The sequence below is a fragment of the Kordia antarctica genome, assembly GCF_009901525.1.
Classification (GTDB): Bacteria; Bacteroidota; Bacteroidia; order Flavobacteriales; family Flavobacteriaceae; genus Kordia; species Kordia antarctica.
On sequence record NZ_CP019288.1, the window covers coordinates 1556899 to 1787584 of the forward strand.

General features: G+C 33.6%; 161 protein-coding genes, 3 tRNA genes, 2 other RNA genes and 2 pseudogenes (2 of these 168 running past the window's edge). 82 read left to right on the forward strand and 86 right to left on the reverse strand.

Annotated features, from left to right (window positions below):
* The 14 genes from IMCC3317_RS06275 to IMCC3317_RS06340 form a co-directional block, all read left to right on the forward strand.
* On the forward strand, positions 1-2629 hold the 3' end of the coding sequence (locus IMCC3317_RS06275) for a non-ribosomal peptide synthetase (protein WP_160128669.1). It extends 10898 nt beyond the left edge of the window; 2629 of the gene's 13527 nt are visible here — the last part of the coding sequence; the start codon falls outside the window, past its left edge; its stop codon occupies positions 2627-2629.
* Positions 2626-3576, forward strand: a complete 951-nt coding sequence (locus IMCC3317_RS06280) for a 3-oxoacyl-[acyl-carrier-protein] synthase III C-terminal domain-containing protein (RefSeq protein ID WP_160128671.1) — start codon at positions 2626-2628, stop codon at positions 3574-3576. The genes IMCC3317_RS06275 and IMCC3317_RS06280 overlap by 4 nt, the downstream gene beginning before the upstream one ends.
* Positions 3573-5129, forward strand: coding sequence for an AMP-binding protein (locus IMCC3317_RS06285; RefSeq protein ID WP_160128672.1), 1557 nt, complete (start codon positions 3573-3575; stop codon positions 5127-5129). Before IMCC3317_RS06280 ends, IMCC3317_RS06285 begins: the two co-directional genes overlap by 4 nt.
* Before the next feature lie 21 nt (positions 5130-5150).
* Positions 5151-5402: an acyl carrier protein gene (locus tag IMCC3317_RS06290; protein ID WP_160128674.1), complete on the forward strand. Its 252-nt coding sequence runs from the start codon at positions 5151-5153 to the stop codon at positions 5400-5402.
* Positions 5403-5449: 47 nt separating this feature from the next.
* Positions 5450-6046: a GNAT family N-acetyltransferase gene (locus IMCC3317_RS06295; protein WP_160128675.1), complete on the forward strand. Its 597-nt coding sequence runs from the start codon at positions 5450-5452 to the stop codon at positions 6044-6046.
* Between the two features lie 8 nt (positions 6047-6054).
* Positions 6055-7389: a lysine N(6)-hydroxylase/L-ornithine N(5)-oxygenase family protein gene (locus IMCC3317_RS06300; protein ID WP_160128676.1), complete on the forward strand. Its 1335-nt coding sequence runs from the start codon at positions 6055-6057 to the stop codon at positions 7387-7389.
* Positions 7390-7391: 2 nt separating this feature from the next.
* Positions 7392-8456, forward strand: coding sequence for a C45 family autoproteolytic acyltransferase/hydolase (locus IMCC3317_RS06305; protein WP_160128678.1), 1065 nt, complete (start codon positions 7392-7394; stop codon positions 8454-8456).
* A 4-nt stretch (positions 8457-8460) separates the two neighbouring features.
* Positions 8461-10086, forward strand: a complete 1626-nt coding sequence (locus IMCC3317_RS06310) for a class I tRNA ligase family protein (protein ID WP_160128679.1) — start codon at positions 8461-8463, stop codon at positions 10084-10086.
* A gap of 5 nt (positions 10087-10091) precedes the next feature.
* Positions 10092-10439, forward strand: a complete 348-nt coding sequence (locus tag IMCC3317_RS06315) for a cupin domain-containing protein (RefSeq protein ID WP_160128681.1) — start codon at positions 10092-10094, stop codon at positions 10437-10439.
* Positions 10429-11517, forward strand: a complete 1089-nt coding sequence (locus IMCC3317_RS06320) for an NAD(P)/FAD-dependent oxidoreductase (protein ID WP_160128682.1) — start codon at positions 10429-10431, stop codon at positions 11515-11517. The genes IMCC3317_RS06315 and IMCC3317_RS06320 overlap by 11 nt, the downstream gene beginning before the upstream one ends.
* 352 nt (positions 11518-11869) lie before the next feature.
* Entirely contained in the window at positions 11870-15397 is a 3528-nt protein-coding gene (locus IMCC3317_RS06325) for a T9SS type A sorting domain-containing protein (protein ID WP_160128684.1), read from the forward strand.
* 368 nt (positions 15398-15765) lie between these two features.
* On the forward strand, positions 15766-15996 hold the full coding sequence (locus IMCC3317_RS06330) for a hypothetical protein (protein WP_160128686.1): 231 nt from the start codon (positions 15766-15768) through the stop codon (positions 15994-15996).
* Positions 15997-16065: 69 nt separating this feature from the next.
* Entirely contained in the window at positions 16066-18174 is a 2109-nt protein-coding gene (locus IMCC3317_RS06335; protein ID WP_160128688.1) for a tetratricopeptide repeat protein, read from the forward strand.
* A 1-nt stretch (position 18175) separates the two neighbouring features.
* On the forward strand, positions 18176-18799 hold the full coding sequence (locus tag IMCC3317_RS06340) for a response regulator transcription factor (RefSeq protein WP_160128690.1): 624 nt from the start codon (positions 18176-18178) through the stop codon (positions 18797-18799).
* On the opposite strand, the gene IMCC3317_RS23650 is transcribed toward IMCC3317_RS06340, so the two are convergent.
* Positions 18780-18962 (reverse strand): hypothetical protein, encoded by a 183-nt coding sequence (locus tag IMCC3317_RS23650; protein ID WP_228054971.1) that lies wholly within the window; start codon positions 18960-18962, stop codon positions 18780-18782. The genes IMCC3317_RS06340 and IMCC3317_RS23650 overlap by 20 nt on opposite strands.
* A gap of 102 nt (positions 18963-19064) precedes the next feature.
* A pseudogene (locus IMCC3317_RS23870) lies at positions 19065-19244 on the reverse strand (TIR domain-containing protein); the annotation flags it as partial.
* A 247-nt stretch (positions 19245-19491) separates the two neighbouring features.
* Between IMCC3317_RS23870 and IMCC3317_RS06350 the strand changes: the two are divergent.
* The 14 genes and pseudogenes from IMCC3317_RS06350 to IMCC3317_RS23875 all read left to right on the forward strand — a co-directional run.
* Positions 19492-20454 (forward strand): caspase family protein, encoded by a 963-nt coding sequence (locus tag IMCC3317_RS06350; RefSeq protein ID WP_160128692.1) that lies wholly within the window; start codon positions 19492-19494, stop codon positions 20452-20454.
* A 9-nt stretch (positions 20455-20463) separates the two neighbouring features.
* Complete coding sequence (locus IMCC3317_RS06355) at positions 20464-21294, forward strand: toll/interleukin-1 receptor domain-containing protein (RefSeq protein ID WP_160128694.1); 831 nt, start codon at positions 20464-20466, stop codon at positions 21292-21294.
* 5 nt (positions 21295-21299) lie between these two features.
* Entirely contained in the window at positions 21300-22640 is a 1341-nt protein-coding gene (locus tag IMCC3317_RS06360; RefSeq protein WP_160128696.1) for an NCS2 family permease, read from the forward strand.
* A gap of 166 nt (positions 22641-22806) precedes the next feature.
* Positions 22807-22950, forward strand: a complete 144-nt coding sequence (locus tag IMCC3317_RS06365) for a hypothetical protein (RefSeq protein WP_160128698.1) — start codon at positions 22807-22809, stop codon at positions 22948-22950.
* A gap of 102 nt (positions 22951-23052) precedes the next feature.
* Positions 23053-23700, forward strand: coding sequence for a hypothetical protein (locus tag IMCC3317_RS06370; RefSeq protein ID WP_160128700.1), 648 nt, complete (start codon positions 23053-23055; stop codon positions 23698-23700).
* Positions 23701-23925: 225 nt separating this feature from the next.
* Entirely contained in the window at positions 23926-24675 is a 750-nt protein-coding gene (locus IMCC3317_RS06375; protein ID WP_160128702.1) for a hypothetical protein, read from the forward strand.
* Complete coding sequence (locus IMCC3317_RS06380) at positions 24656-25228, forward strand: hypothetical protein (RefSeq protein ID WP_160128704.1); 573 nt, start codon at positions 24656-24658, stop codon at positions 25226-25228. Before IMCC3317_RS06375 ends, IMCC3317_RS06380 begins: the two co-directional genes overlap by 20 nt.
* Positions 25225-25794, forward strand: a complete 570-nt coding sequence (locus IMCC3317_RS06385; RefSeq protein ID WP_160128706.1) for a hypothetical protein — start codon at positions 25225-25227, stop codon at positions 25792-25794. Before IMCC3317_RS06380 ends, IMCC3317_RS06385 begins: the two co-directional genes overlap by 4 nt.
* A gap of 10 nt (positions 25795-25804) precedes the next feature.
* The gene (locus tag IMCC3317_RS06390) at positions 25805-26920 is read left to right on the forward strand and encodes a glycosyltransferase (protein WP_160128708.1); all 1116 of its coding nucleotides are present in this window, start codon (positions 25805-25807) and stop codon (positions 26918-26920) included.
* A gap of 213 nt (positions 26921-27133) precedes the next feature.
* On the forward strand, positions 27134-27484 hold the full coding sequence (gene tnpA, locus IMCC3317_RS06395; RefSeq protein WP_160128709.1) for an IS66 family insertion sequence element accessory protein TnpA: 351 nt from the start codon (positions 27134-27136) through the stop codon (positions 27482-27484).
* Positions 27472-27825, forward strand: coding sequence for an IS66 family insertion sequence element accessory protein TnpB (gene tnpB, locus IMCC3317_RS06400; RefSeq protein ID WP_228054780.1), 354 nt, complete (start codon positions 27472-27474; stop codon positions 27823-27825). Before tnpA ends, tnpB begins: the two co-directional genes overlap by 13 nt.
* Positions 27826-27874: 49 nt before the next feature.
* Complete coding sequence (tnpC, locus tag IMCC3317_RS06405) at positions 27875-29362, forward strand: IS66 family transposase (protein WP_228054778.1); 1488 nt, start codon at positions 27875-27877, stop codon at positions 29360-29362.
* A 1711-nt stretch (positions 29363-31073) separates the two neighbouring features.
* Positions 31074-31274 (forward strand): hypothetical protein, encoded by a 201-nt coding sequence (locus IMCC3317_RS06410; RefSeq protein ID WP_160128711.1) that lies wholly within the window; start codon positions 31074-31076, stop codon positions 31272-31274.
* Positions 31231-32043 (forward strand): annotated as a pseudogene (locus IMCC3317_RS23875) (recombinase family protein); the annotation flags it as partial. The gene IMCC3317_RS06410 and the pseudogene IMCC3317_RS23875, both read left to right, overlap by 44 nt.
* Before the next feature lie 742 nt (positions 32044-32785).
* On the opposite strand, the gene IMCC3317_RS06420 reads toward IMCC3317_RS23875, so the two are convergent.
* The 4 genes from IMCC3317_RS06420 to IMCC3317_RS06435 form a co-directional block, all read right to left on the reverse strand.
* Positions 32786-32859, reverse strand: a tRNA-Arg gene (locus tag IMCC3317_RS06420).
* A gap of 15 nt (positions 32860-32874) precedes the next feature.
* Positions 32875-32949 (reverse strand) — tRNA-Pro (locus IMCC3317_RS06425).
* A gap of 30 nt (positions 32950-32979) precedes the next feature.
* Positions 32980-33068: transfer RNA gene (locus IMCC3317_RS06430), tRNA-Ser, on the reverse strand.
* Positions 33069-33218: 150 nt separating this feature from the next.
* Positions 33219-35309: an HD family phosphohydrolase gene (locus IMCC3317_RS06435; RefSeq protein WP_160128712.1), complete on the reverse strand. Its 2091-nt coding sequence runs from the start codon at positions 35307-35309 to the stop codon at positions 33219-33221.
* Positions 35310-35449: 140 nt separating this feature from the next.
* Between IMCC3317_RS06435 and IMCC3317_RS06440 the strand changes: the two genes are divergently transcribed.
* A complete protein-coding gene (locus IMCC3317_RS06440) occupies positions 35450-36628 on the forward strand; it encodes an acetyl-CoA C-acyltransferase (protein WP_160128713.1) in 1179 nt (392 codons plus the stop codon).
* A gap of 33 nt (positions 36629-36661) precedes the next feature.
* Positions 36662-37408, forward strand: a complete 747-nt coding sequence (locus IMCC3317_RS06445) for a C40 family peptidase (protein ID WP_160128714.1) — start codon at positions 36662-36664, stop codon at positions 37406-37408.
* Between the two features lie 641 nt (positions 37409-38049).
* Here the strand turns inward: IMCC3317_RS06445 and IMCC3317_RS06450 are convergent.
* Both IMCC3317_RS06450 and gyrA read right to left on the reverse strand, forming a co-directional pair.
* Positions 38050-39336, reverse strand: coding sequence for a tetratricopeptide repeat protein (locus IMCC3317_RS06450; RefSeq protein WP_160128715.1), 1287 nt, complete (start codon positions 39334-39336; stop codon positions 38050-38052).
* A 34-nt stretch (positions 39337-39370) separates the two neighbouring features.
* Complete coding sequence (gyrA, locus tag IMCC3317_RS06455; protein WP_160128716.1) at positions 39371-41911, reverse strand: DNA gyrase subunit A; 2541 nt, start codon at positions 41909-41911, stop codon at positions 39371-39373.
* Positions 41912-42171: 260 nt separating this feature from the next.
* On the opposite strand from gyrA, the gene IMCC3317_RS06460 reads away from it, so the two are divergent.
* The 3 genes from IMCC3317_RS06460 (at position 42172) to IMCC3317_RS06470 (ending at position 45856) form a co-directional block, all read left to right on the forward strand.
* Positions 42172-44727 carry an ATP-dependent Clp protease ATP-binding subunit gene (locus tag IMCC3317_RS06460; protein ID WP_160128717.1) on the forward strand — a complete coding sequence of 852 codons (2556 nt, stop codon included), beginning with the start codon at positions 42172-42174 and terminating at the stop codon, positions 44725-44727.
* Between the two features lie 192 nt (positions 44728-44919).
* A complete protein-coding gene (locus IMCC3317_RS06465; RefSeq protein ID WP_160128718.1) occupies positions 44920-45342 on the forward strand; it encodes a hypothetical protein in 423 nt (140 codons plus the stop codon).
* A gap of 121 nt (positions 45343-45463) precedes the next feature.
* Positions 45464-45856 carry an STAS/SEC14 domain-containing protein gene (locus tag IMCC3317_RS06470; protein WP_160128719.1) on the forward strand — a complete coding sequence of 131 codons (393 nt, stop codon included), beginning with the start codon at positions 45464-45466 and terminating at the stop codon, positions 45854-45856.
* Between the two features lie 13 nt (positions 45857-45869).
* Here the strand turns inward: IMCC3317_RS06470 and hutH are convergent, their stop codons facing one another.
* Positions 45870-47375, reverse strand: coding sequence for a histidine ammonia-lyase (gene hutH / locus IMCC3317_RS06475; RefSeq protein ID WP_160128720.1), 1506 nt, complete (start codon positions 47373-47375; stop codon positions 45870-45872).
* Between the two features lie 122 nt (positions 47376-47497).
* On the opposite strand from hutH, the gene IMCC3317_RS06480 reads away from it, so the two are divergent.
* On the forward strand, positions 47498-48841 hold the full coding sequence (locus tag IMCC3317_RS06480) for a TlpA family protein disulfide reductase (protein ID WP_160128721.1): 1344 nt from the start codon (positions 47498-47500) through the stop codon (positions 48839-48841).
* Between the two features lie 64 nt (positions 48842-48905).
* Here the strand turns inward: IMCC3317_RS06480 and IMCC3317_RS06485 are convergent, their stop codons facing one another.
* Positions 48906-50492, reverse strand: a complete 1587-nt coding sequence (locus tag IMCC3317_RS06485) for an NAD(P)H-hydrate dehydratase (protein WP_160128722.1) — start codon at positions 50490-50492, stop codon at positions 48906-48908.
* Positions 50493-50857: 365 nt separating this feature from the next.
* Between IMCC3317_RS06485 and thrA the strand changes: the two genes are divergently transcribed.
* The 8 genes from thrA (at position 50858) to IMCC3317_RS06525 (ending at position 62345) form a co-directional block, all read left to right on the forward strand.
* Positions 50858-53305, forward strand: a complete 2448-nt coding sequence (gene thrA / locus IMCC3317_RS06490) for a bifunctional aspartate kinase/homoserine dehydrogenase I (RefSeq protein ID WP_160128723.1) — start codon at positions 50858-50860, stop codon at positions 53303-53305.
* Between the two features lie 306 nt (positions 53306-53611).
* Positions 53612-54535, forward strand: coding sequence for a homoserine kinase (locus tag IMCC3317_RS06495; RefSeq protein WP_160128724.1), 924 nt, complete (start codon positions 53612-53614; stop codon positions 54533-54535).
* A 317-nt stretch (positions 54536-54852) separates the two neighbouring features.
* Entirely contained in the window at positions 54853-56133 is a 1281-nt protein-coding gene (gene thrC, locus IMCC3317_RS06500) for a threonine synthase (protein WP_160128725.1), read from the forward strand.
* Positions 56134-56364: 231 nt separating this feature from the next.
* Positions 56365-57447, forward strand: coding sequence for a glycine cleavage system aminomethyltransferase GcvT (gene gcvT, locus IMCC3317_RS06505; protein WP_160128726.1), 1083 nt, complete (start codon positions 56365-56367; stop codon positions 57445-57447).
* Positions 57448-57456: 9 nt separating this feature from the next.
* Entirely contained in the window at positions 57457-58278 is an 822-nt protein-coding gene (locus tag IMCC3317_RS06510; protein WP_160128727.1) for a sugar nucleotide-binding protein, read from the forward strand.
* Positions 58279-58368: 90 nt separating this feature from the next.
* Positions 58369-60390 (forward strand): S41 family peptidase, encoded by a 2022-nt coding sequence (locus IMCC3317_RS06515; protein ID WP_160128728.1) that lies wholly within the window; start codon positions 58369-58371, stop codon positions 60388-60390.
* Positions 60391-60393: 3 nt separating this feature from the next.
* The gene (locus IMCC3317_RS06520; protein WP_160128729.1) at positions 60394-61437 is read left to right on the forward strand and encodes an LIC11966 family surface protein; all 1044 of its coding nucleotides are present in this window, start codon (positions 60394-60396) and stop codon (positions 61435-61437) included.
* Between the two features lie 197 nt (positions 61438-61634).
* The gene (locus tag IMCC3317_RS06525) at positions 61635-62345 is read left to right on the forward strand and encodes a YebC/PmpR family DNA-binding transcriptional regulator (RefSeq protein ID WP_160128730.1); all 711 of its coding nucleotides are present in this window, start codon (positions 61635-61637) and stop codon (positions 62343-62345) included.
* A gap of 91 nt (positions 62346-62436) precedes the next feature.
* Here the strand turns inward: IMCC3317_RS06525 and IMCC3317_RS06530 are convergent, their stop codons facing one another.
* Positions 62437-64962, reverse strand: a complete 2526-nt coding sequence (locus tag IMCC3317_RS06530; protein WP_160128731.1) for a DUF7619 domain-containing protein — start codon at positions 64960-64962, stop codon at positions 62437-62439.
* Positions 64963-65179: 217 nt separating this feature from the next.
* Between IMCC3317_RS06530 and IMCC3317_RS06535 the strand changes: the two genes are divergently transcribed.
* Complete coding sequence (locus tag IMCC3317_RS06535; RefSeq protein WP_160128732.1) at positions 65180-65368, forward strand: hypothetical protein; 189 nt, start codon at positions 65180-65182, stop codon at positions 65366-65368.
* A 700-nt stretch (positions 65369-66068) separates the two neighbouring features.
* Here the strand turns inward: IMCC3317_RS06535 and rnpB are convergent.
* Positions 66069-66366, reverse strand: an RNA gene (gene rnpB, locus IMCC3317_RS06540) — RNase P RNA component class A.
* A gap of 179 nt (positions 66367-66545) precedes the next feature.
* Here rnpB and dnaX point away from each other — a divergent pair.
* The 3 genes from dnaX to IMCC3317_RS06555 all read left to right on the forward strand — a co-directional run bounded on the left by dnaX (position 66546) and on the right by IMCC3317_RS06555 (position 69959).
* A complete protein-coding gene (gene dnaX / locus IMCC3317_RS06545; protein ID WP_160128733.1) occupies positions 66546-68285 on the forward strand; it encodes a DNA polymerase III subunit gamma/tau in 1740 nt (579 codons plus the stop codon).
* An 8-nt stretch (positions 68286-68293) separates the two neighbouring features.
* Positions 68294-68875 (forward strand): tRNA-(ms[2]io[6]A)-hydroxylase, encoded by a 582-nt coding sequence (miaE, locus tag IMCC3317_RS06550; RefSeq protein ID WP_160131879.1) that lies wholly within the window; start codon positions 68294-68296, stop codon positions 68873-68875.
* Positions 68876-69266: 391 nt separating this feature from the next.
* Positions 69267-69959, forward strand: coding sequence for a T9SS type A sorting domain-containing protein (locus IMCC3317_RS06555; RefSeq protein ID WP_160128734.1), 693 nt, complete (start codon positions 69267-69269; stop codon positions 69957-69959).
* A gap of 188 nt (positions 69960-70147) precedes the next feature.
* Here the strand turns inward: IMCC3317_RS06555 and IMCC3317_RS06560 are convergent, their stop codons facing one another.
* From IMCC3317_RS06560 to IMCC3317_RS06640, 18 genes are all read right to left on the reverse strand, one after another.
* Positions 70148-70753, reverse strand: coding sequence for a porin family protein (locus IMCC3317_RS06560; RefSeq protein ID WP_160128735.1), 606 nt, complete (start codon positions 70751-70753; stop codon positions 70148-70150).
* A 91-nt stretch (positions 70754-70844) separates the two neighbouring features.
* Positions 70845-71771, reverse strand: coding sequence for a Ppx/GppA phosphatase family protein (locus IMCC3317_RS06565; RefSeq protein WP_160131880.1), 927 nt, complete (start codon positions 71769-71771; stop codon positions 70845-70847).
* Positions 71772-71788: 17 nt separating this feature from the next.
* Positions 71789-73891, reverse strand: a complete 2103-nt coding sequence (ppk1, locus tag IMCC3317_RS06570) for a polyphosphate kinase 1 (RefSeq protein ID WP_160128736.1) — start codon at positions 73889-73891, stop codon at positions 71789-71791.
* Positions 73891-74376, reverse strand: coding sequence for a SixA phosphatase family protein (locus IMCC3317_RS06575; RefSeq protein ID WP_160128737.1), 486 nt, complete (start codon positions 74374-74376; stop codon positions 73891-73893). The genes ppk1 and IMCC3317_RS06575 overlap by 1 nt, the downstream gene beginning before the upstream one ends.
* Positions 74377-74392: 16 nt before the next feature.
* On the reverse strand, positions 74393-75040 hold the full coding sequence (gene pdxH, locus IMCC3317_RS06580; protein WP_160128738.1) for a pyridoxamine 5'-phosphate oxidase: 648 nt from the start codon (positions 75038-75040) through the stop codon (positions 74393-74395).
* Positions 75041-75221: 181 nt separating this feature from the next.
* Positions 75222-75356, reverse strand: coding sequence for a hypothetical protein (locus IMCC3317_RS23775; RefSeq protein WP_262887082.1), 135 nt, complete (start codon positions 75354-75356; stop codon positions 75222-75224).
* A 635-nt stretch (positions 75357-75991) separates the two neighbouring features.
* On the reverse strand, positions 75992-76147 hold the full coding sequence (locus tag IMCC3317_RS06585) for a hypothetical protein (RefSeq protein WP_160128739.1): 156 nt from the start codon (positions 76145-76147) through the stop codon (positions 75992-75994).
* Between the two features lie 165 nt (positions 76148-76312).
* Complete coding sequence (locus tag IMCC3317_RS06590) at positions 76313-76471, reverse strand: hypothetical protein (protein ID WP_160128740.1); 159 nt, start codon at positions 76469-76471, stop codon at positions 76313-76315.
* Between the two features lie 120 nt (positions 76472-76591).
* Positions 76592-78313 (reverse strand): AraC family transcriptional regulator, encoded by a 1722-nt coding sequence (locus IMCC3317_RS06595; RefSeq protein WP_160128741.1) that lies wholly within the window; start codon positions 78311-78313, stop codon positions 76592-76594.
* 18 nt (positions 78314-78331) lie between these two features.
* Positions 78332-79240, reverse strand: coding sequence for a ribonuclease Z (locus IMCC3317_RS06600; protein WP_160128742.1), 909 nt, complete (start codon positions 79238-79240; stop codon positions 78332-78334).
* Positions 79241-79263: 23 nt separating this feature from the next.
* Positions 79264-79596: a ribonuclease Z gene (locus IMCC3317_RS06605; RefSeq protein WP_160128743.1), complete on the reverse strand. Its 333-nt coding sequence runs from the start codon at positions 79594-79596 to the stop codon at positions 79264-79266.
* Between the two features lie 162 nt (positions 79597-79758).
* The gene (locus tag IMCC3317_RS06610; RefSeq protein ID WP_160128744.1) at positions 79759-80688 is read right to left on the reverse strand and encodes an aspartate carbamoyltransferase catalytic subunit; all 930 of its coding nucleotides are present in this window, start codon (positions 80686-80688) and stop codon (positions 79759-79761) included.
* 2 nt (positions 80689-80690) lie between these two features.
* Complete coding sequence (gene pyrR / locus IMCC3317_RS06615) at positions 80691-81242, reverse strand: bifunctional pyr operon transcriptional regulator/uracil phosphoribosyltransferase PyrR (RefSeq protein WP_160128745.1); 552 nt, start codon at positions 81240-81242, stop codon at positions 80691-80693.
* Between the two features lie 69 nt (positions 81243-81311).
* Positions 81312-82379, reverse strand: coding sequence for a grasp-with-spasm system SPASM domain peptide maturase (gene gwsS, locus IMCC3317_RS06620; protein ID WP_160128746.1), 1068 nt, complete (start codon positions 82377-82379; stop codon positions 81312-81314).
* Positions 82376-82546 carry a hypothetical protein gene (locus tag IMCC3317_RS06625; protein ID WP_160128747.1) on the reverse strand — a complete coding sequence of 57 codons (171 nt, stop codon included), beginning with the start codon at positions 82544-82546 and terminating at the stop codon, positions 82376-82378. The genes gwsS and IMCC3317_RS06625 overlap by 4 nt, the downstream gene beginning before the upstream one ends.
* A complete protein-coding gene (gene gwsG / locus IMCC3317_RS06630; protein WP_160128748.1) occupies positions 82546-83490 on the reverse strand; it encodes a grasp-with-spasm system ATP-grasp peptide maturase in 945 nt (314 codons plus the stop codon). Before gwsG ends, IMCC3317_RS06625 begins: the two co-directional genes overlap by 1 nt.
* Complete coding sequence (locus IMCC3317_RS06635; RefSeq protein WP_160128749.1) at positions 83490-84485, reverse strand: hypothetical protein; 996 nt, start codon at positions 84483-84485, stop codon at positions 83490-83492. The genes gwsG and IMCC3317_RS06635 overlap by 1 nt, the downstream gene beginning before the upstream one ends.
* A 70-nt stretch (positions 84486-84555) precedes the next feature.
* Positions 84556-84801, reverse strand: a complete 246-nt coding sequence (locus tag IMCC3317_RS06640; protein ID WP_160128750.1) for a hypothetical protein — start codon at positions 84799-84801, stop codon at positions 84556-84558.
* A 402-nt stretch (positions 84802-85203) separates the two neighbouring features.
* Here IMCC3317_RS06640 and IMCC3317_RS06645 point away from each other — a divergent pair, with 402 nt between their 5' ends.
* Positions 85204-85455, forward strand: a complete 252-nt coding sequence (locus IMCC3317_RS06645; protein ID WP_160128751.1) for a helix-turn-helix domain-containing protein — start codon at positions 85204-85206, stop codon at positions 85453-85455.
* A 68-nt stretch (positions 85456-85523) separates the two neighbouring features.
* On the opposite strand, the gene rpsA is transcribed toward IMCC3317_RS06645, so the two are convergent.
* Positions 85524-87302 carry a 30S ribosomal protein S1 gene (rpsA, locus tag IMCC3317_RS06650; RefSeq protein WP_160128752.1) on the reverse strand — a complete coding sequence of 593 codons (1779 nt, stop codon included), beginning with the start codon at positions 87300-87302 and terminating at the stop codon, positions 85524-85526.
* Between the two features lie 301 nt (positions 87303-87603).
* Between rpsA and IMCC3317_RS06655 the strand changes: the two genes are divergently transcribed.
* A complete protein-coding gene (locus tag IMCC3317_RS06655) occupies positions 87604-87984 on the forward strand; it encodes a LysM peptidoglycan-binding domain-containing protein (protein ID WP_160128753.1) in 381 nt (126 codons plus the stop codon).
* 155 nt (positions 87985-88139) lie between these two features.
* On the opposite strand, the gene cmk is transcribed toward IMCC3317_RS06655, so the two are convergent.
* Both cmk and porQ read right to left on the reverse strand, forming a co-directional pair.
* A complete protein-coding gene (gene cmk, locus IMCC3317_RS06660; protein ID WP_160128754.1) occupies positions 88140-88829 on the reverse strand; it encodes a (d)CMP kinase in 690 nt (229 codons plus the stop codon).
* Positions 88830-88866: 37 nt separating this feature from the next.
* Entirely contained in the window at positions 88867-89886 is a 1020-nt protein-coding gene (gene porQ, locus IMCC3317_RS06665) for a type IX secretion system protein PorQ (protein WP_160128755.1), read from the reverse strand.
* A 313-nt stretch (positions 89887-90199) separates the two neighbouring features.
* On the opposite strand from porQ, the gene IMCC3317_RS06670 reads away from it, so the two are divergent.
* The 3 genes from IMCC3317_RS06670 to IMCC3317_RS06680 all read left to right on the forward strand — a co-directional run bounded on the left by IMCC3317_RS06670 (position 90200) and on the right by IMCC3317_RS06680 (position 92339).
* Positions 90200-90466, forward strand: a complete 267-nt coding sequence (locus IMCC3317_RS06670; protein WP_160128756.1) for a hypothetical protein — start codon at positions 90200-90202, stop codon at positions 90464-90466.
* A gap of 295 nt (positions 90467-90761) precedes the next feature.
* A complete protein-coding gene (locus tag IMCC3317_RS06675) occupies positions 90762-91004 on the forward strand; it encodes a hypothetical protein (protein WP_160128757.1) in 243 nt (80 codons plus the stop codon).
* A 123-nt stretch (positions 91005-91127) separates the two neighbouring features.
* Positions 91128-92339 (forward strand): radical SAM protein, encoded by a 1212-nt coding sequence (locus tag IMCC3317_RS06680; protein ID WP_160128758.1) that lies wholly within the window; start codon positions 91128-91130, stop codon positions 92337-92339.
* Between the two features lie 68 nt (positions 92340-92407).
* Here the strand turns inward: IMCC3317_RS06680 and lon are convergent, their stop codons facing one another.
* Positions 92408-94861 carry an endopeptidase La gene (lon, locus tag IMCC3317_RS06685; RefSeq protein ID WP_160128759.1) on the reverse strand — a complete coding sequence of 818 codons (2454 nt, stop codon included), beginning with the start codon at positions 94859-94861 and terminating at the stop codon, positions 92408-92410.
* Between the two features lie 248 nt (positions 94862-95109).
* Here lon and IMCC3317_RS06690 point away from each other — a divergent pair, with 248 nt between their 5' ends.
* From IMCC3317_RS06690 to IMCC3317_RS06705, 4 genes are all read left to right on the forward strand, one after another.
* Complete coding sequence (locus IMCC3317_RS06690) at positions 95110-95664, forward strand: RNA polymerase sigma factor (RefSeq protein ID WP_170293842.1); 555 nt, start codon at positions 95110-95112, stop codon at positions 95662-95664.
* Positions 95661-96227 carry a hypothetical protein gene (locus tag IMCC3317_RS06695; protein ID WP_160128760.1) on the forward strand — a complete coding sequence of 189 codons (567 nt, stop codon included), beginning with the start codon at positions 95661-95663 and terminating at the stop codon, positions 96225-96227. The genes IMCC3317_RS06690 and IMCC3317_RS06695 overlap by 4 nt, the downstream gene beginning before the upstream one ends.
* Positions 96208-97302 (forward strand): DUF4097 family beta strand repeat-containing protein, encoded by a 1095-nt coding sequence (locus IMCC3317_RS06700; RefSeq protein ID WP_160128761.1) that lies wholly within the window; start codon positions 96208-96210, stop codon positions 97300-97302. The genes IMCC3317_RS06695 and IMCC3317_RS06700 overlap by 20 nt, the downstream gene beginning before the upstream one ends.
* A gap of 134 nt (positions 97303-97436) precedes the next feature.
* Positions 97437-98174, forward strand: coding sequence for a head GIN domain-containing protein (locus IMCC3317_RS06705; protein WP_160128762.1), 738 nt, complete (start codon positions 97437-97439; stop codon positions 98172-98174).
* Between the two features lie 97 nt (positions 98175-98271).
* Here the strand turns inward: IMCC3317_RS06705 and IMCC3317_RS06710 are convergent, their stop codons facing one another.
* Positions 98272-99606: an MFS transporter gene (locus IMCC3317_RS06710; protein WP_160128763.1), complete on the reverse strand. Its 1335-nt coding sequence runs from the start codon at positions 99604-99606 to the stop codon at positions 98272-98274.
* A 73-nt stretch (positions 99607-99679) separates the two neighbouring features.
* A complete protein-coding gene (locus IMCC3317_RS06715) occupies positions 99680-100501 on the reverse strand; it encodes a M48 family metallopeptidase (protein ID WP_160128764.1) in 822 nt (273 codons plus the stop codon).
* 207 nt (positions 100502-100708) lie between these two features.
* Between IMCC3317_RS06715 and IMCC3317_RS06720 the strand changes: the two genes are divergently transcribed.
* Positions 100709-101578: an alpha/beta hydrolase gene (locus tag IMCC3317_RS06720; protein ID WP_160128765.1), complete on the forward strand. Its 870-nt coding sequence runs from the start codon at positions 100709-100711 to the stop codon at positions 101576-101578.
* A 282-nt stretch (positions 101579-101860) separates the two neighbouring features.
* Here the strand turns inward: IMCC3317_RS06720 and IMCC3317_RS06725 are convergent, their stop codons facing one another.
* The 5 genes from IMCC3317_RS06725 to IMCC3317_RS06745 all read right to left on the reverse strand — a co-directional run bounded on the left by IMCC3317_RS06725 (position 101861) and on the right by IMCC3317_RS06745 (position 110621).
* Positions 101861-104263, reverse strand: coding sequence for a glycoside hydrolase family 31 protein (locus IMCC3317_RS06725; RefSeq protein WP_160128766.1), 2403 nt, complete (start codon positions 104261-104263; stop codon positions 101861-101863).
* A gap of 475 nt (positions 104264-104738) precedes the next feature.
* Positions 104739-104957, reverse strand: a complete 219-nt coding sequence (locus IMCC3317_RS06730) for a hypothetical protein (RefSeq protein WP_160128767.1) — start codon at positions 104955-104957, stop codon at positions 104739-104741.
* Positions 104958-105123: 166 nt separating this feature from the next.
* Positions 105124-107031 carry a 1,4-alpha-glucan branching protein GlgB gene (glgB, locus tag IMCC3317_RS06735; RefSeq protein ID WP_160128768.1) on the reverse strand — a complete coding sequence of 636 codons (1908 nt, stop codon included), beginning with the start codon at positions 107029-107031 and terminating at the stop codon, positions 105124-105126.
* 3 nt (positions 107032-107034) lie between these two features.
* The gene (locus IMCC3317_RS06740; RefSeq protein WP_160128769.1) at positions 107035-108663 is read right to left on the reverse strand and encodes a trehalose synthase; all 1629 of its coding nucleotides are present in this window, start codon (positions 108661-108663) and stop codon (positions 107035-107037) included.
* Positions 108664-108683: 20 nt separating this feature from the next.
* Complete coding sequence (locus tag IMCC3317_RS06745) at positions 108684-110621, reverse strand: alpha-1,4-glucan--maltose-1-phosphate maltosyltransferase (RefSeq protein WP_160128770.1); 1938 nt, start codon at positions 110619-110621, stop codon at positions 108684-108686.
* Positions 110622-111599: 978 nt separating this feature from the next.
* Between IMCC3317_RS06745 and xerA the strand changes: the two genes are divergently transcribed.
* From xerA to IMCC3317_RS06760, 3 genes are all read left to right on the forward strand, one after another.
* Positions 111600-112670 carry a site-specific tyrosine recombinase/integron integrase gene (gene xerA, locus IMCC3317_RS06750; protein WP_228054973.1) on the forward strand — a complete coding sequence of 357 codons (1071 nt, stop codon included), beginning with the start codon at positions 111600-111602 and terminating at the stop codon, positions 112668-112670.
* Positions 112671-112741: 71 nt separating this feature from the next.
* Positions 112742-113395, forward strand: coding sequence for a hypothetical protein (locus IMCC3317_RS06755; RefSeq protein ID WP_160128772.1), 654 nt, complete (start codon positions 112742-112744; stop codon positions 113393-113395).
* 142 nt (positions 113396-113537) lie between these two features.
* On the forward strand, positions 113538-114161 hold the full coding sequence (locus tag IMCC3317_RS06760) for a toxin-antitoxin system YwqK family antitoxin (RefSeq protein ID WP_160128773.1): 624 nt from the start codon (positions 113538-113540) through the stop codon (positions 114159-114161).
* 81 nt (positions 114162-114242) lie between these two features.
* On the opposite strand, the gene IMCC3317_RS06765 is transcribed toward IMCC3317_RS06760, so the two are convergent.
* Entirely contained in the window at positions 114243-115808 is a 1566-nt protein-coding gene (locus IMCC3317_RS06765) for an IS1182 family transposase (RefSeq protein ID WP_160128255.1), read from the reverse strand.
* 187 nt (positions 115809-115995) lie between these two features.
* Between IMCC3317_RS06765 and IMCC3317_RS06770 the strand changes: the two genes are divergently transcribed.
* The 6 genes from IMCC3317_RS06770 (at position 115996) to IMCC3317_RS06795 (ending at position 121213) form a co-directional block, all read left to right on the forward strand.
* A complete protein-coding gene (locus tag IMCC3317_RS06770) occupies positions 115996-116574 on the forward strand; it encodes an RDD family protein (protein WP_160128774.1) in 579 nt (192 codons plus the stop codon).
* Positions 116575-116594: 20 nt separating this feature from the next.
* Positions 116595-117536, forward strand: coding sequence for a hypothetical protein (locus IMCC3317_RS06775; protein ID WP_160128775.1), 942 nt, complete (start codon positions 116595-116597; stop codon positions 117534-117536).
* Between the two features lie 14 nt (positions 117537-117550).
* Positions 117551-118249, forward strand: coding sequence for a hypothetical protein (locus IMCC3317_RS06780; protein WP_160128776.1), 699 nt, complete (start codon positions 117551-117553; stop codon positions 118247-118249).
* A gap of 159 nt (positions 118250-118408) precedes the next feature.
* Entirely contained in the window at positions 118409-118714 is a 306-nt protein-coding gene (locus IMCC3317_RS06785; protein ID WP_160128777.1) for a hypothetical protein, read from the forward strand.
* Positions 118714-119706 carry a leucine-rich repeat domain-containing protein gene (locus IMCC3317_RS06790; protein ID WP_160128778.1) on the forward strand — a complete coding sequence of 331 codons (993 nt, stop codon included), beginning with the start codon at positions 118714-118716 and terminating at the stop codon, positions 119704-119706. The genes IMCC3317_RS06785 and IMCC3317_RS06790 overlap by 1 nt, the downstream gene beginning before the upstream one ends.
* A 466-nt stretch (positions 119707-120172) precedes the next feature.
* A complete protein-coding gene (locus IMCC3317_RS06795; RefSeq protein ID WP_160128779.1) occupies positions 120173-121213 on the forward strand; it encodes a tetratricopeptide repeat protein in 1041 nt (346 codons plus the stop codon).
* Between the two features lie 84 nt (positions 121214-121297).
* Here IMCC3317_RS06795 and IMCC3317_RS06800 read toward each other — a convergent pair whose 3' ends face one another.
* Positions 121298-122860 (reverse strand): IS1182 family transposase, encoded by a 1563-nt coding sequence (locus tag IMCC3317_RS06800; protein WP_160128780.1) that lies wholly within the window; start codon positions 122858-122860, stop codon positions 121298-121300.
* Positions 122861-123061: 201 nt separating this feature from the next.
* Between IMCC3317_RS06800 and IMCC3317_RS06805 the strand changes: the two genes are divergently transcribed.
* On the forward strand, positions 123062-123367 hold the full coding sequence (locus tag IMCC3317_RS06805) for a hypothetical protein (RefSeq protein WP_160128781.1): 306 nt from the start codon (positions 123062-123064) through the stop codon (positions 123365-123367).
* Here the strand turns inward: IMCC3317_RS06805 and IMCC3317_RS06810 are convergent.
* The gene (locus IMCC3317_RS06810) at positions 123321-123539 is read right to left on the reverse strand and encodes a hypothetical protein (RefSeq protein WP_160128782.1); all 219 of its coding nucleotides are present in this window, start codon (positions 123537-123539) and stop codon (positions 123321-123323) included. The two genes, IMCC3317_RS06805 and IMCC3317_RS06810, sit on opposite strands and share 47 nt — an antisense overlap.
* Before the next feature lie 270 nt (positions 123540-123809).
* Between IMCC3317_RS06810 and IMCC3317_RS06815 the strand changes: the two genes are divergently transcribed.
* From IMCC3317_RS06815 to IMCC3317_RS06835, 5 genes are all read left to right on the forward strand, one after another.
* Positions 123810-124520, forward strand: coding sequence for a DUF6090 family protein (locus IMCC3317_RS06815; RefSeq protein WP_170293835.1), 711 nt, complete (start codon positions 123810-123812; stop codon positions 124518-124520).
* Positions 124521-124690: 170 nt separating this feature from the next.
* Positions 124691-125248: a tetratricopeptide repeat protein gene (locus IMCC3317_RS06820; RefSeq protein WP_160128257.1), complete on the forward strand. Its 558-nt coding sequence runs from the start codon at positions 124691-124693 to the stop codon at positions 125246-125248.
* Positions 125249-125373: 125 nt separating this feature from the next.
* On the forward strand, positions 125374-125664 hold the full coding sequence (locus IMCC3317_RS06825; RefSeq protein WP_160128784.1) for a TolB-like translocation protein: 291 nt from the start codon (positions 125374-125376) through the stop codon (positions 125662-125664).
* Between the two features lie 10 nt (positions 125665-125674).
* Positions 125675-126193: a toxin-antitoxin system YwqK family antitoxin gene (locus tag IMCC3317_RS06830; RefSeq protein WP_160128785.1), complete on the forward strand. Its 519-nt coding sequence runs from the start codon at positions 125675-125677 to the stop codon at positions 126191-126193.
* Positions 126194-126315: 122 nt separating this feature from the next.
* The gene (locus IMCC3317_RS06835; RefSeq protein WP_160128786.1) at positions 126316-127638 is read left to right on the forward strand and encodes an HTTM domain-containing protein; all 1323 of its coding nucleotides are present in this window, start codon (positions 126316-126318) and stop codon (positions 127636-127638) included.
* A gap of 98 nt (positions 127639-127736) precedes the next feature.
* Here the strand turns inward: IMCC3317_RS06835 and IMCC3317_RS06840 are convergent, their stop codons facing one another.
* Both IMCC3317_RS06840 and glgA read right to left on the reverse strand, forming a co-directional pair.
* A complete protein-coding gene (locus IMCC3317_RS06840; protein ID WP_160128787.1) occupies positions 127737-129002 on the reverse strand; it encodes a glucose-1-phosphate adenylyltransferase in 1266 nt (421 codons plus the stop codon).
* A gap of 4 nt (positions 129003-129006) precedes the next feature.
* Entirely contained in the window at positions 129007-130209 is a 1203-nt protein-coding gene (gene glgA / locus IMCC3317_RS06845; RefSeq protein ID WP_160128788.1) for a glycogen synthase, read from the reverse strand.
* Between the two features lie 157 nt (positions 130210-130366).
* Here glgA and msrB point away from each other — a divergent pair, with 157 nt between their 5' ends.
* The 4 genes from msrB to IMCC3317_RS06865 all read left to right on the forward strand — a co-directional run bounded on the left by msrB (position 130367) and on the right by IMCC3317_RS06865 (position 132824).
* Positions 130367-130852, forward strand: coding sequence for a peptide-methionine (R)-S-oxide reductase MsrB (gene msrB / locus IMCC3317_RS06850; protein WP_160128789.1), 486 nt, complete (start codon positions 130367-130369; stop codon positions 130850-130852).
* Positions 130853-131105: 253 nt separating this feature from the next.
* Complete coding sequence (locus IMCC3317_RS06855; protein WP_160128790.1) at positions 131106-131675, forward strand: uracil-DNA glycosylase family protein; 570 nt, start codon at positions 131106-131108, stop codon at positions 131673-131675.
* Between the two features lie 100 nt (positions 131676-131775).
* A complete protein-coding gene (locus IMCC3317_RS06860) occupies positions 131776-132264 on the forward strand; it encodes a hypothetical protein (RefSeq protein WP_160128791.1) in 489 nt (162 codons plus the stop codon).
* The gene (locus tag IMCC3317_RS06865) at positions 132261-132824 is read left to right on the forward strand and encodes a DUF1572 family protein (RefSeq protein WP_160128792.1); all 564 of its coding nucleotides are present in this window, start codon (positions 132261-132263) and stop codon (positions 132822-132824) included. Before IMCC3317_RS06860 ends, IMCC3317_RS06865 begins: the two co-directional genes overlap by 4 nt.
* Before the next feature lie 82 nt (positions 132825-132906).
* Here the strand turns inward: IMCC3317_RS06865 and IMCC3317_RS06870 are convergent, their stop codons facing one another.
* The 5 genes from IMCC3317_RS06870 to IMCC3317_RS06890 form a co-directional block, all read right to left on the reverse strand.
* On the reverse strand, positions 132907-133461 hold the full coding sequence (locus IMCC3317_RS06870; protein WP_160128793.1) for a hypothetical protein: 555 nt from the start codon (positions 133459-133461) through the stop codon (positions 132907-132909).
* Positions 133454-134686 (reverse strand): POT-type proton-dependent oligopeptide transporter, encoded by a 1233-nt coding sequence (locus IMCC3317_RS06875; RefSeq protein WP_160128794.1) that lies wholly within the window; start codon positions 134684-134686, stop codon positions 133454-133456. The genes IMCC3317_RS06870 and IMCC3317_RS06875 overlap by 8 nt, the downstream gene beginning before the upstream one ends.
* A gap of 171 nt (positions 134687-134857) precedes the next feature.
* Complete coding sequence (locus IMCC3317_RS06880) at positions 134858-135637, reverse strand: hypothetical protein (protein WP_160128795.1); 780 nt, start codon at positions 135635-135637, stop codon at positions 134858-134860.
* Between the two features lie 68 nt (positions 135638-135705).
* Entirely contained in the window at positions 135706-136236 is a 531-nt protein-coding gene (locus IMCC3317_RS06885; RefSeq protein ID WP_160128796.1) for an AAA family ATPase, read from the reverse strand.
* A gap of 49 nt (positions 136237-136285) precedes the next feature.
* The gene (locus IMCC3317_RS06890) at positions 136286-136645 is read right to left on the reverse strand and encodes a hypothetical protein (protein ID WP_160128797.1); all 360 of its coding nucleotides are present in this window, start codon (positions 136643-136645) and stop codon (positions 136286-136288) included.
* An 833-nt stretch (positions 136646-137478) separates the two neighbouring features.
* On the opposite strand from IMCC3317_RS06890, the gene lpdA reads away from it, so the two are divergent.
* The 3 genes from lpdA to IMCC3317_RS06905 are packed head-to-tail and all read left to right on the forward strand — an operon-like array spanning position 137479 to position 139704.
* On the forward strand, positions 137479-138870 hold the full coding sequence (gene lpdA / locus IMCC3317_RS06895; protein WP_160128798.1) for a dihydrolipoyl dehydrogenase: 1392 nt from the start codon (positions 137479-137481) through the stop codon (positions 138868-138870).
* A 57-nt stretch (positions 138871-138927) separates the two neighbouring features.
* Positions 138928-139347, forward strand: coding sequence for a hypothetical protein (locus IMCC3317_RS06900; protein ID WP_160128799.1), 420 nt, complete (start codon positions 138928-138930; stop codon positions 139345-139347).
* A 54-nt stretch (positions 139348-139401) separates the two neighbouring features.
* Positions 139402-139704 (forward strand): DUF3817 domain-containing protein, encoded by a 303-nt coding sequence (locus IMCC3317_RS06905; RefSeq protein ID WP_160128800.1) that lies wholly within the window; start codon positions 139402-139404, stop codon positions 139702-139704.
* Between the two features lie 700 nt (positions 139705-140404).
* On the opposite strand, the gene IMCC3317_RS06910 is transcribed toward IMCC3317_RS06905, so the two are convergent.
* From IMCC3317_RS06910 to IMCC3317_RS06920, 3 genes are all read right to left on the reverse strand, one after another.
* The gene (locus IMCC3317_RS06910; RefSeq protein ID WP_160128801.1) at positions 140405-141127 is read right to left on the reverse strand and encodes a Dph6-related ATP pyrophosphatase; all 723 of its coding nucleotides are present in this window, start codon (positions 141125-141127) and stop codon (positions 140405-140407) included.
* A gap of 4 nt (positions 141128-141131) precedes the next feature.
* Positions 141132-141551, reverse strand: coding sequence for a type II 3-dehydroquinate dehydratase (aroQ, locus tag IMCC3317_RS06915; protein WP_160128802.1), 420 nt, complete (start codon positions 141549-141551; stop codon positions 141132-141134).
* Between the two features lie 83 nt (positions 141552-141634).
* Positions 141635-142222 (reverse strand): outer membrane beta-barrel protein, encoded by a 588-nt coding sequence (locus tag IMCC3317_RS06920; protein WP_160128803.1) that lies wholly within the window; start codon positions 142220-142222, stop codon positions 141635-141637.
* A gap of 275 nt (positions 142223-142497) precedes the next feature.
* On the opposite strand from IMCC3317_RS06920, the gene xerD reads away from it, so the two are divergent.
* The gene (gene xerD / locus IMCC3317_RS06925) at positions 142498-143394 is read left to right on the forward strand and encodes a site-specific tyrosine recombinase XerD (protein ID WP_160128804.1); all 897 of its coding nucleotides are present in this window, start codon (positions 142498-142500) and stop codon (positions 143392-143394) included.
* A gap of 65 nt (positions 143395-143459) precedes the next feature.
* Here xerD and IMCC3317_RS06930 read toward each other — a convergent pair whose 3' ends face one another.
* From IMCC3317_RS06930 to IMCC3317_RS06950, 5 genes are all read right to left on the reverse strand, one after another.
* The gene (locus IMCC3317_RS06930; RefSeq protein ID WP_160128805.1) at positions 143460-143630 is read right to left on the reverse strand and encodes a hypothetical protein; all 171 of its coding nucleotides are present in this window, start codon (positions 143628-143630) and stop codon (positions 143460-143462) included.
* 149 nt (positions 143631-143779) lie between these two features.
* Positions 143780-145351: a ribonuclease Y gene (gene rny, locus IMCC3317_RS06935; RefSeq protein ID WP_160128806.1), complete on the reverse strand. Its 1572-nt coding sequence runs from the start codon at positions 145349-145351 to the stop codon at positions 143780-143782.
* Between the two features lie 308 nt (positions 145352-145659).
* A non-coding RNA gene (gene ssrS, locus IMCC3317_RS06940) (6S RNA) lies at positions 145660-145788 on the reverse strand.
* Positions 145789-145840: 52 nt separating this feature from the next.
* Positions 145841-146134, reverse strand: a complete 294-nt coding sequence (locus IMCC3317_RS06945) for a cell division protein ZapA (protein WP_160128807.1) — start codon at positions 146132-146134, stop codon at positions 145841-145843.
* Positions 146135-146154: 20 nt separating this feature from the next.
* Positions 146155-146445, reverse strand: a complete 291-nt coding sequence (locus IMCC3317_RS06950; RefSeq protein WP_160131882.1) for a hypothetical protein — start codon at positions 146443-146445, stop codon at positions 146155-146157.
* 183 nt (positions 146446-146628) lie between these two features.
* Here IMCC3317_RS06950 and IMCC3317_RS06955 point away from each other — a divergent pair, with 183 nt between their 5' ends.
* The 3 genes from IMCC3317_RS06955 (at position 146629) to IMCC3317_RS06965 (ending at position 151730) form a co-directional block, all read left to right on the forward strand.
* Entirely contained in the window at positions 146629-148323 is a 1695-nt protein-coding gene (locus tag IMCC3317_RS06955) for a M23 family metallopeptidase (RefSeq protein WP_160128808.1), read from the forward strand.
* A gap of 12 nt (positions 148324-148335) precedes the next feature.
* The gene (locus tag IMCC3317_RS06960) at positions 148336-150810 is read left to right on the forward strand and encodes a TonB-dependent receptor (RefSeq protein WP_160128809.1); all 2475 of its coding nucleotides are present in this window, start codon (positions 148336-148338) and stop codon (positions 150808-150810) included.
* 272 nt (positions 150811-151082) lie between these two features.
* Positions 151083-151730, forward strand: a complete 648-nt coding sequence (locus IMCC3317_RS06965) for a hypothetical protein (RefSeq protein ID WP_160128810.1) — start codon at positions 151083-151085, stop codon at positions 151728-151730.
* A gap of 124 nt (positions 151731-151854) precedes the next feature.
* Here the strand turns inward: IMCC3317_RS06965 and IMCC3317_RS06970 are convergent, their stop codons facing one another.
* The 27 genes from IMCC3317_RS06970 to IMCC3317_RS07100 form a co-directional block, all read right to left on the reverse strand.
* Complete coding sequence (locus tag IMCC3317_RS06970) at positions 151855-152388, reverse strand: hypothetical protein (protein ID WP_160128811.1); 534 nt, start codon at positions 152386-152388, stop codon at positions 151855-151857.
* Positions 152389-152564: 176 nt separating this feature from the next.
* Complete coding sequence (locus IMCC3317_RS06975; RefSeq protein WP_160128812.1) at positions 152565-153476, reverse strand: hypothetical protein; 912 nt, start codon at positions 153474-153476, stop codon at positions 152565-152567.
* A 183-nt stretch (positions 153477-153659) separates the two neighbouring features.
* Positions 153660-154418, reverse strand: a complete 759-nt coding sequence (locus tag IMCC3317_RS06980; RefSeq protein WP_160128813.1) for a 4'-phosphopantetheinyl transferase family protein — start codon at positions 154416-154418, stop codon at positions 153660-153662.
* Positions 154402-155313 carry an alkaline phosphatase family protein gene (locus IMCC3317_RS06985; RefSeq protein ID WP_160128814.1) on the reverse strand — a complete coding sequence of 304 codons (912 nt, stop codon included), beginning with the start codon at positions 155311-155313 and terminating at the stop codon, positions 154402-154404. The genes IMCC3317_RS06980 and IMCC3317_RS06985 overlap by 17 nt, the downstream gene beginning before the upstream one ends.
* A gap of 4 nt (positions 155314-155317) precedes the next feature.
* Complete coding sequence (gene fabD, locus IMCC3317_RS06990) at positions 155318-156481, reverse strand: ACP S-malonyltransferase (RefSeq protein ID WP_160128815.1); 1164 nt, start codon at positions 156479-156481, stop codon at positions 155318-155320.
* A 36-nt stretch (positions 156482-156517) separates the two neighbouring features.
* Positions 156518-157792, reverse strand: coding sequence for a beta-ketoacyl synthase N-terminal-like domain-containing protein (locus IMCC3317_RS06995; protein WP_160128816.1), 1275 nt, complete (start codon positions 157790-157792; stop codon positions 156518-156520).
* 25 nt (positions 157793-157817) lie between these two features.
* Positions 157818-158063 carry an acyl carrier protein gene (locus IMCC3317_RS07000; RefSeq protein ID WP_160128817.1) on the reverse strand — a complete coding sequence of 82 codons (246 nt, stop codon included), beginning with the start codon at positions 158061-158063 and terminating at the stop codon, positions 157818-157820.
* 63 nt (positions 158064-158126) lie between these two features.
* Positions 158127-158834 carry an MBL fold metallo-hydrolase gene (locus tag IMCC3317_RS07005; protein ID WP_160128818.1) on the reverse strand — a complete coding sequence of 236 codons (708 nt, stop codon included), beginning with the start codon at positions 158832-158834 and terminating at the stop codon, positions 158127-158129.
* 110 nt (positions 158835-158944) lie between these two features.
* Positions 158945-159904: an acyltransferase domain-containing protein gene (locus IMCC3317_RS07010; RefSeq protein ID WP_160128819.1), complete on the reverse strand. Its 960-nt coding sequence runs from the start codon at positions 159902-159904 to the stop codon at positions 158945-158947.
* A gap of 265 nt (positions 159905-160169) precedes the next feature.
* Entirely contained in the window at positions 160170-160916 is a 747-nt protein-coding gene (locus IMCC3317_RS07015) for a polyketide synthase (protein WP_160128820.1), read from the reverse strand.
* A 5-nt stretch (positions 160917-160921) separates the two neighbouring features.
* Positions 160922-161710, reverse strand: coding sequence for an enoyl-CoA hydratase/isomerase (locus tag IMCC3317_RS07020; RefSeq protein ID WP_160128821.1), 789 nt, complete (start codon positions 161708-161710; stop codon positions 160922-160924).
* Entirely contained in the window at positions 161698-162957 is a 1260-nt protein-coding gene (locus tag IMCC3317_RS07025; RefSeq protein WP_160128822.1) for a hydroxymethylglutaryl-CoA synthase family protein, read from the reverse strand. Before IMCC3317_RS07025 ends, IMCC3317_RS07020 begins: the two co-directional genes overlap by 13 nt.
* A gap of 177 nt (positions 162958-163134) precedes the next feature.
* Positions 163135-163761: a hypothetical protein gene (locus tag IMCC3317_RS07030; protein ID WP_160128823.1), complete on the reverse strand. Its 627-nt coding sequence runs from the start codon at positions 163759-163761 to the stop codon at positions 163135-163137.
* A gap of 52 nt (positions 163762-163813) precedes the next feature.
* Positions 163814-167863: an SDR family NAD(P)-dependent oxidoreductase gene (locus IMCC3317_RS07035; protein ID WP_160128824.1), complete on the reverse strand. Its 4050-nt coding sequence runs from the start codon at positions 167861-167863 to the stop codon at positions 163814-163816.
* Between the two features lie 38 nt (positions 167864-167901).
* The gene (locus IMCC3317_RS07040) at positions 167902-174945 is read right to left on the reverse strand and encodes an SDR family NAD(P)-dependent oxidoreductase (RefSeq protein ID WP_160128825.1); all 7044 of its coding nucleotides are present in this window, start codon (positions 174943-174945) and stop codon (positions 167902-167904) included.
* A gap of 72 nt (positions 174946-175017) precedes the next feature.
* Entirely contained in the window at positions 175018-181161 is a 6144-nt protein-coding gene (locus IMCC3317_RS07045; RefSeq protein ID WP_160128826.1) for an SDR family NAD(P)-dependent oxidoreductase, read from the reverse strand.
* A gap of 21 nt (positions 181162-181182) precedes the next feature.
* Positions 181183-191151 (reverse strand): SDR family NAD(P)-dependent oxidoreductase, encoded by a 9969-nt coding sequence (locus tag IMCC3317_RS07050; protein WP_160128827.1) that lies wholly within the window; start codon positions 191149-191151, stop codon positions 181183-181185.
* 7 nt (positions 191152-191158) lie between these two features.
* Entirely contained in the window at positions 191159-215572 is a 24414-nt protein-coding gene (locus IMCC3317_RS07055; protein ID WP_160128828.1) for an SDR family NAD(P)-dependent oxidoreductase, read from the reverse strand.
* 346 nt (positions 215573-215918) lie between these two features.
* Complete coding sequence (locus IMCC3317_RS07060) at positions 215919-216647, reverse strand: SRPBCC family protein (RefSeq protein ID WP_160128829.1); 729 nt, start codon at positions 216645-216647, stop codon at positions 215919-215921.
* Positions 216648-216847: 200 nt separating this feature from the next.
* Positions 216848-218125: a GMC family oxidoreductase N-terminal domain-containing protein gene (locus IMCC3317_RS07065; protein WP_160128830.1), complete on the reverse strand. Its 1278-nt coding sequence runs from the start codon at positions 218123-218125 to the stop codon at positions 216848-216850.
* Between the two features lie 197 nt (positions 218126-218322).
* On the reverse strand, positions 218323-219225 hold the full coding sequence (locus tag IMCC3317_RS07070) for an outer membrane lipoprotein-sorting protein (RefSeq protein WP_160128831.1): 903 nt from the start codon (positions 219223-219225) through the stop codon (positions 218323-218325).
* A gap of 12 nt (positions 219226-219237) precedes the next feature.
* The gene (locus IMCC3317_RS07075; RefSeq protein ID WP_160128832.1) at positions 219238-221796 is read right to left on the reverse strand and encodes an efflux RND transporter permease subunit; all 2559 of its coding nucleotides are present in this window, start codon (positions 221794-221796) and stop codon (positions 219238-219240) included.
* Positions 221797-221875: 79 nt separating this feature from the next.
* Positions 221876-222802: an NAD(P)-dependent alcohol dehydrogenase gene (locus IMCC3317_RS07080; protein ID WP_160128833.1), complete on the reverse strand. Its 927-nt coding sequence runs from the start codon at positions 222800-222802 to the stop codon at positions 221876-221878.
* A 43-nt stretch (positions 222803-222845) separates the two neighbouring features.
* Entirely contained in the window at positions 222846-226619 is a 3774-nt protein-coding gene (locus IMCC3317_RS07085; RefSeq protein ID WP_228054975.1) for a beta-ketoacyl synthase N-terminal-like domain-containing protein, read from the reverse strand.
* A gap of 21 nt (positions 226620-226640) precedes the next feature.
* Positions 226641-228377, reverse strand: coding sequence for an aspartate aminotransferase family protein (locus IMCC3317_RS07090; RefSeq protein ID WP_160128835.1), 1737 nt, complete (start codon positions 228375-228377; stop codon positions 226641-226643).
* Between the two features lie 96 nt (positions 228378-228473).
* The gene (locus tag IMCC3317_RS07095; protein ID WP_160128836.1) at positions 228474-229895 is read right to left on the reverse strand and encodes a DUF1302 family protein; all 1422 of its coding nucleotides are present in this window, start codon (positions 229893-229895) and stop codon (positions 228474-228476) included.
* A 71-nt stretch (positions 229896-229966) separates the two neighbouring features.
* A protein-coding gene (locus tag IMCC3317_RS07100; protein WP_160128837.1) for an SDR family NAD(P)-dependent oxidoreductase crosses the window boundary here: on the reverse strand, positions 229967-230686 show its 3' end. 9912 nt of this gene lie beyond the right edge of the window; only the last 720 of its 10632 coding nucleotides appear in the window; the start codon falls outside the window, past its right edge; its stop codon occupies positions 229967-229969.

Here is a 230686-nt window from a genome sequence, read left to right on the forward strand (position 1 = left end):
TAGTGAAGAAATTACAGCTTCTAAAAACTGGTGGCTAAAACTATTTGATTCAGAGATAACACCACTTCAGCTTCCTACGGATTTTAGGAGAGCCAATGTTCAATCTTATAACGGAAAGGTTCATTCTTTTCATATTGAGGAAGAATTACTGATCCCTTTCAGAATATTATTAAAGCAACATGAAGCCACGGAATTAATGGGACTTATGACCATTGTAAATATATTATTGTATCGATATAGTGGGCAATCTGACATTGTTATTGGATCTCCTATTACAGGAAGGGAACATCCAGATTTAGAGTCTATTATAGGGTTTTTTGTACAAACTATGGCTATTAGAAATCAGTTTGATAAAACGGATTCCGTTAGTCAAGTATTAAAACGAGTAAAAGAAGTATGTTTGGGAGCTTTTAGTCACCAATCGTATCCATTTGATTCATTGGTTGAAGAAATCAATCCGCCACGTGAAAAGGGACGATCTCCTCTTTTTGATGTGATGCTAGTGTTACAAAATATATCTGATCAAAACACGGTAGATTCAACTTATACAAGCATTTCTGAAGATCAGAATACTCATGCGAAATTTGATCTTGTTTTTGGTTTTGAAAGCACTCAAAATGAGCAAGGAATGAACTGTTCCATTGAATACAAATCTGGTCTTTACTTACCTGAAACTATTCACAGAATGGCGAATCACCTTAAAAAAATATTGAAAAACATAATTAAAAATCCTGATTTACCTGTTTCTCAAGTGAATTTTATGGATGAAGCCGAAAGAGAGTTTGCTCTTTTTGGGTCAAATAATCCCGTAGTAAATATTTCTAATAAACCGAGAACGCTTGTAGCTTTGTTTGAAAAGCAAGCAGCACAAAATCCGCTATCCAAAGCTTTAACATTCAGAAATCGAAGTTGGTCATTTGAAGAATTAAAACATGCTTCAGATGCATTAGCTGCGACATTAATTCATCATCAAGGGATTCAAAAAAATGATTTGATAGGTCTCATGATGAATCGTTCGGATCAGATGATCGTTGCATTATTAGCCATTTTAAAAACTGGCGCTGGATATGTGCCGTTGGATCCTAACTATCCTTTAGACAGGTTGCATTACATGATCAACGACAGTGCAATTAAGCTAGTTGTTACAGAAAGTGAATTAGTACACCTCACTGATGGTTTTAACACTTCACACTTTTGTATTGACAGTGATGAAGCTCTTCATATGGATCTTCAAACACATCCTATTAATGTAACTGTTGAAGGAAATAACCCAGCTTTTGTAATATACACTTCTGGATCTTCTGGAAATCCTAAAGGTGTACTGATTAGACATCATAATGTTGTCAATGCTATTATTTGGAGTATTGACTTTTTCAATCCTGAAGGAAAGTACAGTACTTTTTCAAGTACTTCCATCAACTTTGACCTCTCGGCATTAGAAATTTATCAAAGTCTTGGAAGTGGCGGACATCTAATAATTGGTGATAGTATATTCGATTTAGCTGAAAATAATAACATACCACATATTGACCTTATGTTTGGTGTTCCTTCCGCAATACGTGAGTTAGTTAAACTAAAAGCGATCCCAAAAACGGTACACATGGTAAGTATGGGAGGCGAAGCTTTGGACAGGCAATTGGTTAATGAAGTGTTTCAACTGGAACATGTAGAATATGTAAATAATATGTATGGACCATCGGAAACATCTATCATAGCTACAAATGCTCCACTTAAAAGAGGAGATTCTACAATACCTCCAATTGGGAAACCATTGCCCAATATAAGAATGTATGTTCTTAATGAAAACCTTGAGCCAAACCCGATAGGTACTATTGGAGAACTCTACATTAGTGGTATTTGTGTCGCCGATGAAGGTTACCTCAACAATCCTGAGAAAAGCGAACTGGTATTCATGGATGATCCTTTTGTAAAAACGGATCGCATGTATAAAACTGGTGATTTGGGAAGACGCCTTAGCGATGGAAATATTGCTTTTGTAGGACGCGCAGATCAGCAAATAAAAATTCGAGGATTTCGGGTTGAAATTGGTGAGATTGAAGCGCGTTTGTCAGCTCATAAAGATATTAAAGAACTTTCTGTGTTGGCTGTAAAAGATAGTAATGATGATAGTTATTTAGAAGCATACGTTTTATCTGAAAATATAGTATCAGGTTATGAATTGAAGTCTTGGATGAAAGTGTCATTGCCAGAATACATGGTACCACAAAAGTACATTCAAGTTGAAGCTTTTCCTTTGATGCCAAATGGCAAACTGGATAAAAAGAAACTCAGAAAACTGGGTGGTAAAACCTTGAGTTCAGTTCAGGATGAGGTAAAAGCAAGAAATGAGATTGAAGCCAAGCTCACACTAATCTTTATGGACTTACTTGGTTTAGCTACTGTAAGTGTAAAGGATGATTTTTTTGAAATTGGCGGACAAAGTTTGAAAACCATTCGGATGTGTTCTAAAATCAGTCAAACTTTTGGTATATCGCTCTCTATAAAAAGTATTTTTAAACTAAGAACTATTGAACAGATAGCTCTTGAAATTGAAGCTATTCTTTGGGTTAAGAAAACGCTAGAAAGTATTCAAGAAAAAGTAACACAACAAAAAACAATTGAAGTATGAGTACATTGACTATTACCAATATTTCTGTATATATTCCTGATCATAGGATTACTGTAGATGAATTATTTACATCAATACCTGTAGCTTCTATTCCTTCCTTTACTGGTGGAGATGGCGATTATTTGCAGTATCTCAAATCAGATTTGGGATATTCTTCCATCAGAACAGCTGGCAAACTTAAAGATACTGATTTGCTTATAGGAGCTGCCGACCAACTTTTTGATTTGGATATTGTAGCACCTGAAGATATTGATTTTCTTTTTATGGCTCAGGAAAGCGATGTAATACAAAAGGAAAATTCTGGGCAATTTCTACAGATGGAGTTTGATATGAATCGTGCTAAAATCATGACCATTTCTGGACATCATTGTGCAAATGTAGATGCTGCTATATATATGGCAAATTGTGTAGCAAAATCTGATCTCTCGATAGAAAAAGTTCTTATCGCTGGAGTTGTATCTATACCTTCAGCGGAAAAACGTATGGTAGGCTCTTATGGTGTTCTTGGTGATGCTGCTACTTGTATTTTACTGGAGAGAAATGCAACATCTGGATTTGAGTTGGTGTATACTCATATGGTTTCCTTGGGCTTGCTTCATGAAATAGATTTAACTAAAGACGTTTCGCTTTTACTTTGCAAGTATTACACATTGTGTCTTACTGAATTAATGGAGAAGTCTGGTTTTTCAGATAAAGATATTGACCATATTATTATTCAAAATGCTAACACAGCACTAATTAATCAATGCATATCTGCTGTTGACCTAAACACAGCTAAAGTGTTTTCAGATAACTTAAATACTTATGGGCATCTTGACAGCATAGACCTTCCACTAAATATGAGAGATCTTATGAAAAAAGGAATTAATGATGGTGCTCACATCCTAACATTTGGATCGGGTATTAACGGATCTTTCATCGCATCAATCTTTAAATATTCAGCATGAACACATCAGAAATAACACAACAGAGTTATCCAAGCAATTTTAATCTTACTGAAGATAAGATGAATAATTTAATTACTATACTAAAAACTAGTTCTAAAGGACGACTGGAATACTTTAAAGACGGAAAGACTCACACAAAAGCTTTTAGTGATCTTTATGAAGATATTAAAAAAACTGTTTTATTCTTCCATCAAAAAGATATTCAACCTGGAGATCGTTTAGGAATCATTGGTGAAAACTCTCTGGAGTGGGTTATTATTGATCTTGCATGTATAGCTTATGGATTGATTACTGTGCCTTTAGATCCTGTTGCTGAACATAATTTGGATGAAGCAATTACGGCTTATCAATTGAAACATACGCTAACCGATGATTCTAAATACATAAATCATCCATCTGTTTCTGCCTTTTCAGAGATCTATTCGATTTCAAATAAAACACACAACTTAAAATCATTAAAGCAGTATGATATTAATGATATTCTAACCTATAAGTTTACATCTGGATCTACGCAATTGCCAAAAATGATAGGAGTTCAAAGGAAAAGTGTGGATGCTGTTCTAAAAGCTATTCAATCGCTTTTTAACCATAATGAGCAAGATAAAATTCTAGTTTTTCTTCCCTTACATGCTTATCAGATGCGCTATTGGTTATATTCCGCAATCTTATATGATTTTACACTTCTTCTTGCTCCAAAAAGACATATTTTTTATGCGCTTTCAGAGTTAAAGCCAACGGTGGTAATGGGGGTTCCTCATTTTTATGAAACCTTAATGAAGATGTTTTTGGAAGAAGTAGACAATCCAAAAAATATTACGACGCAAGATGAACAGCTTTTTCAGGATCTGACAGGCGGATTCATTCGATATTTATGGACAGGCTCAGCTCCTATTCATCCTCAAACACTTCAATTTTATTTTGATAGAAAGACGCCACTTTTTCAGGGTTATGGTATGAATGAAACTTGTATCGTATCTAAAAACTATGCTGGTTTTAATAAAATTGGAAGTGTTGGAAAACCACTTCCGCATATTCACATTAAAATTAGTGATGTAGGTGAGTTATTGGTTAAAAATAAATTTGAAGTAAACACCACTTATGAAATCTGTAAACCTGGAGATAATGAAGCTACTTTCATAGAAAATGGTTATGTGGCTACTGGCGATTTGGGTCACATTGACGAAGATGGTTATCTCTATATAACTGGGAGAAAAAAAGAATTGATCGTCTTGTCCAACTCTAAAAAGATTCATCCAAACACGGTAGAAAAGTGGATGACTACTTCTCCTTACATCAAGCAATGCATGATTATTGGAGATCATCAACCTTATATTGCAGCATTAATTTATACTGAAAACTCTTTAGACAGACAGATTATTTCGGAAGAAATTTTGCGACTTAATGAGACTTTAAAACCAGAAGAACGGATCATCAAATTTGAGCTTATCGATGAAATTTTTTCGCAAGAAAATGGGCTATTAACTTCTCAAAAGAAATTGAAACGAAAAGCTATTAGTTTACAATATCAATCTCTTATTGAAACACTTTTTTAATATATTAAAAACACCTTTTAGATGGAATCAACAATTAAACAAGAAGTCATACAAACCTTAACAAATACAACAAAAAATGATCGTATAAACATGAATAATAAACTCAAAGAAGATTTGGGTTTAGATTCTATACGAACGATCTCAGTAATTACTAAACTGACAAAAAAATTAGATGTTAATATTCTCGATCTCTCTGACCAAGATTTAGTTAATCTCAACACTGTCGCTGATTTAATTAGGCTTTTTGAATCCATATCGAATAAAAAAATCTAAAAAAACAATTTAACAAAACCATTGCTCTTTTAAAAACAAGATGTAACATGAATATCGATCATTTATTTAATACTTCACTACAATTAGAAACAGAAAAAGTGGTCTTGAGACCAGTTCAAAGGAATGATTATGAGGATTTCAAAACCATCATTTTTGAACCTGATATTTGGTCGTTTTACACGATTAAATATGAAAATGAACAGGACTTAGACGGCTTTTTTGACAGCGCAATGACGGATTATAAATCCAGAAATCGATGTGCTTTTTCAATCATTGATAAATCTACCGATACAATTGTGGGCAGTAGTAGCTTTGGGAATATATCAATTAGAGATGCTAGGCTGGAAATAGGCTGGTCTTGGTTATGTAAGTCAGCCAGAGGCAAAGGCATAAACACGCATGCTAAATTCCTTATGCTTCAATATGCATTTGAAATACTGAAAGCAATTCGGGTAGAATTTAAAACAGATATTAAAAATTTAGGTGCAAGAAAAGCACTTATCAAATGTGGTGCAACAGAAGAAGGTGTCTTAAGAAGCCATACGCAAATGCATTCCAACAGAAGACGCGACACCATTTTTTACAGCGTTCTAAGCCACGAGTGGGCTGATATTAAACAAAATATATATAGTTACATTAAATAACTTATCGTATGAATAAAATTCCAAATACATTAAATCGCATCTACGATGTAGTAGGTATAGGTGTTGGTCCGTCTAATTTGAGTACGGCTGCTTTATTGAGTCAAGTTAATCAAGTAAAGGCTTGTTTTTTTGAAATGAACAAGGAGTTCAATTGGCATGCGGGCATGTTATTCCCAGAAGCCACACTTCAAGTATCCTATTTGAAAGATTTGGTAACTTTGGTAGATCCTACCAATCCTTATTCATTTCTTAACTTTCTTTCAAACAAAAAGCGCTTGTATCGTTTTCTTACTGCTGGTTTTAGCAAAATTAAAAGAAGGGAATTCAATCAATATCTGAGATGGGTTTGTGATTCATTAGATACGCTGGAATTTAATTCTAAAGTTAAAGATATACAATTTAACGGAAACCTATTCTCTATCCATACCAATACAAAAACAGTTTTTTCTAAAAATCTCATCATGGCTACTGGTTTAACTCCTAAGATACCCAAATGTGTCAGGCCTTATCAATGCTCACGTGTTTTTCATGCTATTCATTATCTTAAACAGAATGTTAAAACAAAAGGAAAACGCATTGCGGTAATTGGAGGAGGACAAAGTGGAGCTGAAATTATTCATAAGCTGCTTTGTGAGCAAGAAGATGCACCATCAAAACTTGTCTGGATATCGAGTAGATCTAGTTTTGCTCCAATAGATGATTCTCCATTTGCTAATGAATATTATACACCAAACTACTGTGATTACTTCTATAACCTAAGTCCAGATTTAAAACACAAACTCAATAAAGATCAGACCTTATCCAGTGATGGTATTGACATGTGTCTCTTAAAAAATATTTACAAGATGATCTATGAATTGGATTTTATAGAAGATAAGGAATTAGATGTACAACTAATACCAAACTCAAAACTAATGAAAGTGCTTCCTGTTGGTGATGCTTTCAATCTTGTCTGTGAACAGCAACTAAACAAGGCTCAATTATCTACTGAAGTTGACATTGTAATTCTAGCTACTGGTTTTGAGTATAAAGAACCAGTTTTTCTGAATTCAATAAAACACCATATAAGCTATCATAATAATCGATTTAAAGTTAATCCAGATTATTCCATTGAGTGGGAATTTCAAAACTCAAATAAAATCTACCTCCAAAACGGTAGTCGTCATGTGAGAGGCGTTGCTGACCCAAATTTGAGCCTCATTGCATGGAGAAGTGCAAAGATAATTAATAGTTTATGCAAGGATACTGTGTATGATATTAAAGATGATTTTCCAGTCTTTGATTGGTTAAATAACGGTTATAGTATAAACAAAGCGAAAAATTCAATAATAGTAAACTCCTAATCATGGAACCACTAAGGGAAATTATATTAGAAGGTACCGCTTATCAAAAGGGATATTCTCATGGTATACAGTTGAAAGAAACTATCCAAAATTTTGTGAAAGATGGTAGAGCCAGAACTAATGAATTATGTGCTGTGCTTATGACTGATGCTGAATTTGATGTATTTATAAAATCTCATGCAACTATGATAGCGCAATATGCTCCACACCTTTCAACTGAACTTAAAGGTTTAGCCGAAGGAGCAGGTATAAGCTACGATGAAGCTGTACTTCTTCAAGTACGAACTGAGATCATTTATTCTCATAATTTTTTTTTAGACGCTGCCGAATGTTCAACAATAGGGATGCATCGTAATGCACAAACCATGGTAGGACAAACGATAGATTTACCAGGACAACTTGCTTCGCTTGGTCATGTCTTTAGAGTTAAACCTGAACGCCCAGACCAACCAGAAATATTGATGTATGGATTTGCAGGGTTATTAGGTTATGCAGGTTTAAATTCCAGTGGTTTATCACTAAATATTAACATGCTTACTTCATCCGGTTGGAAAATTGGTGTGCCTCCTTACCTATTATGTCGATTGATTTTGGGTACACATTCTGTAGATGAAGCCATTGCAATTATTAAATCTATTCCAAGAACCAGTTCCAGATGTTTTCTTATTTCTGATAAAAACAGAATGGTTATTGTGGAAATGACTCCAAATGATATTCACATCACAGAAGGCAACCAGCTCTATCACACCAATCATTACTTGAGTGACAAGTTGGCTAAAGATGAAACCCTTCATTTTCTATTTAGAAATTCTTCCATCAAGCGTTTGAATCAACTAAAAAGTATGACGGAAGATAATTTACCTCAAAATGCAGAAGACGTATTCAACACTTTCAGTGATCACAGCCTTTACCCAGTGGGTTTATGTGCACATTCAGAAGGTACTATAAAAAGACAAGATACCGTAGCAGCTATCGTAATGGAACCTCAAAAAGGAATGTTATATGCCAGAAAGGGTCATCCTTGCGAAACTCAAACAACTACATTTCAACTTCAAGTTAACATTTAAAACTATGGAAAAACTGAAACAACTCATTGATGAAACTTCAGAATGGCTGCTAATTCCTGCTATTCCTACTCCAAATGGCAGAATTCATTTGGGACATATAGCTGGCCCATTTTTAAAACTAGACATTATAGCTAGAGCACAACGAAGATTAAATTCAAAAGCATCTGTTTTTTGTGGTTCAGATGTATATGAATCACATATTCTAAAGAAAGCTGAGGAAACTGGAAAAACACCAGAAGAGATCTGCAATACATTTCATTCGCTCGGAAAGGCAGATTTGGAAGCACTTAACATTAAATTTGCATGTTATTTTAATCCTTTATCAAAAGAATTAAATGCTGATTATCACAAATTCCATAAAGCTTATTTGGACAAACTTGTCAAAACAGGCAAGACTTTTGAACGAAATGGAAAATACCTTTATTCGCCCGGATCAGATAAATTTATTTTAGGATGTTGGTTATCTGGAGAATGCCCAAATTGTAATCAGCCATCTGGAAGTTATCAATGTGAAAAATGCGGCACTCAATATCAGCCAGAAGAACTTATCAATCCTTACTCCAATAATGGTGAATCTGATATAGAAATTATAGAAACACCTTCGCTATTTCTCAATATTTCAGATGTTATGGATCGTGTAGAATCCAAATGGGAAGAAATGAAAGTTCCCGAACACTTTAGAAAAATTTGTAGATCGTTTTTTCAAGACCAAAAAGGCGTAATTAGGCTAACAAACCCTGATAAATGGGGCGTTACCTATCCTGTTAAAGGTTCAGATTATACCCAAGTAGTATTTACCTATTCTAGTCTTTACATTTATTCGCTATTCATTGGTGAAGTTTACAAGAAATATTTCTCTAAAGACAATAAAAATGCATTTCATAAAAACTCAAACCTAAAAATAGCGATCTCGTTTGGTATTGACAATACCATTCCTCACATTATGTCAGCTTTGGCACTTGCCCTAACTGTATCCGAGTACAAGAGTTTTGACTATTTTATGCCTAATTATTTCTTTCACTTAGAAAAAGATAAATTCTCTACAAGTCGCGGACATGTTATTTGGGGAGCAGATATTATCAATAAAACTTCCGTTAGTGCAGATGCTCTTCGCTTTTACCTTATTCAAGAATGTCCTGAAGAAACAGCTACCGCTTTTAGTATTAATGAATTTATTCAAATTAATAATCAACTATTGTGTACAGAATTGCAGAAAAAAGTTCATGATATTTGGGAAACTATTGATAATTCGCACATCCCGATCATTAACTCTACTATTGAAGATCAACTCTTTATTGCTATAAAAAATCAAACAAAATGCATGACGCCTCCTACTCAAAAGATTAGGAATGGTACTATATTTCTCATCGAGTGGCTTAACTATCAAGATAAGATCGATCAAGAGCAATTGGTCTGGTGGATAAAAGGTTTAGCCTTGCTAGCATCGCCTATAATGCCTGAGTTTGCAAGTTCTATTTGGAATTGTTTAGGCAATGAAGGTATTCCTAGCCTTCAAGAATTCTACAATCAGAAGCCTTTTGTAAAATCAAAATTACCCGTTTGGTTCTGTAAAGTAAGAGAAATAGATTTGCTAACAATATTACCCAATTCTTTAATTCTTAATAAATAAACACTATGGCAAAACAACTCATTCCACAACTTGGTTTTTTCCCGCAATTTAGCGGTGCAGAAGGCAGTGAAGTTTCTGAAGTAAATTTAAAAGAAAAAGTCAAAGCTCCTTTTAAAGCTTCCAGATGGTCCGTTTCTCCTGGGTTTAGTTCTCCTGTAGATCAACATGAGGTAAAAGAATGTTGGTTTGTAGCTTCTGGAAAAGGCGTATTGACCTTTAAAGGAGATATTAAAGGCGATATCCAAGCAGGAGATGTTATTCATTTTGACCCAATGGAAAGTCATCAAGTTTATAATTCAGGAGAAGAATTGTTAACTATATTTTCAATTTGGTGGGAAGAACATGAAGAATAATACATTGACTAAAACATTCAATTTAACCGTTATTGGTGGAGGTATCATCGGCGCATGGACTATGCACTTAGCCAAAACTATGTTTCCTCACTGGAATATTCTACTTGTGGATGCCAATTTGGTGGGAAATGGTACGTCTAGATATTCGGCAAGTTTGGATATGCCTGGAGGTCATACATCACTTCGAAGAAAATTGGTGAAAAGCAGTCAAGAAAATTGGAAAAAATTGTTATCCGATGCGCCATCACTTGCCATAAAAGACATAAATGCCTTTGGTATAAGTAAAAAAGAGGAATTACAAACAATTCGAAAACATTTCTTTAGTTCAATATCTGAAGAAGATAATCATGAGAAATATTTAAAAAAGCTACAACGTTTTCTTCCTGGGTTTAACGTTACAAATGATCAGTCATTGTTTCATATTCCATTTGCTCAATATGCTACTCAAAATAATGTAGCTGAACAAATAATTTCAAACTTGAGAAAAGAGGACAAATGCACTATTATAGAAGGATTTGAAGTAAAATCTGTTTCTAAGATGAAAGATTCCTTGATGCTTACCGCAGAAAATGGCATTGTAATCAACACAAAAAATGTCATTGAAGCTACAGGTCCATGGATGTTAACTGGTCCAATGTCCAGTAAATGTGCTTCGCTTGGCGTTAGGAACAAAAAAATTGTTGCGTTACATATTGAAGCAAAGCCGCATCCCGATGCTCCCGTAATATACTCTTTTGATAATGAAGCATTCTTACTTCCTCGTCATGAAGAAGGACGATGGCTATTTAGTTTTCGCAGTGAAATATGGAACGTTATGCCTAAGCTTGAAGAACTAAAGATTAATTCAGATGATTTGTTAACAGCAAAAGATGTGCTCAATTCCTTATATCCTCCATTTGTTGAACTTATCTCTGGAGGAAGATCTTTTTGCGATGCTTATGGTGTAAACGGTGACCCAATTATCAAATCAATTTCTGGACTAGAAAATTACGTCATAGCTGGTGCAGGCTCAGGATCAGGGTTTCGATTAGCTCCCGGAATAGCTATAGAAGCTCTTACAATATTAAAGACATTATAAATCGAAATGACTGCTTCCATGAATATTTCAAGGTCAAGAAACTGAGTCTCAAAATCATTAAGGTCTATTTCTTTACACTTTTCAATATCAATATCTATTTCGTTATTCATAAAAACAAAAAATCCCTTCCAAATAAATGAAAGGGATTTTGTGAGCTCGAACATTCAAAGTTCAAACTTTTTGGTGGCGGATTTGAAGGAGATTGGTTTGTTTGTAAAAGAATATTCTTCGTTATTAATTGCATCTTAATCTATTGCTTTTTAAAAACGTTTATTGAAAAGTTATCAAGCTTGCATAATAGATTTTTTTAATTTAGTATATTTTCTTTTATTTGCTTGGTTAAAAATAAATTATGAGAAAAATTACATTCTACACATTACTACTTTCTTTATGTTTTCACAGTTATTCTCAAATTGGTTTTCAAGAGATTGAAATAACAGGCTTCTCAAATGCTTATGGATTAACTGCATCGGCAGCTGCGGGCGATTTAGATGGCGATGGAGATATTGACGTAGTTACGAGTCATTACGATGGTTTCCCTGGTTTAGTTTGGTATAAAAACACAGATGGGCAAGGAACTTTTGGATACCAAAGACCTGTATCTTCAGATTTTGACAGTGCATCTTCTAATATTATAACGAAAGATATAGACAATGATGGCGATCTAGACATATTTGCTTCTACAAATAGTTCTATCGTTTGGTTTGAAAACACTGATGGATTAGGAAATTTTTCTACTACTAATATTATTACTCAAGATGTTGACCGAGTAACTTCAATTCGTTCTGTAGATATTGATGGAGATGGAGACTTAGATCTAATTTCTACTTCATACAATGACAAAAAGTTAGCTTGGTATGAAAACATCGATGGTCTTGGTAATTTTGGAGCACAACAAATTATTACAATACATTCACTGTCATGGGCTCTTGCGTATGGAGAAGATATGGATGGAGATGGAGATATGGATATAATTGCCTCTTTGGATGACATCGTATGGTTTGAAAATACAGATGGTAATGGAGCCTTTACAATAGAACATCAAATTTCATCAATAGATTATAAAGCACTAACTCCTAAAGATATTGATGGAGATGGAGATATAGATATTATTATCCCAGCAGGTTACAATGATCATTTAATTTGGTATGAAAATATAAATGGGTCGGGAAATTTTTCTTCAATTCGATATATAGATACATCTATTAATGGAGATGTTGATATTACAAATGCAGATGATTTAGATGGAGATGGAGATGTCGATATTTTAATTGATGGCAATGGACTATTTTTATATTTGAATAATGGAAATAATAGCTTTAGTGGAGGGCTAAATATTTTGAACAACACTAATTCAGGTGTAAATGCAATAGAAATCCTTGATATAGATGGTGATAATGATTTAGACATTCTCGCCGGAAGTGGAGGTCATGGACTAATTTGGTTGGAAAATACTAATGGAATGGCAGACTTTGTTCAAAATACGATTTCTTTTAGTGCAGAAGATCCCGATTCTTCTTTTTTATCAGATCTCGATAATGATGGAGATATCGATATCCTAACTACCGCGAATGGTCAAATCGCATGGTTTGAAAATTTGGATGGTAATCAAAATTATGAAATTCAGCATAATATATATAACAATCTATATATGAATATTAAATCTGCATCTGCATTTGATCTTGATGGAGATAACGATATGGATATTATTGGTTCAATTACAGGAGATGATAAAATTATTTGGTTTGAAAATGTGGATGGACAAGGTACTTTTGAGAATCAAACCATCATAACCTTTAGTTGTGATGCGCCAATAATGACGCATGCTTCAGATATAGATGGTGATGGTGATTTAGATCTACTATCTGCTTCATACAATGATGACAAAATTGCTTGGTATGAAAATCTTGATGGGCAAGGTACTTTTGGAGTACAGCAGCTAATTTCAACAAATGCAAATTATGCAATATATGTAAAAGGAGTTGATATAGACATGGATGGTGACATCGACGTGGTTTCTGCCTCTAGAAATGATGATAAAATTGCTTGGTATGAGAATACAGATGGATTGGGAACTTTTAGTTCAGAAAAAATAATTTCATCGCAAGCCAATTCAATTAGATCTATAGATATAAAAGACATCGATGGTGATGGTGATCTAGATATTCTTTCTGGTTCATCTAGTGAAACTAAAATTGCTTGGTTTGAAAATCTTGACGGATTAGGTAATTTTAGTTCAGAAAATATCTTAGCTCCTGATGCTAGCCTTGCGCTATCTGTGTTTTTTGAAGACGTAGATAACGATGGTGATTTAGATGCGGTTTCATTAACATCATCAAGGAAAATTGTTTGGTTTGAAAACATAAATGGAAATTTTGATAATGTACAACAAGAAATATCACCTACTCTTAATTCTGATCCGATAATGATTAGCGGAGATTTGGATCAAGATGGAGACATTGATTTTATTTCTGGTTCATCAACAGCTTACAATGGTAGGGTAAAATGGCATAAGAACTTAGGCTTGTTCGGAAATCAAATAAATGGAACAGTTACATATAACATAAATAATGATGACTGTAATACGGGTAATTGGGGTATGAACAACATAATGATAAACGCCGATAACGGAAATGACAGTTTTAGTACGTTTACACTATCCTCAGGAGGATATGAATTACCAGTAAATGAAGGAAATTTCACGACTACTATATCTTCAAATTTACCAAGTTATTTCGCATTCAATCCAACTTCAGTAAATTCAAGTTTTACAGGAATAGGTAACAGTGATATTGCTAACTTCTGTATTACGCCAAATACAATAGTTAATGATCTAAGTATAAGTATATATCCTTCAATAAACGAACCACGTCCTGGCTTTGATACAACTTATAGAATTGTGTATAAAAACCTTGGAACAACACAGCTAAGTGGAAATGTTACGTTTGAATATGATAATACAAAACTACAGTTCTTGAATGCTAGTGAAACTGTAAACTCTCAAACATCAAATTCACTTACGTTTAATTATTCAAACTTAAATCCGTTTGAAACAAGAGTCATTGACTTACAGTTTAATGTATTTGCGCCACCAACAACTAATATTGGAGAAGTCTTAAGTACTACAGCGACTATAAATCCTGTTACTGGAGATAATACAGAAGAAGACAATGTATTCACACTAGAGCAAACTGTAATTGGCTCATATGATCCAAATGATATACAAGTATTAGAAGGTGATCAGATTTTATTGGAAGATGTTGATAAATATTTACACTATATCATTCGTTTTCAAAACACAGGAACGGCTTCTGCAATTAATGTAAATGTTGAAAATGTATTAGATGCAAACTTAGATTGGACAACAATGCAGTTAGAAAGCCTAAGTCATGACGGACGTGTTGAAATAAGAGATGGTAATATGGTAAATTTTATATTCAATTACATTAATTTACCCGATAGCACATCAGATGAGCCAAATTCACATGGTTTTATTGCCTATAAAATTAAACCAAAAAGTACTGTAGCAATTGGAGATATCATGTATAACAAAGCTGATATTTTCTTTGATTTCAATCCGCCAATTATAACAAATACAGTATCGACAGAAATCGTAGAAACACTATCTGTTAATGAATTTGCAGAAAATGAATTTTCGATTTATCCAAATCCTACTAAAGATATTATACATATAAACGGAAAAGAGCGTATAAATAAGCTATCTATTCACGATCTTAATGGCAGATTATTGAAAGAAATCAAACTTTCAAATTCACAGACATCAACTGAAGTCGCTATAAATAATTATGCAATTGGATTATATTTCCTTTCCATAGAAACTGACAAAGGTATCTACACACATAAAATTATAAAAAAATAAGAAGTACACTTTTTAAGAAGTACTTTTTGTTGAATCAATAAAAGCGTAACAAATTTTGTTGCGCTTTTCTCTTATAAAAAAATTCTTTAATGACAACTCAGCAGAATTGTATTTCTTTAAAACTAAGCTTTGAGAATAAAAAAACTTACTAAAACAAGAAAGTCCTACTATTTCTAGTAAGACTTTATCTTGTGACCGCGAACTTTCAAAGTTCGAACTTTTTGGTGGAGGATTTGAAGGAGATTAGTTTGTTTGTGAAAAATATATTACTAATAACTAGTTAGGAGAAAATAAATCACTTCTCTTGATGAAAATTATACATTAATAATATATCACATTTGTTGTATATCAACTAAAACTCAAACATTATGATACTTTCAAATGAAACAACTGAAAATGGAACATCTAATTCCTCAACAGAAAATGACACTACTACTCCTAGTTCTTCCAATACTACCACTACCACTATTATTACTACTACTTCAACAGGAAGCGGAACAAATAGTGGCTTAGAAAATAGCACATCAACTAAATCCTCAGGAACTGTAGTAAGGCCAGGAAGTAAAATTAAATCGAAAGGCAAAAAAACAAAAAGGTAAAATTCATTAATTTTATTACTACTAATCTTACAATGCTTTATTATCTTTATAAGAAATAAAGCATTTTTTATGACACTAAAACTTGTTATCGCCAAAACTGATTATAAAAAAATGAAAATTTTATTACTTTTCTTTTATTGCTTTACCACATTCGCGCAGCAAAATCCAATTATAGATAATTTATATATTTCACTTAAAAAACAACCAAAAGACACTAATAGAGTTAACACTTTGAATGATTTAGCTTTTGAATTATACGAAACTAAAACAGAAGAGGCGTTACAATTTGCTACCGAAGCCAAAAACCTCAGTGATTCATTATCGTTTACACGCGGTTATATAACTAGCTTAACGAGAATAGGCACTATTGCACTTCATGAAAAAAAAATTACCGAGGCAGAAAAGTTATATTTAAAAGCACTAGAAATGGAAACAAAAGAAAATTTTTCTTTTGGCATTGGACGAGCGCAAAATCAACTAAACCTCATTTATCAAAACAAAGGTAATTATACTCTAGCATTGGAATATGGCTTAGCCTCTTTACAAAAATTTGAATTAACTGATCGTAAAGGTGCAAGTGCGATAGCTTTAACAAACATTGGTCATTGCTATAAAGAGCTTGGGGAATTTGATAAAGCAATGGAATATATACTTAAAGGTTTAGACATTAGAAAAGAGTTGGGCGATGTAAACGGTTTATCTGACTCTTATATGGATCTTGGTTTACTCTATATTTCAATGAAAAATTATCCAAAAGCCATAAATTACCTACTCCAAGCCGAAAAAGGGTTTAGAGAAAACACTGTTGACTTATTAAATTTGTACAACAATTTAGGAGTTGCATACTTTGAATCTGGTAATCATTCTTTAGCATTGGAATATTATACTAAAACATTGGCGTTGAGTAAAAAATCAGGTCTTGATTATGAAGATCCTGATGTCAATAATAATATTGGGATTATTCACTTTAAAAAGAAAGAACTTAACCTTGCAAAAAAACATTATTTTTCAAGTTTATCTGTTCCGAAAAAATACTCAACTCTAGAAAACCGAGCAGAAACATATAATAATTTAGGGAATACTTATATTGAAGAGCGCAAATTGGATAGTGCACTTTTATATTATAACAAAGCTTCGGACATCGCAAAAAATATAAATGATAAGTTGTTACTATTGGAAGTTTTAAATAATCTTTCAGTTGGTTATGCTAAACTAGGAGTATATGATAAGGCGTTCAAAAACAGTAATCAATACGCAAAACTGAGAGATAGTTTGCAAAACACTTTTATAAATGCGATACATATAAAGGATAATTATGAAGAAAATAAAAAAATCATTGAATTATTAGGAAAAGATAAACTGATCGTGCAAAGTGAAAATACACGAAAGAACAATCTTATATACGGTTTGCTAATTGGATCTTCCCTTTTAGTACTATTATTTTTTGCTCTAATTAGAGGAAATAAACAAAAACAGAAAGCACAGCAAGAACAAATAGAACGACAAAAAATTGAAAAACAATTAAAGAATCAGGCCATAAAATCTATGCATAAAATGATTGAAGGGCAAGAAGATGTTCGACAAAGAATCGCAAAAGACCTTCATGATAGTATTGGTAGCACGTTATCTATGCTCAAATTACATTTCGAGATTGTTGAAGAGAAAATGGAAGAATTAAAAACCACTAGTTATAAAGAGTATAATAAAGCTACACAATTGCTTGATAAAGCTTGCGAAGATGTTAGAAAAATATCTCGAAAAATGGATTCGGGTGTTTTAGGAAGCTTTGGTTTATTAGCTGCGCTTAAAGATTTAAAACAAACTTTAGAATCTAGTAATCGCTTAAGTGTTGAGCTATCCATTGACGGATTTGATGAACGACTCAATAGCACCATAGAAATTACAATCTATAGAATCATTCAAGAACTTGTTAGTAATATTTTGAAGTACGCAAAAGCTGAAATAATTACAATTCAATTAATTCAAAGTAAAAAACAACTTCAAGTAGCTGTAGAAGATGATGGTGTTGGTTTTAATGTTGAAGAAAATCAAGGAAAAGGATTGGGGATTAAAAATATACAAACTAGAGTGGCTTCGCTTGGAGGAACTTTAGTTATTGATTCTACTCCTGGAAAAGGAGCTTATATTCACATTGTAATTCCCTTAAATGAAACATAAAATGATACATGTACTAATTGCAGATGACCATGATGTGGTTATTGAAGGTTTAAAGTCAGTTATACAAACTAGAGATGATATTATCATTGTTGGAGAAGCTACCAATGGAAAAGATGTCATACCATTATTACATCAAGAAATAGATGTAGCAATACTGGATATAAGTATGCCTGAAATGGACGGAATTGAATTAGCAAAGCACATTCAAAAAAACTTTCCTAAGATAAAAGTATTAATTGTTTCTATGCATGATAATGCGAAATTTATAAGAGAAAGTCTTTTAAGTGGAGCAAAAGGATACATATTAAAAGACAAAGTGAAGCAAGATTTGTTACCAGCAATTTTCGCCTTGGCAGATGGGAATGATTACTATGCTGAAAATGTCAAAAATACAATAATGCATAGTCAAAAATCCCCTAATATGTATGGTGAATTAAAGCTTACACAAAGAGAATTGGAGGTTCTTAAACTAATCGCTTTTGGCTATTCTTCAAAAGAGATCGCAGAAATGTTAAGTAGGTCTGTAGCCACTATTAATACTCACAGAAAAAATTTAATTGGAAAAACTGGAGTAAAAAATTCCAAAGAACTAATCAAATTTGCTATCAAAAAGGGGTATGATTAATATGCTCCCACGATTTCCCTTTCCAATTACTTGTCATTAATTCCATAGAATTATTCGGATTTAATTTTCCTCTTTTCTCAAAAGCCTCATGAATCCAACGTTGATTTTTTATAGGATCGCCTGACCATAAATGAATAGTTGCATATTTATTTTCCAAATTCAAAAATAACCGTTGAGGAATAGTCTTAGGATCATAAGTTCTATTTTGACATTCTGGATATGAAGGAAGAATAATCCTTAACAAACCAGACCTTGGATTACTTAAAGTGCTACTTAAGGAATTTTGAATTTCATAATCTACATGATGTCTTCGCCAAATATCTTTACCAATTAAAACAATTGTAACCGTAGATTCTCTAAGATGTTTTTTACGAATCTGCTTTCTAAATGCATCTGTACCGATATTACCAATTTCTCCTTGTCGTACTGAATATGAATCAAAAATATCAAAATGCTTCCCAAATAAATCTTCATACTTTTATCGAAATTTAAAATCGTTTTCATGATCATAACTTATAAATACTTTATGTATCATTCCGAATTTTTGTTCAAAAAAAGAATTAATAATTAAAAAGAAACTACCAACTACTTATGATAAAAAAATCATCATATATAATAATATAATTCATTAATAAATCCATCAAATTTGTTGAATAACTATTTATAAATATTTTTAATAAAACAGATACAACATGTCACGAAAAGCACTTATCATCGGAATCAACTCGTATAATTTTATGGATTCATTAGGCGGTTGTGTAAATGATGCTAATAATGTTAAGGATGTTCTAGAATATCATGCAGACGAAAAAAAGGAAAGAAACTTTTTTGTAGAATCAATAACTTCTGAAACCCATCGTTGTATCGACAGAGAATACTTGATGGATGAAATTAGAGAATTATTTAGAGAAAAAAGAGATGTCTCATTACTCTATTTTGCAGGCCACGGACATGTTGAAAATAGACAAGGGTATTTGGTAACCTCAGAATGTGAACGAGGAGATCAAGGTATATTAATGGCTAGCATACTAAAAATGGCTAACAATTCTCCAGCCTCAAATAGAATCGTGATATTAGACTGTTGCTTTGCAGGAAATTTTGATCAGGATTTTTTTGAAGAAAACCTTACTCGTATTGCTGAAGGAGTTACGATACTTACTGCATCAACAGAGAGCCAATTTTCAGAAGAAGTTAATGAAAATGGAGTGTTTACTACACTTTTTTGTCATGCACTAAAAGGTGGTGCTGCAAGTATATTAGGGGAAGTTACTATAGGAAATGTTTATGGCTATATAGATAAAGCTATGGGCGAATATGGACAACGTCCTATGTTTACAACTAAAGTAAAACGATATTTCTGTCTACGAAAAATTACTTCTCAGCTAAACGTTAATGAATTACGGAAAATTACAAAATTATTTAAGTATCCTGATATGATATTCAAATTGAATAAAACTTATGAATATACCAACAACAAAGAAGCTATCCCTAAACATGTCGAAGAATTCAAGGTTTTACAATTATTTAATCGAGTCAACTTAGTCGTTCCAGATGGGGCTAGAGACATGTATTGGGCAGCACAGAACAAAAAAGGGTGCAAGTTAACGCCTCTAGGAGAATCCTATTGGGAAATGGTGCATAGAGAAGTTATTTAAAAAAATATCATGACAACAAATAATTACGAATTTGACATTGCAATTTCTTTTGCTGATGATGATCATGATACTGCTTTAGTTATTAATACATTTTTGCAGCAAAAATTTCCAAAGAGTAAAATTTATTTTTATCCAGATCAATTAGAAGAGACTTTGGGTGTAGATTTAAAAGAACAACTCACCGAAATATTTTGTCGTAAAGCGAAGTACGTAATCATGGTTATCTCTAAAAATTATTTAGATAAAGAAAATGAATGTGTCCAGACAGAAATTGCCGCTTGTATACCAAGATTACAAGTGAACAGACATGAATTCCTTTTTCCTCTAAACATAGACGACACCAAACTAAGTGAGGTTCACGACTCCTTAAAAGGAATGACTTATTTTGAATGGAATCACAACCCAGAAAAATTTGCAGAAACAATTGAAAATAAAATAAAAATAAACAATAAAGAGCAGCAAAAAAAAGCCATAATAAAAACGGTCTTGGATTGGTTGATTTTATTCTTTATTCTATCAACCGCTGTAAATACAACTTGGTTTTTTCCAAACTATACAGGAATAGGAAGGTATATACCATTAGCACTGTTGTGTACCTATAGAATGACTTATGCTATCTCAGATATTAGTTTAGCATTCTTATCTATATCCACTTTCTTATATAATCAAGATATATATGGCTTGACAGCACTAGCATTAATACTTACCATAATTATTTGGGTTTTAACCATAACAAGCCCAGATAAAACTTGGGATGCAGCTCTTAAAATGATTGGTGGGTTTACAGCTGGTTCTTTTATAGAAAAAAAAATAAAACCTAATATTAATTATAAAAGATAGAATCAATGAAACGTAAAATAGAGAAATATTTTGGAATTAAAGAAAAAGGTTCCTCAATTAATGTTGAGCTTTTAGCTGGATTATCAACTTTTATGAGTTTAGCATATATAGTCGTAGTAAACCCAGCCATACTATCGGAAGGCGGTATAAATAAAAGTGCTGTTTTTTTTGCTACAATTATAGTTTCAGGAGTATTTACAATAATCATGGGGCTAAAAGCAAAATTACCTTTCGCTCTTGCACCTGGTCTTGAAATGGATGCTTATGTGGCATTTTATATAGTTGGTGTTTTAGGATTCTCATGGCAGCAAGGTTTAGCAATTGTATTTTATTCAACTTTGATTTTCTTTATTTTATCATATCGAGGTATTAGAAAAAAAATTATTGAAAGTATTCCAGAAAATATGAAACATGCATTAGCGGCAAGTGTTGGTATGTTTTTAGTAATGATAGGTTTAAAATTATCCAATATAGTTGCTTTTGAAGGCGCTTCACCTATAGGTATAGGTGATCTTACTGGAAAAGGTGCTATTACCTTATATATTGGTCTTTTGGTAATCATTATATTAGAAAAAGTCTTAAAATTTAAAGGTTCTATTTTACTTAGTATTATTGCGATGGCAATTTACGCGAACTTTGTTGGTATTGCTGATGATATGAAGCCAGCAGAGTTTTCTATGGAAATGTTTTCTGCTGTAGGTTCTTTTTGGAGTGGTATGGATGTAATTTTGGACCCGCGTTCTTGGGCGCCGATTCTCATTCTTTTCTTGGTAGATTTTTATGGTAGTGTTGCTAAAATTATTGGTTTAACAGTAAATACAGATATTCTTTCAAAAAAAGGGTCAAAAAATGAAAAAATTGATAATGGCCTATACGTAGATGGCTTTGCAGCTTTGGTTAGTCCGATAATTGGTACGAGTAGCGTTACAACTTTTGTAGAAAGTAGTGTGGGAATTAAAGAAGGTGGTCGAACTGGATTGACAGCTGTTACTACAGGTGTTTTATTGTTATCATGTATATTTCTAACTCCACTTATAAAATTTGTCCCTGTTGTTGCGACCTCATCTGCTCTAATATGGGTAGGGTTATGGTTAATGCCAAATGGAATGATAAAATTTCTATCAGATGATGATACGATATGGAAAAGATTCGTTAGGAGTGATAAAATTATACTTGCACTTATGTTATTGGTAGTACTACTCTCTTTTTCACTCCAGTATGCTTTAATTATTGGATATGTCGGATATGTAATTCATGAATTCATAAAGTATAAAAAAGCAAATATTTATTTAGTAGCATCCATGATAGTTCTAATAATAGGAACCATAGCACAATGGTTAACTTAAAAGTGAATAATAATTATTTAAATGTGCTTAAAAGTGCGGCAGTTGTCGAACATTTCAAGTGTAACAATTAATTATTAAAAAAAGAAAAGTATGGAATCATTTGAAATAAAGAATGATGAAGATTTAAATATATTAAAAGTAATAACCGAAAAAAACAAAATATAAAATGGCTAAAGGAAAAAAATGTCCGTCTTGCAAAACATCAATGTTTGCACAATCAGAAAAAGTAGAACCAAAAGGAATTTATGTGGTTTATGTTTGTCGAAATGGAAATTGTAGGCATACTGAAAAAACTTTTGAAAGTAAATAAATATTAAAATATACTCACCTTAGAATAAATAATGAAACCAAAAATACAATTTTTGATAATTTAAATATCTCGAAATAAACCAATTGACAAAAAGTATGAAAAATGCAAATAATAGATAACAAAAAGAATTTTAGTAATATAAAAAGTTTATTAGAGGTGGAATTTTTCAATAAAAAAATAGATGCATTTAGTATTACAGAAAGCGCTTTTGAAAAAAGAATGAATATAAAAATTTGGTTGACTTATATTGTAATTATCGCAATGTTTCTTCTAATATCAACAATATTCGAAAACAAAGGATTTGATTTTTCATTTTTGCTACCTATCCTTGTTATTGGTTTAATCATTTATTTAAGACTCTTTGTTAAAAGGAAAATAAAACAAGGTATCATAATCGCTGCTGAAGATTTAGTCTACCTCATTAATGGTATTCGAAGTATAAATTCGAATGAGATTAGCTTTGAAAGACTTATAATCTTTTCAAAATCAGATGTAACCAATAAGATCAAACTTTCAGGTCTAATCAATTGTATTTCGGAAGAAGGTAATATGATTAAGTGTGTCTCCTCTATTATTCAAATTAAGATATACGAAAATTTCAAAATAAAAATTGCCCTTGAAGGAAATGAAGAAATAGAGCTTGATATTGTATCAAAAATTAGTCCTTTATTCGAAAATTTTAGTTCTAGGAAATTTGAAAATAAAATAATTCCACTCAGGCAATTTGCTGAAAAATACTTGAGTAAATAAGAGAAAATAAAAATAGAGACTCCATATATACATACATTGTGTTAATGAAAACCAAACTGTCGGAACAAACTGAAAAAAGACAAAAAACTGAAGTAAGTATAAATTAAAATTAAAACTTATGAATAATGAACTAATTAGAGAAGTTGAAGAACTTATCACTGATGTAGAAGCAAAAGTACTAGTAGTCAAAGATGAAATACCAAGAAATAAGGCTCAAGGTTCTTCATGGCACTAAATGAACGATTAGAAAAACTTATAATAGAATCTGATATTCAGTTTGACAAAATAAACCCAGTGTCAACTTTTTATAGGTTTCTAAAGCTTTGTAATTACTTGTACGAAGATGTATGGAATGAGAAATCCAAATTAGGGTTCGAAAAAACTTATAATGATCTTCATTCCATACTTTTCTATTCTAGTAGAAAAAATAATTTTGATTATTCTGAAACTTCGAAAAGTGGTCAAGTTTTTTATCAATTCCCCAAAAAGAAGTTTAACAATTTATACAAAAAACATATTAATAAATATAAAGATGAATGTCATTCAAGTATATCATTTGAAGATAATCATAAACATTTACATAATAGATTTATCTATATAATAGATTCAAAGTTAAATTTCAACTATTATAGAGTTCCTCAGCCAATTGACAATTTTATTATTGGAAATAAGGATGTAACTACTTTCCCTTTTCATCCAATGTTGGCAATTAGTACTGAATTGAAAGTATTTTGTGCAGGAGAGATATCATTTTTTTGGAAAAAGCACAAGAAATGTCCAGACATTGTATTTCTAAATAATATCTCTGGACACTACAAACCAACTTTAATTAGCCCAAAAAAATTGAACGAAACTTCCCGTGAAATTTTAAAACTACCAAAAACAACTTCTATAATTTGTTTTACAAATCTAGGTGTTGAAATTTCAGGAAATTTAAAAACTAAATTAAAAAAATATGGCAAAATATTTAGATGAAAATTTCGATGAGCACGAACAATTGCCAAGAGATCTCAAAGTTTATTTTGAACACAAAAAAAATAAGAATGTTAACGTTTATGTTTTCAATAACTTAAAACAGTCAATACCTATTCGTACAGGTGAAAAAGATTGGGATTTAAATGGAGATTACTATCGATTTAGACTAGCTTTTCATTTTTCTTATATGACTCATTTAAAATGGTCACCAGTAATACGTGATATTATGGGTATAAAAAGACGTAGTGAACGAGTTTTCGAAAAAGCAATAGATGGACCGAGACAATTAATAATTGAAGAAGGTATTTGCTCGTACATATTTTCAGAATCAAAAAAATACGACAATTTCTACAATTACTCAACCATACCCGATTATATATTAAAAACCGTTTTGCGTTTTTCTAATTATACAGAAATAGCAAATTTAAAATCTGATATATGGGAATTATCTATCCTTGAAGGATTTAAAATATGGAAACAACTTGCAAATAACAAAGGCGGATTAATTTCACTTGATTTAGACAATGCAAAAATTAAATATTTAGAAGTATGAATTTTAAACATCATGAAAAATTACCAAGAAAAGCAACTCTTAGACTAATTGAAACTAAGCCGGGTGTAAGTGAAATTTACATGCCTCTAAATGAGGGGAATTATTGTAGAATTGGCGCAAAAACAGAGATTTGGAATAAATATGATGATGGATTTATGTGGCATGATGTATTTCATTTCGCAAATATGGCGATATTAAATTGGTCTCCAGTTTCTCGTTTTCTTTTTGGTATTTCAAGAAAGAGTAACTCTAGATTTTATAATCAAGAAGATGATTTTCGGGCTATGATTATAGAAGAAGCTATTGCTGCATTTGTAATCGAAGAAGCTAAGGAAAAAAACTTTTTTAAAAATAATGAAGAAATTTCAAATGAGTTATTAAGTGTAATTGAAACTCTAACAAGCGTTTTTGAAGTTAAAACAGCTTCTAAAGATGATTGGATAAAATCTATACTTGAAGGATGCAAAGTCTGGCAACATACAAAACAAAATAGAGGTGGTATTATTGAATTAGATATGGAAAAACGAACAATACAATATCTTGGTAATCCAAGTTTAAAGAATTAAATCGACAACAATGAACATTTTATTTTGTTCTCAACCTCAAATAGGACATTTACATAACTTAATCCCATTAGCTAAAAAATTACAATCAAAAGATGTAACTATTATTTTCGCAACTTCTAAAAGTTTAAAAAATGAGATTGAACATCTAGGATTTAAACATGAGCCTATGGGAATTGACTTCATGGGATTTGGAGATCTTCAGGTAGAGTTAAAAAAAAGAAATATTATTCCTAAAGATGAACCTTTTTCTTTAAAATTATTCGTTAATCCTTTAGCTACTTTATCGCTAAATGAAATAGAGAAAATTGCTTTAAAGTATAAACCTAAAATGATAATAAGAGACCCTGTTGAATTTTCTTCTTTAATAGTTGCTGAAAAACATGATATCAAGACGCTAACCATAAATTGGGGCTATAACTTCCCTTTAGAAAAAAGTATTAAGAAATGTTTTTTAGAAATTGATAACTTAAGGATTAAAAGTGGCCTAAAGTCTGATATAAAATTGGACTTTCTAATGAAGCAAAAATACATCAACTTGTTGCCAGAAAAGTGGTATGATAAAAGTTTTATTGAAAACTATAATGTATCATATTATAAGTCAAATTCATATAACTCTATTTCTAAGAAAAATAATGTATCAGTACCAAATAATATAATTTATGCCACTCTTGGTACTGTTTTCATGAATAAAGACATTATTAGCGTTTACATAGATGCTTTTAAACAAGTTAAAGAGCAATTTCTAATTAGCTATCCAGTAAGAAATCAGTTTCCGACTATAAAAAATATATTATTTTATCAATACATTCCAAATAACCATGTTTTACCTAAAGCAAAACTCGTAATTACGCATGGAGGCTTCAATACAATAAGGCAAGCCCTAAGTTTAGGGATTCCGTTAATTATTACACCAATAACTGGTGATCAAAAAGTTTATGCAAAAAAAATTGAAAACCTCGGTTTGGGAATAGCAATTAATAAAAAGGATTTGACATCTTCAAAATTAATCGAATCAATAAATAAGATTAAAAATAATTCAAAATTTAAGTTCAACGCTTTAAAATTTAAAAATGAAATTAATAATTTAGATGATATTAATGTGTTAGTAGAGAAATTGTTAGTTTAGAAAATATAATAAAAATAAAAAATCCCTTCCAAATAAATGAAAAGGATTCTGTGAGTCCGAACATTCAAAGTTGGAACTTTTTAATTGAGGATTTGAAAAAGATGAATACATTTTTTGAGAGGTATTTTCATTTTTATATTTTTATCAGAATAAGCGTAAGCCTTCGGTAAACTGCATATTGCAGAGAATCTTTGAGTGGATTATTTTAGTCAGATGAAAAACTCCAAGAAACAAGAGCGTATGTTTGCCTTGATAGAAATGATGTACTTAGAAGATATCGATCAGAAATATTTTTGTGAGCGTGAAGATATCAAGCTGGCTACTTTAAAATATTGGCTGAAACACTATCATCTTGAAAAGAAATTAGATCAAGCGGAAATTCATCCTAGAGAAGAACCATCTTGGAGTAAATTTATTCCTATTGAAGTTGATATGCCCATGACTACTTCTGATTCATCAATTAAAATTGAATATCCAAACGGTGTTCGTCTACATTTAGATACCTGTTTATTAAATCAAAAGACTCTTTGCTCATTAACTCAACTTATATCATGTTTGGACTAGGAATTTCACACCGTTATCATTTATATAGTCACCCCACCGATATGCGTAAGAGTTTTGATGGTCTAGCAGGTATTATCCAAAAAGAACTCAACGGCTCTGCTCTGGATGGAACTGCATATATATTTATCAACAAATCACGTGATAAAGTAAAAATATTACATTGGGAAGATGGTGGTTTTGTGTTGTATTATAAACGCTTGGAATCTGGTCGCTTTGAGTTGCCTGTATATGATGCTTCTGTGATGGGTATTACTCTTAGTTATTCGCAATTGGTGTTACTTATCGATGGTATTTCAATCTCTCATATTCGTAGAAAAAAGCGATATCAAATACCTGCATAAATTGTTGTAAAACATTGTTTTTTCTAAGGAGTATTTGTATTTTTAACATGTGAAAACATCCTTATCTACAGTGGTTATCGATCAAGATTATGTTCAGATTCCTAAATCAGAATATGAACAGTTACTCTCTAACTATCAAAATTTAGAATTACAGTTATCTGAGTTAAAACGCCTTATTTTTGGTAGTAAAAGCGAACGATTTGTTCCTAACACAGATGCACTTCAATTAGGACTATTTACAGAAGAAACTTCTGAGCAGACAGCGGTAGTACAACAGCAGATTAGTTACAATCGGTCAAAAACAAAAAAGCATCCTATTCGTTTACCATTAGCTTCGCATTTACCAAGAGTTGAAGAAATAGTAGAACCTGTGCATATTGCTCAAGGTAGTATTAAAATAGGTGAAGAAATTACAGAAGTATTGGAGTATACGCCTTCTAGGGTCTATGTTCGTAAAATTATTCGTCCAAAATATGCATTACCAAATGATGCAGGAATCGTTATTGCTTCACTTCCTAGCATGATCTTGCCAAAATCCAATGTTGGAGCTGGATTATTAGCCCATATTTGTGTCAGCAAGTTCGTGGATCATCTTCCTTTTTATCGTCAGATACAAATTTTAAAAAGAGAAGACGTTGTTGTAGCAATGTCATCAATGACAGGTTGGTTTTCTAAAGGAGTAACACAATTGGAGGTATTATATGAAGTCCTACAAAAAGTAGTATTACAAAGTCAGTACCTCCAAGGGGACGAGTCGCCGATCAAAGTTCAAGACAATCATAAAAACGGAAGCTTGCATACAGGATATCATTGGGTATTCCATGCACCAGTGGAACGATTAGTATTATTTAAGTACGATCCTAGCAGGTCAGCAAAAGTTCCAAAAGATTTTTTACAACAGTTTAGCGGAACATTGCAAACTGATGGATATAGAGCATACCAAAATCTAAGTACCAAACATCCGATAAAGCTCTTGGCTTGCATGGCACATGCCAGGCGCTATTTTGAAAAAGCACTTGATAATGATAACGCAAGAGCCAGCCATGCTATGGGGCAAATCCAAAAACTATATGCCATAGAGCGAAAAATAAAAGAGCGTACTACAAATACACAGACCATAAAACGCTATAGAGAGTTATGTGCGAAGCCTATTTTAGAAAAGCTTCATACTTGGATGCAACAAGAGTACAGTAAAGTATTGCCTAAAAGCGCTATTGGAAAGGCTTTTGCGTATAGTTTAAACTTGTGGGATAAGCTAAGCGCTTACACACAAGATGGAAAGTATCTGATTGATAACAACCTAATAGAAAATGCAATTAGACCACTGGCACTCGGGCGCAAAAATTATCTCTTCGCGGGATCTCACAAGGCTGCACAACATGCAGCTATCATGTATTCTTTCTTTGCTACTTGTAAAATCAATGATGTAAATCCGTATCTGTGGCTACATGATGTCTTTAAAAGATTACCTGAGCATAAAGCCAATAAATTAGAAGAATTACTACCACAAAATTGGAAAAATCCAGCAGTAGTTTAAATTGTTAAAGAAATACCATTTTCTTAGCAGAATCTCTCCAATACTAAGAATAGCTTAAAATCAGACACCTATCTAAGAACTAGAAATACTAAGCTTGCTAACTATCAGTGTAATACGGTTTTTCATAACTCCTTTTATGTAAAATACAGTCTTACAAAATCATCCTGAAATATGCAATACGGGTTTTACCGAGTGCTTACAAAAGGTCAAACCACTTTTACTTTTTTAAATGAATTTGAAATTAAAACACCAAATTCTTGCTGTTTTTCTTAAAAAAGGCTGTTTTTTGAAATTTATTTTTTCAAAAAATTTCTGAAAAGTTTTTGAAAAAATATAACTTACTGATAAATATACATTTAGCAAATTAAAAGTCAATGTGGATTGACTTTTAAGCAAAAAGGTCAATCCACATTGACCTTTATTGAGTTTTTTCAAAAAAATAAAAATAGTTTTTGTTTTCTTACTACAAAATACGCCCATTCCACTTTTCAAAATAACTGAAAAATTCAATTCAAAAGACTGCTCCGTTTTTAAGCTAATTTCATAGTATTTCTTCGCTTTTAAAAGCCTTTGGTTCATGACCAAAATTTTACAAATGATAACTCAGTTTTGTTTTAAATCTTTGTACTCACAAACGCGTCAAACTGTATTTAAGAAATTATCATATAAGTATAACGATCCTAAAAAATTAGCTGGCGTAATTAAAACGAATGTTAAACCTTAAAAAAAGAAATAAAAAAAACAGTAATTCTATGTGCTTTTTGAACTGTTTCCTTAGCATTAGTCTAGCCTTTAAAGGCATTTGTATGATACAAAATGCGTGCAAATGATATCTCAGTTTTGTTTTAAATCTTTGTACTCACAAACGCATCAAACTGTATTTAAGAAATTGTCATATAAATATAATGATCCTAAAAAATTAGCTGGCGTAATTAAAACGAATGTTAAACCTTAAAAAAAGAAATAAAAAAATCAGTAATTATGTGTGCTTTTTCAAGCATTTTCTTAGTCATAGCCTTCCCTTTCGAGTCTTTGGTTCAGTACCAAAATTTTACAAATGATATTTCAGTTTTATATAGAATCTTTGTAATCATAAAGACATAAAGAATTTATGCAAGCTTTAAAATGAAACCATCATTACTAATTAATAAAGTCAATTTTTCGGAGAAAACTAATTGTACCGCTTTTCAAAGAATCATATAAAATCAATGACTTACAGTTTTTACGTACCGAGTACCAAAACTGAACAAATGATATTTAATCAATTCATTCCATATTTGTATTCTATGACGGTTTAGAGACCTCGTGAATTAAATATTACTTCAAAGTTTAGAGACTTTGAATACCTAAAAAATAGTCAGTAACCTTTTAAAAGAAACAATATGTAAAAATTATAAACCAATAAAGCATCTATCAAATAAATCATTCTAGAAATTTTAAACATAATAGAATCAATAACAATTTAAACATACAATAGTAAGAGATAATCACTTTATCGTGAAGTGATCATTATAATAAATAAAACATACAATGACATTCCTTAATTTAAAATTGTAAGATTTTAACTATTAATTTATTATAGAATCATTGGAATTAGTTTCAATTCTTTGTAATATTGAAGATATGATTTCAAACAATTTTACAATTTTCAAAAAGGGAATAACAGCTTTTAGCTCATTAGCTACAAGCAACAACACAGTAGTTCCTTTATATGAAGATTGTAAAAGATATAACAACATTAAAAACGATTTCCGTTGAAGAATTAAAAAGCTTCGATGGATTTGCTGATGTGTCTACTGAAGAAGCTATTCATATTATTAATACCTTAAAAGAAGTATCATTATTAACTCATAACATCATTACCAACTATGAGCAATCTGAATCAATTTCAAAGCTTCGCAAAACGAAGTAAACATGCTACAATTCGAAATAATAAAGCAGTTATTTATACTAGAGTTTCTGATATTAAACAACGAGACAATACAAGTTTAGATAGTCAATTAAAATACTGTACCGAATATGCTAATAAGCACGAAATGGATATTTGTGGCTATTTTGGTGGAACGAACGAAAGTGCCAAAACCGATGATCGAAAAGAGTTTCAACGAATGCTTTCGTTTGTGAAAACAAAAAAGATTTCTAATATTATTGTATACAGTACAGATCGTTTTTCAAGAGCAGGAGAAAGTGCTATTCATACCTTAGCCAAAATAAGAAGAATAGGAATCAATCTCATTGCTGTTACGCAACCAGCAGATACACAAACTTCCACAGGACGTTTCTATCAAAACTTAAATTTACTTTTCAGCAAGTATGATAATGACCAACGTAGAGACAAAACCATTACAGGAATGCGTCACCGCTTATTAAATGGCTATTGGATGGGAACTGCTCCGATTGGCTATAAAAATATGCGAGACGAGAAGAACATACCTATTATAGTTCCAAGTGAGAAAGCACATTTGGTACGAAAAGCTTTTGAATGGAAAGCTAATGAAAGTTTATCCAATGTTGAGATTGTGAAAAGACTTGAACAATACGGATTAAAAATATACAAACAAAGATTAACAAATATGTTTCGAAATGTAGTCTATTGTGGATTAATATCACATAGTTTGTTGGACGATCAACTCATTGAGGGAAAACACAAAGCCATTGTTCCAAAAGCTTTATTCCTAAAAGTTCACGGAATCCAAGAAGCAAAGAACAACAAATCGAAACATAATAAAGCAAATGAGAACTTACCGCTAAAAGTATTTACAAAATGTGCTGCTTGTAAAAGTCCACTAACAGGCTATTTGGTGAAAAAGAAAAATATCTATTATTACAAATGTAAAACAGTTGGTTGCCCTTGCAACAAAAATGCAAATGACTTACATGACAAATTCAACGATATATTAGGCACGTATCAAATAGATAAAAAATACATTACTCCAATAAAGATTCAATTAAAGCACACATTTGAATACTTCAGCACTTCCAATGAAGATAATACAGCGCATTTAAAGTACAATCTAAAGGCAATTAACGATAAGGTTAACAAGATTGAAGAACGCTTTGTAATTGGTGAAATAGACGGTTCGCTATATCAAAAGTTTTCAAAGAAGTACAATGAAGAAAAGAATGAAATAGCGCAAGAAATTGAAAAAAACAGTTTAGATAGTTCGAACCTTGATAACTATATTAATAACTCAATAGATTTGTTATGTAACTTGCATAATATATGGAGGTTAGGCAGTTATGCTGAGAAACAAAAATTTCAAAAACTTGTATTCCCCGATGGAATCGTCTATGATCGTAAAAAAGATGAAGTTCGAACCAGTAAGGTAAATTCAATTTTCAAATTAACGCGTTCACTGTCAATCAGTTTAAGACAACAAAAAAGCGGACAAAAAGTAAAAAATACTAATTTGTCCGCTCCTGTGAGCCCGACAGGATTCGAACCTGTGACCGCCTCCTTAGAAGGGAGGTGCTCTATCCAGCTGAGCTACGAGCCCGTAACTCTATAATTGTCGGGGTGGCAGGATTCGAACCTGCGGCCTCCACGTCCCAAACGTGGCGCGATAACCGGGCTACGCTACACCCCGAAATAGTTATCAAATTGTTTAAAAAAAAAGCGGAGAGACAGGGATTCGAACCCTGGGTACCTATTTCTAAGTACGACGATTTAGCAAACCGTTCCTTTCGGCCACTCAGGCACCTCTCCAGTATTTCTTATGATTTAAGAACTTACGCAATCGTTAAATTGCGGTTGCAAATGTAACAGTTCATTTTTAATGAAGCAACTATTTACCTCTTTTTTTAGTCTTTTTTTCTTGTTTTTTTTGCAATATTTTAATTTTCAATTAACTACCGTTTATTCTGGATATTCAATTCGTAAATGATAGATGTTATTTAGCTTCTTTTTGAGTACTTTTTTAATGATTACAATTTCTTTTAAAGTGATATCTGCATTCATAAATTGCAACTCGTCCATTTGCTTGTCAATGATGCGTTCTACGAATTGGTCTATTTTTTGGAAAGTTGGCTCTTTTAAACTTTTAGAAGCCGCTTCTACCGAATCTGCCATCATGAGAATTGCCGTTTCTTTTGAAAATGGAATCGGGCCAGGATATTGGAAGTTTTCAATTGACACGTCTTCGTCCAACTCTTTCGCTTTTTTGTAGAAGTAATACACTGTTGATGTTCCGTGATGTGTTCGGATGAAGTCTATAATACGATCGGGTAATTTGTTACTTTTTGCAATTTCGATTCCATCTAATACATGATCTATTATTATTGTCGCACTTTCATCTGGCGCTAATTCGTCATGCGGATTTACCGAAGTTGCCTGATTTTCTATAAAAAATGTCGGATTGTTCATTTTTCCAATGTCATGATACAACGCTCCTACTCTAACCAACATTGTGTTTGCGCCTATTTCGCTTGCCGCTGCTTCCGCCAAATTTGCCACTTGTAGTGAGTGATGAAATGTTCCTGGTGCTTCGTTAGCGAGTCGCTTCAAAAGTTTAGAATTGGTGTCTGAAAGTTCTAACAGAGATACATCGGACACGAGTCCAAAAATCTTCTCATAAATATAAATTAATGGTTGTACAAATAATGTTGCCAATCCGCAGAGCATAAATTGCATAAAATAAATCCAAATGACATGTACTTGCCCTAATTCGTTTCTACTGAAAACTTCCGTAAATTTGATGCCGCCTTCATGCGTAATGTGAAACGCAAAATACGCTACAATGTAAATGAGTGTTATCTGCCCGACAGAAATAAATAGATTTGCGCGTTTGTAAAGTTCAGAAACCGTCAAAATGGTTACAATTCCTGCAATGATTTGCAAAAAGATATATTCCGAGCTATTTGGTACAATAAAACCTAGTAATAAAACCGTTAATACGTGTGCAAATAATCCCAAGCGCGCATCAAAGAATGCTTTTAAAATTAAAGGCAAAATACATAATGGCACCACATATACATAGTTGGAATTGTATTTTACAACCAACGTTGTTAATACAATCATAAATACAATATTCATGAAAATGAACGTTACTTTGTTGTTATTATCATAAATATCTGGACGGTATTTTCGAATGAATAGCAACAACATTAACAATGCCAACGCGACTTGAATTGTGTAGCCAAATACGATCCAATTGTAATTGGATTCGTTCCAGACCTGCGACTCGTATACTTTTTTGAGTGAATTTAAGGTTGCTAATTTCTCACCTTCTACGACTTCTCCTTTTGCAATTATTCGGAAACCTTCTTGAATATTTCCGCGTGTGTACGCAATCTCACTTAACTGTTGTAAAAGTGCTTCATTTGTAAATTGCTGATTGATTTCTACATTGGGCTCAATGATTTCAAAAAACAAGTTATACAACTGCGTTTCATAGTTTTCCAAAACTTGTTGTTCTACAAAATCCTTGATGTATTTCTGTAAATTATTAAGCTTGGTAAAACTGTTATAACTCACATTTCGTTCTACATTATCTTGAATGAGCACTACTAATTGATCCGTTTTAGATTCATCAATCGTAGCAATGACACCATTTCTATAAAAATTAGCCAGTAATTTATTTGCTTTAGATTTTAAGCGTGAAAAGCTATTTCTATCAATAATACTATCAATAGGAAAAAGTTCATCAAACTGCTCGTCAAAATCGTTTTTGACACGCTCTACAACTTGCTTATTGTAATTGTAGTATGTTTTTGCATTGGCACTAATAGTCGCTTTTTCCTTATCAACTTCCTCCGCTGTTTTTGTAATGGGAAAATCAAATTGTGCTATGAGTGTTTCATATTGCCAAGGTTTTCCTTTTTGAAACTCATATTGAAATTTTCCTCCTTTCGGGAAAAGGTACACAACCAAAACCGTTGTTAGTACGTATAAAAATATTTTATATACAAACGACTGATTCTTATATAACTTGGTAATGAGCTGCTTCATGAAACGAATATATGTTAATATTCAAAAGTACTAAAATTAAGCGTGTTTTATTAGTGAACTCATCGCTTAAATTGATAATTTATACGGATATCTTCTAAAAAATAATTAAATTCGCAACAATTAAACTTTAAGCAAAAATCATGAGTAAAGAAGTTGTCATTGTTGCAGCTGCAAGAACTCCAATCGGAAGTTTTTTGGGCGCTTTATCTACTATACCAGCTCCACAGTTAGGAGCAACAGCTATTAAAGGTGCGTTGGCACAAATAAATTTAGCTCCAGAACATGTTCAGGAAGTGATTATGGGAAATGTTGTTCAGGCAGGAACTGGACAAGCTCCTGCACGACAAGCCGCTATTTTTGCTGGAATTCCGAATACAGTTCCGTGTACAACGATTAATAAAGTATGTGCATCAGGAATGAAAGCCGTAATGCAAGCTGCGCAAGCAATTGCATTGGGCGATGCAGATGTTATTGTTGCTGGAGGAATGGAAAACATGAGTTTAATTCCACATTATTACCACGCAAGAACAGGAACTAAATTTGGTCCTGCCACATTGGAAGATGGAATGCAACGAGATGGTTTGGTTGATGTGTATGATAATGTAGCAATGGGCGTTTGCGCGGATGCGTGTGCCACAGAATATAAATTTTCAAGAGAAGATCAAGATGCATTTGCAATTCAGTCGTATGAACGTTCAGCGAAAGCTTGGGCTGAAGGAAAGTTTGCAAATGAAGTAGTTTCTGTGGAAGTTCCACAACGAAGAGGCGAACCAGTTATTGTAAGCGAAGATGAAGAGTATAAGAATGTAAAAATGGACAAAATTCCAACTTTGCGTGCTGCTTTTACTAAAGATGGAACTGTAACTGCTGCCAATGCTTCTACAATTAATGATGGCGCTGGCGCAATGGTTTTAATGAGTGCAGAGAAAGCTGCGGAGTTAGGCTTGAAACCTCTAGCAACCATAAAAGGATATGCAGATGCGGCGCATGAACCAGAATGGTTTACGACAGCACCTGCAAAAGCACTTCCGAAAGCATTAGCAAAAGCAAATTTGAGTATTGAAGATATTGAGTATTTTGAATTTAACGAAGCTTTTTCAATTGTTGGACTTGCCAATATGAAAATTCTTGGATTGACAGATAAAAATGTAAACGTAAATGGTGGAGCAGTTTCTTTAGGACATCCGCTAGGTTGCTCTGGCGTTCGTATTTTGATTACTTTACTGAATGTTTTAGAACAGAATAATGCAAAGTTAGGAGCTGCAGCTATTTGTAATGGTGGCGGTGGCGCTTCTGCATTAATTTTAGAAAGAGCTTAATTTTTCAATTTTAAAAATCATCTAATTTTATACATGCAATACGGAATTTGCAATTTGAGTATTGTTCCGCTTCGTGCTGAACCAACTGATACGAGTGAACTTGTATCACAGGTTTTGTATGGAGAACATTTTAAAGTGTTGGAACAACGCAAAAAGTGGAGTAAAATCCGTATTGCATTTGACAAGTACGAAGGTTGGATTGATAATAAACAATATTTAGAAGTCACTGAGGAAATTTATAAAGAGAAAAATAAAGAAAAGTTGATTCTCTCGGCTGATTTGGTTGAGTTTATTACGAATGATTCCCTTTTAATGCCAATTCCTATTGGTTCCGTTTTGAATTCGTTGTCGTTATTGTCACATGAACATGATGGAAATACGATTGGCGGAATTCATCCAAAAGCAACTATTATTAAAACTTCGTATATGTATTTGGGCGCGCCGTATTTATGGGGCGGAAAAACACCTTTCGGGATAGATTGTTCTGGTTTTACACAAATGGTGTATAAACTGAATGGTTATAAGTTATTGCGTGATGCTTCTCAGCAAGCTATGCAAGGTGAAGCGTTGAGTTTTATTGAAGAAAGTGAACCTGGCGATTTAGCTTTTTTTGATAATGAAGAAGGCACTATTATTCACGTCGGAATCATTATGGAAGATAATTATATTATTCACGCACATGGAAAAGTTCGTATTGATCGCATAGATCATTCAGGAATTTTTAATGTAGAAACTAAACGACATACACACAGACTTCGTGTGATTAAGAAGATTGTTTGATAAAAGATGTAAGACCGCTTACTTCGACTTCGCTCAGTACAAGCCGTTTTTTAGAGTCAAGAATATAGACTTTATATTGAACGCTTGATACACCATAATAATTTTTACAGGCAAGGTATTATACCAAATAAAGTACGTATACTTTGAGACATTTTTGATAATTTTAAATAACGTAAGTTCGATATAAAATTTCAGAGTGTTTTTTTTTGTCTTTTCCGCAGTATAGCAGGGATTTTTCGTTAAGAATTTTTGAATCCTTGGAGAAAATTTAGAAAAATTCATGCGGTTTTAGTTTTTTTCAGAAAGAAAAACTAAAAATACCTCTGGAAATCGAAGATTCATGAGTTCCAAAATATAAAATAGAAATCACACGAACTAAAAGCGCACTTTCTTTTGTTTCTTTTCTTTGTACGAACAAAGAAAAAGAAAATCAAATACTTAGCACTTATTTTAGAAATATGTTCAAAATTTCATTTGAGTAAACTTATATCGATCTCAGGTTAAATAATACCAAACAAACTTTAAAATTACAGTCTAAAATTCATTTGATATAAATACTACTCATATAAAAAAATTACAAGACATAAAAAAGCCTCGTTAACTAGTTAACGAGGCTTTTTTTATGTATTATTTCTGTTAGATTATTGCTCTCCTAACTCAGCCAATTTAGCTTTCACTTTTTTGACTTTTTCACTTTCTCCTAAGAAAGAATATAATCCTTTTAATTGCTTTAGGATACTAACATCATTGGGAACACTTTCAGAAATTCCTTCTAATACTGCTAATGACTTTCTATACAATGCAGTTTGTTGCGCTTTGTATTCATCATATTTTCTGTTATCTGCTGATGAATTTCCTAGTTCGTTCATTTTATCAACAACATCTGACGACTCGTCTAAGTATGTTTTAGATAAGTTGATTGCTGCATTTACATATCCAGGATCTAATTCTAGTACTTTTTTGTATGCGGCTCTTGCCTCTTCAACATCACCATTTTCAGCACTAATTACACCAATATTGTAATAAGAATCTACATCATTAGGGTTTTTAGCAATGATTTCTTGCATGATTTCTTTGAATTTTGCAGTATCTCCCATTTTGTAGTAGATGTTTCCTTTTGTCAATAAAAGTGAAGCATCATTAGGATTCATTGCAATTGCATCTTCTACGGCTGCTAAAGCTTTCTCATTGTCACCAATATGGTTGGTGTAAATCCAAGAAATGTTTTTTACAATCTCTGGTAATCTAGATTTTGTTTTTTCTTCTGTTGGATTTGAATGTGATTTTACTCTTACAGATACATCTCTTAATGTTTTTTCTGCGAACGATTCTTTTTTACCGTCTGCTACATTAATAGCATAATACTGAGTTTCTTCACCTGTATATCCTGTTTCTTTTAACTCTACATAATACTTTAAAGCAGTATCATAATCTTTTTCAGAAATTGAGTTCGATGCCGCGAAGTATAAGAAATTTTTATTTTCTGGCTGTAATGTATACGATAAATACAATAGCTCTGAAGCTTTCTTATAGTTTTCTTCTTTTTGAGAGGCAATGGCTTTTTCAACAATTTTACTAATCATTGTTTGCAACATTGGCTTCGCTTCTTTGGTGTATTCAAAATCTTTTTGCTCTTTTTCAAAAGCAAATAATTTATTGTAAGCATCACCAGCTATTTTTAAAGAAGCATCCGTATCCATTCCTTTTTCAGCAAGTTCTTGATACGTTCTTCCTTTTAGAAAGTAATATTGTGCTTTGTATTTTGCATCAGCACTTTCTATTGTAGATGAAATACTAGATAACGTTGCTTTAGCTTCTGTAGTGTTTCCTTTTTTCAATGCTTTCTCAACGGCTCTTAATTCTTTCTTTTGTGCAAAAGAAAATGCCGTAATTAACATTGCTGAGAAAATTAAAATTGTTTTCTTCATTTTATAAATGTTTAGATAATTGAGGTTTTTGTTATTATTCTTCTTCCGTTTCGTTGTCACTATTGTCATCTATATCAACAGCCGTGCCATCTTCTGTAACACCAGTGTTTTCAACATCTTCAACGTCTTCATCCTCATCTTCATTCTTCACTTTGGCTACCGCTGCAATAGAATCTTTTCCTTTTATGTTGATTAATCGAACTCCTTGCGTTGCTCTTCCCATTACTCTTAAATCAGAAACAGACATACGAATTGCAATACCAGATTTGTTGATAATCATTAAACCATCATCGTCCGTTACGTTCTTAATCGCAACCAACTTTCCAGTTTTTTCCGTTACAGAAATGGTCTTTACTCCTTTTCCACCACGGTTCGTAATTCGGTAATCTTCTAAGCTAGATCGTTTTCCATATCCATTTTCAGAAACTACTAAAATGTTGCTTTCCATATCGTTTACAGCAACCATTCCTATAACTTCATCTTTTTCATTAGCGAGTCTAATTCCACGAACACCAGAAGCATTTCTTCCCATTGGTCGTGTTTTCTCTTCTTCAAATCGAATTGCTTTTCCAGATTTTACAGCTAACATTACTTGACTGTTTCCAGTAGTTAACTTTGCTTCTAACAGTTCATCGCCTTCTTTAATGGTAATTGCATTAATACCATTGGTACGTGGACGAGAATACTGCTCCAAAGGTGTCTTTTTCACTTGACCTTTCTTCGTAGCCATAATCACATAGTGACTATTAATATATTCATCATCTTTTAAACTTTGTGTACAGATGAATGCTTTTACTTTATCATCTTTTTCAATGTTGATTAAGTTCTGAATTGCTCTTCCTTTAGATGCTTTACTTCCTTCTGGAATTTCATATACACGCATCCAGAAACATTTTCCTTTTTGCGTAAAGAATAGCATATATTGGTGATTGGTTCCAACAAATAGATGCTCTAAGAAATCTTCGTTTCTAGTTGCACTTCCTTTTTGCCCAACGCCACCTCTATTTTGTTCTTTATATTCTGTTAATGAAGTACGCTTAATGTATCCTGCATGCGAAATTGTAATAACTACTTTTTCATCAGGAATTAAATCTTCAATACTAACATCTCCACCAGCATATTCAATTAACGAACGTCTTTCATCTCCGTATTTATCTTTGATAACCGTAAGTTCTTCTTTGATGATGTCCATTCTTCTTGACTTATTTGCCAAAATATCACGGTAATCGTCAATGCTTTTCATGATGTCGTCGTACTCACCACGTAACTTGTCTTGTTCCAGACCTGTTAACTGACGTAAACGCATTTCCACAATCGCTTTGGCTTGAATCTCTGTCAATTCAAAACGTGTGATCAAATTATTACGAGCATCTTCAGCATTTTGCGAACCTCTAATAATAGCAATTACCTCATCAATATTATCAGATGCAATAATTAAACCTTCTAAAATATGCGCGCGCTCTTCTGCTTTGCGTAATTCATATTCAGTTCTACGCGTTACAACTACATGTCTGTGTTCCACAAAGTGATGAATCATTTCTTTTAGATTCAATAATTGTGGACGTCCATGAACCAATGCAATATTATTTACACTGAATGATGATTGTAATGCAGTATACTTATATAATGTATTTAAGACAATATTTGGAATCGCATCACGCTTTAAGATATAAACGATACGCATTCCTTTTCTATCAGATTCATCACGAATCGTAGAAATACCATCAATTTTTTTATCATTTACCAAGTCAGCAGTTTTCTTAATCATGTCTGCTTTATTGACTTGATATGGAATTTCAGTTACAATAATACATTCTCTACCTTGCACTTCTTCCATCGTAGCTTTCGCACGCATGACAACTTTTCCTCGTCCTGTTTTAAACGCTTCACGAACACCATCATATCCATAGATAATTCCACCTGTTGGAAAATCGGGTGCTTTTACGTGTTGAATCAACTCATCAATTTCGATGTCATTGTTTTCAATATACGCATGAATTCCATCAATAACTTCTGATAAATTGTGTGGCGGCATATTTGTTGCCATACCAACTGCAATCCCTGATGCTCCATTAATTAACAAACCTGGAACTCTTGTAGGCAATACTGTTGGTTCTTTTAAGGTGTCATCAAAGTTCAAAGAATGATCAACGGTGTCTTTGTCAATATCTGCCAACATATCGTCAGCTATCTTGCGCATTCTTGCTTCCGTATAACGCATTGCTGCAGGACTATCTCCATCAATAGATCCGAAGTTACCTTGTCCATCTACTAGCATATAACGCAAACTCCATTCTTGCGCCATACGAACCATTGCGTCGTATACAGATGTATCTCCGTGTGGGTGATACTTACCTAATACTTCTCCAACAATTCTTGCAGATTTCTTATGAGCCGAGCCAGACCGAACTCCGAGTTCATGCATTCCAAACAATACTCTACGATGTACGGGTTTCATACCATCTCTTACATCTGGAAGCGCACGTGACACAATGACTGACATCGAATAATCGATGTAAGCAGACTTCATCTCATCTTCAATATTAATAGGGATTAATTTTTCTCCTTCTGCCATGTATTTTATATTTTAATATTTCGAGTTTTACAAATCGGGTCAATATACAACATTTGCTAGTATTCAGAGATGATTTCAATAAGCATTTTAACGTTTTTTTATTAACAATTTTTAATAAGTTTTTTTGATAATTTAATAATATAATTTTTGAATTTGAAGTTTTTTTTCGTCTATTAGCTTACATAACCTTTCATCACGGAACAATTTTTGTATTATCCGTATTGAAATATTAATTTTAAGGTCGAAAGGAAACTAGATTTATGGATGATAATTTTTCCCCAAGAGTAAAAGATGTAATCGCCTACAGTAAAGAAGAAGCACTGCGTTTAGGCCACGATTTTATTGGCACAGAACACTTAATGCTTGGACTTCTTAGAGACGGAAATGGCAAAGCAATTAATATTTTAAACGCACTTGAAGTGGATTTGACTCACTTGCGGCGTAAAGTAGAGATTCTAAGTCCCGCAAACCCAAATGTGGCAGTAGCTCCAAACGAAAAGCGAAATTTACACTTAACGCGTCAAGCTGAAAGAGCGCTTAAAACGACATTTTTAGAAGCCAAACTTTTTCAAAGTTCTTCTATCAATACCGCACATTTATTATTGTGCATCTTACGAAACGAAAACGATCCGACAACAAAGCTACTAAATAAGCTTAAAGTGGATTATGATAATGTTAAAGAACAATTTAAGTATATGATAACAAACGATGACGATTATATAGACACTCCACGTTCAGAATCATATTCTGATGACAATAGTGGATCACAAGAACCTTCAAAAGAAAATCCTTTTGGAGCTTCTAATGCTGGCGGAAAAGTCAATAAAAAATCCAAAACACCTGTATTAGACAATTTCGGAAGAGATTTAACAGCTATGGCTGAAGAAGGAAAATTGGATCCTGTTGTTGGACGTGAAAAAGAAATAGAACGTGTTTCTCAAATTTTGAGTAGACGTAAAAAGAACAATCCAATATTAATTGGAGAACCTGGTGTTGGTAAATCTGCCATTGCAGAAGGTTTAGCAAACAGAATCATAAAACGCAAAGTATCACGTATTTTATTCAATAAAAGAGTCGTTACGTTAGACTTAGCAAGCTTAGTAGCTGGAACAAAATACAGAGGTCAGTTTGAAGAACGCATGAAAGCGGTTATGAATGAATTGGAGAAGAACGATGATATTATTCTCTTCATTGATGAAATTCATACCATTGTTGGTGCTGGTGGCGCAACTGGAAGTTTAGATGCTTCTAACATGTTTAAACCTGCGTTAGCAAGAGGTGAACTGCAATGTATTGGAGCAACAACATTAGACGAATACAGACAACATATTGAAAAAGATGGTGCACTAGAAAGACGTTTCCAAAAAGTGGTGGTTCAACCTACTACGGTAGATGAAACGATAGAAATTCTAGAGAATATCAAAGATAAATACGAAGAACATCATAATGTACGTTACACACCAGAAGCTATTAGAGCCTGTGTTATGCTTACAAATAGATACATGAGCGATCGTTTCTTGCCAGACAAAGCTATTGATGCTTTGGATGAAGCAGGTTCAAGAGTTCACATTATAAATATTGATGTTCCTAAGCAAATTCTTGATTTAGAACGTCAACTAGAAGAAGTGCGTGAACTTAAAAATTCTGTCGTTAAAAAACAGAAATATGAAGAAGCTGCCAAATTAAGAGACGACGAAAAACGTATTGAAAAAGAATTGGCAATTTCTCAAGAAAAGTGGGAAGAAGAATCCAAACAACACAAAGAAATTGTAAGTGAAGATAATGTAGCTGATGTAGTTTCCATGATGACAGGAATTCCTGTGAACAGAATTGCACAAAAAGAAAGTAACAAACTAGCACAACTTCCTGAATTAATCAAAGGAAAAGTAATAGGACAAGACGAAGCCGTTGGAAAAGTTGTAAAAGCGATTCAGCGTAATCGTGCAGGACTTAAAGATCCAAACAAACCAATCGGTTCATTTATCTTTTTAGGGCAAACTGGAGTTGGAAAAACACAGTTAGCTAAGGTATTGGCTAGTGAGTTATTTGATTCAGATGAAGCTTTGATCAGAATTGACATGAGTGAATACATGGAAAAATTCGCGATTTCACGTTTAGTTGGTGCGCCTCCAGGATATGTTGGATATGAAGAAGGTGGACAACTAACGGAAAAAGTTAGAAGAAAACCATATGCTGTTATTTTGCTTGATGAGGTTGAAAAAGCGCATCCAGATGTATTCAATATGCTATTACAAGTATTAGATGATGGGTTTTTAACAGACAGTTTAGGAAGAAAAATTGATTTCAGAAATACCATTATCATTATGACATCAAATATTGGTGCGCGTAAACTGAAAGATTTTGGTGCTGGTGTTGGTTTTGGTACGAATGCTCAAAAATCACAAGCAGACGATCATGCAAGAGGTGTGATTGAAAATGCGTTGAAAAAAGCGTTTGCTCCTGAATTTTTAAACAGAATTGACGATGTTGTTATTTTCAATGCCTTAGAACGTGAACACATTCACAAAATTATTGACATTGAAATTGCTAAATTATATGCTAGAATTGAAGGTTTAGGATATGATTTGTCACTAACCGACAAAGCAAAAGACTATATCGCTGACAAAGGATTTGATAGACAATATGGTGCAAGACCTTTAAAAAGAGCCATTCAAAAATATATTGAAGATGCACTTGCAGAAGAAATCATTACTTCAAAAATTCATGAAGGCGATAAAATCTTCATGGATTTAGATGAAACAAATGACGAACTCACTATTAAAATTGAAAAAGCTGAAAAACCAGCTAAATCATAAAACTAAGATTTAGCTTACAAAAAGGTAAAATCCTACTTTACAGCAAAGTAGGATTTTACCTTTTTACTAGTTTTCGTGTTGTTTGAAGATGAAAATAGGTATTTTATCTAAATTACTTCCAAATAACACTAAAAATTGTATGCACGCATAGTTATTTTCTAGTTTAGCCTCCAAATCAAACTAGTATCGCAGATGTATATCCCTGGAAAACAACTCAAAAACACCTACACTTTCGAATATGGAACGTTGTATATGTATACCGATTTAGTCGTTGTAGAGATTAATGAAGGAGAACATGTTACAATTGAAATGATGATTACTTTCTTTCAATTCTTTCTTGAAAATTATAAAATTCCTTTCGGATATGTATCCTACAGGAAAAATTCCTATTCAATAGATCCACAAGTATACAAAATGCTTCCAAAAAATGATTTACTAAAAGGCATTGCGGTAGTTTCCACTCAAAAATTTTCTTGCTTAACTGCACTTGTAGAAAAAAAATTCTGCATAGGACGTTATGAATTATTTACAACTATGGACGCTGCTGTAAATTGGCTAGATGAAATCATTCCTTTAGAAAATAATTATACGAGTATGTCAAATCACACTATATAACAAACTCTAAAATTAGTATTCGCAATAAAAACCGTGAATGTCTTACTCATTTATGCAGTTCATCTATTTTTTTCGGAGATGAAAATAAAAAAACCTATATTTAATATAAACGATTAATTACGTGGAAATAGCTAACGAAAATACAAATTCATACCTAAAAAGATATATTTTACAAATAGGTGAAATAGAAATCTATGACGATTATATGCTTGCACAACTGAATGAAGGCATTACAATTGATGTTGATACTGTTCGCGAAATTCAATCAATTGGCGGCAAACATTTTCCAACAGAGCCTTTTGCATATATCACCGTTCGAAAAAACTCGTATGCCGTTGATCCGACTATATATTTAAAGGTATTTGAAGTTGAAAACTTAAAAGCAATTGCTATAGTTTCAGAAAAATTTATAGACGTTCATAATATTAAAATTGAACAACATTTTTTTAATAAACCAATGAACATCTTCAAAACACTTCCTGAAGCAGTTACTTGGGTAAAATCACACTTGTAAAATCTTCAAAAAATTAATCAAACAACACCTCATTTTCAACATTCGTATTCTGAATAAATGACAAAGTGTCACGAATAGCAATGTGCAATTCTCTATCTTCATCTACAAACGGAACTTCAACTCTATACATTTGTAAAAACGTTTCTATAAATCCCGAACTCTTCAATGGCGCTCTAAACACCAATGCTTGTGAAGCGTTTAACAATTCAATTGCCAATATACGTTCAATATTATCAACCACTTTCTTTGCTTTCGTAGCCGCATTTGCGCCCATACTTACATGATCTTCTTGTCCGTTAGACGAAACAATGGAATCAATACTTGCAGGTGTTGCATATTGTTTATTCTGACTTACAATACTTGCCGCTGTATATTGCGGAATCATAAAACCAGAGTTTAATCCTGGATTATTCACTAAAAAATCTGGCAAACCTCTCAAACCTGAAACCAATTGAAACGTTCTGCGTTCAGAAATATTTCCAAGTTCTGCCATTGCAATCGCCAAATAATCAAGCGCTAAAGCTAAAGGTTGTCCGTGAAAATTTCCTCCAGAAATAATTGCATCTTCTTGAATAAAAATATTTGGATTATCGGTTACTGAATTAATTTCAGTTTCAAATGTTTTTCTAATAAAAGCCAAAGTATCTTTCGTTGCGCCATGCACTTGCGGAACACATCGAAACGAATACGGATCTTGCACATGTTTCTTTTCTTGCGAAATTAACTCGCTACCTTCTACAAACTCTTGCACTCTTTTTGCCGTTTTCAATTGTCCATTATGCGGACGAATCAAATGAATCAAATCATTAAACGGCTCCAATCTACCATCAAAAGCTTCCAACGAAATTGCCGCAAAGAAATCTGCGAAATATGATAATTTATACGATTTTAAAAGCATATGTACGCCATACGCGCTCATAAACTGCGTTCCGTTTAACAATGCCAAACCTTCTTTTGCTTTCAATTCAATTGGTTGCCAATCAAATTCGGCTAAAACTTCTGCGGAAGCAACTTCTTTTCCTTTATAATATACGCTTCCTTTTCCCAAAAGCGGTAATGACAAATGTGCCAAAGGTGCTAAATCGCCAGAAGCTCCTAGCGAACCTTGTTCAAAAATTACAGGTAAAATATCATGATTATAAAAATCGATCAAACGCTGCACAGTTTCCAATTGCACACCTGAATGTCCATAACTTAACGATTGCACTTTGAGTAACAACATCAACTTTACAATCTCTTGTGGTACGCGATCTCCAGTTCCGCAAGCATGCGACATCACTAAATTTTCTTGTAATTTTGATAAATGTTCATCTGAAATTTTTACATTACACAACGAACCAAATCCTGTATTAATACCATAAATAGGTGCTTTCTGATCCTTTAAACGTTGTTCTAAATATTCGCGACACGCTATAATTTTAGCAGATGCAGTTTCTGACAATGTCAATGTTGCATTGGAATGTAACAAGTCTTGAATAGCCGTAATATCTAAAATGTGTGAACTTATTTCGTGTGTCATGATGTTGTTGTTCAAATTATCTTTCAAAAGTCAAAATTCAAACTGTATTAACCAAATAATTGTTAATAATTTATTGATTAAAAAAAGAATCCTTTAAATTTGAACAAACAAACTTTAAAAAAATGAAAAAATTATTGCTATTAATTGCAGTATTTGCAATCTTTTCGTGTGAAAATGAGCCGAAAATAGACTACGCCTTATTTTCTGGAAAAATAGAAAATCCAAAAGATACTAAAATAGTCGTTTTAGGAAACGATTATGAAAAAGAAATCAAATTAAACGACGATGGAACATTTGCAGATACACTTCGTGTTGACACAGGTTATTATATGTTAGTTCATGGAAGAGAACGTTCTTCTTTCTTTATTTCTCCAGGTAACGATTTAAAAATGTCCTTAGACACTAAAAAATTTGATGAAACTCTTGTATACGAAGGAACAGGAGCTATAAACAACAACTACTTAGCTTCAAAATATTTAGCCAATGAAAACTTAAATCCTCAAGAGGTATACGCATTAGAAGAAGCCGAATTTTTAAAAATAATTGAAGAAAAAAAAACTGATGCGGAAACAAAGTTAAAAGAATCTAAAGATTTAGATGAAGATTTTATAGTCTTAGAAAAAAAAGCAATCAACTATGAATATTTAGCCAATCTTTCAAGATATCCATCTTACCATGCGCACTACGCAAAAAAACCAGCATACAAGGCTTCGGAAAACTTGTTAAAGCCTTTGGATGAATTCGATTATGATAATGCGGAAGACTTTCGCAATTATGATTCTTATCAAAATATTGTGCTAGATTACTTCATGGAAAAAGTGATCACCGACTCAATAACAATAGAAACTTTAGCGACAATAAAAGGGCTTAAATCTCAGAATATTAAAAATGATTTAGCTGCTCAATTATCATATGGAATTTCATCATCTAACGAGAATTCTGAAAAATTATATAATACTATTCAAGAAATTTCTACGGAAAAAAAATTGAAAGAGGAAGTTACTAAAAAGTATAATAAAATTAAAGCATTAATAGCGGGAACAGATTCTCCAAAATTTAATTATGAAAATCACAAAGGTGGAAAAACATCATTAGAAAATTTAAAAGGAAAATATGTATATATTGATGTTTGGGCAACTTGGTGCGGACCTTGTATAGCGGAAATTCCTTCTTTGAAAAAAATAGAAGCCGATTATCATAATAAGAAAATTGAATTTGTTTCTATTTCCATAGATACGCCAAAAGCATATGAAACATGGAAAAAAATGGTTGCTGATAAAAGCTTAGGCGGAATTCAATTGATTGCGGATGATGCTAGAAATGAATCGAGTTTTATAAACGCGTATGCGATAGAAACCATTCCAAGATTTATCTTAATCAATCCAGAAGGAAAAATTGTAAATGCTGATGCACCAAGACCATCTAGTCCTAAATTAATAGAACTATTCAATGAGTTGAAAATTTAACTTTCACTCAAAATAACAACATAAATAAATCGCCTTGAATTTCTATATTCAAGGCGATTTATTTTTACCGCTTTCTACGAACTTGAGTTGCCTTTCTCTTTTTTGGTTCTTCTTTTGGCGCTTCTGCTTCTTTTGGTTCTTCTGGCTTTTTGAACAAATCTAAATACGCATCGCCAATATGTTCCACAATATCACTTGCTATCAATGCTTGATATCCCAATCCTGTTAAAGCAATATCGCCCGCTTTTCCATGTAAATACACACCCAAAATAGCCGCCGTAACCGAATCATATCCTTGCGAAATCAATCCTGTGAGCATTCCTGTCAATACATCGCCACTTCCTGCAGTTGCCATTCCTGGATTTCCTGTATTGTTAATATACAGTTTATCGGCATAACAAGTAATCGTATGCGCGCCTTTAATAATAACAACTACGTTATACTTTTTTGAAAACGCTTTTGTCTTTTCAAGCTTATCAAAATCGTCTGTCCACTTGCCTATCAATCGCTCCAATTCTTTTGGATGCGGCGTCAAAATAGAACCTTTCGAAACCGATTTTAACAATGTCTTATTTACTGCCAATATATTCAAAGCATCTGCATCAATAACCAAAGGTGCTTTATTCGTTTTCAAAAACGCTTTCAATGCTTTTACAGTTGCAGCGTCAGTTCCTAAACCAATACCAATTCCGATAGCTTTTGGTTCAATATCGTACTGAATTTTTGTAATATTCTTTTCGTCTTCATCACAAATCACCATCGCTTCTGGCAATGAAGTCTGTAAAATTATATACCCACATTTAGGAATATACGCGGTAATTAATCCTGTTCCAACACGTAAACACGCCGAACTAGCCAAAGTTACAGCGCCTATTTTCCCGTAACTTCCGCCAACAATCAAGCTGTGTCCGTAGATTCCTTTATGCGCATATTTCTCTCTAGGAACGTACAATGGTAAAATTTCAAGCTTGTCAATCAACTCAACTTCTGTCTCTATTGATTGTAAATATTCCTGATCAAATCCAAAATTTAATGCTTCCCATTGTTGCATATAAATGCCTGTTTCTGGCAAAAAGAAACTCAATTTTGGCGCTTGTCCCGTTAAGGTAAAATTACTTTCAATAACTGCTTCTTTATCTTCTGGCGCATGATTTGGATACAAACCAGAAGGAACATCTATCGAAACTGTATACGCATCTGAAGCATTAATATATTTAATTAAATTTTTAACCCAATCCGAAGTTTCACGATTCAATCCAATTCCAAAAATGGCGTCTACAATAATATCCTCTTTATTCATTTCAGGAAATTCCTCGCCCGAACTCAACAATCTTGGCCAAACTTTAAACTCTTTAATTCGATCATAATTAATTAAAAAATCTTTTGTTCGCTTATCGCTGAAATTTACAACGTACGTGTGCACATTATAACCATGTTGCAACAATTGGCGACCTAACACCAAACCGGAACCGCCATTATTTCCAATTCCGCAATAAATATGAATCGGAACTTGCGCACCTTGCATGCGCGTATGAAACCAATTAAAAATTTGAATTCCTGCAAATTCCATTAATTCATTGGACGAAATTTTATTTTTTTCAATCGTAGTATTGATCGCTTGGTAGATTTGATCTGCTGAATATATCTTCATGTGTTAAATTTTATAATTGTATAGCATTACACTTTTGATGAAATATCTTGCAATTTGCTATACTTTTTTAGTGCTTTTTTAAAAAAAAGGTGTTTTCACTACACATCCGTGAAAAATAAACATATAATTTGTTTATGCTTATAAAAGTAATACTTTTGAACAACATCATACAATAAAATATGCGTTTAGTAGCAAACAATATCACATTCATTAATTGCTTCACAGTTTCTTCTACAACTGTGACAAGTACTATTAAAACCCCTTTTGGGGTCTAGCTATTCATAACCGTTCGGTGTTTATTCCCATTAAATATATCTTATAAAACCTTCTTAAAAAACTGACGATAACCATACAAAAAAATACTCATGAACGTACTCAAATTTGGTGGCACCTCTGTCGCCAATGCACAAAATATAAGCTTAGTAATTAATATCATTACAAAAGCATCACAAAATGAAAAAATAGTCGTGGTAGTTTCTGCATTTGGAAACACTACGAATATGCTTCTAAAAACTGCCGAACTCGCCGCAGTAAAAGATGAATACTACAAATCACTCTTGCAAGAAATTGAAAACAGACACATGCAAGTAGTAAAAGATTTAATTCCTGTTACGGAACAAAGCGCGGTTATCAGTCACACAAAACGTTTATTAAACTATCTAGAAACGTTATATGAAGGTTGTTTTTTGCTGCGCGAATTAACTCCGAAAACATTAGCAACCATTGCAAGTTTTGGCGAATTATTATCTTCCTATATCATTTCGGAAGTCATGAAAATTCAGAAACTTGATTGTATATATAAAGATAGTCGAGAATTAATTATTACCTCAGAAAGCTACGAAAATGCGCAAGTTGAGATGAAACTGACAAAAAAAAATTGTCAATCATTTTTTGAAAAGAATGAAAAGCAAATTGTCATCTTACCCGGATTTATCGCTGCGACAGAAAATGGAGAAACCACAACATTAGGAAGAGGCGGATCTGATTATACAGCCGCAATTATTGCAGCAGCAGTAAATGCCAGAGAATTACAGATTTGGACAGATGTTAGCGGAATGTACACCGCAAATCCGCGAATTGTAAAACAAGCAACGCCAATTCCGCACATCTCATATCAAGAAGCAATGGAACTATCGCACTTTGGTGCAAAAGTGATTTATCCGCCAACGATTCAACCTGTATTGCGGAAAAAAATTCCAATTCTAATAAAAAATACATTTGATCCTGAACAAGAAGGAACTCGTATCACAAAAAATCCAAACGGAAAACAACAAGCCGTAAAAGGAATTAGTTACATTGAAAATATTTCATTACTAACATTGGAAGGAAGTGGAATGATCGGAATTCCTGGGTTTTCAAAACGATTATTTGAAACCTTATTAGCACAAAAAATAAACATCGTTCTCATTACGCAAGCTTCTTCTGAACATTCAATTTGTATAGGAATCAATGACAAAGAAGCGTCTAGAGCCAAAATTGCACTTGATGAAACATTTACCTACGAAATTGCTTCTGGAAAAGTAGATCCAATTCTCGTGGAACAACAATTAGCAATTATCGCATTAGTTGGTGAAAACATGAAAAATCATCAAGGGTTAAGTGGTAAAATGTTTAGCATGCTTGGAAAAAATAATGTAAATATTAGAGCAATTGCACAAGGCGCATCTGAGAAAAACATTTCAGCAGTTATTAATAGTGAAGATGCAAAAAAAGCATTGAATGCATTGCATGAAGAATTCTTTGAAGAAAAAATAAAACAACTCAACTTATTTGTAACTGGTGTTGGAAATGTGGGCGAACGCTTCTTGGCACAGCTCAAAAAACAAAGCGAATTTCTTCTTAAACAATTAAAACTAAACATCAGAGTTGTGGGAATCTCTAATTCGAGAACCATGTATTTTGAAGAAGAAGGTATTGATTTAGACAAATGGAAAGACAACCTAGCAAATGGTAGCAAAGCAAGTTTGGACGAATTTCACACAACTACCAAATCGTTGAATCTTCGTAACAGTATCTTTATTGACATCTCAGCAAGTCATAAAGTGTCTAACGTTTACGAACACTATTTACGTAACAATATTGCAGTTGTGACCTGTAACAAAATTGCATGTGCTTCTGAATATGAAAACTATAAAAACTTAAAGCGAATTTCAAGAAAATACAATGCGCCGTTATTATTTGAAACAAACGTTGGCGCAGGATTGCCAATTATTGATACGCTAAAAAACCTAATCGCTTCTGGCGATAGAGTTCACAAAATACAAGCAGTACTTTCTGGTAGTTTAAACTTTGTCTTTAACAATTTCAGCAATGAAAATACATTTCATGATATTGTATCACAAGCACAGAAAGAAGGTTATACGGAACCTGATCCGAAGATTGATTTAAGCGGAATTGATGTCGCACGTAAAATCCTGATTTTAGCACGCGAAAGCGGTTATGTGATGGAATTGGACGAAATTGAAAACGATTCATTTCTTCCGAAAGAAACACTCGAAACAGAAAACAATGAAGGTTTCTATGCTTCATTAACGAAATATGAAGATCATTTTCAGAAAATTTTCAAAGAAGCAAACGATAAAAACTGTCGTTTAAAATATGTTGCTACTTTTGAAGATGGAAAAGCAACAGTTGGTTTGCAACACATTCCTTCCGATCATCCTTTTTACAATTTAGAAGGAAGTGATAATATAGTATTATTTTTCACGGATCGCTACGTATTGCAACCTTTGCAAATAAAAGGCGCAGGCGCAGGAACAGAAGTGACTGCTTCAGGGATTTTTGCAGATGTAATTCGTGTTGGGAAGTTCTAGAAATTATAAATTTTTGAATGTTAAATTTTAAATGTATGCAAACGTCACTTCGAGTATTATTGAGATCAAAATATATTTTGATAGAAAATACCTAGCGAAGCTATCTGAAAGAATTTTGTATCGAGAAGTACCTTGAAACTCAAAATGAAAAATGTGTCACATCAAGCGCAGTCGAGATGCTAAATTTTAAATGTAAAAGTATTAGCTACTTGTGGGAAGCTGAATCAAGTTCAGCTTGACGTTAGCTTGTTACAAAATAAAAAATTATTGAATTATTGAATAGTTTAATCTTTCAATCAAACAAAAATGAACGAAATAAAAATATTCGCGCCAGCAACCATTGCAAATGTCTCTTGCGGATTCGATGTGCTCGGACTTTGTTTGGACAACGTTGGTGACGAAATGGTCATTCGGAAAACTGCTGAAAAAGGCATTCGAATTTCGAAACTTGTCGGGCAAGATTTACCTTTGGAAACCGAGAAAAATGTTGCAGGTGTTGCAGGTTTGGCAATGTTGGAAAAACTAAATCTAAATCACGGTTTTGAAATCGAAATCTATAAAAATATAAAAGCAGGAAGCGGAATTGGAAGCAGCGCAGCAAGTTCGGCAGGAACTGTATTTGCAATGAATGAATTGCTCGGGAAACCGTTTACACTAAAAGAATTAGTGCCTTTTGCGATGCAAGGGGAAAAACTCGCTAGTGGAACTGCACACGCGGATAATGTGGCTCCTGCCCTTTTGGGCGGATTTACCTTAGTGCGAAGTTATGAACCGTTGGATTTAATCAAAATTCCAACGCCAAGCGAATTGTACGCAACGGTAATTCATCCGCAAATAGAAGTCAAAACGTCGGATTCGCGTTCGGTATTGAAACAAAATATTTCTATGAAAAAGTCTATTATCCAAATTGGAAACTTAGGCGGATTGATTAGCGGTTTACACACTTCCGATTATGATTTAATTAGCAGATCATTACATGACGAAATTGTAGAACCATTACGCGCAATCTTAATTCCTGGATTCAAAAAAGTGAAAGAAAACGCAATTGCTTGTGGCGCATTAGGTGCTGGAATTTCAGGTTCTGGACCTTCTATTTTCGCGCTTAGCAAAGGAAAAGAAATGGCAGAAAAAGTTGCTAAAATAATGAGTAAAACCTATAAAAATATTAATATTGACTTTGACATTCATGTTTCGAAAATTAATGTGGAAGGTTGTCGGATCTTAAATTAATTTTAAATGCTAAATTTTAAATTTTAAAGTGTTAGCTACTTGTGAGAAGCTGAATCAAGTTCAGCTTGACGGAAACTTATTATAAACTAAAATTATTGAATCATTCAATTTTTTAATTATTGAATCAAAAAAACATCAAGAAATTCCAAATAGTTCTCGATACACCAAATTAAAAATTTGGCACTCGAACTGACAATTGAAATTACAAATACAAAAGTGTTAGTTACTTGTGAGAAGCTGAATCAAGTTCAGCTTGACGGAAACTTATTATAAACCAAAATTATTGAATCATTCAATTATTCAATTACAAAAAAAAAATGAACTACTACAGTCTACATCATAAATCTCCAAAAGTATCTTTCGAAGAAGCTGTCATTAAAGGATTAGCGCCTGATAGAGGAATTTATTTTCCTGAAAAAATCACGGCATTATCTAAAGATTTCATCAAAAATATTGGCGAGTATTCGCATGAAGAAATTGCCTTTGAAGCGATTCAGCAATTCGTTGGTGATGATATTCCGAAAGAAATTTTAAAAGACATTATTAAGGAAACGTTGAGTTTTGATTTTCCAATTGTTCCAATTGAAGAAAATATTGGAACTTTAGAATTATTTCACGGACCAACAATGGCTTTTAAAGATGTTGGCGCACGATTTATGGCACGTTGTTTAGGTTATTTTAATCGTGATAAAGACGAAAGCGTAACCGTTTTGGTTGCAACTTCTGGCGATACTGGCGGCGCTGTTGCGAATGGTTTTTTAGGTGTAAAAGGTGTTGATGTTGTCATTTTATATCCAAGTGGAAAAGTTAGTGAAGTTCAAGAGAAACAATTGACGACTTTGGGTCAAAATATTACAGCGTTGGAAGTTGAAGGTGTTTTTGACGATTGTCAAGAAATGGTGAAAACTGCTTTTTTAGATTCAGAAATTGAACGTACATTAACATCTGCAAACTCGATTAATATAGCGCGTTGGTTGCCACAAATGTTCTACTTTTTCTTTGCGTATAAAGCATTACATAAAAAACATAAAAATCTAGTGTTTTCAGTTCCGAGTGGAAATTTTGGAAATATCTGCGCTGGAATTATGGCGCAAAAGTTAGGGTTACCAATTCAGCATTTTATTGCTTCGACAAATGTAAACAACACAGTTTCAGATTATTTAGAAGCTGGAGTTTATACACCAAAAAAATCGATTGCAACCATTTCAAACGCAATGGATGTTGGAAATCCGAGTAATTTCATTCGGATTCAAGAGTTGTATGATAATGATTTAGAAACCATCAAAAAACACTTTTCATCGTATAGTTTTTCAGATTCGGAAACGAAAGTTGCAATGAAAACCTTGTACGATCAATCGAATTATATTGCTGATCCGCATGGCGCAGTTGGTTATTTGGGCTTGAAAAACCACGATTTAAAAGATGCGTACGGAATTTTTCTAGAAACTGCACATCCTGTCAAATTTTTACCAACTGTAGAATCGACCTTGAGTCTAAAATTAGACATTCCTAAACAGATTCAAGAGATTATGCACAAAGAGAAAAAAGCGCATTTTATTACGGATTATGAAGGTTTGAAGAAATTTTTAATGGAATAAATTTATGATGTGCTAACACTTTAATTTGAAGATTTAAAATATCTAAATTGCTTCAAACTACATTTTGAGTATTTTTGGATAACCTCAGGAACAAATTCAATCAATTAGTTATAACTATTAAAATTTGTGAAATTCTAAAAAAGTGGCGATAAATTATGAATCAAGTGAAAAATCATCATTTTTTTAGGTCTATTTTTCATAAATTCGCAATCAATTCAAGACTGATTACACATGAAAGATACAGCTCTCACAGAAATTCATAAAGCATTAGGCGCAAAAATGGTTCCTTTTGCAGGTTATAATATGCCTGTACAATACGAAGGTATTAATGCTGAACACGAAATTGTTCGTACTGGCGTTGGTGTTTTTGACGTAAGTCATATGGGAGAATTTGTGATTTCTGGACCAAATGCCTTGGCGTTAATTCAAAAAATTGCTACAAATGATGCTTCTAAATTGGCTGACGGAAAAGCACAATATAGTTGTATGCCAAATAACGATGGTGGAATTGTAGATGATTTAATTATATACAGAATTAATTCAGAGAAGTATATTTTAGTTGTAAATGCTTCGAATATTGAGAAAGATTGGAACTGGATTTCAAGTCATAATGATGTTGGTGCGGAAATGAAAGATGTGTCTGATAATTATTCTTTACTTGCTATTCAAGGACCAAAAGCGGTGGAGGCAATGCAATCCTTGACGGAAGTTGATTTGTCAAATATAAAATACTACACATTCCAAATTGCCAAGTTTGCAGGTGTTGAAAACGTGATTGTTTCGGCAACTGGTTATACAGGTTCTGGCGGATTTGAGATTTATTGTAAAAATGAAGACGTTGCCGAAGTTTGGGAACGCGTTTTTGAAGCTGGTGCAGATTTTGGAATCAAGCCGATTGGTTTGGCAGCAAGAGATACATTGCGTTTGGAAATGGGTTATTGTCTCTATGGAAATGATATTGACGATACAACTTCTCCGATTGAAGCTGGTTTGGGTTGGATTACAAAATTCACGAAAGATTTTGTAAATCGTGAAGAAATTGAATCTCAAAAAAGAACTGGTGTTGAACGTAAATTAGTTGCGTTTGAAATACAAGAACGTGGAATTCCAAGACAAGGATATGATATTGTTGATGGAAATGGAAATAAAATAGGAATTGTAACTTCTGGGACAATGTCGCCTTCTATGGGAATTGGAATTGGTTTAGGATATGTACCAACGGTTTTTACAGATGTTGGAAGTCATATTTACATTCAAATTCGTAAAAATAGCGTTCCTGCCAAAGTGGTAAAACCTCCTTTTTATAAAAAATAAAAGTTTCTTTTGAATCGAATTTTAATTTTAGGCGCGAGCGGATTTATAGGTCAGGCAATTTATAAAGAACTCTGCTCCTATTTTGACGTTTACGGTACATTTTATAGCAATAAATCATTTGCCGAAAACGCGCATTTTATTCGGTATGACTTAGATTACGACGGCATTGATGAAGTTGTATTGCAAGTAAAACCAACGATTATAATTTCGGCTTTGCGGGGCGATTTTGCAGCACAAATTGAAGTACATATTTTCCTCACAGAATATGTAAAAACAAGACCTTGTAAGTTAATTTTCTTGTCTTCCGCTAATGTTTTTGACGCTTACAGCAGTTATCCTTCTTATGAATATGATAAGACACTTTCGGAAAGTATTTACGGAAAGCTTAAGATCAGAATTGAGAATATGTTGATGCGTTTGCCGCAGAAAAAATATGCAATTATTCGATTGCCGATGGTTTTTGGAAATAATTCGCCACGTATTTTGGAGATAAAGCACTGTTTGCAAGAAAAAGTTCCGATTGAAGTCTTTCCTAACTTGGTGATGAATACAATTTCTGATAAAAAACTCACACAACAAATACATTATATGATTAACAGGCGTAAAAATGGAATCTTTCATTTAGGCGCAGAAAATTTGATACATCATGACGAGTTTTACACAGAAATTTTAAAAAGCATGAACGTTGAAAAACCGGTATTCAAGAATGTATATACGTCCAATTTTGATCGTTTTTTAGCCGTTTTACCTAAAGAAAATAAGCTTCCAAAACACTTGGCAACGACCAATGAAGAAACTTTAGACTTTATTTCTGGGAAAAATACGCTTTAAACCACCGCTTTTTAAACACATTCCTACGTTAAAATCAAAAGATTTGCTAAATTCGTGACTTCATGTACTACAAATCTTTTATTCGCATTCATGCATAAAATTATATGTTTCCTATTGCTTTGCGTCGTTTCCGTAACCTATGCGCAAACAGACTCCACTTTTTGTGAAAAATCAACGTTGGTTTTGAACATGCTCGAAAAGAATCATTATCAACCAAAAACTATTGATGACGACTTTTCCACCTATGTTTTTACTACTTTGTTTGAAAGATTGGATCAGAAACGCATGCTATATTCGGAAGCCGATATGAAAGCGTTGGAAAGTTTGAAAACAAAACTTGACGATTATTTACTTACGAAAGAATGTGACTTTATACAAGAGTTTACAACTTCGTATAAAAATCAATTGCTGTTAGCGCAAAAATCAATTGAATTGGTTGAAAAAAGTAAACTCGATTTTTCTGGAAAAGATACCGTTTTTTATGGAAGTCTGAAAGATGATTCTCAATTTTCGGATACGCGCAAAACGCTAGAAAAACGTTGGTCCAAAAAGATTCGGATTGATATTATCGGTGATTATTTGTCGTTGTCGAATCCTGCAAATTTCAATAAAATAAAATCGCAACTCAAATCGAAAGTAATTGCTGAAAATAAATGCTATATTTTAGATAAACTACAAGCCGTTGGCGGACTGGAATCGTATCTAGAAACCATGTTTTTAGATGTAATTTGCTCCTATTTTGATCCGCATAGTAGTTATTTTGATCCAACAGATAACGCAACTTTCATGAATTCTATAGGAACAGAAACGAGCTCAATTGGTGTTTGGTTTTCAAAAAATAGCGATGGGAAAATTGTCGTTTCAGGCTTGCAAACTGGAAGTACTGCTTGGAAAGAAAAAGAAATCAATGCAGGCGATTTGGTGCTGTCGCTAGAAGCAAATAAAAATACAATTAACACAACCTGTCTTTCACTTTCAAACTTATACGATTTTATCAGCGACGAAATTAATCAAACGATTGCTATTAAAGTGTTGACACAGAAAAATATCAATAAAACAATCATTCTCAAAAAGGAAAATTTAAAGATTGAAGCGAATGCCGTAAACAGTTTTATTCTAAAAGGAGAACTCAATATTGGTTATATTTCATTGCCTAGTTTTTATACAAATCTCGATTATGGTTTTGGAAGCGCGAATGATATTGCCAAAGAACTTTTTAAACTCAACGCTGTCAATATTGACGGATTAATTTTAGACTTGCGCGGAAATGGCGGCGGCTCTATGAAACAAGCAATTGACTTGGCAGGAATGTTTATTGACAAAGGTCCGTTGGGAATTTATAGAGATCAAGACAACAAAAAAACGATTATTAAAGATTTTAATCGCGGAACGTTGTTTAGAAAACCGCTGGTTATTTTAGTAGATAATGGAAGTGCTTCAGCTTCTGAATTTATTGCGGCGGCTTTGCGCGATCATAATAGAGCCATTATTGTTGGAAGCAAAACGTATGGGAAAGCAACGATTCAGCAGATTCTTCCGTTGAAAAACGATTTAGGTTTTATTAAAATTACATTGGAGAAAATGTATGGTTTCAAAGGAAATTCGCATCAAGCAAAAGGAATTGTTCCAGATATTGAATTTCCAAATTTGTATACTGGCATAGAAGATGGCGAAAGCGGAAATGCTAATTTTATTAAAAATGATACCGTTTTGAAGAATGTGTATTTCAAGATTCCGGCAACAGCAAATCATGATAATTTACGAACGCAAAGTCTAGCACGAACTGAGAATAATAAAGCGATCAAAACGATTAAAAATATCAATTCGAACTTATTAAATTATTTAAATAGTCAACGAAAATTAGCATTATCCGTGGAAAGTCTCAAGAAAGACAGAGATAATTTTAATGCCATTTTTGAGAAAACAGATGCTATTGAAATGAAGCATGAAACGTTTGAAGTGGTCAATTTGGAAGATTACAAAGAAATTTTAGCCTATAATAAAAATAAAGCAAAACTGAATTCGTACGCGATCAAGAGTATTGAAACCGATCATGAGATTGAAGAAACGTATCGTATTATTTCAGATTATATAAAACAATTAGCCCAATAACATATGAAATCAAATTACTTAAAAATTAGTGTTGTATTTTTCTGTGTTGTGATGTTTCAAACATCAACTGCACAAAATTTTAAAAACGCAAACGATTATCTAGGTTTTATAGGAGACGAAAACCAAAAGATTAGTAAAAGTTCCTGGAATTATACCAAATCTGTTGCGCACAGTAAAAGTCCTCGAAAGATTGAAGGCGACAGAAAACGTTTGTTGAAATCTATTGAGCGTGCAATGCTAAAAATCAAAAGAGCAACACCATTTAAAGGCGAAGATGCATATAGAAAACAAGTGTTGGAATATATGGATTTACGTACCAATATTTTGAAGAATGATTATGCTAAGATTGTAGATATGAAAGAGGTTGCCGAGCAATCGTATGATTTTATGGAAGCATACATTTTAGCACAAAAAATGGCAGATGAACGCATGCAAGAAGCGCAAGAAACGTATGAAAATGCACAAAAAGATTATGCCGCTAGAAATAATATTAGACTGATTGAGTCGGAAACAGATTTGAGTAGAAAGATGAAAATTTCAAACGAAGTTTTTGATCATAAAAATGAAGTGTATTTGGTGTTTTTCAAAAGTAGTATTCAAGAACGATTCATGATAAACGCGTTGTCAACAAGCGATTTAAGTGCTATTCAACAGAATGCAAACGCGCTACAAATGTTTGCCGAAGAAGGTTTACAAGCTCTGGATACGATTACGTTATACAAAGAAGATTCTTCTGTAATAGAAGCCACCAAAAAAGCATTAGAATTCTATTTGAACGAAACAAAAAATGAAATTCCTAAGCTGTTAGGTTTTTTCTTGTTGAATGAAAAATTTACCGCGATCAAAAATTCAATTGATAAAAAATCGTCAAAAAACCGAACTAAAAAAGAAATTGATCAGTACAATAGTATGGTAAAAGAAATGAACAAAGCTGTTGTTGATTTTAATAAAACAAACGAGGAATTAAATAAAAAACGAACTAAAGTTATTAATCAATGGAATGAAGCTTCGGCAAAATTTTTAAGTCGACATATTCCAAAAGAATAATACAACGTATATATTTGTAAAAAAGTAGTATTTGATAAAAGATGGTAAAGATCGCTTCGCTTTTAGAATCAAGAATAAAGACCTGATTATATTAAATTGATAATCGGATATGATATTGAAAAAGCATACGATATTTACCATCTTTTTTAAAACTAGTATTAATTAGATATTGATATAAGAAATAAAAGAACGAGCACATGGGAAGAGCATTTGAATTTAGAAAGGCACGAAAAATGAAACGTTGGTCAGCAATGGCAAAAACCTTTACGCGCATTGGTAAAGATATTGTGATGGCTGTAAAAGATGGCGGACCAAACCCGGAGACAAATTCTAGATTGCGTGCCGTAATTCAGAATGCGAAAGCTGCCAACATGCCAAAAGATAACGTTGAGCGCGCCATAAAAAAAGCTTCTGACAAGGATACTGGAGACTATAAAGAAGTACTTTTTGAAGGGTACGGACCGCACGGAATTGCCATTTTGGTAGAAACTGCAACGGATAATAACAACCGAACTGTTGCCAATGTGCGAAGCTCTTTTAATAAATGTGATGGAAGTTTGGGTACACAAGGTTCAGTAGAATTTATGTTTGATCATACGTGTAACTTCCGTATTCCATCAGAAGGACAAGATGCAGAAGAATTAGAATTGGAGTTTATCGATTTTGGTGTGGAAGAAGTTTTTGAAGATGACGATGGAATTTTATTATACGGACCATTTGAAAGTTTTGGAAACATTCAGAAAGAATTAGAGAATAGAGAATTAGAAATTTTATCTTCTGGTTTTGAGCGCATTCCGCAAGTTACCAATCAATTAGATGAAGAAAAAACTGCTGATATTGAAAAGCTTCTAGAGAAATTAGAAGAAGATGAAGATGTGCAAAATGTATATCATACAATGGCGGAATAACAAACATTCTACATGTAGAAACAAAAAAACACGCTAGTTAGCGTGTTTTTTTATACCTGAATTTCACTTTTCACTTTTCACTGTTTATTGTTTATTGTTTAATGATTTTATCGGTAAATACACCTTTTTTAGAAGTAGCTTTTAGAATGTATAATCCTTTGGAAAGCGTTTTTAATGAAATGTTTGTATTTGTTTGATTTCCAATAAGCGCTTTGGAAAACAGTAGTCTTCCTTGCAACGTATATAACTCTATTGTTTTAATCGCGTATTCACCTTTTATATATAAAATATCATTTGTAGGTTTTGGATACGCTTCAATACTCACGTCTAAAGTTGCTTCACTTCTACTCAATGGCGCACTCACCAACGTCATTTCATCATTTGTTATAATTGCCGCATTGTAATCAAAATAGATTTCAGCTTTGTTTGTAAAAGTATCATTTTCAACTAATGTTGATTTTGTTTTAATTTTGAATAATACATACCCATCATTTGTAGCATCATCAAAAGGAAGATTGATATTTTCGAAGATAAATTCTACTTTTTGACCGTTTATTCTAGTTATATAATCGTGACTTCCATCTAAGACTTTTAACGTATTAATGTCATAACTTGCTGCATCAATCTCATCTTTTACAACAACATTTACGGCACTTGCAGTTCCTGTATTTTCAAATCGAATTAGATAATGAACAAAATCGCCCACTTTATCTTCTGTAATTGTTTCGCCTTCTAAACACGTTTTATCATTTGGATCAAAAGAATTTACAACAGTTTGTACAAATGTTAGCATGTTATCACCAGGCGTTTCATCTAGTGTTGTTGGCGTAATTGTAGCAACATACGTTAATTCATCATCTCCATTTAATGGAAAGTTTGCATCTGTTGGCGTATTCAAATTCATGGTATACAGAATGCTTCGTGTTTCAAAAGGTGCTAAGTTTGTATAGTTCCAACTTAAACTTCCAGTAGTTTGCAAATCGGCTGTTGGATTTGTCGAGAAAACATTCATAAAATCATCATCAAATGTTAACGAAACAGCTCCTGAAAGTGTAGTTGTTCCTTTGTTTTTATAGATAATTTCATAATCTGTATCAAAACCTGGTCTTGCAGCTTCTACTGGAATAATTATAACTTCCAAATCATTATATATTCCGTTTGGTGTAATACAAAAATCTTGAATGTTTGGACTTGTGTCTGTTGGAAAATCTACTGTAATACTTGTTGGTGATATTGTAAAATAGGTTGGATTTTCTAATTGTGGCGTTATCGTATGTATTCCGTCACTTAATGGAATTTCATAATCGCCTGAACTATTTGCTGTAAAAATTCCAGTATTTGAACCGTTTGTAATGGAAAACGAGAAATTTGGAAATGCGTCGTCATTAATATCGCAACCATTAGTATTTGAATCAAATTTTACTTCTCCAGAAACTGTATATAATGTTCCACCTGGTGTGAAAGAGCAATAGCTGTTGACGACACAATCAGTGTAACCGTAATTATTTGCAAAATTTTGCACTGCTGGAATTTCATTTTCATCAGCACAAACAAATTGAAGTGTTGGATTATTGCTAAAATTAAGATATTGAATTAAATGGTCTCCATTCTTTAGTGATAGACTTTCTAGTTGATTGAAGGCGCAATAAAATAAAAATAAATTACCATTTTGAGAAACATCTAAACTTGTTATTTGATTATAGTTGCAATTTAGTCTGTAAAGGTTCGGGTTAGATGTCACATCTAAGCTTGTTATTTGATTTGAATAACAAGAAAAAAATTCTAGATCAGGGTTTTGAGTTACATCTAAACTTGTTAATTGGTTTTCATAAACAACGAAAGAACTTAGGTTTGGACAAAATGTCACGTCAATATTTGAGATAGAGTTACTCGGAAAACTTAATAATTCTAAATTAGGGTTTTGAGTAACATTTAAATTAGAAATATTATTAGAGCCAATTTGTAAACTTTCTAAATTTGGGCTTTGATTTACATCTATAATAGAAATATTATTGTAAAAACAATCTAATTTTCTCAAATTAAAGTTTGATGATACATCTATATTTGTTAAAGAATTAATCCTACAACTAATTTCTTCTACACTAGAACTGAAAGCTAAACTTTCCATGGCATTCTCAGAACAATTCAAAATCAAAAGGTTTGAATTAGCAGAAACATCTAAATTTAAGATTTGATTATTTTTGCAAAATAATTCTTCCAAATTCGTGTTTGAAGATAAATTCAAACCAGTAAGTTGATTAGATTCACAATCTAATTTTTTAAGATTGGGAATTGTAGAGAATTCTAAAGTGCCCGTGAGAAAGTTACCAGAACAATCTAACTCCTCTAAATTCGTGAATGCCTCTATACCGACTAAAGAACTTATAAAGTTCGCTCCTATTTTCAAGACTGTAATAGATTCTGCTTCGCTTACTTGAATCTCTCCATCATTATTATAATCCAGAGTTGAATCTAGAAAACCATCTCCGTCAGTATCAATTGCAGAGTTGCCTAACAACTTATTCTTAAAATTAGCATCAGGAATATTCACAATTTGTGCAGACACAAGCTGTCCAACTACAATAAAAAGAAATAATAAAAAGTACTGTTTTTTCATGTATATAGTTTTAGAAGCGCAAAAATAATAAAAGTGAAGCTAAAATATGTTAATAAACACATAAGCGTAGAAAAAAATTGATAAGCGTTTAAATTTTCCATCAAACTTATCATTATTATTAAAAAACAAACACTTACAATAACAAAACGACAGACTAACCGTAATTAATTGAAAATTAGATTTTTTATATTTACATCATAACTATAACTTATATATCATGTTGAAAAATATTTTAAAATTAGAAGGAACTCAGAAATTGAATAAAACTGCTCAAAAGGAAATCTTAGGCGGAAGAAGAAATGTTGCTGAATGCACCAATGCATCACATTGTCCAGCAAATCACATTTGCCAAAACGGAAGGTGCTTTGACTGTTACGATCCATTTTCAGGATCATGGTATTGTTAATCTAACAATATAGCCTACGCAAAAAATAAACCCAATTACCAAAAAGCCTTCATTCGAAGGCTTTTTATGTTTATTAAAATAAGTACTATTACGGTTTTACCTTACAAAATGTATATGTTTTTTACATCATCAGCAAAAAAAACCAACGTACATTTACACTAGAGTAATTTAGTTAGTTTAAATTTTATAAATAATATTAAAATTTGAGTGTTAGAGCATAAATAATAAGGAGAGAAATTGCTGAAAAATTTGTATCATTTTTTCATATGTGAATTATTAAGTTAATACTAAGTTTTCTTCAAATTTAATTGAAGCGTTTCTCTCTTTTTATGCAAAAACAGTAGCTATTTATTTAATATCGAACTTCATCTTCAGCATTACACGCCAAAAAGACTTCACAAAACTGAGTACAAAATATATAATAAAATGTGAGATCCCGCTATGCAGCAGGATTAATTCAACTAGCAGTGTTTCGTTCGCCTTTAAGGCTTCTCAAAACTGAGTATAAAATATATAATGAAATATGAGATCCCGCTATGCAGCAGGATTAATTCAACTAGCAGTGTTTCGTTCGCATTTAAGGCTTCTCAAAACTGAGTATAAAATATATAATGAAATATGAGATCCCGCTATGCAGCAGGATTAATTCAACTAGCAGTGTTTCGTTCGCATTTAAGGCTTCTCAAAACTGAGTTTCATTAAAAAAAGCAGGCCGTAAGCCGGATCCTGTCGAGCCTTATCATTTATCTAAAATTACTGTTACCAATAACTTTTATCTGCCTACCCTTGAACATCGAGCGTGCCGCTCTTAAATCGTTCATATACATGGCATTGCACCTCGTAGAGTTTACCTGGTTTCACTACAGCATTACCTGTACATACTTTCTGCTGCACTTGTCCTCGCCTTACGACGGACGGATGTTATCCGCTACAATGCACTATGGTGTCCGGACTTTCCTCTCCTTCTCGAAAGAAGCAGCGATAAGGTAGCCTGCTTATAGGCAAAAGTACGCTTTTGTTTGAAATGACAACTGTTTCCTGTTTAAAATTATACTTTCAATTGCATCATTTCTGTATTGGAAAACCTGTTAATAAAAAAGCAGAACTATCTCGCTGTTGGCTATGTTTCATTAGAATTGTATTGTTATATTTGCTTTCAGAAGATTACCCTAATTCTATGGAACATTTCATCGTATCAGCTCTTAAATACAGACCACAAACCTTTAAGGATGTTGTTGGTCAACAAGCGATTACAAATACGTTAGAAAAAGCCATAGAACGCAGTCATCTGGCGCAAGCCTTATTATTTTGCGGGCCAAGAGGTGTCGGAAAAACTACCTGCGCGCGTATTTTGGCAAAAAAGATCAATCAAGATGGAACTGAAAATCCTGATGAAGATTTTGCTTTTAATATTTTTGAACTCGATGCCGCTTCAAACAATTCCGTAGATGATATTCGAAGTTTAATTGACCAAGTTCGTATTCCGCCGCAAGTAGGTAAATACAAAGTATATATTATTGATGAGGTTCACATGTTATCACAAGCAGCTTTTAATGCGTTTTTAAAAACCTTAGAAGAACCGCCAAAACATGCCATTTTTATTCTGGCTACGACCGAAAAACACAAAATTATTCCGACGATTTTATCCAGATGTCAAATTTTTGATTTTAAACGAATCGGCGTAAAAGATGCAAAAGAATATTTAAAATTTATTGCCGAAAGTCAAGGTGTAGAAGCGGACGATGATGCATTGCACATTATTGCTCAAAAAGCAGATGGCGCTATGCGTGATGCACTTTCTATTTTTGACAGAGTTGTCAGTTTTTCTGGAAAACAATTAACACGACAAGCCGTTACCGAAAATTTGAACGTGCTTGATTATGATATTTATTTTGCGGCAACCGATTTAATTCTCGAAAATAACATTCCACAATTATTAGTTGATTTCAACGAAACTTTATCTAAAGGATTTGACGGACATCATTTCATTGCTGGAATTGCTTCTCATTTTAGAGATTTATTAGTCTGTAAAAATGAAGCCACCATTCCTTTGTTGGAAGTTGGCGATCAGACCAAGAATAAATATTTAGAACAATCGCGAAAAACGTCGCAACAATTTCTCATGAAAGGAATTGAACTGGCAAACGGTTGTGATTTAAAATACAAAACAAGCAGGAATCAACGGCTTTTAGTTGAATTATGCTTAATGCAGCTTGCCTCTATCAATTATGATGGAGAAAAAAAAAATAGCGATCGGTTCATAATTCCTGCCACTTTTTTCTTGATAAATGGTAAAAAGATTGATCCAATTGTAAAAATAAAAGAAATTGAAACTGAAGTTGAAGTTGAGACTAAAACCGAAGTTGAAGCTACAGAAACTACTGAAAAGACTTCCGAACAAAAAGTAGAAACTCCGCCACTTGTAAAACCAAAGATTGATATTTCCATGATGCGAAATAAAGTTTCTGGTTTATCATTATCTAGCATTAAAGCAAAGCAAGAACATTTAAAAAAACAGCAAGGAAAAGTTGTTCATAAGAAAGATTTGCCAAGCGATGCCTTTACGGAAGAACGCATGCGAGAAGTGTGGAACGAATACGTGGAAAAACTCGATAAAAAAGGCGAAAAAATCATGTGGTCTTTATTATCTACCGATATTCCGAAGTTGAAAAACGAAACAACTATTTGTTTAGAAATGCCAAATGAAACGATGCGCATTGAGATTGAGCGCGCACAATATCCATTGTTGGAATATGTGAGAACTGCGTTGAATAATTATGATGTTTCACTAGAAATTGATGTAAACGAATTGACCGCAAAAAAGTATGTGTTTACAACGCGTGATAAGTATGAAAAACTGAAAGAAATTAATCCGTTAGTAGAACGACTTCGTAAAGATTTTGATTTAGAAATTTAAGAAAGATGATGTTAGGTTTAAAATTACCAACCGATCCGCGTTGGGTAAATATTGCAGAGAAAAATATTGAAGAGATTTTAGTAGATCACGCTTTTTGTGAACAGAAAGCCGCAAGTACCGCAATTTCCTTAATTGTGAGTTTTCCTGAATATCCAGAATTGGTAGAAGAAATGATTTCATTGGTGAAAGAAGAAATTAGTCATTTTAAAATGGTTCATGATAAAATTTTGGCTAGAGGCTGGAAATTAGGTCGCGATCGAAAGGATGAATATGTTGCCAAATTATTGCAGTTTTTCCCGAAAGGCGGAAGCAGAACTACACAAATGGTACACAGATTATTGTATGCCGCTTTGATTGAAGCCAGAAGTTGCGAACGTTTTAAGCTATTGTCTGAAAATATGAAAGATGAAGAGTTAGCTACTTTTTATAAGAATTTAATGGTAAGTGAAGCCAATCATTATACTATGTTTTTAGGTTTTGCCAGACAATATGGTGAAAGAACTGAAGTGGACGAAAAATGGCAAGCATTGTTAGATTTTGAAGCAGAAATTATGAGAGATTTAGGAACTAGCGAAACGATGCACGGGTAATTTAGACGCGCTGCGCTTTTAGAATGTTAGTATCGCTGCGCTCTTAGAATCGCTTCGTTTTTGGTATTTTGGTATGCGAATTATTCACACATTGGATAAACTTATAAACCTTTCAACTAAATTTCTGATCTTGGAATGTTAGTATCACTACGTTCTTGGTATTTTGGTATGCGAATTATTCACACATTAGATAAACTTATAAACCTATCAACATTTCAACTAAAATTTTACTGTTAGTATTTGAAAATCTTAGAACGCAAACTTCATTCATCATCAAAACATTAACTTATGTGTCGTAATTTATAAATTGTGTTCAGTAAGTCTATATTAATGGTTTTTTATATTTAACTCTATTATATATTTGTATCATACAATAACTAATTCTTGTGCTATGAAAAAAAATTACACCACTATTTTAATATTTTTAGTTAGCTTTTCAATACATGCTCAAGATGACCCTGATCTTTTAGGGCAATGGTTTTTACATTATATAGAATCTAATGGAACAACAACACATATTCCTGACCCAGCTGTTATTACTATCAACTTTACAAATTCTGGTAATTATAATTCTACCTCAGGAAATAGTAGTTGCAATACTCATTGGTCTGATTATGTAATAAGTAATAGCAATGCTTCTATTGATATTATTAATCATGTGAGAACACAGATATTATGTGACACAGATTTTTTTGAACCTATTTATCTTGGAATTTTTGGAACCGATACAACAAATTTTTTCGATTATACAATTTCTACAGATAACCAATCGCTCACAATGACTGATTTGTTAGGTGAAAGACTAATATATGGAAGACAAGTTTTATCTACTGAAGATAATGAAGTGCTTTCGAACACCTTAAAGTTATATCCAAACCCTACAAAAGAAGAGCTCTATATCTCAGGAATTTCGACCAATTTAAAAACAACATATACAATTTATAACCTTGTTGGAAATATTATTATTTCTGATAATTTATTGAAACAAGATCGTATAGATATGACTAGCTTAAAAGCTGGAATTTACTTTTTAAAAATTACACAAAAAGATAAAACCTATATGAAAAAGTTTATAAAAATATAGTTGATTGGATTCACTTTTAGATTTCTGAGATTGTCCAATAAAAAACGTCTAATTGAAATTATTCAATTAGACGTTTTTTATGTTATGATTATGTGAAACCGAATCAAATTCAGCTTGACGTACTTTTAAAACTTTATCTCAAAATCGAGAATAGCGATACCAATAGCCTAAGAGCGAAGCGATCCAAATTACAATCTATAAGTAACTCCAACCTGAATGACTGCATTTTTCCCTTCTAAGTTTGGTGCTCTTTTTTCATCAAACATTTCTGCTAAACCAAGACTGTATCGAGCTTCAATAGAAACATTTTCGATAACTTCTAATCCAAATCCAGCGTTGACAGCGTAATCAAAGTTATTGAAACTGTCTTCAAATTCGTGAACTTTCACACCAATTTGTGGTCCAAATTGAAGGTTTAAGAAGTTTGTTACATCATACTTTATCATTAGTGGAATTTGTAAATAATCGGCACGTAATGCATCTTCTTTAGCACCTTGTGCTGAGTATAAAAATTCTGGTTGAAAACGAAATTTACCCGCTAGATGCATGTCTACAAAAAATCCGAATACGGCTCCAATTCTGGAATCATTCAAACCTTCTTGAATATCATCTAGGTTTGTAGCACTGTAATTAGAGATATTAATTCCTGCTTTGAAACCATATTTAGTTTCCGTATCTGAATCTGTACTTGTGTATGCACCTTTATCTTCTTCTGTTTCTGTGTCCTTTTCTATATCTTGCGAAAATGCAGTTAGGCTACACATCAAAAATGAAAGTAATAGTAATTTTTTCATCTGTTCTTGTTTTATTGTTTTTATAATGATCAGATAGTCTTTACGAAACTATCTATTTTTAATTATACTGTTAAATATAAATATTGCTTATTCAAAAACTCAAAATATTCGATGTCGATTTCTCTTTTTTCGATGTTTCGAAGTATAATGTCTTTATAATACCATCTGAAAGCCCAATTTTTGGTACATATATCTTACGTGCACCGCTCCATTTACATGCAGAAAGATAAATTCGAGTCGCAGGAATAATTACATCGGCTCTATCAGGATTTAATCCTAATTCAGAAATTCGTTCTTCATACGTTAAACTTTGCAAAAATTGATATTGCGCGTTGAGGTAAATATACGATAATGGTTCGCCAATAGTTGTACCCGACATTTTGTAAAGTTTGTTGATGTTTCCACCTGAACCAATTAATGAAAGTCGCTTCAAATCTTTGGTATTACGCTTCACCCATTTTTCAATATCTTTCCAATCAGTTTCCGTTACCATTTCATTTAGTAACCGAACTGTTCCTATTTTGAATGAACGTGATATTTTTATTTTTCCATTAGAGAATATAGTAAATTCAGTACTTCCACCACCAACATCTACGTATAGATAGTCGCATTCTTTTTCAATTACATTATGCAAATCGGTAGATGCAATGATGGCAGCTTCTCGTTTTCCATCAATAATATCAATAGATATTCCTGCCTTTTTCATGATTTTTTCTACAACAGTTGCACCATTTTTTGCTTCGCGCATTGCGGAAGTCGCACATGCCATATAACCTTCAACACCATGAATATCCATTAATAAACGATAGGATTTCATTGCATTGATCATTCGTTCCACATTATTTTTAGAAATTTCACCATTCGTAAACACGTCTTGACCTAAACGAATTGGCACACGAACTAATGAACTTTTCTTGAATTTTGGATCTCTATTTTCTTCTTCTATGACATTTGCAATTAACAATCGTACAGCATTCGATCCAATATCAATGGCAGCAAATTTTCTAATTTTCAAAATGGCCTTCTTTTTTTATATTAATTTGACATTCTCTGTAAATAGTAATCATACGTAGCAAATTGTGAACGTACTTTTATCAATTGATTTTCTCGATACGCATTATCTTGGTTACTAGAAAACACACGGGCTTTCACATTATCGCTCCAACCTATACTAAATGTATCCAACAATTCACTTTTAATATCTTCATCATATATTGGACATGAAACTTCAACTCTATGATCAATGTTACGCGTCATCCAATCGGCTGAAGAAATGTATACTTTTGGATTACCATTATTCCCAAAGATAAACATTCTTGGGTGTTCTAAAAATTTGTCTACAATACTGATGGCTTCTATATTTTCGCTCATACCTTCAATTCCTGGAATCAAACAACAAATTCCGCGTATTATCAACTGAATTTTCACACCTGCTCTGCTTGCATCGTACAGTTTGTCAATAATTTTATAGTCAGATAAACTATTCACTTTAATTTTGATATACGCTTCTTTTCCATCTTTCGCATTTTTTATTTCTGCGCTGATGAGTTTGTAAAACATATTCCGTGTGTAATGTGGCGAAACAATTAGATGCTTGTATTTGGCAACTTTGTAATTGGTTTCAAAGAATTCAAATACTTTCGCTATTTCTTTTAAGATATCTTGATCTGCTGTAAATAGTGTATAATCTGTGTAAATTTTTGCTGTAGATTCGTTTACGTTTCCAGTACTTACAAATCCGTAACGAACAATTTTATTATTTTCTAAACGCTCTACTACGCACGTTTTACTATGCACTTTTAATCCAGGAACTCCAAAGATGAGATTGATTCCTTCACTTTGTAATTGTTCTGCGTATTTGATGTTTGCGGCTTCGTCAAATCGTGCTTGTAACTCAATTTGAACCGTTACTTTTTTACCATTTTTTACTGCATTGATTAAGGAACTTGCTACGTGCGAAACTTTCGCCAAACGATAAATTGTTATTTTTATGTCGGTTACTTTCGGATCTAATGCCGCTTCACGCAAGAAGCGTACAACATATGAAAATGTATGATATGGCGCATATTGTAAGTAATCTTTTTGTGCTATTTTTTCAAAAATACTTCCTTCCATGCTCAATCCTTTGATTGGCAATGGCGGATATGATTTGTACAATAAATCTTGGCGACCTAAACTCGGGAAAGACATATAATCTCTACGATTGTGATAACGTCCACCAGGAATTAAACTGTCAATATCATCAATTCCCATTTTTTCTATTAAATACTCAAACGTATCTTTTTCGATGGTTTTATCATATACAAAACGTACAGGTTCACCACTTTTTCTACCTTTTACACTGGTTGAAATTTTTTGGATGAAACTTTTTGATAAGTCATTGTCGATATCCAATTCAGCATCACGCGTAATTTTAATCATGTGTGCAGACAGACTTTCGTAGTCGAAAATATTGAATATATTCCCTAAAGAATCGCGAATTAAATCATCTAAAATGATAAGATATTGCTTATCGCCTTCGCTTGGCAATACAATAAAACGATCAATAGATTTTGGAATTTCAATCAAAGCATATTTTATTTTCTTGACACGCGGTTTGAAGAATCGAGATACTTTTTTGGTGTTTTTTACTTGTTCCTTCATCACCATGCGAATTGCCAAATATGCAGCTTTGTCCTTCAAACCTGGCATTTCGTCAATATCGTCCAAGATCATAGTTACCAGGGCTGGACTTACATTTTCAATAAAATACTTTTCAATGTATGCGCTTTGACTTGGTGATGCTTTTTTCTCATTGATAATAAAGATGTTTTCTTTTTCCAAAGCACTTTGTACTTCATTCAGAATACGCAAACTTTCTGTTTGCTGCTTGATTACAATTTTTGTGATTTCTTCTAATAAATCTTTTGCTTTTTCGCCTCCTAAAACGCTTCTTCCGCCTTTTCCTGCTTGCGCGATTCTTTTCACAGTAGCATATCGAACTTTAAAAAATTCATCTAAATTATTTGAAAAAATACCAATAAAACGTAATCTTTCAATTAACGGAACCGTTTTGTCGGCTGCTTCTTGCAATACACGCCCGTTGAATTGTAACCAACTGATTTCTCTGTTGATGTATTTATTTTTTGCCTGCTGCATTATTTTAAGTCTTTTGGGAACACTTTTAAAATGGTTGAACCGTCATTGATCGTTTTCCACGAATCTGTTTCAAATTGTATCACAACTGCGCCACTTGTCGGTACATTGTCAAATAGTTTACTTCCGTACGTATTTACAACTGCTGTAATGGCATGATTGTGTCCAAATACCATTAAAGTATCAACAGCATCATCACAAGATTTTATGGTTTCTACCAATCCTGAACCGCCAAAATCATACATACTTTCTTTAATAACTACTTTTTCAAAAGGATAGTTGAGACAACGCGTAAAAATTGCACAGGTATGTAACGCTCTGTTTGCGATGCTAGAATAAATAACATCTGGCGTGTTTATTTTGTCGGCAATATGGTTTGCCACCAAATGTGCATCTTTGATTCCGCGGAGTTTTAGCGTACGATCTTTATCATCCACAGGATATTCCCAAGATGATTTTGCATGTCGAACAATGAGTAACGTTTTCATTTTTTATAGGTTTAAATTACGGCGCCAAACGCTCAATTTTCCATGAATAATCTGTTTGCAATTGGTAGCGCATTCTATCGTGTAATCGATTGGCTCTTCCTTGCCAAAATTCTATTTCTTGCGGTTTTACAATATATCCGCCCCAATTTTCAGGGCGCAAAATTTCTTTGCCTTCGTATTCGTTTTCTAGCTTTTTTAGTTTTTGTTCTATAAATGCTCTTGACGGAATTACGCTACTTTGGTTTGAAACCAATGCGCCTAATTGACTTCCGCGTGGACGCGATTCAAAATAACCATCAGATAGATTTTCGGCTATTTTTTCAACCTTTCCTTTGATGATGATTTGTCGTTCCATTGCTGGCCAGAAAAACGAAATACAAACATTTGGATTTTCTGCTATTGCCAATCCTTTTTCGCTTGTATAATTTGAATAAAAGATGAATCCTTCAAATGTGTACTTTTTTAATAATACGACTCTACTTTTAGGAAAGCCATCAAAACCAAGTGTACTAATTGTCATTGCGTTGACTTCTGCAACCATTTCAGATTTTTCTACTTCGTAAAACCATTTTTGAAACATTTCAATCGGATTTTCTAAGCAGTTTTCTTCTAGCAATTCACTTTTTTCATATGATTTTCTGTAATCACTTAAATCTTGTTTCATTCGTTTGCATTAACTCGCTTTTCCAGCATTTTATAGTGCATGCAATTTACAGATTTTCATTCGTTTATTGAAGTAAAACGAATGTCTTTTACGGGAAGTTTTAGTAAAGTTGTTAAAAGTTGAAAAACAAAAAAAGGGACAACCGAAGTTATCCCTTTTTCTATTCTGAAGTTATGCTTCTTTATTTGATCTCACATTGGTCAATACATCCGGTTTTATGATCTTCAGTAAATAATCCACCTTTAATTTTTGTGATTTCAAAATTAGAAACTACTTTTTTGTTTAATGTTAAGTTTTTGAATTCTCTTTTTTTCATGATATTAGAATTTTATAATGCCTACGTTTTTATAGGTTTTCGGCAACACCTTTCAATCAATTGATGTACCCAAAGTATCACGATTTTTATGTGAAAAAAAACATGTTTAACGTAAATTAGATGATTTAAGGTAGTATTCACTTTTAATTGAAAACTACTGATTTCACAAACCTTTGCAGCGTTATTTATACTAATTAGCGTGAGTTCGACATAAGTTTACTCAAATAAAATTTTGAACATATTTTTAAAATAAGTACTATGTATTTGATTTTCATTTTGTTATTTTCGTTTTCTTTGCTCGCACAAAGAATACTGAATCAAGTTCAGCACAGGCGTCAACAAAAGAAAGTGCGATTTTAGTTCGTGTGATTTCTATTTTATATTTTGGAACTCATGAATCTTCGATTTCCAGAGGTATTTTTAGTTTTTCTTTTTGAAAAAAACTAAAACCGCATGAATTTTTCTAAATTTCCTCCAAGGATTCGAAAATTCTTAATGAAAAACCCCTGCTATACTGCGGAAAAGACAAAAAAAACATTCTGAAGTTTTATATCGAACTCAGGCTAATTATTATTCACAATTTGACATAAAAAAAGGAGCGATAATCGCTCCTTTTGATATTATTTTTGTTCGTATTAGTAACATTGTTGATTTCCACATCTACTGTACAATGCGGTTTGCGTACATGTTGGTGTGCATGAATAGTGTTGTCCACCTTTCACTTCGTTTACGTCTAAAGTTGATACTTTCTTCTTGTTTAATGCTAATTTTAAAGTTCTTGATTTTTTCATGGTTATAAGTTAACTAATGCCTACAATTTATAAAGGCTTTCGGCTTTTCCTTTTCAATTTTTTAGGTAAAACTGATAATGTAAGTTATAAAATAAACATGAGTGTAAGAAAATATAGTTCCTCAAATTAAGTAATTTAAGGCACTAATATTAAGATGCTTGACATTTATTTTATTGCATAACAAACACCATTTCTATCTGGTGCTTCTGACATAGGAGGAGATACTGGATCTGTTCCGCCTTTTATTTCTGAGGTAAACATATCGGTTATTTTTGCGATATCAATTTTAGTTAATTGTAATTTTTTGATTTGATTTTTTTTCATGATTGTAAAGTTTTATTGATTAATTAATTTCTGAAAGCTATCGAATATGATTAATTAATTTAGTGTCAGCAACCTTAAATCAGCTAATTTAAGGCATGAAAATTATTAATACAAGTAATGTTAAGCATTGTGTTTATTGTGTTTGGCCAATTCTTTTATATAATAAGAAGGATAAATACCCGTAGCTTTTTTGAAGTGTTTGGTAAATGATTCTGGACTCTTGTAACCAACTTCAAATGCAATATGTTTAATTGCATATTTACGAAATTGAGTATCAGTTTTCAATCGATCTATTGTATAATTTATTCGTAATCCGTTGAGGTATTGGTAAAAAGTTTTTTCCTTATATTGTTTTATTATTTGCGTTAGATAGGTTGTATTTGTTTTTGCCTTTTTTGCCATATTTGCCAACGAGCAAGAAGATTCTAAAAAATATCCTTGTGCTTCAATTTTCTCTAATCGTTTTAAAACTTGTGTTACTTTTTCATCTTTTATGATAATTTCTTTTGGTTTTTGAATGGTTTCATTTGCTTTTGCATCCTGCTTTTGAATGAGTTTTTCAAAAATTTCTTTATTCTTTTTTGCCTCACTTCTGTAATGAAATAATAAGTATAACAAAGTCAAACAAAGCAATCCAATGATTATTGAAATTCCTTTGTATCTGAATAATGTTCGCTCATTTGTAACCAAAACTGTTTTGATGAATTTATTGTTGATATTTAATTCGCTATCGTGTAGTGCTTTTGCGATTTCATTATTTTCTTTATTTTTAATTCTGTTCAGTACATTTCGCTTGGTTTCATAAAAACTTGATTTCTCATAATTTTCAGAAGCTAAATGACATTTAGACAATAAGTCGTACATGTCTTCTAAATAAATTGGATTAAACCCTTTACTGTCTAGTTTTTCAGCTTGATTAATGATCGAAGTTACCTCATCAAAATATCCAATAGCCGTTTCATATTGTTGCAATTTGTAATAACATCTTCCAATATTAAAGAGTGTTTCAGACAAACGTTCATCATTTTTTATAGCTTCTATATATATTCTAGCGGAATCTAAATATTGTAATCCTTTTGAGTATTCATTTTTTAGATAATATGCAACGCCAAAATCGTGATGAAAAAAACTCTCGCCAGTTTTGTCATTAATTGATTTACTGATTTTATATCCTTTTTCAGTGTAATATATAGCAGAATCTGGTTGATGTAGTTTTAAATACGTTCCGCCCATTCCCATCAAAATTCTAGCTACATTACTTTCTTTTATATCTATATGTTGTGTTTGTTTATAGGCAACTTTGTACATTTCTAATGCTTGTTCAAATCGTTCAGCATTGCGCATGAGTTTCGCCATATTTATAGAAGACAAAATCAACTCTTTTTTAGTGTTTTTAGCGGATGCATCTTCATACACTTTTGTGTAGTAAGTCATTGCAATGTCACTCTTATCAGCTAATGCATACACATTTCCTATTCGCAAGAGGAATAAATTTTTTAATGGTAAATCTTTGATATCCTTTATCAAATTTACGCCACTTACGAGTGTATCTAGTGCATTATTGAATTCCCCTTTTTTAGTTAGTAAAACGCCTTTTTGCAAGTATAATTCTGCTTTTAAAAGCATATTATCAGTTCTTGTAGCTTTTATTAATAATGTGTCAATATCAATTTCTGCTTTGTGCAAATCTTCATCTATAATATTATAGATTCTTGATAAACGTTTTGAATCTTCATCAGAAATAGTTTTCAGTGTTTCTTGTTTTTCACATTTCCACAAACAAAAAAGCATAGCAATTCCAATAGTAATTCTCAGAATTCTATACATATTCGTACTTGACATCATATTTGTTTTAATTAATTAATTAAACTCAAACACTTTTCCGTCGTCTGCTAATACTACATTTTCAAATACGGTTTCGGCTTCTTCCTTAAATTCGTTGAAACCGTCATAACGTGTTGAAAAATGACCGAGTATTAACTGACCAACGTTTGCTTCTTTGGCAATCATTGCTGCCTGTTTTGCGGTTGTATGCTTGGTTTTAGTAGCTAATTGATCATGTTTGTCAAGGAACGTAGCTTCGTGATATAAAACATCTACGTATTTGATTTGATCAATTATTTGAGGGAAATATACTGTATCGCTACAAAAAGCGTATCCTTTCGGCTTTGGAGGATCAAAAGTAAGTTTTTCATTTGATATGATTTCGCCAGAATCGAGCGTAATATCTTTACCTTTCTTTATATTTTGATAGTAACATTTTTCAATTTCGAAATTGAGAACTGCATTGATGTTTAGTTTGCGCTCTTTTTCTTTTTCTTTGAATAAAAAACCATTCGTATACACACGATGATCTAACGGAATTGTTGTCACCGTAACTTTTTCATCTTCAAAAACAAGCTCTGATTCTTTACTTTCTAATTCGTGAAAACAAAGCGTATAACTCGTCCAAGATTTTGTGAGTTTTAATTGTAATAAGGTTAATTCTTTGAGTCCTTTTGGACCGTAAATATGCAAATCCGTATTTCTTCCCAACAACATAAACGTGGAGATCAATCCTATGAGTCCGTAGAAATGATCTCCATGTAAATGTGAGATGAATATATGTTTGATTCGCGCAAATTTGACTTTGCTTCTTCGAAGTTGCACTTGTGTTCCTTCACCACAATCTATGAGAAAAATATGGTTTCTAATTTCTAGAATTTGCGCTGTCGGATTTGTATGTTTTGTTGGTGTTGCTGCGTAACAGCCCAATATGGTTAATTTCATTTAGTTTTATTAATCGTTGAAAGCTAGAAACCTAAATCGCGTTCTATTTCTTCCATTTCAATAATATCAAAAGCTTCTTGAAGTGTTGGCACTGTCATGATGGCTTCTGGTAAATCATCGGTATTAATTTTATTAGTTACAATGACGAACGAACGTTTTGCTGCTCGATGTATTTTGGAAAGTTGTAAAAATTCTACCAAATCACTTTTAGTCAATTTACCAAATGAAAACAGGTTTACAATGATGTTATCATTCTGCATTTCCTTGTAACGCGCATTAATTTTTTTCACAAGTTCCACGGTGTCAACAGATTCTTGTGTTATGATTAAAATATTTTCTTGTTTGTCTAAAATCATAGGTTAAAAGTTTAGAGGGTTTTTAGGTAGTTTTTTTAAGTTCTATCTACAATTTACAAAATTTCCTTGATAGTAGTGTTGTTAAAATAGGTTTAACGCTATTTTAATATACTGAACGCATCTTGACATTTTCTATTTCCTAAAAAATGGCAAAAATGTATGTTACTGTTTTATTTTAGAAGCTAATAAATAAATAACTGCCATACGAACTGCAACTCCATTTTCAACCTGATTTAGAATGATAGATTGTTTGGAATCAGCAACGTCGCTTGTAATTTCCACACCTCTATTTATTGGGCCGGGATGCATGATTACAATTTCTTTGTCAAGCGAATCTAATAAGGTTTTTGTAACTCCGTATTGCTGAGCGTATTCTCGCGTAGACGGAAAATAACTAATGTCCATACGTTCGTTTTGCACGCGAAGCATGTTTGCTACATCGCACCATTCTAGTGCTTTTCGCAAATCAGTTTCTACTTTGACACCTAAACTTTCAATGTATTTTGGCAATAATGTTTTTGGTCCGCACACTTTCACATTTGCGCCTTGTAATTTGAGTGCAAATATGTTTGATAAGGCAACTCTACTATGTAAAATATCGCCCACAATTACCACATTTTTTCCAGCAACATCGCCAAGTCGTTCACGAATAGAATACGAATCTAACAATGCTTGTGTTGGATGTTCGTGTGCGCCATCGCCAGCATTTATGATACTTGCGCTTACATTTTTGGATAGAAATACGCCAGCGCCAGGATTTGGATGTCGCATGACAATCATATCTACTTTCATAGATAGAATATTATTTACCGTATCAATTAAAGTTTCTCCTTTTTTCACAGACGATTGCGAAGCAGAAAAGTTAATGACATCTGCGGACAATCGTTTTTCTGCCAATTCAAACGAAAGTTTTGTACGTGTACTGTTTTCAAAAAATAGATTGGCAATTGTGATATCTCGTAAAGATGGTACTTTTTTTATAGGACGATTGATCACTTCTTTAAACTGATCTGCCGTTTCAAAAATGAGTTGTATATCTTCTTCTTTGAGATATTTTATTCCTAGTAAGTGATTGACACTCAGTTCGCTCATTTCTAATTGTCTTTTTCTTGGTTTATAAGATATATCATGTCTTCGCCGTCATTTTCCAACCAATTCACTTTTACTTTCTCCTTGTTGATTGCGTCTACTTGTCGTCCACGATAATTTGGCTGAATTGGTAAATGTCTGCTAAAACGTCTGTCTATTAATACTAATAATTCTATTTCGTCTGGTCTTCCAAAGGATTGAATTGCAGTTAATGCGGCGCGAATACTTCTTCCTGTATATAAAACATCGTCGATGAAAACAACTTTTTTATTTTCTACGACAAAGTCGATATTCGTTTTATTTGCTTCAAGTATTTTTTCGCTTCGGCGGAAATCGTCTCGGTAAAAAGTGATGTCGAGATAGCCTAATTCTATGTTTTTTACTTCATATTCATCACGTAAAATACTGGTTAAGCGTTCCGCTAGATAAATTCCTCTAGGTTGAATTCCTATCAATACGGTATTTGAAAAATCAAGATGTTTTTCGATAAGCTGACATGCCAATCGATGAAGAATAATTCCGATCTCTTTTGAGTTCAATAAGATTTTTTGACTCATAGTTAACTCCAAATAGTGTTTGGAATACAAAAGTACAGATTTTTTGAACAGTATTTCAAACTTACAATACTATTTTTGTAGCTTATAGTATTCTATTGCTTTTTGTTTGAGTGGATTTACACTCCATTCTGACCATTCATTTGTATACGGATTGTATCCACATTTTAGTGGTTTTGAATACTCATCTTCGGGGTTTTCGGTATATGCTCTACAATCGGTACAAACGTATCTGAATTCACAATCTTTACAAATATCAATTTGATCTTTGGTAATATTCCAATATTTTTTGAAGTCTTTTTGGTGTAACGCTTCTTGTAACGTTGTATTTTCAATGTTTCCAAAACTTTGCGGCATTGATGGACAGTTTTTGATATTGCCGTTTGCATCTATTGAGATTTTGCGGTTTAAGCAGGAATTATGTTTTTGTGATTCTGTGAACAAAGGTAAATTGACTGTGAAAAAATCTTTATGAATTATACCGCAATGTGTCTGTGAATTGATATTTTGTTTTGTAAAAAATAAAAAAGCCTGGTCATTAATTTCACTAGGAATAACTTCATCTTTTTCTGCGCTATGAACAATCAATCTCAGTAATCGAGAATGATAATCTACAAAATTTATAAGCGTATCCTTTTCTAAGAACTTACTGTATTTTATATAACATTCTACACCAATTATTGAAGAGCATGATTTTTCTAAGAATTGTAAAATTTCTTCTAAGTAATCCATATTTACTAAGTCATAAAATCGTAATTGCAACGAATTGCAACTAAAATTATTGAGTTCTTGTAAAAATTTAAACAAGTCATATGTACTTATTGCATCTATATCTGCAATTGCGTTGGTAACTTGATCAGGAGATTCCCATTCCATAGATAATTTTGGAAACCATTGTGGTTCTTCTGCTAAAAAAACAAATTCATTGGCAATCAAAAAAGCAATATATTCATCAACAGTATCATAATCTTCTTCTTTGTAAAATGTCTTAATTTCTGCAACACTTTTCCCGTTATGAGTTGTTAGAATTTCATATAAAGTATTCGGAATAAGTTTTATACGATTTCGTTGAAGATCGCAAATGGTAGCGCGCGAATGCCCTTTTACAGGAACACAATTTTCAAATCTTACTAATTTCATATCGGAAGAAGTATTTTTGAAATTGGTTTCCAATGTGCAGTTGTCATAGCTTCTCTTTTTGTGTTATGTATTTCAGTTGTACATCTTTGTAACAGAGTTCCTTCTTTTACAAAAGATTCACTCTGAATAGCTAATTGATGACTGGCAGGAAATTTTGTTTTTTTCATTATAATTGTATTAAATATTCAACAACTTTTCTTTCTAAATTATAATTGCAGTTAAAACTTAAATCCGAAAATTGACCAATAGGGTTTACTTCCAAAAAAATAAATTCACCTTTTTCGCTTATCATAAAATCTAATGAACCTGTATTTAATCCTATTGCATTCATTAAATTACACACTTTTTCGTCCATTGATTTCGAGAGTTTAAAAGGAACTTCTCTATTAGGATTTTCGTTGTTGTAATTTCTATAATCATCTTTTGTCATAGCGTCTGACTGAGAAAATATAGCTTTAGAAAATGTTTTCCCTCCAAGAAAAAAGGTTCTGATTTCATACTTTTTTTCAATTTTCTCTTGAAAAAGTGAGATTGAAATTTCATTATCTTCTAAAACATTTTCATCGAGATTAAACGTCAAATAATTTATTTTTTGATTATCAGAAGACACGTTATTCATTGGAACTAGAAGCTTGGTAATAACCGAAGTATTTCCAAAGTAAGCGCGCACTTTTTTTAAATCATCTGTTACAATCGTTTTTGGAATATTGAAACCTATTCTTTTAGCAATATGTAATACTTCTAATTTATTTACATTTACTTTGAACGGACTGCCTACATATCTTATATTTGTAAGCGCTAAATAATTCAAAAAAACTTCAATAGTGACTTTTGTTCCTATATGAAACTGCTTCAGTACTTCACTATCAGTATTGGATTGATAATCATATTTTAACTTTAATCTTCCGCGTCTGAACCAAATACTTTTAATTTCCTTAAAACTAATATTATAGTTATTAAAAGATAGTAAAGGATTATCAAAGCCTGTGCTAAAATCAGCGGAAACTACTTGGTCAATAGTAAGTACTGTAGCTTCTTTTTTGTAGTGTGCAAACCATTTTAAAGCTTCATTAGTAGGTTGGTCTAGCTTTTCGGATATAATTAGATGCATTAGCGAACTATTTCATAATATAGTTTGTATTCTTTGTGTGACTCTTTTTCTTCTTTGATTCTTATAGAGTTTTCATCCCGACCGAGTTTAATAAGGAGATTTTTTGCTTGTGCTAAAAGTTTTCTACGAGTCTCAATATCATCAATAGAACTAGAAAGTTCAAAATACAATTTCGAGGAATCATTCGAGCTAACTTGCACTTTTGCAATATTAGTAAATTCCAATTGAGTCAAATCTGATTTCTCATTGATAATACCTGTTAATTCATATTCTAGAAATCGAAATGGAATAGTTTTTTTCCGTTTTGTATAATACTCCATGTCTTCAATATGATATTTTTTTGAAAAACCAATCATTTTTTCAACACTGTTCCAATATTCTTTTCCTTTGGTAGCACTTTCGTATGCCATGATGGTATATTTCATATATTCCTTTTCAGGAAAATGCCCTATCAAAATACCTAAATTTGAACTATTCGGGTTTCTTTTTAAATATTCAACACCAATCCATTCTCCTGTACTATCAATAATGCTTGTAAACTCTAAAAGATTTAAAGAATCTGTCTTTTTTGCTATAGAATCCCAATAAAATTTTTGCTGTTTTAGTTCTTCAGAAAAATTTGTTCCGGGAGAAAAATCTAAATCTTTATCTTGTATAAATGCACTAAATTCTTCCCTAACCGATTGATCATTATTAAAAATATTGCCTAATTTATCAGTTAGTTGATGAGAACCTTTCGTGCAAATTTCGGGATACTCAAAATCACATAAACTTCTTCCTAACCGATACAATTTCTCTTTACCATCAATGGTTTTTAGAGTTTCAAAAATAGCGATTAGTTGTTCACAATCTTCTGCACCATTTAGTACAGATACTATTTGCATATCATTCTGATACTCTTGATAGCTTGCTATTTGAAGCGTTTCGGCTTCTTTTTCTTTTTTACAAGCAGTTAGAAATAGTATAAATACCAAGACATTTAAAAGTTTTTTCATTTATTTATTTTTAAACTAGATCTTTCAATATGTTTTAGAAAGACCTAGTTTGTTCATTTATTTTTGAAATCTACCAAGAATCGTAAAATGAGACTTGAGTTAATAAATCGGTTGTCATCATTGATGAACCTACGTATGCATAATCCCCATCATTACAAGCATCTGTGTAAAAATCAGTTTGAGTATCTACTTGAGACCAAGCAGGTTTAGTTTTACAAGTTGATGAACTTGATGAAGCAGTACCACCAAACATACGGTTTTTTTGAGCATCATTGATTTCTACGTCTTTGAACTTCTCTAAACTTAATTTTTCCATAATTTATAAATAATTAAAATTTTTCCTACTCTATTAAAAGCTTTTCGGTTTCCGCTTCATTGATTGCAATCAAATATTTTGAATTTCTTAGATGATTAATCTAAAAAACGAATGATTCAATTATTGCAACTAAGGTTTAGGGAGATGTTTAGCTGTTGTATAGTATTTATATGTATTTAAAAAAGAATACCAACTACACAAATTAAAGAAATAGATTACACATATACAAGTAATCTTCATAAGCGTAGTAAATATTGTATAAGCGTCAAGAATTCATGAAATGTTAGTACAATTCGTATATATAAATCATCCAAAAATAGAAAAAAATCATTAGACGACAAAATTGTCTGGTTCATTTTCAATCAATACCATTATTTTCCAAAAAATATAGTAGCGATAATTATGGAAGAAGTTGATGTAGAGCAATTCATTAAAAATATAGGAAAACAAATTCGAAACTTAAGAAAGGATAGAAATATGACTCAGCTTGATTTAGGTATAGAATCAGGGATGGACGAAAGTGCAGTACAAAGAATTGAAACTGGACGCACAAGTCCAACTATTAAAACTTTATATAAGATTATGATAGGTTTAGAAATTAAATTCACAGAATTATTTGAATTCCCTCCCGAAGAAGAAAAAAAAGAAGAATAAAATATACCCACAAAAAAAGCCGTTTCAAATTGAAACGGCTTTCTTATATCTGATAAAATGATTGGAAATTAGTTTTTCCCTTCCATTTTGTCTTTTAACTCTTGTAAAGCATCTAAGTCTCCAAGCGTAGTTTTTTCAGAAGCTGCTGATTTCTTAGCGGCTGCCTGAACGTTCTTTTGCTCTTCTTCTCTAAAGATAGCTGTATGAGAAGCTACAACTCTTTTGAATTCTTTGTTGAACTCAATTACTTTGAACTCAGCTTTTTCACCTTTTTTCAATTTCTTTCCGTCTTCTTTTTCTAAGTGACGAGAAGGAATGAAAGCTACTACATCTTCGTTTAAAGCTACCGTTGCACCTTTATCGTTTGTATCAGTAATTTCTGCTGTATGTAACGTACCTACACCAAATTCACCTTCATACTTATCCCAAGGATTTTCAGTAGTTTGTTTGTGACCTAAACTTAATTTACGTCCATCTACATCTAATTCTAATACAAGAACTTCTAATTTGTCACCAACAGTAACAAATTCAGATGGATGCTTCACTTTCTTAGTCCAAGATAAATCAGAGATGTAAATTAATCCATCAATACCTTCTTCTAATTCTACGAATACACCAAAGTTAGTGAAGTTACGTACCGTTCCTGTGTGTTTAGAACCTACAGGATACTTTGTAGTAATATCAGTCCATGGATCTGGCGTCATTTGTTTAATACCAAGAGACATTTTACGATCTTCTCTATCTAAAGTTAAGATTTTAGCTTCTACTTGATCTCCTACTTTTACGAAATCTTGCGCCGAACGTAAGTGTGTAGACCAAGACATTTCAGAAACGTGAATTAATCCTTCAACACCTTCTGCAACTTCAATAAATGCACCGTAATCAGCAATAACAACGACTTTTCCTTTTACTTGATCTCCGATTTTTAAGTCAGAACTCAACGCTTCCCAAGGATGAGCGCTTAATTGCTTTAATCCTAATTGGATTCTTGATTTGTTATCATCAAAGTCAAGGATTACAACATTTAATTTTTGATCTAATTCAACCACTTCATTTGGATGATTAATTCTAGACCAAGAAAGGTCTGTAATGTGAATTAATCCATCAACTCCACCAAGATCAATAAATACACCGTAAGAAGTAATGTTTTTCACAATTCCTTCTAGTACTTGACCTTTTTCTAATTGACCAATGATTTCTTTTTTCTGTAATTCGATATCAGCTTCAATAAGAGCTTTATGCGAAACAACAACGTTTTTGAATTCATGGTTAATTTTAACCACTTTGAATTCCATTGTTTTATTTACATACTGATCGTAATCTCTAATTGGCTTTACATCAATTTGAGATCCTGGTAAGAACGCTTCAATTCCGAATACGTCTACAATCATACCACCTTTAGTTCTGCACTTCACAAAACCGTTTACGATTTCACCATTGTCATGAGCAGTATTTACTCTTTCCCATGCTTTGATTGTTCTCGCTTTTCTGTGAGATAATACTAATTGTCCAGTTCTGTCTTCACGAATGTCAATTAATACTTCTACTGTGTCTCCTACTTTTAAGTCAGGATTGTAACGAAATTCGTTTAAAGAAATTACACCTTCAGATTTCGCATTGATATCAATGATCGCTTCTCTGTCAGTCATTCTTACTACAGTTCCATCTACTACAGCATCATCATCTGTATCAACGAAATTTGCCGCTACTAATTTTTCGAATTCTTCTAACTTTTCGTCTTCAACTTGGTCAATTCCTTCTTCGTAATTGTGCCAGTTAAAGTTTGCTAAAAATTCTTCAGGGTTTTTAACTTCCTGAACTTCTGGGTTTTTTGTTTCTTCAGCCATTGCTGATGTATTATTTTGTATACTGCTCTTTTTAGAGACTCTTCACATGTGAAAGGCAGTAGCTGTTATGTTTGTATAAATTTATTTTTTCCTTTTCGATTCTCTAACATGCTAAAAAGGAGTGCAAAAATACTATTATTATTTTGATTTACAAACTTATAACATTCAATTAGAGGTGCATTTATTCAATTTAACTACAAAATATGATTTTCATCGAAAAAACAGATTGTAACACTGGCATAACATAGAATTTATTTTTTTAGTTTATCTTTATGATATTAATAATTAAAATAATAAAAGAATGAGTGTAAAATCAAAATATCAAGGAGTTCTTGACCTTGGTGAAGCTTTAGGAATCCAGCATGGTAATGTAGAAGAAGTGAATGGAGTATTAAAAGTTTCTGGTGTTGCCGGTACGCCGCACGAAAAGAATTTAATGTGGGACAAAATTAAAGAATCTGGTGGAGAAATGCCTCAAGATATTGAAGCAGATATTAAAGTAGCCGATGATTCAGTATATCACCGTCACACAGTTTCTAGTGGAGAAACTTTAGGTAAGATTGCAAAGCAATATTATGGAAAAGCTGGAAAGTATACTGCTATTTTTGAAGCAAATACAGGTATTTTAAAGAATCCTGATGTTATTCATCCAGGACAAGAGTTGGTAATTCCAAACTTATAATAAAAAGTAATATATAAAGAAAAAGGCTGTCTAAAAAGTATTAGAAAGCGTCACTCTGAACTTGATTCAGAATCTCATTATGTTGATTTTCAATTATTATGGGAAACCGAATCAAGTTCGGCTTGACGAAAGTTCAACTTTTTAGACAGTCTTTTTTATGGATTAATTGTTCTATTGGCTAAATTTAGAATGCGCTCAAATTGTTCTTTGAGTCCCATATCACTATTATCAAGAGCAACAGCATCTTCTGCTTGTCGCAATGGAGAATCTTCTCGGTGCGAATCTATATAATCTCTGCTTTGCACATTTCGTAGTACATCTTCGTACGCAACTTTATCACCTTTATCAATGAGTTCTTTGTACCGACGCATCGCTCTTTTTTCTGGCGAAGCTGTCATAAATAATTTCAATTCTGCATCAGGAAATACGACCGTTCCAATATCTCTACCGTCCATTACAATTCCTTTGTCTTTACCCATTTTCTGTTGCTGTTTTACCAACTGATATCGAACTTCTGGAATCGCTGCCACTTTGCTCACATACTCAGAAATATGAAGTGTTCTAATTTCTTTTTCAACGTTTTCTCCATTTAAGTACATTTCGGCGAAGCCTAAACTATCATTATATTTAAATGTTAAATTGATCGCATCTAAATCTGCTACCAAATCATTCACAGAAAAGTTTTCTGCATCAATATGACCTTTGCGAAGCGCAAATAAAGTAACTGCGCGATACATGGCGCCAGTATCGACGTATATATATTCTAATTTTTTGGCAAGTTGCTTGGCAATGGTACTTTTTCCAGTGGATGAAAAGCCATCAATAGCTATGGTAATTTTGTTCATGACTCAGCACTTAGTTAACGCCTAAAAGGAAGCGTGATTATTGCAAGTTTATCGTAACACCAAACATACTTGTGTTGGCTGCTACTGCATAACGTGCATACGTGTAATCAAATTTTAATTTATTAATTCGAAGTCCAAATCCTGCTGTAATTCCTGAGAAATTACGTTGATCTACAATTTTTAATTCTTCTCCTCTTCGGAAGTTGTAACCCAATCGAATATTAAATCCTTTGTCTGGAAATAACTCCATTCCCAAAATAGTATGTCTAATCACATTTTTGAGAAACGTTACTTTTTCTTCATTCACGCCGCCTTCAATAGATTGTTCGGCACGCGCAGGATTGGCAAATGCGATATTCCATTGTTGTAAATTTTCAAGTGTTACGTGCCAACGAATTGGAACATGTTCTAGTTTTTGAGAAATTCCAAAAATTAATTCAAAAGGTAATCTTTCCTGCGCGCCAGCATAGGTTGTGAATTGTAAACCTAAGTTTCTAGCCGCTAGTGCAATATTTAATTCCAATTCTTCATTAACATACATAATTCCTAAATCAAGTGCGCCACCAAAAGAGTTGTATCGTTCTAGTTTTGAATTGATAAATTTTGCATTGGCACCAATATGAATATCTGTCCAAGGAATATTGTAAGCGTATCCTAATGATAAGGCAATTTCGTTTCCTGTAAAACTTCCTGTTTCGTTTCCGAGTTCATCATAACCATCAAACTGTCCGTAACTTACATAGGTAACGCCTGCATGAAATGTTTGCGCTCTTCTGTCCCACATATATGCATATGCCGCAGAACCATAATTTACATCGCCCAAGTAATTCACATAATTCAGTGACAATTGATTGTCCATTGTATAATTAATACTTGCAGGATTGAATAATGCTTGATTTACATCTTTATCGTAGTTGGTAATGATCTTTCCTCCAAGAGCTGCTTGTCTTGGTGATGAAATTAAGTTTAAAAACTGATACGTGTATTTTCCACCAATTTGTGCGGAAGCAAGCGTAGTTATAAACAAAAAAAAGTAAAAAAGGGTCTTTTTCTGCATGTGTACAAAGTAACTAAAATCTTTATTTAAAACGTTTAGATATCATAAATATTTTACGCCTTATTTTAAATTTTTAAGATTTTTTTATTCTTCAGATTTTTTCCGCCGTAAAACTACACTTTTCAGAGTCAATCCTTTACATATAGAGCATTTAAAGCACTTTTTATTTGATGATGTTTTATAAAACCGCACATAGTATCCTTGTTTTTAAAGGTAAAACCTACGTACATTGATAAAGAATTAATTCAAAAATGGAGGAACCAAAAAAGCCATTTCAAATATTAGAGTATGGATTAATCACAATTAAACTATTATGAAAAAAAAGTTTTTTTTACACAAAACTGTAGATGCTTTATCAGAAAAGCAACTTAAAGATTTAAATCAAGTATTTGGAGGTTTAGCTACGAATTCATCAGATGCAGCAGGCATTCCAAACGATGATATTATTCACTATCCAACTGGTGGCGGCGGACCAAGATGTCCAGATGGATTTTACTGGCATTCAGGTGTACAACGTTGTATAAAGGATGGAACATATCCACATGTACCAGTTGATCACGCTCCAATGAGATTAGGATAAACCTAATTTAATATTTATCAGTTGCTCAACGATTCACAATACGAAAGCATTGTTTAGTTTAACGCGTTGAGCAACTGTTTTTTTTACCGCGAAACAACACATTTATCACTCAAGCCCTTATAAATAAAGAAGTTAAAGTTTATTTCTTTTAATGACGTTTTATAAAACCGCACTTAGTTTCCTTGCTTTTGTGGATGAAACCGACTTACATTGATAAAGGATTAATTCGAAAATGGAGGAACCCGAAAAGCCATTTCAAATATTAGAGTACGGACAAAAACACAATCAAACTATTATGAAAAAAAAGTTTTTTTTACACAAAACTGTTGATGCTTTATCAGACAAGCAAATTGAAGATTTAGACCAAGTATTTGGAGGCGTAGTAGGCATTCCTATTGATGATATTATTCACTATCCAACTGGCGGCGGCGGACCAAGATGCCCAGACGGTTATTATTGGAATGTAAATCGTGGACGTTGCATGAAACTATGGGATATTGCAGTACCTGTTGATGATCGCCTTCCAATGGAAGCATAAATCATTATAGCGGCTTATTTACAATTTTACAGTTGCTCAACGATACTCAATTTTCAAAATATTGTTTAGCTTAACAACGTTGAGCAACTGTCTTTTTTCACTTTTTACACAAAAAATATTCCTATGCATTTCAATCGATTAGTTTTAAAAGTTGCCAGCAGATGTAATTTAAATTGTTCGTACTGCTTTATGTATAACTTGGGCGATTCTTCTTATAGAAATCAACCAAAGTTTATGAAAGAAAGCATGATTCCAACTATTATTGAACGTGTTTCAAATTATTTACAAGAATATCCACAAGAAGTATTCACATTTACATTTCACGGAGGCGAACCTTTGTTAATTGATAAATCTTTTTTTGGGAAATTTATCACACAAGCAGAAATCTTAAAAACACAATTTCCCGATACTACATTTGAATACAACGTTCAGACAAATGGTGTATTAATTGATAATGCTTGGGCAGAAGTCTTAAGAGAACATAAAATTTTTCCTGGTGTAAGTTTAGATGGAACTAAAAAAGCGCATGATATGTATCGTGTAGATCATAAAGAAAATGGTAGTTATGACGACGTGATGAAAGGTTTAAAACTTCTCAAAAAACAACTCGGTTTTGTCTCAGTAATTAGTGTGATGAATATTGATGAAACTGCTGCAATTACGTATAAACATCTCACAGATATTTCTTCTGATTACGTAAATTTCCTGTTACCAGATTATACACATGACAGCTTTCCGTACGAACCAAAAGCAATGGGAAAATGGTTAATTGAATTGTACGATTTATGGATTACAGACCCAAAAAGACCAATTATTCCGTTTTTTAACGGTTTAACGAATGCTATTTTAGGTTCACACAAAGTTGCACGACATGAAGCACATGCACTTGTAATTGAAACAAATGGCGATATTGAAGCTATTGATTCCTTAAAAGGTTGTGGTGAAGGTTTTACCAAAACACATATGAATATTAGCACAAACGATTTTGTAGAAATTGTAAAACTTCCGCTTGGAAAACTATATTTTGAAGACAGCACGGAAAAACTATGCACAAAATGTTTAGAATGTCCTATAATGGATATTTGCAAAGGTGGACGTTTGGTACATCGTCATAAAAAAGAAAACGGTTTCAACAATCCGTCGGTATATTGTGAAGATATGATTCTAATAATTTCTCACATACAAAACAAAATGATGGAATTAGTTCCAAGTATGTATGATGAAAGTATTTCCAAAATGGACGCATTAGAAATTATAGATTACTTAAATACGCTCGATATGTCAAGCATAGAAGAAACTTATAAAAAAGATTTAGAGTTTTTTAGTGTAATTTGAAACTGAGGTTGAAATCGAACTCAAATTCATTTTCGAGTTCAACTTCAACTTCAACTTCACTAATCTATTTATAAAGTCTTATGATTTTTCACATCTTCGTCAGTAATGGCGTATTTAATTACGTCACTCATTTCAGAAACATAATGGAATGTTAATCCTTTTAAATACGATTCTTTTATTTCTAAAATATCACGCCTGTTTTGTTCGCACAAAATAATTTCTTTAATTCCTGCGCGCTTTGCAGCGAGAATTTTCTCTTTAATTCCGCCAACTGGCAATACTTTTCCACGCAAAGTAATTTCGCCTGTCATGGCAATATCTTTTTTCACTTTTTTCTGTGTAAATAAAGAAACCAATGAAGTCAACATCGTAATTCCTGCACTTGGACCATCTTTTGGTGTCGCGCCTGCTGGCACGTGAATGTGAACGTTGTATTTAGAAAACACTTCTGGTTCAACACCCAAAAGATCCGTATTAGATTTCATATATTCCATTGCAATCGTTGAGGACTCTTTCATCACTTTTCCTAAATTCCCAGTAATAGTCAAGTTTCCTTTTCCTTTAGACAATGTAGATTCTATAAATAAAATATCGCCGCCAACACTTGTCCAAGCCAAACCTGTAACAACGCCAGCAACATCATTATTTTCATATTTATTACGTTCCATTCTTGCCGGACCTAATACGTCTTCAACAATACTATTTGTAACTTTCTTCTCGTATGTATCTTCCATTGCAATGGATTTTGCAGCATAACGCACCATTTTGGCAATCTGCTTTTCCAATCCACGCACACCACTTTCACGCGTGTAACCTTCTACAATTTTTTCAAGTTGCTTCTTCCCTATTTTTAAATCTTTGCTCGTAAGTCCGTGTTCTTTCAATTGTTTTCCTAACAAATGCTTGCTTCCAATTTCAACTTTTTCTTCGGTTGTATAGCCAGTTACGTTAATGATTTCCATTCGGTCACGCAACGCTGGCTGAATTGTGCTTAAACTATTTGCTGTAGCGATAAACATTACTTTCGATAAATCATAACCCATTTCTAGGAAGTTGTCATGAAATTCTGTGTTTTGTTCAGGATCCAATACTTCTAACATTGCTGAAGATGGATCGCCATTATGACTGCTTGATAATTTATCAATTTCATCCAATACAAATACAGGGTTTGACGTTCCAGCTTTTTTCAAACTCTGAATAATTCGTCCTGGCATGGCGCCAATATAGGTTTTTCTGTGTCCACGAATTTCCGCTTCATCACGCAATCCACCAAGTGAAATACGTACATATTTTCTTCCCAACGCTTCTGCAATCGATTTTCCTAAAGACGTTTTTCCAACTCCTGGAGGTCCATATAAACATAAAATTGGCGATTTCATATCATTCCGAAGTTTCAATACGGCTAAGTATTCAATAATTCGTTTCTTCACATCTTCCAATCCTGAATGATCGCGATCTAAAATGATTTCTGCCTTTTTCAGATCAAATTTATCCTTGCTAAATTCATTCCAAGGTAAATCTAAAAACAACTCTAAATAATTACGTTGTATTGAATATTCGGCAACTTGCGGATTCATGCGTTGCATTTTTGCCAACTCTTTGTCAAAATGCTTTTTCACCTCAGTATTCCACTTTTTCTTTTTACTTTTCGTGCGCATTTCTTCAACTTCTTGCTCATACGAAACGCCACCACCCAATTCTTCTTGGATAGTTTTCATTTGTTGATGCAAGAAATATTCGCGCTGTTGCTGATCTAAATCGTTGCGAACTTTAGATTGAATATCATTTTTCAATTCTAATTGTTGCATTTCCAAATTCATGAATTTCAACGTTGCCAATGCACGTTCTTTCAAATCGGTAATTGCCAACAATTCTTGTTTATCCTTTACTGCCAAATTCATATTTGACGAGATAAAGTTGATTAAAAACGAAGAACTTTCAATATTCTTAATCGCAAAAGAAGCTTCTGACGGAATGTTTGGACTTTCCTTAATAATTTGCAATGCCAGTTCTTTAATAGAATCTAAAATAGCTTTAAACTCATCATCCATATTTTCAGGACGCGTTTCTGGCACTTCTTTTACGGTAGCTTCCATATATGGATCTTCGCGTAACATAGCATCCACTTCAAAGCGTTTTTTACCTTGAATAATAATGGTTGTATTTCCGTCTGGCATTTGCAATACACGCAAAATTCGGGCAACCGTACCTAACGTATGAATATCTTCTACCGTAGGATTTTCAATAGTTTCATCTTTTTGAGAAACGACTCCAATTACTTTTTTACCATTATTGGCATCTTTAATTAACTGAATCGATTTGTCTCTTCCTGCAGTAATCGGAATTACAACACCCGGAAATAAAACCGTATTTCGCAATGGAAGTATTGGCAATGTTTTTGGCAATTCTTCTTTATTAATTTCTTCTTCATCTTCAGGCGTCATCAACGGAATTAATTCCGCATCTTCATCAATTGACTGAAATGACAAACTGTCCATATTTAAAAACTTTGTTTCGCTCATATTTATATTCCTAAGCCATTCTGTCATAAAACAGAATGATATATATAATTTCTTTTCCTCTTTTTTTTGTGTAAAAACCTATAAATCAGTCAAAGCACTTGATTTCAGAAGCTTTATACGTTGTTTAAAAACAATTGTTGTGCCAAGTTTCCGAATCAAATCAACTAAAAATTAAGAAATATTAAATAATTTTAACCTAAAGTGTAACATTTTAATTTTATCATCATCTTTACAATAAACCAAACTTTTTGAGCCACCAAAAGTTACATACTGAACAACTCGTTACGTTGTGCAAAGAAGGAAACCAATCTGCCCAAATGGAGATTTACAATCGGTATTACAAAGCGATGTATAATACTGCATTCAGAATCTTAAAAGATAGCGCAGAAGCGGAAGACGCCATGCAAGAATCGTTTTTAAACGCATTTTTGAAATTGGATTCTTTCAGCGAAAAAGTTTCTTTCGGAGCATGGTTAAAAAAAATCGTAGTGAACAAAAGTATTTATTTGTACAAAAAGCAACAACGAAAAGAAGAAGTTCCGATTGACACTTTATTACATAAGGTCGAGGATAACGACGGAATTGCTTCGGATGAAGAGTTTACAAGCTTACAGGCTCAAAAAGTATTGCAAACTTTGAAAACACTGAAAGACAATTACAGAGTTTCTTTGACCTTACATTTAATTGAAGGCTTTGATTATGAGGAAATTTGTACCATAATGGACGTTAGCTACGCCAATTGTAGAACCATGATTTCGCGCGCTAAAGACAGTTTGAGAAAGAAATTAGAAGTATACGTATGAAAGAGAAAGACAACATAGAAAATTTGTTTGACCGATTGAAAGACGATTTTGATGTGGAAACACCTGAAATAAATCATCAAAATCGATTCTTGTCAAAGCTAGAAGCACAACAACAAACAGAAGAAACCAACACAACGGAGAAACCAATTATTCTATTTACGTGGTGGAAACACATTGCGGCGGCTTGTGTTATTTTACTGAGTTTAGGAATTTTTATCGGTTCTAATTTTGGCGCTTCCGCAGAAAGTACTCAGGTTACATTTTCGCCAGAAGTAGAAAAATCACAGTTGTATTTTGCTTCCTTAATTGAGAACGAACTCATAAAGGTAAAAGCAGCGGAAACTGAAGATACAAAAGAGATTGTACAAGATGGATTAGTGCAATTAAAACGATTAGAAAACGATTATACCAACTTAAAAAATCAACTTATTGAACGTGGAAACGACAAACGTATTTTACGTGCGATGGTGACAAATTTTCAACTTCGTATTAATTTACTAGAAAGCGTATTGACACAAATAGACGAACTAAAATTATTCAAAAATGAAAACACTATTATATAAACTTATTGTATTCACTTTTTTACTGCCAGTTATTGCGTTTGCAAACAACGGAACGGGAAAACACGAAGGAAAGTATACGAAAGAGAAAACCATTACCAAGGAATTTTCCGTAAACTCGGATGCATTATTGAAAGTTTCAAACAGTTACGGAACGGTTCATATGACTTCTTGGGATAAAAATATAGTTGCCATTGAAGTTACCATCAAAACCAATGGAGATTCAGAAGATAAAGTCACGGAACGTTTAGATCAGATTGGTGTAGATTTTAGCAATTCTCCAGCAATGGTAAATGCAAAAACACGTTTTAATAAAGACAATTCTAAATCGTGGTGGAAATGGAATAAGCGTAATAAAGTGAATATTACCGTTAATTATACGATTAGATTCCCAAAAGGAAACGAACTGAATATTTCAAATGATTACGGCGCAATTTTCTTAAACAGAGCTGAAAATAAAGTTTCACTAAATTGCGATTACGGACGCATGGAAATCGGAGAATTATTGGGTAATGATAATTCATTAAACTTTGATTACAGTAATAATGTAACAATTGCATACATGAATAATGGTCGTATAAACGCAGATTATTCTTCGTTCACCATCAACAAAGCTGAAGATATTATACTAAATGCCGATTATACAAAATCGCGTTTTGGCACTATTAGCAATATTGAATACAATTGCGAATACAATACATTACAAATAGAACAAGCAAATGACGTTAAAGGAACTGGAGATTATTTGTCTTTACGTTTGGGCATAATTACAGGAAATATAGATGTAAGAGCTGATTATGGTTCTATTAAAATTGCGGAAATGACAGATGATGCAGGAAATATTAGAATTCAATCTGATTATGCAGGAATCAAAATAGGGTATCAATCACAGTATTATTTTAACTTTGAATTAAGCTTAGAATATGCAAGTATAAAAGGTGAAGACGATTTTACGATGAACAAGAAACGTGTAGAATCTGGAGAACGCTATTACAAAGGATATTACGGAAACGGCACTAGCGGAAATAACATTTACATCAACTCAGAATACGGAAGTGTCCGATTTGAAAAACTATAACGTAGTTTATAGGTTTATGGGTTTATGGGTTTATAAGTTTATAAGTTTAATTTCTCAACAAACAAACAAACAAACAACGAAAAAACAAACAATCAAATAAACGAACAACACACATCATCAAACAAACAAAAATCATGAAAAAAGCAACACTATTTATCGTCACGCTATTCTTAGCAACAACCGTTTCACATGCACAATGGTATGGAAGTGGAAAAAAAATTAAAGGTAACGGAAACGAAACTACCATTACACGTACAACTTCTGATTATGATGGCGTAAGCGTTGCAGGTTCTTTTGATGTAGAATTGGTATACGGAACTGAAGGAAAAATACAATTGACAGGAGAATCTAATTTATTAGAACATATTGAAACCGAAGTACATAGCAACACATTAAAAATTAAAGCTAAGAAAGGTTATAATTTAAAAGTAAGCAACGGTCATAAATTATTAATTACAGTTCCGTTTAAAAATATTAGTTCTGTTTCTTTATCAGGTTCAGGAGATGTGTATACGAAAAATGCAACTATAAAAGCAAGCAAGTTTAAAATGGCATTGTCAGGTTCAGGAGATGTAATTATTGACGTAGAGGCTGGCGATTTGAAAATGTCAGTTTCTGGTTCTGGAGATATGACTGCAAGCGGAACAGCAGATTCAGCAGAAGTAAGATTAGCTGGTTCTGGCGACATTCACGCATATAAATTAAAAACTAAAAATGCAAACGTAAGTTTGGCAGGTTCTGGAGACATCAGAGTATACGTAGAAAATAGTTTAAAAGCTCGTGTAGCAGGTTCGGGAGATATTACATACAAAGGAAGACCTTCAAAAGAAGATACGAAAGTAGCAGGTTCTGGAAGTATTTCTATGAACTAGAAGGTTCAAAAATAAGCATAAAAAAACCACTCGATTTGAGTGGTTTTTTTGTTGATTAGCTGTTTTCTGCTAACTGTATACTGAAAACTGATTATGATTACTGAACGTATTTTGTTTTTTTAATGAAGCTCATAATAATAAATGAGATTAAGAAGAAAATCGCCAAGAACAATACAGACCATTGCATAGAACCTGTAATTGCATTCAACGCTCCAAAAACAACCATTCCAAGAACAATGGCAACTTTTTCAGTCACATCGTAAAAGCTGAAATAGGTTGCGGTATCTTCTGTTTCTGGTAGTAATTTAGAATACGTTGATCTTGATAAGGATTGAATCGCGCCAAGCACTAAACCAATTAATCCGCCTAAACCATAAAAATAAAGTTCAATGTTTTCCTGAGTTTTATCTAATGAAAATGCTACAAAACAAACAATTCCCCAAATGATAATCGTGATTTTTAACGCTGTTAAATTTCCATATTTTTTAGAAATATTAGAGAAAATATACGCGCCAAAAATTGCAACAAATTGCACTAATAAAATAGCGCCAATTAAATTGGTTGTTGGCAATTCTAATTCTTCACTTCCAAAAATTCCTGCCATATAAATAATGGTTTGTACACCAACACTAAAAAAGAAGAAAGAGAATAAAAAAGTTCGTAATTCTTTATAGTTTTTTAATTCGTCCCACACTTTTCCTAATTCCTTAAAACCACTTGTTAAATAGCCTTTTTTCGGTGTTCGTATGTTTTCTTTTTTTGGCAACTTAGGATAGGTAACTTGTGCAAAACCTAACCACCAAAGTCCAACAATAATAAACGAAATTCGAGTTGCTTGTCCTTCACTTTCAAATCCAAATGTCTCATAACCCATAATCATTGCCAAACAAACAATTAGTAATAAGATAGATCCAATATAACCCATAATGAATCCTTTGGCACTTACGGCATCTTGCTGTTCCGGATGTGCTACTTCAGGTAAATATGCATTATAGAACACAATACTTCCCCAAAAACCAATTCCTGAAGTAATAGTCAATACCAATCCAATCCACAAAGTAGCTTCATCTTTAAAGAAAAATAAGCCGATAATTGATAGCGAACCAAGTAAACAAAAGAATTTTAAAAATTTCAATTTGTTTCCAGTATAATCAGCAATTCCTGAAAGTATGGGCGACATTATGGCTACAATTGCCATAAAAAAAGCAACGGTATAATTATATAAAGAAGTTGGATTGATCGTAGTTCCCAAGAATTCGATTGTTTTATCAACCTCAACATAACTCTCAAAACCTTTCGTTACGCCAGCATAATAAATAGGGAAAACCGCGGTACTAATTACCAATGAATATACGGAGTTTGCCCAATCGTAAAATGCCCAAGCGTTAATTAGTTTCTTGTCTCCTTTTTGCAATCCAGTTGTTTTTTCCATATGATTTTAAATAATAAAAGCTACTCGTTTTGAGCAGCTTCTAAAATACAGATTATTTTTGAATGTCTTTGATTTAAAATTTTCCTAATGGACGAAACGATGTTACGCCAAACTTTCTAGCTTCAGCTTTTGCGCTGGCAGCTTCTGCTTGCAAGTTTTTAACACGTGTTTCGCTTGATGGATGTGTACTTAAAAATTCTGGTGGAGCTTGTCCACTACTATTTGCGCCCATACGTTTCCATAATTCGGCAGCTTCATCAGGATTGTATCCTGCAATTGCCATTAAATACGCGCCTATTTTATCAGATTCATTTTCATGTTTTCTACTAAATGGTAAAATTCCTAATACGGTTGATCCAACTCCATAATATTGATTGAACGCTTGGCGTGTTTCATCATCTTTAATAGCAATATTTCCAGCCACAGCTCCAAGTTGTTGTACCATTCCTGCGCTCATACGTTGTTGTCCATGATTTGCTAATGCGTGTGCTACTTCATGTCCCATAATTGCTGCAACAGCCGTTTCATTTTGTGCTACATCTAGAATTCCTGTGTAAAACACAATTTTCCCACCTGGCATACACCAAGCATTTACAGTAGGATCATTTATTAAATTGTATTCCCACTTATAATCTTTTAAATATCCTTGTTGTCCATTAGCGTCTAACCAACGTTCCGCAGCTACGGCAATACGCTCTCCAACGCGCTGAATCATGTTTGCTCTTGTAGTTCCTGTTTCTACTTTATTTTCAGTCAAAAACTGGTCATACTGTGCAAAAGCTGTTGGAAATATTTGAGAATTTGGAACAAATGCCAATGTCTTTTTTCCTGTAAATGGGTTTGTTGCACATGATAACATGAACAAAAAACTAGCAAGAAGTATTATCTTTTTCATATACGTTATTTTAGGGTTTCCTTTTGTTTTGAATTATTGTTGTACAAATCTACGGAATAATCAAATAAGTCATTACAACAAAAAATCTATTCCTTAACTCAAAAAAAAGTAACAATTGTTAAATTATAAACATAAAACTATAAAATGTATTTCCGAAGCTCGAAAATTTATCTCAATTTTGAACGATCTTAGATATCTTACCAAAAAATGAGTCAAAATACACCAAATTCAACACCTGAACCTACTGTAAAAGTTCCGAAAGTAATTTTACAAACTGGTCGTTTTTTACAATCTATTTCTACGTCACTAGCTGCAACGTATGGGCAACGACTGTTTATTACGCCGTTGAAACATAAAATGCCAAAGCGTGAATTTCACATGGATGAACAAACAGAACAGACGCAATTATTTGTTCCTGCTTTTGTAAAATCGATTGTTGTATATCGGTACGGAAAAAGTGATAAAAAGATTTTATTAGCACATGGTTGGAGCGGACGCGGAACACAATTGGTGAAAATTGCCGATCATTTTTTAAAATTAGGCTATGAAATTATCAGTTTTGATGCACCTGCGCACGGAAAAGCTACTGGAAAAACGACTTCTATGCCAGAATTTATTGCTTCTATTCATGAAATAGAAAAACAATTTGGAACATTTGAGTTTGCTATTGGACATAGTTTGGGCGGAATGGCGTTGTTAAATGCGGTTCGTGAAGGATTTCAAACCAAAAAATTAGTTACTATCGGCGCAGCAGATGTTATTACCGATATTATTCTACATTTTACACGTACGCTTACGCTGAAAGATATTGTTGCTGAAAAAATGAAAGCGAAATTTGATCAAAAATTTGGACGCGATATTGATTACGCTTCCGCACACATAGCGGCAAAAGAAGTAAATATTCCAACATTAATTGTTCATGACGAACATGACGCTGATGTTCCCGTAAGTTGCGCTTATGCGATTCACAACGAACTTTCTAACGGAAGTATTCATATTACAAAACATTTGGGACACCGTAGAATTTTAGGAAAACAGGAAGTTATTGAGAAGATTGAAGGGTTTTTGATTGGATGATTGAAAGTTGTCGGTTGTCGGTTGTCGGTTGTCGGTTGTCGAAAATCATCATTCTGAATTTGGTATTTGGTATTCAAAATACGTCTTTGCGAGCGATAGCGAAGCAATCTGCTTATTTGATAAACAGATTGCCACAAGTTTTTCACTTCGACAAGCTCAGTGAACAACTTTCGCAATGACGCAAAAAAAGAGCCAAAACCATAACAGTCTTGACTCTATATTCTATGTTCTATGTTCTATGTTCTATGTTCTATGTTCTATGTTCTAATGTCTTAAGAAAAACTAGCCAATAATATGAATCTCAGAGAAATCTTTATCAACAATCATCAAACCATTTTCGTCAGTTACTAATTCAGATGTCGGAACAATTACATTATCTAACTGAACTACTTTTGCTTTAAACGGTAATCCGTGAATGTTTAATTTGAAGTTTTTATATGTTGTAATATACTTTCCTTCTTTATGTTGTTGAATAATTAATTCGTTTGACTTTCCTGTCAGCTTGAAGGTTCTTAGACTGTAACGACCTTTTGTATAATCATAACCGTCATGTGCGTCATCAAATAATTGCGAGCGTTCTTTTCCTTCTTTATAGTAAATATCTAGTGTAACCTCATCAATTTGTTTTTCATCCACATATTGTTGTACAGGAAATTTTGGAATAATTGCGCCTTCTAGTACGAAAAGCGGCATGCTATCAATTTCTGCATCAACCCATTTTTCTTTTCCACCTTCAACCAATTCATCTGTCCAGTAATTATACCATTGTCCACGCGGAATGTACATTCTACGTCCTTTGGCATTTGGTTCTTGAATTGGGCAAACCAATATTTTATCTCCAAAAATAAATTCATCCGTTCTATAATGCGTCTGATTATCTTCTTGATCGAACATTACTAACGATTTCAATAATGGCGTTCCATGTTCTACCAAATTCCAAAAAGCAGTATACAAATACGGTAATAATTGGTATCGTAATTCTACAAACTTACGCACAACATCGGTTACATCTTCATCAAAAGCCCACGGTTCTTGATCGCCATGATCTCCAGAAGAATGCACTCTACAAAACGGATGAAAGATTCCGAGTTGAATCCAACGTGTAAATAATTCGCCTTGTGGTTGTTCAGCAAATCCACCAATATCACTTCCTACAAACGAGAAACCTGACATTGCCATTCGTTGTGCTTGCACGTTTGCAATCCATAAATGTTCCCAAGTTGCGACATTATCGCCTGTCCACGTTGAGGTATAGCGTTGCGTTCCTGAATACGCTGAACGCGTAATAACAAACGGACGTTTTGGGTAGTTAAATTTCTTTAAACCTTGATACGTAGCGCGCGCCATTTGCATTCCGTATACATTGTGTGCTTTTCGGTGACTACACGGATTTCCGTCATAATCATGTCGTACATCATCTGGAAATGTTTTATTTGGCACTTCCATCACGGCAGGTTCGTTCATATCATTCCAAACACCTTGAATTCCGATGTCTTCAATCAATTCTTTGAATAATCCTGACCACCAATCTCTCACTTCTGGTTTGGTAAAATCGGGAAAGTAACATTCGCCTGGCCAAACTTTTCCTTTCATATACGGTCCATCGGCACGTTTACAGAAATAATCTTTATCTAACGCTTCTTTAAAAACGCTGTATTCTTTATCTATTTTGATTCCTGGATCAATAATCGCAACCGTTTTAAAACCATTGTCTGCGAGTTCTTTTACCATACGTTTTGGATCTGGAAAGTGCTCTTTATTCCATGTAAAACAACGGAAACCTTCCATATAATCAATATCTAAGTAAATAGCATCACACGGAATTCTTAAGTCTCTAAATTTCTGTGTAATCTCTTTTACATTGCTTTCTGGATAGTAACTCCATTTACATTGATGAAAACCTAACGCCCATAATGGCGGCAATTGATGTGGTTTCCCTGTTAAATCTGTATATTTTTCTACGACAGTTTGCATTTCTGGTCCGTAGATGAAATAGTAATTCATTTCGCCACCTTGCGCCCAAAAGCTGGTTACGTTTCTGCGTTCGAGTGCAAAATCAAAATAACTTCTGAATGTATTGTCAAAAAAGATTCCGTACGCTTTGTTGTGATGCAATCCTGTGTAAAATGGAATTGCTTTGTAAATTGGATCTGTCGATTTTCCATACGCGTATGAATCTGTAGCCCAATTCTGAAAACGCTTTCCTTTTAGGTTTAAATGATCTGGCTTATCGCCTAACCCAAAATAGCTTTCACGTTCGTTGACAGTTTTACTCATCTTTACAACGTTTCCACCAAACTCGTAACTTTCTTCCCAATGGAAACCAAGTTCATCTTCGTTAATCAACGTTTTATCAATTGCATCATATAATTGAACACGCATGTTTTCTTTCGAAATATGACAAATTAATTTTGACGTTGTGATGATGTATTTCTCTTTGTCTTCGTCTATTTCTAGATGATTGTAGCCTGTACTTGCATATTTGGTTATGGCATAAGAGAAATCATTTTCAAATGTTCCTGTGGTTGTGTAGCGAAAACGCATGACACTATCGCGTACAATTCGCAATTGCAATACAACATCATTTTCTGCGGTAAAGTAAAATGTATCTACATCTTTTCGAAAATGTAGTATTCTGGATGGAAATAAATTTCCCTTTTGTTCTAATTCCGTATTTACAATCATGTAGTACTGTTTCGTTTAATTGGTAAAAAAACGGAAAAGTTTAGAGATTTGAAAGCTTTATGTAGTTGATTTGTTAACGATAACGTTATAGTTGTGTATTATTATTGAATACTGATTTTTTTTGTTGATTTTTTATTGAATGTGTATTTGGGTTAGTCTGTTGGTTTATGAGTTTATAGGTTTAAAAGTTTGTAGATTGTGCTTTTTTGATACTTCGATATTCAGTATTCAAAATTCTGTATTCGATATTTAACAGAAAGTTGTCAGTTCGAGTGATTTTCGCAATGAAATGAAGAAAATTGTATCGAGAAATGCTTTTAAGCAATATTTTTATGGAAATTAATTCTCACTTTTACATGAAGCTGCATTTCGACTCTGCTCCGTATCCGAAATATAACGAATCGAAAAGTCTAAAAATCTATTTCTGCCCCGAATGTTTTTAGCATGTTCATCGGCACAAGTTGTGAAACTTGCGCTAGCGTCTACGATTATGTGAACCTGAATCAAGTTCAACTTGACGAATGCTAAATAATTCACATGCCAAAATACCAAAAGCGTTTACATTGAGCTTGTCTAAATGAAGCGATACTAAAGGCATAGCCGTTTCCAAAAGCGAAGCGAGTCTAATCATCTCAGCTTCTATTTTTAGCTTATTCATCGGCACAAGTTGTGAAACTTGCGCTAGCGTTGACATTTTCAGTTTATGAGTTTATAGGTTTAAAAGTTTAAATCTTATCAAATTTTAAAACTTCGATATTCAGTATTCAAAATTCTGTATTCAATATTCAAAAAGTCTTTGCTCTTGATTCTATTTTCTTTATTCTTCACGAAACATCTCAATACTAAAATCTAAAAACTCACTACTTATACTTCAATGCAACCATTCCCAATGGCGGAATCATAATTTCCGCAGAATGATTTCTAAATTGCCATTCTTTCTTTTCAGATTTAATTGCCTTGTTTTTAAAATCGTCCGTTCCGTTATATTTTTTGAGATCACTGTTGAAAACTTCTTTTAAATTTCCAGCTTTTGGCAAACCAATACGATAGCTTTCGCGTGGAATTGGTGTCATATTGCACGCAATAACCAAATCGTTTTCAGGTTTGTTTCCTTTTCGGATGTAGACTAACACGGAATTTTCAGCATCGTTATAATCAATCCATTCAAAACCATCGGCAGAGAATTGCTTTTCGTGTAATGCCGCTTCTTTTTTGTAGAGTTTGTTTAAATCTTTAATCAACGTTTGAATTCCTATGTGAACTTTATGTTCCAACAAATGCCAATCTAAACTTTGTTCAAAATTCCATTCTTCACTTTGTCCAAATTCACAACCTTGAAATAGTAATTTTGTTCCTGGATGCGTAAACATATAACTGTAAAGTAAGCGAAGATTTGCAAATTTTTGCCATTCGTCGCCAGGCATTCTTCCTAAGATGGAATGTTTTCCATACACAACCTCATCATGCGAAAACGGCAACATAAAGTTTTCCGTAAACGCGTAGGTCATACTGAATGTCAAATCGTTTTGATGATGTTTTCTGTAAATCGGTTCTTTCGCAAAATATTGCAATGTATCGTGCATCCAACCCATCATCCATTTCATTCCAAAACCGAGTCCGCCAATTGCTGTTGGACGCGATACCATTGGAAACGACGTTGATTCTTCTGCAATGGTTTGCACATCTGGAAAATTGCTATACACAGCTTCATTCATTTCTTGCATAAACGCGATTGCATCTAAGTTTTCGCGCCCGCCAAATTGGTTTGGTTCCCATTCGCCTTCATCACGAGAATAATCTAAAAATAACATAGAAGCAACAGCATCAACTCTTAAAGCATCTGCGTGATATTGGTCGAGCCAAAAAATAGCATTACTTATTAGGAACGATTTTACTTCGTTTCTTCCATAATTAAAGATCAAACTTTTCCAATCTGGATGATAGCCTTTTCGCTTGTCTGGATGTTCATATAAACATGTTCCGTCAAAGAAACCGAGTCCGTGTGCATCTTCTGGAAAGTGCGACGGAACCCAATCTAAGATGATTCCGATGTCGTTTTGATGTAATTTATCTACTAATAATTTGAATTCTTCTGGAACACCAAATCGGGAAGTTGGCGCAAAATATCCTGTGAGTTGATAACCCCAACTTGGATCGTACGGAAATTCCATGACTGGCATTAATTCCACATGCGTGAAATTCATTTCTTTTACATAACTTACTAATTCTTCTGCCAAATCAACATACGACAAGAATTTGTTGTCTTCTATTTTACGTTTCCACGAACCTAAATGCACTTCGTATACTGAATATGGCGCATCTAAGGCATTGTTCTTTTTACGCTTTTTCATCCACTTGGCATCTTTCCAATCGTAATCTGCTTCCCAAACTACTGAAGCCGTTTTTGGTGGATGTTCGCAACGACGCGCATACGGATCTGCTTTTTCCGTTTTAATATCGTTGTGACTGCTTTGTATTTTGTATTTGTACGTACTTCCTTTTTTTACATCTGGAATGAATCCTTCCCAAATTCCACTTTCGTCCCAACGCACATTCAGTTTGTGTTCGCCTTCTATCCAAAAATTAAAATCGCCAATGACAGAAACGGTTTTCGCACTTGGCGCCCAAACTGCAAAATAGGTTCCTTCAACGCCATTAAGCGTCATGAGGTGTGAACCAAATTTTTCGTAGAGTCTGTAATGTTTTCCGCCTTTGAATAGATTGACATCAAATTCTGAAAATAAACTGTGTGGAACTACTTCTGCCATCGTTTAATGATTGATTATGTTCGTGATTCCTTTGAGTGGAATAACTGCCCAAAGTGGTCGTGAGTTGAGTTCGTACCCAAGTTCGTAAACCGCTTTTTCAAGCAATGAATATTTTAGTAAAAAGATACGTTCTTGACTGTACCCAATGTTGAGATTTGCATTTTGAATTTTGGTAATGTACGTTTTTAAGAATACACCAATGAGGTATTTATATAATAATTCGCCCGCTTCAAATAATTCTTCTTGCGAATGTTTGTAATCGTCCGTATGATTGAAAATAGTTGCATAAATCGCATAGTGAAAACTTCTAAAAAGTCCTGCAACATCTTTTAATGGCGGCTGTTTTACTTTCCGATCGCGAATGGTACTTTCTGGTTCGCCTTCAAAATCGAGAATGTAAAAATCATCATCTTTCACCAAGATTTGACCTAAATGATAATCGCCATGCACTCGAATGCGTTCGCCTTTGAGTTTTGTCCAATCGAAATTAACAAAACGCTTCCGAATTGTATTTTTCTTGTCTAAAAATTCTTGTGCTAATGTTAATGCCAAACCATCCAATTTGTGCAAATTGTTTTCAACCGCGTTCAATCTGTTTTGAAATTGATAGAGTAATCTGTTTTTCAGCCAAACCGAATAATCGCCATTAAAATGTGTTGGCGTAAACGCTGTTTCTTCAAACTCACTTCCGAGTGCAATGTGCATTTCGGCAGTTCGTTCGGCTAGTTTTTGAATTTTTAAGAATAGATTCAATCCAACCCAATCAATGATTTGTGGCGGAACATCACGAATGTCTAAACGTAAAAAGAGTTCCGTTTCGGGTAATTTTTGAATGTCTATTTTTTTGTATTCAAGATTTGAGAATACTTTGTGTAATTCTTTCAACATATATTCCCACGCATCGCCTTCATTTGGCACCATTTCTTGCATAAGTGCAATCGTAATATTTTCCTTCTCGGAATCTACCAAATTGACACTTCCTAGATATGCTGGCGTATTTTTGAAGTTTTTCTTTTCAGACAAAAATCGACTCATCTCGTAGTCAGGATTTTTGTTTGCGTAGATTCTTCGGAAGAATTTCAATACAAAACTTTCATTGTATACGATTGAAGTATTGCTTTGCTCCAAGCCCATAAATCGAGAAGATTCATAGATTTTGTCCTGAAATTGCAAACTTTTATGATATTGTACTTTCGTTTGATCGTTTGGAATTGCCGTGTGAATTCGCTCAAAAACCAGTTTTCGAAATGCTTCTAGATTGATCGCGTCAATGATAAAACCTGATTGATCTTTGATGCTGATTGGCAAAATTCGATCTTCTTGTGCAAAACTTTCATCCGACACAAATGCAATCGGTAAGAAGTAATGTTGATAGAATGCTTCTACAAAATTTACTTCCAAGATTAAGCCAAAATAGACTTCGCCATGTTGCTGAATGCGGAAATATTCCGAGAGTTCAATGTATTTTAGTTTGCTTGATTTTCCACCGTACCAACGTTGTTTTAGGATATAATCTTCCAAAACATCTGACAAAAATGCTTTTACAAAGGCTTTATTTTCTAATAATTCTTCCCAAGAATCATTGAAATTGTATGCAGCTTGTAAATTGGTTTCGGTGGTTTTTTTAGTCATAACAAACAGTTTTACTGAATCTACTTATTGATTTTAAAAATGTGAAACGGCAACGCAGGATGCAATTCTACAAAATTCCATTCGCTGTACCAATTGTAACTATTTCCTGTAATTAAATCGTTTACGGTTACTTTTTGACCTTGCTGAATTCCTAAATCGTGTAACGGCAATTGTAAGTTTCCTTGTTGCGCGTAATATTGATCTAAACTGATAATGATTAGAACTTCGCTTGTGCGATCTTGATTCCACTTATAGAAACCTAGTAAATTATCATTTTCAATGTCACAAAATTTGATATTATTCGTTTGTTGCAATGCTTCATGTTCGTGACGAATTGCGTTGATACGACCAATTAAGGTTGTGAGTTTGTTTTGTTTATTCCAATCATAATGACACAATTGAAACTTCTCAGACATGTAATATTCTTCTTTTCCAGGAATCGCATCGTCAATCATTTGCTCAAAAACAGGTCCGTAAATTCCAATGTTAGAACTCAACGTTGCCGCCAACGCATACCGTTGAATGTATTTTGCTTCATTGGCGCCTTGCAAGTGAAACGGATTTATATCTGGCGTATTTGGCCAAAAATTTGGTCGCATGTATTCTTTTTGTTCTGTTTGCGTGAGTTCGTTCATGTATTCAATGAGCTCTTTTTTGTTATCACGCCAAGTGAAATACGTGTACGATTGCGAATATCCTTGTTTTGCCAATTGTTGCATTACTTTTGGTCTGGTGAACGCTTCCGCGAGAAAGATCACGTTTGGATGTTTCTTTTTGACTTCGGAAATTGCCCAATTCCAGAAATAATATGGTTTTGTATGCGGATTGTCTACTCGGAAAACTTCCACTCCGCACTCAATCCAATGAAATAATGTACTTAAACATTCGTTCCATAAGTTTTTATAGTCTTCACTTTCCCAATAAATTGGAAGAATGTCTTGGTATTTTTTTGGTGGATTTTCCGCATATTGAACCGTTCCGTCTGGTCGCCATTTGAACCAATTTGGATGTTCTTTTACCCAAGGATGATCGGGTGCGGCTTGCAATGCGTAATCCATTGCGATTTCTATATTGTATTCTTTCGCTTTCGCGATTAAGCTTTTGAAGTCTTCAATACTTCCCAATTGCGGATGCGTATCTTTGTGTCCGCCATATTGTGAGCCAATTCCCCAAGCCGAACCAACATCGCCTTCTTTCGCTTCCGTAGTATTGTTTTTCCCTTTCCGATTGACTTCTCCAATTGGATGAATTGGCGGAAAGTACAACGTATCAAATCCCATGTCGGAAACTTTTGGTAGCAAACGCTCGCAATCTTTGAACGTTCCGTGTTGTCCTTCCGTTTCCGAAGCCGAACGTGGAAAGAATTCGTACCACGTACTGAATTGTGCTTTTTTACGATCGACATATACTTGCAATTCGTGCGATGAATTTGCTAGTATTTTTTCAGGATATTTTACAAATATATTGTGTAATTCTTCACTTCTCGCCGCTTCAATCGCTTCCTTATATTTGGAAGCATCTTGAAAGTTTGCAATACAGTTTTGAAGATATTCTTTTTCCGTTTTCGTTGCTTTTTTAAGGAATGCTTTTAAGTAATCAACACCTTCTAAGAGTTCCGAAACGATGTGTTGATTATCGGCAATTTTCCGTTCTGCTCCGTGTTGCCAATTTAGTGCATAATCAACCCAACCTTCTACTTTGTACGTATAGAAACCTTGTTTTTCTACTATAAAAGAAGCTTGCCATTCGTCGTTTCCTGTTTCGTGCATGCGTGCTTCTTTCCAAGTACGTTCTTTTTCGTGTTTGTATAACACAGAAGCCGCAATGACATCATGTCCGTCCACTAAGACATGTGCGTTTATTGTTACGATTTCGTTTACAATTCGTTTGATAAAAAATTCACCATTGTTGAGTTGCGGTGAGATTTGATCGATAACGACACGTTTTTGATTTTGCATGTTTGGAATTGTTTGCGTTTTGAATCCCGAAATTAATAAATTTAGCGGCAATTTTCATACTACTTGCATCATTATCTGACTTATAAATATACTACAACGATTTCGAAGTGGTTTTGGGTTGGTCGCTTTGCTCCTGTTATGGGTTCTCAGTTATGGGTTGTCTGTTTTGGGTTGGTCGCTTTGCTCCTGTTATGGGTTCTCAGTTATGGGTTGTCTGTTTTGGGTTGGTCGCTTTGCTCCTGTTATGGGTTCTCAGTTATGGGTTGTCTGTTTGGTGTTTACACTGAGCTTGTCGAAGTGTCGAAGTGTTGATTTGTTTATTTGTTTATTTGTTTTTTCTCACTCATAACTTCTCACTCTGAACTTCCCGAAAGCTTCCTGCACGTCAACGAGAACATTCCGTCCGTTGACGGAAGCTTGTTGCACGGCTGCGCACTTAGACTCCGCTCAGTGTGCACTTATTTTTTTCAATATGGACGTTTCGGGACTTCCCGAAAGCTTCCTACACGTCTGCGAGAACGTTTCGGGACTTCCCGAAAGCTTCCTACACATCAGCGAGATCGTTTCGGGACTTCCCGAAAGCTTCCTACACATCAGCGAGAACGTTTCGGGACTTCCCGAAAGCCTGTCGCATTGATGCGAGAATGTTTCGGGAGCATTTTTATTGAGAATTATTTAATAAAATGATTAAAAATGATGACTTTATTGCGAATTTCGTAAAATGAGTGTTTTCACTTCTTTGCAAAAATCTGTTGTATGCATTTTGGGACTATTATACTATACAATACCTAATAAACTTTAAAGTAATAGTTTAAAGACAATTTGGTATAACTTTCATTGTATTAAATAATTTTTATATCTTTCTCTTTTGCTAATTAAATGAAAAAGCTTTCTACTGTATATTTATCTAATCGAGTTCATCGAAAATCGGATCAAATTTTCATCCGTTTTTCTTATAATGAAAAGCTTATCGAGCTTGTGAAATCAACACTTGGAACTACATGGAGTAGTTCACAAAAGAGTTGGTATATTGAAAATAATAGTGAAAACTTAGCTGCTATTTCTAGCGTTTTAAAACCTCATTGTATCATTGATACTAAAGATTTAGATAAAAATCATGGCTCAAAAAAGAAAGTTCGGGTCTTATCTGATGAACAAAAAACGATTCTTAATAATTTTTTTAAGTTTTTAAAAGGAAAACGCTACAGTAAAAGCACAGTCCAAGTTTACACGTATTTAGTTGCAGATTTTGTTGCGTATCATAAAAGTAAGAGTACAGATGAACTAACCAATAGAGATGTTGAATTGTTTATTGAGGATATTTATGTAAAAAGAAATTACGCAATTAGTACACAACGACAATTTATAAGTGCTTTAAAGTTGTTTGTGGTATTTCAGAAAAATAGTAGCATCAATAATTTGGAACTGTCAAGACCCAAGAAAACTAAGAAATTACCGAATATATTATCTCAAGAAGAAGTTTTAGATTTAATACGATGTACTAAAAATTTAAAGCATAGAACAATTATTACATTACTATATTCTTGCGGGTTAAGAGTAAGTGAAATCATTAATTTGAAACTTTCGGAAATAGATATAGATAGAAAACAGTTAGTTGTTAGAAACGCGAAAGGCGCAAAAGATAGGTTTGTTAGTTTGGCTGAGAGTTTTTTACCGTTGTTATCAAATTACTATTACTCCTATAGCCCAAAAATATATTTCATTGAAGGGAAAAGCAATAGGAAATATAGTGCAGAAAGCATTCGAAAATTTATAAAGAGTAATTGTAAAGTTGCAAAGATTACCAAAAATGTGACGCCACATACATTGCGGCATAGTTATGCGACACATTTATTAGAAAATGGTGTTGACATACGATATATTCAAACACTGTTAGGTCATTCACGACCTGAGACGACTATGATTTATACACATGTACAGCGAAAGGATTTAATGGCTATTTCGAACCCTTTGGATGTTGCTTTGCAAAAAATAAAAGAATCGGGAAATAGTAACTCAAAAGTTCTGTTATCCCGTAATAGTAACTGAAAAACAAGTATATTTGTTTTGATATAACTAGTTGTAGCACATTAAAAAATACTCGTAACAAATCAAAATTATTGGAATTACCAGCTAAATATTTAGAATTAAAAAAGGAAGTGGAAACTTATTATGAAGAATTCCAATCTGACGAAAAATTAAAATCAAAAACCGACAAATATTATAAAGGAATACAGATTTTATTCTCACCATTAATTATTCGTCCGAAAATAATGTTTATCGGAATAAATCCTGGTGCCGGATTTTTTAACACTAATAATAGATACCTTAAACGATTTAGTCCATTAGAAAATTCGGAATATTTAAAGGGAGAATATAGATTAGCTCAACAGACTAGAAAATTATTTGAAATGGCGGAATTGACAAGCGATGATTTAAAAAAATCAGTAAAATCAAATTGTTTCTTTTTTGCAACGACAAACGAAAAAGAACTTCACCAGTTTTTAAGTCATTTAAAACCATCTAAAGTTTATACTAAATCGGAAAAATGGATTGATAAATTAGTAAAATTAATTAAGCCGAAAATCATAATTTGCGAAGGAAAAAGTGCATTTAATCAATTTGTGAAAAATAAAGATTGCGAAATAAAAGACAAAGACAATGTGCTTTTTACAGAATGGAATAGTTTAAAAATCATAGGCTATAAAAGAAATTTTAGCAATATACTTGGTATAAAAAATGTGGCGAATAAATTGAAATATTACGCAGAATAACGTGCTACAACACCGTATATAATTTATTGCTAGTTCTAGCCTACTTACGAAAATCCTCGCGGATTTTCTATTCGGTTTTTATTTGCTAACTTTAGTGCTTAAACCACGCAACAAACCATATACAAACACGTTGTGCATAATTATGAAAACAGTCCTAAAATTAATCTTTCTGCTCATTATTAGCTACTCGTGTTTTAGCCAGAACAGTAGAAAAGATAATCCGAATTTAGTTTTTTATGATGACTGTTCTAACCAGATAATTGAACCTGAATTTGAGGTTTTATATATACCACACTCGATTTATGACCTCATAACAGTTTTTAAGGAAATTGATGATTGGGTACTTCAATATTCGACATCTTTTAAGACCAAAAATGACACTATAAGAATACCAAAAATTCTTTTTGCAGGTGGAAGTGAATTACATTCAAAACGCTGGACTTATCTAAATTGCGAAAAAGTATGTGACGGAATTGAAACGGATTTTTATGAAAATGGAAATAAGCGGACTGAAGGAACATACGAAAATGGAAAACCCATTGAAATCAAAGAATATCGAAAAAACGGAATACTACGCGCTCAATACTTTTATGAAAATCTAACTCTCAATTACACACGGATTGACTATTACGATGAAAATGGAGATTTGGAAGAATATCAGACTTATAAGAATAAGAAAAGAAAAACAATAATTAAGATGTTTGACAAAAACGGAGAAATGACTAATAGAGAAACCGAAAAAACATATATTGAAAGGAATAATTAACTATGCACAACACCGGTAACCGTTGCACAAGCCTATAAAAACAACAAAATTAATATAAAAAAAGCCCTTTTAAGGGCTTTTTTAGGTTTTTAGTAAGTATACATTTGAATAATTTACATGGCTTAAAATAGTTGCTATGAAGTTTTGAGTTGCTTTTAGTTCTGAAAAAATAGCATTGCCTATTTTGGCTGCACTTTTTGCCATTTTTGTAACGAACTTTAGGTATTTCTTCAGATTATAAGCAATCGCTGACATATGCATCACTTTATTTGCTTGCTTTATTCCTAAAGTATTGATCTTTCTGAGTCCCATATATTCCTTTAGTGTACCAAATACTGGTTCTACTGTGCTTTGACGTTTTCTCTTCATATAACGTCCTTGATTGCTGTTCACTCTTTCTATATTTCGTTCATATTCGTCTCTGTAATACGTAACCGAAAATTTCTTTTCTTTAGCTGTTTTACCTAAACATTGCGAAGCTATTGGACAACCTTTACATATTTTGGAGGAACCACGATATTCTTTTTTTTTGGTCTTTGTTCGATAATCTAAAAATACCTTTTTAAAAGGAATAATCTTTCCTTGTGGACACACATAGTGATCCGATTCTTTGTCATATATAAAATCATCTGGACCACCTTTGTAAGTACCATGCGGTGGAATGTAACTTTTTAAACCTTGAGATTCTAAAAAGGCATAGTTCTCGCCACTACTATACCCAGTATCTGCCACTAGGTTTTCCCATAATAACCCTGTTTTTCGCAAACGTCTTTGAGTTCTAATAGTTATATCTTGTAAATACTGATTGTCTCTCTTATCAGCATGATATGCCTTAATATCGCTAATCACATGATGTGCGGTGTCTACACTGAGTTGACTCATATAATTGAGTTTTCTTGCTTTGCCAGGTTTTACACTAATGCGAGCATCAGGATCTGTGGGACTGTAATGCGTTTTGTTACTGGTATACCGACTTCCTTTATTGCCAGCACCTGGTCGCCTATCTTGATCCTTTGCCCATTTCTTGTTCCTTGATGTGATAGCTTTAAGTTCCTGATCATTTGCAGTAATAACCTGTTGTTCTTTACTTGCCTTGTTTTGAACTTGACGATCTCGGTAACTCTGAACCCGAACTTTGGATAAATGTGAGTCCAATTCTTCTTCAGGAACTTTTAACTCCAAGCTATCCATCGAAGCATTCGCTTTTATTGGTGCAGAATCGATTGCCTGTGTGTGACCGCTTACCATTCCTTTGTCTACACAAAGCATGAAAACTCGTGTAAAAACTTCTTCAAATATTGATTCAGGGAATAACTGTCGGGTTCTACTTATCGTACTATGCCATGGAAGTTCTTCATCAATATCATACCCCAGAAAATACAAAATATCCAAGCGTAGACTACAATGCTGAATCAACTTACGATCACTAATAATATTTTCTAAATAACCAACCAAACATAGTTTGAAGAACACAACAGGATCAATGCTTTTTTGTCCGCTACTTCCGTAATAGACTTTGGTAAGTTCATACAAATAATCTAAATCTAACTCAGAAGATAAACGACGATAAAAATTTTCTTTTGGAATCCGATCACTTAGTTGAAAATTGTTGAATAGTTTTTCTTGATAGATTTTTTTGCCTTGCATATATCAAGATACGAAATTTATCAATACCTTAGGCTTGTGCAACAGGCACACCGTGTATAATTTATTGCTTGGTCACTGCCGACTTACGAACATTCCTGCGGAATATTCTATCTGTGATTTATTTGCTAAATTAGTTGCTTAACCACGCAACTAACCATACACAACAACGTTGGCAAACATTTAAGGAATGACAGAAAGGAACAATAATACTGATGGAATAGTAGTCGATGAAATTTCTAAAGTCACGAATAGTAACTCAAGAATTAACCGAGTTTTGAGTATGTTATTAGACCATTTCATTATGACTTTTGTAATTGTTCCACCAATGATTTTTCTAATGATTTTAAAAACAAATGGAATATTGGAAATTGGAGACGGAACTTTCTCTGTGATTTTCTTTTTTATGATGTTTATTTATCTCAATAAAGATTTTTTTAATGCAAAAAGTCCTGCAAAACGGATTTTGGGATTCCAAGTTATTAATAGAAAAACTGAAAAGCCAGCATCTGAATTACAATGTTTTGTGCGGAATTTGACAATTGCTGTTGCTTGGCCTTTAGAAGTTATTGTCGGATTAATAAATCCTAAAAGGAGAATTGGCGATTTATTAGCAAATACAAAAGTTGTTGTTTCTGAAAAAGAAAAAGTAAAATCGATTTGGACTGACCTTAAAAGAAAAACTCTGAAATTAAATCTCATTGGAATTTTAATTATTGGAGTAATTTACTTTTATGGATTGAGTCTATTAATGCCGAATATGAATTAAAAAAACGATTTGCCAACAACGTGTATAACCAATTGCTCGGTTCTAGCCTACTTGGAAATTCCTACGGAATTTCCTCTGGTTCGTTTTCTTTTGTTAACTTAGTTCTCGCCAACGCAACAAGCCATACACGAACACGTTGGCAAACATTTATGAGCGACAAACTAAAAAGCATAAAAAGTTGGATTAACAAAAATGGATATCCTTTAGAAATGAAAGTTGCAAAGACTCTCAAAGAACACGGATTTGACATAGCACAATCTATACTTTATAAAGATTCCGAAACAGGGAAATATCGTGAAACTGATATAATAGCTCACGTTACTAAAGGAATTAATAATGTTTGGTTCAATTTGACTTTCATTTTCGAATGTAAAAAGACAATTGGAAAACCTTGGGTAGTTTTCACCAATCATTCGGACAACAAATCGCAAAACATACAGCCACCATTATTTGCAAGTAAGAATGCCCAAATACTTGTTCAAACCATATTAAAAAATAATGATTATCGCTCACCAATTCTTTTCCCTGATTTAAAAAAGTATGGTTATAATATAGTTACTTCTCATAGTGAGAATAAAAATTTAGCATATTCAGCAACACAAAGTGTAACTAAAGCAACTGAATATTTAGTTAAAAAGTCTAATGAATCAAATAAGAAATTTTGTAATATATATGTTCCTATCGTTGTGATTGAAGGAGATTTGATTGAGGCGTCTTTGAATTACGACAACGATATTGAACTTCTAGAAGTTGACTATTCAACTGTGGTTTCCACCAAGTCTTTTGAAGAACAAAACTCTAGTTTACTGACAGTAGTAACTTCCGATTATTTTGGAAAATTCGCTATGGAATTAATGGGAGATTGTGAACAGTTTTTTAAAAATTATTCAAAAGAGATAGAACTTATTTCTAAAAACCATCCAACGAATATTCCAACAAATATTTATGACAATGATTTTTAAAAACGCATCCAAAAATGAAAATTGAACGAAGATTAGCAGAAGGTATTGGTGGTTGGTTGATTTTTGAACAGCATTGTAATAAAGCTGGTCTTTTTAGCGAAAGGTATTTATCATTTCCAATTGGTCAAATTTTAAGTTCAATTTATGGTTCAAATGTTCACTCTGAATTTATACATCCAATAATAAGTAAATATTCTACTGGACGTGGAGCAAAACCCAAAGTAGATTTTGCAGTTTTAAATGACGATAGAGAACCTATTTTAGCTATTGAGACTAAATGGATAGGACAATCAGTTCCTTCTGTACAAAGTATCCTATGGGATTTAGTAAGATTAGAATCTTTGGCAAGCGAATATGGAACCTCTTGCATTTTTCTAATTGGAGGTAAAAAGAAAAAACTTCAATCACTATTCAATAGTCCTGAATTTAAAATGAAAAAATCTGCTCGTCCAAATCCCATTCTTTCGACGAAATCTTTAGGTTTAAAAAGTTTAAGTATTGTATCTAATGACCCAGGTCATTTATCCACTTGGAAACCTCTTACAAAAAAATGGCAGAATATGCCATTTCCTAGTAAAATAGGAACTCAATTATTTAAACCTTTTCCAAACGATTGCACATTAGAACAATATCAAGTTTATGGTTGGAGAATATATAAAGCTGATAACAAATCTACTTTCGTACCGAAAAACACTAAAATATATAGAGGATAAAAAACGATTTGCCAACACCGTGTATAATTCATTGCTAGTTATAGCCTACTTACGAAAGTCCTCGCGGACTTTCTATCTATGATTTATTTGCTAAATTTAGTGCTTAAACACGCAACGAAATCATACACAAACACGTTGGCAAACATTTGACAGAACTTTATGGAAGAAAATTATCAAAAAAACTATGACATAATTATTTCTGAACTTGAAAAAGATTTTAACGATGAAATTGAATTGATTGACGAACTATATCTTAAACATAAAGACAACTTCAAAGGTGGATATGTTACTCAAGCAATCAAAGACGAATTAAACTACGAAAGGGAAGATTTTTTAGCCAAATGGAATTGGACAGTTCCATTAGCAATTTTCAATAGTATTCAACATAGAAGGCAGTATTTAAAAAAGTGTGCTGAATATTGTAACAAAATTTATAATTATCCTTTTGAAGTTATTGACTTGTAATGGCAAGATATTCTAAAGGGACAGGTTGCGCATCATATATTGGGATTACAAGTATTGTGATTGCGGCAATCTATCTATTATTTACAAATCCAAATGCTTTATTTGAAGGTACTATAAATATATTAACAGCATTATTATTTTTCTTCATAATGATAGGTTTAGCTGTCATTCTTCCTGGAATTTCGTTCAAAAGCGATAAAAATTCAAAGAATAACATTAAAAATTATGAAAAATCTCGAACAACAGTTTCAGAAAAAATAAAGCCAAATGCAAAAGAAAAAAAAGAAACTAAAGCTGTCTTAGACATTATAGAAACAAGCACATCTGAAATTGAATGGTGGAATGAACTAGATAAAATTTGGAAATCGATATTTATAGAATGTTTTTCATTTGAAGATGACAATAAACCTACAATAAATGAATTGTTGAAAATTAAAAACATTACAACCATTAAAATTTGTAATCATCTTATTTCAAGATTAGGAGATGAAAAAGGGTTACAACTACCACAACTGTATATTAAAGATTACTCACCAATTAGAGAATTTAAAGAACTGGAAAAATTGGAAATTATTGAATCAAATATTTCTGAGATTGAGTTTTTAACTGATTTACCAAACTTGAAATATCTTAATCTAAGTAATAACCTAATAACATCAAGAAATTTTGGTCCAATCCAGACACTAAAACAACTGAATTATTTAAATTTAACTCACAATAAAATTCACGCATTTGGAGGATATTACTCAAACATTCCATTCAGTAAACTTGAACATATTAATTTGTCAAATAACAAGGTTCAATCGTTAGGTAATCTAGAAATGCTTGGACAGTTAAGGATTTTAATTTTAAAAGATAATTACATTGACAAGATAGAGAATTTATACAAAAGCAAAAATTTAGTATTAATTAATTTGGAGGATAACATACTAAAAGACGAACAGATTTCTAACTTGAAAGAATATCTTCCGAATTGCGAAATAAAACCATAGTTAGGAAGAAAAACGATTTGCCAACACCGTATATAATTTATTGCTAGTTCTTGCCTACTTACGAAAGTCCTCGCGGATTTTCTATTCGGTTTTTATTTGCTAAATTTAGTGCTTCAACACGCAACAAACCATATACAAACACGTTGCCCACAATTAAACAAAAACCCTATGAAATTCAAAGAAGCAAAGGAACTTTATTATAAACTTGAACCTCTAGAAAATAAATGCAAAATGAAGGAAGGGTTCATAATAAATAGATTTTATATTTTACCAACTCGTGAATATTTGAAATAAAATAAAATAAAAGTTGATATGTATGACATTTTTGAAAGTGAGGTGTTTTTTGCACCAATGTTAACAGATAATCAAGAAGTTGAAATTGTAGGAATTCATCAAGCTAGTGCTTTTACATTCTTACCTTCATACGATATTAACGACTTTAAAAGTTTAATAAAGAAGTAGAGAAATGAAAAATATAATTACTTTAATAACTGCATTTATCTTTTTTTATGCAAATTCTCAAACAACACAACAAATTGCTTTAAATATTGATTTTAATCAAAATATTGAAAATTACAATTACTCTCTTTCTGACCTTCAAAAAATTGATGAAGATTATGGAATTGATTTGAATAAATTAACATCGGAAAAAATTCATTTTTTAACAAAATTCGCATTTAAAGGAGAAAGAGTTTTTTTCGATAAAGAAGGTGTATTTTCATTTATTTTAATCCAAAAAAGTTATTCATCAAAAACAGATTTAGAAAAAGAATTAATTGAAATTGATTATGCCATAAATCAAAAATATGGTATATCATTAAAAAAAGACGAGGACGTTATCATTTGGAATACAGAGTTTCTTGACATCACTCTATTTATTGTTAAACACGAAATTTACATTCAGTTTAAAGAATTTAAGAAAAAGAACGAAGAAATAAAACCAAAATCTGAAACCAAAAAGACAGATTTAGAAGTATTTACGGAATTAGCTGAAAATGGAAATGCAGAAGGTCAATATTACCTTTCTCAATTATATAGTTTCGGAGAAGGAACCTCTGTTGATAAAGAAAAAGCATTTTATTGGTGTAAAAAAAGTGCAGAACAGGGATTTACAAAAGCATTTCTAAATTTAGCAGGAATGTATAGTTATGGAGATGGAACTTCAGTGAATAAAGGAAAAGCATTTAACTGGTTCAAAAAAAGTGCAGAACAAGGAGACGCTACAGCACAAATTATGTTAGCGGAAATGTATTGGAAAGGAGAAGGAACATTAAAAGACAAATCCAAAACATTTTATTGGTATAAAATGGGAGCAGAACAAAATAATCCAAATGCTCAATTTTATTTAGGGAAGCTTTACTATTTTGGAGAAGGAACTCTTACAAGTAAAAACAAATCTGCTTATTGGATAAAGAAAGCATACGAAAACGAAAATAAAGGATATAAAAGTCCACAAAATCAAGCTAAAGAATTTTGGACTAAATATGAACTTTGGAAATATGAATAATAACTGTGGGCAACACCGGTAACCGTTGCACAAGCCTATAAAAACAACAAAATTAATATAAAAAAAGCCCTTTTAAGGGCTTTTTTAGGTTTTTAGTAAGTGTACATTTGAATAATTTACATGGCTTAAAATAGTTGCTATGAAGTTTTGAGTTGCTTTTAGTTCTGAAAAAATAGCATTGCCTATTTTGGCTGCACTTTTTGCCATTTTTGTAACGAACTTTAGGTATTTCTTCAGATTATAAGCAATAGCAGCCATATGCATTACTTTATTTGCTTGCTTTATTCCTAAAGTATTGATCTTTCTGAGTCCCATATATTCCTTTAGTGTACCAAATACTGGTTCTACTGTGCTTTGACGTTTCCTCTTCATATAACGTCCTTGATTGCTATGGACTCTAGCAATGTTTCGTTCATATTCTTCCACATAATAGGTTATCGTAATACGCTTTTCTTGACTCTTCTTTAAACAAGTGCTTCTTAGTGGACAACCGATGCATACTTTTTTTGAGGCACGATATTCTTTCTTTTTATTGTTATTTACTCCTTCATAAAATACCTTTTTAAAAGGAATAATCTTTCCTTGTGGACACACATAATGATCCGATTCTTTGTCATATATAAAATCATCTGGACCACCTTTGTAAGTACCATGCGGTGGAATGTAACTTTTTAAACCTTGAGATTCTAAAAAGGCATAGTTCTCGCCGCTACTATACCCAGTATCTGCCACTAGATTTTCCCATAATAATCCTCCTTTTCGCAAACGTCTTTGAGTTCTAATAGTTATATCTTGCAAATACTGATTGTCTCTCTTATCAGCATGATATGCCTTAATATCGCTAATCACATGATGTGCGGTGTCTACACTGAGTTGACTCATGTAATTGAGCTTTCTTGCTTTGCCAGGTTTTACACTAATGCGAGCATCAGGATCTGTGGGACTGTAATGCGTTTTGTTACTGGTATACCGACTTCCTTTATTGCCTGCGCCTGGTCGCCTATCTTGATCCTTTGCCCATTTCTTGTTCCTTGATGTGATAGCTTTGAGTTCCTGATCGTTAGCAGTAATAACCTGTTGTTCTTTACTTGCCTTGTTTTGAACTTGACGATCTCGGTAACTCTGAACCCGAACTTTGGATAAATGTGCGTCCAATTCTTCTTCAGGAACTTTTAACTCCAAGCTATCCATCGAAGCATTCGCTTTTATTGGTGCAGAATCGATTGCTTGTGTGTGACCGCTTACCATTCCTTTGTCTACACAAAGCATGAAAACTCGTGTAAAAACTTCTTCAAATATTGATTCAGGGAATAATTGTCGCGTTCTACTTATCGTACTATGCCATGGAAGTTCTTCATCAATATCATACCCCAGAAAATACAAAATATCCAAGCGTAGACTACAATGCTGAATCAACTTACGATCACTAATAATATTTTCTAAATAACCAACCAAACATAGTTTGAAGAACACAACAGGATCAATGCTTTTTTGTCCGCTACTTCCGTAATAGACTTTGGTAAGTTCATATAAATACGTTAAATCTAACTCAGAAGATAAACGACGATAAAAATTTTCTTTTGGAATCCGATCGCTTAGTTGAAAATTGTTGAATAGTTTTTCTTGGTAGATTTTTTTGCCTTGCATATATCAAGATACGAAATTTATCAATACCTTAGGCTTGTGCAACAGGTACAATGTATATAAAAAATTGCTACATTAGTCTTTAAATAATGGTCGTTGCACTTTTGTTACGTCTGATTTTCCTTTGGAAAATCCTCGCTCACAAAAACGCAACTTTCCATACACAAACACGTTGGCAAACATTACTCACTCAAAACCTAAAAAATGAATATTACCATTCAAAATAAACATCAAAAAGGAACTGAATTTATTGATTTAACAGATATTGAGAAAGATTTATTAAAATTTGTTGAAACAAAAATCAGAAAACATATAAAAGGAATAAATTGCTTTACTCATTCAAAATCAATTTTTGATATTATGATTCAGTTAATTGATGGAATTCCTGATATACACGTTTTTGTTTGTTGCCCAAATTTTGGAATAATATTAGATTCTGAGTTGAAAAAGGAAAAAATTCACATTAACTGTTCTTACATAAAGCCAGTTGGACTTTCCAGCCAAAACTAACGGAAATAATAGGAATTAATGTTTCTTGCTTTCCTTGTAATAAGTTTTCTCTTTCTAATTCGGAATCCATTTCAAATTTTTCATAAACTTTTATGATTTTCTCTTTATCGGTTTCACTTAAACAACTTCTTATTATTTGGGCTATTTTGAATTCCTTTTCTTCTTTAGTCATAAATGTTTGAATTATAATTTATATAAACAAAAAAATGAAAATTAGGAGAAATAAAATAGGACATAAAAAACGATTTGCCAACACCGTATAAACTTTATTGCTAGTAATCGCTCACTTGGGAAATTCCTGCGGAATTTCGCCGTTCGTGTTTTATTTAGTAAATTCACTGCTGAAACAACGCAACGAAACCATACACGAACACGTTAGCCTTCATTATGACCAACCAATAAACCAATGATAAAATTCTTTAGAAAAATACGTTACGATCTTATGGAGAAAAACAAAACTGGAAAGTATTTAAAATATGCTATCGGAGAAATTATACTTGTAGTCATTGGTATATTAATTGCTTTGCAGATAAATAATTGGAATAGCGAGCGGTTAGCTAATGCAAAAATGACAACCTATCTACACAACTTAAAAGAAGATTTAGTATCTGATACTCTTGCATTTAATAATGCAATTGGATTTTATAAATACGTTATAGATTATAAAACCAAATTGTTGTCTCTTTCTCAATACGAGAATATTTCAACAGATAGTCTTTCATTCATAATCACTCCGCATTATTCAAACTATGATTTAAATACTACGACTTTTACTAAAATCAAAAATTTAGGAATATCTAAATTATCAAAAAATGATAGTCTTTCAAAAAAAATATATAATTACTATACAACTAGAAAAAAGATTTTCAATACAATTATTAACTGGGAAGTTGAGTCAACAAATAACGAAGGTAATTATTGGTATTCTAGCCAAAACGAATTTGAAATAAAGCACAGTAATGATTTTCCTCATTTTCAAGATAAAAATGAAAATCGACAAAATTTAATAAAACTTATTTCTGAACCAAAAGGAAGGAATAATCTCTTGTTTGATTTCCAGAGGAAACAAAGAGTTTTAAGAGAATATGAAAAAATGAGGTTGATCGCAATTGAATTAATTAGCAAAATTCAAAATGATTTAACAGTCAGATAAAATAACGAAAGGCTAACAACGTGTATATTTAATTGCTAGGTTATCGCCTACTTGGAAATTCCTTCGGAATTTCCTCTGGTTCGTTTTCTTTTGCTAAATTAGTTACCTAAACACGCAAGGAAACCATACACAAAACCGTTGTGCAAATATTTGAACTCACTCACTAAAATATGAATAGACTTTTGACAATTTTATTTTTAACTTCTTTCTTATCCAGTTGTAATGAAAGTAAAGAATTATTCGATAATTTCAAACTTATTAAAGGGAGCGAACTATATGGAGAGGGAAAATATGAGGAAGCCAAAAGAATATACTTGAACGTAATAAATTCTAATGCAAAAATTGATAGTACAACTTTGAGTAATATATATACACTTATTGGAAATGTATATGAAAAACAAGATAGTCTTAAAATGGCTGAAAAGTATTATTTAAAATCAAAAAAAATGGATGATACTTATTGGGAAATATGGTTTCATTTAGCAGTATATTATGACAAAACTAATGATTTAGAACGGGCGAAAACAAATTACAATCAAGCGGTTAAACTTAATCCCAAAAACAATTCTCTTTTAAATAACAGTGCTCTTTTTTATTTTGAAAGAGGCAATAATAGTCAAGCATTGGATTTGATTAATCAAAGTTTTGAAATTGACAGTTTGAATGAAACAAGCATTTGGCTAAAATCCAAAATTTTGAATAAAATAAAAACTGAAACTAAAAACTAAAAACGTTGGGTAATATTGGTGACAGTTGCACAGCTATCTTTTTTAATAATATTTCAAAATTTTGAACAAAACACAAAATAATTAACGGAATTTTTGAAGATGAAAAATATTGGATTTATTCGGCTGTGATTTCACCAGATGGCAATTATTTAGTTTTCAATTCTTACGATGCACCAAACGGAGCAGGTGGCGAAGATATTTTCGTTTCCAAAAAGACTGAAAACGGATGGAGCAAAGCAAAACCAATTAGCGCTTTAATAAACACTAAAGATGAAGAAAGTAGTCCACGATTTTCGAGAGATGGTAAATATTTCTTCTTTAGCAGAGCAGAGAGTTTAGGAAATTACGAGTTTGGAGAATGGAGTATTTTCTTTATGGAAACAGAATACCTCAATTTGGAAAATATTGACGACTAAAAATAGACTTATGAAATTTGTACTTACTATACTAACAATTCTAACATTTACTTCGCTTTCCTTTGGACAAACGACAATTGACGTTTCAAAAATTCAAACAGTTAAAGAAAATGGAATAAAGTTAAACACTTTTAACGACAAACCATTTACAGGTCATATAATTGAAAGCTTTCCGAATGGTAAGCCTAAGTCTTGGCAAACTGTAAAAGATGGATTAGCCAATGGCTTATGGCAAGAATGGTATGAAAACGGACAACTTAAATATAGTGCGTTTTGGATTGATGGAAAAGGACACGGACTTTGGGAATATTATCACGAAAACGGAGTTTTAAGACAGGAAGAGTATTACGATATGGATATTCCAATTGGGATTTTCAAATTTTACTTCAATAACGGACAAGTAAAATCCAAAACGAGTTGGATGAATGGAAAAAAGCACGGGATTTGGAATTACTATGATGAAAATGGAATTTTACAAAAGACAGCGTTTTATGAATATGATGAACTGATTTCAACTACAGCGAAGTAATAAACGTTGCTTAACAAAGAACTAAGGTGAAAAACAAGTGAATTCAAATTAATTTTTACCTAAATACCTCTAAAGTTAGCATTTTATGGGATGCTGTTTTAACTATCGAAAAAGCTTGTAAAATGAATTTATCAAAAGTAAAGGAAATATTAAATCTACCAATTGACATTGCAGGCCTGGTATTCTTTAGAATTGCTTTTGGTTTGACTTTATTGTGGGAAGTATTTAGGTATTTTGATCATAATTGGATAAAGCGTTATTGGATAGATCCTGACTTTTATTTTACCTATGAAGGGTTCGGCTGGGTTACACCATGGACAGGTGATGGTATGTATTACCATTTTTATCTGTTGGGACTTCTTGCTTTTTTTATCGCAATTGGATTTCTATATAGAATAAGTACTATACTATTCTTTTTAGGCTTTTCGTTCATTTTTTTACTAGACAAAACAAATTACCTCAATCACTTCTACTTAATCATCCTGCTCAGTTTCATTATGATTTTTTTACCTGCAAATCGAGCATTTTCAGTAGACGCATATATTTTTCCAAAAATAAAAAGAGATTGGGTGCCTAGTTGGACCTTGTGGTGGCTAAGAATACAATTGGGAATCGCCTACTTTTTTGGGGGACTTGCGAAAATAAATGGCGATTGGTTACAAGGTGAACCAATGAGAAAATGGCTTTCATCGCGAACTGACTTTCCCGTAATTGGGCAATGGTTCAACGAGGAATGGATGGTCTATTTATTTTCATATGGTGGACTATTTCTCGATTTATTGATATTTCCATTGCTCGTTTATAGAAAAACTAGACTAGTAGCATTTATCGTAATAACATCTTTTCATTTGATGAATTCCCAATTGTTTGGGATCGGAATTTTCCCTTGGTTTATGATTGTCGCTACTTTTATTTTCTTTCCACCAGAAAAGCTCCGATTTTGGAAAAGATTCAAAACTAAAAAACCCATTTCTTTTGTGACATCAAGATGGGCTTTATGGGGATTGGGAATCTATATGTTCTTTCAAGTAACAATACCACTCCGACATTTTTTATTTGATGGAAATGTGAACTGGACAGAAGAAGGTCATCGGTTTTCATGGCATATGAAATTACGAAGTAAGTCGGCAAAAATAAAATTCACTGTTATAGATCATGAAACTGAGAGCTCAAAAGTAGTTAAGTTATCCAAATACCTTACCAAACGGCAACGAAAAAAAATAAAAACCAAGCCCGATATGATATTGCAGTTTGCACATTTCCTAGCAGAAGAAGCCGCAAATAGTGGGCAAAAAATTTCCGTACATGTTAGGTCACGATGCCGTCTTAACACAAGACCCAGAGCTGATTTGATTGATCCTAAAGTGGATTTGACCAAAGTTAAATATCCTTTCTATAAAAAGGCAGATTGGATACTACCTTTAGAGATTCCACTAAAACAATAATTTGTATAGGATTAATAAAAGTTAAACCAATTAACATCATAATATTAGTTAATGACATTGAGCCTATAAAAAACAAAAAAAACCGCTTTTCAACGGGATTAAATAATTGTTCCTTTAGGAATTACAGCTCCTTTTTTGATTACTACAATTCCTTCTTTGATGCAATACGTATCTGTTTCTTTGTCTTCTAAATGTTTCCCGCCATTTATTTTTACATCATCTCCAATGCGACAATTTCTGTCGATAATTGCATTTTTAATATGACAGCGCTCGCCAATTCCCATGAGAATATTAATTTTCTTTTTATCGATTTCAGCTAAAGATTCATAATTATCACTTCCCATCATGTAGGTATTTATAACCACCGATTCTTTCCCAATACGTGATCTAATTCCAATGACAGAACGCTCTATTTTGGCTGCATGAATTATACAACCATCTCCAATAACTGCTTTATTTAGCGTCGTTCCCGAGATTTTTGATGTTGGCAATATTCGCGCATGCGTATATATTCGTTGCTTTTGATCGTATAAATTGAATTTTGGAATGTCGTCTGTTAATCCAAGATTGGCTTCAAAGAACGAATCAATATTTCCAATATCTGTCCAATAGCCTTCGTATTGGAAACTTACGGTTTTGTGTTCGTGAATGCTTTGTGGAATGATTTCTTTTCCAAAATCTACCGTATCAGGATTGTCCATCAATTTGATAAGTAAATCTCTATTGAAGATGTAAATTCCCATAGAAGCTAAGTAGTTTCTACCTTCACCTTTCATTTCTTCACTTACTTCTGAAGTCCAATCTGGTAATAAATCTGCTTTTGGTTTTTCAATAAATGAGGTAATTACATTTTCTTCATTCGTTTTTAAAATTCCAAACGATGTTGCGTCTTTAGCATTTACAGGATATGTTGCAATAGATATTTCTGCGTTAGCTTCCTCATGTTTTTTTATCATTTGGTTGAAATCCATTTGGTATAATTGATCTCCCGAAAGGATCAACGCATATTCAAAATCGTGTGCTAAGAAATGATGCATACTTTGTCGTACCGCATCTGCCGTTCCTTGAAACCATTTGTCACTAGAAATTGTCTGTTCTGCCGCAAGGACATCAACAAAAGCCGAACTGAAAAAGCTAAAGTGAAATGTGTTTGAGATATGTTTGTTAAGCGATGCAGAGTTGAATTGCGTTAATACAAACATTCGTTTAATATCCGAATTGATACAGTTTGAAATTGGAATATCAACCAATCTGTATTTTCCTGCAATTGGAACTGCTGGTTTTGACCTTGCTTCTGTTAGTGGATATAAACGTGAACCTTGTCCACCGCCTAAAATGATACTTAGTACTTTGTCGTTAATCATGTCTTTATAGTATGGATTTGTATAATGCTTCTGTTTGTTTTGCGATTGCTTTCCAGTCAAAAAAGTCTTCTACACGTTTTCTACTTGCAATTGCCATGTTATTTCTAAGTTCTTTGTCGTTAATAATTTTGTTGATTCCATCCGCCAAGTCTTTGGAGAATTTTTCTGGATTTACAGGTTCAAAAGGTGCTGTCTTTTGTTGTTCAATTTGAACTAAAATTCCAGTTTCATTTTGTACAACAACTTCTTTAATTCCACCAACAGCACTTGCAACTACAGGTGTTTTACAAGCCATTGCTTCTATATTTATGATTCCAAATGGTTCATATATAGAAGGACAACAAAAAACCGTTGCATGCGAATAGAGTTGAATGATGTCTGCTTTTGGCAACATTTCAGCAATCCAAAATACATTTTTTCGTGTTTGCTTTACAGCATCGATACTTTCCTTCATTTCTTTTTCGATTTCTGGAGTATCTGGCGCGCCGGCACACAACACTATTTGCGTATGCTCATCAATATGTTTGATGGCATTTACTAAATGAATGATTCCTTTCTGACGCGTTATTCTTCCCACAAATAATACATATGGTTTTGAAACGTCTATATTGAATTTTTCAAGAATTGTTTTTTCTGGTGTGAATTGATATTGCTCTAAATTGATTCCGTTGTAGATGACTTTTATTTTATCTTCATTTACATTGAAATGCTGCAATACGTCAATTTTTGTTTCTTCCGATACGGCAATAATCGCATCTGCCATTTCAATCGCTGTTTTTTCAATCCAAGAAGAAGCATCATAACCTCTTCCAAGTTGTTCACGTTTCCAAGGTCGTAACGGCTCCAATGAATGTGTTGTAATTACTAACGGAGTTCCATAACACAGTTTTGCCATGATTCCTGCAAATTGTGCATACCAAGTGTGACAATGCACCACATTTGCATCAATTGCATCGGCGTTCATATCAAGATTGGTATTGAGCGTATTGAATACAGGTTTTAGTTTTTTATCTGTATTTGCAAAGCTTGAATGATCGCCTGAAAAACCTTTGACACTTAAGTTGTTTTCATTTATTTCTTGATCGCCAAAACTTCGTACTTCAACTTCCATGAGTTGCTTCAATTCGTCTGCTAAATATTCAACATGAACTCCTGCGCCTCCATATACGTATGGCGGGAATTCTTTTGTAAAAAAAAGTACTTTCATTTGTTTTTTCGATTTGGTCTATTGTAGTGGCTTACAAATTAATCAATTAAAATTAAATTTGTGAGCCTTAAGGTATATAAATCTACTAAAACGTTTTCGTAATGTTAAACTATTTATTACGACCAATAAAAAATAAACTTATTGTTAAATTCACATTATGAAAAAGATAGTATTACTTGCCGTTTTCGGTTTATTATTAAGCTGTGGTACATCAGCACAAGAAAAAAAAGAGACAACTACAAAACAAGAAACGTTTAAGGTTACTAAAACCGAAACTGAATGGAAAGCACAATTGAGTTCTGAAGCTTTTTATGTGTTACGAGAAGCTGGAACCGAACGCGCTTTTAGCAGTCCGTTGAATAAAAATTACAAAAAAGGAACGTTCTATTGTGCAGGTTGCAATACGGCTTTGTTTAAGAGTGAACATAAGTTCGATTCTGGAACAGGTTGGCCAAGTTTTGATCGTGAGATTGAAGGAAATGTAGCATTTTCAACAGATTATGATCTTGGATATGCACGTACCGAAGAACATTGCGCAACTTGTGGCGGACATTTAGGACACGTTTTTGGTGATGGCCCAAGAAAAACCACAGGAAAAAGACATTGTATTAATGGAGTTGCTTTGAAGTTTGTAGCTGAATAAAGACTTGCTTCATTTCGACTTCGCTCAATGCAAGTGCTTTTGGTATTTTGATATGTGAATTATTTACACACTAGATAAACTTTTAAACTAAAGTTTTACTGTTTGGATTATTAGATTTTTGGACTTCTTGGATTATTTACTTCACTTAGCTCTGTCATTGTTATTGTTCGTTTATTAGTGTTTACACTGAGCCTTTCGACTCTCGCTCAAGATAAACTAAAGTCGAAGTGTTTGTTGTTTTATTATTTTATTGATGGAAAATTTATTGGAAGAAATATTGGGTTGTAGAATTTGTCAAGATCACTTGCCACTTGGTGTGAATCCTGTTTTGTCTGCGCACAAATCTTCTAAGATTATTTTAATTGGACAAGCGCCAGGTTTGAAAGTACATCAAAGTGGAATTCCTTGGGATGATATGAGCGGAAAACGATTGCGGCAATGGCTGAATGTTTCCGATGAAACTTTTTATAATCCAAAGAATATTGCACTAATTCCGATGGGATTTTGTTATCCCGGAAAAGGAAAAACAGGCGATTTGCCTCCACGAAAAGAATGCGCAGAAGCTTGGCACAAACAGTTGTTGTCTAAAATGCAAGAGGCCGAATTGGTATTGCTTGTTGGACAATACGCGCAGAAATATTATCTACAAGAAAACGCTAAAAAGACTCTCACAGAAACTGTCGCAAATTATGAAAGTTATTTGCCAAAATACTTTCCGTTACCGCATCCGTCGCCAAGAAATCGTTTTTGGCTCAGTAAAAATCCTTGGTTTGAAAAAGAAGTGATTCCGGTGTTGCAGCAAGAAATTTCTAGACTTCTTTGATTTTTAGACTTTCTTAGACTACTTGGAGACTAGCTTAGATTGTTAGATTTTTCACCTCGACAAGCTAAGTCTGTATTTCAATTTTTGGTATATTTACTCTATGGAAAAACGGTATTTTGTTTTAAAGAAAGGCTATCTCAATATTGATGCAGAATTCTTTTATTTTAGCGATCATGGTAATTGGAAAACCTGTGAAATAGTAGAAGAAACCGAAAACCCGAAGTTGACATTTACGTATGTTTTGGAATATCTTTTTGAAACATTAATGACGGTAATTACAATTGTTATTTTTATGTTTCTTATAAGTGGATTTCTTGAATTTGCTTTTGGAATGGCTGGAATATTTGGAGTATTATTTTTATTAGCAATTTTTCATTTTTTTAATAGACGCTATAAAATTGCACAGTTTAAAATTCCTGTTGATAAAATTGAACGTTTGCAAGTTGTGTCTAATCAATTGACAGTGAAGTTTGCAAATAGTAAGAATCAACAAATTGTACATACTATAAAGTTGGATGATGAAGCCGAAGTTAAAGATATTAAAAAGTATTTGAGCGAACATTTTAACCATAAATATGCTACCGCATGAATTCCGTAGCAGAAAATTATTTAGAAAGTACACGCAAACAGTTTGTCTATTACAAAAGCTTAGGCGATAAAACTTTTGCGCAATTAACTGATGAAGAAATTCACTGGCAACAGAATGCAGACAGCAATAGCGTTTCTATTATGGTGAAACATATTGTTGGGAATATGTTGAGTCGTTGGACAAATTTCCTTACGGAAGATGGCGAAAAGGAATGGCGACATCGTGATACAGAGTTTGAAGATACGTACACTTCAAAAGCCGAAATGCTTGCCGCTTGGGAGAAAGGTTGGAAATGTTTGTTTGATGCGATAAATCCGCTTGAAGCGAAAGATGTTTCCGGAATTATCTACATTCGAAATCAAGGTCACACAGTTATGGAAGCAATTACGCGTCAGTTGTGTCATTATGCGTATCATATTGGGCAACTAGTGTATATTGGCACCTTGATTCGTGGAAGTGAATGGACTTCGTTATCTATCCCGAAAGGGAAATCTACCAATTATAATACTGATAAGTTTAGTAAAGACAAAGGGAAACGACATTTTACTGAGGATTTGTAATTTGGATTTTTAGACTTCTTAGACTAGCTTAGACATTCTTAGACTGGCTTAGATTTTTTAGACTTTCTTGGACTGGCTTAGATTAATTTGCTGTTACGCGATTAATCCATGTATAATCATACAAACTTGGATCAACATAGTGCTTCGCTCCTATTTTTTTGTTGATGATTTCATTATAGTCATGATCTTTGAAGAATGGGCTTTTAAAAATATTGTGAATATCATAACCGAGAAATTTCATCTTTCCTACGACATGTCTGAATTCGTAAGTTTCTGATAGATTTTGTTGTTGTAAAATATAGTTTCCAACAGCATTAAAAAGTGATGAATAGCCAATACAATTCGCTTTATTGGTTTCAAAATTTAGGTTTGGATTGTTTGATGTTTCATGCAATGTAAATTCTAATTCTTTACTGGTAATTTTATTACTAATTTCTATAATATCGTCAATAGTCAATTCTTCATCATTTGTATATTTTTCAATACTTTGAATGATATTTTTGTTGGTAATTGCATAATTTTTTCGCGTTTCAATTTTCGTATATGCAACCAGATTTCTATAAAGAAAACCCTTGAAAATAAATAGCAAAATACCTGAAACAAGTATTCGATTTAGATATTTTTTGAGGTTACGCATTACTTTTTAAATATTTTCTTCCAAGAATTACACCAGCACTAAGAATTACTGCAAATATAAACATTCCGCCAAATGCAATTTTTAATGTAAATGAAGAATCTTCATAAATTTCATCTGAAAATAATTGATGCATAGCAAAAAATAATCTTGTCAAGACTAAAGAAGACGCAATGAGTGTTGCTAAATATTTTGGATTTCCATATTTAGCAAGTGTTGCGTATAAAATTGGAGCAATATGTATTTCTGCTAGAGTTAATAAAAATAATGAAAAAATGAACAGCCAAAAGTGATAAATCGTTACAACTTCAGGAATTAAAAATAGAATTCCATAAGATGCAACCGCAAATATAAAACCAATTGCCAGTTTTACGAATTGATGATTGTAATACCAAGACCAAAGTATTGCAAATACAATTACAACAGGAATCATAAAAAATGATTCTAATTGTTGGAATATAGAATCTAAATTTTCAAAACTTACAACTTTGGAAAGACTTATTTGCGACTCAATTCGTTTTAAATACCCAATTTCAAATAGCGCCCAAAATAAGCCAACAACCAGTATAACTAGCACTATTTTTAGTATCCGATGATTTAATGCAAACTGTTTTAAATCCTTATTTTTAACAATTTTTTCTTTGGAAAGTAGCGGCAATACTATTGAAATTAAAAAAAATACACCAGCCAACCCAAATCCATACATCCAGCCATATATTTCGCCTATATATCCAAGTAGTAAGACTCCGATAAATGCGCCAAGATTTATAAATCCATAGTGAATTGTATACGCTGCATCTAACAATTTTGTGTTGTTTGTGTAGAGTTTTCCAAAGTATGCCATGATATTTGGTCTGTATAAACCTGTTCCTATCGTAATGAAACCTAAACCAATGTAAACTGCTGTTATGGAAGGAATGCACAAAATAAAAGCGCCTATTGCTTGTAATATTCCTCCTAAAATGATTGCATTTTTATTTTTGAATACTAAATCGCCCAAAAGTCCTCCTAAAAATTGTGTTCCTATTAAAGTAGATATAAATATTCCATAAATTGAAAGTACAACTGGATATGACAAACTCTCAGTTCCTCCATTTAGCAAGAGCTCACTTGTTAAGTATACTACTAGCAAGACTCTTAGTCCATAATAACCTGCTCTTTCAAACAATGTTGCTATTAGATATATTACTGAGTATACACTATGTTTTTGGTGTGTTATTTTCTGCATGAAAAAGAATTTAAGATTGGTAACAAATCGGTTTTGTATAGTGATACACTTTATGAGTAGTAATTTCTAGTATTTCGTTTCAGTTTTTAAACATTTTTTTAAATCGCGATTGCTCATACCACAAATTTATAATCCTACTATATACCGTAGAATGAAGTATGATTTTTAATACTATTTTTGCCTTTCCATACACGATCGCACATACAAAATCACCAAGAAAATGATAAAATAGATTACATACTTTATCCATTTGGCACGTTTGTTATAACTTGCTTCTTCTTCTAAAGTTCGCATTTTAAATGTTGGTAATTTTTCAGGTGTTGCATTTGGATTTTTGTATTTTCTGAGCACAACTTTCTCTAGCAATTCTTCGCCTTCTTCACTATCTAAAAGAACTCCTAAATGTCTTTTTGCAACTCCAAAAGTGAAATCTTCCATCAATGAATCTTCAGTATACGGTTCATCTTCAGGATAATTTTCATCTTTCCAATACCGATTTCCATTTTTTGTAAATGAACTTGCATAGATTTTCTGTTCTTCTTCAAATGGTTCGCCATGTTCTATAATTTCGCCATCGACTGCAATTTTCAACCGTGTTTTCAAACCTCTTTTAATCAATGAATATCCGTGAAAATTTACAACACTTTGACAGGCAACAGACAAAATTTCCGCATGAGGAAACATAGATACCAACGCAGTTTCTTCAGCTGTTAAATTCAGTCTATCTGAACGTTCAATTGTATTTCCAGTTAGTTGATAATCATCACAAATAATAATGGTATTATTGTAATATCCGATATTGATTGAAGCATCATTTGGATACAAACTTTCCTCAAGCGAAACTTCACTATCAAATTCATAGTTTGCTTTTTCAATCGCTTTTAGAAGTGCACTATCATCTTTAAAATCATACCGGTTTTCTATAAGAATCATTGATGTTTTCCAACCCATATTTAGTGTTTTTTAGATAAATTAATTGAGATAATGTTACACAATATATTGCTTTTTCACGAGGCGACTCATATTTTTCGCAATACTGTTGAAACATTATTTTCTAGTGATAACGCACTATCAATTGTGAGAGTTTTACAAGAAAGTAAAGCTAACCAATCGAGATGAATTTTCATAGATCTTCCTGTAAATGTAGAATCATCATAGCGTTTTGCCCAAGCTAAAAAAGCTTCCGAAGTTTCTTTTACTTTTAGGTCTGTAACCAATTTATCTCCATAACGTTCAAATTCTCGTTGTTCGAGTCGTTGCATGCGAATGTTTTTGTCCAAGGTTACAAAAATTGCCAAATCGAAGGCGGTTTTCCACGCTTTTCCCCAACTTACTAAGGAACCGCTGACAATAACATTTGTGTGATTATGAAAATCAATTGTTAAGTTTTTTGTGCGTTCTGCCAACGAAATTTTTTCTTGAAACGGCGGATTTGTGACTTTCCAATAATAATCGTCTACATCTAAATGTTTAAAATTAGTTGCAACAGAAAGTGCTTTTCCCAACGTCGTTGTTCCTGAACCTGATGCGCCGATGATTAGGATTTTCATTTTTTTGGTTGTTTCTAATTGAATTTTGATTTAGAAAAAGGTTTATAAATTAATCACCTATGAAAATTTCTATATCTTCATTGAAAATTTCTTTCTCAAAGAATTGAGCTAAAAACAAATTTGATCGTCTTATTTTCAAGCTTTCTTGATTTTTAAATTTAACACGATAATTTCCAGATTGAATTATATCTACAGAGAAAATTTTCTTTGCTCTCTTTTTAAAAACGTATGACTGTATCTTAAACGTAACAGAGTTAGGTGTAACCACAGTATTATTGCCAACCAATTCCAAAGAAATTGAAAAATTATCTAATTTAACACTCCATCCGCCTAATACCTTTACACCATATATACCTGTCGATAAATAAATTTCTCGATCATTATCATGTATATTAATTGGTGTATTCATTTTATAAAAATACTACTTTTCCTGAAGAGACTTTAATTGATTTGCAAATGAATTCGAGATAAACTTTACTAATTCAAAAAAAATATTCTCCATTGTTCTTCTGAATTTTAAAAGTACAATTTTCTTTGATACGTCTTTACGAGCGTTTTGTTTACATTGAGCTTAGTCGAAATAAAAAAACTTGTGGCAATCTGTGTGTCGACTAGCAGATTACTTCGACTCCGCTCAGCACAAGTACTTCGTCGATTCCTCCTCGTAATGACGTTTCGTAGTTGGATTCAAAAATTCATCATTAATTATTCAAAATTTGATATTCGATATTCTTCCCGAGTTAGCGATAGCAGTGAAAAGCCCACAGCGAGTTTGCGAGCGAGGACTTGCAACGAATAGCGCGACCTGAAGCGATAGCGAAAGGGAACTTCCAAAAAACAATTTGAAAATGTGTCAATTTGATAATTTGATAATTTCACTCAAGTGCTAAACGACTCCATTACTAATCAACTATACATAGACAAGCTCAACAAAAATATACCAAAAGCAAAATTTTAGTTTATAAGTTGAAAGGTTTATCAGTTTATCTACTTGTGTAACTAATTCACATACCAACATTTCGACAGCGCTCAATGTGACAAATACCAAAAGCGAAGCAATACCAACATTCCAAAAGCGAAGCGAGTCCAAGAGCAAAGCGATACTAAAGGCAAAGCCGTTTCTAATAGCGAAGCGCGTCTAAGAGAGAAGCGAGTCCAAGTAAAAACAATTGCATAAAATTTAAAGTTCGGTCAGAATTGCGTAAATTCGCTTTTCGAAATCAGACAACAAAATTTTAAGATATGAGTACATACGATATCATCGTTTTAGGAAGTGGTCCTGGCGGATATGTTACTGCCATTAGAGCATCTCAATTAGGATTAAAAACAGCCGTAATTGAGAAAGAAAGTTTAGGTGGCGTTTGCTTAAATTGGGGATGTATTCCAACGAAAGCATTATTGAAATCAGCACAAGTTTTTGAGTATTTGAAACATGCCGAAGATTACGGATTGTCAGTGAAAGATGCCGATAAGGATTTTGACGCTGTCGTAAAACGGAGTCGTGGCGTTGCTGACGGAATGAGCAAAGGTGTTCAGTTTTTGATGAAGAAAAACAAGATTGATGTCCTAGAAGGTTTCGGAACATTGAAAGCCGGAAAGAACGTTGATGTTAAAGGTAAAGACGGTAAAACTACCGAATATAGCGCAAAACATATTGTAATTGCTACTGGAGCGCGTTCGCGCGAATTGCCAAACTTGCCACAAGATGGTAAGAAAGTGATTGGTTATAGAGAAGCAATGACGCTGAAAGAACAACCAAAGAAGATGATTGTAGTTGGATCTGGAGCAATTGGTGTTGAGTTCGCATATTTTTACAATTCGATGGGAACGGAAGTTACGATTGTAGAATATTTACCAAAGATTGTTCCTGTGGAAGATGATGATGTTTCGAAACAATTGGAGCGTTCGTTCAAGAAAAGTGGAATTAAAATTATGACATCTGCAGAAGTAACTTCGGTTGATATTTCTGGAAATGGCGTAAAAGCAACTGTGAAAACGAAAAAAGGCGAAGAAGTATTGGAAGCTGACATTGTACTTTCGGCAGTTGGAATTAAAACAAATATTGAAAATATTGGACTTGAAGCTGTCGGAATTGCAACGGATAGAGATAAAATTTTAGTGAACGATTTTTACCAAACAAATATTCCTGGATATTACGCTATTGGCGATGTAACTCCTGGACAAGCCTTGGCACATGTTGCTTCTGCGGAAGGAATTTTATGCGTAGAGAAAATTGCAGGAATGCACGTAGAAGCTTTAGATTATGGAAATATTCCTGGTTGTACGTATTGTTCTCCTGAGATTGCTTCTGTTGGTTTAACAGAGAAACAAGCAATAGAAAAAGGATATGAAATTAAAGTTGGAAACTTCCCGTTTTCAGCTTCTGGAAAAGCAAGTGCTAGCGGAGCAAAAGAAGGTTTTGTAAAAGTAATTTTCGATGCAAAATACGGAGAATGGTTAGGTTGCCACATGATTGGCGCTGGCGTTACCGATATGATTGCAGAAGCCGTTTTAGGTAGAAAGCTAGAAACTACAGGTCATGAAGTGTTGAAAGCGGTACATCCGCATCCAACAATGAGTGAAGCTGTAATGGAAGCCGTTGCCGCCGCTTATGGCGAAGTCATTCATTTATAATATAGATTTTAAAAGCTGCTCGTTGAGTGGCTTTTTTTAATTTCTTTTCTTTCATGTATGTTAAACAATAGTGTTTTTAAAAAAACAGTAACGATTCTTAGTCTTGTAACTGCATTGCTGGCACTATTTGTTTTCATTACAGGAAAACAATCTTTAGCTTCTGTTTTTCAATCTGACGAAACTGTTCAAGAAACAGTTATAGACAATAGTAGTTTAGAAGAGGGAAAAAAAGATACTACATATACAAGTTCTGATAAAGGAAATGTTTTTTATAGATATTATAACTGGAATAGCAGTTATTGGTGGAAAACCGTAAGTATATGTATCGTAGTTATGTTTATTATTTTCTTTACGATAAGAGATTCTAAAGGATTCTGGCATGATATTTATGAGTTAATTGGAGGAATTTTGGGTGTTATTTCCTTTTGGTCTGTCCTATTGGCAATTATTTCTTATCTATGGAATTTAATTTTTTAATCAACTTTCAACAGTATAAAAAAGTTACACATTTAACTCACAACGTATATAGTTATGGAACCAATAAGTAAAGAAACCAACACATTAAAAGCTTTTCGCTGGATTGCGATTTTAGAAGGAATTTCATATATCGCTTTCTTTATTACAATGCCTCTAAAATATTTTATGGAAATGCCTAAACCAAATAGAATTGTAGGTATGACACATGGAGTATTATTTTTAATCTATGTGCTATTAGCGTTTTTAGTCACGAAAGAACAAAAATGGAATTTTAAAAGTTTTGGAATTTTATTTTTAGCTTCGTTAATTCCTTTTGCTACGTTTTATGTGGAACGAAAGTATTTGAGGATTAAATAGTTTTAGGGTATTGGGTATTGGGTCTTTGTTTTTTTTGTATCTTACTATTTAATTTTTAAAATCGAATAGTATGTTAGAAAAACTTAAACAGTACCAAATCAAGAATTCTCAAACTATTTGTGGAGGAAGCGAAACTCAAAGACATCAAATTAAGCAAGAAACAACAACTAAGTAATTCTTATGCTAGCGAACTTCGGTTCGCTTTTTTACTTTCAAACAATTGTTTCTTTGTTAATTACGGTCTTACCGTACATTCTTGCTGATTTATTTTTATACTTTATGATCTAATCAAAAACTTTATATCATGAAAAAAAAGAATCTTACATCGTTTAAACTTAACAAAAAGTCAATATCAAATCTTAAATCTCCAATTGAAGTAATTGGTGGAGGGAAAACAATACATAAATGTTCACATCTCTTAACTTGTCCTTTGGGAATGTGTGCTGATCCAGGCAACAACTAAAGCTTATTTAAGTAAACTTAGATTAAATACAAAAAGTCATTCAATTTCTTGAATGACTTTTTCCTCAACCAACCTAATAACTGATATCCCACCATCAGCTATGAAAAAATTGCACGAAACCATTCGCTTGGTTTCATGTTCAAATATAGCAGGTGCGAGTCTTAATTTGTTCTTAAGTAATTGCCAAAACTTGATTAAAGTTTTCACAGAGAAACGTTAATTTTTAAGAGTTTTCGGCTATTTCGGAATCAAATCGCAGTACCAAAAAGCCGTATCCCAAGTAGAATCGTCTGAGGAACAGGTATCTTCTTCTTTTTTAGAAGGCGAATACGTTTTTAACACTTTTTCGCCAATAGTAAAGTCAATTGGTGATGAAAATAATGGCCCGTCAAATACAAACGTGTGAAATTCTCCATTTTCGCCACAAGGATCAACCGTAGAAGGTAAATCATTTAGAAAGCTTTCATCTAGGATTCTTCCAACAAAAGATTCATCTAATAGTTTTGCGTTTACACAAACCGTAATGGCTTTAAAACCCAACGAGATGAATTCTTTTATCAATGCTTTTGTATCTTGTTTCCATAATGGAAAAACACCTATAATACCAACTTCTTTGAGTTTTTCCTCGCGATAGTTGCGTAAATCTTCTAAAAATATATCGCCAAATATTCCATATTGAAAACCATTAGCAACCAATTCTTCCGTTGCTTTTCGCATGGTTTCATCATAACTCGACATAGAAACTTCTGCCGGAAAGTATATTTTTTTCAATGGAATTTGTAAGCGTTCTACTTGTGTATCTAACAATTCTTCACGCAAACCGTGCATAGAAACACGTTCATAGTCTTTATTTACTGTTGTTACGAGTTGTGTAATGCTGTATTCTTTCTGTCGTAAGACATGATAAAGTGCCAAAGAGGAATCTTTTCCTGTGCTCCAATTAAAGTATGCTTTCTTCATAAATTTACGATACGAAACTCTGCATTGCCAATTGGTAGCTTTGCATCCCAAAACCTAAGATAACACCTTTTGCATGTGCCGAAATATATGATTGATGCCTAAATGTTTCTCTGCCAAATGTATTGGAAATATGTACTTCGACAACTGGCGTACTGATGGCTTTGATTGCATCGCCAATTCCGATAGAAGTATGTGTGTACGCGCCTGCATTTAAAATAATACCATCATATTCAAAACCAACTTCTTGTAGTTTAGTAATCAATTCGCCTTCTATATTGGATTGATAGTAGCTTAGTTTTACATTCGAAAACTGTTTTTGTAGTGCTTTAAAATAATCTTCAAACGTAGCATTTCCGTAAATTTCTGGTTCACGCTTTCCGAGCAGATTCAAGTTAGGTCCGTTGATGATGATCATTTTTTTCATAGAAGTAAAGATATTAAAAAACAACAAAGGTCTTTCAATTTAGAAAGACCTTTGTATATATTAATATTTATTTTTTTATGACACTATAAAAATAGAGAAAATCCTAAACCAACTGCTAAACTAGAATTTTTACTTACTAAGTCATTATTTTCTTTATTCTTCTGGTTTGTATTTAAGTATAATACTGAAAAATCAACAGATAATGATTCATTTACAAAATAAGCTACACCACCTTTTCCTCTAAGTGCTAAACCATTAGATTTTAAAACGTCATCATCTCCGCTACTTGTAGAAATTAACCCTGCACCTAAGCCTACAAAAGGCTTAAATTTATCGCCAGCTTCAAAATAATAAGTTCCTCCTAGAATTGAACTAAAAGAAGAAGTGGTAACATCTGTAGTTCCATCATCATTTTTAGCAGAAGAGAATGATAAATCTAATCCTACAGCTAAATTATTGATCACAAAATAACCAACACTTGGTGTAAAGGAAAAAATAGAAGCCTTAGCGTCATCGCTTATTTCTTCTCCTTCAAATTCCAATGTAAGATTAGTGGTAGCAAAAGAAATAGAAGTCGATCCAGAAATTACCCATTTCCCTTGTTCTGTTTGCGCGTTTGCAGTAAATGCAAATCCGAAAATCGCTACAGCTGCTAAAATAATTTTTTTCATAATATTATGTTTTTATAATTGTTGAAGGACAAATATAAAAACAATATTCTAAATTTCAATAGGGGAAAATTCCCCTTTTTTCTTTGTTTATCGCTGCTAGCATTGTGCTATTAAAACATAAACACACAAGAACGCCACTAACTACCTAGTATAAAAAGTGTTATAATCTCAATATAAAACATCTTTTCTCACGCTTTATATTGATTATTTATCATGATATTTCTCGATTTTAATATTTTTTTAACTCTTTCCGCTGTTTCTTGCTACATTTGAATATGAAATGGCAACATTTACTTAAGGATTTTCAGATCTATTTAAAGATTGAGCGTGGTTTATCAGAGAATACAATCATAAATTACGCACATGATATTGAAAAATTGATGCGTTTTTTAGAAGACAACGACATCAACCTTTCTCCTTTGGCTATTGATGAAACTACTATTCAACAATTTATCTATGAAGTTGCAAAAATCTTAAACGCACGATCGCAAACTCGAATTATTTCTGGTTTGAAAAGCTTTTTTAATTATTTAATTTTTGAAGATTACAGAAAAGACAATCCAATGGAATTGATTGAAGCACCAAAGATTGGTAGAAAACTTCCTGATACTTTAGCACTAGAAGATATTGAAAAACTTATTGCCACTATTGATTTAAGCAAAGCAGAAGGACACAGAAATAAAGCTATTATTGAAACTTTATACGGTTGCGGTTTGCGCGTAAGCGAATTGGTTGGTTTAAAACTGTCCGATTTATTTTTTGATGAAGGATTTATCAGAGTGACAGGAAAAGGCGACAAACAACGATTTATTCCTATAAGTAAATTTACCCAAAAACATATCAACCTATACATAAAAGGAGATCGAATAAAAGTAAAACACATTCCTGAATTTAGTGATACGGTTTTTTTAAACAGACGCGGAAAACAATTAACACGTGTCATGATTTTTACTATTATTAAGCGTTTAACCGAGAAAGCAGAAATCAAGAAAAATATATCACCGCATACATTCCGTCATTCATTTGCAACGCATTTATTAGAGAATGGAGCCGATTTGCGCGCCATACAACTCATGTTAGGACACGAAAGCATTACAACTACCGAAATCTACATGCATGTTGATAGAAGTCATTTGGCAAAAGTGATGGAAAAATATCATCCAAGAACATAAAAAAAACAGAAACCTTTCTGGGAGAGATTTCTGTTTTTTCTTCTTTTTCGGCATTATTGCAATTTTTAGCAGGTTTTCCAGCATTCTTTTACGGAACTTCTTTCTCCAACAAAAATACTGTTACAATAACACATAAATGATGTTTCTAAAGAGGTTACTTTTCCTCCAGAGGAATCAACCTGCTGCGTTTTAGTCAGCGTATCGACACCTGTAAGATTCAAAATTTTCTGTAACATATCTAGGGCTATTTGGGTTATACATAAAATTACTTATAAATAACACAAACTCGCCAAAGAATTGCCATAAACTATAAACGTGAATACCGTAGTTATGAAACTTCGATATTCACGTTTTGTGAATGTATATATAGTGAACTCGTTTAAACTTATTTTGCGATGTTTACCGCTCTTGTTTCTCGAATTACTGTAATTTTCACTTGTCCCGGATAGGTCATATCCGTTTGAATTTTTTGTGAAATATTAAATGATAATTCTGCTGCTTTCGCATCGTCTACCTTTTCGCTTTCTACAATAACACGTAATTCTCTACCTGCCTGAATTGCATAGGCTTTTTTCACTCCTGGGAATCCGAATGCGATATCTTCCAAGTCTTTTAAACGTTGAATGTAACTGTCTAATACTTGACGACGCGCGCCTGGTCTTGCTCCTGAAATTGCATCACACACTTGTACAATTGGTGATAACAAGGAAACCATTTCAATTTCATCGTGATGCGCTCCAATAGCGTTACACACTTCTGGTTTTTCCCCATACTTTTCTGCCCATTGCATTCCTAAAATTGCGTGTGGCACTTCTGTTTCCGTATCTGGCACTTTTCCGATATCGTGTAGTAATCCTGCTCTTTTAGCAAGTTTCGGGTTCAATCCGAGTTCGGAAGCCATCACGCCACAAAGTTTTGCTACTTCACGTGAGTGTTGTAATAAGTTTTGTCCGTAAGAAGAACGATATTTCATTCTACCAACCGTTTTTATTAACTCTGGATGCAATCCGTGAATTCCTAAATCGATTACCGTACGCTTTCCAACTTCAATAATTTCTTCATCAATTTGTTTGCGAGTTTTCTTTACAATTTCTTCAATTCGTGCTGGATGAATTCGTCCATCAGTAACCAATCTGTGTAATGATAAACGTGCAATTTCTCTTCGAACCGAATCAAAACAGGAAAGAATAATTGCTTCTGGTGTATCATCTACAATAATTTCAACGCCAGTTGCAGCTTCTAATGCTCTAATATTTCGTCCTTCTCTACCAATAATACGACCTTTTACATCGTCCGATTCAATATTAAATACAGAAACACAGTTTTCTACTGCTTCTTCTGTTCCGATACGTTGAATAGTATTGATAATTATCTTTTTTGCGTCTTGTTGTGCGGTCATTTTAGCTTCTTCAAGTTTTGCTTGAATGTAGCCCATTGCATCAGATTTCGCTTCTTCCTTTAATGAAGTAACCAATTGCTCTTTTGCTTCGTCGGCAGACAATCCAGAAATTACTTCTAGTTGTTCTATTTGACTTTTGTGCAGTTTCTCAACCTCCGTTTTTTTCTTTTCTACAAAATCCAATCGATAGTCGTAATCTTTTACTTTTGCTTCTATTTCTTGGTTGAGTTTTTTATTCTTAGATAATTCGCTAGAAACTTGCGATTCTTTGTCACGTGTACGTTTCTCTGCTTCTGCCATTTTCTTATCTTTCGATAAAATAAACTTTTCGTGCTCTGCTTTTAATTCTAAGAACTTTTCTTTTGCTTGAAGAATCTTGTCTTTCTTCACATTTTCAGCATTCGATTTTGCATCTTTTAATAAAGTAGAAGCTTGTTTTTTAGCTCCTTGTATCATTGAAGAAGCTTGTTTCTTCTCCAAAACCTTTGCAATGGCAAAACCTATGATTAAGCAAATCACACCAACGGCGATTGCTATTATAATTGTTGTACTTTCCATCATCTATCGTCTTAATTGTGTATTCATTATACTAAAATATTAAACTCCAAGACTCATCTTGTTCCTTAAAAATTGAATTAAGGATTGAGTTTTAAACCTAAGATTCCGTTTTTCAACGGGATTGAGTTCAACTTACAATTTTGCGTTCGCCTTTCAGGCTTCTCAAAATTGAGTTATCAATTGTGTTTCAAATTAGGATTCCGTTCTGCAACGGAATGAGTTCAACTTACAATTTTGCGTTCGCCTTTCAGGCTTCTCAAAATTGAGTTTCACTCAAAAAAAAACCTACATTGATTAGAGTTTTGTATAAACTCCAAAAAAACAAGTTTAGAGCTAACAGATTGATCAAGGATCTGTCCAAATACTAAACAAGTTCAGTATTGACAGCATGCTTTTACAACCATGACTCACTCTTTTTAATTATATTAACGTTGAGTTTATCAAAAATAAAAACCAATGTAGGCAGTAACCTATTATATTTTAAAGAACTTATGAACTAAGCTGCGCTTTCAATAACTCGTCGAGCGCTTTTAATTTTTCTTCTAATGCTGTTTGATTCGTCTCTTTATCTATGGCTTTTTGTTCCACTTGCGAGGCAAATTGTAAGGCACACATTGCCAATACATCTTGCTTGTCTCTTACTGCGTAACTTTGCTCAAACTGCTTGATCATACTTTCTATTTTCTTTGCCGCTTTCCGAAGTCCTTCTTCTTGACCTGCTGCAATAGTTAACGGATACACTCTATCCGCAATAGTAAGCTTTATTTTGAGCTGATTTTCCATAGTCTAAAAAACTATCTAGTTTATTCGGCTAATTGTGTAATACAATGGTCTATTTGCCGAATTAATGTATTTATTTTAAGCTTAGCTTCTTTTTTGTTGTTATCACTGCCAAGCATTGAATTTGCAATTTTAAGCGCGTTAAACTTTTCTTCCCACTGTGAGATTTCTTCGTGTAAACGTACTGTTTGTTCCTTTGAATTGTCTAATTCTTGATTTAGTTTGTAATTTTTTTGCTCTAAAACTTCAAGCTTGTGAAGCATTTTACGCAGGCTATTTTCAAGAGAATCAACGATTTTCAATGTACTACTCATTACATTTTTATTCAATGCATATAATTACAAATTTAGCATTCATAAAATTAGTTCGCAAGAGTTTTGACTATTATTTAAAGTAATACTTTAAGAATTGTATTTTTTTGGTGCAGTTTTTGAATTTAAAGATTCCAAATTAACTAAGTATTAGCTATTTTAGCTTCTCAAACGCACTTTTGATTTATGTACAGACTGTTTTATATTTTTTTATGTTGCTTTTCCGTTGCTTTTTCTCAAAATAAATATCCGCAAAACGATTTTAGATCGCCGCTCGATATTCCAATTATTTTATCGGGAACTTTTGGCGAACTGAGAAGCAATCATTTTCACTCAGGAATTGATATTAAAACAAAACAAAAAGAAGGTTTTGAAGTTTTTGCCATTGGCGACGGACACGTTTCTCGTATAAAAATTCAGCATTGGGGATTTGGAAAAGCGTTGTATATCACACATTCAAACGGTTATACTTCCGTATATGCGCATTTGAAAAAGTTAGCACCAAAATTAGAAGCGTATTTAAAAAAACAACAATATAATAAGGAACGCTACGAAATTCAATTGTATCCAACTGCGGATGAATTAATGTTAAAAAAAGGCGAAGTTATTGCGTATTCAGGAAATAGTGGTTCTTCTGGTGGACCGCATTTACACTTCGAAATTCGTGATGCAGCTTCGAAACCTATGAATCCGATGTTGTTTGGTATTGACGTAAAAGATTCACATTATCCAACAGTAAATGGTTTGTTTGCGTATGCGTTGTCAGATTCTGCTCAAATTAATTCTTCAAATAAAATTGTGCAATTGCAATTGAAAAAAGACAAAGAAGAAAATAGTTTTATTGCTGATAAAGTGTTCGCTTCTGGCGAGATTGGACTCGGCGTAAATTCATATGATAAACAAGATTTAGCATTTAATAAAAATGGAATTTACGAATTGGAAAGTTTTGTAAATGGTGTGAAAAATTTCAGCTACAGCTTTAAAAAATTCTCTTTTGGCGAATCGAGATATATTAATACATTGATTGATTATGAACGTTATAAAGAGAAAAAGCAACGTGTGCAACGCTGTTTTGTAACGCCTGCAAATAAATTGAGTATTTATAATGATGTTGTAAATAACGGAATTCTTAAAATTGAAGAAGGAAAAGAATATACAATTGTATTGAAAGTCAAGGATTTTAAAAATAACACAACGACAATTACAGTTCCTATTGTTGGTAAGAAACAAAACATCACACAAAAGAAAAAAGAAACTGTTACAAATCATTTGATTACGCGAAATGCAGCACACACAATTAAAGAAGATCTTGTGAGCGTATATATTCCGAAACAGGCGTTTTATGAAGATTTTTATTTCGAGCTGGCGAAAGATAAAAAAGGACGCTACACTATTCACAATGATAAAGTACCTGCGCACAAAAATTTTGTCATTACGTTTGATGTTTCAAGCTATACCGAAAAAGAACGCAAACAATTGTTCATTGCAAGTTTGGATCGGAAGAAAAAACCATCTTACAGTAGTACGAAAAAGAAAGGCACAAAATTTACGACAAGTACTAAGAATTTAGGAACTTACTTTCTTGCAAAAGACACAATTCCACCAAAAGTGAGACCTATAAATTTTGCAAAAGACAAGTGGATTTCTAACAAAAAGTATTTAAAAATAAAAGTAACAGATGATCTTTCGGGCGTTCGCAGTTATCGCGGAACGATTAACGGAAAATGGGTTTTATTTGAATATGACGCAAAAAAAGGAATGCTAATTTACAATTTTAGCGATCTTATTTTTGAAGAAGCAAAACATAATTTAAAACTCATCGTTACTGATAATGTTGGAAATAATACTACTTTTACAAGCACCTTTTTTAGAAAAAATTAAAAACCAATTATATTGAAAGCTATACAATCCATCCTTTTTTTCAGTTTTTTATTGTTTGCCAATTTTATAATTGCGCAAACAGCAACTGTTAGAGGCGTTATTTTAGACACAAATAATAAACCTGTTGAAGCGGTAAATATTAAAACTTCCGTCGGAACGGGAACGCAAACCAATAAAAATGGCTTTTTTATGATTGTGATTCCTTCGGATGAAAAAGTGACGCTTACGTTTTCGCACATTGCACATAAAAATATTACGTTGACAGTTCAGTTGAAAAACGGCGAAGATTACGAAATTTTTCCGTTGCTGTCTAAAACTGCCGAACAAATAGGAACGGTTGTGTTAGATACGCGCAATCGAAAAGCAGTTGAAGGAATACAGACGGTTTCTGCGGAAACTGTTCGGTTGATTCCTGGTGCCAATCCTGGTGTGGAAAATTTATTGATGTCTTTTCCTGGTGTAAATAATAATAATGAGTTGAGTACGCAATATTCGGTTCGTGGTGGAAATTACGATGAAAATTTAGTGTATGTCAACGAAATTGAAGTCTATCGTCCGTTTTTAGTACGTTCAGGACAACAAGAAGGATTGAGTTTTGTGAATACGGATTTGGTTCAGAATGTAGATTTTTCTGCTGGTGGATTTCAAGCAAAGTATGGCGACAAACTTTCGTCTGTATTAGATATTACGTATAAAAAACCGGTTCGCTTTGGCGGAAGAGTCAATCTGAGTTTACTTGGCGGAAGTGCTTCTATTGAAACTTCTAGTAATGATAGTAAGTTTTCTACCATTTCTGGGATTCGATACAGAGACAATAGTTTGTTAGTAAATAGCAAACAGACAGAAACCAATTTTAAACCGCGTTTTGTAGATTTTCAAACGTATATGACGTATAAATTCTCTGATAAGTTTCACTTAAACTTTTTAGGGAATATTGCTTTTAATGATTACGATTATGAACCATTAACACGTCAAACAAACTTTGGAACTTTACAAGATCCGATTGCATTATTGGTGTTTTATCAAGGTCGAGAAGAAGATCGTTACCGAACGTATTTTGGAGCTTTGAAAGGAAATTATTATTTGAATGATGATGTAACTTTGAAATTTATCGCGTCAGCATATCATACTACAGAACAAGAACATTTTGACATTTTAGCACAATATAGACTTGGAGAAGTGAATACCAATATTGGCGATCAAGATTTGGGAAGTGTTGAATTTAGTGAAGGAATTGGTTCGCAATTGAGTCACGGAAGAAACGATTTGGACGCATTAATTGTGAATGCAGAACATAAAGGAAGTTATAGAATTAACGGAGATGAAAACCAAGTAGATTGGGGAATTAAGTACACACATGAAGATATTCGTGATCGATTGATTGAATGGGAAGTGATTGATTCTGCTGGATTCTCGATTCGTCCGCCATTGCCACAATTTTCAAACAATCAGCCATATACGCCGTATGAAGGTCCATTAGAACCTTTTCAAACCGTTCGCGCTCGAAATAATACACAAATTGATCGTGTTTCAGGATTTGCACAATGGAGCAAACAATCAACGCTTGGCGAACATGAAGTTTGGACAAATATTGGTGTTCGCGCGCATAGTTGGACAGTAAACGGAGACGGAATTGAGAGTAAAACACAAGCCGTTTTTAGTCCGAGAGGACAAATTGCGATTAAGCCAAATTGGGAGAAAGATATGTTGTTTCGTTTGTCTGGAGGATTTTATCATCAACCGCCATTTTACCGCGAATTGCGTGGCGCAAATGGTGTTGTGAATCCGAATGTAAAAGCACAACAATCTATTCATGTCGTTTTAGGAAACGATTATAGTTTCAAACTTTGGGACAGACCTTTTAAGCTGACAAGTGAAGCGTATTATAAGAGTTTATCTGATGTAAATGCGTATACAATTGAAAACGTTCGAATTCGTTATCGTGCAGATAATGTGGCAGATGCGTATGCGTATGGTTTGGATTTACGTATGAATGGAGAGTTTGTTCCTGGAACGGAAAGTTGGGTAAGTTTTGGATATTTGAAAACGGAAGAAAATATTAATAATCGTGGATATATTAGCAGACCAACCGATCAACGTTTGAAGTTTGCAGTGTTGTTTCAAGATTATATGCCCGCAATTCCAAATTTGAAATTATACTTGAATTTAACATATAATACAGGATTGCCTGGCGGATCGCCGAGTTATTCTGATCCATATCAATTTCAAAGTAAATTACCTGATTATAAACGTGCTGACGTTGGATTCTCGTATGTTATTGTAGATCAAGAACGACAGTTTGACAAAGGAAGTTGGTTGCACGCATTTAAAGAACTGAATGTAGGTTTTGAGATTTTCAATGTGTTCGATGTCCAAAACTCAATTACCAATACGTGGGTTCGTGATGTGTATACAAAACGTCAGTTTGGAATCCCAAATTACCTCACAGGTCGTGTGTTTAATGTGAAGTTGGGAATGCGGTTTTGATTTACGATTGTTGATTGTTGATTGTTGATTGTTGATTGTTGATTGTTGATTGTTGATTGTTGATTGTTGGAAAATAAACTATTAAACTTATAAACTAATAAACTTTTTTAACTAATAAACTCCATTTACAACTACATATTGATGTTTAAAATTGAAAATATTTGAAACGTCTTTGCGAGAGTTTTGAAAAAACTTGTGGCAATCTGCTTCTTTTGTAACAGATCACTTCGCTATCGCTCGTGATGACGAGATTGTAATTATAGAATTAAAAAATGAAGAAGATACTCCTTTTTATAATCGTACTATTTGTTGGAATACAACTCAGCAATGCACAGAAGAAAATTTACGTCAGTGATACTTTTGAAGAACTTTCTGAAGATCATAAAATGATTGCGATTCTTCCTTTTCAGACGACGTTAAACCTTAAATCGGATCAAAATACATATACTGCTGAGCAACTTAAGAAGTTAGCAGAACGAGAAGGTATTGCGGTTCAGCAAGCGTTGGAAAGTTATTTTTTGAATCGAAAACGGAAGAAGAAATTAAAAATTGAATTTCAAGATGTAAATACGACTAATCGTGTTTTGAAGAAAGCAGGAATAACGCTTGAGAATATTGATATTTATACGCCGCAAGAATTGTGTAAGATTTTGAATGTTGACGCAATTATTAGCGGTTCACTGACTTCTCGCCTACTACTTTCTGAAGAAGTTGATACGTCTTTTAATTTGATTACGTTTTTGAAAGGAAAATCCGATTACGGAAAAATTATCATTAAGTTGAGTGATAAGAAAACGGGGAAATTGTTGTGGCGTTATGAGAAAACAATCAATCGGAAATCTGGAAAAAATACGTCTGCCATAATTGCTAAAATGATGCGAATTGCGAGTAGAAAGTTTCCGTATGAGGAGAAGCGGTAGTTGTCTTCGAGAGCTTCAGACAACTGCTCTATTCGACTTTACTGAGACAACGTTTAGAGTTTCAAACAATATTCTAACTTTGACTGTATCTTAAATTCTTGCTCAATTTAAGCAGCTGTAATTTTTATAGAGAATTTTTCAAATCATTCCATTCGATCCAAAATTGACGAAAACCATTTTGGGTAAATTCATCATTTGGCACTTCTTTATCTTTTGGATTTCCATAGAATTGTTCAATTTGGTTTGTAAATTCAATAACTTGATTAACATACATATCAATTGGAATTTTTGCTTTCGTTCCTTTTTCGGTTGTGAATTCAACAATTCCATTTTCGTGTTTAATATTCAAATCTATTCCATTATTACATCCATAAATTAGAACATAATCTTTTTCATCATTCGGAATCATAAAATGTCCACAACAAGGAACTAAATAATTATCAAAATCTCCAATGGTGTAATCTTGTTTCAAAGTTCGAAGTAGATAAAGTCCTGTTGCGCTCAAACACCAAGAGTCAGATTCAGAATCCGAAAGAATTTCATTTCCAATTTTCAGAAATAATTCTCCGTGCGAACATAAATCAGCTTTGTCATTAAGTCCATCGTCTTTTAACCAATGCTGTCTTAAAATTTCTATTTTAAATTCTTGGTTTGTCATTTATTGAATTGTACGTGAGGTGTATATCTTTTCGGGTGAAGTCAAGCTGAATTTTCAACTTTCCTTATCATTTTATTTTTAAGAATTTGTCAAATTTAATTACTTGGCGAACTTGTAAAAGCTACTTTGCCATTAAATTAAGCAATTAAACTCTATTATTTCATACATTGTTCGCGTTATTTATAGTTATCGATTACTAATTCCGTTAGCTGTTTAGATCCTTTTAATTTATATTTTTTGATTATGATCTTTAGTCCACTTTCAAATTTTAAAGGTCCAAGCAATTTCTTTAATTTTTGAACTTTCGTTAGTTTAGTCTCCTGAAAGTCATAACCAAAATGGTTAAGGAATGATATTAAAATACAATGAAAGCATTTTAGCCTTTCAAGCCTGTATCTCGGTTCCGTTTTATTCATTCCATCAAAAAACATATAAATTGGTTGAATATATTCAATCAATTCATCTTTTCGGTCTTCAAATAAATTGAAGCTGATTATTTTTTTCTCTTGAATTAAACACTCATAATATTGTTCAAACCTATTCCTAAAAATATGGTCAGATTGATTATTTGCATCATAATCCGAACCTTTAAATAAATCAACATCACTAATAACATCTGCGAATATTCGAAAATATCGAATCATTTCCATATCATCATTTTCACTATTCGTAGTATCTAAATACTCTAAGTTATCTTCTACAAGTTTTATGTAAGCAAAAAAGTTTAAAAATCTATAAACCATTGTATCAATATAATAATGATTTGTATGATAATCGCCGTTTACTTCAAGCCAATTTTCGCTACAATTTTTTGAGTAATTTTTTAGTCGGCTATGTAAATGTTCTGCACTATTCAATAATTGGCTTTTATATTGGCCAATAATTTCTTTTATTTTTTTCGCTTGTTCGTGTTTGTAATTTTCTTCAAGTTGAAATATGTGGAATTTCCTATCGATTTTTGGCTTTAACCAATATATTGTAATAAGAGAAGAAATTAATCCTGTACCTCCAGCAATTAGTGTCGTTATTAAAGAATCACTCATTTTTTCTAATTTTTTCATCCAAGAAACTCCTGCTATTTCTATCACAACCAAATCCAAGTTTACACAAAAAATTTAGTCAAAAAACTAAATCTAAAATAATTCCACGTAAAATCATATTAAAAAGTAAGATTTTTAATAAAAAAAACTTCCAATCACACTCCAAAAAGAAGTATCACAGGAAGTTTTAAATGAGTTTCTTATTTTTAAGAAACTACTTATATTTTAGATTTAAATATAAAAGTCTAATTCGTGCATTTTAAAGCTCACTTCTTTGTTTGTTGCAAGTGCAGTGCTGTAACCTTCTGCCAGTGCAAAATTGTTTATAAACCAGCGTTTATCATCAACTTGAACTGTATTGTTCTCAACTTCAAGTTCTTCTAAAGGTATGTAAAATCCGCGTCCGTCTGCTTTGATCACACTTTCCTTAATCGTCCAATATTTATAGAATGTTTTGATCGGAGTTTTTGAGCTATGAATTTCTTCCCATTGCGCAGTTGTCATAAGATTTTGGAAATCATCGAAGTTTCGCTCTCGGTTTTCTTCAACATCAATACCAAGTTTAATGTTTTTTCCTATCGCACATAGTACATAATCTCCTGAATGTGAGATGTTAAAATCATATTCATCCAAGGTAAAATAAGGTCGTTTGTGCTTACTATATACAATGAGATCCCAAATGTTGTTTTCTATGTTGTACTTTTTGAGTGCTTCAATTAATAGCAATTTCCCAAATAAATGTGCGTGTCTGTCTTTCCAACGCATGAATCGCGCATTTCTTTCTCGTAAATCTTTTGGCAATAAGTATAGATATTCCTCATAAAGATTTTCTTTAAGTGGGTTTTTAATGGATGTGAAGAATATGTCTATCACGGCTGTTGGTTGCTGGTTGCTGGTTGTTGGTTGTTGGTTGTTGGTTGTTGGTTGCTCAATATAAGCTTGATTTAGATTCTTAGAAAGAATATTAAATTTTTTATTTCGAACCAACATTAAATAATTTTGAAAACATCGTATCGAATATTTCATCAATTCCTTTTACTTCCGAGAATTGTTGTGCTTCTTTGCCAATAACTATTAAAGGAACTTCGTTTTTACTGTGTCCGCCATACGAAAGGTCTTCCATGTTTCCGTGATCGCTGCTGATTACTATATGAATATTTTCAGATTTATCATGAAGAATTCCTCTGAGAAATTCGTCTAATATTTCTAAAAATTCAACAGATTTCTCCATGTTTTTTCTGTGTCCTATTAAATCTGGCAAGAAACATTCAAAGAGAATTAAATCATACTCATTTGTTATATTTTTCAGATTTTCTCCAGCTTTGAAAGGAGCGATTAAAGGAACTCTATTGTTCGGTAAATCTTGTAAGGTTACATTTGTAATATCCCAATGAACAGCATTTCCAGCAATGAGATCGTCTAGTGTGTTAAATCTGCTTTTTCCCGCTAATACACAACGAGTAGTGACACTGTAATTTGTAGAATTTCTGTCAAACGCTTTGAAAAATCCGTCTGTGTAGGAATTCGCAAAGATGCTTTTTATATTGTGTTCTTCGGCATATTTAAAGATGGATCTTTTATTAATAAGTCCAATCAATTCATCATTTGGATATGCCATTAAATGATGTCCCAAAAATGCTTGCGCATTGTATCCTGTGAATAGCGATGATTGCCCAGTTGCACTTTGCGGAACTCCATCAACTCCCAAACAAGCATCAATTCCCTTTAGTAGAAAACCTTGTTTTTCAACATGTGTACTGTGTGTTAAATTCTCTCCAACTAAACTAAATAGTGTTGGCATAGGAACTTGGGTAAATGGATTTGTAGCTTCATCTTTCCCTAAGCCAATTCCATCTAAAAAAATAAATATTAGCTTATTTTTCATTGAATTATTTTTGAGCAAGTTTCACTTCTCTTAGGTCAAAATATCCGTTATATCCTTTCATATATACTGCTGCACGATGTCCAAATAATATGGTTGCTTGTGATCTGGTTTCTAATTCATTTTCATAGAAATCAGAAATTACTTTTGTTCCAATCGGATTAGTTTCATTCCATTGTGCAACCAGTTTTGTAGCACCTGAAGATATGTTTCCTTTAGCAACTTGTGTTTTTGGTTCTTCTTTTTTAGCTGGTTCTTTAGTTTCGTTTGAAGCAGTTGGTGTTGCTACTTCTTTTTTCTCTACTGATTGACCTTGCGTTTTTGCAAAATCCTTTTTAATATATCCAGTCAGTTTGGTAAGTACGTCACCAACGCCTAACTCTTCAAATTCCATGTCTTCTTGTTGTAATAAATAAGTCATACTTTCGGACCATCTTACACTATTAAACAACTGATCTACTAAGTGCTGAGACGTATTGCTCTGATCATAAGGTTTCCCTGTAACATTGGCAATGACATCAATTTTTGATTTGTTGAATCTTTTTTTCTTGATAAATTTTCCAAATTCGTCTGCCGCTTCTTTCATGTATCGTGAGTGAAAAGCGCCACTTGTGTTTAATGGAATAAACATAACATCTGCCTTTTCAAAAAATGGTTGCGCGCTATTAATGTCTTCTCGTAAACCTGAAATAACAATTTGAGAAGAAGCATTTAAGTTTGCAATATCAATAGTAGATAATTTTGCATCTTTTAGTATTTCTTGAATTTGTTCTTCCGAAGAATTTAAAATAGCTGCCATTCCACCATTTTTGGCTTCACTCATCAACTCGCCTCTTTTCTTAACAAGTCTCAAACCACTTTCAAAACTAAATACGCCAGCTGCTAGTAATGCATTGTACTCACCTAAACTGTGACCTGCTACGAAATCTGGTTCTTTTTCTCCGTCTTTTAGTTTCTTTTCATATGATAACGCATTGACAACATATAATGCAGGTTGCGTATATTGTGTTTGATTTAATTTCTGATCTGGATTTTCTAAACAAAGTTCCTTGATAGAATATCCCAATATTTTATCTGCCTTTTTTACCAACGCAGGAAACTCGTCAAAAAGCTCTCCTCCCATTCCTTTTCTTTGAGAACCTTGTCCAGGAAATAAATATGTTTTTTTCATTTTATAGTATTTTATGTTTGGTTGATTGTTTTATTTTTAATTTTTTTCTAGTACAATTGAAGTGTTTATTCCACCAAAACCAAAAGAATTACTCATTGCTATTGTTGCTTGAAAGTTGATAGTTTTTGTTCCACAAAATTGTAAATCGTTCCGAATTGGAGTTTCTAAATTTATGTTTGGATGCAAAAACCCTTCTCTCATTTGTACTACTGTTGCTACTACTTCTACTAATCCTGCGGAATACAAACAATGTCCTGTTAATACTTTCGTAGAATTTAAGAATATGTTTGAGGCATGACTTTCAAAGACTTTATGAATAGCTTCTGCCTCGGTTTTATCGCCCAAAGGTGAAGAACTTCCATGCGTGTTTATGTAATTAATGTTGGAAGCTTCTACTCCTGCACGCTCTAACGCCAAAAGCATTGCCTTTACTTCGCCATTCATGTTTGGATTTGCTGAACTATTTTTATCAAGAATAAATGCATATCCTTTGATGTTTGCCAATGACGAAACAGCTCTTTTAGTTGCACTTGTTTCCGATTCTAGAATTATACTCACACTAGCTTGTCCATAAATAAAACCTTCATGATTTTCATCAAATGGACGACATGCTTTTTCTGGTTGATTGCTATATTTTTTTCCGCCCATAGCACCAATGTTTATAAAACCTTGAATGTCTATTGGAGAAAGATCCGCTACAACGCCAACTACTAAACATACATCAACAATACCTAATTGTATTAATTGATGTCCTTTTATAATGCCTACATTTCCTGTGGCAGATGCGCCGCCAACCACAAAACCTTCGCCTTCAATATCAAATAGTTCACTTAAAACTCCAACTTGATTGGTTTCTAAAAATTCAAGTGCATACCGAGGCGATAGATATTCTGGGTTTTCCTTGAATTGCGAAATAAGGTCATATTGATAATTTTGTGTACTATTTTGTCCAGCTATCACCAATCCGATTTTTTCTGACGAAGTAGTTGACTCAAATAAACGTGCTTGTTCCCAAGCTTGCAACGCAGATAGTATAGAAGTTTGAATCCCAAAAGGTGCTCTTTGTCCCAAACGCTTCGCTTTTGCAAACATTTCTTCAGGAATATTTTGAATATTTTTTAATTTTTCTACAAAAGAAAAATCCTGAATTTTAGCCGCAATGTTTACCGATAATTTTGGTTCAGAACTCAAATTAACGTGTTTTATGCCTGATGTACCTTGCTTTAAAGAAGCACTGAAAGAGGTGAGATTATCTCCAATAGAAGAAATTATCCCCATTCCAGTGATTCCAATACTACTATTCGTTTGCATTATGTATTCCTTTTCCTTTGGTTTCTTATTGCTGGTAATTTTTATTTAATACATCTACCATTCCTTCAATATTGCTCACGCCTGCAAAGCTCATTAATGGTATTTTGATTTCTAATTCGCGCATGGACATGGTTACGATTTCCATTCGGTCAATGGAGTTTGCTCCGATATCTTTTAATTGTTTATCGATGGTAATTTGTGCCGGATCTACATCTGGAAGTATTTCTGTTATTATATTCTTTACAACTCCAAATACGTGTTCTTTTGACATAATTTAATTTTTAAGTTAGCTATTTTGATTTATGGTAATTTAAGATAATTAGCGATGATCGCTTTATTGAAATTCGAAAAATTTTGAATGATTTTGTCCTTTTCTTAGTCGATAGGAAGCAAAATCATGTTTGTTATTAAATTGTAAGTAGATATTATTTTGATATACGGAAGAAAATACCTGCCCAGGGTCTTTCACGTATTTATGTCCCGGAAAAATTCGGGTAGTTGGTTTTACAGTATTCGTAATTTGTTTTAGACTATCAAACATATCGTATGCCGACTCAATATCGGGACATAAACCACAACCTTCATAAAACAGCGTATCGCCACTGAATAAGTTATTCCCGATAAGATAACACATGCTTCCCAGCGTATGTCCAGGAGTAAATAATGGTTTTATTTTTAAAGATCCTACCCAAAATGGTTTTGTACCAATCCCTTGTAATTGTGGAGCGCTGTACTTGGAAATTGTTATTTCTTCGCGTGACATCCATATTGGACAGTCGTATTTTTCAGCAAGCGGTCTGGCAAGGTGTAAATGATCAAAATGAGAATGCGTAAGTAAGATTCCTTTTAAGGTAGTTCGACTCGCTTCTAACGCAAGTTCAATCTTATCCATTTCCCATGCTGGGTCTAAGAGTATTGATTCACTATTTATGTGATCAATAATCAGATAGTTATAGTTTATCATGAACATGTTAGATACTTTCAATACCACAACTTGTGGCTCCAATCCTTCCTTATCAGAATCAAAAGCGTTTTCATTCATAAGTAAATGTTTCAATTTTATTCATACAATATGAGATAAACATACGTTTGTTTTTATATTTTTTAGTAAACTCGATTAAGAAAAAAGAAATTTTACAGCAATCTTGAAAATTATTGATTCGCAGAAAAATTAGCCTTAAATTTTTCTAATGCCTCTAGGTTTTTACCGTATTGATTTAGAATCTGCAACGGAACAGCACCTGAATTTGAATCCACTATATATTTAACGGAAGTAGCAAGCGAACCACTTGGTCCTAAATCTATAAAAATGCACTCTTTATTTTTTACCGTGTTTTTAACTGTTGTTTGAAAATTGACAGGATATCGAATAACTTCCCAAAAGTAGTCATGACTTACCTCTTGAACAATGTCATATTCTTTCGAAGAAATTATTGGAATTTTAGCATCTGACAGTTTTATTTCTTTGACTCTTTTTTTGAATTTTTGTTCTAAATCATCAATAATTGGAGTATGAAATCCGTTATTTACTGGCAATTCCTGCGTTGTAATCCCATCTTGACGCAATGCATTTTGTAGCGAACTTACGTTTTCTGGCAATCCACACACAACAAAACTTCCTGAGAAATTGGTTGCTATAATCCAACATTTCGAAAAAAGATCTGAGTAGTCTAATACAATTTCTTTTCCAGCCATAATGGCTAACATTGTCGCTTTTGGAGTTTCTTCTTCTACAAAATCTGCCATGTCTGTTACGAAACTCAATCCATCTTCAAGCGTTAAAACTTCCGAAGCCATCGCTGCTGTGATTTCTCCTAAACTATATCCTAATACATAATCTGGTTGAATTCCCAAATCTTTCAACACATGAAACATACTATATTGAATACTTAACAGTGCAGGATTGGTGTGTAACAATCGGTCAAACGATTCTCCTCTTTTATCTTTGTTATAAATGATTTCGGTTAAAGAAGTTTTAATCAACGGAGAAACGATTTCATTACACGCATCCATCCAATAGTTGAAAACTTTATGATTTTCATAGAGTTCTTTCCCCATTTGATAATATTGAGAACCTTGTCCCGAAAACATGAAGACATTTTTTTTACTCATGTACTTTTGTTGGTTGCTGGTTACTGGTTACTGGTTACTGGTTACTGGAAAATACTTTTATATTTAAAATTTAGCATTTTACATTTATAATTTCTTTGGTCTTTGGTCTTTGGTCTTTGGTCTTTGGTCTTTGGTCTTAAAAGAAATACTTTTTATTTCAACTATGAATCTTTCTTGACTGAATACTGAATACTGATTACTGATTACTGGTTGTTGGTTGATTGAAAAAATTATAGCTATTTAAACAAAAAAATAGTGTTTTAAATTAATTACCAAATAGTGTTTTGATTCTATCTTTCACTTCAGGTTGTGCAAAGGTTATTGCGTGCATTTTTACTTCTTCTTCAATAATTTTTGGAAGTTCTTGCCTCATTTCTCCAACTAAATGATCTTTCAGAGTAACCAAAGATACTCTTGGTTTTTCGGCTATAGTTGCTGCCAATTCATATGCGTAATCCATTACCTTGTCACGACGTAATACTGGAAAAGGAATTCCTCTTGCTTGTAATTCTTCTCCACGATATTTTTTTGCTGTGAGCAACATTTCTTCTGCCAATACAATCCCCATTTTTTTAGGAAGAATGTACGTCGCTCCCATTCCTGGTGTAAATCCGTAGTTCATAAAATTGGTTGTGTAAATGCTTTCTTGACTTAGTATTACAAAATCAGCAAATAAACCCATCGCAAATCCGCCACCAATTCCGTGACCTTGCATTGCGGCTATGACAGGAATTGGACAGTTTAAGGACAAGCTGTAAAGGTCAAAATCTGTAAATTTTGAATTTCCTTCCGTTAGTTTCATCAGTTGATCTTGCGTGCCTCCACTAGCAAAATACGTATCGTATCCTGTGAGAACAACGACTTTATATTTTGTTTCGTTTTTAACGTGATTAAAGGCTTCCATAAGCCCAGCAGTAAGTGCTTGAGAAAAAGTGTTTTTACTTTCTTTGTCTTGCATTTTTATTTGGATGATACCTTCACCAACTTCAGTCAATTCAACAACTTGTTCCATATTATTTATTCTGATTCCCACGGAAACTTCCCAGTGTTTACGAACCTTTTTATTTTATTAATATTTTCTTCATCCGAGAAAACTTCGATGTTTCCCGCTATGGCATCAGCTTTTGATACTTCAGGAAAATCGTCTAAAGTATTCATGTATTTTTTATACCTTTTGATTCCTGTTTTGTTCAATCTGCGAAGGCGTAATAAGTGTTTTCTCAGCAAATTTTTAGAATTTTCTTCGCAAGCATCTGCAAGTCCCCATTCTATTGCTTGTTGCGCTGAAACAGGTTGCGTCATTAAGGTTAAGTAGTTCGCTTTTGCAAATCCCATTCTACGAATTAGAAAAGGTAATACACATGCAGGCATTAAACCAAATAGTAATTCAGAAAGACTGAATATGGTTTTGTCTTCACAAAGTACAATATCACAAGCAGCTACAAATCCTACGCCACCTGCATTTACTTTTCCTCTTACATGCGCAATTGTTACATAAGGTCCAGAAGCTAATCGTGACCAAAGATCGTATAATGCGCCAGGATTTCGTTCTTGCTGACTTATGTCGCCACCAGTTTCTTCTTGAATCGCTTTGAAATCTGCTCCGAAGCAAAATACTTCTGGCAATCCTTCTAACACTATAATTTTAGCGTCTTCTTCACATTTGTCTAGGACTAATTTGAATTCTTCAATCAGACGATCGTTGATCGTATTGTTCTGTTCCGGACGATAGATTTGAAGAAAACAAATGTCATCTTCAAACCGTACTTTTAAGGTATCGTATGTTATGTCGTTTATGATATCCATTCGTATTCTCTATGAAATTCTTTAATTTCTTTTAAAAATAAGGTTTCTTCTCCTAGTGCTTTTCGAGCCTGTGAAATGAAGGTCGTATCTAATTTGGTGTTACGCGTTCCAAATTTGACTGCGTTACTGTTGATTAGTAATTGCTCATATTCTTCAATTGTCAATTCGTACCGCTTGTCTAGCTTTTCTTTAATACCAAGTGCTAGTAGACGTTCTTGTCCTTCTTTGTTCACAACTCCACTGAAAAATTCAGAGCAACATCCAGAACCATAAGAAAAACATCCGATACGTTTTGGTGTATCAAAATTTCCGTTTGCAATTGTACTTACTAGCGATAGTAATGCTGTTGCGCCCATAATATTGGCAACACGTTGACAGTAATCTAATCCTGGCATTACTCTTCTTTGGAAATCTTCTTCTATTTCTTTAAGCGGAGTTTTGGTTACTTTTCCCATGATGTTTCTGTGCGCACCTTTTACCATTCCTCCGAAAGGAGCATGAAAAGCCAAATAATCAAAGCTTGTTTTGTAATCAGCACCTTCTACACGTTTTGCATATTCTAGGTATGCATTTTCACAGCAATCAAGATAAGAAAGCAGTGATAAATCTGAATCTCCTGCATCGCCATCAGCTGTTGGTCGGCACGTATCCATAACTTCATATCCGTAATATCCAGTAGCTCCAACATCTATTTGAAAAATATGTGGTTGATCGCTCACGATCATTGCTACACTTCCTGCGCCACCACTTGGTTCGGCAAAAGACCAATCGGCAGTAAGCGCACTTCCACCTTCTTCTACCATAAATCGTGAAACATCCGTTGCTATGACCAATGCTTTTGCGCCTGGAGAAGTTTGCGATAAGATAAAATTCACCGCAGTTTGAAATCCTGCAATCCCAGAATAACACGCATTTTTTAATTCAAATAAGCGGCAATTTCTATTTAGTCCTAATTGATCGTGAAAATACGTACTCATAGATTTCCCAAAATCAAAAGATGATTCGGTACACGATATGACCATTTCTATGCGATCTCTTTCTTCTGGACTAAGCGCATCTACTATTGGTCTAGCTGCGTTTACGCCAAAGGTAATAGGATCTTCATAAGGTAAGGCCACCGTTTTTTCTTTCATAAGCAGGTTTTCGAATCTGTTCATGTCTAGATTACGATGTGCTGCTAGTTTTTTTACATCTAAGCAAGCCGCACCTGCGTGTACGTTTATTGCTTCAATTCCAACTACTTTCATTTATTTATTTTTTTAGTTTATTAATGGATGGTTTTTTATTCTTTGTTGATTTGTTATTTGTTGATTTGTGTTTACACTGAGCGGAGCCGAAGTGTTGATTTGTCATTTGTGTTCTGTTTTTGTCTTTGCTCTTTGCTCTTTATTCTTTGTTCTCAATTCTCAATTCTCAATTTATTACTAAAAATTATACCCGAAATGCAATCCTGGTTCCCCTATGAAATAGTTATTAAATCTATCTTCTTGCGCTTGAAAGGAATCTGGTAAGTTTGTGTTGACTGGCCAAAAGGTAACCGCAAGTGATGGTTCAATGAAAAATCTATTTTTAAGAAATTTGAACTGATATCCTACACGAAGTGCCGTAAATAATTGAAAACCACTTTGAATTTTGTCACCAGAAAGGTCTAAGTAATTTTGATTCAAAGCTGTCATATGAACCTGCGCATATCCTTGTTTCCATAAGAATCGCTGATACGCTAATCCTGCACCAATTGCTCTAACTTTTCCTGGAAAATCTGAGGCTGCATCGCCATGATCTGGTCCGTAAGGTCTTCCCAAAGGACCGTAGTACGTCCAAGTGATTGCCTCTATAGAAATTACATCTCTTTGAGTAATTCGATATCCAAGATTTATTTGATAAAAATTTGGAGGATCGGAGGCTAAATTCCCTAAAACAAATAAACTACTGCCAATAAAACAATCCCATTGTTTTACATCTTTTTTATCCGAGCTAACTGTGTCATTTTGTGAGTTAACCGTTAAAAAACTAAGCATGAATAACGATACATAAATAAAAATTTTTTTCATAATTTTAAATGTTCAATTTGTTAATTTAATTTTTATACTATTACTATTACTATTAAGCATACAATACTTCCCATGGGATTTTGGAACCTTCAACCCAGAGTTGGGCTATTTTTTCATGATTGTTTTCTTGAATTAATTTTTTGATATATTCTTTTCCATCTCCATCGAGTTTTTCTGCATTTTTGGCTGTTTTACGATCTACAGAATTTCTAAATATTTTTTCGCCTAGAGTGACTCCATTTTTGTTTAAAAACGCATCAATTTGCTTGCTCCAATCTTCGAAAGAATCTGCTACAAAAGCAATACGTTCGCGCATTTCAGAACGACCTATTTGCAATGTAAACGCAACACGTTCTAAGGTTTTTGCACTTTGATCTACTGTTTTGATATAGTCTTGATATTGCGAAAGGTATTTTGTGAGTCCTTCTTCATCGTTTGCCGAAATAACCAATACTCTTTTGTCAGTACTAATCGTAGTTTCATCTTCCAAAATTTGTTCTTGTTCTGGAAATTCTTCTAATAAGATATGAGAGTTTACACCTCCAAAACCAAAACTACTGACTCCTGCTACTCTAGGTTTTCCTGATGGATTTTCCCAATCTCTTGATTCATGCGCAATTTTGAATGGCGTTCCTTCAAGTTGGATATACGGATTCACGGTATCACAATGCAATGATTTTACGATTCTTTTGTTTTTCATTTGCAATATCACTTTTAGTAATCCTGCAATTCCAGCTCCATATTCTAAGTGTCCAATGTTCGATTTGATACTTCCAAGTGTACAATGCGCTTCCCCTTTTGCATCTGGCGAAAGTTCTTTGGCTACCATTTTCAATCCTTCTATTTCAATTGGATCGCCTAATGGAGTTCCAGTTCCATGACATTCTACATAACTCAAACGACTGAAATCTATTTCAGCATCTTTGAAAGCTTGTTTTATAACTGCTGCTTGCGATTTCGGATTCGGTGCAGTCAGCGAATTTGCATGTCCACCATGATTTTCTGAAGTTCCTTTTACAACTGCATAAATTTGATTTCCATCTCTTATGGCATCTTTTAATTTTTTCACCATTAAAACGCCAATTCCTTCTCCTCGTACATATCCATTGGCTTTGTCTGAAAATGTTTTACATCGTCCATCTTCACAGAGCATTCCCGATTTGGAGAAACTAATGTATACATCTGGCGTAAGAAGCGCGTTGACGCCTCCAATAAATGCTTGATCGCAATGTCCTAAATGAATTGCTTCCATTGCTCGATGCAACGCTACAAGACTACTACTACATGCAGTATCAATTGGATTACTTGGTCCGTGCCAATCCATTAAAAAGCTTACTCTGTTTGGACCAACCGAAGGAACCATTCCTGTTGCCGAATATGCTTCAATTGGCATCTCGCTCAATAAATGCACATAACTACTTGGACCGCAACCCATGTATAATCCTGTGTTTGTTCCTCTGAGTTCGTCTGAGGCATATCCTGCATCTTCCATACATTCCCATACATATTGAAGCATTAATCGTTGTTCGGGCGACATGTATATTGCTTCCGCAGGAGAGATTCCAAAAAAGAGCGAATCAAAGTTTCCAATATCTTGGATGAAAGATCCCCATTTACTGATGTCTGGATAATCTTTCCAATCCCATCGATCATTAGGAATTTCGCTAATCATATCTTTTTCTTCCACTAACATTTTCCAGAGTTCGGTAGGATTTTTTGCGCCTCCTATATTACAACTCATTCCAACAATAGCTAAATCTTTATCTCTGTACGAACTTTTGCTTTTATATTTTTGTTTGAAACCGCGCGCAAAACTTGTGATATCTTCTTCTTCCGTTGGAGTTTCTTCTTCTGTTTCTACTGTTTTTGATGTATTGTTCGAGTTTACAGAGAGTAATTTTGAAAAATGCTCTTCATAATTCTCGGTAAGATATTCGCTAAATGCTTGAATATTAGTTGACTCAAATAATACGGTTGGTAATAAGTTTAAATTAAATTTAGCGTTGAATTTATTTATAAAACTTGAAAGTAATATAGAGTCGAACCCAAATTCTGCCCAATCTTCGGTATCATCTAATTGGTCTATTTGTCTTTTTAAATGTGCAGCAACTTGCTCTTTTACATTTTGTAAAATTTGTTTTGCTAAATCGCCTGCTCCCGAATTTTGTCCAGTTTCTTCTGATTGCTGTGTTTTTTGAACAACCTTTTTCTTCTTCTTAGGTTTGTCAAATAAGCTTTTAATATTTTTCTTATTTCCATATAAAACAACAACTTGTTGCGCTTCACTGTTTAAGATTTCTTTTAATGCTATTAATCCAAATTCCCCAGGTAATGGTTTAATTTTAAGTACTTGCTCTAGGTTTTTCTTCGTTTCTGCGTCTAACTGCATTCCGTCACTTTCCCATAAAGGCCAATTGATACTGGCACTTTTCCCGTAACATTCATTATTCTTTACGCGTTCTGCGCGCGCAATCATATATGCATCCATATACGCATTTGCCGCAGCATAATCTGCCTGACCAGCATTTCCTAAAGCTCCAGCAATTGATGAAAACGTAACGAAATAGTCTAGTTTTAATTTTGCTGTTGCTTGATCTAAATAGTCTAAACCTGCAACTTTTGGAGCTAACACCTCATCAATTTCTTTAACTGTTTTTTTCGTTATCAGATTATCTGCATTTGTTCCCGAACAGTGAATGACACCATTAATTTCAGGATGTTTTGCTATTAAATCAGCTACTTCTTTTTGGTTGCTTACATCACAAATATCATATGTAATTTTGATTCCTTTAGCCGTAATTTCTTTTACTATTTCTTTTTTATCGTTGCGAAGTTCACTTCGACCAACAAGAATTAGGTGACAACCTTTGCTTTTTTCGGCAATGTCAAAACAGATAAGTTTTCCAACGCCTCCAAGTCCTCCAGTAATTAAAATATGTTTATTGGATGCCCAGTTTTCATCTGAAGTTTCCGATAATTCTATTTCTGTATGCGTATTATTTACTAGTTTGTTTTCTACTTTTAGATTGAAATCAATTTTAGGATATTCAATAGAAGCTGTTCTTAAAAGACCTATAATTCCTTTCCACGCAGGTTTGTCTTTTGGCAACGAAACTTCAATGGTATGTTGCGGTGTTTTATCTTCAATAAGTTGTTTTACTTTTGAAAATACTGATTTGACTAAATTGTTATAGCTATCACTACCTTTTATTTTAGTTGTGTTAGAATCGTCTGCTTCCGAATCTTCTTCTTCAGACCATTCCGATTTGTAATATACAAGCTGATCTTCTGGCGTATTGATTTCTATTTCACGCGCCATAAAACCTCTTATCATGACTTTTACTTCGCCATTTTCATCAGAAACGGTATAGTCCATTCCGTCATCAGTCTTTACAATATGCGTGTACATATTGTCTGTTAACGCGCCAAAAACAAAAGTGTTTTTTACAGCAAAAGGCACAACATTCGCTTCAGGATTACTCGCCAAAGCTATTCCACCTTGAATAACACTGTCCAACATTCCAGGATCCATCATCATCGTTCTACTGCTCGATCCTGGCAACGATAAATGAACCAACGCTTCTTTGTCGCCAACATGAATAGTTTGGATACCTTGATGACTTGGGCCTAAAAATACTTCTCGTTTTCGCATGTTTTGATAAAACACACTTTTTTCTGGACCAGGTTTATTACATGCTTCTTTTAGCGCATCAAGATCTAGTCTTTCTGGAATATTCTCATCTGCATGCACTTGCTGTTTTTTCTGTACAATAGCTTTCGCTTGAAAGTGCACACCTTGACTCGTACTTACTTCCACTCCAAATTCTCCAGATGCGCCAGGATATACCTTTACTTCCACTTCTCGTTTTTGAGAAACTAGAATTGCTTGCACAAAAACGCTATCTTCTAATACGATCATTTCGTCTTCTGAAATATCGATAGAATTCGCAACAGCAGCTCTAGAAATTTCTAAATATGCCATTCCTGGAAGAATTTTTTGACCTTGTATGATATGATCTGCTAAAAAGAGTTCATTGCCTGTAAACTCAGATGCAAATACACCAACAGGATATTCTTCACTAGCTTTATTAAATTTTGACATAGTCATTTGTTTGATAAATTAAAACTGTACTAATTTGATTATTGAGACACGGTTGCTTGTTGCGACGGTGTTTCAACGGTAGCAATTGCTCTGGCATAAAAGTTTTTTATACGCACAAGCAACGCTCCTTTTCTATTTACGATTTGAATGTTGAATTTTTTAATGTCTGATTGCATATTTCCTTTATGATCTGCAAATTCAACGAAAGCATAACACGTTTGCGTTAACGGACGAATAATCTCTAATTCATCAATTGCAAATGGCAGGTATGATTTATCAGTATTTGTGCTTCCTACTAATCCTGCAACAGTTTGAAGCGCGCCATCTAATAGACTTGGATGCAACATATATTGATCAAAATCAGTTTGTAAATTTGTTGCAATTTCAAGTTTTGCCAACGCAAATGAATCACTAATATGCAATTCACGAACGGTTTGAAAAGCAGCGCCATATTTGATTCCTGATTTCTCAAAAGATTCGTAATAGTTGCTACTCGTTATGGTTGTGTGACATGTATTTGTTAATGCTTCAAGGTCTATTTTTTCATCAACTCCATTGGAATGATTTGAATTATCTTGGTACAATATTTTTCCTTCGCAATGTGTAATTCGCTCGCTAACTTCGTTCAATGAAGTTACTTCATATTGTGTTCCGCTTCCGCTTTGTTTTAGATATGTTTGAATTGATTTAGGAACATCTTGAAATGTTAATGGATGAATCCAAACGATATCTTTGATTTTCTGTACTTTTTTCTCTCCTGCCAAACTTCCTGAAACACTCGCTATTTCAAGAAATCCTGCTCCTGGAAATATTTTTACGCCATTTACTTTGTGATCTTCTGCATAGTATTCAGTATGGTCCAATAACGAACTAAATCCTATTTGACGCAACGTAGAAATGTTATGAGAAACCAATGGATGTAATTGTTCCGTGTTGTTTCTGGCGGTTTTCGTTTGTTTGTTTGTCGGCGTATTATCTGTAATCCAATAGCGTTCTTTTGCAAACGGATAGGTTGGCAAAGAAACTCGTTTTGGCTCATCTACAGTAGTGTACAGATTTTCCCAATCCATTTTTATTCCTTCAATCCAAATTTTAGCAAGCTCCGTTAGATTTTTATTTTCTAGTAAAGAATCAATATGTATCTTTTCTTCTTTGGTAGGATTTTTTATGGTTTGAACCGTTCCTTCTTTTGTTTCAAAGATATTTTTATCTGAAATATCTTGTTTCCAATTTTTTATTTGCTCCATTAATTCTATCCTATTTGAAACAATAAAAGCCAATCGTACTTGCATTGCTTCTCGTCCTGTTTGAAGCGTGTATGCTAAGTCCGCCAGACTAAGATTTCTATTTTCTCCTAAGACAATGAGATATTTATTTACATATTTCAGTAAACTTTCGTTGCTTTTTGCAGAGAATACAATTAAATGCGAACCCGTTTCTTTTGGTTTTTCTACCTTAGTTTTAGCATCCACAAATTCCTCTAAAACTAAACACGCATTTACGCCACCAGCACCAAATGAGTTGATGAGCGCGCGTCGTGGCACATTTGGCAAATGTTCCCACTTTGATAAGGTATGTTGCAGATAGAAAGGCGATTTTTCAAAGTTTATATTCGGATTTACCTCTTCCGAGTTGATTGTCGGCGCAAGTAATTTATGTTTTAATTGCAAGAGAATTTTTGTAACTCCAGCAATTCCAGCTGCCGATTCTGTATGTCCAATGTTGGCTTTGACAGAACCTATAGAACAGAATTGTTTCTTTTCTACTTTAGATTTGAAAGCATTGTTTAAGGATAATATTTCCAAACTATCGCCCAATTGCGTTCCCGTTCCGTGTCCTTCCACATAACTAATTGTTTCAGGATGTACTTTTGCATTTTGCAACGTTTCTTCAATTAGTGTTGCTTGCGAGTTCGGATTTGGTGCCGAATAGCCATTTGAGCTTCCGCCATGTCCAACTGCACTTCCTTTTACAACTGCGTAAATATGATCTTTGTCTGCGATTGCTTTACTCAACGGTTTTAGTAATACGGAACCTACGCCTTCTCCAGGAACAAATCCGTCATCGCCTGCGCCAAAACTGTAATTTTTATTTCCTTTGGCAAGCATTCCTTTTTTACATAAAGAATGATATTTGGAATGATGTAAATATAAGTTTACGCCTCCAGCAATGGCTACTTGACATTCTTTTTTCCGAAGACTTTCGCACGCCATGTGAATGGATACTAACGACGATGAACATGCCGTATCAATTGGCATACTTGGTCCTTGAAAATCCATTAAATACGAGACTCTGTTTGCTATTGACCAAGTTAATGAACTAGAGTTTAAGTAATTACCTTTGTTCCATTCGTCTAAAGCGATTAGATTATACGTGTGCGTTGTTACGCCTACAAATACGCCAACATCGGAACCTTTGCCTTTGCTGTAATGCGTTTTTAAACTATTTTTAGTGTATCCGGCATCTTCAATAGTTCCCCAAACTGATTCTAAAAATAATCGTTCTTGCGGATCCATCATATTCGCATCTTCCGTAGTGATGTTGAAGAATTTAGGATCAAATTTGTCTACATCTTTTATAAATCCTCCCCATTTGCTATAAATTTTCCCTTCGGTAGATTTTTCAGGATTTTCATCATAATATGCTTCACAATCCCAACGATCTTCTGGAACTACATCTACTAAGTTTTTTCCTTTTTTGATGTTTTCCCAGTATTTATTTACGTCTTCCGATTTTGGATAGATTCCATGAACACCAATAATTGCGATTGGTTCATTTTCAACATGAGAATCAATTCCTTTTTCTTCTGTGTATGCTGGCGTTGCAACTACTTTGGTTTCTTTCGTTACAATTGCTACCTCAACATTTTTTGGAGACATATCAAACAACTTTATGAGTTGCTGTTTTGCTTCTACATGTAAATGTGCGGATAATTCTTTGATCGTTGGAAACTCATATAACAATGTTTTTGATTGAGAACCAAGATCTTTTTCTATCGTAAGATTTATTCTTCCAATAATAATGGAATCTATACCAAATGCATCAAATTTTTCGTCACTATCTATACGTGCTGGATCTAGTTTTATTTCTGTTCCAATAAGTTCTTTTAGATATGTTTCTGTTTTTTCTAATAAAACGGAAGTGTCTATTACTGAAATATCTATTGTGGTTGAAACTGCTTTACTTTCTTCGTTTTCATTTGTTGTTTCCTGTTGAAGATACGCACTAATTTTTGATGCTTTTCCATATAAAGCAACTCCTTGCGTGATGTCTGAACATAGAAATTGTTCAAAATATTCGAGTCCAATAGCTGTTTCAATAGGATAAATTCCGATGAGTTTTTTTCCTTGTTCTATTTCATTTTCTGGAAGTTGTATGCCTCCATCTTTCCAAAATGGCCAGTTTATAGAAAGTGTTTTACCAAAACGTTCGTTATCATTTGCTAAGGTATTTCTGTATCCAGCGAAAGCGTCTAAAAAGTGATTTCCGTATGCATAATCACATTGCCCAAAGTTCCCTAATACGCCAGCAATGGAAGAGAATAGTACAAATAAATCTAAATTTTCGTCTTTAGTAGCTTTATCCAAATTGATTGCTCCATAAACTTTCGGGTCAATCACTTGTTGCATTTCTTCCGTAGTCTTCTTTAAAATAAAACTATCTCTACTTACACCAGCACTGTGAATGATTCCATTGATATGAGAAAATTTGTCTTTGGTTACTTTCACAAGCATTTCCATGTCTTCCAGATTTGTAACATCTGCCTGAATGTAATATGCTTCTGTATTGAATGCTTTTAGTTTGTCAAGTTTTTCTTGATGCTTTTCATTTAGAGGCGATCTTCCAAAAAGCACTAATTTACATTGAAACTTTTTGGCTAGATATTCGCTAAATAGATAACCTAATCCGCCAATTCCGCCAGAGATAAGATAGACTCCGTTGTGTTTTATTGGCAAATCCGTTAGGTTGTTTTGCGCAGGCGTAAACGAAGTTAACGTTCTAATGTAACGTTTGTACTGATTGTTTTTGTGGAATATATATTTTACTTCATTTTTATTCCAGTTTTCATCTTCAAATTCATTGGTAGTTAATTGCAGTTTATCTGAAACATTTATTTGATCTTCTTTTTTGTGATCAAGCAGTATAATTTTAGCCTGATATTTTGGATTTTCTAACGTAAGTGTTTTGAAAAACCCTCCAAGAGCTTCATTCAATGGAGTTTCTAAAGTATCAGTATTTGGAAGAAGCGTTAGTATTTTGAGTGGTTTTTGCGTTTTTAATCGCATCAACGCTTTACTCAAGAAAAAGAGTGCATATATTCCTGAATTCAGCTGTTGTGTTACGCCGCTTTTTTCTTCCAGCGAAAGCTGTAAAGAACTTTGATAAATTATTTTAGAAGGAAGTAATTTTTTGTTTTCCAACGTTTCAAGAAGCTGAATGAAATCTTCTTCACGTTCTTGGTTTATACTATAAACGTTTGCGTCTAATTCTTCAAATACACCACCTAGTTTTACAAAGACAATATTGTTTTCGTCCTGCGACTGATTGTACTTATTTTTATACGTCTTGAATAATTCACCATTGACATCAAATATTAATACCGGACCATTTAGTTTCGCTTCATCTTCAGAATTTTGCGCTAATGTCATTGCTTCCCAACGTGTACGATAATACTGTTTTGAAGGTTTTTCTTCGCTCTGTTTTATGACATCAGCACTGATAATCGTGTCCGTTAAGTTATCAACTATACTATCTGCAATGGAATCAGTGAGCGTATCTAGTATTTCTAAATTCTGTGGTTTTGGTGCCCAATATTTTTCTTTCGCAAAAGGATATGTTGGTAAATTTATACGGTTTGGTTTGTGATCTCCGTAGAATTTATTCCAATCCAATTCAAAACCATTTGCCCAAATTTCGGCTAGTTTTGTATTATTTTTGGCAGTAATCCATTCGTCTACCAGTTTTTCAAAAGCTTCGTCAGCTTCAAATGTTTCTGCATTTTTAGACGATTTTGTTGTGTATAGATTTGGGATGTTTCCAGTTCCAATAATATATTCTTCAAGTTTATCACAAAGTTGCGCTACTGAATTGACAACAATTGCTACACGCTTTTTCATTTCTTCTCTCCCAACTTGAAGCGTATATGCTACATCTTCAAGATTAATTGATGATTTTTTTGATGAGATATGATCATATAAATCAGTAACTTTTTGTTGTAATTGATCTTCTGTGCGCGCCGAAATTGCGATCAGTACACCAGAAGCATCAATTGCAGGACGTTTGTTAGCATCATTTTTTTCTTGCGGATATTCTTCAATAACCACGTGTGCATTGGTTCCGCTGAAGCCAAAAGCACTAATTGCAGCTCTACGCAACGGACTTTCAATACCTGGAAGCTGATTCCATTCTTTTGTCTCTCTTGAAATGTAAAATGGTGATTTTTCAAAATCGAAGATCACATTTTCTTTTTCAACATTTAAACTCGGCACTAAAGTTTTGTTTTGCATAGAAAGCAATACTTTGTGCAAACTTGCCATTCCTGCCGCTCCAGAGGTGTGTCCTAAATTACTTTTTACAGAACCAATAGCGCAATAATTACGTTTATCAGTTTTTTCACTGAAAGAGGTTGATAAAGCTTCCAATTCTATCGGATCGCCCAATTTTGTTCCTGTTCCGTGCGCTTCTACATAACTTATCGTAGCTGGATCAATGTTATATCGGGAATAAATTTCGCGTTCTAATTCTATTTGACTGTTTACACTTGGCGCGGTAATTCCGTTGGTTTTTCCATCTTGATTAATACCTGATCCAAGAATAACTCCATATATATGATCGTTGTCTCTTTCTGCATCTTTTAATCGTTTGAGTACAACTGCTCCTGCGCCTTCTCCTGGAACGAATCCGTTTGCCGAATCGTCAAATGTTTTACATTGCCCTTCGGCTGATAACATACCTGCTTGGCACATTCCGAAATACGATTCTGGTGCTAAATATAAACTAACTCCACCAGCAAGTGCCATGTCAATTTCGTTGTTTAAAAGTCCTTGACATGCTACGTGCATTGCTACTAATGATGAGGAACATGCAGTATCAAAAGGAATTGCAGGACCTTTTAAGTTTAGAAAGTAAGAAATCCGTGCCGCGCCAATTGCAAAACTATTTGCCGTCGTGTTTACAGACGAATTAGATTCATCTTTAGACATGATATAGGAATATTCATTACTCATAATTCCCATGTACACGCCACATTTTTCGTCGCTCAACGTTTTTCGTGCATATCCAGCATCTTCAAAAGCTTTGTAACTTTCTTCTAAGAAAATACGATGTTGCGGATCCATCGTTTCTGCTTCCGCTGGAGAAATTTGAAAGAATAAAGGATCAAAACAATCTACATCGTCCAACATTCCTAACCATTTGCAATAGATTTTATCTTTTTTCGTCGGATCTGGATCGTAATGTTTATCAACGTCCCAACGAGATTTTGGAATTTCTACGACTGAGTTTTTACCAGCTTTTAAATTTTCCCAATATTGATCTAAGTTTTTTGCTTGCGGATATCTTCCAGAGATTCCGACAATGGCAATTTTTTCATCTTCAAAACCCTTTTCAGATTTTACAACCTTTTCAACCTGCTTTTCACGTGTCTTTTTAGTAAGTGTTGGAAACGATTTTAAACTGTTTAGCGTTGCACTAGATTGCGGTTGTGGTTCAGCTATTACTTGTATTGGTGATTGTATCTGTACTTTCGGTTTAACGACTGCTTCAACTTTAATTGATGGTTTCGCTTCAATAGGTGTTTGTGTAGGTTTTTCTTCAACAACTGAAGTTGGTTTGTTTGCTAATTCTTTAACTAAAAACGCCGTTAATTCATTGACTGTTGAATAGTCGTAAACTTTTGTCGACGAAAGTTCAAGACCGAATTCTTTATTGATAGCTTTTATCCACTCCACACCAACAATGGAATCCAGACCTATGTCTGTAAACGATTTGTCAGCGTCTATTTCAGAAGGCTCTAAATAAAGTGCCGCAGCGAGACTTTTGATTAGAGAATTCTGTATTTGTATCTTGGTTAAACTATTCATTTTTGGCTTTTGTTGAGTGTTCTTTGTGTGGTTATATTTTGTTTCCCGTAGGTATTTTGATAGACTGAATCTTTACGAAACTGTTGTTGATGTTCCTTGCTTTGAACTTACTTCTTTAGTTAAAAATTTCGCAAGTTCATTGATGGTAGCGTAATCGTATATTTTTGTGGAAGACAACTCCATATCTAGATTTTTGTTGATTATTTTTATCCATTCAACACCAACAATAGAATCTAAACCAATGTCTGTAAATGATTTGTCTGGGTCAATTTCAGAAGATTCTAAGTACAGCGATTTCGCCAATGTATTTATAAGCATTTGTTTTAGTTGCTCTTTTGATTGTCCCGAACCTTTTTCACTGACAACTTCCGTGGGTTTTGGTGTTACTGCATCGTTAGAAATATTCGAAGTTGAATCAGTATCTGGAATTGTTATTTTTCGAAGTTTGACTTCTGTTTTACTTCCGGAACTAGAAGCTTCCGCTAGATTGTTTAACTGTATTTTCGGAGCTTCAATCGTTTTAACACTTATTGTAGCATCTTCTACTTTTTGCGCAATACCTAAAGTTACAGTTGTTGGCTTTTCTGAAATTCTTTTTAATACAATTGAATTTTGTGAATTGAAATCACTCAGTTTTACAGCACTTGGTTTGTCCAATTCTGAAATCGAAATTGTTTCTACTTTTGGAATTAAATTGATTGCTGTATTTGCATGAAGCACTTCGTTCAATTCAATTTGTTGCAACTGTAAACCTATAATTTGCGCACAAACATTTCCGTTAGCATCACATATATCTGCATCAATACAAATCGTATTGTTTGAAGCATCATTTTGTGCATATCGAACAAAAACTGACATTTCTTTTTCGAACGCTTTGTGTATAATAATTGAATCCGTTGAAACTGGCGTAAATGTATGATTTGCAACGAGTTTCAAATCTGTATGCAAACAGATTGACGCTTGCACTACACTATCTAAAATAGTTGGATGCAATACGAAATCTGCTTCGCTTTCTTCAATTACTTTAGGCAACCGAATTTCCGCTAAAAGCTGATTTTGACTGCGATATATAGCTTCAATTACTTGCGTTGTTGTTCCATAATTAAAACCTATCTGACTGAAAGCATTGTATACATCTTTTGCTTCCCAAGTTTTTTTCTCCAATTGATTTTTTAAATCTTCTAAGTCATAGCGAATTGCTTGTTGTTTATCTACATAAACTGCCAAACCTTGCGAATGAATAATTTCGCCGCCATTGGTACCGCTATATATTTCAAAGTCAATTTGATCATTTGCCGTTTTGAATAAAGCAATATCAATTTTTGTATTTCCGTTAAGGACAAATGGTTTTCCCCATGATATTTCGCGCAATTCAAAAGAAGTTGAAGCATCCAATATTGGTTTTGCACGTTCAATTGCCGCACGAGCCATTTCTAAAGCTGCCAAAGCCGGCAATGCTTTTTGAGCATCTTCTCCATTGAGTTTTAATTGGTAATCTTTTATAAAAAATTCTTCACCACTAAAAATTGTACTATAGGTGTGTTGCTCTAAATCAGATGTATTTGCATGTACTAATGGATGTAATATTGTAGCAACATTCTCTTTTACTTCAAGTTTTCCTCTTAATTCAGGTGCATTCCAATATTTCTCTTTTGCAAACGGATATGTTGGTAAACTTAGTAATTGAATTTTTTCATCGTTGTAAAACTTGTTCCAATCTAAATTCAATCCTTTCGCCCAAAGTCCAACTATCTTATCATATTTTTCTTGAGTAATCCATTTTGCAATCGTTTCTTCAAAATCGGTATCTGTATTAAAAAGCGAGATTGTTTCCTTGTTTTGCTGCACTTGTCCGTGAAATACACCTTCAATTTGTTCTTCTCCGTTCACAAACGCTTTCAGTTTCTCTAGTAATTCTTCAATTGAATTCACTATAAAACCAACACGTTCGTCCATCGCTTCTCTTCCTATTTGCAATGTATATGCTAATTGAAATAGATCGATTTTTTCTTCAGATGATGCGTGCGTGCGTTCAATAAAATTATAAAGTTCATGTACTTTTTGTTTTAATTGCTCATCAATTCTAGCTGATAATGGCACAATTGCATACGGACTATTTAGTATAGTTTCATTTACAGTAGTATCATATTCTTGAATGATGATATGCGCGTTAGATCCGCCAGCGCCAAAAGAAGATAATCCTGCGGTACGTGGTATTTGTTTTCCGTCAACTGTTGGTTTCTCCCAATTTCTTAAGGTTTGATTGATCTCAAACGGAGACTTTTCAAAATCTATATTAGGATTCAATTTTGCTGAATGCAACGATGGAACAATTTGTTTATACTTCATTTGAAGCAACACTTTTGTAAGACCTGCAATTCCTGCCGCAGATTCACAATGTCCAATATTGGATTTGGAAGATCCTACCAAACAACGACTTTCGCCTGCTTTTAACTGATATCCTTTAGTTAATGCTGTAATTTCTATCGGATCGCCCAATTTTGTTCCTGTTCCGTGTGCTTCTACAAAGCTAATATGTTTCGGATCTGTTCCAGATTCTCGCAACGCTCTCGAAATTGCACTTGCTTGTGCATTCGGATTTGGAACTGTATAACCGTTCGTTTTTCCACCGTGATTTAATGCACTTCCTTTTATAATTCCGTAAATATGATTTTTATCTTTTACTGCTTCTGATAATTTTTTCAGTACAACTGCGCCAACACCTTCTCCCGGAATATATCCGTCGCCGCCTTCACCAAAACTCTGGCAATGTCCGTCACTCGATATAAATTGCCCAGAACTTAGCATGCTGTATTTGTTAGCATCAATACTCACATTTACGCCTCCAGCAATGGCTAAATTTGTACGTCCCATTTTGAGATCCTGACACGCCAAATGAATTGCTGTTAATGAAGAAGAACACATTGTATCTAATGTCATACTTGGTCCGTGAAGGTTTAGGAAATACGAAACTCTGTTCGCAATACTTGCCAAACTTCCCGATAAATTGTATTCTCCATACATGACTCCAACATAGACTCCAACTTGTCCTGCTTGGTCGTTTTCAACAGGAATTTGCAATCGTTCTCGTGTAAAACCTGCATCTTCAACCGCCATCCACGCATGTTGTAAAAACAAACGTTCTTGCGGATCAATGTAACTTGCTTCTCGTGGAGAAATATTAAAAAACCTTGGATCAAACTCATCTACACCTGAAATAAATCCGCCCCATTTACTGGAATGTTTCCCCGGATTCTTTTTATCATCTGTGTAATAATCTCTCCAATCCCAACGCTGTGCTGGCACTTCTGTGACACAATCTTTTCCATCGCGAAGATTGTTCCAATAGGTTTCAATATCCATTGATGCTGGATAACGACCACTTAAACCAACAATTGCAATGGGTTCGTTGTGAATTTCTTGTGACGAATTAGTGTTTGTATTATTATTACTATTAGATTGTCGCTGAAAATTTCGTAATCCGCCTCTTTGTCTTCCTGTTACTTCAACTTTCTTAGTTTCCGTTACAACAATTGGTTCTGCTACTTTTTTGGCAGTTGGTGTTGGAATTGACAAAACAGTTGCCAATTTATCTTGAAAATTCTCTGAGATATATTCGCTTAGTTCATCAATCGTTTGATATTCAAAAAATAGCGTTTTAGATAAGTTTCCAAACGTTTTTTCAAGTTTTCCTGTCAGATTCATGGCAACTACAGAGTCAATTCCGTAGCGTTCTAAAGCTGCACTTGTATCTATTTTATGAACTGCTATTTTTAATACTGACGAGAATTCTTTACGTATATATTCGCGTGTTTTTGCTAGTAAATTATCTGGAATTGCTCCTACAGTTTCAGCTTCTGGTTTGCTAACTGTTTCTGTTTTTGGTGTGATGATCGCTGCTTCTACTCCAACAATTGGTTTATTAATCAATAACTGACGTACTTTCTTCAAATCGCCTTCAATGACTAACATTTGAGAAAGACCAAGTTCCATACTTTGATAGAAAGCCAATTTCCCTGTGGCAGTTTGCAATGGAAATACGCCCGTTTCGCGTTGCATTGCGTCCATGACTTCTTGGTTGAGGTTCATTCCACCACTTTCCCACAAAGGCCAATTGATCGCATATAATTGAGTATTATTTTCTTTCTGACTGTTTCTATACGTTGCTAGTTGGTCTAAAAACCCGTTTGCAACTGCATAATCCGATTGCCCAGGATTCCCTAATAAGGAAACTCCCGAAGAAAAGAATACCATGAAATCCATGTCAATATCTTTAGTAGCCGAATCCAAATTGAACGTTCCTGTTACTTTTGGCTCCAATACTTGTTGGAATTCTTTGGTTGTTTTTTTCAGAATATAATTATCTGAAATCATTCCTGCTGAATGAATAATTCCGTTTAATTGTTTGTGTTCAGTAATTACAGCATCTACACATTTTTGTACTTCTTTTAGGTTTAAAATATCTAGTTGACGATATTCAACTCTATTTTTATTTCCAGCTAATGCTTCAAGCTTGGCAGATTTGTCTTTGCTTATCGCAGAACGACCAGTTAGAATAACTTTCGCTGTTGTTGTTTGTTGAAGAATTTCCTCTGCGAATAGCTTTCCTAAACCTCCAAAACCTCCAGTAATGATGTAAACACCTTGTTCTTTAAACGATATTTTTGGTTCTTTTTCTACAGTTTCAATTTCTTTTAATTGCAATACATATCGCTTTCCACTTTCATATTTTACAACCGTATCATTCGAATTTGTTAGATTGAAACGCAATTGACCAACCAAAGTTTCTAACGATTGTTTTTTATCTGTAAAGATGATTTGACCAGAAAACTGAGGATTTTCCAACGCTGCCGTTTTCAACATTCCTGAAATTCCTGCTAATAGTTCATTTTCAGCTTCATTCCCAATAACGAGTTGCACATGTACTTTTCCTTTGTGCTTGCTTTTGAGTACATTTTGAATGTTTTCAAAGCAATTCAAAGCAACTTCACTATATTTTTCAGCAATATTCTTTCCCTCAGCAATTGTAATTGCGGAACAATTGGTATTCGGAAAACTCTTTTCAAGTTCTTTTGTAGCTATCTCCGATAAATTGTACGCAATGATTTCTTTGTGAATAAATGTATCTTCCTTTATAAGTGAGCTTTTCTCTTCAATAGTAGCTTCCCAAATTTGTTTTGCAAATAATGTAGCTGTTTCAAGATTTGCTGGTGCTACCTTTTTACTTTCGGTTGTAAATGTTTTTGAAGTAAATCCTTTGAGTTTTACACAAATATTCCCTTCCGAATCATAAACATCAATGTCTAATTTTATAATTTTATCTTCAGCCTTACTACCTTTTGCATAATTAACTAACACATACATTTCTTTGGTACACGCTGCAATCACACGAATGTTCTCCAAGGCAAAAGGAACCATTGGACTTTCACCAAGATTGTTTAAGTCTTCTGTTAACCCAATGCTAGCTTGCAAAGCGCCATCTAATAAACTTGGATGTAATATATATTTGTCTTGCGCTGCTACAAATTCCTCAGCCAATTCTAATTTCGCCAATAATTGATTTTCTCCTTGATATATTTTTGAAACTACTCTGTGCGCCGCGCCGTATGCTAATCCCAAAGAATCGTAGGCTGCATAAATAGCATCAGAATTAAGTTCTCCGCGTTTCATTTCTGATTTGGCTTGCTCAATATCGAATACTTCTACTGCTGTTTTATCCAAATAATCAAGTTGTCCTTGACAATGAACAACCTCATCAGTGCCAGTGTCTTGACTGTAAATTTCGAAGTCTATCTTTCCATCTTCTGTAGTTGTTAATGCAATATTGAGTTGCTTAGTTTCTAATGAGAAAAACGGCTTTAACCAAACAATATTTTGAATTTCTAATACACTCGATTCGGTCAATTTTGGCAATGCATTTTCTATCGCTACACGCGCCATTTCCAAATATGCAACGCCTGGCAATACTTTAGCAAATTGATTTTCGCCAAGTTTTACTTTGTGATCTTCAAGAAAAGATTCATCTCCAGTTAAAACAGTACTATAACTTTGCTGATATAAATCTGAAGTATTGGTGTGCAACAGCGGATGAATTTCCGTTGCCACCGTGGTTTTAGATGAATTTTGAGAAAACTGCTTTATCAGTGACAATGCGTTTCCTTTGGATAGTCTCTTTTGTTTTAATTCTGAAACTATGTACTCAATAAAATTTATCATTTTATGGTTTCTTTTAATCTTTTATATAAGTTCTTTCAATAAGATAATAGCTTGATCTGTGTCCATTGACTCATCGTCAATTTTATTAATCAGTTCTTCAATGGAATCTAGATTATCAGATGAAAATTCTGGTATTGATTCTTTTTGTTTCGTGGCAGATTTACGCTCTGGCCAACATTTTTCTTCTGCAAATGGATACGTAGGAAGATTGATTCGCTTAATTTTTCCTTGTTTGGAATTTTCACCATTCAACGCCACTAAATATTCTTTTTGTTCAGATGCATCTGTAAAACCTTGCTCTTTCAGACTTGCTGTATTTTGATGCAATAATGGATGAACTTTTGCAACCGCTTCTACATAAACGGTTGTTTGATTATGTACTGCTGTATTTTCTATCCAATAACGTTCTCTTGCAAATGGATATAATGGCAAGCGCATGCGTTCAGGTTTGGCTTCTCCGTAAAGAATATTCCAATCGACATCTAAACCTCTTGTCCACAAGTCTAATAGTTTGTTCAGTTTTTTGTCTGCAATCCACTTTTTAACAATCATTTCTCTGATTTCCTTGTCATTGCTTAGCAATCGAAGTCCTGCTTTGTTCTTTTTCACTTGTCCTTGATAGACATCTTTTATAGCATCTTCTCCATTGATAAAGTCTTGTAATTTTGAAGCCAATTCGTCCACCGATGTTACCATAAATCCTAAACGTTCTTCCATGGCTTCTCTCCCAATTTGAAGCGAATAACTCATTTCAACTAAATCAACAGAAGCTTTATTTTTCTCAATATAACTAAGTAAATTCACTGCCATTTCTTCCAATTGTTCTGTGTTTTTTGCGGAGATTGGAACAAGGTATTTTTGATTTTGAGTAATTACTTCTATGTTTTGTTTTGTCACCGTTTTCGGGATATATTCCGCAAGAACCATGTGAGAATTGGTTCCGCTAAAACCGAAAGCACTTATTGCCGCTTGGCGTGGAATTCCTTCAGCAACATTCCAATCTGTTAAACTATCATTGATATAGAAAGGACTATTTTTTAGAGAAATATGCTCGTTAAGTTTGTTATAATTTATTGTTGGCGGTAATTGTTTGTGTTGCATAGCCAATAATACTTTCATGAAACCTGCAACACCAGCCGCCGTTAAACAATGTCCAATGTTACTTTTTACAGAACCTAACGCGCAATACTCTTCATTTTTTGTATATTTTTTGAATGCTCTTTTAAGTGCATCAATTTCTATTGGATCTCCTAATTTAGTTCCTGTTCCGTGCGCTTCAATCAATTGAATTTCTTCAGGATTGATATCAAATTTATCATACACATCTTGTTCTAATGCAATTTGCGATTCAGCATTCGGTGCCGTGATTCCATTTGTTCTCCCATCTTGATTCACGCCCCAACCTTGAATGACTCCGTAAATTTTATCATTGTCTTTTTCTGCGTCTTCTAATCGCTTTAACATTACGACTCCAACACCTTCTCCTGGAGCAAATCCGTTTGCTTCTTGATCAAATGTGTGACATTTACCATCTGTCGAAAGCATTCCAGATTGTGCAGTTTTTATATGCATTTCGGGTCCTGTCATTATATAAACTCCACCAGCCAATGCAACATCACTTGCACCAGATATTAAACTGTCGCAAGCACTTGAAATTGCTACGAGTGAAGATGAACAAGCTGTATCAATTGCCAAACAAGGTCCCTGTAAGTTTAGGAAATAAGAAATCCGCGCCGCCAAAATAGACGATGTTCCGCCTGTAAATCCTTGTGCGCTTAGTTGTTGCTCGCGCGATAATAATTGGTAATCGCCAGTTGCACAACCTACAAATACACCACATTTTGAACCAGATAATGCTTTCGGATTGTATCCTGCATCTTCTATTCCATGCCAACATGCTTCTAAAAATAAGCGTTGTTGTGGATCCATACTTTCGGCTTCAATTGGAGATATTGTGAAGAATAGTGGGTCAAATTTATCGTAGTCTTCCACACTTCCCAGCCATTTACTGTTTGTTTTTCCTTGTGCCGGATTTCCAGCGGCGTAATACGTATCTGTGTCCCAACGTTCTTTGGAAACTTCCGTGATACAGTTTTTACCTTGCGCGATATTGTTCCAAAATTCTTCTTTGTTTTTCGATTCAGGAAACTGACCTGCAATACCAACGACTGCAATTGGCTGAACCTTGTACGGACTTGACTTTTTTGAAGTTGTTTTTTGTGCTAATTTAGCTCGTAAAGAAGTTAGTTTGTTTTCTGTAAATTGAAAAACTGGTTTCTTTTCAGTAGTTGGTTTAGCAACTGGTTTTGATACAACCGAAGCAACCTTTTTTGGAGTTGGAATATTTTTAGCGACCAATCCAAGTCTTTCCAATTCTTCTTTTACAAATGTCCCAAGCTTAGTTAACGTTGTATGACTGTAAATTTGAGTCGCTTCTAAAGAAGTTTTATAGTTGTCATTTATTTTACGAATCCACGTTACACCAGTAATCGAATCTAATCCGATGTCTACAAATTGTGCATCTTCGTCAATTTCGTCTTCCTCCAAATGCAATTCTTTCGCAAGAAAAAGTTTAATTTTTGCAATGATTTCTGATTGAAGGTCTTCATTCGTAGTTGTTTCTTCATATATATCTTCACTAGTTACTTCTTCTAAAGTTTCAACTTGCGCATGTATCTGAGTTTCTTCAATTGTCGCCGTTGGATTTAGTTTTTCGAGTTCTTCTGTAAGATGTGTTCCAAGTTTTGTCAACGTTGTGTAACTGTATATTTGAGTTGCTTCTAAAGCAGTTTTATAGTAATCGTTAATTTTTCGAACCCATGTTACGCCTGTAATCGAATCCAAACCAATGTCTACAAATTGTGAATCATCATCAATTTCGTCTTCTTCCAAATGTAATTCTCCCGCAAGGAAAAATCTAATCTTATCAATAACATCTGATAACATATTCTTTTCAGATGTAGTTTCTTCAACTTCATTTTCTACAGCAATTTCTTTGACAACAGTGTTACTACTTTCGTGCGTAAAATTCTTTTTTATTTGTTTTAATGTTTCTTGATCTCCAACAAACGTTTTTTCATGCATTGCCAATTCTAATTTTTTCGTCGCTTCCGCTTGAACAATCAACTGTTCTGTAGATTGCTGTTTGAAAGCCATTAACACAGTTCGTGGCAAGTTTGCGAGTTGCTTCGCGATTTCCATCGCGCGATCAACTACTTCATCTTTTGGCAATACTGGAAGATGTGTTCCTCTATCCTTAAATTCAGAACCTCCATATTCGTTTCCTGTTAAGAGTGTTTCGCGTGCTAAGTCGTAGCCCATAATTTCAGGGAAAATGAATGTTGCCGCGGCACCTGGCGTGAAACCGTAATTCATATAAGGACTCACATATTTACGCTCTTTACTGAATAGTACAAAATCTGCAAATGCGCCTAACGCCCAACCTGCGCCAATTCCGTGTCCTTGCATTGCGGCAATGACAGGAATTTTACATTCCATTGCTAATTGGTAAATTTTGATGTCTGTAAACTTGCTTTTTCCTTCTTGAATAGCAAATAAACCTTCTTTCGTTCCGCCTGAAGCGAAGTAATTATCATAACCTGTTAGGATAATTACTTTGTAAGAATCGTTGTTTTCAATGTGCTCAAAAACTTCTGTTACACCAGCAATAAAAGCATCGGTAAACATATTTTTTGATTCGCGATCTTCAAATTTTACTTCTAAAATAGCTCCTGCATGCAACGTTGTTTTTACAACAGATGATGTTAAAGGAATTTTCTTTGAAGTTTCTTTTTTGATAGAAATCTTCGCTAATTGCGCAATATTTTCTTGTATCGTTTTTGCTTGCGAAGCTTTCCAAGCGACTAAATTTTCTGTTGGTAATTTTGCGAATGATTTCGCAATTTTAATCGCGGCTGATAAACCATTGTCTTTCTCAAAAACTTGAATACTTCCTATTTGTTTTTGTAAATCGCTTCCGCTGAATTTACTTCCTAATAATAGAATTTCTTTGCTGTTATGATTTCCAAAACGATGTGCAAATATGAATGCCGCTTGTTGCGATAATTCTGAAATTTCTACTAAACCAGTTGCGTTGTACGTTGCATCTTTTTGATACAAAGTGACATCACAAAATTGACTTGTAAACCAAGCTTTCGCACTTGCGCCTTTGTCTAAGACTGCAATTACAGGAAACTTTGCGTTTGTTATTTCTTGTGTAAACGCCAATATATCGTTTGCTGTTGCGCTTTCAGGTAAAAACCCTGAGTATTCGCTCGTCAATAGTATTGGACTGTAATTTTTTGCGCTGTTGACTAATTTAAAAAATGCGCTTATTTCTTTTACAAAAGATGTAATTCCGCCTTTTTCAGCTTTCTTTTTAATGTTTAGTACCGCAATTGAATCATTTTGTGTTACCGTAAAACTTGTAGTTTTTGGAAGTTTTATTGTATCAAATTTTACTTTAGTATTTACTTCAATTGAAACTACTTTTTGCAAGTTTGCTACTTTAGCAGAAATGTGTCGTGCTAGATGCTGTTTTAATAATTTTAAGGAAGTTTGTGATTTCTTCGCTAAGTTTTCTGCTAAGTTTTGCGCTGTTTTTGCAACTTCCGATGTTGCAACAATTGGCAATGTCCAACCTTTTGCTTTTAGTTCGCTTCCTGTATGTCCGTTTTCTTTTGGTAATAAGAAGTCATTTGCTTGTACAGCACCAAAACGCTCTTCGAATACTTCAACTTCTTTGGTACTTGGATAGAAACCTTCGTTTAGTTGTGTATACCTGTAGTTTGCTTTTTCATTACAAATCATGAAATCGCACAACGCTCCAACTAAGAATCCGATTCCAGTTGCGCTTCCTTCCAATGCCGCTATTACAGGATATGGAAAAGAGATGAGTTGTTGATGAAGTTTCTGATCTATAGCTACATTATAGCCATTTCGTACGCCATGTAAAAAGGAATCTTGCAAGCCTTCTAGGAGCAAGACTTTGAGTGTTGTTTCCGATTCAGCACGTTTTAATGCGCTTGCTAATTGCGCTGTAAGTTCCGCAGAAAGCGTGTTTTTTGTATTTTCTGATTTTATTTTAAGCGTATAAATTCCACGTCCATTATCATATAAATGCACTAATGATGCTGCCGAATTTGAAACTTTTACTGGAGTTGCAACTGTATTTAGTGAAAGTGTTACTTGTGTTTTTTCTAATGGTTGCTGTTTTTTAGCAGTTGTTGTTTCAGGAGCATTTAATGAAATTCCTGTTGGCTTTTTTAATGAAGCTATTACTGGAGTTGATTCTTTTGTTGTTTCTAATGATATTTTCTCCGTTGTGTTTGAAACAGTAGGCAACGTAATTTCTCTTGGTGTTTTATAATTAATTGTCGCTTCCGCTGGAATTAAAACTTCTTGTTGTTTTGTTTGAACAATTTCAGGTTGTGCAACTACTTTTTCAACAATTGTTGGTGTTGCCACTTTTGAAGAATCTGCTGTTTGATGATATGCAATTCCATGAATTTGAACACAGATAGTTCCATTCGCATCACACAAATCAATATCCAATAAATTAGATTTTTGATTGTTGTAACGAATCCAAGCATACATTTCTTTTGTACATGCTGAGCGAATTTCTACAGAAGAAATCGACGTTGGAATGATTGAAGTTGTTTGAGATTGAGCTGCTTCAACAAGTCCGATTGCACTCTGAATAGCACTTTCCAAAATACTTGGATGTAATTTGTAATCGTTTATTGTAGCTTCAACTTCCGTTGAGAGTTGTAAATGTGCCAATACTTGATGTTCACCAACATACAACGTTTTTATACCTTGAATTGAATTTGTTATTGACTTCAATTGATTTTGAAGTGTATGAATATCAAGTCTTGAAACCGAACTCGCTTCTAAATAAGTTGCTTCTCCTTGACTGTATATAACGTCATCATTATTTGCATCGCTATAAATTTCATACGCAACCGAATCTTCATTTTGTGCAAACAACACTAGTTGTATTGGTTGATTTTTTGTAAGTGTAATGGACGAACCAAAACGTACATCGCGCAATGCCAAAACAGTATTTCCATCTGATGCAGGAAGTCCTTTTTCAATTGCAACGCGCGCCATTTCGATACTTATACTAAACGGAAGTGTTAGTAACGTTTGATTTTCGTTCGTTGTTTTATAATCGTTTATAAAAAATTCGTCTCCACTAAATGTTGAACTAAATCTAGTTTGTCGTACATCAGAAGTATTCGTATGTACTAATGGATGCAAAATTGTTGCTGTATTTCCGTTGGTTGTCATTCCTGCTCTGGCAGAAGTTTCAATCCAATAGCTTTCTTTTGCAAATGGATAGGTTGGTAAACTGATGCGTTGTGGTTTTTTAGTACCATAAAGTGCTGTCCATTGTATGTCCAACCCTTTTGTCCACCAATCTAGAATGTTGGTATAACTTTTCTCTTCAATCCAAGCTTCTAATCTTGCTTCAAACGTATCGGATCTGCCAAATTCTAATACAGAACTTCTATGATCTTTTACTTTTCCTTCATACCTTGTTTTTGTTGTTCTTGCATCATTTACGTAGGATAAAAGTGCTTCTTTTAGTTCTGATAGTGAACTTACTACAACTGCAAAACGCAATTCCATCGCTTCTCGTCCAACTTGTAATGTGTACGACATCGACAATAAGTCAAGCGTTGATTCATCTTCAAAATGAACTAATAAATCGTGTGCTTTTTCTTTTAATTGTGATTCCGTTCGAGCCGATAAAACAATCGCAACTTCCGTATTTGGCGTATGTGTTGGAATTGAAATTTTTGCTATTTCGCTTTGCGTATGTTCCTGAATGATGATATGTGCATTTGCGCCACCTGCTCCAAATGAGGAAACACCAGCAATGCGGGGAATTCGTTTGTTATCTACAATAGGATTGTCCCATGTTTTGAGAGATTGATTTACAACAAAAGGTGTATTATCAAAATCAATATGTGGATTTAATTTTTTAGAATGTAATGACGGAACTACTTGTTTGTGTTGTAGTTGCAATAGTATTTTCGTGATTCCTGCAATTCCAGCCGCCGATTCGCAATGTCCAATGTTAGATTTTGCAGAACCAAGCAAACAGAAATGATTTTCCTCCGCTTGATTGAACGCTTTGTTTAGCGAAGTCATTTCTATCGGATCGCCCAATTTTGTTCCTGTTCCATGCGCTTCTATGTAACTTACATGTCTAGGATCTGTGTTTGATTCTCGTAATGCTTGACTTATTACACTTGCTTGCGCTTGCGGATTTGGAACACTATATCCATTGGTTTTTCCACCGTGATTTAGTGCGCTTCCTTTGATGATTCCGTAAATATGATCTCCATCTTTTTCAGCTTCAGACAATCGTTTTAATAAAACAACGCCAACGCCTTCTCCCGGAATATAACCATCGCCACCTTCTCCAAAACTCTGACAGTTTCCATCACTTGAGATGAATTGACCTGTGCTCAACATTTGGTACTTGTTAGGATTTACACTCACATTTACGCCTCCAGCAATGGCAAGATTGGTGCGTCCGAGTTTTAAATCTTGACACGCCAAATGCACCGATGTTAAGGAAGATGAACACATGGTATCTAACGTAATACTTGGTCCATGAAGATTTAGTACATACGAAACTCTGTTTGCGATACTTGCCAAACTTCCCGAAAGATTGTATTCTCCATACATAACACCAACATACACGCCAACTTGTCCTGGAAGATTATTTTCAGAAGGCGCATGCAGACTTTCTCTAGTGTAACCTGCGTCTTCCATTGCCATCCACGAATGTTGTAAAAACAAACGTTCTTGCGGATCTATATTTTTAGCTTCTCTTGGAGCGATGTTGAAAAATCTTGGATCAAATTCGTCAACTCCAGCTATAAAACCGCCCCATTTACTGTAATGACGATTTGGTTCTGTTCTGTCTTGACTGTAAAATTCTTTCCAATCCCAACGATCTTTTGGCACTTCAACGATGCAATCTTTTCCGTTTTTTAGGTTTTTCCAATATTCTTGAATGTTTGGCGATTCTGGATACCGACCGCTTAAACCAATAATTGCAATTGGTTCATCTTTCGCTGAGTTTTCTGTTTTGAATGAAGCTTCAGCCGAATGATGCTGTTGGTTTCTAGTTTTTCTTCTAGTTTGATTTCTGTCAGATTGTGTATTGCTGAATGTTGGTGTTACTTTAGGTGTTTCCTGTTTGATACTACTTGTATTGTTTTCAACAGGAGAAAATAATCGCACTAAAATATCTTTGTAATTTTCTGAGAAATATTCGCTCAACGCATTTATCGTTTGATATTCAAAGAATAATGTTTTAGAGAGTTTCCCAAACGTTTTTTCGAGTTGCGTAGTGAGATTCATTGCTAAAATAGAATCAATCCCGTATTTTTCTAGTTGTGCTTTTTCGTCAATTTCATCTGACGGTAATTTTATGATTTTAGAGAATTCATCTCTTAAAAATACAGACGTTTTATTGAATAATTGCTTTCCGTCCATATGTGCCGTTGAAGTTTTTGGTGTGTTTGATATGCTTGATTTTTCCGCTATCGGCGTTTCAACTTGCTTTTTGCCAGTTGAGAAAAACGTATGTTCTATTTTGTCAAGATCACCTTTTACTGCTATGATTTGAGAATGCGAAAAGTTCATACAGTGATAGAATAAATTCATTCCTGATTCCGCGTCCAATGGTGAAATTCCTGTTTCTTTTTGTAATTGTTGTTTGATTTCGTCGGCAATGATCATTCCGCCTTTTTCCCAAAGTGGCCAATTGATGGAAAGTGTTTTTCCGTTTCTTTCTCCCGTTTTTACAAGTTCATTTCGGTAGACCGAGAATTGATCTGCAAAAGCATTCGCCGTTGCATAATCTGATTGTCCAGGATTTCCAAACCATGAAGCAAATGAAGAGAAGATGACAAGAAAATCAAGATCGATTTCTTTGCTTGCTAGATCTAAATTGTACGTTCCTGCAACTTTTACGTCCATCACTTCTTTAAACTCAGCAACCGATTTTTTTAGAATGAAATTATCTTTGTTAACACCTGCCGAGTGAAATATTCCATGTAACGTTTTATAGTCTTTTAGAATGGTTTCGATACTATTTTTTACATCATTTTCATTCGTTACATCTAGTTGAATGTAGCTTACTTTCGCATCTTTTTTGGACATTTTTTCTAGCCTGTCCTTTTTATCTTGCGTAAGCTCAGAACGACCTGTAAGAATGATATTCACTTTATTCGTTTGCGCTAGTATTTCATTTGCAAATAAAATTCCAAGACCTCCAAATCCGCCTGTGATGAGATAAACACCGTTTTCTTTGATTATTTTTTTAGGTTCAGCTTGCGCTAGATTTAGCTTTTGTAAACTTTTAATATAACGATCGTTATTCGTGTATTTTACGAGTGTGTTTTTAGAGTAATTTTGTTCATGTACTAATTGATTACCTAGTTTTTGTACAGCATTCAGTTCATCTGAAATTATAATTTGACCAACTAGATTGTGATTTTCAAGGGACGCCGTTTTTAATAATGCTGATAGACTTGTATAAATTTCTGCTTCAAGCTGATTTCCAATGACAATTTGCACCAAAATTTTACCTGTAGGTTTGCTACTTAGTAGCTTTTTTATGTTCTCAAAACAAGAAATTGCAATTTCATTGAAGCTCGCAACTATATCTTTTTGTTTCGTTTCTATGTGAAAACAAGAACTTTCTGGCACTAATTCTTCTAATTGCTTTTCTTCTATTTGAGAAGATTGAATAAGCAGAATATTGTGCTGTGTATAATTAGTCTGTATTGCTTGTGATGCCACCGATTTTTCTGCGAGTTTCCAAATTGGACTTGCGCATAGCTGGTTTATATCACTGCTATTTTGTGATGACTTAACAATTTTTATTTTCTCCAAAGCTTCCGCTTCCGAGATTTTTCGATTCGTTAAGTCTAGAAATATTTGTCTTAATTTTTCTTTCATCATGCTAGTGCTATACTTGTTCTAAAATGTCATCAAGAGAAATATCTGTATCCAAATAACTCTTAATTAGATTTTTATGATAGGTTTCATCAAATGACAAACCGTTGTTTGTGTGTGCAATTGCTTGCTGAGTTGCAGTTCCAAATCCATCTTTAAGAATCCGAGAAGTTAATCCTTGAATTTGAACACAGATGTTTCCATCAACATCACAGAGATCAATGTTTAGTTTGACTGCGTTGTCGGTTGCTGCACTTCCTGGCGCATACCGAATCCACGCGATCATTTCATTTTTACAGTCCGAAAGAATTCGAATCGATTCTAATAAGAATGGTACCGATGGTTTTTCTGGTAAGCTATCTAAGTTGGTTATTAAGCCAATTGTTGCTTGAAAAGCGCTATCAAGCATACTTGGATGCAACGTAAACTTGTCTGAACTCGCATCTGTTTTTAGTATTTCTGGAAGCTTTAGTTTTGCCAATAGTTGGTTTTCTCCCAAAAGTATTGAGGTAATTCCTTGGTGCGACGCTCCGTATATTAATCCTGATGCAGTAAACATTTCATAGAGTCTTGGAGCATTGATGATTCCTTCCGTCATTAAGGTTTCAAGCGATTCTAAATCGAGTTGTAAAGTTTCAGGAATTGTACTGAATAGTGCTTGGCCTTTACAATGGATGATTTCTTGCTGTGTACTTTCGCCTGGAGCGATAAAACTCTTAATTTCAAAATCAACATCGTCAACATCATCATTTTCATATAAGAATACAGAAATCTGTTTTTGAGTATTCACAATGATTGGAGTTAACCACATGACATTTTGTAACTCCAAAATAGTTGATTCAGGATTTGATGATGACAATGAAACTGCAGCTTGCGCCATTTCTAAATAAGCAACTCCTGGCAATACTTTTTGATAGGAATTGTCTTTTAATTTGATTTGATGATCCGTTAAAAAGAACTCATTTCCACTAAATACCGAACTAAATTGTTGCTGTCTAAAGTTTGATGTGTTTGCATGTACTAACGGATGCAATTTGTTGGCAATAATTTCAGTTGTTTTATAAGAATTGGTAGGTAAATTATGGCTTGTTGTTTCAATCCAATACCTGTTTCTTGCAAAAGGATATCCTGGTAAACTGATGCGACTTGGTTTTACATCTCGGTAGAATGTATTCCAATCAACATCCAATCCTTTTACCCAAAGTTTCATGATTTTGGATAATTTATTTTCTTTGATCCATTTATTAACAACCGTTTCTTTTAAATCTTCATCTTGTGCAAACAGACGTAATTCATCTCTATTTTTGTCTGCTTCTCCAACATATATTTCGCTATTATTGGTGTTATTGATGAAATCTTTAAGATAATCGCTTAATTGTTCCAAGCTATCTACATAGAATCCTACGCGCGCTTCCATTGCTTCTCTTCCAACTTGAAGCGTGTATGCAACTTCATGAATGTGTAATGTATTCTTTTCCGTGTTGATAAATTTGAGTAATTCTTCCGCTTTTTCTCGCAGTTGTTTTTCATTCTTTGCTGCTATTGGAATTGCAAATTTGTCTAGTTTGTTTGCAATAGAAGGTATTTTATTTACTTGTGAAGAAGCGTGTTCGGCAACAACTATGTGTGCATTTGTTCCGCTAAAACCGAAAGCACTAATAGCTGCTTGGCGTATTTCATTACTGTTTACTTCCCAATTTTGTAATTTATTGTTGACGTAAAACGGACTGTTGTTCAAATTGATATGCTCATTAAGCGTATCAAAGTTAATTGTTGGTGGTAATTGTTTGTGTTTTAAGGATAGAATCGTTTTTATAAAACCTGCTATTCCTGCTGCCCACATACAATGCCCAATGTTACTTTTTACCGAACCTAATGCGCAATATTCTGTATCTTCTGTGAACTTTCCGAAAGATTGTTTTAGTGCATCAACTTCGATTGGATCGCCCAATTTAGTTCCAGTTCCGTGTGCTTCTATGAGTTGTATTTGCGTTGGATCAATGCTGAATTTCTCATATACTTCTGTTTCTAAATTCGCTTGTGATACTGCACTCGGCGCAGTCATACCATTTGTTTTACCATCTTGGTTCACTCCCCAACCTTGAATAACTCCGTAAATTCTGTCGTTGTCTCTTTCTGCATCTTCTAAGCGTTTTAATAGCACAACACCAACAGCTTCTCCTGGAACAAATCCGTTAGCACCTTGGTCAAATGTGTGACATTTTCCATCTTGAGACAACATTCCTGCTTGCGCTGTCATAATGTGCATTGCAGGAGTCGCCATAAGTCCAACGCCACCAGTCAACGCAACATCGCAATTGCCAGAAACCAAGTTGTCGCATGCAGTTGCTAACGCTACTAATGATGATGAGCATGCAGTATCAATTGATAAACAAGGTCCTTGTAAGTTTAATAGATATGAAATTCGTGCTGCTAATATGGAAGATGAACCGCCAGTGAAACCTTGTGCACTGAGTCGGTGTTCTTCTGATAAATCGTGGTAATTACTGTCTCCACAACCTACAAATACACCACATTTTGTACCTGATAAATCTTTTGTATTGTAACCCGCATCTTCAATTCCGTGCCAGCATGATTCTAAAAACAAACGTTGTTGTGGATCCATACTTTCTGCTTCCACAGGTGAAATGTTAAAGAACAACGGATCAAACTTGTCATAGTCTTCGAGCGCGCCCATCCATTTACTGTTTGTTTTTCCTGGCGTTGGATTTCCTTCTTGGAAAAATTTATGATTGTCCCATCGATCTTGTGGAACTTCGCTGATACAGTTTGTTCCTTTGGAAATATTATTCCAAAATTCTTCTACATTTTTTGCTTTTGGAAATTGTCCTGCAATTCCAATCACAGCAATGCGATGATCGTTTTTGTTTGATGATTTTTGAGTAGCTACCGCTATTGGTTTTTTAGTGTTCCAAGAGGTTAGTTTGCTAAATTCAAAATTTGATTTGTTGTTTTGTATCGGTGCAAGATTCACTTGCGAAACTTGTGGTTTGATAAGCGGAATTCTTTTAGGCGTTTCTACTTTTTTCGTTAGTAAGCCTAATTTTTCCGCTTCTTCCTGTATGTATTTACTAAAGATAGCAAGCGTTGGATAACTGTATACTTTTGTAGCTTCTATCGAAGTTTTGAATTTGTCATTTATTTTTCGAACCCAAGTTACACCTGTAATCGAATCCATTCCGAGATCTACAAATTGAATATCTGCATCAATATCGTCTTCTTGCATGTGTAATTCTTCCGCAAGGAAACCTCTAATATTATTTAAGATTTCTGACGCATCGACTCCATTTTGAGATATTTCTTCTTCTTGAAACGTCTCTTCGTATGTTTCTTCAGCTACAGCTTCTTCCGTGATTACAACTTTTGGTGCTTCAACACTTTTGTAAGTAGCATTTTTGTCTACTGCTTCCTTGATAAATTTCCCAAATATCGTAAGCGTTGGATAACTGTATACTTTTGTTGCTTCTATGGAAGTTTTGAATTTGTCATTGATTTTACGAACCCAAGTTACGCCTGTAATTGAATCCATTCCAAGATCAACAAATTGCGTATCTTCATCAATATCATCTTCTTGCATGTGTAATTCTTGCGCTAGAAAACCCTTGATATTGTTTAATACTTCTCTTAAATCGACTTCAGTATGCGACATATTTTTAGTTTCAACTTCGAGTGTAACTTTCGTGTTTTGTGTTTCAGCAATTACTTCAGTACTCTTACGTGTAAAATTCTTTTCTATTTGTTTTAATGCGCCTTTATCTCCAACAAAAGTTTTCTCGTGCATTGCCAATTCTAGTTCGTAGGTTTTCTCTATTAGACTCAAACCTCGTTGCGCTAATTGCTGTTTGAAAGCCATTAAAACTGCTCTTGGAATGCTTGTTAGTTGCGTTGCAATTTCTAGTGCACGTTCAAGAATTTCATCTTTACTGAAAACAGGAAGATGTAATCCTTTGTTTTTGAGTTCACTTCCAGAAATTTCATTTGCCGTTAGTAACGTTTCACGCGCTAAATCATAGCCCATAGTTTCTGGGAAAATGAACGTTGCTCCTGCGCCTGGCGTGAATCCGTAATTCATATATGGACTCAGGTATTTTCGTTCTTTGCTGAATAGCACAAAATCGGCAAACATTGCTAATGACCAACCCCCGCCAATTGCGTGACCTTGCATTGCAGCAATCACAGGAACTTTACATTCCATCGCTAATTGGTATATTTTTGCGTCTGTAAATTTGCTTCTTCCTTCTTGAATTGCGACTAAACCTTCTTTTGTTCCGCCAGAAGCGAAGTAATTATCATAACCAGTGAGGATGATTGCTTTGTATGATGAATTATTTTCAATGTGCTCAAAAACTTCTATGACGCCAGCAATAAATGCATCGGTAAACATGTTTTTTGATTCTTTATCTTCCAACTTCACTTCCAGAATATTTCCTGAATGTAACGTCGCTTTTACAACTGATGAATTTAAAGCTACCGAACCATTTTTAGGTTCTGATTTAGTATTTATAGTTTCTTCTTTTAAAGAAAAATCTACTAATTGATTTATGTTTTCTTGTACAATTTTTGCTTGCGATGCTTTCCACGATACCAAAATTTCCGTTGGTAACTTTGAGAACGATTTTGCAATCGCTACAGCAGATGATACAATGTTATCTTTTTCAAAAACTTGAATGCTTCCAACGTGTTTCTGTAATTCGCTTCCGCTGAATGTATTTCCTAATAGTAAAATCTCTCTGCTATTGTAATTCCCAAAACGATGAGAAAAGATCATTCCTGCTTGTGGTGACAGTTCCGAAATTTCTAATAAGTCAGTTGCGTTATAGGTTGCGTCTTTTTGATACAATGTGACATCACAAAATTGACTTGCAAACCACCCTTTTGCATTTGCGCCAGCTTCTAAAACTGCAATTACAGGAAATTTACACGATACTAATTGTTGTGTAAATGTCAATATATCATTCGTAGTTGCGCTTTCAGGTAAAAATCCTGAATATGCACTCGTTAAAACTATTGGACTGTAATTTTTTGCTTTGTTGACTAATTTAAAAAATGCACTTATTTCTTTTACTAAAGATTTTATTCCACCTTTTTCAGCTTTCTTTTTAATGTTTAGTGTAGAAATACCATCTTTCGTAGTTACTGTAAAGCTTGTTGTTTTTGGAAGTTTTATCGTATCAAGTGCTACTTGATTGTTTACTTCGATAGAAACAACTTTTTGTAATTGAGAAACTTTAGCCGAAATATGTCGTGCTAAATGTTGTTTTAAAATCCGTAATGATGTTTGCGATTTCTTTGCTAAGTTTTCTGCTAAGTGTTGCGCCGTTTTTAAAACTTCTGAGTTTACAACAATTGGTACTGTCCAACCTTTCGCTTTGAGTTCATTTCCAGTAAATCCGTTTGCTGTTGGCAACAAAAAGTCACTTGTTTGTACAGCGCCAAAACGTTCGTTAAATAAAGTAGATTCTTCATCACTTGGATATAAACCTTTATTTAATTGTGTGTAAACGTAATTTCCGTTTTCACTACAAATCATGAAATCACATAAAGAACCTACTAAGAATCCAATTCCAGTTGCATTTCCTTGTAATGCCGCAATTACTGGATATGGAAAAGAGATGAGTTGTTGATGCAATTTCTGATTAATTGCTTCATTATACGCTTCTCTTCCACCTTGTAAAAAGGAATCTTGCAAACCTTCAATAATCAGAACTTTGATATTTGTTTCAGATTCAGCACGTTTTAATGCGCTTACTAATTGTTCTGTAAGTTCCTTAGAAAGTGTGTTTTTATCACTTTCTGATTTTATTTTTAGATTAAATATACCATTTCCAGTATCATACAAATGCACTAATTGATGAGCCAAATCTGTAGCTTTCTTAGAATATGTTGCAACTGTATTTGACGAAAGCGTTACTTGTACTTTTTCTAATGATTGCTTTTTGGTGTCAGCCGCTTTTGGTGTATTTAATGATATTTTTGTTGGTTTTAGTAATGAATGTGCTAACGGTTTTGATACCTGAGTTGACTGTAATGAAATCTTCGCCGGTGCAGTTGAAGCGTTAGCAAAGGAAATTTCTTTTGGTGTTTCTAAAGAAAAAGTTGATTTCTCAGTAACTAAAGCCACTTTTGGTTTTGATGTTACAACTTCTTGTTCAACAATTGCTGGTGTTACAACTTTTGATGAATCAGATTCTTGATGAAATGCAATTCCATATAGCTGAACACATACATTTCCTTGCGCATCACAAATATCAATGTCAATTTTGTTAGCTTCTTGATTGCTGTAACGAGTCCAAGCGTACATTTCTTTTGTACATGCCGAACGTATTTCCACAGAAGAAATCGATATTGGAATAACTGAACTTCCTACTATTTCATTAGCTTCAAGCAATATTCCAATGGCACTTTGCATTGCACTTTCAATAGTGCTTGGATGTAATTTGTAATCTTCAATAGTATTTTCTAATTCGCTTGGTATTTGTAATTCTGCCAAGAGCTGATTTACACCAATATAAAGCGTTTTAATACCTTGATATGAAGTTCCGTACTGAACTTTTGTTGCTTCCGTATAAAGTGAATCGCCATGAATAACTCCTTTTGTCATCTGACTTTGAAGCGTCTGTATCTGTAGTTTTTCAACTGAAGTAGCTTCTACATAAACTGAACTTCCTTGACTGTACACAACTTCATCTTCGTTAACATCGCTGTAAATTTGATACGCCACTGAATCCGAACTGTTTGCAAATAACGCAATGTGTAACGCTTGGTTTTTAGCCAATGTAATCGATGAGCCAAAGTGTATATCTCGTAATGACAAAATAGCAGCAACTTCTGGAGTAGGAAGTCCACGTTCAATAGCTGCACGCGCCATTTCCATACTTACACTAAAAGGAAGTGCTGTTGCAGTTTTCCCTTCATTTTGTAGTGTATAATCGTTTATAAAAAATTCGTCTCCACTAAATGTTGAACTGAATCGTGTTTGCGTAACATCAGAAGTATTTGCATGTACTAACGGATGTAAAATTGCCGTTGTATTTTTTGTTATTCCTGTGTTCGATGCTGGTTGTATCCAATAACTTTCTTTTGCAAACGGATAGGTTGGTAAACTTATACGTTGTGGCTTTTGATTGCCATAGAATTGTTCCCAACTCAAGTCTAATCCTTTTGCCCACCAACTTAGAAGATCGGTGTAGTTTTTATTTTGAATCCAACCGTTAAGTGTCGTTTCAAAAGTAGCTGTTCTTTTAAATTCTAATACTTCTGTTTTGTGATCTTTTGCTTTTCCTTGGTAACGTGTATGTGCAATTCTTGTGCTGTTCACATACGATTTCAGTACTTCTGTAAGTTCTGATATTGAACTCACGACAACTGCAAAACGAAACTCCATTGCTTCTCGTCCAACTTGTAATGTGTACGACATCGACAACAAGTCAAGCGTTTCATCATCATTTATAAAAGATACTAAGCTTTGTGCTTTTTCTTTTAATTGAACTTCCGTTCGAGCCGATAGAACAATCGCAACTTCCGTATTAGGTATGTGTTTTGAGACAGGAATGCTTGAAATTTCATGCTGTGTATATTCCTGAACAATCAAATGTGCATTTGCGCCACCAGCTCCAAACGATGAAATACCTGCAATACGCGGAATTTCTTGAACTATTCCATTAATTTTTCGTGTTGGCTGTTGCCACTTTTGTGTTGTGGTTTGTAATGTAAACGGTGTTTTGCTAAAATCAATTTCAGGGTTTAATACCTCAGCATTGATGGAAGGTACTAATTGTTGATTCTTTAATTGAAATAATACTTTCGTTAAACCTGCAACACCAGAAGCTGATTCGCAATGTCCAATGTTCGATTTTACAGATCCAATAGCACAAGTACCTTGATTGTTTTCCGTTTTTAATGCACGTGCCAACGCCGAAATTTCAATAGGATCTCCTAAAGAAGTTCCTGTTCCGTGCGCTTCTATATAACTTAGTTGTTCTCTGTCAAGGTTTGCACTTTCTAATGCTTTTGTTACCACAACCGATTGTGCTTTTGGATTTGGCACGGTATAACCGTTCGTTTTTCCTCCAGCATTGATGGCGCTTCCTTTTATAACTCCATAAATATGATCGCCATCTTTTTGTGCTTTGTGCAATGGTTTTAGAATGACAGCACCAACTCCTTCCGAATCTACAAAACCATCGGCATTGTCTCCGAAAGCTTTGCATTTATTTCCTTCAGACAACATGGTCATTGCAGAAAGTTGCACGTAATGTTCCGAATCGATAATGATGTTAACGCCACCTGCAATTGTACATTCACTTGTTCCGTTGTACAGACTTTCTAATGCTAAATGGATTGCTGTTAACGATGATGAACAAGCCGTATCAACCGCCATTGAAGGTCCTTGAAAGTTGAATGTGTATGAAACTCTGTTGGCTACTGAGTAATGAAGTGATTGCGGTAAGTATCTTGAATTCATGACACCTGCAAATACTCCGATTTTCTCATTATCACCTAAGCTTTCAGGCGTATATCCTGCATCTTCAATTGCATGATAGCATGTTTCTAAGAATAATCGTTCCTGCGGATCCATCTTTTTGGCATCCTTTGGAGATATTTTGAAGAATAACGGATCAAACTTATCAATGTCTGTTAAAAATCCGCCCCATTTTGTATATATTTTTCCTTCTTTTCCTTTTTCTGCATCGAAATATTCTTCCCAATTCCAACGGTTTTTAGGAATTTCCGTGATACAGTTTTCTCCTTTTAGTAAGTTATCCCAAAATTCGTTTACGTTTTCTGATTTTGGATAGCGACCACTTAGACCAACAACCGCCACATCAAACGTACTTCGTTCTGTATGTTGAATTTTAGTTTCTTGAATAGCTTGCTTCGTTGATCTTGGTAAGATTTCGAATGTTCTTCTGGAATCTTGCATTACAACTGGTGAAGCTACTTCCGCCACAGGAGTTACAACCGCATCTTCTGATTTTGGTAAAATATTAAGTAAAGCTTCTTTTTTGTTTTCCATGAAATAGTTTACCAAACCATCAATGGTACTTTCCTCAAAGAAAAGTGTACTGGTAATGTCTGGAAATACTTTACGGAATTGATTTGTAAGTTGAACCACCATAATGGAATCCAATCCGTAATTTTCAAGCGATTGATTGGCTTCAATTTGCATCGGATCCATTCGCAACGCTTTTCCTACTAAGGTTTGAAAGAGCGCCACACTTTGTTTTCTAACATCTCCTTTTGGTTCAGCTGCTGCTTTTACTATTTGTGCTACAGGTTTTGGAGCTATTTGTTTGATTGCTTTTACAGCTGGTGCAACTTTTGCTTTTTGAAGTTTTTGCGCAACGTTTCCATTACTTACTGCCGCAATAATTTGTTGTCCGAATTCATGTGCTTTTTCATCAGGGAAAATTACGGAGTCAAAACCTTCTTCACGTAATGCTTTCTCCCATTTTTCTGGCGTAAGCCCTGGACTTCCTGCCAATCGTAAGCCTGCATCTTCATATAACCACCATCCTTTTAATAAGCCGAATGTTAAGTGATTGAATAATGTCCACGTGCTCATTTCATTCAACAATACAATTCCTTGATCTTTTAAAACCGCTTTTGCATTACGCAAGGTTTGTCTTATGTTCGGAGTTGCATGTAAAACGTTGGTTGCAATTACAATATCATAGTGATTTGTTTCTACCGATTGCAGTGCCACAGGTTTTGACGCATCAAAAATAGTCGTTGTTAAGTTTGGAAACAGCGGCAAATAGTTTTCTTCGGCATGTATTAAGAATGCTTTCGATAAATCTGTGTAACAATATTGAGTCACTACATTGTCAAACTCTTTTAGAATAGGAATTACTTTGGTCGTAGTTCCGCCAGTTCCTGCACCAATTTCAAGAATTCGTAATTTTTTATTTTTGTCTTCTTTTAAATGTTGTTTAATACATTCTCTCAATGTAATACAAAGAATATCATTGTAATAGTCTACTTGGTAATTTCCTTTGTAAACGCCTTCTACTAAATGTAGTGAGGAATTTGGGAACATTGCATCCGTAGATAATTGTTCTCCTTTAAGTACACTTGGCAATGCTCTTAAACATACTTCTAATAAGGTAACTTGTGTTTTCCAATGCGGATTTTCGTTCCAAGCTTTCTTTTCTTGTTCCCACTTTTTCCACAATTCATCCAAGTTTGCTACGTTACGTTTGATGCGTTTATCATCCGTTAACCACTTTTGTTCTTGTAAGTATGGAAGTGTTGCATCTAACCAAATGTCATAGAAAGTTGCTGGCGGATTGTTTAGTTTTAAGTCTGAAATTTCATTCGCACCATTTTCAAAAAGCCCGACTGATACCAAACTCGATATCAAAATTTCCGTTGATAAGCTGTCCATATTTTCAGGAATCTGAACTGCTTTTAACGTTTCTAGTAACTTATCTGCATCTTTTATTTTTAATCCTGTTTTTACAGATGCTAAGTCAAATGCGGTTGCTTTGTTATAGAAACTTAATTGTTCCGTGATGGAAAGATTTGCATTTGCAATTCCTTCCGTCGTAATAATTTTATGCAATGCCATTTGATTCAATTCAGAACCAAACAAAATTTCTAAGGCTTGCATTCCTTCTTCTGGTTCAATAGAGCCAATGCCCATTTGTTCCATTCTGTCTTTGTAATATTTGTCTGCTACAATACCAATATTACCCCAATATCCCCAATTGATAGTTTTTACCGCATAGGATTTATTTTGAGATAGGTATTGTGCAAAACTATCTTTAAATGTACAACCTGCCGCATAATTAGATTGTCCGGCAGCTTTTGCAAAAGAGGTTAACGAAGAGAAGAATAATACAAAATCTAAAGCTTCATTTCCAAATACACTTTCAATATTTACGCTGATATCAACTTTAGCAGAAAGACTTCCTTTAAGTCTTTCTTCATCCATTGCCAAAATTGTCTGATCTTTTAGAACGATTGCTGAATGTAAAACACCATTAATCGTGGTATGTTTCTCTTTAATTTTTTTGTAAGCTGCTGCTAAAGATGCATTGTTTGTTGCATCCGCAGAAATATATATTGGTGCATTCCCAAAGTTACTTAACGTTTCTATTTTAGCTTCAATTTCTGAAGTAAGCTCTTTTCTACCAATCCAAATTACGGTAGCTTGATATTTTTCAAGCATATATTTCGTCCAAAGTTCTCCAAGACCGCCAGCGCCGCCAATGACAACGTATGTACCATTTTGTTTGTAGACTAATTTTTTATCTGTGATTGTTGAGAATTTCGCAAATTCCTGACTAAACCATTCTCCTTGACGATATGCCAATGCGTTTCCTTGTTCATCATATGGAGTTGAGAAACATGTAGCAGCTTTCAAAATATCGAAAGTATCAACATCTAGTAAACGTACATTCCAATGTGGATTTTCTTTTGCTAGCGAACCAACAAATCCAACGATTCCTGCATGTACAAATTGTACGTGCGTATCGTTGTGTACGTTCTGAGTTTTATTCGTAATAAAAGTCCAGTTGAGTGCTTTATCAGTAAAACCTAAACTTAACAACGCTTTCGTGATGCGATATACTGCAATAACACCTTCTTCTTGGTTTTCGATTACTTGTGCACTGTCAACTTTTTTGTTTTGTGTATCATTTTCAACATCTGGAGCAATCCATATTAATTGATCAAAAGAAATAGCTGTTAGTTTCTGTTTGATAGCTTCCACTTCTAAACCTTTCGGTATTTCCAGAAAAGTTGCGTTTGCATATGATTTTTGCAACCAAGCCAAGTTGGTATTTTTAGTTCCTACTAATAGAATTTTAGCTAATTTTTCTACCTTTTCAGTAGTATCAAACGTTGCTAAATTCCACGTTGGCGCTAAATATTGTAATCCAGTTTCAGCATTATTTTGTTGTGTTTCTCCTAGTGCAGTAGAAAATCTGGCAGAGAAACCAGTGATTTCAACACATATATTTCCTTGTACATCACAGAGTGTAATGTCTAGTTTTTTAACGGAATCACCTTTTTTGTAATCGGAAGCAAAACGAACATACGCGTACATTTCGTTCTCAGTTTTCGAGAATACTTCAATTTTTTCTACAGCATATGGCAATAATGCTTGGTTTGAATGTTGATTGAAATCGACTATTAAACCAACACAACTTTGCAATGCGCTGTCCAACATGCTTGGATGCAAACCAAAGTTATTGTCATGGGTATTCGCAATTGACAATTCAGCTAATAACGCATCTGCGGAAGCGAAACTCTGCTTTATACCTCTAAAAGCCGTTCCATAATGAACGCCTGTATTTTCAAAAAAAGCGTAATAATCAGCAGCTTCTATTTTTTGTGACATCGAATTTTGAAGTGTTTCGAGATCTAGTTTGTTAGGTTTATTTACTGCTATATAACTCGCTTCACCTTGACAATTTAAGATGGTTTCTGCTCCATTTTTACTAGAGATTTCAAAAGAAATGGTATCATTTCCTTCCGGGAATAAGCTTATTTCTATTTCAGCTATTTGCTCAACAATAAAAGGTCGAATCCAAAATATATTTCCAAGTTCTAACGAATGCGTGTCTGATTTCGTTGGTAACGATTGTTCAAGTGCAACGCGAATCATTTCTAAATATGCGACGCCAGGCAAAATTGGTTTTCCGTTTACTTGATGCTCTTTTAGGAAAAATTCGTGTCCGCTAAATACAGATGTAAAACTTTGTTTGCTTAAGTCAGATGTGTTGCGATGAACAAGCGGATGAATTCCGGCAGTTGCCTGAGAAACTAAACTGTTAGTAGAAATGAATGTTTCCCGATTTTCGCCTTCAACCCAATACTTATCTTTTGCAAAAGGATATGTTGGCAAACTCATACGTTTTGGTTGGTTATTCTTGTAGAATCTATTCCAATCGATGTGAAGTCCGTCAACCCAAAGTTTTAAAAGTTTCGCAAATTTCCCGTCAGTCATCCAATTCGTAACGGCTTGTTTTAAGTCGTTGTCTGTACTGAAAAGTGAAAGTGTATCATTTTTAGAAGTTACTTTTCCTCTATAAATTTCACCATTATTTTTATTTCCATTGATAAACGCTTGAAGGTTTTCTTCCAACTGATTTATAGAATTTACCACAAATCCTAAACGCTCTTTCATTCCGTCTCTTCCCGTTTGAAGCGTATACGCCATATCAACGATGGAAACTTGAGCTAATTGGTTATTTTTCTTTTTCTCCGTTATAAAATGAAGAAGTTCGTGTGCTTTTTGTTCTAGTTGTGCTTCTGTTCTTGCAGATAATAAGATCATTACCTGTTTGTTTTCCGCTATTTTTTCAACAACTTTCGTTGGATATTCCTCAATAACTAAATGCGCATTTGTTCCGCTAAATCCGAATGAACTTACACTTGCACGACGCAATTCGTTCGCATCAAGATTCCAATGCTGCTTTTTATTGTTAACGTAAAAAGGAGAATTTTCAAAATCGAAGTGTACGTTTTCTTTTTGGAAATTTAAACTCGGTGGTAATATTTGATTTTTGATGGAGAGCAACACTTTTTGCACACTTGCAACTCCTGCCGCAGCCGTTGTATGACCAATATTTGTTTTTACCGAACCTAATCCGCAATAATTTTTCTTATCTGTACTTTCTTTGAATACTGTAGAAAGTGCTTCTAATTCTATTGGATCGCCCAATTTTGTTCCTGTTCCGTGTGCTTCTACATAACTAATTGTAGCCGGATCAATATTATGACGAGCATAAACGTCTCTTTCTAATTCTATTTGGCTTTTTACACTTGGCGCAGTAATTCCGTTCGTTTTCCCATCTTGATTAATTCCTGAACCTAAAATGACTCCAAGAATATTATCATTGTCTCTTTCTGCATCTTTTAAACGTTTTAAAACCAACGTTCCAACACCTTCACCAGGAACAAATCCGTTGGCAGCATCGTCAAATGTTTTGCATTGTCCATCAACAGAAAGCATTCGTGCCTCGCACATACCAACGTATGTTTCAGGTCCTAACCACAGACGAACTCCGCCTGTTAATGCCATTTCAATTTCGTTGTTTATCAATGCTTTGCACGCAAGATGTATGGCAACCAACGAAGAAGAACATGCGGTATCAATAGTGATAGCTGGTCCTTTTAAGTTTAAGAAATATGCAATTCTTGCAGCTGCAATCGCTGAATTATTCCCTGTAATTGTTGGTGCTTTTACATTTTTCTGTGTTAAATGCCACGCATATTCGCTTCGTTCTAAACCAAGATACACACCACATTTTGAATTTTTTAATGCGTCACTTGAATATCCTGCATCTTCAAAAGCTTTGAAACTTTCCTGCAAGAATAAGCGATGTTCAGGATCCATAAATGTAGCTTCCTGTGGAGAAATTTTGAAAAACAAAGGATCAAAACAATCAACTTCGTCCAACATTCCCATCCATTTGCAATATATTTTGCCTTCTTTTTCAGGATCTGCATCGTAATATTTGTCAATGTCCCAACGAGATTTTGGGATTTCAATTACTGAGTTTGTACCACTTTCAAGATTATTCCAATACGCATCTAAATTTGCTGCTTTTGGATATTTTCCAGACATTCCAATAATGGCAATTCTATCATCGTCAGCTTGATTTCCTGTGTATTGCGCTGACGAATTATTTTGAGATTGTAAGTTTCTAAATTGTTCTCCTTGACCAGAAATTCTTCTCGTAAGTGTTGGATATGAAAATCCTAACTTCCCATTCGCAGTTTTATTTGAATTTGTCGTTTTTACTGCTTTCGGAAGAGTGTTTCTGCTAGCTACACTAGGTGATTTCTTTTTGAGTTGAGAACCAACATATGTCGCCAATTCTTTTACATTCGGATAATCATATACAATGACGTTCGAAATTGTAGTTCCAAACTTTTTATTGATTGCCACAGATAATTCAACACCTAAGATGGAGTTTAAACCCATATCTACAAATGTTTGTTCTATAGAAATGTCAGATGATTTAACGCCTAAAACTTCTAATAGAATTTTGTTGACATCTTGCTGAACATCTTCTTGTGAAACTGCTGTTTCTTCAATTTCAGTTACTGTATTATTTTCTACTATTTCATTGCTAGGAACTACAATTGGTGTTATTCCTTGAATGTGGAATTTTAAAATGTGTGGAATTCCTTCAACAACCAAACTTTGACTACAATCTAATTCCAAACTGCGATAAAATGCTCGCAAACCAGTTTCGGTTTGTAAACCATGCATCCCAATTGTCTGTTTCAACATTTCTTTGGTCATGTGATCTACATCCATTCCGCCATCTTTCCAAAGTGGCCAATTGATAGCAAGTGTTTTTCCTTTTCTGTCGCCTGTTTCAACTAATGCATTTCGATACTGCGCAAATTGATCCAAAAAACCATTTGCCGTTGCATAGTCAGACTGTCCAACAAATCCAATTGCACTTGCAATGGAAGAAAATAACACTAGAAAGTCAAGTTCAAGATCTTGCGTTGCCGCGTCTAAATTCACAGTTCCATGTACTTTCGGAACTAATACTTCAGCAAATTCTTCTACTGATTTTTCTACAATGAAGTTATCTGAAATCATTCCTGCACAATGAAATATTCCATTCAATTGCGTGTGTTCAGCTACTATTGTATCAATGAATTTTTTAACTTTAGTACTATCTGCAATTTCTAATTGCTGATACGTTACTACATTATTATGTGTTGAAAGTGAAGCTAATAACGCTTTTTTACTTTCAGATACTTTTTCTGAACGACCTGTTAGAATGATTTTCGCATTGCGAACTTGACTTATTATTTCTTTACAGAAGATAATTCCCAAACCGCCTAAACCACCTGTAATTACATAAACGCCATTGTCTTTGAACGGAATTTTTGCATCGTAATTTTCAATAAGATTTTCCGCTTCCCATTGGAATGTATATCTTTTTTGATCTGCATATTTTACAATGCGATCATTTGTATGCAACAGATTTTCTTTTAGTTGACTGATTAAATTCTTTTCGGAAACATTAGCATCTGTAAGAATTATTTGTTCCGAGATATGTGTGTTTTCTAAAGTTGCCGTTCTTAGTAATCCTGATATTCCTGCAAATAGTCCGTGAGCGGCATTATTTGGAATTACTAATTGTACGATATGTTTTCCCGTAGGTTTGCTTCTGTGTATTTCTTTTAGAATTTTGAAACATTCCAACGCACACTGGCTGTATTTCTCAGATATATCAGTTGCTGTTATTGATAAATGAACACATGTACTTCCCGCAAAAGACTGCGTAAGTTTCTTTGTATCAATTTGATCAAGATTTACCAAAATCAAATGCTGTTGTTCGTACGTTTCTTTAGTTACAGAATTCGTAGTTGTCAATTCATTTTCAATCCATGAACGTGTAAAGAAAAGTTGTTCAACGCCTTCTTCTGTATCTTTATATACAATGTTTGCCTTGCCAATTCCTACCGTGCAACCTTTTAGTTGTGTAGAAATATTTCCTGCTTCATCGCAGAAATCAATATCAAGTTTTATCGTATTGTTTTCGGATGAATTTTCTGCTGAATGACGAATCCATAAATAGGTGTTTTCAGTTAGCAGCGTTTCAATTTTGATCGAATCAAAACCAAGAAAAGATACGTTTGCATTGTTTACCAACGCTTTTATTGCTTCGCTTAATTTGTCAAGTATAGTTGCATGAAATACAAATTTTGCTTGTGCATCAATAGTATCTTTGTAGATAATTAGTTTTGCCAAGATTGATTTTTCGCTTGTATGAATTTCTTCAAAACTTTCAGAAAAACCATTCGTAGTTTCCTTTTTCATTTCAGCGATCAATTGCTGAATGTTTATGTTTGCTGTTTTGCTAGCATTGTTAAAAATAGCTTCACCTTGACAATGAACGGTTTCGTTTTCGTCCGAATTGCTAAATATTTCAAAATCCAATGCTGTTGCCGAACCTTTTAAAGGATGCAATGCAATGGAGATTTGTTTGTCATTCGTCACCACAAAAGGTGTTGCGCACCGAATATTACGCAATTCTATTTGGTGTTGATTTTCTAATGAACTTGTTGCATGAATTGCCGCTGTGCGTGCCATTTCAAAATATGCAAATTCAGAAAGTATTTTTTGAGTTGATGTTGCATCAGCAGTTGAAGCTCTCAAGAAAGATTCGTTTCCTTTAAAACTTGAACTATAGCTTTGTTGAAAAAGATTTGATGTGTTTTGATGTAAAACCGAATTTATTTTTTCAGTAGCTGCACCATTTTGAAATAACCCTTTTTCTGTTTCTTCTGTATCAATCCAATAGTTTTCTGTAGAGAAAGGATATGTTGGTAAATCTAAACGTTGAATTTGAGGAACATTTTTGTAAAAGTCATTCCAATTTAATTGTAAACCACTTACCCATAACATGAGTATGTTTGATAGTTTTTTGTCCGAAATCCACTTATCAACCGTCTGTTGAAAGTCGGATTCCTTTTTAAACAAAGCAAACATTTTGTCAGGTTGATTTTTATTTCCTTCGTAACATGCATCAATTTCCTGTTCGCCAGCAATATATTGATCCAATTTAGTTTCCAATTGTTCCAACGAATTGACATTAAAGCCAACACGTTCGTCCATTACTTCTCTTCCAACTTGAAGCGTAAATGCTATTGATTCTAAACTAGAAGCTGCTGTTTTTGACTTTTTAATAAAATCTACTAATGCAACCGCTTTTTGTTTTAGTTGTTCTTTGTTTCTAGCAGATAAAGGAACAATTACATCCGTTGCAACATTAGAAAGTCCGTATTTACTATTCTGATCTTTAGGTTGTTGGTATTCTTGAATGATGACATGTGCATTTGCGCCTCCAGCTCCGAAAGATGAAAGTCCAGCAATTCTTGGTTTTTCTTCATTTTCAATAAAAGGTCGTTTCCAATCTTTTAATTCAGTGTTCACTTTAAACGCCGATTTTTCAAAATCAATGTTAGGATTCAAGTAATTTGCATGCAACGTTGGTACAATTTTACCATGTTTCATTTGCAATAAAACTTTCGTTAAACCAGAGATTCCTGCTGCCGCTTCTAAGTGTCCAATATTCGATTTTACAGAACCAATACTACAATAATGCGTATCATTGGTGTGTTTGTCAAATGCCTTTTTCAAACCTTCTATTTCAATCGGATCGCCCAATTCTGTTCCAGTTCCGTGCGCTTCTATGTAACTTATATCACGCGCATTTATTCCTGCTTTTTCAATAGCTTCATGAATCAATTCTGATTGTGATATTGGACTTGGAACCGTGTAACCATTGGTTTTTCCACCATGATTTACATGCGTTGATAATATAACACCGTGAATGGTATCTTTGTCTTTTAATGCCTTAGATAGTGGTTTTAGTATGACAACGCCAACGCCTTCACCAGGCACAAATCCGTTGCCGCCTAATCCGAAACTTTTACATTGTCCGTCCGAAGAAAGCATGTGTTGTGATGATAAATACGTATATGTTGAAGGATGCAAATATAGATTTACACCACCAGCAAAAGCAATAGAACATTCGTTGCGATGAATGTTTTCACATGCTTCATGAATTGCCGTTAATGATGATGAACACATTGTATCAATTGGCATACTTGGTCCTTTGATATCTAATATGTATGATAATCGGTTTGCTACCGAACTGAAAGATGATCGTGGAAAAAACTTGTTATTTGTACTTGCGTAATAAGGCGCTTTGAGTTCAAAACCAGTTTTGGTAATTCCTGCAAATACACCAACTTTTTGTTGGTATTTATGTTTTAAATCGCTTTTGGTATACCCAGATGATTCTAATGCGCGCCAAGCTTCTTGCAAGAATAAGCGTTCGTGCGGATCAATGTTTAAGGCTTCTCTTGGAGAAATTCCGAAAAATAAAGGATCGAACTGTGCAAATTCATCAATAAATCCGCCCCATTTTGAATAGCTTTTTCCTGATTCAACTGCTTTTTGCATGTCAGGTTCGTAGAAATCATCTAAACTCCAACGTGTGGAAGGAATTTCAGTAATACTGTCTTCTCCATTTTTTAGATTTTCCCAGAAATCATCCAAATTTTTAGCATTCGGATATATTCCACTTATCCCAATGATTGCAATTGGCTCTTTTTTTCCTGTTCCTTTTTGAGCATCTAGTACTTCTTCAAGTTGTGAAGTAGCTCTTGTAGGATTTGAGTTTGAACGATGTTGTGTGCTTTGTAAAGTTCTAGAATCTAATGTTTCTTTTGCGATGTTTGCCCAAGAAGCAGCTTTTTCAGAATATTCATTTACTAAATACGCCGTTAAATCGTTTATTGTTTGATATTCAAAGAAGAGTGTTTTTGAGATGGAACCAAATACGCTCGCAAGTTTTGAGTTTAATTGATTGATGAAAATTGAATCCATTCCATATACAGTGAAAGATTCGTTTTCGTCTATTTTATCTACAGGAAATCCTAAGACTTCGCTAAATAGTTCTTTAACTTTTTCTATTGTTTTTTCTAAAACCAATTCATTGTTTCCTGTGAAGTGTGCTGTTGCAGGAACTTCAGGAGTTACTTCATGAGTTCGCTCTGGATGTAGACTTTGAAGTGTATTGTTTAGTTTAGAAGGAATTCCTTCCATGACCAACATTTGATGGTATCCATTTGTTAATCCTTCGTAGAAAGCTTTGATACCAGTAGAAGTTTTCATCGCAACCATTCCAGTAGTTTCTTCAATGATATTTAGATTTGCTTTATGAATTTCCATGCCGCCATCTTCCCAAAATGGCCAGTTGATAGAAAGTGTTTTTCCGTGTCTTTTTTGTTGATGAACTAGTGCATTACGATGTACAGAAAATTGATCCATAAAACCGTTTGCCGTTGCATAATCTGATTGTCCCGCATTTCCGAGAACACTAAAAATTGAAGAGAATAATACAAAGAAATCTAGTGTTTCGTTTTCAGTTGCCAAATCAAGATTTACTGTTCCTTTTACTTTCGGTTTTAATACGTTTTTAAATTCTTCTGATGATTTTTTGATTATAAAATTATCTTGAATTTGTCCTGCACAATGAATGATTCCGTTTAGATTTTCATACTTTTTGTTGATCTCAGCAATGAGTTTTTTTACTTTGTCATAGTTACATACATCAACTTGGTGATATGCAATTCCTTTACAATTTTGTGCTAACTCATCTAGTATTTCCTGCTTTTCAGTAGTTATTTTTGATCTGCCAGTTACTATTATTTGTGCATTTTTGGTACGCTTGCTAATTTCTTTTATGAAAATAGTTCCAAGTCCGCCAAGTCCACCTGTAAGTAGATATACGCCATTATCTTTAAAAATAATTTCTGGCTGTTTGTTGTTTGAAGCAACTGTTTTCCAGCGAACTACCTGTCTTTTAGTTCCGTCATATTTTACAATTAGTTCCGTAGCTTGTAATTGATTTTCTATGAGTTGAGTTGCTAATTGATCGCCTGTAATTTTTGGATCTGTAACAATAATTTGCCCGTTTATTGAAGGATTTTCAATGTGAGCCGTTTTGAGTATTCCTGCCAAACCTAAACTCACAGAAGTATCGTTACTAAACGGAACTACAATTTGAATAATAACATTCCTTTTGGGTTTGTTGGTTAGTATTTTTTGAATGTTTTCAAAACAAGTCAGCGCGATTTCAGCATACTGATCTGCAATATCATTTTGTTTAGATTTGATGATTGCAAAGTTAGTTCCGGGTAATAAAGTCTCTATTTTTTTGGTGTTTCCAAGAGACATATTACACAGAAAAACATGTTTTTGAGAAAAATCTTCTACGTTACTTTCAGAAGCAACTTCAGCATTTTTTGATTCCCACGTTGGCGTTGCAAATACTGTTGTAACTTCTTTTTTAATCGTTTCAACTGGTGCAGAAATTTGCGGTTCTACATTTTTAGTATGAATCCAATATCTTTCTTTTGCAAAAGGATATGTTGGAATGCTTATACATTGCGGTTTGCTCGCATTTATGTAGTAATTTTTATAGTAAGTTTCCCAATTGATAGTAACACCAGATGTCCATAATTGACCTAATTGTGAAAGGTCTTTTTTAGAAAATGCTTGCGTAATAGTAGTATCAATTGCGTCTTTTTCACTTTTTGTAACTTCAATAGCATTGGAAGTTGTGTTAGAATTGAACCAACTATTCTCAGGTAATTCCCCCAAAATCCATTGTGTTAATTTTTTCCGTAAGTCTTTTTGATCCGTAACTTTTATAGCCAAGCGATTTTTCATAGCAGTTCTACCAACCTGAAAACTGTATATTGCATCACTAAAGTTATCAGGTGTAGCTTCCGTATCTAACCAATTGACCACTTTAGAAGCATATTCGCTAAGACGTTCATTATTTAATGCAGATACTACAAATAAGTACGATTTATCTACGGTTTTTGTTCGTAGTGTTGCTACGTGTTCTTGAACTACTACATGCGAGTTTGTTCCTCCAGAACCAAAACTACTTACACCAGCTAAAAACGGATGTTTTCCTTCCCAAGTTTGAAGTTTGTCTTGAATGTAAAATGGTGAATCGCTGAGTTGTATTTTAGGATTGAGTTCGGAATAGTTAATATTTGCAGGTAAGAGTTGATGTTTCATGGAGAGAATCACTTTTAGGATTCCCGTTATTCCTGCCGCAGATTCTAAATGTCCAAGATTACTTTTTATAGAACCAATGGAACATTTTTCTACTCTTTCTTCAGCATTAGATTGTGCTAATGCGTTTTTAATTCCTTGAACTTCAATCGGATCTCCTAAAGAAGTTCCTGTTCCGTGTGCTTCTATATATGAAATATCAGCCGTAGATATTCCTGCATTTCTCCATGAGTTTACTAAAAGTTCGCTTTGCTTTTTCGGATTTGGCACCGTTAAACCTGCTGCTAATCCGCCATGATTGATGCTACTTCCTTTTAGTACAGCATGAATTTGATTGTCGTCTTCAATGGCATTATCCAATGATTTTAACATCATTACTACGGCACCTTCTGCACGTACATACCCATTTGCTTTGCTATCAAATACTTTACATCTTGATTCTGGTGATAACATTCCTGCTTTGTGATATGCAATAGAAAGATCAGGATGACATATTAAGTTTATACCACCGACTATAGCCGTTGAACATTCGCCATTGCGCAACGATTGCAATGCAGTATGAATGGCAACTAATGAAGATGAACAAGCCGTATCGACCAAAAGACTTGGTCCTGAAAAATCAAAATAATAAGAAAGTCTATTCGCTAATATAGCCAACGAACTACCGACAGCGTGATGTGCTTCTACTTCAATTTTTGCATCTTGAACTTTTCGACTGTAATCTGCGTTACTTGCGCCTATAAAAACACCTGTATCTGTTCCTGCTATGTCTTTTGGCAGAATTCCCGCATCTTCTAAACATGCCCAAGTTAGTTCAAGTAATATACGTTGTTGCGGATCTGTTATGGTTGCTTCTTTTGGAGATATTCTAAAAAAGGACGCATCAAATGCATCTGCATCTTGCATAAAACCTCCTTGATCTATTCCTGGAAAGTCTTCGTTTTTAGGCCAATTTCCTCTTTCTCTAGGAAAAGAACTGATTGCACCTTTTTCTGATTTTAGTGCTTCCCACAACTCTTGTGTTGATGTGATGCCGCCAGGTAATTTACATGAAATTCCAATGACAGCTATGTCTGAATTTGATATTTTATGCGTATAATCTTCTTCAAATACATTTGGCAATGTCTCATCATCGATATAAGCTTCGCTAATATCCAATTTTAATGCAGTAGCCATGTACTCAAGTACTTTCGCTAAATTGTTGTATTCAAAGAAGAAACCTGGTTGCAAACTGATACAAAATTTTAGCTCAATTTGTCTTTGTAGCACTTGTAAATCAACAGAATTTAAGCCCTTTTCCATGAGCGGATGATTTACATCTATTGATTCAACATTGGTATTTAGAAGATTTGCAATAGTTTCAATGATAAACAACCTCATACTTAGTTTATCTATAGATAAATCTGGTGTATCTTCAGAAGTTGTATTGACTGTTTTGGTATTTCTTTTGTTTGAACCCAATCTGTTATTGAGGTCATTGTATTGTATTAAAACACCAAAGCCTTTGTTGGCATCATCTCTTGTTCTGTAATTAGCGATTCCTTTTACAATGTTAGCGCCATGATTGTGGTGAAAAGCTAGAATAGGATCTTGATTTTCTCCTTGTAATTTTATGTATTCTTCAAAAGAGAGTTCTCTGTTGTTATAGTTTTTACATAATGAAACAGCAACAATTTCAGTAACGCCTTCAATGAGACTGCATCGTTGCAACATGAATTCTAGTAACTGATCGCCAAAATTAAAGAATTGTACACTAGGATTGATATTGACAGCCAGTAATTGGACTACTGAACCTGTTGCATCGTGTAATTCATGCACAGTATCCATTGTGTACTCGTCCAATTTGTCTTTGTCAGAAATACGCTGACTGTATATAACTCCTAAAACTTTACCATCTTTTTCCAATACAAATTGACCTTGCGTAAAGTTTTGTATTCGACTGCGAATTGCATCTTCTGAGGATCTTATTTTTTCTGGCCAACATTGTGCTTCTAGTTGACACAACGTTTTTAAATCGTTTAAAGATGCATACCGAATAGTGTAACTACGTTTGATAAAATGATGAAACCCTGTTTCAATATTCGATTTTGTATCTAAATAGCATTTTGATGGATAATTTGTGAATAAACCAACACTCGCACTTAGTGTTATAAAAGCTTTTGCTCTAATTAAATTTTCACCTTTGAAAGAATCAATTTCAGTATCTGAACGCCGTGCTTTTTTACTTAATTGAGAAGTTCCAAGGTTTTCGCCTAAATGATTCCCTATGAAGAGAAGTTGATTGTCTTTTATTTGTGCTGCATATCCTTGTAAATGTTGTTGCCAAGTTCTGAATACTTTCAGATTGTCAACTTGTTTCCCAGTAGCATCTACATAACTGTTAAATTGATTCTTAGTTAAGATTTTTAAAGATTCATCGCTTACTTTTTTATCATCAATTTTAAAGTCAGAATAGGTATACGAATGAATGTATAGTACTTTTTGATTTGACGAAACACCATTATTTATTAATAATTTCTTTATCTCATTTGGCTGATATATATCGCCAAAAAGTATTTTAGCATTGCTATTTTTTGAAGCAAGTTTTTTGGATGCTTTAGCTAGTAAGTCTTGTGAATTGTCGACACCAAAAATGTGTAAAGGACGCTCTTTAAGATGTTCACCACGTAAAGTATGATTACAAATAATTTGATGTATTTCAAACAGCAATTCTCCTTCTCCACAACCTAAGTTCACTATAACTTCTGGTTGCTTATCTAAAGATTGATTAAATATTTCCGTAATTGCTAGTTGCAAGTCATTTGAATATTTTTCGCTAATCATTACTTGTGGTATGGTTTAATATGGTTGGTTAGTTGAAATATGTTCCATTTTTGAGAAAATTGGGTGCATATTTATAGAATTTATAAAAGGGGAATAGGCTTAAAAAAGCAGCGGAATTTTAAGAATAGAAAGTACCTATTGTGAGCTGCTTCCTTTTATTGGTTTTAACTTTGACAAAAGTCTACGTATTCCGAAGTTTTATAAATTATGAGTTAGCAAATTTATTAAGTTTCAAACTTGTACTTTGAAGAGGGAATATACTGTACAAGATTCAAATTTGATTATGAGATGATTAATAAATTCGAGTAGGCATATCATGAATATAATATGCCCGATTGTATGTTGCTTATTGTTCTTCTATAAATGAGAATGTGGCATTTTTATATTGTTCTTTTTCCAAAAACTTAGGTAATTCATCACGCATGAATTCAAAGTTAGCATCTACACCAATTATATTCAACATAAAAAATGGAAAGAGACCTCCAAAAGATACATCTTGCGTTTGCGAACATTCTACCATACCGTTTCCAAGCGGCGTAAATTTCCAAACATTATGCATCCTTTCTAGGCGTACTTTGCCTTCATTATGATCTATTGTATTAGGTACAGCCACAACATCAATGGTTACTACTTTGTTTTCGTCTTGCATTACCGATGTGTTTATGAGTAGTTCTCTAGGCTGAAAAGGTGCTGGGAAATCCAGCGTCCATAATGATATATCGTATTGTCTTATGCTGTCAAAAGGTCTAATAATTTCACATCCGGTACAGTTTGGAAACCATTCTATACAAGTCTTAAGAGTATGATCTTTTAGATGTGGTGCTGCTAATTGACTTAACGTATATTTACCTTTCATTACACCTCTAAACTTTACTACTTTATCTCCAGGTACTTTTAAGGAATATATTTGCACACCATCTTTATCTATTTCTAGTTGCCATTCAGTTGATCCTGAATTTATCCAGTACCAATTGTAAAGGAAAAGGATTCCTATTAGTATTAATGCTCCTTTTCCAATATATTTTAGGATTCTTTTCCATTTTTTAGGCTTTTTTGGTTGGTTATCGTTTTCCATGGTATACACGTTTTGGTTAGATTAAATTTTAATTGTTTTTAGTTAGATTTCGCACTTATAAGTGTTTTTACTCAAGATGTTTCTGATTTTGTTAGATTAAAATAATGAGTCTTGAAAATTACTTTTAGAGTGTATTTAGTCATGCCAGATTTGGCCGTTTATTTATTTTATGATTATTTTTTTAGGTACTTAGCGTAGATTTAATTCTCTGCCAATAAATGACGAGCCAAGTATTTTGCCAAACAAACTAATGTAAGCGTTGGCGGTTTTCTATAGGTATCGGGTAATACGGAACGGTCACAGACATACAGGTTTTTAAATTCTGTTTCTAGATTTTTGTCTACGTGTTCGCTTATATTTAATGCTCCTCCAACACTTGTTGGGCTTAATGGACTTTTTATAATGTGTTTAGCTCCAGCATTTTTTAAAATTTCTATTGCTGCTTCAGTTCCTCTGTCAAGTTTTGACAATACTTCTTGGGATAATGTTTTATGATATTTTCCATTTTCCATAAGTTCTCCTCCCATAGGTTCTTCAACCTTGACGCCAATACCAATGTTATCGGAGAATGAGAAATAGTGTCTCGGTTTGAACATTGCTACCGTTAGAATTTTGTAGAAAAGTTTTTGAACATTCGCGTCTCCCAATGAGATATCATCTTCTAAATGAGTCTGCATTGTCCCTACAAAATTATCTGTCGATTTAAGACCCGGAATTAATCCAAAAATACCCATATTAGGATCAAAATAGAATCCATTTTTTGCTACATTTTTTATACCGCTATTTCTTAAAATCATTGGTGAAGCATGTATCCCAGCGGCAAGTATTATTTTTTCGCCAAATGCCTGATATAGCGTTGACCCAACTGCTCTTACCTTAAATTTATACTCAACACCAATCGCCTTGTTTTTGTCGAAAATTATTTTTGTAACTTCTGCTCTATTGACTAAAGTTGCTCCATCATCGATAGCATCATCTACGAAACTTTTTGCTTTCCATTTTGATTCATAAGAATACCCTGATTTACATTTTGATAGATCAACCAACATTAGTTGTTTTTCCCAAGAATATCCCAATTCTAAAGCACTATCTCGTAATTTAAGAGATTGATTTCCATAAATTTCATCAGGTAGATAGTTAATAGGTAATTCCTTTTTTGCTTCCTCATAATCTTGAGTAAGATCAATTCCTAGTGATGAAAAAGTATCGAAAGGTGGAAGTGCTGCTACTCCAAAATAAAGAGCTGTTGTTCCTCCTGTTGTTAATGCTCTCATGTCTTTTAACTTTTTGCCAACAGAAATTTCATTCATAATTGAAACGATTCCTGACAAAGATTCTTTTAAAAGAACAGTTTTTCCACGTTCAAGAATCAGCACCTTTTTCTTTTGCTTAGCTAACTCCTTCGCTATTGTGGCACCGCAGGTTCCGGAACCAATAATTATAGCGTCGTACTGGTTGTTTTGATTTAGTTCAGTCATAATGGTTTAAGTAGATGACATTAGAGGTATCTAATTTATCAAAAACAGGAAATAGCTTTTGTGGTTGTCTAAAAGCTTGAAAAATATGATGTAGTAAGTCATCTAGCTTCCCGTTGGAAAACTAAATGACTAACTTTATCTTGTTTTTGAAAGATTATTTTTTGGTTGGTTGGTATTGAGTTGAAAATATAGCGTTACTATTTTTTAACTTCTTTTAGAGATGTTCTGTATTCATTCATTTTCTTTTCTCTGTATGCAAAATCTGTCATTGCTCTTTGTGTAAGAAACTCATCATCAATTTGTAAATCAAAATCGGCTGATAATACATCATAATTTGTAATTCGTCGTGCTGTGAGATTAATCATTGCTGATTGTGTAACGATCCAAAAACCATTAATTTTGTCTACTTTTTTAGTAATTAATTGTTTAAAGAGTTTGCCATTGCGATCGTAGAGTTCATCTTTAAGTATCACGAATCGTTCTTTATCAACAAAACTTATGGCTTTGCTATAAAATGTTTTACTTGCTCTTTGCGCTGTTGGAACAGACTCTACTTTCCAAACTGGGCGATTATTTAAGGTCTCTTCTCCAAGAATTTTATATGTATAATCTTTAATTTTTCTTGTCGAAACATCTTCAATTGAGAACTCAGTTCCAAAAACACTTCCCGTTTCTCCACCATCATTCGTTGAAGCAATACGTTTCACTTTACCCAATGCAGGCAAATACAACCAAAAATTATTATCGTCTTGATCTGCTTCTTTCCATACAAGCATGTTAGTGCCTTTGTCAGCGATTGGTAAAATAATCATGTCAAGCGATTTGGCATTTTTCTTTTTAGGTGCAACAAGATAGTCTTTGTGCACACTTTCTACAATAACCACTCTAGGGCTGTTATTACATTTTAATTTTCCTCCAGATATTTCATATCTACAAGAAGTAAATTGAGCTTTCCTGACTGATGAGTTGTAGGTGAAATTTTCCACACTATCTACCTTCACCATAATTTGATTTGCATTTTGGGCATGAGACTCTTCCAAAGATGCAAACAAGCATAAAATTATGAATAGTACAGGTAAGCTTTTTTTAAGTAATTTCATGAATTTCTTTTTTTAAATTAATACTTCTTCTTCTGTTTCTGTTTCTATTAGTTTTACTCCAAATGATAATTTGAAAACAATAATTAGTGCTGGTAAAAAGAATAGATCACATAGTAAACCTACCATAATAGCAAGGAATCCAAATTTCCCCATATTTGAAGTTCCTGTTGCAGCTGCTATAGACATTATTCCAAAACCAAGTCCTAAAACTAGTGATGTAAACATTAATGCCTGACCTGCTTCCTTCATTGTTTCACGCAGTGCTCTTTTTATATTTCCATCTTTTACAACTTCATTACGATACTGAGTAAGAAATGTTACAGTATCATCAACAGATATACCAATTATTATAGGAGCTAGCATCATTGTATAGAAATCTAGTGATACTCCAAGCCAACCTAGTAATCCGAATGTCATAATAGCCGGAAGTAAGTTTGGGAACATTGCTGCCGCTCCTACTTTTACGGAGCCAAAAACCAAAAGAAGTATGATAGAAATAGCTATAAGAGCAATCCCAAAACTTTTCGCTTCGTTTGTTGTAAGATAATCAGCTGTTTGCATAGCAAGTGCAAAAATACCAGTTATAGAAACGGTAGCTTCCGTATAGTCTTTCTTTAATTCACTAACCATGCCAGAAATATCTTTCTGCATGTCTTTGAAAACCTTACTATATTCGTAAGACCCGTAATTATGAAGTGATATTTTAATATTTGCCGCTTGAAAATTATCTCCTACGAGTCTTTTTCTATCATCAGGATTGGCGTTATTAAACATGAAAAGTGTTTGTGAAAGTACTTGTGGATCTTCGGGAATAATAAATTTATCTTCTCTTCCTTCATTTAATTTTTTGTAAGCATCTTTTGCAACATCTGCAATTGAAGAAGTCATTACCACATACTTACTGTATTTTTTTTCAAATTCACGTTGTAAGTTATCTAGAGACTTTAAGACTTTTGGATCTTTAAAAGCATTTTCTTTACCTAAATCAAGGAATACTACCATACTGAAAGCTCCCATCATGTGTTCATCAGCAATTTCCACACTCTGTCTGAATGGGGAATCTTCTGGATATTGATCAAGCATATTGGAATCGACTTTTACTTGTGTAGCTCCATAAATACATATCAGAATAATACTTGTAAACACAACCAATATATGAATAGGTTTTTTCTCTACAAATGGTACTACCTTTACAAGTATTTTCTGCATTCTATTAGCAACATTTGGGAAAAGACCACCAATTTTAGTGAATATTGTTACTTTTGCCTTCTCTGGATTACTCCACGGGCTCCATAAATCTATCAGTATAGGCAGTAAAAAAATTGTGAAGAAAAAGGCTAGAAAAATACCCATAGTAGACATCATCGCAAACGTTTGGATTGGAACTACTGGAGTTATATTTAGCGCAAGAATACCTACTATGTTTGTTGTAGCCGTTAAAAGTAAAGCTGTTCCTGTACTACTATAAATTTTCTGTAACGCAGTTTTATGTTCGACCTTTTTGGTACGCAAAAATGAGTATCCTGACATTATATGCACCGAATCGGCTACACCAACTGTCAAAATAAGTAAGATGGTTAGTATTAAGAACCCAGTAATGGTGAATCCTAGTAAAGCAGAGATTCCAAGTGTCCATATAGTACTCAATATAACAATGACTAACGACCATGAAACCGCTGAAAATTTTCGGAAGAAATACCAAAGTAGTAGTATTATAATTAATACTGCCGCCAAATATAGATTCCCCATTTCTTCAACCATAAGTAAGTCATATTCTGCCGCAGGAGTATTTCCTACTGGATAAAACTCCATATGATCGGCATATTCGGGCTTGCTAAGAATTTCCTTTAAAGCATCATTTAATTTTATGTAATCTCCTTGATCGGTGGGTTTAAAACGAATTGGAGCATCTGTAGCCTCAACTACTTCCATAGTCAAATCGGTATCCATTACTAAATCTCCTACTTTCTCCTCTTTATCATCTATAAGAATCGCTCCAAAATCAGTTTCAATATGAATTCCTCCGTGTGTCATATCTTTTGAAAAATACTGCAATGGAAATTGTTTCTCACTTTTGGCAATTTCCCTGATTTTTTCAAGTTCCTCTTTACTCTTTGGTATTGTTTCTCCTACTAAAGGACTCGCAAACAAAAAGTCGTCTTCAACCGTTAAAACTCTTGCATTCACTAACGTAGTTACTTTTACAATGTGATCTAATGCCGACTCTTCACCTTCTTTTAAACTTTCTCTATAGTTAAGAAGATCGTCCTGAATACCTTTAACTATTTGTAAAGATTTTTCAGAAAACACATCTCCGTCTTTTGGTTTATATACAATGTATACACCATCTTCACTTCCAAACTGAGCATGATACTTATTAAACGCAATCTTTGTAGGATCGTCGTCTCTAATCCATCCTTCGATGGTCATATCCATTTTCAAATTGCCTAGACCATACACTAGAAACGCCGTAGCTGCAATAAAAAGAGATAGATAAAGGAATTTTCTTTTTAGAACCTTTTCTGGGACTTTACCAATAAAGCGCGAGATGGGATTAAGTATATTCTTCATAAAATAAGTTTTAGTGATTTATTTAAGTTAGTTGAGTTATGATTTAATTTTTAATGAATTGAGTTGAATTATTTTTGTATTAATCTTGAATTGTTATGATAACGTTTCCTCTTTTACGTTCGGTATCAACATACCTGTGTGCTTCTACAATTTCACTAAGTGGATACGTTCTGTCAATGATAGGTTTGATTGTATTATTCTCAATAAAACCGATCATAATTGATACATCTGCCTCTTTTATACTAGAAAGCCAATAATTATTTAAAAAAGTTCCGTTTTTCTTTAGGATTTTTTTACATTTTCCTCGGGTCGACTTCATTACGGCGTCATATACAATATCGTATCTTTCAGGTCTGTTTGTAAATTCTTCTTTTGTATAGTCAAGTACTTTATCTGCTCCTAAAGATTTTACTAATTCAAAGTTTTTTTCGCTACAAACCGCCGTAACTGTGGCTCCGTAGTGTTTTGCGAGTTGTATAGCATAGGTTCCTAAACTTCCAGATGCACCATTTATTAATATTTCGTGACCATTTTTTATTTTTGCTTTTTGCAGATTTTTTATGACTGTAAGTGCACCAGATGGTACAGCCGGAGCTTCTTTAAGAGATAAATTACTAGGTAATTTGATAATTACTCCTTTATTCTCTTGAGTTCCATCTTTTACTTTTTCTGGTAAACAACAGTATTCCGCATACGCTCCTAATCTATAACCAGTTAAGCCAAATACTTTATCTCCTTCTTTAAATAATGTTACATTTTTTCCAATTGCTTCAATAACTCCTGAAACTTCTACACCAAGAATCAAGTTTTTTTTGGGTTTAAAAAAGCCGAATATTAATCTTATTACCAAAAACGGAACTGACCTTCTAATTCGTGTATCTCCGAAATGCGCTGTGGTTGCACATATTTTTATGAGTACCTCGTTGTCTTTTGGTGTGGGTTTTTCAACTTCTTTCATTTGAAGAACTTCCGGCGGACCATATTTAGTAACTACAACTGCTTTCATATATGATTCTCGAATTGTTAAGTAATTTAGAACAGTCTATCATTTATAAATTTGTTTTTTGAGATTTCTTTAATAAAGCATTGATCTTTTTAGCAATTTCTATACTTGGCTCTTTGTCCGTTATTGAAAAATGGTTTGCATCAATGTGACTGATTTGTATTTTATTGGAGAATAATTTATTCCAACCATAATCCTGTACTAATTTTTTATAACCTTCCATGTAACCTTTGGTTGCACGAAACAATATGTTATTTACCTTTTCTGATATTTTAGAAGGTTTGTATGCTCTACAAGCAGTATCCATAGTAATAAGAATTTCATATGTATCTTCAAATTGCTTTTTAGGAATCGAAAAACCATTTTTTGTAATAGCTTCATGCAGATAACTAATGCGATCTTTTCCTGACATACTTTTCATTTTGTCCGCATCTAAATGAATTTTTTCTCCTGATGGTGATATAAATTTCTCTTTAAACGCACCAATAATTTCATCAACCATATCAATTACAGGTTGCAAAGGAGACAAACAATCTAAAAAACCTAATAATTCAATTTTTTCACCTTTCTCTAATAAAATTTTAGTCATTTCAAAAGCAATCATTCCTCCATTTGAATAGCCTAATAAACGGTATGGACCTTTTGGTTGTACTTTCTTAATTGCCTCTATATTAGTTTCTGCAATATTTTTAATTGTGATTGCGTCAGATTGGTTAGCTTCCATCGCAAATTCAAGTCCATAAAAAGGCTGATCGTTGCCAAATGCATGCACTAAATGTTGAAAAGCTAGGGTTGTTCCATTACCGCCTTGAGAAACTGCAAAAATAGGTGTTTGCTTTCCTGTTGTTTGTAGTGGAATAAGCACTCTTTCCGCAATCGGTAATTCATCATGTATTGCGCCAGCATTTGCAATCTGTGCACTTTTTGCTTTATGCGCATCTTTAGTTACTGATAAATTAGCAACTTTTTCAGCATATGTTTCGCTTAAATAACGAGCAAGACTATTAATCTCTGTATTATTAAATATAATCGCTGGAGATAATGTCACATGAAGCAAATTCATGGTGTTGGATACAAAAGTTCCTATGTCAATAGAATTTAATCCTAGTTCCATAAAATCTAAATTTTTATCTACATCTTTTGCAGAAATCTTTAGTATAGATGCAATTTCTTGTTGTAAAAACAATTCCATTTTTTCAACAGAACTAAATGAATTTTCATCCTCTTTTGCACCTTCAGCCATGTAAATAAACCATTCTGGCTGTACTGCCTTTTTCATTGTTTCAACTTTAGCAACTACTTTAGGTTCTTTTTGCTTTCCGTTTAATACTGGTTTTGGAGTTGAATTATCATTGCCTGATAGTTCTGCCCAATGTCTGTTATTATAAAATGGATATAATGGTAAAGATGTTGGACGCGCCGTTTTATGTTCCCAAAGTAATTTCCAAGGAACGTCTAAACCTACAATCCATAATCTTGCGAGTTTTTGTAAGCGATCTGCTTGTTTTGTATCCTGAATCAACATTTTTGCCATGTCGTCATTGAAAATTCCTTTTAGTGGACTTTCATCAGTTTGCTTTGCTGATCTGTAGAAAATTCCATCTTTTTCTAATGCAACTTTTCCTTGACTGAGACTGTTTTTTACTGAGTTTAATTTTTTCAATACATCTTGAAAAGAAGACGTTGTAATTGCCAATCGCTCATCCATTGCTTCGCGTCCTAGTTGCAATGTGTAAATGGTGTTGGTAAACGATTTTTCGTCAGCATCTGAAAAATGCGCTATGTAATTGTTGACAGTTTCAATAAGTCTGTCTGTATCTTTTGCTGATAATATAAAAAGTTGTGGTTCTGTTGAAGTTTCTACTTCAGCATCAGCGTTATTCGTATCGTATTCTTCTACTAAAATATGAACATTTACACCTGTATCCGCAAAAGAATTGATTCCTGCTCTAATTAAAGAATGTTCATCTTTTCGAATGGAATCAAAAGGAATTACAGCATCTGCAATGTATAATGGATGATTTTTATTGTCAATATCTATAAAAGCATTTGTTTTGTTTTTTGTAATGGTAGCTGGAAACTTTTTATTATACATTGACAGCGAAAGTTTTATAAGACTTGCCAAACCGTTTACCGATTCAAGATTTCCAATATTTCCTTTTAAACTTCCTAAAGCACAACTTTTTTCTTTTGAATCAACTTTATCAAAAGCTTTTTTGACACCTTCAAATTCAAATGAATCTGCCCATTTTGTAGCATATCCATCAACTTCTATATAGTTCACCGTTTTTGGATCAATAGCAGCATCTTTGTAACAATCGCTTATAACATTGGCAATGGATTCTATGTCAATTTCTTGCATAAATCTAGCTTTCCCTCTGTTATTTTGATTACTATTTTTAATGACACCATAAATTTTATTATTGTCTCTTTCGGCATCCGATACTCTTTTTAAAACCACAGAAGCTGCACCTTCACCACGCGTAAAACCGTTTGCATTGTCGTCAAAAACAGCACAAGTTCCGTTTGGCGATAACATTTCATATTTGGAAAGTGCGATATAATCGTCTGCAAATAAATTTAAAGAAACGCCTCCAACAACAGCAACATCATTTTCTCCGTCTAATAAAGAATGATATGCTCTGTTAATAGCAACAGCAGAACCTGCACAATTCACATTAAACGATTCGCTTGGTCCATTAAAATCATACAAAAACGAAAGTCTGTTTGCCAAATAATAGGTTGGACTAGAAGATGAAAAGACTGGTTTGTTGGCACCAAGTTCTAAACGATCTACATTGTTTCGTAAATAATGCTCATATTCTGAATATTCGTAACTCGCATATACTCCAGTATTTGTTCCTGCTAATTCTTTTGGATTGATTCCTGCATCCTGAAAAGATTTGTATACTTCTTGTAATAGTAAACGTTCCTGCGGATCCATTAGTTTGGCTTCTTCGGCTTCAACTCCGAAAAATTTAGCATCAAAACAATCAGGGTTTTCAATTAATGCTGCCCATTTTGAGTTTGTTTTCCCTTCCGTAGCAACCTCAGCATAATGCTCTTTCCAGTTCCATCTCGTTGCTGGTATTTCGCGCATGCTGTTTTTCTGTTCCATTAAATTATTCCAATACGCACCTGCATTTGGAGCATCTGGAAAGTTACAACTGATTCCTACAATTGCAATATCGCCTGATCCCACGTAAGTTACTGTATCATAATCAGTTGAATGACTGCTATTGTTTTCTACGAATGTATCTTCTTCCTGAGTTTCTTCTCCTACTATATTGTAATGTTGGAGTAACTCGTCCAAATGACTAGAAACTAATGTATCGGCAATATCTTCGATAGAATTAAATTTTCGATAACTTAAATCTATAGAGAATTCTTGACGAATTTTATCTAGAACACTTTCGTTTACTCCACTAGAATCGTTACTTCTATTCGAGCTACTTCTGCGAACTGGCACTTGTTGGCGTTGCTTTGTAGCTTGCTTCACTTCAGTTTCAATTTGTCGTTGCGGAGCTTCTTTTACTTCCTCAATTTTGACAGCCTCAACTTCAACAACAGTGTCACTATTGGCAGCTTTTGTTTGCTCAATAATATCAGCGAGTTCTTTGATGGTGTTTACTTCGGTGAATTGTGCCGGCGTAACGGAAATGTCCATTTCCTTTGACAAATTTGACATCAATTCCATTGCAATGATAGAATCGATACCGAAATTGTCGAAATCAGCATCTACATCTAATTTTTCCAAAGAAATTTTCAGCGTTTTTGAAACTATATTTTTTACCTGCGTTAGTACGTTTGATTCTACCACTTTTCTTGGAGTTATAAATTTTTATTGACTTATTTTTTTCAAATCTCTTAATAGGAGATCTTTTAATTGTTGTAGTTGCGAATTCCCAATGTTGACTTCATTTTTAGGCGCAGTTTTAACTACTGGCTTTGGCATTGCAACGGGAACACTTTCTATTTGAGGTTCTATTTTTGCTTCGTAAAAGAAGTTTTCTTTGATTAAAGTTTTTAAACTTTTCTTAACAGCATCAATAATATTCCGTATGTCTTCTTGATTGTGCGCTGTTGTTAAGAAGCAGTTTCCTTGAATATTGGTTTCAACACCATTCATTCTCATTAAAAGAAACATGAGCGCTTCTGTGATTCCCCAATAACTATCTACAAATCGGAAGCGGAATAGCGAACCAAAAATGTCAATGGTAATTGGCAAATTGTTTTCTATAAAAAACTGATTGAGCTCTTCAACCATTCGCATGGTTTTGATATTTAGCTTACAATAAAGACATTCACAATCATTAGAAAAATAATTGCAATTTTTGCTAACTTCCATTCTTCGCTTTATCTCGCTCATTGTCGCATAAGAAGCTGCTATTTTCAGTGGATTTTGTGAATGTGTTCCTCCCATTCCTACTCTTTTTGATTTCGGCATAGAATCGTCTTCAAATTCCCAAGTTCCGCCATCAATTAAATCCATGTATTTTTTTGAACCTGCAACTAAACCAGTTGGCAAACCACCTCCAGGAATTTTTCCGTAAGTAGATATGTCTGGTGTAATGTTAAAAACGCCTTGCGCACCTTTAGGAGTTACTCTGAAACCTGTAATCATTTCGTCAAAAATTAGCGGAATGTCCTTTTCTATAGTAAGGTTTCGCAATTCATTCAAAAACTTGACAGGCTTGTTGTATATGTGTCTTGATTGTACTGGTTCTACTAAAACACCAGCAATTTCATCGGCTTGCGCCTCAATAATATCCAGCGATTCTTTGTCTCCATATTTTAATACGATGATTTGATCTGCAAATTCTTGAAGCATTCCAGGTCCGGCGGCTAAACTTTCTCCTTGCATACCTCTCATGACCATCACTACATCAGATAATCCGTGATACGCTCCATCAAAAAGTACTATTTTCTTTCGGTTCGTTGCAGCTCTCGCCATTCTGGTAGCAACTACTACTGCTTCTGTTCCCGATTGTGTAAATAGTACACGATCATGACCTGTGAGCTCACTAATAAGTTTTGTTACATTATGAATTGTTTCAGAATATCCTGTTAATGGAATACCTCTGTCAAGTGCCGCTTTTACAGCATCAACCATAAAAGTTGGTTTATGTCCAAATATATTTACGCCCATATCTCCTGAGATATCAATATATTTATTTCCATCAATATCATGAATGTATGCACCATCTGCTTTCTCATACGTAACTTGAAAGTGCATTTGTTTTAGTTCTTTAATGAGATGAAAGTTTCTTCTTTGATCTACAAAATGGTAATGGTTTTTTGGAATGTTTTGTTTCGATTTATATACAAACTTCTCATACGATTCCGTAAGCTTTTCGATAAATGATCTGTGTGAATCTTCTAAATCTCTTTGATCTAAAGGCTTGAGTCTTTTTGACGAAGTAGCTCCGCCTGAAGTATCCATTAATTTAGACTTAATCTTTGAGATGAGTTCTAGTTTGTCACTTTCAGATAAACCATCAAAGATTCGCATGGCTTCTGCCTTTTCTATTTTTTTTGATAGAATTTTTTCTGCTATTTCATTATCTAATGTTTGCATATGCGTAGTATTTAATGAATTTGGTCACCAGCAAAAAAGCTTGCTGTGAGTTATGAGTATTTGGTTGTTATTTTTGAGTTTGATTTGATCCTTTTCTTAAAACTGTACTAGCAATTTAAAAGCTAAGTGTTGTTGATCTCGGTATTGGTAAAAAGCACTTTCTTCTTTTCTTGCAATAGGGATAATTGCATCCAGTGATACCGTCATGTTGTCGTTTAGTTTATAAGCTCCCGAAAGCAAGTTGAAAAAAGTAGTATTTGGACCATTAAACATGGATATATAGTTTAATGATAGGTTATTTTTTATCAGTGTTTTGGTGACGATCACAAAAGCTGTGTAATCATTTTTAGCAATGCCTGCAATTTCATCAGTCCAATTGATTACATGATTGTTTACCAATTCTAAACCAAATGTCGTGGTACTATTTGGAGCATATTCAAAACCTAGTGTTGCATCAAAAGCATTGCGTTCTATTAATTGAAGGTCGGTGGTAGTATATGTTCTAGGAAACTTTATGGCAGCTTCTCCTTTTATTAGAAGATTCCCAACCGCATAATTGAAAGTTGAACCTATGGTAGTATAGCGTGTTTTACTTGATAGAATTAAGTCGGAATTTACTTGTCGTTGTGCTAAGTTATTATCGATTAGATTCGTAATTATGACGCTTACATCACTTTTTCCAAACGTCTTTTTCCAACGCAATCCGTATTCAAAATCATTTCCACCTTGATCTTCTTCTTCAACTGTAACGTTTAATCCTTCATAAGGATCTACATAAAATCGTGTACCTTCTTTCGGAAGCTCATTGAACCTGGCATCTGGCACAAAAAATGCGCTCCAATTCCCAATAGTTGAATAGAGATTTACAGCAACCATAAACTGTCCAAGTCGCAACTCGTCAATATTCAAGTTTAAAGGATCGCGAAAATCAAACGGATTTATTTCGTCAGTAACAGCCGCAAAATCCGATTCTCCCCAAGCTAGTGTTTGAATTCCTACTTTTATACTACTTTGCTTGAAGCTGTATTGCACGAAAGCATTCCGAGTTATGGAACCAAAAGCAAGTTTAGTTTCATTGGCTTCATCATTAGAAAAGTAGTTTAAATTTCGGCTTCTACTATCTCCTCCCAGAAAAGCGAATACTTTTGTATCTAACTGAACAAATAAGTTATTGAATAAAAATTTTGAATATTCTAAACGAAAAGCAACCCTATTTTTTATAACTTCTGTAGGATCGGTAAAATCATACGTGAATTCATACCCAATACCTAATCGCATCGGACTGAAGATATATTCTTTCCAAAAGGATTTTTTGGATTCAGTTTGATCTTCAGTATTTACTGTATCTGAAGTCTGCTCACTATCAGTACCTAACATGTCAATGTTTAACATATCAACTCCAATAGGTTCATTTTTAGGAATTGAATCCTTCGTTTTTACAGGCTCAGTTGGTGTTTGAGCAACTAGTTGTCCACAAAGAGTGAAACAGATTAGAATAAGGATAAATGATTTTATCATTTTAAACTCCATTTTTAGCATATTATATTTTGAATTTTTTATTTGGGTTTGATACATTATGTAACATCCTATTAGTTGCGATGACTAAAATCTTCGCCTAATAGTCTTTGAAATTCATCATTTATACTTTCTGATGATTTACCTGGTGAACCGTTGGGAATTAGATCGTAAAAAGATTCTAAATACTGCTCCAATTCATGAGATTCAAATTTGTTAGTTGTTCCATTATTTTCCTCAACAAACGTTATTGATTTTAATGAGATACAAATTTCTCCTTTAGCGTTGATGAGATCAATGTCTAATTCGATATGATTTTCATCTTCACTGTTACTTCTTGAATGACGAACCCAAATGTACATTTCGTTCTCGCATGGAGCTACTATTTTTAGTCTCTCCAGTTTCGCTGGTAATGGCGATTTGTCTTTGTAATGATCCGCATGAATCATAAGACCCGAAGCGTGCAAAGCAACTTCAATTATTGCTGGATTTAAAATATAATCGGTGGTGTCGTTTTGTAATTCAGTAGGCAATACCAACTGCATTAAAAACTGTTTGTGTCCTTTTGATGCAAATTTTATTTCTGGATAACTATAACCATTCAACCCATTTTCAATAAACGTTTTGAATAGTTCTTCATAGTTTGTCTTTCCAGTATTTAATTGATTTTTGAGTAATTCAATATCTATTTGCTGTAATTTAGTTTGTGCGTCAAGTATAGCTTTTCCATCAAAATGGACAACTTCTTCTCCTTCTTCAGAACTGAAAGCTTCAAACAGTATATTGTTTTCATC

Excerpts from the sequence above, each read along its gene's own strand:
- IMCC3317_RS06480 (WP_160128721.1), top strand. The coding sequence starts at position 47,498 with ATGAAAAAATTATTGCTATTAATTGCAGTATTTGCAATCTTTTCGTGT.
- IMCC3317_RS06585 (WP_160128739.1), bottom strand. The coding sequence starts at position 76,147 with ATGAAAAAATCAAGAACTTTAAAATTAGCATTAAACAAGAAGAAAGTA.
- IMCC3317_RS07015 (WP_160128820.1), bottom strand. The coding sequence starts at position 160,916 with ATGGAACAAGTTGTTGAATTGACTGAAGTTGGTGAAGGTATCATCCAA.
- IMCC3317_RS06680 (WP_160128758.1), top strand. The coding sequence starts at position 91,128 with ATGCATTTCAATCGATTAGTTTTAAAAGTTGCCAGCAGATGTAATTTA.
- IMCC3317_RS06855 (WP_160128790.1), top strand. The coding sequence starts at position 131,106 with ATGGAAAATTTATTGGAAGAAATATTGGGTTGTAGAATTTGTCAAGAT.
- IMCC3317_RS06365 (WP_160128698.1), top strand. The coding sequence starts at position 22,807 with ATGGCTAAAGGAAAAAAATGTCCGTCTTGCAAAACATCAATGTTTGCA.
- IMCC3317_RS07000 (WP_160128817.1), bottom strand. The coding sequence starts at position 158,063 with ATGTCAAAAGAACACGTATTTGGAGTTGTAAAGAATATAATAACAGAA.
- IMCC3317_RS06640 (WP_160128750.1), bottom strand. The coding sequence starts at position 84,801 with ATGGAAAAATTAAGTTTAGAGAAGTTCAAAGACGTAGAAATCAATGAT.
- IMCC3317_RS06495 (WP_160128724.1), top strand. The coding sequence starts at position 53,612 with ATGAACGAAATAAAAATATTCGCGCCAGCAACCATTGCAAATGTCTCT.
- xerD (WP_160128804.1), top strand. The coding sequence starts at position 142,498 with ATGAAATGGCAACATTTACTTAAGGATTTTCAGATCTATTTAAAGATT.
- rny (WP_160128806.1), bottom strand. The coding sequence starts at position 145,351 with ATGGAAAGTACAACAATTATAATAGCAATCGCCGTTGGTGTGATTTGC.
- IMCC3317_RS06285 (WP_160128672.1), top strand. The coding sequence starts at position 3,573 with ATGAACACATCAGAAATAACACAACAGAGTTATCCAAGCAATTTTAAT.
- aroQ (WP_160128802.1), bottom strand. The coding sequence starts at position 141,551 with ATGAAAAAAATGATCATCATCAACGGACCTAACTTGAATCTGCTCGGA.
- IMCC3317_RS06465 (WP_160128718.1), top strand. The coding sequence starts at position 44,920 with ATGTATATCCCTGGAAAACAACTCAAAAACACCTACACTTTCGAATAT.
- dnaX (WP_160128733.1), top strand. The coding sequence starts at position 66,546 with ATGGAACATTTCATCGTATCAGCTCTTAAATACAGACCACAAACCTTT.
- miaE (WP_160131879.1), top strand. The coding sequence starts at position 68,294 with ATGTTAGGTTTAAAATTACCAACCGATCCGCGTTGGGTAAATATTGCA.
- IMCC3317_RS06320 (WP_160128682.1), top strand. The coding sequence starts at position 10,429 with ATGAAGAATAATACATTGACTAAAACATTCAATTTAACCGTTATTGGT.
- IMCC3317_RS06770 (WP_160128774.1), top strand. The coding sequence starts at position 115,996 with ATGACAGAAAGGAACAATAATACTGATGGAATAGTAGTCGATGAAATT.
- IMCC3317_RS07045 (WP_160128826.1), bottom strand. The coding sequence starts at position 181,161 with ATGATAAATTTTATTGAGTACATAGTTTCAGAATTAAAACAAAAGAGA.
- IMCC3317_RS06675 (WP_160128757.1), top strand. The coding sequence starts at position 90,762 with ATGAAAAAAAAGTTTTTTTTACACAAAACTGTTGATGCTTTATCAGAC.
- IMCC3317_RS06575 (WP_160128737.1), bottom strand. The coding sequence starts at position 74,376 with ATGAAAACGTTACTCATTGTTCGACATGCAAAATCATCTTGGGAATAT.
- IMCC3317_RS07080 (WP_160128833.1), bottom strand. The coding sequence starts at position 222,802 with ATGAAAGCAGTTGTAGTTACTAAATATGGTCCGCCGGAAGTTCTTCAA.
- IMCC3317_RS06700 (WP_160128761.1), top strand. The coding sequence starts at position 96,208 with ATGAAAACACTATTATATAAACTTATTGTATTCACTTTTTTACTGCCA.
- IMCC3317_RS06725 (WP_160128766.1), bottom strand. The coding sequence starts at position 104,263 with ATGATTGTAAATACGGAATTAGAACAAAAGGGAAATTTATTTCCATCC.
- IMCC3317_RS06280 (WP_160128671.1), top strand. The coding sequence starts at position 2,626 with ATGAGTACATTGACTATTACCAATATTTCTGTATATATTCCTGATCAT.
- IMCC3317_RS06645 (WP_160128751.1), top strand. The coding sequence starts at position 85,204 with ATGGAAGAAGTTGATGTAGAGCAATTCATTAAAAATATAGGAAAACAA.
- IMCC3317_RS07020 (WP_160128821.1), bottom strand. The coding sequence starts at position 161,710 with ATGGATATCATAAACGACATAACATACGATACCTTAAAAGTACGGTTT.
- IMCC3317_RS06435 (WP_160128712.1), bottom strand. The coding sequence starts at position 35,309 with ATGAAGCAGCTCATTACCAAGTTATATAAGAATCAGTCGTTTGTATAT.
- IMCC3317_RS06290 (WP_160128674.1), top strand. The coding sequence starts at position 5,151 with ATGGAATCAACAATTAAACAAGAAGTCATACAAACCTTAACAAATACA.
- IMCC3317_RS06745 (WP_160128770.1), bottom strand. The coding sequence starts at position 110,621 with ATGCAAAATCAAAAACGTGTCGTTATCGATCAAATCTCACCGCAACTC.
- IMCC3317_RS06535 (WP_160128732.1), top strand. The coding sequence starts at position 65,180 with ATGTTGAAAAATATTTTAAAATTAGAAGGAACTCAGAAATTGAATAAA.
- IMCC3317_RS06965 (WP_160128810.1), top strand. The coding sequence starts at position 151,083 with ATGAAGAAGATACTCCTTTTTATAATCGTACTATTTGTTGGAATACAA.
- IMCC3317_RS07005 (WP_160128818.1), bottom strand. The coding sequence starts at position 158,834 with ATGAATGAAAACGCTTTTGATTCTGATAAGGAAGGATTGGAGCCACAA.
- IMCC3317_RS06350 (WP_160128692.1), top strand. The coding sequence starts at position 19,492 with ATGTCACGAAAAGCACTTATCATCGGAATCAACTCGTATAATTTTATG.
- IMCC3317_RS06785 (WP_160128777.1), top strand. The coding sequence starts at position 118,409 with ATGGAAGAAAATTATCAAAAAAACTATGACATAATTATTTCTGAACTT.
- IMCC3317_RS06985 (WP_160128814.1), bottom strand. The coding sequence starts at position 155,313 with ATGAAAAATAAGCTAATATTTATTTTTTTAGATGGAATTGGCTTAGGG.
- IMCC3317_RS06600 (WP_160128742.1), bottom strand. The coding sequence starts at position 79,240 with ATGAAATTAACCATATTGGGCTGTTACGCAGCAACACCAACAAAACAT.
- IMCC3317_RS06820 (WP_160128257.1), top strand. The coding sequence starts at position 124,691 with ATGAATAGACTTTTGACAATTTTATTTTTAACTTCTTTCTTATCCAGT.
- IMCC3317_RS06610 (WP_160128744.1), bottom strand. The coding sequence starts at position 80,688 with ATGAGCGAACTGAGTGTCAATCACTTACTAGGAATAAAATATCTCAAA.
- IMCC3317_RS06635 (WP_160128749.1), bottom strand. The coding sequence starts at position 84,485 with ATGAAAAAACTTTTAAATGTCTTGGTATTTATACTATTTCTAACTGCT.
- IMCC3317_RS06560 (WP_160128735.1), bottom strand. The coding sequence starts at position 70,753 with ATGAAAAAATTACTATTACTTTCATTTTTGATGTGTAGCCTAACTGCA.
- IMCC3317_RS06530 (WP_160128731.1), bottom strand. The coding sequence starts at position 64,962 with ATGAAAAAACAGTACTTTTTATTATTTCTTTTTATTGTAGTTGGACAG.
- IMCC3317_RS06815 (WP_170293835.1), top strand. The coding sequence starts at position 123,810 with ATGGAGAAAAACAAAACTGGAAAGTATTTAAAATATGCTATCGGAGAA.
- IMCC3317_RS06730 (WP_160128767.1), bottom strand. The coding sequence starts at position 104,957 with ATGTCAACGCTAGCGCAAGTTTCACAACTTGTGCCGATGAATAAGCTA.
- rpsA (WP_160128752.1), bottom strand. The coding sequence starts at position 87,302 with ATGGCTGAAGAAACAAAAAACCCAGAAGTTCAGGAAGTTAAAAACCCT.
- IMCC3317_RS07075 (WP_160128832.1), bottom strand. The coding sequence starts at position 221,796 with ATGAAGAATATACTTAATCCCATCTCGCGCTTTATTGGTAAAGTCCCA.
- IMCC3317_RS06445 (WP_160128714.1), top strand. The coding sequence starts at position 36,662 with ATGCAATACGGAATTTGCAATTTGAGTATTGTTCCGCTTCGTGCTGAA.
- IMCC3317_RS06300 (WP_160128676.1), top strand. The coding sequence starts at position 6,055 with ATGAATAAAATTCCAAATACATTAAATCGCATCTACGATGTAGTAGGT.
- IMCC3317_RS06595 (WP_160128741.1), bottom strand. The coding sequence starts at position 78,313 with ATGTCAAGTACGAATATGTATAGAATTCTGAGAATTACTATTGGAATT.
- IMCC3317_RS07070 (WP_160128831.1), bottom strand. The coding sequence starts at position 219,225 with ATGAAATTACTTAAAAAAAGCTTACCTGTACTATTCATAATTTTATGC.
- IMCC3317_RS07030 (WP_160128823.1), bottom strand. The coding sequence starts at position 163,761 with ATGAAAAAAATTTTTATTTATGTATCGTTATTCATGCTTAGTTTTTTA.
- IMCC3317_RS07010 (WP_160128819.1), bottom strand. The coding sequence starts at position 159,904 with ATGAGTAAAAAAAATGTCTTCATGTTTTCGGGACAAGGTTCTCAATAT.
- IMCC3317_RS07060 (WP_160128829.1), bottom strand. The coding sequence starts at position 216,647 with ATGGAAAACGATAACCAACCAAAAAAGCCTAAAAAATGGAAAAGAATC.
- gwsS (WP_160128746.1), bottom strand. The coding sequence starts at position 82,379 with ATGAAATTAGTAAGATTTGAAAATTGTGTTCCTGTAAAAGGGCATTCG.
- IMCC3317_RS06955 (WP_160128808.1), top strand. The coding sequence starts at position 146,629 with ATGTACAGACTGTTTTATATTTTTTTATGTTGCTTTTCCGTTGCTTTT.
- IMCC3317_RS07025 (WP_160128822.1), bottom strand. The coding sequence starts at position 162,957 with ATGAAAGTAGTTGGAATTGAAGCAATAAACGTACACGCAGGTGCGGCT.
- IMCC3317_RS06520 (WP_160128729.1), top strand. The coding sequence starts at position 60,394 with ATGAAATCAAATTACTTAAAAATTAGTGTTGTATTTTTCTGTGTTGTG.
- pyrR (WP_160128745.1), bottom strand. The coding sequence starts at position 81,242 with ATGAGTCAAAAAATCTTATTGAACTCAAAAGAGATCGGAATTATTCTT.
- IMCC3317_RS06525 (WP_160128730.1), top strand. The coding sequence starts at position 61,635 with ATGGGAAGAGCATTTGAATTTAGAAAGGCACGAAAAATGAAACGTTGG.
- IMCC3317_RS06880 (WP_160128795.1), bottom strand. The coding sequence starts at position 135,637 with ATGGGTTGGAAAACATCAATGATTCTTATAGAAAACCGGTATGATTTT.
- IMCC3317_RS06835 (WP_160128786.1), top strand. The coding sequence starts at position 126,316 with ATGAATTTATCAAAAGTAAAGGAAATATTAAATCTACCAATTGACATT.
- glgA (WP_160128788.1), bottom strand. The coding sequence starts at position 130,209 with ATGAAAGTACTTTTTTTTACAAAAGAATTCCCGCCATACGTATATGGA.
- IMCC3317_RS06390 (WP_160128708.1), top strand. The coding sequence starts at position 25,805 with ATGAACATTTTATTTTGTTCTCAACCTCAAATAGGACATTTACATAAC.
- tnpB (WP_228054780.1), top strand. The coding sequence starts at position 27,472 with ATGTTTGGACTAGGAATTTCACACCGTTATCATTTATATAGTCACCCC.
- IMCC3317_RS06980 (WP_160128813.1), bottom strand. The coding sequence starts at position 154,418 with ATGTTGGTTCGAAATAAAAAATTTAATATTCTTTCTAAGAATCTAAAT.
- IMCC3317_RS06605 (WP_160128743.1), bottom strand. The coding sequence starts at position 79,596 with ATGATTTTAGACAAACAAGAAAATATTTTAATCATAACACAAGAATCT.
- IMCC3317_RS06780 (WP_160128776.1), top strand. The coding sequence starts at position 117,551 with ATGAAAATTGAACGAAGATTAGCAGAAGGTATTGGTGGTTGGTTGATT.
- IMCC3317_RS06715 (WP_160128764.1), bottom strand. The coding sequence starts at position 100,501 with ATGAAAAAGATAATACTTCTTGCTAGTTTTTTGTTCATGTTATCATGT.
- IMCC3317_RS06450 (WP_160128715.1), bottom strand. The coding sequence starts at position 39,336 with ATGAAGAAAACAATTTTAATTTTCTCAGCAATGTTAATTACGGCATTT.
- IMCC3317_RS06310 (WP_160128679.1), top strand. The coding sequence starts at position 8,461 with ATGGAAAAACTGAAACAACTCATTGATGAAACTTCAGAATGGCTGCTA.
- IMCC3317_RS06910 (WP_160128801.1), bottom strand. The coding sequence starts at position 141,127 with ATGAAGAAAGCATACTTTAATTGGAGCACAGGAAAAGATTCCTCTTTG.
- IMCC3317_RS23775 (WP_262887082.1), bottom strand. The coding sequence starts at position 75,356 with ATGAAAAAAAGAGAATTCAAAAACTTAACATTAAACAAAAAAGTAGTT.
- IMCC3317_RS06920 (WP_160128803.1), bottom strand. The coding sequence starts at position 142,222 with ATGAAAAAAATTATTTTAGCAGCTGTAGCGATTTTCGGATTTGCATTT.
- IMCC3317_RS06830 (WP_160128785.1), top strand. The coding sequence starts at position 125,675 with ATGAAATTTGTACTTACTATACTAACAATTCTAACATTTACTTCGCTT.
- IMCC3317_RS06720 (WP_160128765.1), top strand. The coding sequence starts at position 100,709 with ATGAGTCAAAATACACCAAATTCAACACCTGAACCTACTGTAAAAGTT.
- IMCC3317_RS06375 (WP_160128702.1), top strand. The coding sequence starts at position 23,926 with ATGGCACTAAATGAACGATTAGAAAAACTTATAATAGAATCTGATATT.
- IMCC3317_RS06930 (WP_160128805.1), bottom strand. The coding sequence starts at position 143,630 with ATGTTACAGAAAATTTTGAATCTTACAGGTGTCGATACGCTGACTAAA.
- msrB (WP_160128789.1), top strand. The coding sequence starts at position 130,367 with ATGAAAAAGATAGTATTACTTGCCGTTTTCGGTTTATTATTAAGCTGT.
- IMCC3317_RS06355 (WP_160128694.1), top strand. The coding sequence starts at position 20,464 with ATGACAACAAATAATTACGAATTTGACATTGCAATTTCTTTTGCTGAT.
- gwsG (WP_160128748.1), bottom strand. The coding sequence starts at position 83,490 with ATGCATCTAATTATATCCGAAAAGCTAGACCAACCTACTAATGAAGCT.
- IMCC3317_RS06460 (WP_160128717.1), top strand. The coding sequence starts at position 42,172 with ATGGATGATAATTTTTCCCCAAGAGTAAAAGATGTAATCGCCTACAGT.
- IMCC3317_RS06380 (WP_160128704.1), top strand. The coding sequence starts at position 24,656 with ATGGCAAAATATTTAGATGAAAATTTCGATGAGCACGAACAATTGCCA.
- IMCC3317_RS06945 (WP_160128807.1), bottom strand. The coding sequence starts at position 146,134 with ATGGAAAATCAGCTCAAAATAAAGCTTACTATTGCGGATAGAGTGTAT.
- IMCC3317_RS06810 (WP_160128782.1), bottom strand. The coding sequence starts at position 123,539 with ATGACTAAAGAAGAAAAGGAATTCAAAATAGCCCAAATAATAAGAAGT.
- IMCC3317_RS06410 (WP_160128711.1), top strand. The coding sequence starts at position 31,074 with ATGAAGATTGTAAAAGATATAACAACATTAAAAACGATTTCCGTTGAA.
- gcvT (WP_160128726.1), top strand. The coding sequence starts at position 56,365 with ATGAAAGATACAGCTCTCACAGAAATTCATAAAGCATTAGGCGCAAAA.
- IMCC3317_RS06860 (WP_160128791.1), top strand. The coding sequence starts at position 131,776 with ATGGAAAAACGGTATTTTGTTTTAAAGAAAGGCTATCTCAATATTGAT.
- lpdA (WP_160128798.1), top strand. The coding sequence starts at position 137,479 with ATGAGTACATACGATATCATCGTTTTAGGAAGTGGTCCTGGCGGATAT.
- IMCC3317_RS07095 (WP_160128836.1), bottom strand. The coding sequence starts at position 229,895 with ATGATAAAATCATTTATCCTTATTCTAATCTGTTTCACTCTTTGTGGA.
- IMCC3317_RS06840 (WP_160128787.1), bottom strand. The coding sequence starts at position 129,002 with ATGATTAACGACAAAGTACTAAGTATCATTTTAGGCGGTGGACAAGGT.
- glgB (WP_160128768.1), bottom strand. The coding sequence starts at position 107,031 with ATGGCAGAAGTAGTTCCACACAGTTTATTTTCAGAATTTGATGTCAAT.
- IMCC3317_RS06385 (WP_160128706.1), top strand. The coding sequence starts at position 25,225 with ATGAATTTTAAACATCATGAAAAATTACCAAGAAAAGCAACTCTTAGA.
- IMCC3317_RS06865 (WP_160128792.1), top strand. The coding sequence starts at position 132,261 with ATGAATTCCGTAGCAGAAAATTATTTAGAAAGTACACGCAAACAGTTT.
- IMCC3317_RS06740 (WP_160128769.1), bottom strand. The coding sequence starts at position 108,663 with ATGACTAAAAAAACCACCGAAACCAATTTACAAGCTGCATACAATTTC.
- IMCC3317_RS06695 (WP_160128760.1), top strand. The coding sequence starts at position 95,661 with ATGAAAGAGAAAGACAACATAGAAAATTTGTTTGACCGATTGAAAGAC.
- thrC (WP_160128725.1), top strand. The coding sequence starts at position 54,853 with ATGAACTACTACAGTCTACATCATAAATCTCCAAAAGTATCTTTCGAA.
- IMCC3317_RS06555 (WP_160128734.1), top strand. The coding sequence starts at position 69,267 with ATGAAAAAAAATTACACCACTATTTTAATATTTTTAGTTAGCTTTTCA.
- IMCC3317_RS06325 (WP_160128684.1), top strand. The coding sequence starts at position 11,870 with ATGAGAAAAATTACATTCTACACATTACTACTTTCTTTATGTTTTCAC.
- tnpA (WP_160128709.1), top strand. The coding sequence starts at position 27,134 with ATGAAAAACTCCAAGAAACAAGAGCGTATGTTTGCCTTGATAGAAATG.
- IMCC3317_RS06970 (WP_160128811.1), bottom strand. The coding sequence starts at position 152,388 with ATGACAAACCAAGAATTTAAAATAGAAATTTTAAGACAGCATTGGTTA.
- ppk1 (WP_160128736.1), bottom strand. The coding sequence starts at position 73,891 with ATGCAGCAGGCAAAAAATAAATACATCAACAGAGAAATCAGTTGGTTA.
- IMCC3317_RS06625 (WP_160128747.1), bottom strand. The coding sequence starts at position 82,546 with ATGAAAAAAACAAAATTTCCTGCCAGTCATCAATTAGCTATTCAGAGT.
- IMCC3317_RS06515 (WP_160128728.1), top strand. The coding sequence starts at position 58,369 with ATGCATAAAATTATATGTTTCCTATTGCTTTGCGTCGTTTCCGTAACC.
- IMCC3317_RS06295 (WP_160128675.1), top strand. The coding sequence starts at position 5,450 with ATGAATATCGATCATTTATTTAATACTTCACTACAATTAGAAACAGAA.
- IMCC3317_RS06890 (WP_160128797.1), bottom strand. The coding sequence starts at position 136,645 with ATGAATACACCAATTAATATACATGATAATGATCGAGAAATTTATTTA.
- hutH (WP_160128720.1), bottom strand. The coding sequence starts at position 47,375 with ATGACACACGAAATAAGTTCACACATTTTAGATATTACGGCTATTCAA.
- IMCC3317_RS07040 (WP_160128825.1), bottom strand. The coding sequence starts at position 174,945 with ATGAATAGTTTAACCAAGATACAAATACAGAATTCTCTAATCAAAAGT.
- IMCC3317_RS06710 (WP_160128763.1), bottom strand. The coding sequence starts at position 99,606 with ATGGAAAAAACAACTGGATTGCAAAAAGGAGACAAGAAACTAATTAAC.
- IMCC3317_RS06440 (WP_160128713.1), top strand. The coding sequence starts at position 35,450 with ATGAGTAAAGAAGTTGTCATTGTTGCAGCTGCAAGAACTCCAATCGGA.
- gyrA (WP_160128716.1), bottom strand. The coding sequence starts at position 41,911 with ATGGCAGAAGGAGAAAAATTAATCCCTATTAATATTGAAGATGAGATG.
- IMCC3317_RS06760 (WP_160128773.1), top strand. The coding sequence starts at position 113,538 with ATGAAAACAGTCCTAAAATTAATCTTTCTGCTCATTATTAGCTACTCG.
- IMCC3317_RS06335 (WP_160128688.1), top strand. The coding sequence starts at position 16,066 with ATGACACTAAAACTTGTTATCGCCAAAACTGATTATAAAAAAATGAAA.
- IMCC3317_RS06885 (WP_160128796.1), bottom strand. The coding sequence starts at position 136,236 with ATGAAAATCCTAATCATCGGCGCATCAGGTTCAGGAACAACGACGTTG.
- IMCC3317_RS06800 (WP_160128780.1), bottom strand. The coding sequence starts at position 122,860 with ATGCAAGGCAAAAAAATCTACCAAGAAAAACTATTCAACAATTTTCAA.
- IMCC3317_RS06655 (WP_160128753.1), top strand. The coding sequence starts at position 87,604 with ATGAGTGTAAAATCAAAATATCAAGGAGTTCTTGACCTTGGTGAAGCT.
- IMCC3317_RS06705 (WP_160128762.1), top strand. The coding sequence starts at position 97,437 with ATGAAAAAAGCAACACTATTTATCGTCACGCTATTCTTAGCAACAACC.
- IMCC3317_RS06590 (WP_160128740.1), bottom strand. The coding sequence starts at position 76,471 with ATGAAAAAAAATCAAATCAAAAAATTACAATTAACTAAAATTGATATC.
- IMCC3317_RS06790 (WP_160128778.1), top strand. The coding sequence starts at position 118,714 with ATGGCAAGATATTCTAAAGGGACAGGTTGCGCATCATATATTGGGATT.
- IMCC3317_RS06485 (WP_160128722.1), bottom strand. The coding sequence starts at position 50,492 with ATGAAGATATATTCAGCAGATCAAATCTACCAAGCGATCAATACTACG.
- IMCC3317_RS06795 (WP_160128779.1), top strand. The coding sequence starts at position 120,173 with ATGAAAAATATAATTACTTTAATAACTGCATTTATCTTTTTTTATGCA.
- IMCC3317_RS06765 (WP_160128255.1), bottom strand. The coding sequence starts at position 115,808 with ATGCAAGGCAAAAAAATCTATCAAGAAAAACTATTCAACAATTTTCAA.
- porQ (WP_160128755.1), bottom strand. The coding sequence starts at position 89,886 with ATGCAGAAAAAGACCCTTTTTTACTTTTTTTTGTTTATAACTACGCTT.
- IMCC3317_RS07055 (WP_160128828.1), bottom strand. The coding sequence starts at position 215,572 with ATGATTAGCGAAAAATATTCAAATGACTTGCAACTAGCAATTACGGAA.
- IMCC3317_RS07050 (WP_160128827.1), bottom strand. The coding sequence starts at position 191,151 with ATGATGAAAGAAAAATTAAGACAAATATTTCTAGACTTAACGAATCGA.
- IMCC3317_RS06805 (WP_160128781.1), top strand. The coding sequence starts at position 123,062 with ATGAATATTACCATTCAAAATAAACATCAAAAAGGAACTGAATTTATT.
- IMCC3317_RS06340 (WP_160128690.1), top strand. The coding sequence starts at position 18,176 with ATGATACATGTACTAATTGCAGATGACCATGATGTGGTTATTGAAGGT.
- IMCC3317_RS06900 (WP_160128799.1), top strand. The coding sequence starts at position 138,928 with ATGTTAAACAATAGTGTTTTTAAAAAAACAGTAACGATTCTTAGTCTT.
- IMCC3317_RS06315 (WP_160128681.1), top strand. The coding sequence starts at position 10,092 with ATGGCAAAACAACTCATTCCACAACTTGGTTTTTTCCCGCAATTTAGC.
- IMCC3317_RS06670 (WP_160128756.1), top strand. The coding sequence starts at position 90,200 with ATGAAAAAAAAGTTTTTTTTACACAAAACTGTAGATGCTTTATCAGAA.
- IMCC3317_RS07035 (WP_160128824.1), bottom strand. The coding sequence starts at position 167,863 with ATGTCAAAATTTAATAAAGCTAGTGAAGAATATCCTGTTGGTGTATTT.
- lon (WP_160128759.1), bottom strand. The coding sequence starts at position 94,861 with ATGAGCGAAACAAAGTTTTTAAATATGGACAGTTTGTCATTTCAGTCA.
- IMCC3317_RS06870 (WP_160128793.1), bottom strand. The coding sequence starts at position 133,461 with ATGCGTAACCTCAAAAAATATCTAAATCGAATACTTGTTTCAGGTATT.
- IMCC3317_RS06360 (WP_160128696.1), top strand. The coding sequence starts at position 21,300 with ATGAAACGTAAAATAGAGAAATATTTTGGAATTAAAGAAAAAGGTTCC.
- cmk (WP_160128754.1), bottom strand. The coding sequence starts at position 88,829 with ATGAACAAAATTACCATAGCTATTGATGGCTTTTCATCCACTGGAAAA.
- IMCC3317_RS07065 (WP_160128830.1), bottom strand. The coding sequence starts at position 218,125 with ATGACTGAACTAAATCAAAACAACCAGTACGACGCTATAATTATTGGT.
- fabD (WP_160128815.1), bottom strand. The coding sequence starts at position 156,481 with ATGAAAAAAACATATTTATTTCCTGGACAAGGTTCTCAAAGAAAAGGA.
- IMCC3317_RS06905 (WP_160128800.1), top strand. The coding sequence starts at position 139,402 with ATGGAACCAATAAGTAAAGAAACCAACACATTAAAAGCTTTTCGCTGG.
- IMCC3317_RS06330 (WP_160128686.1), top strand. The coding sequence starts at position 15,766 with ATGATACTTTCAAATGAAACAACTGAAAATGGAACATCTAATTCCTCA.
- IMCC3317_RS06950 (WP_160131882.1), bottom strand. The coding sequence starts at position 146,445 with ATGAGTAGTACATTGAAAATCGTTGATTCTCTTGAAAATAGCCTGCGT.
- IMCC3317_RS06995 (WP_160128816.1), bottom strand. The coding sequence starts at position 157,792 with ATGCAAACGAATAGTAGTATTGGAATCACTGGAATGGGGATAATTTCT.
- IMCC3317_RS06305 (WP_160128678.1), top strand. The coding sequence starts at position 7,392 with ATGGAACCACTAAGGGAAATTATATTAGAAGGTACCGCTTATCAAAAG.
- IMCC3317_RS06370 (WP_160128700.1), top strand. The coding sequence starts at position 23,053 with ATGCAAATAATAGATAACAAAAAGAATTTTAGTAATATAAAAAGTTTA.
- IMCC3317_RS07090 (WP_160128835.1), bottom strand. The coding sequence starts at position 228,377 with ATGCAAACATTAGATAATGAAATAGCAGAAAAAATTCTATCAAAAAAA.
- thrA (WP_160128723.1), top strand. The coding sequence starts at position 50,858 with ATGAACGTACTCAAATTTGGTGGCACCTCTGTCGCCAATGCACAAAAT.
- pdxH (WP_160128738.1), bottom strand. The coding sequence starts at position 75,040 with ATGAAACAAGATTTAAGTGATTACAGAAAATCATATGAAAAAAGTGAA.
- IMCC3317_RS06875 (WP_160128794.1), bottom strand. The coding sequence starts at position 134,686 with ATGCAGAAAATAACACACCAAAAACATAGTGTATACTCAGTAATATAT.